Annotated in this window: 190 protein-coding genes, 6 tRNA genes and 2 pseudogenes; 126 read left to right on the top strand and 72 right to left on the bottom strand. The window is 44.2% G+C overall.

From position 1 onward, the window contains the following. The first annotated feature begins 102 nt into the window (after positions 1 to 102). Genes rimP through AY605_RS00980 form a run of 4 tightly spaced genes read left to right on the top strand, consistent with a single transcriptional unit; the run spans position 103 to position 5270 of the window. Positions 103 to 627 (top strand): ribosome maturation factor RimP, encoded by a 525-nt coding sequence (gene rimP, locus AY605_RS00995; protein ID WP_064094629.1) that lies wholly within the window; start codon positions 103 to 105, stop codon positions 625 to 627. A 35-nt stretch (positions 628 to 662) separates the two neighbouring features. Continuing rightward, the gene (nusA, locus tag AY605_RS00990; protein ID WP_064094628.1) at positions 663 to 2147 is read left to right on the top strand and encodes a transcription termination factor NusA; all 1485 of its coding nucleotides are present in this window, start codon (positions 663 to 665) and stop codon (positions 2145 to 2147) included. A 10-nt stretch (positions 2148 to 2157) separates the two neighbouring features. Beyond that, the gene (infB, locus tag AY605_RS00985; protein WP_064094627.1) at positions 2158 to 4866 is read left to right on the top strand and encodes a translation initiation factor IF-2; all 2709 of its coding nucleotides are present in this window, start codon (positions 2158 to 2160) and stop codon (positions 4864 to 4866) included. Further along, complete coding sequence (locus tag AY605_RS00980; protein WP_064094626.1) at positions 4866 to 5270, top strand: ribosome-binding factor A; 405 nt, start codon at positions 4866 to 4868, stop codon at positions 5268 to 5270. Before infB ends, AY605_RS00980 begins: the two co-directional genes overlap by 1 nt. 99 nt (positions 5271 to 5369) lie before the next feature. Here AY605_RS00980 and AY605_RS00975 read toward each other — a convergent pair whose 3' ends face one another. The 10 genes from AY605_RS00975 to AY605_RS00930 all read right to left on the bottom strand — a co-directional run bounded on the left by AY605_RS00975 (position 5370) and on the right by AY605_RS00930 (position 17218). After that, the gene (locus tag AY605_RS00975; protein WP_064094625.1) at positions 5370 to 5774 is read right to left on the bottom strand and encodes a Na+/H+ antiporter subunit G; all 405 of its coding nucleotides are present in this window, start codon (positions 5772 to 5774) and stop codon (positions 5370 to 5372) included. A 10-nt stretch (positions 5775 to 5784) separates the two neighbouring features. Continuing rightward, on the bottom strand, positions 5785 to 6060 hold the full coding sequence (locus AY605_RS00970; protein WP_064094624.1) for a monovalent cation/H+ antiporter subunit F: 276 nt from the start codon (positions 6058 to 6060) through the stop codon (positions 5785 to 5787). After that, positions 6057 to 6575: a Na+/H+ antiporter subunit E gene (locus AY605_RS00965; protein ID WP_064094623.1), complete on the bottom strand. Its 519-nt coding sequence runs from the start codon at positions 6573 to 6575 to the stop codon at positions 6057 to 6059. The genes AY605_RS00970 and AY605_RS00965 overlap by 4 nt, the downstream gene beginning before the upstream one ends. Beyond that, on the bottom strand, positions 6575 to 8383 hold the full coding sequence (locus AY605_RS00960) for a monovalent cation/H+ antiporter subunit D (protein WP_064094622.1): 1809 nt from the start codon (positions 8381 to 8383) through the stop codon (positions 6575 to 6577). The genes AY605_RS00965 and AY605_RS00960 overlap by 1 nt, the downstream gene beginning before the upstream one ends. After that, entirely contained in the window at positions 8383 to 8748 is a 366-nt protein-coding gene (locus AY605_RS00955; RefSeq protein WP_004281114.1) for a Na+/H+ antiporter subunit C, read from the bottom strand. The genes AY605_RS00960 and AY605_RS00955 overlap by 1 nt, the downstream gene beginning before the upstream one ends. Before the next feature lie 4 nt (positions 8749 to 8752). After that, positions 8753 to 11590: a monovalent cation/H+ antiporter subunit A gene (locus AY605_RS00950; protein WP_064094621.1), complete on the bottom strand. Its 2838-nt coding sequence runs from the start codon at positions 11588 to 11590 to the stop codon at positions 8753 to 8755. A 639-nt stretch (positions 11591 to 12229) separates the two neighbouring features. Continuing rightward, positions 12230 to 13732 (bottom strand): UvrD-helicase domain-containing protein, encoded by a 1503-nt coding sequence (locus AY605_RS00945; RefSeq protein ID WP_064094620.1) that lies wholly within the window; start codon positions 13730 to 13732, stop codon positions 12230 to 12232. Positions 13733 to 13747: 15 nt separating this feature from the next. Beyond that, positions 13748 to 14530 (bottom strand): bifunctional phosphoribosyl-AMP cyclohydrolase/phosphoribosyl-ATP diphosphatase HisIE, encoded by a 783-nt coding sequence (gene hisIE, locus AY605_RS00940; protein WP_064094619.1) that lies wholly within the window; start codon positions 14528 to 14530, stop codon positions 13748 to 13750. 226 nt (positions 14531 to 14756) lie between these two features. Next, positions 14757 to 15644: an SDR family NAD(P)-dependent oxidoreductase gene (locus AY605_RS00935; RefSeq protein ID WP_064094618.1), complete on the bottom strand. Its 888-nt coding sequence runs from the start codon at positions 15642 to 15644 to the stop codon at positions 14757 to 14759. Positions 15645 to 15940: 296 nt separating this feature from the next. After that, a complete protein-coding gene (locus AY605_RS00930) occupies positions 15941 to 17218 on the bottom strand; it encodes an O-acetylhomoserine aminocarboxypropyltransferase/cysteine synthase family protein (protein WP_064094617.1) in 1278 nt (425 codons plus the stop codon). Positions 17219 to 17526: 308 nt separating this feature from the next. On the opposite strand from AY605_RS00930, the gene ettA reads away from it, so the two are divergent. Next, positions 17527 to 19188, top strand: a complete 1662-nt coding sequence (gene ettA, locus AY605_RS00925; protein ID WP_064094616.1) for an energy-dependent translational throttle protein EttA — start codon at positions 17527 to 17529, stop codon at positions 19186 to 19188. A 76-nt stretch (positions 19189 to 19264) separates the two neighbouring features. On the opposite strand, the gene AY605_RS00920 is transcribed toward ettA, so the two are convergent. The 5 genes from AY605_RS00920 to AY605_RS00900 form a co-directional block, all read right to left on the bottom strand. Beyond that, entirely contained in the window at positions 19265 to 19606 is a 342-nt protein-coding gene (locus AY605_RS00920; protein ID WP_064094615.1) for a hypothetical protein, read from the bottom strand. Positions 19607 to 19763: 157 nt separating this feature from the next. Then, positions 19764 to 19839, bottom strand: a tRNA-Glu gene (locus tag AY605_RS00915). A 38-nt stretch (positions 19840 to 19877) separates the two neighbouring features. After that, positions 19878 to 19953: transfer RNA gene (locus AY605_RS00910), tRNA-Ala, on the bottom strand. 57 nt (positions 19954 to 20010) lie between these two features. Further along, entirely contained in the window at positions 20011 to 21519 is a 1509-nt protein-coding gene (gene gltX / locus AY605_RS00905) for a glutamate--tRNA ligase (RefSeq protein ID WP_064094614.1), read from the bottom strand. A 127-nt stretch (positions 21520 to 21646) separates the two neighbouring features. After that, positions 21647 to 21955, bottom strand: coding sequence for a hypothetical protein (locus tag AY605_RS00900; RefSeq protein WP_064094613.1), 309 nt, complete (start codon positions 21953 to 21955; stop codon positions 21647 to 21649). Between the two features lie 394 nt (positions 21956 to 22349). Between AY605_RS00900 and AY605_RS00895 the strand changes: the two genes are divergently transcribed. The 9 genes from AY605_RS00895 to AY605_RS00855 all read left to right on the top strand — a co-directional run bounded on the left by AY605_RS00895 (position 22350) and on the right by AY605_RS00855 (position 32794). Then, positions 22350 to 23351, top strand: a complete 1002-nt coding sequence (locus AY605_RS00895; RefSeq protein ID WP_064095167.1) for a sulfate ABC transporter substrate-binding protein — start codon at positions 22350 to 22352, stop codon at positions 23349 to 23351. A gap of 244 nt (positions 23352 to 23595) precedes the next feature. Further along, on the top strand, positions 23596 to 24615 hold the full coding sequence (locus tag AY605_RS00890) for a sulfate ABC transporter substrate-binding protein (protein ID WP_064094612.1): 1020 nt from the start codon (positions 23596 to 23598) through the stop codon (positions 24613 to 24615). Between the two features lie 187 nt (positions 24616 to 24802). Continuing rightward, on the top strand, positions 24803 to 25714 hold the full coding sequence (rsmH, locus tag AY605_RS00885) for a 16S rRNA (cytosine(1402)-N(4))-methyltransferase RsmH (RefSeq protein WP_064094611.1): 912 nt from the start codon (positions 24803 to 24805) through the stop codon (positions 25712 to 25714). 10 nt (positions 25715 to 25724) lie between these two features. Next, positions 25725 to 26057: a cell division protein FtsL gene (ftsL, locus tag AY605_RS00880; protein ID WP_064094610.1), complete on the top strand. Its 333-nt coding sequence runs from the start codon at positions 25725 to 25727 to the stop codon at positions 26055 to 26057. A 15-nt stretch (positions 26058 to 26072) separates the two neighbouring features. After that, complete coding sequence (gene ftsI, locus AY605_RS00875) at positions 26073 to 27896, top strand: penicillin-binding protein PBP3 (protein ID WP_064094609.1); 1824 nt, start codon at positions 26073 to 26075, stop codon at positions 27894 to 27896. 11 nt (positions 27897 to 27907) lie between these two features. Further along, positions 27908 to 29404, top strand: a complete 1497-nt coding sequence (locus tag AY605_RS00870) for a UDP-N-acetylmuramoyl-L-alanyl-D-glutamate--2,6-diaminopimelate ligase (protein WP_064094608.1) — start codon at positions 27908 to 27910, stop codon at positions 29402 to 29404. A gap of 9 nt (positions 29405 to 29413) precedes the next feature. Then, entirely contained in the window at positions 29414 to 30817 is a 1404-nt protein-coding gene (locus tag AY605_RS00865; RefSeq protein WP_064094607.1) for a UDP-N-acetylmuramoyl-tripeptide--D-alanyl-D-alanine ligase, read from the top strand. Further along, entirely contained in the window at positions 30818 to 31936 is a 1119-nt protein-coding gene (gene mraY / locus AY605_RS00860; RefSeq protein WP_064094606.1) for a phospho-N-acetylmuramoyl-pentapeptide-transferase, read from the top strand. Between the two features lie 54 nt (positions 31937 to 31990). Then, positions 31991 to 32794: a putative RNA methyltransferase gene (locus tag AY605_RS00855; protein WP_005101392.1), complete on the top strand. Its 804-nt coding sequence runs from the start codon at positions 31991 to 31993 to the stop codon at positions 32792 to 32794. A gap of 56 nt (positions 32795 to 32850) precedes the next feature. On the opposite strand, the gene ponA is transcribed toward AY605_RS00855, so the two are convergent. Further along, positions 32851 to 35373, bottom strand: coding sequence for a penicillin-binding protein PBP1a (gene ponA / locus AY605_RS00850; protein WP_064094605.1), 2523 nt, complete (start codon positions 35371 to 35373; stop codon positions 32851 to 32853). A gap of 165 nt (positions 35374 to 35538) precedes the next feature. On the opposite strand from ponA, the gene AY605_RS00845 reads away from it, so the two are divergent. From AY605_RS00845 to AY605_RS00780, 14 genes are all read left to right on the top strand, one after another. Further along, a complete protein-coding gene (locus AY605_RS00845; RefSeq protein WP_064094604.1) occupies positions 35539 to 36597 on the top strand; it encodes a pilus assembly protein PilM in 1059 nt (352 codons plus the stop codon). Continuing rightward, complete coding sequence (locus tag AY605_RS00840; RefSeq protein ID WP_064094603.1) at positions 36597 to 37235, top strand: PilN domain-containing protein; 639 nt, start codon at positions 36597 to 36599, stop codon at positions 37233 to 37235. Before AY605_RS00845 ends, AY605_RS00840 begins: the two co-directional genes overlap by 1 nt. Continuing rightward, positions 37232 to 37951 carry a type 4a pilus biogenesis protein PilO gene (locus AY605_RS00835; RefSeq protein ID WP_064094602.1) on the top strand — a complete coding sequence of 240 codons (720 nt, stop codon included), beginning with the start codon at positions 37232 to 37234 and terminating at the stop codon, positions 37949 to 37951. The genes AY605_RS00840 and AY605_RS00835 overlap by 4 nt, the downstream gene beginning before the upstream one ends. Beyond that, entirely contained in the window at positions 37951 to 38478 is a 528-nt protein-coding gene (locus AY605_RS00830; RefSeq protein ID WP_064094601.1) for a pilus assembly protein PilP, read from the top strand. The genes AY605_RS00835 and AY605_RS00830 overlap by 1 nt, the downstream gene beginning before the upstream one ends. Before the next feature lie 18 nt (positions 38479 to 38496). Continuing rightward, positions 38497 to 40662 (top strand): type IV pilus secretin PilQ family protein, encoded by a 2166-nt coding sequence (gene pilQ, locus AY605_RS00825; RefSeq protein ID WP_064094600.1) that lies wholly within the window; start codon positions 38497 to 38499, stop codon positions 40660 to 40662. Positions 40663 to 40698: 36 nt separating this feature from the next. Then, positions 40699 to 41235 (top strand): shikimate kinase AroK, encoded by a 537-nt coding sequence (aroK, locus tag AY605_RS00820; protein ID WP_064094599.1) that lies wholly within the window; start codon positions 40699 to 40701, stop codon positions 41233 to 41235. A gap of 28 nt (positions 41236 to 41263) precedes the next feature. Then, the gene (gene aroB / locus AY605_RS00815) at positions 41264 to 42343 is read left to right on the top strand and encodes a 3-dehydroquinate synthase (RefSeq protein ID WP_064094598.1); all 1080 of its coding nucleotides are present in this window, start codon (positions 41264 to 41266) and stop codon (positions 42341 to 42343) included. Positions 42344 to 42353: 10 nt separating this feature from the next. After that, the gene (locus AY605_RS00810) at positions 42354 to 43226 is read left to right on the top strand and encodes a hypothetical protein (protein ID WP_064094597.1); all 873 of its coding nucleotides are present in this window, start codon (positions 42354 to 42356) and stop codon (positions 43224 to 43226) included. Positions 43227 to 43674: 448 nt separating this feature from the next. Beyond that, positions 43675 to 48150 carry a glutamate synthase large subunit gene (gltB, locus tag AY605_RS00805; protein ID WP_171254889.1) on the top strand — a complete coding sequence of 1492 codons (4476 nt, stop codon included), beginning with the start codon at positions 43675 to 43677 and terminating at the stop codon, positions 48148 to 48150. Between the two features lie 72 nt (positions 48151 to 48222). Then, positions 48223 to 49644: an FAD-dependent oxidoreductase gene (locus AY605_RS00800; RefSeq protein WP_064094595.1), complete on the top strand. Its 1422-nt coding sequence runs from the start codon at positions 48223 to 48225 to the stop codon at positions 49642 to 49644. Positions 49645 to 49828: 184 nt separating this feature from the next. Then, on the top strand, positions 49829 to 50419 hold the full coding sequence (locus tag AY605_RS00795; protein WP_064094594.1) for a LemA family protein: 591 nt from the start codon (positions 49829 to 49831) through the stop codon (positions 50417 to 50419). A 30-nt stretch (positions 50420 to 50449) separates the two neighbouring features. Further along, positions 50450 to 51505: a TPM domain-containing protein gene (locus AY605_RS00790; RefSeq protein ID WP_064094593.1), complete on the top strand. Its 1056-nt coding sequence runs from the start codon at positions 50450 to 50452 to the stop codon at positions 51503 to 51505. Further along, on the top strand, positions 51499 to 52059 hold the full coding sequence (locus AY605_RS00785; protein WP_064094592.1) for a TPM domain-containing protein: 561 nt from the start codon (positions 51499 to 51501) through the stop codon (positions 52057 to 52059). Before AY605_RS00790 ends, AY605_RS00785 begins: the two co-directional genes overlap by 7 nt. Positions 52060 to 52269: 210 nt before the next feature. Next, on the top strand, positions 52270 to 52707 hold the full coding sequence (locus AY605_RS00780) for a pilin (RefSeq protein ID WP_064094591.1): 438 nt from the start codon (positions 52270 to 52272) through the stop codon (positions 52705 to 52707). Positions 52708 to 52750: 43 nt separating this feature from the next. On the opposite strand, the gene AY605_RS00775 is transcribed toward AY605_RS00780, so the two are convergent. Further along, on the bottom strand, positions 52751 to 54169 hold the full coding sequence (locus AY605_RS00775) for an O-antigen ligase family protein (RefSeq protein WP_064094590.1): 1419 nt from the start codon (positions 54167 to 54169) through the stop codon (positions 52751 to 52753). A gap of 39 nt (positions 54170 to 54208) precedes the next feature. Between AY605_RS00775 and tfpZ the strand changes: the two genes are divergently transcribed. Next, a complete protein-coding gene (gene tfpZ / locus AY605_RS00770) occupies positions 54209 to 54961 on the top strand; it encodes a TfpX/TfpZ family type IV pilin accessory protein (RefSeq protein WP_064094589.1) in 753 nt (250 codons plus the stop codon). A gap of 91 nt (positions 54962 to 55052) precedes the next feature. Further along, positions 55053 to 56687, top strand: a complete 1635-nt coding sequence (locus AY605_RS00765) for a PglL family O-oligosaccharyltransferase (protein ID WP_064094588.1) — start codon at positions 55053 to 55055, stop codon at positions 56685 to 56687. A 47-nt stretch (positions 56688 to 56734) separates the two neighbouring features. Here AY605_RS00765 and bfr read toward each other — a convergent pair whose 3' ends face one another. From bfr to gmk, 6 genes are all read right to left on the bottom strand, one after another. Further along, a complete protein-coding gene (gene bfr, locus AY605_RS00760) occupies positions 56735 to 57199 on the bottom strand; it encodes a heteropolymeric bacterioferritin subunit Bfr (protein ID WP_064094587.1) in 465 nt (154 codons plus the stop codon). Positions 57200 to 57420: 221 nt separating this feature from the next. Then, complete coding sequence (locus AY605_RS00755) at positions 57421 to 57615, bottom strand: bacterioferritin-associated ferredoxin (protein ID WP_064094586.1); 195 nt, start codon at positions 57613 to 57615, stop codon at positions 57421 to 57423. A 220-nt stretch (positions 57616 to 57835) separates the two neighbouring features. Further along, on the bottom strand, positions 57836 to 58219 hold the full coding sequence (locus tag AY605_RS00750; RefSeq protein ID WP_004644973.1) for a RidA family protein: 384 nt from the start codon (positions 58217 to 58219) through the stop codon (positions 57836 to 57838). A 74-nt stretch (positions 58220 to 58293) separates the two neighbouring features. Beyond that, on the bottom strand, positions 58294 to 60399 hold the full coding sequence (locus tag AY605_RS00745) for a RelA/SpoT family protein (RefSeq protein ID WP_064094585.1): 2106 nt from the start codon (positions 60397 to 60399) through the stop codon (positions 58294 to 58296). Between the two features lie 215 nt (positions 60400 to 60614). After that, a complete protein-coding gene (gene rpoZ, locus AY605_RS00740) occupies positions 60615 to 60896 on the bottom strand; it encodes a DNA-directed RNA polymerase subunit omega (protein ID WP_004650579.1) in 282 nt (93 codons plus the stop codon). 76 nt (positions 60897 to 60972) lie between these two features. Further along, a complete protein-coding gene (gene gmk, locus AY605_RS00735; protein ID WP_064094584.1) occupies positions 60973 to 61596 on the bottom strand; it encodes a guanylate kinase in 624 nt (207 codons plus the stop codon). 133 nt (positions 61597 to 61729) lie between these two features. Between gmk and ispH the strand changes: the two genes are divergently transcribed. The 12 genes from ispH to rplS all read left to right on the top strand — a co-directional run bounded on the left by ispH (position 61730) and on the right by rplS (position 72667). Continuing rightward, positions 61730 to 62680, top strand: coding sequence for a 4-hydroxy-3-methylbut-2-enyl diphosphate reductase (gene ispH, locus AY605_RS00730; RefSeq protein ID WP_064094583.1), 951 nt, complete (start codon positions 61730 to 61732; stop codon positions 62678 to 62680). A 164-nt stretch (positions 62681 to 62844) separates the two neighbouring features. Further along, a complete protein-coding gene (locus tag AY605_RS00725; protein ID WP_064094582.1) occupies positions 62845 to 63291 on the top strand; it encodes a GspH/FimT family pseudopilin in 447 nt (148 codons plus the stop codon). Next, on the top strand, positions 63291 to 63800 hold the full coding sequence (pilV, locus tag AY605_RS00720) for a type IV pilus modification protein PilV (protein WP_064094581.1): 510 nt from the start codon (positions 63291 to 63293) through the stop codon (positions 63798 to 63800). The genes AY605_RS00725 and pilV overlap by 1 nt, the downstream gene beginning before the upstream one ends. 1 nt (position 63801) lies before the next feature. Further along, positions 63802 to 64824 (top strand): PilW family protein, encoded by a 1023-nt coding sequence (locus AY605_RS00715; RefSeq protein WP_064094580.1) that lies wholly within the window; start codon positions 63802 to 63804, stop codon positions 64822 to 64824. Then, positions 64821 to 65588 (top strand): hypothetical protein, encoded by a 768-nt coding sequence (locus AY605_RS00710; protein ID WP_064094579.1) that lies wholly within the window; start codon positions 64821 to 64823, stop codon positions 65586 to 65588. Before AY605_RS00715 ends, AY605_RS00710 begins: the two co-directional genes overlap by 4 nt. A 15-nt stretch (positions 65589 to 65603) precedes the next feature. Further along, positions 65604 to 69455, top strand: coding sequence for a PilC/PilY family type IV pilus protein (locus tag AY605_RS00705; protein ID WP_064094578.1), 3852 nt, complete (start codon positions 65604 to 65606; stop codon positions 69453 to 69455). Between the two features lie 10 nt (positions 69456 to 69465). Further along, complete coding sequence (locus AY605_RS00700; protein ID WP_064094577.1) at positions 69466 to 69912, top strand: type IV pilin protein; 447 nt, start codon at positions 69466 to 69468, stop codon at positions 69910 to 69912. Then, positions 69906 to 70364, top strand: a complete 459-nt coding sequence (locus AY605_RS00695) for a type IV pilin protein (RefSeq protein ID WP_064094576.1) — start codon at positions 69906 to 69908, stop codon at positions 70362 to 70364. The genes AY605_RS00700 and AY605_RS00695 overlap by 7 nt, the downstream gene beginning before the upstream one ends. A gap of 143 nt (positions 70365 to 70507) precedes the next feature. Further along, positions 70508 to 70765 carry a 30S ribosomal protein S16 gene (gene rpsP, locus AY605_RS00690; protein ID WP_004281198.1) on the top strand — a complete coding sequence of 86 codons (258 nt, stop codon included), beginning with the start codon at positions 70508 to 70510 and terminating at the stop codon, positions 70763 to 70765. A gap of 30 nt (positions 70766 to 70795) precedes the next feature. Beyond that, the gene (gene rimM, locus AY605_RS00685) at positions 70796 to 71344 is read left to right on the top strand and encodes a ribosome maturation factor RimM (RefSeq protein ID WP_064094575.1); all 549 of its coding nucleotides are present in this window, start codon (positions 70796 to 70798) and stop codon (positions 71342 to 71344) included. Positions 71345 to 71372: 28 nt separating this feature from the next. Further along, on the top strand, positions 71373 to 72107 hold the full coding sequence (trmD, locus tag AY605_RS00680) for a tRNA (guanosine(37)-N1)-methyltransferase TrmD (RefSeq protein ID WP_064094574.1): 735 nt from the start codon (positions 71373 to 71375) through the stop codon (positions 72105 to 72107). A gap of 185 nt (positions 72108 to 72292) precedes the next feature. Next, positions 72293 to 72667 carry a 50S ribosomal protein L19 gene (gene rplS, locus AY605_RS00675; RefSeq protein WP_005101283.1) on the top strand — a complete coding sequence of 125 codons (375 nt, stop codon included), beginning with the start codon at positions 72293 to 72295 and terminating at the stop codon, positions 72665 to 72667. Between the two features lie 523 nt (positions 72668 to 73190). On the opposite strand, the gene AY605_RS00665 is transcribed toward rplS, so the two are convergent. From AY605_RS00665 to AY605_RS00650, 4 genes are all read right to left on the bottom strand, one after another. Further along, on the bottom strand, positions 73191 to 74159 hold the full coding sequence (locus tag AY605_RS00665) for an esterase/lipase family protein (protein WP_064094572.1): 969 nt from the start codon (positions 74157 to 74159) through the stop codon (positions 73191 to 73193). Positions 74160 to 74293: 134 nt separating this feature from the next. Beyond that, positions 74294 to 75265: an esterase/lipase family protein gene (locus tag AY605_RS00660; protein WP_064094571.1), complete on the bottom strand. Its 972-nt coding sequence runs from the start codon at positions 75263 to 75265 to the stop codon at positions 74294 to 74296. An 84-nt stretch (positions 75266 to 75349) separates the two neighbouring features. Then, positions 75350 to 76360: an esterase/lipase family protein gene (locus AY605_RS00655; protein WP_064094570.1), complete on the bottom strand. Its 1011-nt coding sequence runs from the start codon at positions 76358 to 76360 to the stop codon at positions 75350 to 75352. Between the two features lie 390 nt (positions 76361 to 76750). Next, entirely contained in the window at positions 76751 to 77779 is a 1029-nt protein-coding gene (locus AY605_RS00650) for a lipase secretion chaperone (protein ID WP_064094569.1), read from the bottom strand. Positions 77780 to 77961: 182 nt separating this feature from the next. On the opposite strand from AY605_RS00650, the gene truB reads away from it, so the two are divergent. The 3 genes from truB (at position 77962) to AY605_RS00635 (ending at position 80246) form a co-directional block, all read left to right on the top strand. Further along, entirely contained in the window at positions 77962 to 78867 is a 906-nt protein-coding gene (gene truB / locus AY605_RS00645; RefSeq protein ID WP_064094568.1) for a tRNA pseudouridine(55) synthase TruB, read from the top strand. Positions 78868 to 78879: 12 nt separating this feature from the next. Continuing rightward, positions 78880 to 79644 (top strand): sulfite exporter TauE/SafE family protein, encoded by a 765-nt coding sequence (locus tag AY605_RS00640; protein WP_064094567.1) that lies wholly within the window; start codon positions 78880 to 78882, stop codon positions 79642 to 79644. A gap of 134 nt (positions 79645 to 79778) precedes the next feature. Next, complete coding sequence (locus AY605_RS00635) at positions 79779 to 80246, top strand: hemerythrin domain-containing protein (protein ID WP_005248295.1); 468 nt, start codon at positions 79779 to 79781, stop codon at positions 80244 to 80246. A gap of 140 nt (positions 80247 to 80386) precedes the next feature. Here AY605_RS00635 and AY605_RS00630 read toward each other — a convergent pair whose 3' ends face one another. Continuing rightward, positions 80387 to 81265 (bottom strand): EamA family transporter, encoded by an 879-nt coding sequence (locus AY605_RS00630; protein ID WP_064094566.1) that lies wholly within the window; start codon positions 81263 to 81265, stop codon positions 80387 to 80389. A gap of 311 nt (positions 81266 to 81576) precedes the next feature. Here AY605_RS00630 and AY605_RS00625 point away from each other — a divergent pair, with 311 nt between their 5' ends. Continuing rightward, positions 81577 to 82725 (top strand): hypothetical protein, encoded by a 1149-nt coding sequence (locus tag AY605_RS00625; protein ID WP_064094565.1) that lies wholly within the window; start codon positions 81577 to 81579, stop codon positions 82723 to 82725. 55 nt (positions 82726 to 82780) lie between these two features. On the opposite strand, the gene AY605_RS00620 is transcribed toward AY605_RS00625, so the two are convergent. Both AY605_RS00620 and serA read right to left on the bottom strand, forming a co-directional pair. Beyond that, complete coding sequence (locus AY605_RS00620; protein WP_064094564.1) at positions 82781 to 83647, bottom strand: EamA family transporter; 867 nt, start codon at positions 83645 to 83647, stop codon at positions 82781 to 82783. Between the two features lie 127 nt (positions 83648 to 83774). Continuing rightward, on the bottom strand, positions 83775 to 85007 hold the full coding sequence (gene serA, locus AY605_RS00615) for a phosphoglycerate dehydrogenase (RefSeq protein ID WP_064094563.1): 1233 nt from the start codon (positions 85005 to 85007) through the stop codon (positions 83775 to 83777). A 354-nt stretch (positions 85008 to 85361) separates the two neighbouring features. Between serA and AY605_RS00610 the strand changes: the two genes are divergently transcribed. From AY605_RS00610 to AY605_RS00600, 3 genes are all read left to right on the top strand, one after another. Beyond that, on the top strand, positions 85362 to 86771 hold the full coding sequence (locus AY605_RS00610) for an FAD-binding oxidoreductase (protein ID WP_064095166.1): 1410 nt from the start codon (positions 85362 to 85364) through the stop codon (positions 86769 to 86771). 140 nt (positions 86772 to 86911) lie between these two features. Next, positions 86912 to 87289, top strand: coding sequence for a hypothetical protein (locus AY605_RS00605; RefSeq protein ID WP_064094562.1), 378 nt, complete (start codon positions 86912 to 86914; stop codon positions 87287 to 87289). Between the two features lie 193 nt (positions 87290 to 87482). Continuing rightward, complete coding sequence (locus AY605_RS00600; protein WP_064094561.1) at positions 87483 to 88712, top strand: MFS transporter; 1230 nt, start codon at positions 87483 to 87485, stop codon at positions 88710 to 88712. Between the two features lie 215 nt (positions 88713 to 88927). On the opposite strand, the gene AY605_RS00595 is transcribed toward AY605_RS00600, so the two are convergent. The 5 genes from AY605_RS00595 to AY605_RS00575 form a co-directional block, all read right to left on the bottom strand. After that, on the bottom strand, positions 88928 to 89230 hold the full coding sequence (locus AY605_RS00595) for a DUF3817 domain-containing protein (RefSeq protein WP_064094560.1): 303 nt from the start codon (positions 89228 to 89230) through the stop codon (positions 88928 to 88930). Between the two features lie 120 nt (positions 89231 to 89350). Then, a complete protein-coding gene (gene yccS / locus AY605_RS00590) occupies positions 89351 to 91495 on the bottom strand; it encodes a YccS family putative transporter (RefSeq protein ID WP_064095165.1) in 2145 nt (714 codons plus the stop codon). Between the two features lie 167 nt (positions 91496 to 91662). Beyond that, the gene (gene sodC / locus AY605_RS00585) at positions 91663 to 92205 is read right to left on the bottom strand and encodes a superoxide dismutase family protein (RefSeq protein ID WP_064094559.1); all 543 of its coding nucleotides are present in this window, start codon (positions 92203 to 92205) and stop codon (positions 91663 to 91665) included. Between the two features lie 122 nt (positions 92206 to 92327). Beyond that, entirely contained in the window at positions 92328 to 93458 is a 1131-nt protein-coding gene (locus AY605_RS00580) for an AI-2E family transporter (protein ID WP_064094558.1), read from the bottom strand. A gap of 127 nt (positions 93459 to 93585) precedes the next feature. Further along, entirely contained in the window at positions 93586 to 94230 is a 645-nt protein-coding gene (locus AY605_RS00575; RefSeq protein ID WP_064094557.1) for a ParA family protein, read from the bottom strand. A gap of 124 nt (positions 94231 to 94354) precedes the next feature. Between AY605_RS00575 and AY605_RS00570 the strand changes: the two genes are divergently transcribed. Together AY605_RS00570 and AY605_RS00565 are read left to right on the top strand one after the other, a co-directional pair. Further along, complete coding sequence (locus tag AY605_RS00570; RefSeq protein WP_064094556.1) at positions 94355 to 94822, top strand: Holliday junction resolvase-like protein; 468 nt, start codon at positions 94355 to 94357, stop codon at positions 94820 to 94822. Between the two features lie 27 nt (positions 94823 to 94849). Then, a complete protein-coding gene (locus AY605_RS00565; protein WP_064094555.1) occupies positions 94850 to 95428 on the top strand; it encodes a hypothetical protein in 579 nt (192 codons plus the stop codon). A 15-nt stretch (positions 95429 to 95443) separates the two neighbouring features. On the opposite strand, the gene AY605_RS00560 is transcribed toward AY605_RS00565, so the two are convergent. After that, positions 95444 to 96073, bottom strand: a complete 630-nt coding sequence (locus tag AY605_RS00560; RefSeq protein ID WP_064095164.1) for a class I SAM-dependent methyltransferase — start codon at positions 96071 to 96073, stop codon at positions 95444 to 95446. 190 nt (positions 96074 to 96263) lie between these two features. Here AY605_RS00560 and AY605_RS00555 point away from each other — a divergent pair, with 190 nt between their 5' ends. Then, positions 96264 to 96827 (top strand): hypothetical protein, encoded by a 564-nt coding sequence (locus tag AY605_RS00555; protein WP_064094554.1) that lies wholly within the window; start codon positions 96264 to 96266, stop codon positions 96825 to 96827. Positions 96828 to 96900: 73 nt separating this feature from the next. On the opposite strand, the gene AY605_RS00550 is transcribed toward AY605_RS00555, so the two are convergent. After that, complete coding sequence (locus AY605_RS00550; protein WP_064094553.1) at positions 96901 to 97233, bottom strand: HopJ type III effector protein; 333 nt, start codon at positions 97231 to 97233, stop codon at positions 96901 to 96903. A gap of 173 nt (positions 97234 to 97406) precedes the next feature. Here AY605_RS00550 and crcB point away from each other — a divergent pair, with 173 nt between their 5' ends. After that, positions 97407 to 97787, top strand: coding sequence for a fluoride efflux transporter CrcB (crcB, locus tag AY605_RS00545; protein ID WP_064094552.1), 381 nt, complete (start codon positions 97407 to 97409; stop codon positions 97785 to 97787). A gap of 87 nt (positions 97788 to 97874) precedes the next feature. Here the strand turns inward: crcB and AY605_RS00540 are convergent, their stop codons facing one another. Both AY605_RS00540 and AY605_RS00535 read right to left on the bottom strand, forming a co-directional pair. Then, positions 97875 to 98126, bottom strand: coding sequence for a type B 50S ribosomal protein L31 (locus AY605_RS00540; RefSeq protein WP_004732342.1), 252 nt, complete (start codon positions 98124 to 98126; stop codon positions 97875 to 97877). A gap of 96 nt (positions 98127 to 98222) precedes the next feature. Continuing rightward, positions 98223 to 99521 carry an ABC1 kinase family protein gene (locus AY605_RS00535; RefSeq protein WP_064094551.1) on the bottom strand — a complete coding sequence of 433 codons (1299 nt, stop codon included), beginning with the start codon at positions 99519 to 99521 and terminating at the stop codon, positions 98223 to 98225. Between the two features lie 285 nt (positions 99522 to 99806). On the opposite strand from AY605_RS00535, the gene AY605_RS00530 reads away from it, so the two are divergent. Continuing rightward, complete coding sequence (locus tag AY605_RS00530) at positions 99807 to 100019, top strand: DUF1737 domain-containing protein (RefSeq protein WP_064094550.1); 213 nt, start codon at positions 99807 to 99809, stop codon at positions 100017 to 100019. Positions 100020 to 100223: 204 nt separating this feature from the next. Here the strand turns inward: AY605_RS00530 and AY605_RS00525 are convergent, their stop codons facing one another. Further along, on the bottom strand, positions 100224 to 101582 hold the full coding sequence (locus tag AY605_RS00525; protein ID WP_064094549.1) for an MATE family efflux transporter: 1359 nt from the start codon (positions 101580 to 101582) through the stop codon (positions 100224 to 100226). A 39-nt stretch (positions 101583 to 101621) separates the two neighbouring features. Next, complete coding sequence (locus AY605_RS00520; RefSeq protein ID WP_005249857.1) at positions 101622 to 102080, bottom strand: DMT family transporter; 459 nt, start codon at positions 102078 to 102080, stop codon at positions 101622 to 101624. A gap of 126 nt (positions 102081 to 102206) precedes the next feature. Between AY605_RS00520 and hemW the strand changes: the two genes are divergently transcribed. Beyond that, positions 102207 to 103361, top strand: a complete 1155-nt coding sequence (gene hemW, locus AY605_RS00515) for a radical SAM family heme chaperone HemW (protein ID WP_064094548.1) — start codon at positions 102207 to 102209, stop codon at positions 103359 to 103361. 222 nt (positions 103362 to 103583) lie between these two features. Here the strand turns inward: hemW and AY605_RS00510 are convergent, their stop codons facing one another. From AY605_RS00510 to hemF, 5 genes are all read right to left on the bottom strand, one after another. Next, entirely contained in the window at positions 103584 to 103793 is a 210-nt protein-coding gene (locus AY605_RS00510; protein WP_004281542.1) for a cold-shock protein, read from the bottom strand. 348 nt (positions 103794 to 104141) lie between these two features. Further along, positions 104142 to 105965 (bottom strand): acyl-CoA dehydrogenase C-terminal domain-containing protein, encoded by a 1824-nt coding sequence (locus tag AY605_RS00505; protein WP_064094547.1) that lies wholly within the window; start codon positions 105963 to 105965, stop codon positions 104142 to 104144. Between the two features lie 398 nt (positions 105966 to 106363). Next, positions 106364 to 107152: a shikimate dehydrogenase gene (gene aroE / locus AY605_RS00500; RefSeq protein ID WP_064095163.1), complete on the bottom strand. Its 789-nt coding sequence runs from the start codon at positions 107150 to 107152 to the stop codon at positions 106364 to 106366. A 99-nt stretch (positions 107153 to 107251) separates the two neighbouring features. After that, on the bottom strand, positions 107252 to 107458 hold the full coding sequence (locus AY605_RS00495) for a hypothetical protein (protein ID WP_064094546.1): 207 nt from the start codon (positions 107456 to 107458) through the stop codon (positions 107252 to 107254). A 135-nt stretch (positions 107459 to 107593) separates the two neighbouring features. Next, entirely contained in the window at positions 107594 to 108550 is a 957-nt protein-coding gene (gene hemF / locus AY605_RS00490; protein WP_064094545.1) for an oxygen-dependent coproporphyrinogen oxidase, read from the bottom strand. A gap of 236 nt (positions 108551 to 108786) precedes the next feature. Here hemF and hemN point away from each other — a divergent pair, with 236 nt between their 5' ends. Beyond that, positions 108787 to 110160, top strand: a complete 1374-nt coding sequence (hemN, locus tag AY605_RS00485; RefSeq protein ID WP_064095162.1) for an oxygen-independent coproporphyrinogen III oxidase — start codon at positions 108787 to 108789, stop codon at positions 110158 to 110160. Between the two features lie 139 nt (positions 110161 to 110299). Here the strand turns inward: hemN and ribA are convergent, their stop codons facing one another. Then, positions 110300 to 110902 carry a GTP cyclohydrolase II gene (gene ribA, locus AY605_RS00480; RefSeq protein ID WP_064094544.1) on the bottom strand — a complete coding sequence of 201 codons (603 nt, stop codon included), beginning with the start codon at positions 110900 to 110902 and terminating at the stop codon, positions 110300 to 110302. A 309-nt stretch (positions 110903 to 111211) separates the two neighbouring features. Between ribA and dxs the strand changes: the two genes are divergently transcribed. The 8 genes from dxs to AY605_RS00435 all read left to right on the top strand — a co-directional run bounded on the left by dxs (position 111212) and on the right by AY605_RS00435 (position 120137). Next, positions 111212 to 113122, top strand: coding sequence for a 1-deoxy-D-xylulose-5-phosphate synthase (dxs, locus tag AY605_RS00475; RefSeq protein ID WP_064094543.1), 1911 nt, complete (start codon positions 111212 to 111214; stop codon positions 113120 to 113122). Between the two features lie 114 nt (positions 113123 to 113236). Beyond that, entirely contained in the window at positions 113237 to 114067 is an 831-nt protein-coding gene (locus AY605_RS00470; protein ID WP_034608351.1) for an inositol monophosphatase family protein, read from the top strand. Positions 114068 to 114616: 549 nt separating this feature from the next. Beyond that, positions 114617 to 116506 carry a DEAD/DEAH box helicase gene (locus AY605_RS00460; protein ID WP_064094542.1) on the top strand — a complete coding sequence of 630 codons (1890 nt, stop codon included), beginning with the start codon at positions 114617 to 114619 and terminating at the stop codon, positions 116504 to 116506. 405 nt (positions 116507 to 116911) lie between these two features. Further along, positions 116912 to 117733, top strand: a complete 822-nt coding sequence (locus tag AY605_RS00455; RefSeq protein ID WP_064094541.1) for an ABC transporter ATP-binding protein — start codon at positions 116912 to 116914, stop codon at positions 117731 to 117733. Further along, positions 117730 to 118509, top strand: coding sequence for a lipid asymmetry maintenance ABC transporter permease subunit MlaE (mlaE, locus tag AY605_RS00450; RefSeq protein WP_005248230.1), 780 nt, complete (start codon positions 117730 to 117732; stop codon positions 118507 to 118509). The genes AY605_RS00455 and mlaE overlap by 4 nt, the downstream gene beginning before the upstream one ends. After that, complete coding sequence (locus tag AY605_RS00445) at positions 118509 to 119186, top strand: outer membrane lipid asymmetry maintenance protein MlaD (protein WP_064094540.1); 678 nt, start codon at positions 118509 to 118511, stop codon at positions 119184 to 119186. The genes mlaE and AY605_RS00445 overlap by 1 nt, the downstream gene beginning before the upstream one ends. 18 nt (positions 119187 to 119204) lie before the next feature. Then, complete coding sequence (locus AY605_RS00440; RefSeq protein WP_064094539.1) at positions 119205 to 119831, top strand: MlaC/ttg2D family ABC transporter substrate-binding protein; 627 nt, start codon at positions 119205 to 119207, stop codon at positions 119829 to 119831. Between the two features lie 15 nt (positions 119832 to 119846). Then, positions 119847 to 120137, top strand: coding sequence for an STAS domain-containing protein (locus AY605_RS00435; protein WP_064094538.1), 291 nt, complete (start codon positions 119847 to 119849; stop codon positions 120135 to 120137). Between the two features lie 111 nt (positions 120138 to 120248). Here the strand turns inward: AY605_RS00435 and AY605_RS00430 are convergent, their stop codons facing one another. After that, entirely contained in the window at positions 120249 to 121262 is a 1014-nt protein-coding gene (locus AY605_RS00430) for a magnesium and cobalt transport protein CorA (protein WP_064094537.1), read from the bottom strand. A gap of 152 nt (positions 121263 to 121414) precedes the next feature. Between AY605_RS00430 and AY605_RS00425 the strand changes: the two genes are divergently transcribed. Both AY605_RS00425 and AY605_RS00420 read left to right on the top strand, forming a co-directional pair. Then, a complete protein-coding gene (locus AY605_RS00425; RefSeq protein ID WP_064094536.1) occupies positions 121415 to 122005 on the top strand; it encodes a TIGR00730 family Rossman fold protein in 591 nt (196 codons plus the stop codon). 32 nt (positions 122006 to 122037) lie between these two features. Continuing rightward, entirely contained in the window at positions 122038 to 122439 is a 402-nt protein-coding gene (locus AY605_RS00420) for an NUDIX hydrolase (protein ID WP_064094535.1), read from the top strand. Positions 122440 to 122443: 4 nt separating this feature from the next. On the opposite strand, the gene AY605_RS00415 is transcribed toward AY605_RS00420, so the two are convergent. Continuing rightward, on the bottom strand, positions 122444 to 123079 hold the full coding sequence (locus AY605_RS00415) for a ComF family protein (protein ID WP_064094534.1): 636 nt from the start codon (positions 123077 to 123079) through the stop codon (positions 122444 to 122446). After that, positions 123066 to 125111 (bottom strand): ATP-dependent DNA helicase RecG, encoded by a 2046-nt coding sequence (gene recG / locus AY605_RS00410; RefSeq protein WP_064094533.1) that lies wholly within the window; start codon positions 125109 to 125111, stop codon positions 123066 to 123068. The genes AY605_RS00415 and recG overlap by 14 nt, the downstream gene beginning before the upstream one ends. A 33-nt stretch (positions 125112 to 125144) precedes the next feature. On the opposite strand from recG, the gene AY605_RS00405 reads away from it, so the two are divergent. Beyond that, positions 125145 to 125960, top strand: a complete 816-nt coding sequence (locus AY605_RS00405) for an NAD(P)H-binding protein (protein ID WP_064094532.1) — start codon at positions 125145 to 125147, stop codon at positions 125958 to 125960. A 237-nt stretch (positions 125961 to 126197) separates the two neighbouring features. Here the strand turns inward: AY605_RS00405 and plsB are convergent, their stop codons facing one another. Continuing rightward, positions 126198 to 128765: a glycerol-3-phosphate 1-O-acyltransferase PlsB gene (plsB, locus tag AY605_RS00400; protein ID WP_064094531.1), complete on the bottom strand. Its 2568-nt coding sequence runs from the start codon at positions 128763 to 128765 to the stop codon at positions 126198 to 126200. A gap of 283 nt (positions 128766 to 129048) precedes the next feature. Here plsB and AY605_RS00395 point away from each other — a divergent pair, with 283 nt between their 5' ends. After that, a complete protein-coding gene (locus AY605_RS00395; protein ID WP_064094530.1) occupies positions 129049 to 129921 on the top strand; it encodes an acyl-CoA thioesterase in 873 nt (290 codons plus the stop codon). 179 nt (positions 129922 to 130100) lie between these two features. Then, complete coding sequence (locus tag AY605_RS00390) at positions 130101 to 131348, top strand: dicarboxylate/amino acid:cation symporter (RefSeq protein WP_064094529.1); 1248 nt, start codon at positions 130101 to 130103, stop codon at positions 131346 to 131348. 271 nt (positions 131349 to 131619) lie between these two features. Here AY605_RS00390 and yihA read toward each other — a convergent pair. The 3 genes and pseudogenes from yihA to AY605_RS00375 form a co-directional block, all read right to left on the bottom strand. After that, positions 131620 to 132396: pseudogene (gene yihA, locus AY605_RS00385) on the bottom strand (ribosome biogenesis GTP-binding protein YihA/YsxC); the annotation flags it as partial. A gap of 105 nt (positions 132397 to 132501) precedes the next feature. After that, a complete protein-coding gene (locus AY605_RS00380; RefSeq protein WP_064094527.1) occupies positions 132502 to 132942 on the bottom strand; it encodes an RrF2 family transcriptional regulator in 441 nt (146 codons plus the stop codon). 97 nt (positions 132943 to 133039) lie between these two features. Next, entirely contained in the window at positions 133040 to 133801 is a 762-nt protein-coding gene (locus AY605_RS00375) for a globin domain-containing protein (RefSeq protein ID WP_064094526.1), read from the bottom strand. A gap of 316 nt (positions 133802 to 134117) precedes the next feature. Here AY605_RS00375 and AY605_RS00370 point away from each other — a divergent pair, with 316 nt between their 5' ends. Then, on the top strand, positions 134118 to 134342 hold the full coding sequence (locus tag AY605_RS00370) for a hypothetical protein (protein ID WP_064094525.1): 225 nt from the start codon (positions 134118 to 134120) through the stop codon (positions 134340 to 134342). Positions 134343 to 134381: 39 nt separating this feature from the next. Here AY605_RS00370 and AY605_RS00365 read toward each other — a convergent pair whose 3' ends face one another. Continuing rightward, positions 134382 to 135584, bottom strand: coding sequence for a PLP-dependent transferase (locus tag AY605_RS00365; RefSeq protein ID WP_064095161.1), 1203 nt, complete (start codon positions 135582 to 135584; stop codon positions 134382 to 134384). A 163-nt stretch (positions 135585 to 135747) separates the two neighbouring features. Between AY605_RS00365 and AY605_RS00360 the strand changes: the two genes are divergently transcribed. From AY605_RS00360 to AY605_RS00220, 30 genes and pseudogenes are all read left to right on the top strand, one after another. Continuing rightward, positions 135748 to 136482 (top strand): type 1 glutamine amidotransferase, encoded by a 735-nt coding sequence (locus AY605_RS00360; protein ID WP_064094524.1) that lies wholly within the window; start codon positions 135748 to 135750, stop codon positions 136480 to 136482. Between the two features lie 272 nt (positions 136483 to 136754). Further along, on the top strand, positions 136755 to 137066 hold the full coding sequence (gene rpsJ / locus AY605_RS00355) for a 30S ribosomal protein S10 (RefSeq protein ID WP_000070912.1): 312 nt from the start codon (positions 136755 to 136757) through the stop codon (positions 137064 to 137066). Positions 137067 to 137126: 60 nt separating this feature from the next. Next, positions 137127 to 137765 (top strand): 50S ribosomal protein L3, encoded by a 639-nt coding sequence (gene rplC, locus AY605_RS00350; protein ID WP_064094523.1) that lies wholly within the window; start codon positions 137127 to 137129, stop codon positions 137763 to 137765. Positions 137766 to 137776: 11 nt separating this feature from the next. Further along, the gene (rplD, locus tag AY605_RS00345) at positions 137777 to 138379 is read left to right on the top strand and encodes a 50S ribosomal protein L4 (protein ID WP_035265093.1); all 603 of its coding nucleotides are present in this window, start codon (positions 137777 to 137779) and stop codon (positions 138377 to 138379) included. Beyond that, entirely contained in the window at positions 138376 to 138696 is a 321-nt protein-coding gene (gene rplW, locus AY605_RS00340; protein ID WP_004281510.1) for a 50S ribosomal protein L23, read from the top strand. Before rplD ends, rplW begins: the two co-directional genes overlap by 4 nt. Positions 138697 to 138707: 11 nt before the next feature. Further along, positions 138708 to 139532 carry a 50S ribosomal protein L2 gene (rplB, locus tag AY605_RS00335; protein WP_064094522.1) on the top strand — a complete coding sequence of 275 codons (825 nt, stop codon included), beginning with the start codon at positions 138708 to 138710 and terminating at the stop codon, positions 139530 to 139532. Positions 139533 to 139551: 19 nt separating this feature from the next. Continuing rightward, positions 139552 to 139827, top strand: a complete 276-nt coding sequence (rpsS, locus tag AY605_RS00330) for a 30S ribosomal protein S19 (protein ID WP_004673001.1) — start codon at positions 139552 to 139554, stop codon at positions 139825 to 139827. 11 nt (positions 139828 to 139838) lie between these two features. Further along, a complete protein-coding gene (rplV, locus tag AY605_RS00325) occupies positions 139839 to 140168 on the top strand; it encodes a 50S ribosomal protein L22 (protein WP_001982638.1) in 330 nt (109 codons plus the stop codon). A 1-nt stretch (position 140169) separates the two neighbouring features. Next, a pseudogene (gene rpsC / locus AY605_RS00320) lies at positions 140170 to 140986 on the top strand (30S ribosomal protein S3). Continuing rightward, a complete protein-coding gene (gene rplP, locus AY605_RS00315) occupies positions 140926 to 141339 on the top strand; it encodes a 50S ribosomal protein L16 (protein ID WP_004281506.1) in 414 nt (137 codons plus the stop codon). Before rpsC ends, rplP begins: the two are co-directional and overlap by 61 nt. After that, positions 141339 to 141536, top strand: coding sequence for a 50S ribosomal protein L29 (gene rpmC / locus AY605_RS00310; RefSeq protein WP_004281505.1), 198 nt, complete (start codon positions 141339 to 141341; stop codon positions 141534 to 141536). Before rplP ends, rpmC begins: the two co-directional genes overlap by 1 nt. Continuing rightward, the gene (gene rpsQ / locus AY605_RS00305) at positions 141533 to 141790 is read left to right on the top strand and encodes a 30S ribosomal protein S17 (protein ID WP_004281504.1); all 258 of its coding nucleotides are present in this window, start codon (positions 141533 to 141535) and stop codon (positions 141788 to 141790) included. The genes rpmC and rpsQ overlap by 4 nt, the downstream gene beginning before the upstream one ends. 91 nt (positions 141791 to 141881) lie before the next feature. Continuing rightward, positions 141882 to 142250: a 50S ribosomal protein L14 gene (gene rplN, locus AY605_RS00300; protein ID WP_004281503.1), complete on the top strand. Its 369-nt coding sequence runs from the start codon at positions 141882 to 141884 to the stop codon at positions 142248 to 142250. Positions 142251 to 142259: 9 nt separating this feature from the next. Next, positions 142260 to 142577, top strand: coding sequence for a 50S ribosomal protein L24 (gene rplX, locus AY605_RS00295; RefSeq protein ID WP_004281502.1), 318 nt, complete (start codon positions 142260 to 142262; stop codon positions 142575 to 142577). A gap of 16 nt (positions 142578 to 142593) precedes the next feature. Beyond that, entirely contained in the window at positions 142594 to 143130 is a 537-nt protein-coding gene (gene rplE / locus AY605_RS00290; protein WP_004645057.1) for a 50S ribosomal protein L5, read from the top strand. A gap of 9 nt (positions 143131 to 143139) precedes the next feature. Further along, on the top strand, positions 143140 to 143445 hold the full coding sequence (gene rpsN / locus AY605_RS00285; protein ID WP_004732275.1) for a 30S ribosomal protein S14: 306 nt from the start codon (positions 143140 to 143142) through the stop codon (positions 143443 to 143445). Positions 143446 to 143457: 12 nt separating this feature from the next. Next, positions 143458 to 143853: a 30S ribosomal protein S8 gene (gene rpsH, locus AY605_RS00280; RefSeq protein WP_064094520.1), complete on the top strand. Its 396-nt coding sequence runs from the start codon at positions 143458 to 143460 to the stop codon at positions 143851 to 143853. Positions 143854 to 143866: 13 nt separating this feature from the next. Beyond that, positions 143867 to 144400, top strand: coding sequence for a 50S ribosomal protein L6 (rplF, locus tag AY605_RS00275; RefSeq protein WP_064094519.1), 534 nt, complete (start codon positions 143867 to 143869; stop codon positions 144398 to 144400). 14 nt (positions 144401 to 144414) lie between these two features. Next, positions 144415 to 144765 carry a 50S ribosomal protein L18 gene (gene rplR, locus AY605_RS00270; RefSeq protein WP_004281497.1) on the top strand — a complete coding sequence of 117 codons (351 nt, stop codon included), beginning with the start codon at positions 144415 to 144417 and terminating at the stop codon, positions 144763 to 144765. Between the two features lie 2 nt (positions 144766 to 144767). Beyond that, the gene (rpsE, locus tag AY605_RS00265) at positions 144768 to 145265 is read left to right on the top strand and encodes a 30S ribosomal protein S5 (protein WP_004281496.1); all 498 of its coding nucleotides are present in this window, start codon (positions 144768 to 144770) and stop codon (positions 145263 to 145265) included. Between the two features lie 6 nt (positions 145266 to 145271). Continuing rightward, positions 145272 to 145448 (top strand): 50S ribosomal protein L30, encoded by a 177-nt coding sequence (gene rpmD, locus AY605_RS00260; protein WP_004281495.1) that lies wholly within the window; start codon positions 145272 to 145274, stop codon positions 145446 to 145448. 3 nt (positions 145449 to 145451) lie between these two features. Further along, positions 145452 to 145892 carry a 50S ribosomal protein L15 gene (gene rplO / locus AY605_RS00255; protein ID WP_064094518.1) on the top strand — a complete coding sequence of 147 codons (441 nt, stop codon included), beginning with the start codon at positions 145452 to 145454 and terminating at the stop codon, positions 145890 to 145892. Between the two features lie 45 nt (positions 145893 to 145937). Then, entirely contained in the window at positions 145938 to 147257 is a 1320-nt protein-coding gene (secY, locus tag AY605_RS00250; protein ID WP_171254898.1) for a preprotein translocase subunit SecY, read from the top strand. Positions 147258 to 147276: 19 nt separating this feature from the next. Then, positions 147277 to 147393 carry a 50S ribosomal protein L36 gene (gene rpmJ, locus AY605_RS14745; RefSeq protein WP_000867907.1) on the top strand — a complete coding sequence of 39 codons (117 nt, stop codon included), beginning with the start codon at positions 147277 to 147279 and terminating at the stop codon, positions 147391 to 147393. Positions 147394 to 147498: 105 nt separating this feature from the next. Then, positions 147499 to 147855: a 30S ribosomal protein S13 gene (gene rpsM, locus AY605_RS00245; protein ID WP_004281492.1), complete on the top strand. Its 357-nt coding sequence runs from the start codon at positions 147499 to 147501 to the stop codon at positions 147853 to 147855. A 19-nt stretch (positions 147856 to 147874) separates the two neighbouring features. Beyond that, positions 147875 to 148261: a 30S ribosomal protein S11 gene (gene rpsK, locus AY605_RS00240; RefSeq protein WP_004281491.1), complete on the top strand. Its 387-nt coding sequence runs from the start codon at positions 147875 to 147877 to the stop codon at positions 148259 to 148261. Between the two features lie 12 nt (positions 148262 to 148273). Further along, entirely contained in the window at positions 148274 to 148900 is a 627-nt protein-coding gene (gene rpsD / locus AY605_RS00235) for a 30S ribosomal protein S4 (protein ID WP_064094516.1), read from the top strand. A gap of 16 nt (positions 148901 to 148916) precedes the next feature. Further along, positions 148917 to 149924: a DNA-directed RNA polymerase subunit alpha gene (locus AY605_RS00230; RefSeq protein WP_004281489.1), complete on the top strand. Its 1008-nt coding sequence runs from the start codon at positions 148917 to 148919 to the stop codon at positions 149922 to 149924. Positions 149925 to 149942: 18 nt separating this feature from the next. After that, positions 149943 to 150308 carry a 50S ribosomal protein L17 gene (rplQ, locus tag AY605_RS00225; RefSeq protein ID WP_004281488.1) on the top strand — a complete coding sequence of 122 codons (366 nt, stop codon included), beginning with the start codon at positions 149943 to 149945 and terminating at the stop codon, positions 150306 to 150308. A 234-nt stretch (positions 150309 to 150542) separates the two neighbouring features. Further along, a complete protein-coding gene (locus AY605_RS00220) occupies positions 150543 to 152033 on the top strand; it encodes a flavin-containing monooxygenase (protein WP_064094515.1) in 1491 nt (496 codons plus the stop codon). A 61-nt stretch (positions 152034 to 152094) separates the two neighbouring features. On the opposite strand, the gene AY605_RS00215 is transcribed toward AY605_RS00220, so the two are convergent. Next, positions 152095 to 153267 (bottom strand): acyl-CoA dehydrogenase family protein, encoded by a 1173-nt coding sequence (locus AY605_RS00215; RefSeq protein WP_064094514.1) that lies wholly within the window; start codon positions 153265 to 153267, stop codon positions 152095 to 152097. Positions 153268 to 153450: 183 nt separating this feature from the next. Here AY605_RS00215 and AY605_RS00210 point away from each other — a divergent pair, with 183 nt between their 5' ends. The 5 genes from AY605_RS00210 (at position 153451) to AY605_RS00190 (ending at position 158780) form a co-directional block, all read left to right on the top strand. Beyond that, on the top strand, positions 153451 to 153708 hold the full coding sequence (locus AY605_RS00210; protein ID WP_004645065.1) for a succinate dehydrogenase assembly factor 2: 258 nt from the start codon (positions 153451 to 153453) through the stop codon (positions 153706 to 153708). Continuing rightward, entirely contained in the window at positions 153701 to 154087 is a 387-nt protein-coding gene (locus AY605_RS00205) for a hypothetical protein (protein WP_064094513.1), read from the top strand. The genes AY605_RS00210 and AY605_RS00205 overlap by 8 nt, the downstream gene beginning before the upstream one ends. Before the next feature lie 536 nt (positions 154088 to 154623). Beyond that, positions 154624 to 155664, top strand: coding sequence for a hypothetical protein (locus tag AY605_RS00200; RefSeq protein ID WP_064094512.1), 1041 nt, complete (start codon positions 154624 to 154626; stop codon positions 155662 to 155664). 63 nt (positions 155665 to 155727) lie between these two features. After that, a complete protein-coding gene (gene rrtA / locus AY605_RS00195) occupies positions 155728 to 156300 on the top strand; it encodes a rhombosortase (RefSeq protein WP_064094511.1) in 573 nt (190 codons plus the stop codon). A 197-nt stretch (positions 156301 to 156497) separates the two neighbouring features. Beyond that, positions 156498 to 158780 carry a TRAP transporter large permease subunit gene (locus AY605_RS00190; protein WP_064094510.1) on the top strand — a complete coding sequence of 761 codons (2283 nt, stop codon included), beginning with the start codon at positions 156498 to 156500 and terminating at the stop codon, positions 158778 to 158780. A gap of 62 nt (positions 158781 to 158842) precedes the next feature. Here AY605_RS00190 and AY605_RS00185 read toward each other — a convergent pair whose 3' ends face one another. The 5 genes from AY605_RS00185 to rnr all read right to left on the bottom strand — a co-directional run bounded on the left by AY605_RS00185 (position 158843) and on the right by rnr (position 165382). Next, entirely contained in the window at positions 158843 to 159724 is an 882-nt protein-coding gene (locus AY605_RS00185) for a DMT family transporter (RefSeq protein ID WP_064094509.1), read from the bottom strand. Positions 159725 to 159785: 61 nt separating this feature from the next. Continuing rightward, on the bottom strand, positions 159786 to 160217 hold the full coding sequence (locus AY605_RS00180; protein WP_064094508.1) for a hypothetical protein: 432 nt from the start codon (positions 160215 to 160217) through the stop codon (positions 159786 to 159788). A gap of 14 nt (positions 160218 to 160231) precedes the next feature. Continuing rightward, a complete protein-coding gene (locus AY605_RS00175; RefSeq protein ID WP_064094507.1) occupies positions 160232 to 160453 on the bottom strand; it encodes a YheV family putative zinc ribbon protein in 222 nt (73 codons plus the stop codon). Positions 160454 to 160484: 31 nt separating this feature from the next. Next, complete coding sequence (locus tag AY605_RS00170; protein WP_064094506.1) at positions 160485 to 162524, bottom strand: M3 family metallopeptidase; 2040 nt, start codon at positions 162522 to 162524, stop codon at positions 160485 to 160487. Between the two features lie 410 nt (positions 162525 to 162934). Continuing rightward, positions 162935 to 165382, bottom strand: coding sequence for a ribonuclease R (gene rnr, locus AY605_RS00165; protein WP_064094505.1), 2448 nt, complete (start codon positions 165380 to 165382; stop codon positions 162935 to 162937). Between the two features lie 263 nt (positions 165383 to 165645). On the opposite strand from rnr, the gene AY605_RS00160 reads away from it, so the two are divergent. The 5 genes from AY605_RS00160 to AY605_RS00140 all read left to right on the top strand — a co-directional run bounded on the left by AY605_RS00160 (position 165646) and on the right by AY605_RS00140 (position 167040). After that, positions 165646 to 165735 (top strand) — tRNA-Ser (locus tag AY605_RS00160). Positions 165736 to 165751: 16 nt separating this feature from the next. Beyond that, positions 165752 to 165828: transfer RNA gene (locus AY605_RS00155), tRNA-Arg, on the top strand. Positions 165829 to 165876: 48 nt separating this feature from the next. Continuing rightward, positions 165877 to 165953 (top strand) — tRNA-Arg (locus AY605_RS00150). A 118-nt stretch (positions 165954 to 166071) separates the two neighbouring features. Beyond that, positions 166072 to 166677 (top strand): dihydrofolate reductase family protein, encoded by a 606-nt coding sequence (locus AY605_RS00145; protein WP_064094504.1) that lies wholly within the window; start codon positions 166072 to 166074, stop codon positions 166675 to 166677. A 286-nt stretch (positions 166678 to 166963) separates the two neighbouring features. Beyond that, a tRNA-Arg gene (locus AY605_RS00140) sits at positions 166964 to 167040 on the top strand. A gap of 103 nt (positions 167041 to 167143) precedes the next feature. Here AY605_RS00140 and AY605_RS00135 read toward each other — a convergent pair. After that, the gene (locus AY605_RS00135; RefSeq protein WP_064094503.1) at positions 167144 to 168442 is read right to left on the bottom strand and encodes a hypothetical protein; all 1299 of its coding nucleotides are present in this window, start codon (positions 168440 to 168442) and stop codon (positions 167144 to 167146) included. 159 nt (positions 168443 to 168601) lie between these two features. On the opposite strand from AY605_RS00135, the gene AY605_RS00130 reads away from it, so the two are divergent. Together AY605_RS00130 and AY605_RS00125 are read left to right on the top strand one after the other, a co-directional pair. After that, positions 168602 to 169099, top strand: coding sequence for a YcxB family protein (locus AY605_RS00130; RefSeq protein WP_064094502.1), 498 nt, complete (start codon positions 168602 to 168604; stop codon positions 169097 to 169099). Between the two features lie 31 nt (positions 169100 to 169130). Further along, positions 169131 to 169772 carry a fumarylacetoacetate hydrolase family protein gene (locus tag AY605_RS00125; RefSeq protein WP_064094501.1) on the top strand — a complete coding sequence of 214 codons (642 nt, stop codon included), beginning with the start codon at positions 169131 to 169133 and terminating at the stop codon, positions 169770 to 169772. 163 nt (positions 169773 to 169935) lie between these two features. Here the strand turns inward: AY605_RS00125 and AY605_RS00120 are convergent, their stop codons facing one another. After that, the gene (locus AY605_RS00120; protein ID WP_064095160.1) at positions 169936 to 171183 is read right to left on the bottom strand and encodes a YihY family inner membrane protein; all 1248 of its coding nucleotides are present in this window, start codon (positions 171181 to 171183) and stop codon (positions 169936 to 169938) included. A 110-nt stretch (positions 171184 to 171293) separates the two neighbouring features. Between AY605_RS00120 and wrbA the strand changes: the two genes are divergently transcribed. Further along, a complete protein-coding gene (wrbA, locus tag AY605_RS00115) occupies positions 171294 to 171893 on the top strand; it encodes an NAD(P)H:quinone oxidoreductase (RefSeq protein WP_171254887.1) in 600 nt (199 codons plus the stop codon). 48 nt (positions 171894 to 171941) lie between these two features. Here wrbA and AY605_RS00110 read toward each other — a convergent pair whose 3' ends face one another. After that, positions 171942 to 172373 (bottom strand): hypothetical protein, encoded by a 432-nt coding sequence (locus AY605_RS00110; protein WP_064094500.1) that lies wholly within the window; start codon positions 172371 to 172373, stop codon positions 171942 to 171944. Between the two features lie 863 nt (positions 172374 to 173236). Here AY605_RS00110 and AY605_RS00105 point away from each other — a divergent pair. From AY605_RS00105 to AY605_RS00095, 3 genes are all read left to right on the top strand, one after another. Beyond that, entirely contained in the window at positions 173237 to 173614 is a 378-nt protein-coding gene (locus AY605_RS00105) for a hypothetical protein (protein ID WP_064095158.1), read from the top strand. Between the two features lie 20 nt (positions 173615 to 173634). Beyond that, a complete protein-coding gene (locus AY605_RS00100) occupies positions 173635 to 174813 on the top strand; it encodes a CsgG/HfaB family protein (RefSeq protein ID WP_404794106.1) in 1179 nt (392 codons plus the stop codon). Positions 174814 to 174898: 85 nt separating this feature from the next. Further along, positions 174899 to 175567, top strand: a complete 669-nt coding sequence (locus AY605_RS00095; protein ID WP_064094498.1) for a hypothetical protein — start codon at positions 174899 to 174901, stop codon at positions 175565 to 175567. Positions 175568 to 175878: 311 nt separating this feature from the next. On the opposite strand, the gene AY605_RS00090 is transcribed toward AY605_RS00095, so the two are convergent. The 3 genes from AY605_RS00090 to AY605_RS00080 all read right to left on the bottom strand — a co-directional run bounded on the left by AY605_RS00090 (position 175879) and on the right by AY605_RS00080 (position 178103). Beyond that, positions 175879 to 176454, bottom strand: coding sequence for a xanthine phosphoribosyltransferase (locus AY605_RS00090; protein WP_064094497.1), 576 nt, complete (start codon positions 176452 to 176454; stop codon positions 175879 to 175881). A gap of 90 nt (positions 176455 to 176544) precedes the next feature. After that, positions 176545 to 177258, bottom strand: coding sequence for a DUF3108 domain-containing protein (locus tag AY605_RS00085; RefSeq protein ID WP_064094496.1), 714 nt, complete (start codon positions 177256 to 177258; stop codon positions 176545 to 176547). Positions 177259 to 177416: 158 nt separating this feature from the next. Further along, the gene (locus AY605_RS00080; protein ID WP_064094495.1) at positions 177417 to 178103 is read right to left on the bottom strand and encodes a hypothetical protein; all 687 of its coding nucleotides are present in this window, start codon (positions 178101 to 178103) and stop codon (positions 177417 to 177419) included. 263 nt (positions 178104 to 178366) lie between these two features. Here AY605_RS00080 and AY605_RS00075 point away from each other — a divergent pair, with 263 nt between their 5' ends. Continuing rightward, positions 178367 to 179224 (top strand): energy transducer TonB, encoded by an 858-nt coding sequence (locus tag AY605_RS00075; protein ID WP_171254886.1) that lies wholly within the window; start codon positions 178367 to 178369, stop codon positions 179222 to 179224. A 183-nt stretch (positions 179225 to 179407) separates the two neighbouring features. On the opposite strand, the gene ybeY is transcribed toward AY605_RS00075, so the two are convergent. Genes ybeY through miaB form a run of 3 tightly spaced genes read right to left on the bottom strand, consistent with a single transcriptional unit; the run spans position 179408 to position 182484 of the window. Continuing rightward, positions 179408 to 179890: an rRNA maturation RNase YbeY gene (gene ybeY, locus AY605_RS00070; protein WP_005108631.1), complete on the bottom strand. Its 483-nt coding sequence runs from the start codon at positions 179888 to 179890 to the stop codon at positions 179408 to 179410. A 22-nt stretch (positions 179891 to 179912) separates the two neighbouring features. Beyond that, positions 179913 to 180989, bottom strand: a complete 1077-nt coding sequence (locus AY605_RS00065) for a PhoH family protein (RefSeq protein WP_064094493.1) — start codon at positions 180987 to 180989, stop codon at positions 179913 to 179915. A 37-nt stretch (positions 180990 to 181026) separates the two neighbouring features. After that, positions 181027 to 182484, bottom strand: coding sequence for a tRNA (N6-isopentenyl adenosine(37)-C2)-methylthiotransferase MiaB (miaB, locus tag AY605_RS00060; protein WP_064094492.1), 1458 nt, complete (start codon positions 182482 to 182484; stop codon positions 181027 to 181029). Positions 182485 to 182822: 338 nt separating this feature from the next. On the opposite strand from miaB, the gene AY605_RS00055 reads away from it, so the two are divergent. The 6 genes from AY605_RS00055 (at position 182823) to AY605_RS00030 (ending at position 187715) form a co-directional block, all read left to right on the top strand. Then, on the top strand, positions 182823 to 184757 hold the full coding sequence (locus tag AY605_RS00055) for a lytic transglycosylase domain-containing protein (protein ID WP_171254896.1): 1935 nt from the start codon (positions 182823 to 182825) through the stop codon (positions 184755 to 184757). Between the two features lie 32 nt (positions 184758 to 184789). Continuing rightward, positions 184790 to 185428, top strand: coding sequence for a ribonuclease I (locus tag AY605_RS00050; protein WP_064094490.1), 639 nt, complete (start codon positions 184790 to 184792; stop codon positions 185426 to 185428). Positions 185429 to 185601: 173 nt separating this feature from the next. Next, positions 185602 to 186588 carry a malate dehydrogenase gene (locus tag AY605_RS00045; RefSeq protein WP_064094489.1) on the top strand — a complete coding sequence of 329 codons (987 nt, stop codon included), beginning with the start codon at positions 185602 to 185604 and terminating at the stop codon, positions 186586 to 186588. 172 nt (positions 186589 to 186760) lie between these two features. Further along, entirely contained in the window at positions 186761 to 187039 is a 279-nt protein-coding gene (locus tag AY605_RS00040; protein ID WP_064094488.1) for a DUF2789 family protein, read from the top strand. Positions 187040 to 187087: 48 nt separating this feature from the next. Then, positions 187088 to 187342 (top strand): DUF2789 family protein, encoded by a 255-nt coding sequence (locus tag AY605_RS00035; RefSeq protein ID WP_064094487.1) that lies wholly within the window; start codon positions 187088 to 187090, stop codon positions 187340 to 187342. A 115-nt stretch (positions 187343 to 187457) separates the two neighbouring features. Further along, positions 187458 to 187715 carry a DUF2789 family protein gene (locus AY605_RS00030; protein ID WP_064094486.1) on the top strand — a complete coding sequence of 86 codons (258 nt, stop codon included), beginning with the start codon at positions 187458 to 187460 and terminating at the stop codon, positions 187713 to 187715. Positions 187716 to 187806: 91 nt separating this feature from the next. Here the strand turns inward: AY605_RS00030 and AY605_RS00025 are convergent, their stop codons facing one another. Beyond that, positions 187807 to 188334: a hypothetical protein gene (locus tag AY605_RS00025; RefSeq protein WP_064094485.1), complete on the bottom strand. Its 528-nt coding sequence runs from the start codon at positions 188332 to 188334 to the stop codon at positions 187807 to 187809. A 70-nt stretch (positions 188335 to 188404) separates the two neighbouring features. Then, entirely contained in the window at positions 188405 to 189007 is a 603-nt protein-coding gene (locus tag AY605_RS00020) for a 2OG-Fe(II) oxygenase (RefSeq protein WP_064094484.1), read from the bottom strand. A gap of 116 nt (positions 189008 to 189123) precedes the next feature. Between AY605_RS00020 and AY605_RS00015 the strand changes: the two genes are divergently transcribed. From AY605_RS00015 to AY605_RS00005, 3 genes are read left to right on the top strand one after another with little or no spacing between them, the layout of a single operon-like run. Next, positions 189124 to 189981 carry a 23S rRNA (adenine(2030)-N(6))-methyltransferase RlmJ gene (locus tag AY605_RS00015; protein WP_064094483.1) on the top strand — a complete coding sequence of 286 codons (858 nt, stop codon included), beginning with the start codon at positions 189124 to 189126 and terminating at the stop codon, positions 189979 to 189981. Positions 189982 to 190018: 37 nt separating this feature from the next. Then, the gene (gene pssA, locus AY605_RS00010) at positions 190019 to 190840 is read left to right on the top strand and encodes a CDP-diacylglycerol--serine O-phosphatidyltransferase (protein WP_064094482.1); all 822 of its coding nucleotides are present in this window, start codon (positions 190019 to 190021) and stop codon (positions 190838 to 190840) included. Between the two features lie 23 nt (positions 190841 to 190863). Beyond that, positions 190864 to 191943: a DUF6670 family protein gene (locus AY605_RS00005; RefSeq protein WP_064094481.1), complete on the top strand. Its 1080-nt coding sequence runs from the start codon at positions 190864 to 190866 to the stop codon at positions 191941 to 191943. Positions 191944 to 192235 lie beyond the last annotated feature (292 nt).

The raw sequence follows: 192235 nt of genomic DNA, 5'->3' as shown, positions 1-192235 counted from the left end.
CGACATTATTTGATCAAATCTCCATGTTTCACTACTACTATAGTTTGTATTGGTTTGTAGTGGTCAAATAGATCATAAAATCGCACCAGATGACGAGAGTAAATGAAGCTATCAAATAAAACTCAAGCACTTCAGGACTTGATTGCACCGGCAGTTGAAGCCTGTAATGTAAACCTTTGGGGGATTGAGTTCCTGCCACAAGGGAAACGTTCGTTATTACGTATCTATATCGACAAACCAGTCGATGAGAGCGTTGCACCAGTCGTTAATGAAGATGGTGAAGAAGAACAGGGGCGTGGTATTGGCGTTCAGGATTGTGTGCGTGTCACGCAGCAAGTGGGTGCAATGCTGGATGTCCATGATCCAATTTCAGGTGAGTATTCACTTGAAGTTTCATCACCAGGCTGGGACCGTCCTTTTTTCCAGCTTGAGCAGATGTCAGGTTATATTGGTCAAACCGTAGCATTACGATTGATCAGCGCAGTAGATAACCGTCGTAAATTCCAGGCAAAACTGGTTGCTGTCGACCTGGAAAATGAAATGATTCAGGTTGAAGTGGAAAAGCAGCAGGTATTGGAGATCGACAGTCACAATATTGATAAAGCAAATTTGGTCTTCCAAGATTAATTTAATAAATAAGAATTTGAACGCATAGGTGACGTATGGCACGTGAAATTCTGACCGTCGTTGAAACGGTTAGTAACGAAAAAGGTGTACCTCGTGAAGCGATCTTTGAGGCGCTTGAGCAAGCTTTAGTTGCAGCGACAAAGAAAAAATTCTACGAAGGTACAAATTCGGAAGAAGCACGTTTACGTGTGGAAATCGATCGCAAGACAGGTGACTATCGCACTTTCCGTCAGTGGGAAGTGGTTGCAGATGAAGATCATGAAATGCCAGCTTGTCAGGATGCGATTTCTGATGTTGATCCTGCAAAATGGTCAATTGGCGACATTCGTGAGCTGGAAGTTGAATCGATTGATTTCGGTCGTATTGCGGCACAAATTGCCAAGCAAGTGATCGTACAGAAAATTCGTGAAGCAGAACGTGCACTTGTGGCAGATGCTTATGAATCTAAAGTCGGCGAGCTGATCTACGGTGAAGTGAAAAAACAAACCAAAGATGGCTTTATTATCGACTTAGGTGACAATGCCGAAGCTTATCTTGCCCGGGAAGAAATGATTCCGAAAGAGATTCTTCGTCCAAAGCAGCGCGTAAGTGCAATTCTTTATAGCGTGAACCGTGAAGGTCGCGGTGCGCAATTGTTATTGTCGCGTGCCAAGCCTGAAATGCTGATCGCATTGATGAAGAAAGAGATCCCTGAGATTTCTGAAGAAATTATTGAAATTAAAGCTGCAGCTCGTCAACCGGGCGTGCGTGCCAAGATTGCAGTAAAAACCAATGACCACCGTATTGACCCGGTGGGTGCTTGTATTGGTATGCGTGGTACCCGAATTCAGGCTGTACAGCAAGAGCTCAATGGTGAGCGTATTGATGTCGTAGTCTGGTCGGATGATCCTGCGCAATATATCGCAAGTGCATTGGAACCAGCAGATGTATCGAGTATTGTCATCGATGAAGATGCACGTACTGCGGATATTATCTTCGCTGCCAGCGATCAGTTGGCACGTGCGATTGGTTCACAAGGTCAGAACGTTCGTCTGGCATCAGAACTGACTGGCTATAAGCTGGACATGATGCTGGAAGAGGAATACTACGCCCGTCAACAAAACGAAGCGCAACAATATCTGGACATGTTTGTACAACGTCTGGATATCGCGGAAGATTTGGCGATGGCATTAGTAGAAATGGGCTTCACCTCGCTTGAAGAAATTGCTTACGTCCCGGCAGAAACATTCGATGAAATCGAACTTGATGCTGAACTAGTTGAATTATTGCAAAGCCGTGCGAAAGAAATTGCACTTGCTGATGCATTACAACAGCAAGAGAATATCCAAGCGCCAAGTGAAGAACTTGTTGCAATGGAAGGCATGACAGCAGAGATCGCGCAAGCTCTAGCAGCTCGTGGTGTGGTAACCGTGGATGATTTAGCAGATCAGGCAACCGACGATATCGCAGATATTGAAGGTTTGGGTGCTGAGAAAGCGGGTCAACTCATTATGAAAGCGCGCGAATCATGGTTTAACTAGGAGGTAGTATATGACGGACAAGTCAATTAAAGAGTTAGCCCTCAGCGTGGGTCGTCCAGTTGAGAAGCTCCTAGAGCAGGTTCGTGAGGCAGGTTTACCACAGCGTAAAGCTGACGATATTATTACCACCGAACAACAAGATAGCTTGATGAGCCATGTGAAAAAATCACAAGGTTCAGAGAGCCAAGCAGGGCAAATCACGTTGAAACGTAAAACGACCAGTACGGCTAAAGTAGCCAGTACTTCAGGTAAGGCAAAAACAATTAATGTAGAAGTTCGCAAGAAGCATACATTTGTTAAGCCAGATCCGGAACAGATCAAAGCAGAAGCATTGGCGAAAGCCAAGGCTGAGCAACAGGCCAAAGCTGCGCCTGAGCAGAATACAGCGCAAGCGGCTTCTGCTGAAGCTCCAAAAACTGGCGTCAATAATGCCAGTAAAGCGCTAGAAGCGATGCGTGCTGCTGCAAAGCAAACCAGTGACAAGCAGGAAGTTTCTAAAGCTGCAGTTGTGGTAAAACGCAAATCAACCAATAAACCGATTGTAAAACAAACGGTTAAGCAAGTAGAAACAGCTGAACAGAAAAAACTACGTGAAGCGGAAGCAGCAAAATTAAAAGCTGTTGAAGAAGCAGCACGTCGTAAAGCGGCTGAAGAAGCGCAGCAACGTACGCTTGAACAAATGCGTCAAATGGCGACCAAGTACTCTGCTGAAGATACCACTGCAACCATTCGTGTTGTTGATGATTCTCCTCTGGCAGCCGGTCTTGTTGGCCAGGCATATGAAGACTCTTTTGCCAAAGAAGACCGCGAAATCAAACGTGGTACCAATACGCCGAGCGCGCGTGCACCGAAAAAAGGTGGCCGTCGTGGTCAGGAAGAGCAAAGCTTCAGCAAACAGCCTAAACGTGGTTTAAAAACCAGCCAGGGCAACAAGCATGGTTTCGAAAAACCTGTGAAAAAACAGGTTTACGATGTTGAAATCGGTGAAACGATTGTAGTTGCTGACTTGGCTGCGAAAATGGCAGTTAAGGTTCGCGAAGTGATTAAATCACTCATGAAAATGGGTGAGCTAGTAACTCAGAACCAGGCGATTGATCAGGAAATTGCTGCACTTGTGGTTGAAGAAATGGGCCATAATCCGGTACTGGTTTCTGATACACAAGCTGAAGATAACTTGCTGGAAGCAGCTGAAGAAGCACGTGGTGCGCAAACCACTCGTGCGCCTGTTGTGACTATCATGGGTCACGTTGACCATGGTAAAACATCACTGCTTGACCGTATTCGCCGTGCCAAAGTGGCTCAAGGTGAAGCGGGCGGTATTACCCAGCATATCGGCGCTTACCATGTAACTACCGATAAAGGTATTATTACTTTCCTTGATACTCCGGGACACGCAGCGTTTACTGCGATGCGTTCACGTGGTGCCAAAGCGACTGATATCGTGGTACTTGTTGTAGCAGCAGATGATGGTGTGATGCCACAAACTGCAGAAGCAATTGATCATGCGCGTGCTGCAGGTACGCCGATCATTGTTGCGATCAACAAGATGGATAAAGAGTCTGCTGATCCAGACCGTGTTCTGAATGAATTGACTGCTAAACAGATCGTGCCTGAACAATGGGGCGGTGATGTGCCGGTTGCCATGGTTTCAGCCCACACGGGTCAAGGTATTGATGAGCTGCTGGACCTGATTTTGATTCAAGCAGAAATGTTAGAGTTGAAAGCATCTGAAGAAGGTGCTGCGCAAGGTGTGGTTATTGAAGCACGTGTAGATAACAGCCGTGGTGCTGTGACTTCTATTCTTGTTCAAAACGGTACCCTGAAAGTGGGTGACCTGGTACTTGCTGGTTCGTCTTATGGTCGCGTACGTGCGATGACAGATGAAAACGGTAAACGTATCAAGTCTGCTGGTCCTTCAATTCCGGTTGAAATTCTGGGTCTTCCAGAAGCACCAATGGCGGGTGATGAAGTTCTTGTGGTCAGCGATGAGAAGAAAGCACGTGAAGTTGCTGATGCGCGTATGGACCGTGAACGTCAAAAACGTCTTGAGCGTCAATCTGCAATGCGTCTTGAAAATATCATGGCATCTATGGGCAAGAAAGATGTGCCTATCGTCAATGTGGTACTGAAGACTGATGTACGCGGTACGCTGGAAGCCTTGCATGTAGCACTTGCTGAACTTGCAACAGATGAAGTGAAAGTACGTATTATCGGTTCAGGCGTTGGTGCAATCACCGAGTCTGACGTAACACTGGCTGAATCTTCAGAAGCAGTTCTGCTTGGCTTTAACGTACGTGCGGATAATGCAGCACGCCAAAAAGCCGATGCGGACAATATCGACATTCGTTACTACTCAATCATCTATCAATTGATCGATGACGTGAAAGCAGCAATGAGCGGTAAGCTTGCACCTGAACATCGTGAAACGATTCTGGGTGTTGCACAGGTACGTGAAGTATTCCACTCAAGTAAATTCGGTGCGGCTGCAGGCTGTATGGTGCTTGAAGGTGTATTACATCGTAACAAACCGATTCGCGTATTACGTGATGACGTGGTTGTGTTCCAGGGTGAGCTTGAATCTCTTCGTCGCTACAAAGAAGTGGTTGAAGAAGTTCGTGCCGGTATGGAATGTGGTCTTGCGGTGAAAGGCTATAAAGACATCAAACCTCTCGACAAGATCGAAGTGTACGATGTTCAACTGATTAAACGGAGTCTTTAATGGCGGGTAGTCAACGTCTGAAGCGTATGGCGGATACAGTACAACGCGAGTTGTCAGAACTGATCCGTCAGGAGCTGAAAGATCCACGCTTAGGTGGTCTGGTGACCATCTCTGCGGTGAAGGTGAGCCCAGACCTGGGATATGCGGAAGTTTATGTCACTGTAATGGGACGTGAACTTGGCGACGAACAAAGCGAAGCGGCAAATAAAGAAACTCTGGATGTATTAAACAAAGCATCCGGTTTCCTGCGCCATGAGCTGAGTCGTCGTATTAAAACCCGTATTACGCCTCGTCTACGTTTCCATTATGATAAGACCAATGCATATGGTAACTATATGTTTGGTTTGATCGCTGAAGCTGTGAAGGACTTACCTGAAGCAGAAGCAAAAAAAGACAATGAATAAGTCTTAACACAATAAAAAAGCCACCTTTGGGTGGCTTTTTTATTGTCTGGTTGTATCAAAAATTAAGCTACTGATAGACCAATCTAAAAATAGTCTGGATTAAGTGAGATCATCATCTTTATGGTTCATTTTTTTCTCATAAAAAGCACGGCGACGTGAGCGCTGCCAAGGCAGAGGGCGTTCCAGCGTTTCCGGAACCTCGCCACTCAAAGAGCGTAAACGCAAATGTAATGCAGCCTGTGCCATCAGATTGGCAGATACCGGTGCGGTAATGAAGGCGAACAGGGTGATGAGCACTTCAGCAAAACCGAAACGGCCATATATGGCCGAGAACAGAATTGAGGCCATCAAAAAGCTGCCCAGGCCCAAAGTACTGGATTTGGTCGGGGCGTGCAGACGCATAAACAGATCGGGCAGACGGACCATACCGATCCCGCCGACCAACATAAAGAAAGCACCAATCAATAAAAAAATCGACACCAGTATTTCTAAAATTAAGGACATTTAAAAACTCCTAGTCGATCACATGGCCAGTGGTGAAATAACGTGCCAAGGCTGCAGTCGAAACAAAGCCAAGCATCGCAACCAGTAAGGCCCCTTCAAACAGGAAGCTGCTACTCCAGTAAATCCCTAAAATGACAATCAGACAGGTGGCATTCAGGAACAGGGTATCGAGTGCCAAGAGCCGGTCAACGATAGAAGGGCCAGTGATGAGCCGGATCAGGCAGAGTAACATCGAGACAGTGATAGCACCCAGGCAAATCATTAATGCATAAGGCAGAATAGTCATGCTTTTTCTCCTGTCTGTGCGCTGAAAATTTCAATCAGAGGCTGTTCGTAGCGCTGTTTGATCGTTTCGATTTCTGCTGCTTCATCCTCTGTGCTTAAGGCATGAACCAGAATATCACCACGATCCTGATCAATGCCTGCAGATACTGTACCGGGCGTTGTAGTAATGATCATTGCCAGCAAGGCATTGACTTCCTCATGCTCGGTTTCCAAAGGCACGCGAAACCATTTCGGATGCAGGTTCTTGGTTGGACCAAGTACCAGTTTTGCGACTTTAATATTGGCTACTACAATATCCCAAACCACGACAAAGAACAGGCGCAGGGCAGGAGCCCACTGGATATTCGGGGTATAGTCAATAAAAGGTGCAACCATTTTCGGAATGACAATCGCCAGAACCAGCGCGAAAAGCAATGTTCCAGCTTCCAGATTATGTGCCAGCAGAATCCAGCTTAGCCCAACGATCACAGAAACCAGCGGATGCGGGAACCAACGTTGCAGGAATGATACAGCCATTAAGGTCCCTCCACCGGTTTAAGTTGATTATCATCATATCTGTTTTGTTCAACATACTGCTGATCAATCTGGCGTTGCTTGAATTCAGAAATGTTTTCACCTTCCAGAGTGGCTTCCGAAATCGTATAAGGAACCAGATGTGCATTCGGATCGACTGTCTCACCACCGTACTTGGTTTCAGGTAAATAGCTTGGATCAAAAGGTTGCACACTGATAAACTGGCCTTCTGCATCGCGTTTTAACAAGGCAGCTTCATAAACCGGATTATTTTTAATCTGTTCTGCAGTCTGATAATTATATTGATAGATCGGTCCGGCAAACACCACATAGGCAGTCAGGCCAGCAAGCAATAGATAGATTACACGATCATTACGTGCGGGTGCCTTACTTGGTAGGGCTTCGTATTTGTGAAAATCTTCAGAATTAAGGTCATCCTCAGGTCTGGTCGAACGCCAGAACAGCACGAAACCAACCCGGGTAAAGGCCAGAATACTGAGGAAGCTTACCAATAAAATGGTCAGGATAATAATCATCTGATAGTCTGAATTGGCAGAAGCCTGCAAAATAAAGACTTTACCGAAGAAACCACTAAACGGTGGCAGGCCGGCCATCATCAAGGCAATGATGAAATAGACAATCGAAACCAGCTTGTTCTGTTTCATCAGTGGCGCGATTTTAAAGTGATCCTTAAATTCGCCGCGCTGTGAGGTAATCCAGCCTGACAGGATATAAAAGGCTGCGCCAATCAGGGTACTGTGCACCATATAATACAATGCACCGGCCCAGGCTGCAGTTGTATTCATGCCGATTGCTACCAGAATTGTTCCGACTGAAGACAGCACCATAAAGCCGATAAAACGGCGCAGACGTTCTGTGCCGATTGCGCAAATCACGCCATAAACCGACGTAATCAGACCAATCACCAGCAGGCAATTCATCAGGATCTGGTGGCTGTATTCATCATCAAAAACAGTTCCATTAATCCGTAAAATTGCATACACCCCGACTTTGGTCATGATGGTAAAGAGTGCTGCCACAGGTGTGGTGGCTACGGCATAGGTTTTGGGTAACCAGAAGCCAAGCGGTAGCATCGCCGCTTTAATTCCGAACACGACAAACAGCATTAATCCACCAGCAACCGCCAGCTTGTGCTGATCTTCAGCGAGGGTAGGCATCAAGCGGGCCACATCTGCCATATTCAGACTGCCGACACTGCCATAAATCATCCCGAGTCCAATCAGGAATAGGGCAGAAGCAAACAGATTAATGGTGACGTAGTGGATTCCCAGCTGGAAACGGGCCTTGCCTTGTCCATGTAGCAGTAGTACATAGGATGCCATCAACAAGATTTCAAAAAACACGAACAGGTTAAACAGGTCACCGGTCAGGAAGGCACCGGTCAAACCCATGAGCAGGAAATGCACCATGGCATGGAAATAACGCCCACGCATATCCCATTCTTTACTGGCATACCAGAGCACCGGCACTGCAAGGGCATAGGTCAAAACCAGCATCATCGCAGAGAGCTGATCGAGAACCAGTACAATACCAAAAGGTGCGACCCATTCGCCCAGCGTATAAACATTGATCTGACCCTGACTACTGTCTACTAAATAGCTGACAGCAATGATCAGGCCCAAGATACTCGAGACATAGCTGATACCCCGACGCCAGGGCTGACGCCAGTCCGTCACCAGAGAGCCTGAACCCGGGTTGCCTAAAAGAACCAGGACAAAAGCGGTAAAGGCCGGTAAAAGAATACTGAAAATAGGGGTATGTTGATTCCAGAAATTGAGAAGATCAGTCATTAAGGCTCATCCTCGCGCGGGTCAAGATTTGGTATTTCTTCTTTGGAGTCAACGTGGTCTGTTCCTGATTCGTAGCGGCTACGCAATGCCAGTTGGACAATAAAGGCAGTGGTGGCAAAGCCAATCACGATGGCTGTCAGCACCAGTGCCTGAGGAAGGGGATCGGTCACTTTCGAGGCTTCAGTCAATACTGCAGGCGAATTCATCTGAATTCGGCCCATGGCAAATAAAAACAGGTTGACTGCATAACCAATCATGGCGAGACCCAACACTACCGGGAAGGTACGGGCACGCAGGATCAGATAAATGCCTGTGGCCGTCAGCAGGCCAATCGCAGAGGCTAATAAAAATTCTAAACTGATCATTCTATTATCCTCTTGGTACAGGGCCAGTCATGCTTGAGTGACGTGAATCGCCTAAGACTGAAATCATCAGCATCGTTGCACCCACAACAGTGACATAAACGCCAACATCAAACAGCGCAGCCGAAGCCAAATGCATTTCTCCAATCATTGGCGGAGAGACATAGATATGTGCACTGGTCAGGAATGGACGTGACCAGAACCAGGCCGCGACACCGGTCAAACCGGCAATGGTTAAGCCGACTCCAATCCAGATTTCATAGAGACGGCCAGATTTGGCCCCCAGCAACTGTTCGGTTTTATCCTGCCCCACTGCGATATATTGAATAATAAGTGCCAGTGAGGTGACCAAGCCTGCAATAAATCCACCGCCTGGCAAATTATGGCCACGCATAAAGATGTACAGGCTGACCACCAGTGCTACAGGCAAGATCCATGATGCAGTAATACGTAACATCAGGGGTGAAGGATTAAAACGATAGGTCAGACCCTGGGTGATGGTGGCGCCATGGGCACGCATTCCATCCATCAGGCTAAGTACACCAATCGCGGCAATTCCAAGTACGGTAATTTCGCCAAAGGTATCGAAACCACGGAAGTCGACCAGAATCACATTCACCACATTGGTGCCGCCGCCCAGTGGAATCGACTGTTGCAGGAAGAACCATGAAATGGAATTATGATCACGGGTCATGATCAGCCAGGCAATAGCTGCTATTCCAAGACCGCCACCTATTGCAATAATGGCATCACGCCAGCGACGGGTCGGACTCGATTCATACGGTGTTAACTGAGGCAGTAAAGATAAACTCATCAGTAGCAGAACCGTGGTGACCACATCGACCGTAATCTGGGTCAATGCCAGATCGGGTGCCGAGAAACCGATAAAAACCATGGTGACGACCAGACCGACTGCACCGCTAATCAGTACAGCTTTAATCCGCTCATGATGGAACCACAGCAGCATCCAGCAGGCAGAAAACAGGAGTAACCACAAGATAATCGCCAGAGCAGGGGCGTGGGTCAGTTCACGTGTACCCGTGCCCACCGCATTGTTCACCAGTGGGAAACTGACCAGTGCGACAGTAAAAATCACGATCCACAATAAATAGCTTTGTAATTTGCCATTTTCAGTGGCACGGCGGAAACGGCGTGAATTCAGCAGCAGATTTTTCAAAAACAGTTCGAACAATACCCGGCCCTGCAAGCGGCCCAGTTTTGGATCCAGGTCGATTTCGCGTAAGGTACCACCTTTGGCAAGAGAAAAATAGAAGATGACTCCGCCAACGAGGGCTATCACGCTCATCAGCAGCGGCAGGTTGAAGCCATGCCATAGTGCCAGATGAGTGCCTTCAAAAGCAAAATCCTGAGTCGATGCCCGGGTGGAGCTGTTTACAATTTTTTCAACCAGAAGTGCCGGGAATATACCCACCAAAATACACAAGATTGCCAATAAGGTTGCGGGTGCACGCATGCCAAACGGAGGTTCATGTGCATCTTTATTCGGAACCTGCTTGCCTAGCGGACCATCGAAAAATACCCCATGCACCAGTCGAGTAGAATAGGCGACTGCAAAAATCCCGGCCAGTGTTGCGACAATGGCTGAAACGACCATGACCGGACCACTCAAGTTCGCGACCAGTTCGGTAAAGAACATTTCCTTGGACAGGAAGCCATTGGTCAGTGGCACACCTGCCATAGCCGCCGCCGTAATCATGGTCAGGGTAGCGGTATAGGGTAGCAGTTGCCATAAGCCTGACAGTTTGCGCAAGTCACGTGTGCCCGATTCATGGTCGATAATTCCGGCAATCATAAACAGGGCCGCTTTAAAGGTGGCATGGTTAATAATATGAAAAATTGCAGCTGCAACCGCCAGAGGAGAACCGATCCCAAGCAGACACATGATCAGGCCTAAATGGCTGATGGTTGAATAGGCGAGTAAGCCCTTCAGGTCTTCCTTGAAAATGGCAAAAAAAGCGGCCATACATAGGGTAAACAGACCGACAAAGGTTACAATATTATGAAACAGTGCAGCACCGACGAAGATCGGTAGCAAGCGTGCGACCAGAAATAAACCGGCTTTGACCATAGTGGCCGAGTGTAAATAGGCCGAGACAGGTGTCGGCGCAGCCATGGCATTCGGTAACCAGAAATGGAAGGGAAACTGCGCACTTTTGGTAAAAGCACCGAGTAAAATCAGCAAGAGAGCCGGTACAAATAAAGCATGTGACTGAATCTGTTCGGTCATCGTAAGGATTTGATCAATCTGGTAGGTACCAGTGATTTGACCAAGCAGGATAAAACCACCCAGCATGGCCAGACCACCCAGTCCAGTAATGGTCAGAGCCATACGTGAGCCACGTTGCGCAGCTTCGTAATTGCTCCAGTAACCCACTAGCAGGAAAGATGAAATACTGGTCAATTCCCAGAAAACCAATAAAAGAATCAGGTTATTTGACAATGAAATCCCGAGCATAGCTGCCATAAACAGCATCAGCAGAAGATACAGCTTGCTCAGCGAATTTTTGGGATTCAGATAATAATAGGCATAAATATAAATCAGCGTACCAATCCCGCTGATCAGCAGGGCAAACAGCAGTCCCAGGGAATCCAGACGAAAACTGAAATCAATACCCAGCTGCGGCAGCCAGGACCAGGTCTGGGTAATCACTGCGCCATCAAATATGGCAGGCGCCTGACTCAATAATAATAAGAAACTGCTGAGGCTGACACCAATTGCCCCTAAAGCCGTTACCTCGCGCGAAAATTGCTTCAGCCACGAGACAAGGGTTGTGCCTAATACTAACGGTAACAATATAATAATCGGCAGCACACTCGTATCCATTGTCGTGATTTAGGCTGTGACCAACCTAGGGTGAATCTTTATCTTCCAAGGACTACAGGATCACAAGGAGCGATCCAAACTTCTCAATCTTGAAAGCCAAAAGAATATTCAAAAAGAATATAAAACAGTTGTATTGCGCAACTTATGAACGATAGCAAATTCCGATTTTACAATGAAATTCGCAAATAAATCCGATCATATTACAGGATAACAACAACATCAACGTTTTTATGTGGAACTTATAAATTATACGTGAGCTTGGTTTTAACCGCAGAGGGATGCTTAAACAGATCATCCAGAAGTGACCGAAAATTAAGATTAGATCTCAGCCATTGATTGTAAATATAAATAAAAACAGGGTTTCTTATGCTGGGGAAACTGCCTGACTTGATATTTTTCTTTTCAAGCCTCTCTATATCAGGTCCCCAAAATGTACTTGGTTATTTTTGAGTTTTCGGGGAGTTTTATCTATATAAACATTTTCTAATGGCTACTAGGTACCTACCTAAATCTGTTTCATGAGCTTAAGCAGACTGGAAAATGGCCAGGCTATTTTTGCTAAACAGAGTAATTATCATGAATAAAGTACTTCGATGGACGTTACTTTAGTCCCATGTTGTTCACATCTATATTTGTATCTTAACCGGCTGCCTGGCGGAGCGACTGCGGCATTTTGATTTTCAGTTGCTGAATCAGGTCATAAATGTGATGAATATTTAAACTCACTTTGGCACGGGTACAGGCCACATAAAGTAATCTTAATTCTTCATCACTAATTTTATGGTCTTTTTCATTCAGCTTGAATTGATAGTCATCTTCAATATGAACCCGATCCCACTCCAGACCTTTGGCTTTGTGCGCCGTGGAAATAATATAGTCAGCCTGGGCAATCGGGGTAATTTTAGCCAGGGCTTTTTTCAGCGGATCGGTGCCATGCTCGTCCACCAGTTTGACCAGTGGCTTGATGTCACTGCCTTCATTGGTTTCACAGTATTCATGGACATCATGCCAGGAGTTAAACCAGGCCAGTTCCGGCACATCAACCACACGCTTGCCCTGTTTTAGCATGGCAGCCGCATCGACAAAGCGATTCAGTTTGACATGATCGGCCTGCAGGCTGACTTTGTCACCGCGTACCAGTCCGGCCAGTAGCAATTCCATGGCCCGGGCATTGGTCCGACATAAAATTGCATCACGCATTTTGGTATGCGGTTTATTCACGACTTTAGAATCTAACAACGGATTGCCCAGCAAAGGCACAGTCTCATTGAGGGCACCTAAAATGGCATTGGCATTCAGGGCAATTTCAGGACCAAAACGAAATGAGGTGGTCAGACGTGATTCAGGCAGAGGCAGTTGCTGCATGGCATTGACTGCACCGCGCCAGGCATAGATCTGCTGATGCGCATCTCCGACATAAATCACTTGGGTGCTGCGCTGTTTCAGTAGAATTCCCAGCATTAAGGGATCGGCATCCTGAGCTTCATCGAATAGCACATAATCGGCCGGAATATTCGGCTCAGACAGTGCCCAGAGTTTCAGGTAGATGTCATGACCAATGCCTGCCTGATGATTTGGATCAATTGATTCTAGCCAGCGTCGTTCGACTGCCGGATAAAGCTTTTGCTGCAAGGTCTCGATATCATCCGGATGTAGCCAGCTTGGTGCCTGAATATGCCGCGGGGCAGGATACTGCGAACTGGTCGAACAGAAATAGCCGACCGCATTGGCGACCAAGCTTGCCAGTCTTGATGGCATCAAGACATATTTCTCATAGCGTCCGCCCATCATGCGGCGCATGGTCATCGGTTCAAGCCGGTACTCTTTGGCAATAAAACTCGGACTCAAGCGTGGCAGACGCAGCTTGTCGGTCACTCCACGTGGAACACTGCGAAATGCCAGCGAGTGAAAAGTCCGGCAATCCACGCCCCGGTGGAACCTGGCCTGCGCTTCACTGGCAATGGCTTTGTTAAAGGCCAGATACATGCCACGTCTTTGCGGCATGGCATCACTGATCATTTGCAGGGTAGTCGTTTTACCTGTACCTGCATAGGCAATCACCTTAAAGGATTTGCCCAGACGTGCGTTATCAATGGCAGTCGCCTGCTCATAGGTCGCGGTCGGTTTTTTTAAATCAGACACAGATGAATTCAAGGCTTAATGCTGACGGTTGGCTTTTTCAACCAGACCAGACAAGCCTTGGCGACGTGCCAGTTCATTTAATACCAATTGCACATCCAGGTCGAAATAACCGAGCATGACGATGGTATGGAACCAAAGATCTGCCACTTCATAGATCAGATCATTTTTATGGTCTGCCGAAGCATCCTGATCAAAGTCTTTGGCTGCCAGCACAGTTTCAAAGCTTTCTTCACCCACTTTTTCCAGAATCTTGTTCAGGCCTTTATGGTAGAGCTTGGCTACATAAGAGGAATCCGGATCGGCCTGTTTGCGTTCTGCCATCATTTGTCCCAGATAAGACAAGACTTCGACCTGTTCAGATTGGGCGGTTGATGCTTCCATCGCCAGCGTATGCGGATTCGTAGATTTTTCGCCATAAATCGCAGATGGATCTTTCAGCTGTGCATCGACAGTTTCCCAGCCATTTGGCGTGAGTTTGCGATAGAAACATGATTCGCGACCGGTATGGCAGGCGATACCGCCATGCTGTTCAATTTGCAGCACAATCACGTCGGCATCACAGTCCAGACGGATTTCATGTACAGTCTGAAAATGTCCTGATTCTTCACCCTTATGCCATAATTTGTTGCGTGAACGGGAGAAATACACTGCTTGATTTTTTTCGGCAGTTAAAGCCAATGCTTCACGGTTCATCCAGGCCACCATCAACACACGTCCAGTTTGATGATGCTGGGCAATGGCAGGGACTAATCCTTGTTCGTTAAATTTTACTTCATCGAGCCATTGCACATTGTTCATAAGGGTTTCCATCATTTCAATCAAAATATAAAAATACGGATAGGAAATATCCGCTGATAGTGTACGTGATCTCGCAGCATTTGCGGCAAAAATCTGTGTTGTTCAGGACAGGCTGTGTCGTGGTTTTTTAAATCAGTCCACTTTATTTCAGATCTTGTAAAAATGAGACAGAGAAAAGCCGCCTAGTTGGCGGCTCGTATTGCGATTCAATTATCCGTATGAAAAATTACCAGTGTTCGCCCGGGAACAGACGCGCATATGCTTTCTGCACCAAGTTCAATTTTTGTGGTTGGCCCACAGATGCACTTGAACTTGGGAACAGGTTGAAACCAATGGACATCAAGACATTGTTGATATCTGGCGCAATGGAATAGGTAATGGATGCCAGACGGCCCAAACCGGTCGCGACTTTCTTCGGGCGCTTCATGATTGCATAGGCAATCAGGTCGGCTGCCTGTTCTGGAGAAAGCGTTGGAACATATTTATAGATTTTGGTCGGTGCAATCATCGGGGTACGCACTAAAGGCATATAAACCGAGGTGATTGCAATTTTATGCGCATGTACTTCAGCAGACAGGCAGCGGCTAAAGGCATCCAGCGCAGCTTTTGATGCTACATAGGCTGAAAAGCGGGTCGCATTGGCCAACACGCCAATTGAACTGATATTGATGATATGACCCGCGCGGCGAATCATCATTTGTGGCAGGATATTCATGACCAGACGCACCGCACCAAAATAATTCAGCTGCATGGTACGTTCGAAATCATGGAAACGATCTACCGATTCATGTACGGCACGGCGAATCGAACGACCCGCATTATTAATCAGGATATCAATATGGTCGACTGAAGCAATGATCTGCTTGGAGACTTCGTCAATCGCTTCCATATTGTTTAAATCACATGGAAATATCGAGGCTTTACCGCCTTTTGCTTCAATTTCTGATTTTACTTGTTCTAGGGTTTCTTGAGTACGGGCTACCAGTAAAACATGGGCACCTGCATCGGCCAATTGATGTGCTGTGGTTAGGCCAATACCGCTGGATGCACCAGTAATCAGCACGGTTTTACCTGCAACACACTTTTCCAGTTGTTTGAGTAGTCTAGTTTTCACGTTTGTTATCCCTAATTTGAAGTCTGCGTTCAAATTATTTTTATTAAAGGTCTATGGCGCTCTAACAGAAGACGAGAGCGAAGGTGAGTATGGATATGATAACTAATTCTTCAGGAAAATCTATACATTAAATTATTGAAATTAAAATAAAAATTAGAGTAATTGCTCTATTTGTGTTCGCTATTTCATTTAACTTTTATCATGAAAATAAAAAGCAAAGCAAGTGGCTGTTTTAGAAAATAAATAAAAAACCTCATCAGAAATGATGAGGTTTCGGGTCAGTTCTAAGCACTGCTTTAAACGGCGGCCAATGCCTGTTCCAGATCGGCAATCAGGTCGTCAATATGCTCAATTCCAATGGAAAGTCGTACCATATCTTCACTGACACCGGCAGATTTCAGTTCTTCAGCATTCAGCTGACGATGGGTGGTGGTGGCAGGATGACAGGCCAGACTTTTGGCATCACCGATATTGACCAGACGGGTGAACAGTTGCAGGGCATCAATAAAACGTGTGCCCCCTTCAAGGCCATGCTGCACTCCGAAAGTCAGAATGGCAGACGGTTTACCTTTCACATATTTCTGTGCCAAGGCATGCTGTGGATGATCTTTCAGGCCAGCGTAATTGACCCATTTCACTTTAGGATGTTTTTGCAGATATTCAGCGACTTTCAGTGCGTTTTCGGTATGACGTTCCATTCGCAGGCTTAAGGTTTCCAGACCTTGCAGAATCAGAAACACATTTTGTGGACTAATCGCAGCGCCGGTATTACGCAGCGGCACTACACGCGCACGTGCGATATATGCTGCTTCCCCCAAAACTTCAACATAGTTCACGCCGTGGTAACTTGGATCTGGTGTATTGAGGGCAGGGAAGCGTTCAGGATATTTACCCCACGGGAATTTGCCGCTATCCACAATGATGCCGCCAATGGAATTGCCATGACCACCGATATATTTGGTCAGGGAATGCACGATAATATCTGCACCGAAATCGAAAGATTTTTGAAGTACTGGGGTGGCAACAGTATTGTCGACAATGACCGGCACGCCATATGCGTGCGCAATTTTAGAGATTTCTTCCAGATCAATAATATTACCCAGCGGGTTACCAATCGATTCCACAAAAACCAGTTTGGTTTTTTCATCAATCAGGTCATGCAGACTTTCCGGTTTTTCATAATCAAAGAAACGGACTTCAATACCTTGTTTGGGCAGGGTGTGGGCAAAAAGATTATAGGTACCTCCGTAAAGCGTCGATACCGAAGCAATATTGTCCCCAGCTTCAGCAATGGTCTGAATTGCATAGGTAATCGCAGCCATGCCAGAGGCCAAAGCTAGTGCACCAATTCCACCCTCGAGCGCTGCTACACGTTGTTCAAGTACTGCAGTGGTCGGGTTCATAATCCGGGTATAGATATTTCCCTGTACCTTTAAATCAAACAAATCGGCCCCATGTTGTGTATTGTCAAAGGCATAAGATGTGGTTTGATAAATTGGTACAGCCACTGCTTTAGTGGTTGCTTCGGGGGTATAGCCTGCGTGAATCGCTAAAGTTTCTGCTTTATAACTCATTCTGTTTGATCTTCTTGTTTAAGCTTATGGCTTGAGTGTAGCATTTTTACATATAAGTAAAAGTGCAATTTTATTGAAATGAATATATGAAATATTCATATACCAGTCTGGATTTAATCCGGTTATTTTACTGAAAACGGTTGTTTAAAAAAACATCAGCAATAAACTTGTAACAATGCATGCAAGTTCATGGCAATGGCTTATGTTTTTGCTGCTTTCTGCGTATAATAGCCGATTATTTTTTCGCTCATTTTTGAGCTGGGGTCGTTGTTCTAACCCTATTTGGTTTTTCAGTTGAGGAGTCCTACGTGGCCCAATATATTTACACGATGAACCGAGTGTCGAAGATGGTTCCGCCTAAGCGCGAAATCCTGAAAGACATCTCCTTATCATTTTTCCCAGGCGCTAAAATTGGTGTGCTTGGTTTAAACGGTGCAGGTAAATCTACCTTGCTTCGTATTATGGCGGGCGTAGATAAAGATTTCTCTGGTGAAGCGCGTGCACAGCCGGGTATTAAAATCGGTTATCTTGAGCAAGAACCACCTTTAGATGAAACCAAAGACGTTCGTGGAAATGTCGAAGATGGTTTACGTGAACCGCTTGATGCTTTAGCGCGTCTGGATGAAGTCTTTGCTGAATATGCAGCAGAAGATGCGGATTTCGATGCACTTGCGAAAGAACAAGAAAAGCTTGAAGCAATTATCCAGACCTGGGATGCGCATAACCTTGCGAACCAGATGGATCAGGCTGCTGCGGCATTGAACCTGCCAGCTTGGGATGCAGATGTATCTAAGCTTTCAGGTGGTGAACGCCGTCGTGTGGCACTGTGCCGTTTACTTCTGTCTAAGCCGGACATGTTACTTCTAGACGAACCGACGAACCATTTGGATGCTTCATCTGTGGCTTGGTTGGAACGTTTCCTGAAAGACTTCCCGGGTACCATCGTAGCCATTACGCATGACCGTTACTTCCTGGATAACGTGGCTGAATGGATTCTTGAGCTTGACCGTGGTATGGGTATTCCATATCAAGGTAACTATTCTTCTTGGCTTGAGCAGAAAAATGCCCGTTTAGAGCAAGAGAACAAGCAAGAAGAATCTTTTGCTAAGGCGTTGAAAAAAGAACTTGAATGGGTTCGTTCGAATGCCAAAGGCCAGCAAAAGAAAAACAAAGCGCGTATGGAGCGTTTTGAAGAGCTTAACTCACGCGAATTCCAGCAGCGTAACGAAACTTCTGAAATCTACATTCCACCTGGTCCACGTCTGGGCAACAAGGTTGTAGAAGTTGAAGGCATCAGCAAATCGTTTGGTGATCGTTTACTGTACAAAGATTTAACATTCACGGTACCACCTGCCGCAATTGTGGGTATCGTGGGTGAAAACGGTGCAGGTAAAACCACACTGTTCCGTATGATGACGGGCGAACTGCAACCTGATACCGGTACGGTAACACTGGGTGAATCAGTGAAAGTAGCGTATGTCGGTCAGATCCGTGACACCTTAGATAACAACAAAACCGTCTGGGAAGAAGTGTCTGGTGGTTTGGATATCTTGAAGATTGGCGAATACGAAATCGCATCACGTGCATATATCGGTCGTTTTAACTTTAAAGGTCAGGATCAGCAAAAACGCGTAGGTCAATTGTCTGGTGGTGAGCGTAACCGTTTACAACTTGCGAAAATCCTGCAAATGGGCGCTAACGTGATCTTGCTGGATGAACCATCAAACGACTTGGATATCGAAACTTTACGTGCACTTGAGGATGCAATTCTTGTATTCCCGGGTACAGTCATGGTGATCTCGCATGACCGTTGGTTCCTGGATCGTATTGCAACACATATCTTGTCATTCGAAGGTGAAACACCTGAATTCTTCACCGGTAACTATGCTGAATTCGAAGCATATCGCCGTAAACGTGATGGTGATGACTTAGTAACGAAGCGTCAAAAATATCGCAAAATTGGTGCTTAATAACCCTAAATTTTGTAAATAAAAAACCAGCCTCAGGGCTGGTTTTTTTTATACTTATTGCATGCTGAAGGGTAAATTAGACTTCCCATTCATGGTTGCATTCACGGCATTTCCATTTCTTTTGTGTTTGCATAAATGCCTGCATTGAAATTTTAAAATCAGGTAAGTCCTTATAGAACATAAAACCTGCGATCAAAGAAAGAATAAAAACGATCACAGTTGCAGTCTGTAAAGTCGTACCTGCACCATCGCCAAAAACCCACATCGCAATGCTAATAATCACTAGCAATAACAACAGGAACAGGGCGGGTACCAGAAACATTAGGCTTTTAGGAACCACTGGACGTGGAGCTGCTTGACCTGGCTGGGCCACCGGCATGATTTTCGGGCTTTGACACTTAGGGCAACGATATTGCATTACAACTCCAAAATTCTAAATTACTGATTATTTTATCGGAAGATGCGAAGAAACCGAAATATTGCCCAACATAAAATATACAGGCAATAAAAAACCCAAGTCGCAATGCTTGGGTTTTTTATAAGATGACCATAATTTATTATGGTCATCTTGAATATGGCGTCCCTACGGGGATTCGAACCCCGGTTACCGCCGTGAAAGGGCGATGTCCTAGGCCTCTAGACGATAGGGACAATTGAGGCAAATTACACAGCTAAAGCAAGACTTGATTTGGTGGAGTCAAGGAGGATCGAACTCCTGACCTCTACAATGCCATTGTAGCGCTCTACCAACTGAGCTATGACCCCAGCCTGTGTGAGCGCTATATTAGGGATATCATACTCACACGTCAATAAAAAAATTAATTAAGCTTGATCAACTGCTTCATTTTTCGGCAATTTTAAGCTTTCATTGAGCTTTTCCCAGACTTTTAGCTCTTTTTTGCTCGGGCCGCCGACAATTTCCAGTGCATGACGTAAACGTGCAAAGGTTAAATCCGGACCAATGGTGACCATCGTCTGCATGACTGGGGTAGAGGCTGTCGAACCGGCAATGGCAATAAAGAACGCAGGCATGAAGTCACGTAACTTGATTTCCATTTGTGCAGCCAAGTCCATCAAGGTCTGGCTCACTGTGTCATTGTTCCAGGTGAACAGACTTTCCAGACGCCAGATCGCAAATTGCAGGCTCTGACGCACTTGCTCTTCAGACAGTTTTTTGCTTACAAACTGTTCTTTGCTCAGGGTCGGGAAGTGGTTGAAGTAATGTGCCGACCAGTTCACCGCTTCAGACAGCAGGTTAATACGCGGTTGAATCGCAGCTGCAATTTCTTCCAGTTTTGCGCGGTCTGCTTTCCAGGCCAATAAGGTGTCAAGTAATTCAGCCGGGCTGAGTGCCTTGATCCATTGACCATTTAACCAGTTCAATTTCTCTACATCAAAGATTGGGCCGCCCAAAGAGACACGTTTAATATCAAAATGCTCAATCATTTCTGCCAAAGTGAATTTTTCACGTTCATCTGGCATTGACCAACCCATACGACCCAAGTAGTTCAACAGGGCTTCAGGCAGTACGCCGATATCTTTGTAGTAGTTGATTGATGTTGGGTTCTTACGTTTAGATAATTTAGATTTATCCGGGTTACGTAAAAGTGGCATGTGGCACAGCACAGGCATTTCCCAGCCGAAATATTGGTAAAGAAGCTGATGTTTCGGTGCAGATGGAATCCATTCTTCACCACGAATCACGTGGGTGATTTGCATTAAATGGTCATCCACCACATTTGCTAAGTGGTAGGTTGGGAGGCCATCGGTTTTCAGCAGAATCTGCATGTCTACTTGCGCCCATGGAATTTCCACTTCGCCACGCAGCATGTCATTAAATTTACATACGCCTTCAGTTGGGACTTTCATGCGAATCACATGTGGTTCGCCAGCGGCCAAACGGCGCTCAACTTCTTCTTGTGAAAGTTGTAGACCGCGACCGTCATAACGAGGCGTTTCACCACGTGCCTGCTGTTCTGAACGCATCTGATCGAGTTCTTCTGCAGTTGCGAAACAGTAGAAAGCATGTCCTTTTTCTACCAGTTCAAGTGCATATTGCTTATAGATATCCATACGTTCGGACTGACGGTAAGGCGCATGTGGACCACCTACATCAGGACCTTCTGACCAGTTTAAGCCCAACCAGCGCAATGAATCCAGGATCATTTTCTCAGATTCAGGCGTTGAGCGGAGTTGGTCGGTATCTTCGATACGAAGAATGAATTCACCACTGTGCTGTTTAGCAAAACATAAGTTAAACAGGGCGATATAGGCAGTCCCTACATGCGGAAAACCAGTAGGAGAAGGTGCAATACGAGTACGAACAGTCATAGCCGGATCTAATCTTGAATATAAAATTGTAACTATTATAGCGAAAAAGCCACATCACTTAATGCTTTATTCAACATTGAGTAATGTGGCTTTTAAATCTGTACGTATTCAGCTCTTTTGGTACTGATTAAGAGTGATCGCTCGAAAAAATACTTTGTACGAAGCGGGTAAAACGATAATTCTGTGCTGCCAAGAAATTTTGCGAGGGTGCAATTTTAAGAGCAGTTAAGACTTTTAAATTATCTTCTGTATGAAGTGTTTTTTCGCTTTTTTGTTGCTGAATCGCTTTTTCAATCGGCGATGTCTTGTTTTCAGCGGTGCTTACTACTGTTTTAGGTTTAGGCAAGTCTGACTTCACAACCACGGCATGACCGAGCTGAATCGAAAACAACATAATCAGGCTTAGGATGCTGGTTGTGAACAATTTAAATTTCATATCCAAACTTCCTCCTTACTTCTGGTTGGTTTTATTTTGTTAAAAATGTTTTTTTAATACTCTGTCTACAATTTAATCACAGTTGTTCATAAAGAAGTAGAACCAAGTCACATTTTTTACAAAAGAAATTATATAACTCTGTGGAAAATTACTAAAAAAACGTAATTTCCTGTTTTAGTGGCCTATTTTTAACAGAAAACTGTGAAGACAACGTGAAGAACTGTCTTATATTGTAGCAGAAGATTAATTTTATGGCGAAATATGTATCCGGATTTAATTGTTAGGAGATATCTCAAAATCAGAAATAGATTATAAATATTATTATAAGCATATGATTGTTAGGTTTATTTTTGATTTGTATAGTGCAGATCATATAAACAATGAGTTACATATGATGAAAAGAATAATAGCATCAGCAATCTTGACAATTATAGCAGGAACAGCAGTACAGAATTCCATCGCCAAAGATTTCCTGAATGTGTCTTATGACCCGACCCGGGAATTTTATCAGGAGTATAACGAAGAATTTGGCAAGTTCTGGAAGCAGAAAACCGGACAGACGGTTAATTTTAAGCAATCACATGGCGGTTCAGGCAAGCAGGCACGTTCAGTGGTCGACGGTTTGCAGGCCGATGTGGTGACCTTGGCATTGGCCAATGATATCGAAGAAATTGTCAAAGCAGGTTTAATCGAGAAAGGCTGGCAAAAAGAGTTTCCGAGCAATTCGGCACCTTATACTTCTACGATCGTATTTCTAGTACGTAAAAGTAATCCAAAGCAAATTCAAGACTGGAATGATCTAACCAAACCGGGCGTAGAAATTATTACCCCAAATCCCAAAACCGGGGGTGCACCGCGCTGGATCTACCTGTCTGCTTGGGGTTATGCACTGAAACAACCTGGCGGTAATGATGCTAAGGCCAAAGAGCTGGTGAAAAAGCTCTATAGCAATGTCAAAGTACTCGACTCCGGTGCGCGTGGTTCGCTGACCACTTTTGCCGAGCGCGGTATCGGGGATGTGCTTTTATCCTGGGAAAATGAAGCCTTGCTGGCAACACAAGGCTTGGGTAAAGACAAGTACGACATCGTCTATCCATCGATTTCAATTCTGGCCGAGCCATCGGTGGCAATTGTCGATAAAAACGTGAATAAAAATGGCACGGCCCATCTGGCAAAAGGCTATTTAAACTATTTATATTCACCGAAAGGACAGGAGCTGGCTGCGAAATATTTCTTCCGTCCGCGGGACGCCAAAGTCGCTGTTAAATATTCAGCCCAATTCCCGAACATCCAGACCTTCACCATTGATAAAGTCTTTGGCGGCTGGGCCAAAGCGCAAAAAACGCATTTTATCAATGGTGCGATTTATGATCAGATTTATAATGAAAAAAGATAGCTAAACAGCGGTTTAGAATGAGATAAAGAAAATGGTCAAGTTATTATCCATTTTCTTTATATCTAATGCATAAAATTCTATATATTAGAGATAAGTAGAATAATAATTAACTTTTTCTTTTAAAAACAAAATACTAATCAAGAAAAACCTTTCATTCTATCGTGTTGCACCAGTAGCGGGTGAATTGCGATAAATGATTTTATTTCATATAGTTATAACCAATGAAGATAAACTCCCTGTTACTATGAAAACTCAATTCAAATCGTTGTTTAGTGCTGCCTTATTGGTGGTCGGTTTAGGCATGACTGCAACTGCCGCTCAAGCCGCAGACCGTCAATTTCTAAATGTGTCTTATGATGCCACACGCGAGTTCTACGACGAATTTAACAAATCATTCGGCGCTTACTGGAAAAACCGGACTGGTCTGGATGTGAATTTCAAGCAGTCACATGGCGGTTCGGGCAAACAGGCACGTTCTGTGGTCGATGGTTTGAAAGGTGATGTGGTGACTTTGGCGCTGGCCAATGACATTGAAGAAATTGTGAAATCTGGTCAGATTCAACCAGGCTGGCAAAAGGAATTTCCTCATAACTCGGCACCTTATACCTCGACGATTGTATTCATGGTCCGCAAGGGCAACCCGAAAGGCATCAAGGACTGGAAAGATTTGACCAAGCCAGGGGTGCAAATTATTACCCCGAACCCGAAAACGGGTGGTTTGCCGCGTTGGGTGTATCTGTCTGCATGGGGTTATGCCGAGAAACAGCCGGGTGGTAACAAAGCCAAGGCGCAGGACTTTGTCGGCAAGCTTTATAAGAACGTCAAAGTAATGGATTCTGCTGCACGTGCTTCAATGACCACCTTTGCCGAGCGTGGTATTGGCGATGTATTACTGACCTGGGAAAATGAAGCCTTGGTCACGCAGAAAACCTTGGGTAAAGACAAGTTTGATATCGTTTATCCATCGATTACCATTTTGACTGAACCCTCAGTAGCCATTGTAGATCGTACCGTAGACAAAAATGGCAATAAATGGTTAGCAACGGGTTATATCAATTACCTGTATTCACCATTGGGTCAGGAAATGGCAGCTAAGCATTTCTATCGTCCACGTAATGAAAAAGTATTAGCGAAATACTCGGCACAGTTCCCGAAAATCAAAACCTTCACGATTGATGAGGTCTTTGGTGGTTGGGCCAATGCACAGAAAACCCATTTTGCCAATGGTGCAATTTTCGACCAGATTTATAACAGCAAGCGTTAATTGATCTGCGAAATCATCTTGCTGGTAAAAAAAGCCTCCTGTTCAGGAGGCTTTTTTTTGTGGCAGAAAATGCTAAAACGGTTTTCTCTATGGAAAGTAATATTTATCTACAAAAAGTCGTTTGGAGCTTTGCTCAAACAGGGTGATAATGTGCAGTTAAATTTTTCACCCTACTGATTGAGTTTTTATGTCACATATTTCTGTATTACTTCACGAAACGATTGATGCCTTGTTGGCGGATCGCAATACGGGAACTTATGTGGATGGAACCTTTGGCCGTGGTGGACATACGCGTTTATTATTGTCTAAATTAGATGAACATGCACGTGTTTATGCCTTTGATAAAGACCCACAGGCACTGGCGGTGGCGGCCGAACTCGAACAAGAAGATTCACGTTTTAAAATTATCCATGCCAGCTTTGCTGATCTGAAAGAGGCATTGGCTGAGTTGGGCATTGAACAAGTTGATGGGGTAATGGCGGATCTGGGTGTTTCTTCACCGCAGCTGGATCAGGCTGAACGTGGCTTCAGTTTTATGAAAGATGGCCCGCTGGATATGCGTATGGACAACTCGCAAGGTCCAACGGCAGCAGAATGGCTGACCCAAATTGAAGAAGAAGCACTGGCGAATATCATTTTTAAATATGGTGAAGAGCGTTATAGTCGCCGTATTGCCAAGGCCATTAAGGCTGCCGGATATATTGATACCACAGCCAAGCTGGCCGAGATTGTAAAAGTAGCGCACCCGAAATGGGAAAAAAACAAGCATGCTGCGACCCGTACTTTCCAGGCGATTCGTATTGCTATTAATAAGGAATTAGAAGATATTGAAATCTTCTTGCCTCAGGCGGTAGAAATCTTGAAGCCGCAAGGGCGTTTGGCGGTGATTAGTTTCCATTCACTGGAAGACCGCTTGATTAAACAATTTATTCAAAAAGAGTCAACGCTTGAAGAGGATTCAGGCTGGGGAATGCCACAACAACAGAAAGATACGCGACGTTTGAAGAAAGTTGCTCGTGTTAAAGCCAGTGAGGAGGAGGTTAAAGCCAATCCCCGTTCACGTAGCGCATGGCTCCGGGTAGCAGAACGTTTAGCTTAATAGGCAGATCATGAGAACGGAAGTGGTTGATAAAAAAACAGAAAAATTGTGGCTGAAAAAAGTTGCAATTTATCTCATGCTGATACTGATGGTCTTTGTCAGTGCGGTATTTGTGGTATTTCAGGTGTTTGAATACCGTCAGGACAACAGAAAGCTAAGTACTTATCTGCGTGAGCGCGATGATCTCAATGCGGAGTGGGGCCGTTTGCTGATTGAACAGCAAACTTTTGGCGCGACGGCACAGATCGGTACGCGTGCAGTGACACAGTTGCGTATGTATTCCCCTCCGGTTTCACAGAGTGTGGTGATTTCCTTACCACAAACTTCAGATGAGAAAAAATAAGGCTAGCGTTCGGACATGGTAGACAAGAGAAAGAAGCAACCGGTACGTAAAAAACAATCGGTCACCGACAAAAATGCCTCAAATGTTTATATCAATCGTTTTTACATCATGTGGGCGGTGGTGTTGCTGTGTTTCGTGACACTGATTTGCCGTGCCTTCTATGTGCAGATTATTAATAAAGATTTTTTGCAGAATAAAGCCAATGCCAATATTTTAAGAACCAATACCATCAAGGCGATGCGTGGCGTGATTTATGACCGTAATGGGATTCCATTGGCGATCAGTACTCCGATCATGAAAATTGTGATTGATCCACGTGATTATTTTGACAATAAAAAGCTCTATGATGAAACCATGCTGGCGCTGGAAAAAGAACCGAATAGCCGTAAACTCAAACGCCAGTTGCCGGATAAAAACCTGAATCTGGATGAGCTGGCTGATGCAGTCGGTATGGATCGGGCAGAACTGCGCAAAAAAATGCAAGAACGTCCGCGTTCACGTTATCTGATCCTGAAAAAAGAAGTTCCGCCACAACAGGCCGAACTGATCATGAAGCGTAATTTTCAGGGCGTATATACCGAGAAAAACTATAAGCGCTATTATCCGCAGCCGCAGCCAAACTCTCAGATTATTGGCCTGACCAATAGTGAGGGCATAGGGATTGAAGGTCTGGAAATGCAGCTGAATTCCCGTCTTTCCGGCAAGGATGGCGAGCAGCAGATCATTCGCGATAAGAAAGGCAACCGGATTAAAGAACCGGAAGTGATTAAAGAAGTTGAACCGGGCGAAAATATTACCTTAAGTATCGACTCGCGTCTGCAATATATCATGTACCGTGAGCTGACTGCGGCCGGAGTTGCCAACAATGCCCGTTCGGCGACTGCGATTGCTGTAGATGTCAAAACCGGTGAAATTCTGGCGCTGTCTTCATGGCCATCGTATAACCCGAATGACAAAAACAGCCTGCTTAACAAGGATGCCATGCGTAACCGCGGGGCGGTCGATTCCTTCGAACCGGGTTCGACCATGAAGCCGTTAACCGTGGCAATGGCGCTGGAAAGTGGCAAATATACAGCGAATTCAGTGGTGAATACCACACCGGGCAGTATGCGGGTAGGTAATCATACCATTCGTGATACCCATAATTACGGTCAGTTGACTCTGGGTGGTATTATCCAGAAATCATCTAACGTTGGTGTGGCCAAACTGGCCTTGTCGCTGCCGTATGAAACCTTGCCGACCTTCTATAAACGTTTGGGTTTTGGTCAGCGGTCAGCAGTGAAATTCCCGGGTGAAAGTGCCGGTCTGATTCTGCCTCCTAGCAAATGGAATGTGTCAGAAGTGGCGACCATGTCCTATGGTTATGGTCTGAATGCGACGGTACTTCAGCTGGCTGATGCCTATGCCATGCTGGCCAATAAAGGCGTAAAAATGCCGCTAAGTCTGTATAAGCTGGAAGAACAGCCGCAGGGTGAACAGATGATCGATGCCAATATTGCCGATCAGGTGCTGATGATGATGGAAACCGCAACCTTGCCAGGTGGTACGGCGACTCGCGCGACCATTCCAGGCTATCGCGTGGCAGGTAAAACCGGTACTGCACATAAGCTGCGTGCTGACCGTAAAGGTTATTCGACCAATGAATACCGGGCTTTATTTGCCGGTGTAGCACCCGTCAGTGATCCACGGATCGCCATGGTGGTGGTGGTAGAAAACCCACAGGGTACCTACTATGGGGGTACCGTATCTGCACCAGTCTTTGCCCGGGTGATGCAGGAATCTCTGCGTCTTCTGAATGTCCCTTTGGACAAACCTTTAGAAACTCCCAAAGTCCAGTAAATAGGTGATCAATGTCTATTACATTTCAAGATATCTACACCTCTCATGAGGTCACTGACTGGATGAAGCAATCCTTTCAGGGCTTCGAGCTGGATAGTCGTAAAGTCAAACCGGGACAGATTTTTATTGCCCTGACCAGTCTGTCTCAACCGGAAAAAACTGCTCAATTTGCCCAGAAAGCCTTAGAGCAGGGTGCATTGGCCGTGATTTCAGAAAATGAGCTGGAGGTATCTCCAAATCTGGTAGTGGCAGATGTACGTCATCTGATGGGGCAGTGGCAAAAGCAGTATTTGCAAGCGACTCAACCTGTTCAAGCTGCTCGAATTCTGGCAGTTACCGGCACCAATGGTAAAACCACGATTTCTCGCTTGGTGGCTGAGTTAATCATGCTGCAAGGTAAAGCCTGTGCAGTGATGGGTACCACAGGTAACGGGATTTTACCAAATCTGGAAGCATCTTCGCATACCACCCTGGATGCCATGCAACTGCAAAATGCCTTGCATGACTATGCGCAGGCCGGTGCGGAGTTTGCCTCGATTGAAGCCAGTTCGCATGGTCTGGAACAAGGCCGCTTGAATGGTTGTGATATCGAGATTGCAGGCTACAGTAATTTGAGTCGTGACCATCTGGATTATCACGGAACGCTGCAAGCTTATGCAGCAGCAAAGGCAGGTTTATTCCGGTTTGAATCTTTAAAAGTGGCTGTTATCAATATCGATGATGAACATGCACAGATCATGCTGGATGCTGCGAAAAATAATCCGGCACAGCCTAAAATTTTGACTTATTCCACCAAGCAAAAAGCGGATTATCAGGTTCAGGATATTCAGTACAGCATTTCAGGTGCGACCTTTAAACTAAAAACTGCTTCTGCTGAATATAGTGTTAATAGTCCATTGCTGGGACATTTCAATATTGAAAATCTGGTGGCCAGTCTGATCATGGCGAAACAGGCCGGATTTGACTTGGAAAGTTTGATTGCAACTGTGCCACAGCTCAAAGGTGCGCCCGGTCGCATGCAGGTACTGCGTGATGGCGAGCGCCTGTTTGTGGTGGATTATGCCCATACCCCGGATGCCCTGACACAGGTTCTGGTGACCTTGAAACGGCATGTCTCGCAAAATCTCTGGGCAGTTTTCGGCTGTGGTGGCGACCGTGATCGCGGTAAACGTCCACTGATGACTCAGACTGCATTAGAGGGTTCCAATATCGCAGTTCTCACTTCTGATAATCCGCGGACCGAAGATCCGGCACAAATCTTTGCGGATATGAAAAATGGCATCGATTTTTCCGGCAAAACCTATCATGAAATTCATGACCGTCGTGAAGCGATCAAGTTCGCCGTTAAACAGGCACAGGCGGGTGATATTGTGGTAATTGCAGGGAAGGGGCACGAAAATTATCAGGAAATTGATGGCGTACGTCACTGGTTTGATGACGTGGTCGAAGTGCAGGCTGCGATTGATGCCCAGCATTGCAACACAGATACCGCCTATTCAGCGCATTAGGATTCAGATATGCATACCTCAACAACAAGTACTGCGGCGCTGGAGCCGTGGAGCATAGAACAATTACAGCAGGCCACCCAAGGCTACTGGCTGAATGATAAAAAGCCTGCAGGCCAGATCAAGCGGATTTTGACTGATTCACGTGATGCAGAAGCAGGTGATGCTTTTCTGGCGCTGAAAGGCGAGCGTTTTGACGCGCATGACTTTATTGCGCAAGTGGCGGCTCAAGGTTGTGACATTGCCATTGTCAGCCGGCCGGTGGATGCTGAGATTTGCCAGCTGGTGGTAGAAGATACCCGTCTGGCATTGGGATTGTTGGGGGCTTATCGCCGTCAGCAGAATCCTCAGCTCAAAGTGATTGCCTTGACCGGCAGCAGTGGTAAAACCACGACTAAAGAAATGCTGGGGAGCATCCTGTCGCGTCTTGCGCCGACCTTGGTGACGCGTGGTAATTTGAATAATGACCTTGGCGTGCCAGTAATGTTGCTGGAGCTGCGTTCTGAACATCAATATGCGGTGATGGAACTCGGTGCAAGTCATCAGGGTGAAATTGATTACACTTCAAACATGGTGCAGCCGCATGTAGCCGGAATTATTAATATTGGCACGGCACACTTGGGTGAATTTGGCGGCCGTGACGGAATTTGCCGTGCAAAATCCGAAATTTATGCGCATATCTCTGAGACTTCGATTATTCCTGCTGCCGATGATTTTGCTGAAGCCATTCGTGCCGCAGTAAGAACTGAAAAAAGCTTAAGTTTTGGTACGGGTGGTGAAGTCTATGCCAGCGATATGGTGCTTGAAGCTCAATCTTCAAGCTTCACACTGAATACGCCACAAGGCTCGAAAACAGTTCAGTTACCATTTGCCGGCGAGCATAATGTCGAGAATGCCACAGCTGCCGCTGCATTTGCCTTGGCGATTGGTATTAATCTTGATGATATCGTGGCTGGCCTGGAACAGGCAGTCGGTGCTAAAGGCCGTCTGAACTTTATTCCGCACAAAGAATTTTTATTTATTGATGACACCTACAATGCCAATCCGGGCTCAATGCGAGCGGCGGCTGAAGTGTTAGCACAGCAGCAAGGCATCCGGGTGATGGTGACCGGCGATATTGGTGAACTCGGTTCATCTGCCGCAATCGAGCATTACAAGCTCGGTCGGGATCTGGTCTCGGTAAAAGGTATTAATTTTGTGGTGGCTGTGGGTGAATTCGCTCCTGCCGCACAAGAAGGTGCCCGTAGTACGCAATATGGTAAGAAAATGCAGGCTTTCCTGAATCAGGAGCAGGCCTTACCGTTTTTAATTGATTTGATTGAAACACATCATCCCCAGCCGATATCTTTGCTGTTCAAAGGGTCGCGTTATACCCATATGGAAACATTGATGGCTGCATTGATGGAGAAACTCTAAATGCTGTTATGGCTATTTGACCATCTGGCGGGCTTTGATAGCACGTTTCAGGTAGTTCGTTATTTAACTTTACGTGCTCTGCTGAGTGTCTTGACGGCAATGACCATTGGTTTGGTCTTGGGTCCGATCATGATCCGCAAACTGCAGGCGCTGAAATATGGTCAGGCGGTCAGTTCGTTTGCTCCTGAAAATCATGCCAAGAAAATGGGCACACCGACCATGGGTGGGGTGCTGATCCTGTTATCCATCGGGATTTCGACTTTGCTCTGGGCGGACCTGTCTAATCCTTATGTCTGGATTGTGCTGGCGGTGATGGTAATTTTTGGTGCCGTGGGCTGGGCTGATGACTGGATTAAGATCCGTTATAAAGACAATGCCGGTTTGCCTGCGAAGAAAAAATTCTTCTGGACTTCAGTGGGCTCGTTGGGTGCTGGTATTGCCTTGTATGTGATTGCACAGCAGCAGGCCAATCCGGTGCATACCGCCAATATGCTGGACCTGCTGATTCCATTCTTTAAGGATCTAACCATTCCTTTGTCGGTGATCCCATTGGGTATTGGCTTCATTATTTTCACTTACTTCGTGATTAATGGGGCATCCAATGCAGTGAACCTGACCGATGGTCTGGATGGTCTGGCGATCATGCCGATTGTACTGGTGGCTGCAGGTTTGGGCGTATTCGCTTACCTCGCGGGTGATGTGCGTTTCGCCAACTACCTGCATATTCCTTATGTGAAATACTCGTCTGAGCTGGTGGTGATCTGTGCAGCCATGATCGGTGCCGGTCTGGCATTTCTCTGGTATAACGCCCATCCGGCCCAGGTATTTATGGGAGATGTTGGAGCCTTATCCCTCGGTGCGATGCTGGGTACCATTGCTGTCATGGTTCGTCAGGAAATCGTGTTTGCGATTATGGCGGGTGTATTTCTGGTTGAGGCGATTTCAGTATTCTTGCAGATCGGTTCATTAAGAATGCGTAATAAACGCGTATTTCTGATGGCGCCGCTACATCATCATTATGAAAAGAAAGGCTGGCGTGAAACCCAGGTGGTGATCCGTTTCTGGATTATTACGATTATGCTGGTAGTTTTGGGCCTAATGACCTTAAAATTGCGCTAAGAAATGCATGAGAAAAAGTCGGCGCATGCCGGCTTTTTTGTTTTGGAGAAAATGATGAATTTACTCATGTGCCCAGTCTGTCGCCAGCAGTTGAGCTTAAATGAAAGAACATGGCGATGTGAGAATCATCATAGCTACGATGTGGCCAAACAAGGTTATGTGAATCTGCATGTAGTTCAGCATAAGCATAGTAAAAATCCGGGTGATACACCTGAATCGGTTCAGGCACGCCGTGCATTCCTGAGTGCAGGTCATTATGCGCCTCTACAGCAGGCTGTGGTCGAGAAAATCCGAGATTTACGGATTGAAAACCTGCTGGATATCGGCTGTGGCGAAGGCTATTACACCAATGCCATGCAGGCTGAAGTGCTGCAATGTGTGGGAGTCGATATTGCCAAGAATGCAGTTCAGGTGGCTGCCAGACTGAATAAAGACATTACTTGGGTGGTAGGAACCGGGGCGACTTTACCTGTGTTGGATGAGTCGATTGATCTCTGTACCAGTTTATTTAGTCCGATTCCAAAACAGGAAATCCTGCGGGTATTAAAGCCAAAATCTTATCTGATGGTGGTGACCCCGGCACCACAACATTTATATGCCATGCGTGAAGCGCTGTTTGAAGAAGTCAAACCACATGAGCCACAAAAGTTTGTTGAGCAACTGCAAGATGAATTTGATCTGGTTCGTGAACAGGTAATTGATGCACCAATGATTTTGCCACAAGCTGATTTAAAAAACCTGATTGCCATGACCCCTTATGCCTATAAAGCCAAACCGGAACGCCGTCTGGCTCTGGAGCAACATGATCGGTTTGAACTGATGGCACAGTTCCAGATTTTCCTGTTCCAGAAGAAATAAAAATTGAATATATAAAAGCCCTCAACTGAGGGCTTTTATTTTTATATAGCAGCAGATTACTGCACTTCTTCGATCAGGTTTTCCAAGGAGTCTACCCGGTTCGGCTGTAGCGGCTGTTCTGGCGATACAGATTCATTATCTGGTAAGCGCGTTGGCTGATCCGGTAAATCTTCAAAATCATTTTGCTGACGTTTTGGCACGACAACTGGAGCGGGGCGGTAAAGTGCTGTCGCCAGAGGTGGAGAAGCCGGATGATTTTGCAGCTCCTCACCCTGAACCACCTTGTTGCGATTTACAGGTGCCTTGGCATTACGGTCTAAACGTACCCAGGCTTCCGGTTGGCCTTTTAATGCCTTGCCCATAAAATCGGTCCAGATCGGTAAAGCTGCTACACCACCATATTCACGGCGACCTAAGGTCGTCGGCTGGTCAAAACCGACCCAGGTAACCGTTACCAGTTTGCCATTGAAGCCGGCAAACCAGGCATCTTTGGCATCATTGGTGGTACCGGTTTTACCACCAATATCACTACGACCAATTCTTAATGCGGCACGACCGGTACCATGCTGAATGACATCACGTAGAATATTGGCCATGTCATAGGCAGAGCTGGATTTTAAAATACGTTCTGCCTGACGATAATTGCTGTCTTCATCTGAAATTTTCGGAGTCTCGGGTTTCTGGCCCAAGGTCGTATTGTTGATTGCAATTGCTTCATCATCGGCAGTAATGGGGTCAGTGACTTGAACGGGTTCTTCTTTTTCATTAATACATGAAATACACGCATATTCAGGCTTGGCTTCAAAGATGGTGTTGCCATAGGCATCTTCAATACGGGTAATAAAGTGCGGCTGAATTCGGTAGCCGCCATTAGCAAAGGTGGCATAACCGGTGGCCATCTGAATTGGAAGAACCTGTGGGGTGCCCAAGGCAATGGTATAGTTACGTGGAATCTGACTGTCCTGTAAACCAAAGTCCATAAATAACTGACGTGTACGTTCAATTCCGACCGTCTGCAATAAGCGCACCGAGACTGTATTACGTGACAGATAAAGGGCACGGCGTAGCGGGATCATGCCAAGATAACGGCCATCCGAGTTACGCGGTGACCATTTGCCAATGGTAATAGGTGCATCATTGACCATGGTATGTGGCGTCATGCCACGTTCTAAAGCCAGTGCATAAACAAAGGGCTTAATGGTAGACCCAGGTTGACGCCAGCCTTGGATGGCCCGGTTAAATTTTGACTGATAAAAATTATATCCGCCCACAATAGCTTCAATTGCACCATTATTTGGATTGATAGCAATCAGCTGTCCTTGTACTTTGGGAATCTGTACCAGTGACCAAGAGGTTTTATTTTCATTGGGTCTTAGACGGACAATATCTTTGACTTTAACAATTTGGGAAGCTTTGCCAGGTGCCCCGCCTACACTGTTAACGTTACGAAAGCGACGTGCCCAGGACATGCCTGACCACGGAACAGTCACGCTGCTCCCATCCTGCATGAGTGCTTCAAAGCTGGAAGTGCCTACCTTGGTTACTTGCGCAGGATAGGTATTGGCATAGGCACGGAAATTTTCAAGGGGTTGATCATGTGCTTCAGCTCCTCGCCAGCCGTGTCGACGGTCATAAGCTTCTAAACCTTCTTGTACCGCTTGCTCGGCATAGGTCTGACGTTCACTATGAATGGTGGTATAGACTTTATAACCAGAATCGATCGCCTGTTCACCAAAGTTTTGTACCAGCTCAGAACGTACCATTTCACCCACATAAGGGAATTTATTGCGGGTACTGCGATCCGGCATGTCCAGATTAATCGGTTCAGCAATGGCCTGCTGATACTGGCTCTGGTTTAAATAGCCCAATTGCAGCATACGTCCCAAAATCCAGTTACGACGCTCTAAAGCACGCTTGGGATTAGCAACCGGATTATAGCGGGAAGGTGCTTTAGGCAGGCCGGCGATCATGGCCATCTGTGCATTTGAAAGTTCTTCTAGACTCTTGTTGTAGTAAATTTTAGCTGCCGCTGCGATACCATAAGCATTTTTTCCAAGAAAGATTTTATTGACATACAGGGTCAGAATTTCTTCTTTACTTAGATTTTGCTCAATTTTACGGGCCAGAAAAATTTCAGTCAGTTTACGTTTCAACGTCCGTTCAGGACTGAGGTAATAATTTTTTGCCACTTGCATGGTAATAGTCGAGCCACCGGTCTGGACATCTGAACCGGTCACGGTCTCGCTGAGGGCACGTCCCAAGCTTTTAAAGCTGATGCCGCTATGCTCAAAAAAGCTGGAATCTTCCGCTGCGAGGAACGCATGAATAAACTCCTGCGGAATTTGTTCATATTTCACGGGAACTGAAAGCTTGCCGCCATATTCGGCAATTAATTCATTATCTGAACTAAATACTTGTAAAGGCTTTAATAAAGGTGCCTTTTTAAGCGTGGACATTTCAGGCAAAGATGGGGCAATATAGAGATACATGCCATAGAAACCCATCGGAATTGAGATCAGTATAATGATAATGATCAAAAAAAATGGATGAACAAGGCCTGAACAAGATAGCTTTTTCATAACAAGTAAGTTTTAATAAGAGCTAATGGCGAACTAATTACCGGTCAGTATATCCTGTCGATATCCATATTGTTAGATCAGTTATTGTATCTATATAAAATTATAGGCTGGACCAATTGGTAAGTTAGATTGAATTGGGGACAAAAAAATAATAGGAAGTATATTGTGCGCAGGTTATATCGTAAACCGAATAAGGGGTTAATAGGAGTCGATATTAGTTCGACTTCTGTTAAGGTTTTAGAACTTTCTGTAAAAAGTGGCCGTTATTGGGTAGAGAGTTATGCTTTGGTCCCATTATCGGAAAACAGTGTTGTTGAAAAAAATGTCTTAAATCCAGAAGCAGTTGCTGATGCGCTTGGGCGCGCAATTAATTTGGGCAATACCCAGTCGAATCAGACCGCTTTTGCAATTCCCACTTCAATGGCAATCACCAAGATCATTGAGATGGATGCAGATATGTCGGATGACGAACGTGAAGTTCAGATTCGTGAAGATGCGGAACAATATATTCCTTTCCCTCTCGATGAAGCCAGTCTGGATTTTGAAGTTCTGCCAGACCGTCTTGCCAATCCGAACCGGGTCAATGTGCTGCTGGTCGCGACCCGCATCGAAAATGTCGAAGCACGTTCCGAAGTTTTGGAAATTGCCGGACTGACACCCAAGATTGCAGATGTAGAAAGCTTTGCACTGGAAAATGCTTTTAAAGTATTTTCGGATACTTTGCCGATGGGGGTTAATACGGTCGGCATTTTAGACATTGGGCATAGTATGACCACCTTGTCGGTCATGCAGAACAACAAGATTATTTATACCCGTGAGCAGGTGTTTGGCGGCAAGCAGTTGACTCAGGAAATTCAGAACCGTTATGGATTGTCATTTGAAGAAGCTGGGCGTGCTAAAAAAACCCGTGCCTTGCCAGATGATTATGATATTGAAGTGCTGGAACCTTTTCTGGATGCGGTGGTACAGCAGGCAGCCCGTTCATTACAATTCTTTTTTTCATCCTCTCAGTTCAATGAGATCGACCATATTTTACTGGCCGGCGGAAATGCCAATATTCCAGGGCTGGCAAAATTATTACAACAAAAACTCGGTTACCGTGTCACGATCGCGAATCCATTTTTGCAAATGGGCTTTTCTCCGCAAATTGATATTAAAAAAATTGAAAATGACGCGTCATCACTCATGGTTGCATGTGGATTGGCCTTAAGGAGTTTTGATTAATGGCAAGAATTAACTTACTTCCTTGGCGTGATGAGCTAAGAATTAAAAGAAATAATGAATTCGTGGCGATTTGTGTGGGGGCACTGTTCTTAGGTTTAGCGGCAGCAGGTTCTACTTGGTTTTATTATGATCAAAAACTTCAGGATCATGAACAGGCCAATCAGCTGATTCAAAGCACCAACCAGAATCTGGATGTGCAGTTAAAGGCACTAGAAGGTTTGCAAGAACAGCGTAATGCGATTGTCGAGCGGATGAAACTGATTCAGGGATTACAGACCCAGCGTCCGATTGCAGTACATCTGATTGATGAAATTGTGCGGGTCACCCCAAGCAATATGTACATCACCAAATTCCAGCGTACCGGCGATAAATTTACCATTGAAGGTAAAGCTGAGAGTCCTAATACCGTAGCTGAACTGCTACGCAATCTGGAAGCTTCATCTTGGTATCGAAATGCCTTTATGAACGCTTTCCTGGTGGCTGAAGAAGCCAAAGAAAAGGCGCCGAGCTCGATTATTCCACGTGTGGAAGAATCTTATGGCAGTTTTACTGTAACTGTAGATCTGGATCAGATCGCTCAGCCAGTACTTAACGAAGAACAACAAGCAGTTACTACAACTACGGGGGCATCATCATGAGTAATGACGAGTACGATGAGTTCAACCAGGATGTCGTCGCTGTATCCAAAAATAAAATGACTGTTGAAAAGTTTTTTCAACAATTCAATACTCTAGATCCAAATAATTATGGTAGCTGGCCTTTAGCGGTCAAAATTACCTGCTGGATCTTCATTGCTGCATTGGCATTTGCAGTGATTTACTTTGTCATGATCAGAAGCACGATTGAGTCGATTTCGCAAGCCAGTGCCCAAGAACAAAACCTGCTGAATGAATTTCGCGAAAAAGAATCCAAATTACGCAACTTACAACAATATCAAATCCAACTGCAGGAAATGGAAGCCCGTTTTAACCAGCAGTTAGAACAATTGCCGAAAGAAACTGAAATTCCGGGTCTGGTTGAAGATATTAACCTGAGCGGCGTGAATTCAGGCCTGAAGTTTAAAAATATCCGACTGGAACCTGAAATTAAGCAAGAGTTCTTTATTGAGCAGCCAATTGCGATTGAAGCTACTGGGGATTATCACGCTTTTGGTTCCTTTGTGAGCAGTATTGCCGGCTTGTCACGTATCGTTACGCTACATGATTTCACTATTACCGGTACTGAAAACAAAGAGAAAAAATCTGAAATTCCAGTTATTGATTATGTGGTAAAAGCCAAAACTTATCGTTATGTCGGTAATGCTGACGGTGCTGCAATGCCGGCAGCTGACAGCACGGCTCAGGGGGCGCAGTAATGAAAAAAATTAAAATTACTTCGGCTTTAACGCTCGGGTTTTTATTGGTGGGATGTGATTCCCGTATTGATGCGGTCAATCAGGAAATGGCCAATATTCGTAATCAGCCGCCTTTACCAATTGAACCTGCACCTGATTTTATGCCAGTTGAAACCTTTAATTATGCAGCGCACCAGATCAAAAGCCCATTTTTACCAAGCTCTCTGGCTGCTGAGCTGAAAATTATGGCGGGGAAACGGGTTTATCCAAACCTATCACGTCAACTGCAACCGCTAGAAAGTTATCCGCTGGAAACTTTGACCATGAAAGGCAGCATGCGTAATCAGGCCGGGCAGATTCTGGCTTTAATCCAGACCCCTGATGGTGAAGTTGAGCGGATCCAGCGTGGTAGCTATATGGGGCTTAATCATGGCCGCGTGATTGGGATTACACCAACACAGATCAATCTGATTGAGATTATTCCAGATGGCCGTGAAGGATATGTGGAACGTCCGCGGAGCCTGGTTCTCATCGGGCCGGCGCCATAAGGTTTTAAAGGAATAACAATGAATAAGAGTATTAAAGAATTTATTTTTGGGGATGCTAATACAATGAATCGTGTGTTTCGTCAGTTTTCAATGGGTGCTGTTGCGATTGCGGTGATGCAAGCAGCCAGCGCACAAGTGGCCGTAACGAATGTGGTACCTATGCAGCTTCCTGGTCAAGGAACTGAAATTCGGGTGATGTTTAATGGTTTACCACCTCAACCACAAGCCTATCAATTAGAATCACCGTCACGTTTGATTCTGGACTTTGACAAGGCCCAACAGAATTTAAAACAAAGCAAAATTCCGGTCGCAACGCGTGAAGCCAGTTCGGTTGATGTTACTTCGGATGCACAGCGTGCCCGTTTGACGGTTAATCTGACAGATGCAGGTGCCTTTACCACTCGAGTAGAAGGCAATACTTTTATTCTTAAAATTAACTCGGCAACTCCTGTAGCCATAGCTCAACCTGTGCAGCAACAGTCAGCTCAGGGTATTAGCAACATTGGTTTCCAGCGCGGTGCGCAAGGTGAAGGCCAGGTCGTTATTGATCTATTAGGAAATAATACTCCTGTTGATGTACAGCAGCAGGGTACCAAGGTTATTGTGCGCACTTTAGGTTCCAAGATTCCGGCTCATTTGACCCGCCGTCTTAATGTGACAGATTTCGCGACTCCGGTATCAAGTGTGGATGCTGTGAATCAAAATGGTTCAGGAGTCATTACGATTCAGTCTGCGGAAAGTTATGAATATATGGCTTATCAGACTGATAACAAGCTGACCATCAGCTTGAAACGACCAGAAGCCAAGAGTCCCTTGCGTCCTAAAACCGTTGCCTATACCGGTAAGAAAATTTCTTTAGATTTTCAGGATATCGAAGTCCGTCGTGTATTACAGCTCTTAGCTGATTTTACCGATATCAATATGGTGGCTGCGGACAGTGTGCAAGGTAATATTACCTTGCGCTTAAAAGAGGTGCCTTGGGATCAGGCGCTAGATATTGTACTGAAAACCAAAAATCTGGATAAACGCCGCAATGGCAATGTGATCTGGATCGCACCAGTTACAGAGCTGATAAAGGCGGAAGAGGAAGAAGCTAAGGCGATTAAGCAGAGTGTCGCACTTGCGCCTATCCAGACGGAATATATGCAGCTCAGTTATGCCAAAGCAGCAGATATTGAGAAACTGATTACGCAGAATAAAGGCGCATCTAGTTCAGGCGGCTCGAGTAGCACGAATAATAATGAGGGTGGGGAAAGTTTATTAAGTTCCCGTGGTTCTGTGTCTGTTGATGCACGAACCAATACCATTATTGTGAATGATACCCAGCTCTTTATTGATAAAATCCGTAATATGGTAGATCTGCTTGATGTTCAGGTGAAGCAGGTGATGGTCGAAGCGCGTATTGTTCGAGCAACTACGGACTTTACCAAAGAGATGGGAGTAAAATGGGGAATTCTGTCTCAAGGGATTACCAACAATGATAGTCTTCTGGTCGGTGGTAGTGACACGACGTTATGGGATCTCAGAGATCCTCAAGAAAATGATTTGGGTGGGTATACCTATGATATTCAGCGTCCACAAAACCTGAATGTGGATTTGGGGGTAACCAGTCCAGGTGCCAGTCGTATCGCCTTTGGTTTAATCAGCCTTTCTGATTTTATGCTGGATCTTGAGCTTTCTGCACTTCAGGCAGATGGCTATGGTGAAGTAATTTCTACCCCTAAAGTACTGACTGCGGACAAGCAGAAAGCAACTGTTGCCTCTGGTTCTCAAATTCCGTATCAGTCAGCAGAGGGTGGTGGTGCGAATGCAGTATCTACTACGGAATTTATTGATGCTACGCTAAGTCTGGATGTCACACCAAGCATTACGCCAGATGGCAAAGTACAGATGGAACTCAATATTACCAGTGACTCACCGGGTAACCCAACACCGACTGGGCAGTTGACTATTAACAAAAACCAGATCACTACCAATGTCTTGGTGGATAATGGCGAAACCGTGGTTCTAGGCGGTATTTTTGAGCAGGAAACCCGTAATGCACAAACAAAGGTGCCATTCCTGGGGGATATTCCTTATGTAGGACGTTTATTCCGTAAAGATTTAAAGTCGGATAATAAACGTGAGCTACTGATTTTCGTTACACCTCGAATTGTTAATGACAGTGTTTCAAGAAATCATTAATATATTTTGAATTTAACAAAACGAATAGGTGACTCCTTGCCAAGCAAAGAGTTTGAAACCCTACCAAATATTTATTTGGTAGGGCCGATGGGGGCCGGTAAAACAACAGTAGGACGACATCTCGCAGAATTGTTAGGGCGTGAATTTCTAGACAGTGATCATGAAATTGAACGTAAAACAGGCGCGACTATTCCCTGGATTTTTGAAAAAGAAGGGGAGCAGGGTTTCCGTGACCGTGAAACTGCTGTCATTAATGACCTTACCTCACGTCCTCATCTGGTTTTAGCCACCGGCGGTGGTGCAATTACTCAGACCTTAAATCGAGATTATCTGAAACAGCGCGGAATCGTTGTCTATCTCTATACGCCGGTTGAAATTCAACTGCAACGTACTTATCGCGATAAAAACCGTCCCCTCCTTCAAGTCGAAAATCCGGAACAAAAGTTGCGTGATTTACTGGCAGTTCGTGATCCCTTGTATCGGGAAGTAGCACATCATATTATTGAGACCAATCAGGGTGCTGCGCGAGATCTGGCGCAGCGGATTCTCAATCTCATTGTTTCTAAAAATTAAGTTCATTGAATCAAGTGGTTAATCAAGCATGCAAACCTTATATGTAGAACTCGGAGAACGTCGTTATCCTATTTTTATTGGAAGCGATCTGGATCCAAAGGCCTTATTGGCTCCCTATATTCAGGGCAAGCAAGTGATGATTGTGAGTAATACCACAGTTGCACCACTTTATTTGCAGCGTTATCAAACTGCAATTGAAGCTCTGGACAAACGTGTTGCGACCTGTATTTTGCCTGATGGTGAAAAATATAAGGATAGCCAGCATCTGAACCTGATTTTTGATGCTCTGCTTGAAGCCGGGTTTAACCGCGATTGTACTGTACTGGCATTAGGTGGTGGCGTCATTGGGGATATGGCCGGATTTGCCTCGGCCTGCTTCCAGCGCGGAGTATATTTTATCCAGGTACCGACCACCTTGCTGTCGCAGGTCGATTCTAGTGTGGGTGGGAAAACCGGGATTAATCATCCACTGGGTAAAAACATGATTGGCGCTTTCCAGCAGCCCCAGGTGGTGCTGGCAGATATGTCGCAGCTTGCTACTTTACCGGACCGTGAGCTTTCAGCAGGTTTGGCTGAAGTGATTAAATATGCCCTACTTGGTGATAAAAAATTTTTAGTCTGGCTTGAAGCGAATATGGAAGGCCTGATTGCTCGTGATGAGCAGTTGCTTGCCGAAGCCGTTTATCGTTCATGTGCACATAAGGCACGGATCGTAGCCAATGATGAGAAGGAGCAAGGGGAACGTGCTTTACTCAATTTAGGTCATACCTTTGGTCATGCGATTGAATCCTATATGGGGTATGGTGTCTGGTTACATGGTGAGGCGGTTGCCACCGGTATGGTGATGGCTGCGGATCTGTCACAGCGTATGGGCTGGATTTCTCAAGAAGATTTAGAACGTACAAAAAAAATCATTTCTCGTGCCAAACTTCCTGTGGTTTGTCCTAAAATCCCTCTGGATGATTTTCTGGCCTATATGGCCCATGACAAAAAAGTCTTGAATGGACAATTGCGTCTGGTGTTGTTAAAGCAATTAGGCCAAGCAGTGATTACCCGGGACTTCGATTTCGAGTTAATGAAACAGGCAATTTTAGCCAATCAGGTATAGGTTTAGTTTTATGGCAGCGTTACATACTCCTTGGCAAAAGGTTCAGCATTATTTCTGGCTGGTCTGTGGTGTATGCTGCCTATTTGCTGCCTTAGTCTTTTGGGCGGTTACTGATTCAGATGATGTCATCGAAATTGAAAAAAAGCCTGAAACTGAAGTTCAGTTGCAGATTCAGCCAGAAAAAGTCTCAACAATGATCCATCTTGGTGCACTTTCTGATGAAGTGAAACCACTTGATCTGACCACGCGTACTATCGTGAATGCCAGTCATGAACCGGAATTTCGCGGTACCAAGTTTGTTAATGAAGCGAAAAACCAACATGCAATTGAATTGTTTCGCGTGACCAATGAAGCAATATTAAAAAGTTTCCTTAAAAAACAGTCAGATCGTAAGCCTTTTGTTTACTTAAGAATATCGGGTGAAAATCAGCCAGAGCAGTATGTGTTGTTATATGGTCAATTTAAGACTGCGGCACAAGCGAATCAGGCGCTTTCAACCCTCAATTTGAATTTACCTGCTTCGGTCAAGCCTGAAGTGGTACAAATCAAGCAGTATGTCAGTTTGGTGAATAGTTTGGGTTCAGAAGAATTAGCCAGTAATCAAAAGATTTATGACATTCATTTGAAAAATGTGCCTTTGCCAAAAATAGATGAATCGGCAAGAGTCAGAGCGCAAATCCAGCCGGAAATCAAGCCACGTAGTCCTGATGCCGTTACAACCAGTACCACAATTGTGCGTCGTGACACCTCTGGAAATGTGGTCGATGTGCAGAAATCTGAAAGCGCTGTAGAGAGTATGCCCCAACCGCAAAACAATTCTCGTCCTAGTCAGAACACTAATCCTCGTCCTCAAAATAACGAGATTAGTGATCCATTTAATTAGTCCGGTCTAAAATAGCGCACCTAGAAAATTAAAGAATCAAAAATGAGCGCTTTTGGTGCAAAAAATGCACATTGAAAATCACCTGTCTGGCGCTTATCTGCGCTAAATCTTTGTCATCTGTATAGTTTTAATTTTTGCTCTGTTTATTGGCATGGAATTTGCTTTATTGGTGCATGAATTGAATTAATCTCCCTGTTTTAGCGCGAAAAATGATTCGATGACACTATGTGAATGTCATATTTATTCCTGATTTTTATGTTATTCATCAGCAAAATAAACTTTATTTTTTATGCATTCTGTCTGAAAAAGGACTACGCTGAAGAAATAGAGAACAATGTTTTTGCTCTATCAAGACAGTCTTCGAAAGTTCATTAAACGCAGCGCAGAGAAGAATTTAGATTGTTTAACAGCCTATTGAGGCTTCGTGAAAGAAGGGTACGCTATGCACATGCCATCGCCTAATAATGTAGCTCCCGCTCAAGGTTTATACCAACCGGATGAGTTTAAAGATAACTGTGGTTTCGGTTTAATTGCCCATATGCAGGGTGATGCAAGCCATGATCTCGTCAAGACTGCGATTCATAGTTTGAGTTGCATGACCCACCGTGGTGGTATTGCCGCAGATGGCAAGACTGGAGATGGTTGTGGTTTGCTCTTGGCGATGCCAAAAAAATTCTTCCGTGAAGAAGCAAAACGCTTAAGCGATACCACCTTAAGTGAAGTCTTTGCTGTAGGTTCGGTATTCCTGAATCTTGATCCTGCGCTTGCGGCACACGCCAAACAGGTTTTAAACAAAGAGATTGAAGCTGAAGGTTTGATCGTTCTGGCCTGGCGTGTGATTCCAACCAATGTCGATGCTTTGGGTGAAATTGCCTTGCAATCGATGCCAGCATTTGAACAGGTGATTGTAAACTGCCCGATGGGTGTTACTGAGGTTGAATTTAACCGTAAGTTATTCCTGGCGCGTCGTCGTGCAGAGCAGCTGTTAAGCAATGATACTTCTTTTTACGTCACTACTTTATGTTCAACGGTGATCAGCTATAAAGGCTTGATGATGCCAGAAGCGATTGCAGATTTTTATACAGATCTGGCAGATCCGCGTCTGGAATCGCATATCGTGGTGTTTCATCAGCGCTTCTCGACCAACACCTTGCCACGCTGGCCGTTGGCACAGCCGTTCCGTTACCTCGCACACAATGGTGAAATCAATACCATTACTGCGAACCGTAACTGGGCCATGGCGCGGGTACCAAAATTTGAAAATCCGTTATTGCCCGGTTTAACAGAACTGAATCCGATTGTGAACCGCACCGGTTCGGATTCTTCGAGCCTGGACAACATGCTGGAGATTCTGGTCGGTGGCGGCATGGATCTGTTCCGTGCCCTGCGTATGCTGGTTCCGCCTGCCTGGCAGAATGTGGAAACTTTAGATGCTGACTTGCGTGCCTTCTATGAATTCAACTCAAAACATATGGAAGCCTGGGATGGTCCTGCAGGTCTGGTGATTCAGGATGGCCGACATGCGATCTGTATGCTGGATCGTAATGGTCTGCGTCCTGCACGTTGGGTCATCACCAAAAATGGTTATATCACGCTGGCTTCTGAAATTGGCGTCTGGGGTTATCAACCTGAAGATGTTATTTCTAAAGGACGTGTTGGCCCCGGCCAAATGCTGGTAATCGACACACAAACCGGCAAGGTGCTGGATACGCAAGATGTCAATAATCATCTGAAACGTATGCGTCCATACCGCGAATGGTTACGTGAAAATTCTGTGCGTCTGCAAGGCAGCCCAGAGCTGGAAGAATATTTATGTGATCAAGGCTTAAAAGGCGATGGCCTGAAAGCGGCACAAAAAATGTTCATGGTGACCTTTGAGGAACGTGACCAGTTATTGCGTCCGATTGCCGAAAGTGGACAGGAAGCTGTAGGTTCAATGGGGGATGATACCCCGATGGCGGTATTGTCACGTCAGGTTCGTCATGTATCGGATTATTTCCGCCAACAGTTTGCACAGGTGACCAACCCGCCAATCGATCCACTGCGTGAATCAATTGTGATGTCACTGGAAACCTGTTTTGGCCGTGAACAAAATGTATTTGAACAGGGTCCTGAACATGCTGATCGTCTGATTGTATCAAGTCCAGTACTGTCCAATTCTAAAATGCATCAAATCCGTACCCTGGGTCGTGCGGGCTATGAAATTGCAGATATTGATCTGAACTATACCGAATCTGAAGGTCTGGAAGCAGCGATTGCGCGTATCTGTGAAGAATCTGCACAGGCGATTCGTGATGGTAAAACCTTACTGGTGCTTTCTGACAAGAAAATCCGTGAAGGCTACTTGCCTGCCAATGCATTCATGGTGACCGGTGCTGTGCATCATCACCTGATCAAGACTGGTTTACGTACCGATGCGAATCTGATTATTGAAACCGGTTTTGCCCGTGATCCCCATCAGTTTGCAGTGCTACTTGGTTTTGGTGCAACTGCGATCTATCCATATCTGGCCTATGACGTGATCAATGATCTGGTCGCCAAAGGTGAGTTGTTGGGTGATCCGATTTATGCACAAAACAATTTCCGTAAAGGGATTGAAAAAGGTCTACTGAAAGTACTTTCGAAAATGGGTATTTCTACGGTTGCCTCTTACCGCGGCGGTCAGTTGTTTGAAGCAGTGGGCTTATCTAATGAAGTGGTGGATAAATGCTTCATCGGTGTGCCAAGTCGTATTCAGGGTGCCACTTTTGTCGATCTTGAAAATGATCAGAAACAGTTGGCGGATATTGCCTGGAAAAACCGTAAGCCAATTGATCAGGGCGGCTTGCTGAAATTTGTATTCGGCAAGGAATACCATGCCTTTAATCCGGACGTGATCAACTCGCTGCATAAAGCAGTGCGTTCGGGTAATTATGCGGACTTTAAAGAATATGCAGAACTGGTGAACAACCGTCCGATCGCAACGATCCGTGACTTATTTAAACTGAAAACAGACAACTCGATTCCAGTCGAACAAGTGGAATCTGTGGAAGAGATCCTGCCTCGCTTTGACTCTGCGGGTATGTCTTTGGGCGCATTGTCACCTGAAGCACACGAAGCGATTGCGATTGCCATGAATACCATTGGCGGTCGTTCAAATTCGGGTGAGGGCGGTGAAGATCCAGCGCGTTACGGCACCATCCGTAACTCGAAAATCAAACAAATTGCATCGGGCCGTTTTGGTGTAACGCCTGCTTATTTAACATCAGCAGAAGTTCTCCAGATTAAAGTCGCGCAAGGTGCAAAACCAGGTGAAGGTGGTCAGTTGCCGGGTGGTAAAGTGAATGGTCTCATTGCCCGTTTACGTTACTCTGTGCCGGGCGTTACCTTGATTTCGCCACCTCCGCATCATGACATCTATTCAATTGAAGATTTATCACAGTTGATCTTTGATTTAAAACAGGTTAACCCACAGGCGATGGTGTCAGTTAAGCTGGTTTCTGAACCGGGTGTCGGTACGATTGCGGCAGGTGTAGCGAAAGCGTATGCCGATTTCATTACCATTTCTGGTTATGATGGCGGGACAGCGGCTTCTCCACTTTCTTCAATTCATCATGCAGGTTCACCGTGGGAACTGGGTCTTTCTGAAGCGCATCAGGCCCTTCGTGTGAATGACCTGCGTGGTAAAGTTCGCGTACAGACAGATGGCGGTTTAAAAACCGGTCTGGATGTTGTCAAAGCAGCAATTCTGGGTGCAGAAAGCTTCGGCTTTGGTTCAACCCCAATGATCGCATTGGGTTGTAAATACCTGCGTATCTGTCACTTGAATAACTGTGCAACCGGTGTAGCAACTCAGCAAGATCACTTGCGTCAGGAACACTACATCGGCGAACCACAGATGCTGATTAACTTCTTCACCTTTATTGCTGAAGAAACCCGTGAATGGCTGGCAGCACTTGGTGTATCGAGTCTGAAAGACCTGATTGGCCGTACGGATCTGCTTGAAGTCTTGCCAGGTGAAACTGCAAAGCATGCACATCTTGATTTAAGCAAATTGCTTGAGTCACATCCTGCTGCAGAAGGTAAAGCACAGTACTGCGAAGTACAGGGCAATGCACCATTTGATAAAGGCATTCTGGCTGAAAAAATGGTGGATGAGATTCTGCCTGCAATTGAAGCGGGAACTGGCGGTGAATATAGCTTCATGATCGGTAACTGTGACCGTTCGATTGGTGCCCGTCTGTCTGGTGAAATTGCGAAACGCTATGGCAACCTGAGCATGGAAGCCCATCCGGTAAAAGTTCACCTGAATGGTACTGCGGGCCAGTCGCTGGGTGTATGGAATGCCGGTGGTCTGCATATCAGTCTGGAAGGCGATGCCAATGACTATGTTGGTAAAGGCATGGCTGGCGGTCGTATCTCTATCTTCCCGCCAAAAGGTTCGCCATTCCAGACGCAAAATACCGCAATTATTGGTAATACCTGTCTGTATGGTGCGACTGGCGGTAAATTATTTGCTGCCGGTACGGCAGGCGAACGTTTCGCAGTACGTAACTCGGGTGCATTTGCCGTAATTGAAGGTGCAGGCGATCACTGCTGTGAATATATGACCGGTGGTATTGTGACAGTGCTGGGTAAAGTTGGACATAACTTCGGTGCGGGTATGACTGGTGGTTTTGCTTATGTGCTTGATCTGGATAATGACTTCGTTGATTATTATAACCACGAGCTGATTGAGCTGAATCGCATTTCAACTGAAGCGATGGAAGAGCACAAAGCCTTCCTGGGTCGTATTCTCGATGAACATATTAAAGAAACGGGTAGTGCTTGGGCGTACAAGATCCGCCATGAGTTTGACTTTTACAGCCGCAAGTTCTGGTTGGTAAAACCAAAAGCAGCCAACTTGCAAACACTGTTGAAAACCACTCAAGCTGATCCACAATAATTCCACTACTGCAGAAACATAGGCAGATGTAAGGCAACTGTGAACCCCTTACATCTCCCCACGGAGAGAGACATGGCAGAACGCCTGAATAATGACTTTCAATTCCTGGATGTCGCACGCCAAGATCCAGAGAAAAAAGAGATTGATGTCCGCAAAGCAGAATTTGTGGAAATTTATAAGCCTTATACTGCGGAAATTGCAGCCAACCAGACGCATCGCTGCCTAGGCTGTGGTAACCCGTATTGTGAGTGGAAATGTCCGGTACATAACTATATTCCCAACTGGTTAAAACTGGTGTCAGAAGGACGTCTGTTCCAGGCGGCTGAACTATGTCACCAGACCAATACCTTGCCAGAAGTCTGTGGTCGTGTCTGTCCGCAAGACCGTTTGTGTGAAGGGGCATGTACTCTCAACGACGGTTTCGGCGCGGTGACGATCGGGAATGCAGAAAAATATATCAATGACACGGCCTTTGCATTGGGCTGGCGTCCAGATATGTCCAATGTGAAATGGACAGACAAAAAAGTTGCGATCATTGGTGCAGGCCCTGCTGGACTTGGCTGTGCAGATATTCTGGTGCGTAACGGGGTAAAACCGGTCGTGTTTGACAAGCGTCCGGAAATTGGTGGTTTGCTGACTTTTGGTATTCCAGAATTCAAAATGGAAAAAGACGTAATGAAACGCCGTCGTGAAATCTTCACGGGTATGGGGGTGGAATTCCGTCTGAACACTGAGATTGGTACCGATGTGACCATTGACCAGTTACTGGCTGACTATGATGCTGTATTCATGGGTATGGGCACCTATACTTATATGAAAGGTGGTTTTGCCGGTGAAGATCTGGATGGTGTTTACGATGCGCTGGATTTCCTGATTGCGAATGTCAATCGTTGCCAAGGCTGGGAAAAAGATCCGTCTGAATACATCAGTGTTGAAGGCAAGAAAGTCATCGTTTTAGGCGGTGGTGATACGGCTATGGACTGTAACCGTACTTCGATCCGTCAAGGTGCTGAATCGGTAGTTTGTGCTTACCGTCGTGATGAAGAAAATATGCCCGGTTCACGCCGTGAAGTGCAAAATGCGCGTGAAGAAGGGGTGAGTTTCCAGTTCAACCGCCAGCCAATTGAAATTGTGGGTGAAAATGGCAAGGTTACGGGTGTGAAATTTATTACTACTCAGCTAGGTGAGCCTGACAGTCGTGGTCGCCGTAGTCCAGAGCCGATTCCAGGTTCAGAAGAAATTCTTCCGGCAGATGCAGTTCTGCTGGCTTTTGGTTTCCGTACCAGTCCAGCAGACTGGTTCACCGATGTGGAAATCAATCTGGATGGTTCAGGTCGTGTCGTTGCCGCTGAGCAGCAACAATACAAATTCCAGACTTCGAATCCAAAAATCTTTGCTGGTGGTGATATGGTTCGTGGTTCTGATCTGGTGGTAACCGCAATCTGGGAAGGCCGTCAGGCAGCTGAAGGTATCCTGGATTACCTTGATGTCTAACTGTTAACGATCAATAGTCATCATTCAAACAACCCGCCACGGCGGGTTTTTTAATCTTTGTTAAGTTTGAGTCCTAAAATGGAAAGCATTAAAAATATTATAAAAAGTAACAAAACTTCAGAAAATAGTGTTTAAAATCAAATTAATTATATAAATATCAATAAAGAATTGAGGACGAGACATCATGCGTGTATTAAAACAATCTCTCATAGCTTTGATGCTGGCCAGTACCTTGACCCTGAGTGGCTGTGGCTATAATACCTTGCAAGTCAAAGATGAAGCAGTAACGGCAGCCTGGTCGGAAGTCCAGAACCAGTATCAGCGCCGTGCCGATCTGGTACCTAATCTGGTCAATGTAGTCAAAGGCTATGCCTCGCATGAAGAGCAGGTTTTAACAGAAGTGACCCAAGCACGTGCCAATGTTGCCGGCCTGAAAGTAGATCGTGAAGTACTGGAAGATCCTGAACTGTTTCAGCGCTATCAGGAAGCACAGGCGCAGATGACCAGCGCCTTGTCGCGTCTTTTGGCTGTCACAGAGAATTATCCGGACCTGAAAGCCAACCAGCAGTTCCGTGATTTGCAGGTACAGCTAGAAGGAACTGAAAACCGGATTGCTGTGGCACGTAACCGTTACATTACCACGGTTCAGGACTTTAACTCTTATGCACGTCAGTTCCCGCAAGTCATGACTGCCAAAGTGATCGGAATGGAGCCTAAACCGAACTTTAGCGCCGAGCAAAGTGCCCAGAAAGCTCCAACGGTTTCCTTTGAGTAATAACTGATTTAAAAATAAGCGAGAAATCGGATGCCTGATATGCTGCTGAAATACTGTGCCGGGTTGCTCCTCATGTTGGGCATGGGGATGGTAGCGCCTGTGTCAGCAGAAACAGCCACAGCTACGGATACTGAAGAAGTCGTCGTGGCCCGTGAAATTTTGCAGCCTAAAACGGGTCAAAATGTTCCAGCTCAAAAAAGTGGACTTGAAACAGAAACTGCAGCAGCATCACAGCCACAAATTGCTAATGATATGGCTGAAGGGCAGCTGCAGCGCGACTTACCAAGCCTGAACCAGCCTATTATTGACCAAGCCAATATACTCAGTGCTACTGAAAAGCAGCAACTCAGTCAGCGTATTCTGAAACTCTATGAGGAAGGAAAAGGCCAGATTGGTGTAGTGATTGTGCCAACGACGGGCCAGGAAGATATTTTTGATTATTCCATGCGGGTGGCGGAGGCCTGGCAGCTTGGTTCGGCTAAACGGGATAATGGTTTATTGATGACCATTGCTATCAATGATCGCCGCATTCAGATCTTGACCGGTTATGGTCTGGAAGGCGTGCTGCCCGATATTGTGGCAGGCCGTATTATTCATGACACCATCACGCCGTATTTTAAGCAGGGCCAGTATGCGCAAGGGATTGCTGCAGGCCTGACTGAAATTGAGCGGATTTTAAATCTTGATCCTGAAATTGCAGCACAGGCGGCCGATGAGCTTAAAGAGCGTCAGGAACAGGCTTATCAGGCACAAAAAGCCAGTAAAGCGACGTTGAGTAGCGTGCTGTTTATTGTAGTCGCAGGTGTCGTGGGGTCCATGATTTTTGGCAGAAAACTGAGCGCCGCGACTGCCGCAGTTGCAGGGACTGCTGCCGGTCTGGTAAATGGCATGGGTTTGCTTGCAAGTTTGATGATTGGCGCAGGTATTTTCTTTTTATTGATCACCTCTATAGCCCAGCTGATTTTACATGCCTTTTTGGCCGGTGGCGGTCGAGGCGGCGGTAGTGGCCGTGGTGGTTTTGGTGGCGGCGGCTTCGGCGGTGGCGGTGGAGGTTTTGGCGGGGGAGGAGCATCAGGCTCATGGTAACAACGACAGATACAACAGATATAGTCACGCAGCCCAAACTGGAAGAACATGCACAGCCAAGCTTTAAACGCTGGCTCAAGCATTTCTTTTATATGCCGGCAACCAAGCGCTTTTTTTCCAAGCAGGATCAGCATGCGATTGCAGTGGCGGTGGAAGAAGCAGAGCATGGACATGTGGGAGAGATTCAGGTGGTGATTGAAGGCTGTCTGCCTTCACGATCTGCTTATTATCAAGATACACTTTGTCGTGCCCGACAGTTATTTGCTGAAATTGGGGTTTGGGATACTGAATATAATAGTGGGGTATTACTCTATTTGAATCTGTGCGAGCACAAGGTTGAAATTGTGATTGATCGGGGAATTAAGAATGCGACGACCCAGCAGGTCTGGGATGAAATCTGTCAAAACATCATTCAAAATCTGGCTCAGCAGAGGTTTAAAGAAGGTGTCATTGAAGGCGTGAAACAGATTGGAGAGGTTTTAGATCATTACTATGATCGAAAAAAAGATGATTTAGAGAATGAATTAGGTAATAAACCGATTATATTGGGGTGATTTTAGTCAACTAACTGACATTTTTTGTCAGTTAGTTACACAAAATAAAACACAAAAATTACAAAAATAAAAATATTTTTTTAAAGTGCTGTTTTTTCTCTCAATTTTATTATAATAAAACTTGGCACACTTAGTGCTAAATATAAAATTAAGCTAAATGAGCTTTTCTTTAGGCTTATAAATAAACAAAAAACATTTGTGGAGAATGTTATGAATACAGTACAAAAGGGTTTTACCCTTATTGAATTAATGATTGTTGTAGCAATTATCGGTATTTTGGCTGCGATTGCGATTCCTGCTTACCAAGACTATATTGCAAAATCTCAAGCAACTGGCGGTCTTGCTGAAATTTCACCTGCTAAAACTGCATTTGAAGTGGCTGTAAATGAAGGTAAAGCACCTTCTCATGATTCTACAGCACCTGGTTATGTTGGTGTTTCAACTGCGACAGCACGTTACTGTACAGTGACTGTTACAGCTCCTACAGCTCAAGCCAACGGCTCTATTGCATGTGTATTCAAGAATGGTAATGCTACTAAAATTAATGGTAAGGGTGTTACTTTAACTCGTGATAATGCAACCGGTACTTGGGCTTGTACGACGACTGGTACTTTAGATGCTAAATACAAACCAGGTTCATGTTCATAATTTGAATTTAAGTTAAAAGAGAGAGCCGTTAGGCTCTCTCTTTTTATAGCTTAATATTTGTTATTGGGTTGCCTAAATTGTTCATAATATAAGGTTCTAAATGTAGAGATCGTCCTGAATCCCAAAAAGCTGGTGCCCCTTCAAAATCAATGCTAACACAGTCTTTACAGATAATATCCTGTCCATGTACCACCAAAAGAATGCTCGAAAAGAGGACAATTAAAAGCATCCATAGATATTTCATTGAGTTTTTATCTGAAGGTGCAGTATTGAGGCTAAGACAAAAACTGAGTGTATATGCCAAGACACACAAACTTGTGATTTGACTGACTGGGTAAAGCAAACTGCCTGACAGCATTGAGTTGACAAAAATAGCCACAGTTCCAGCTAGTAGAATAGGGGGAACATTACTAATTTTATGTTTAACTTGTCTATACAGCAGAACGATCAGTCCAAGTAACAGGCATGCAGAAATGCCCCATTCACTTAAAAACTTCAGCCCAATATTATGTGGGTGTGCAATGACGGTATAAGGCTGTTGCAAAAGGAAATGATTGCCTCCGACTCCTAAAATTGGGTGTTCAAGCCAAGTATTCAATGCTTTTAACCATAAATCGAGTCGACCTGAGCTACTAGTTCTTGCTAGAGTAGATCCGATTGGATTGGGTAAAATTTGATGATAGATAACATATAGGCTAAGTGCACCGAGACCTGATAAAACAGGGAGCTTAAAATCAAATAGCTTGTTTTTTTTATGATAAATAAAACTCAATATAAGCCCAGTGATGATCGCAAGTAAACATGCTCTTGCACCATGAAACAAAAAACTCAGTAAGTAAATGATTGAAATACTATAGAGCGAAACTTTGAGTAGCCATTGCTTGGGTTTTGAGAGTTGATCAGATCCTTTCAAAAAGCCAATACGGAGCCATAGAAGAAATAAGCAGGGCAATAGAGCATCATCAAGCATCCGAATATTGGTAAAGGATTGGGTCCAAGCACCAATGCCACCTTGTAACCGATCCCAAATCGCAACAGGTAAAAAAATAAGTGTCAGCATGGGTAGAATTGCTACGCATGCAAGCATATTTTCTGTAATTTTTTTATAGTGTTGAAAGAGGTTGGTATAGATGAGGCAAACGCTCATGAGTAAAAAATATAAAGAGGCATCCGCAAAAGCACGAGGGGAATAATCTGCTTGCCAAGCAGAAATAAATACCAAAGTCGCTAATAATGCGATGAGTGGAAAGATGATTTTTCTTATTTTTTCGTCAAATATTTGATATTTTTCTTTAAAGAGTAGATGAAGGCCTAGAACATTGGTTGTCAGTAATAATAAAATTTCGTAGATTCGCCATGCATCATAAGGCGCTTTGACCCAATATGCACTTAAACTTGAAAATGCAATAAAACAGAAAATGGGAATTAAAATAAGCAACGATTTGTTTATAATATGGAACATTGAGAGATCCTTCTAAGTCTTTCTATATAGGGGAATTATATGAAAGATATAAAGCAAATAGTAAAAGAAAAGTTCAAAGCATTTGCAGTCCATTTTGCATTATCTTTCTTGATTTTAAGTTTGATCATAAGTTTTATTTATTTTGTCTGGTATCCGGGGCCGATTTTACAGGCTGTTCAAGCAAGTAAAATTTTATTGTTGGTAATTCTTATTGATGTGGTATTGGGACCATTATTGACATTTATCGTGTATAAAAAAAATAAAAAAACCTTGAAAATGGACTTAGTAGTGATTGGCTTTATTCAGGTAATTGCTTTGGCCTTCGGTATAAGCAGTTTAGCTTTAGCCAAACCTGTATGGATTGCATTTAATGGTAATAAGTTTGAATTAATTCAGAAAAATGAAATCATTTATACAGGTGAAAATACACTACAGGAGTTTTTGAGTAGTCATTATTGGTCAAAACCTAAATTTGTAGCGGTAAAACTTTCAAGTGACCCTAAGGTGAAAGAAGCACAAATCATGGAAGAAGTTTTTTCGGGTATATCATTAGCCCAAAAGCCTGAAAATTATGTGGAAATTAAACAGGTATTCCCAGAGATTGTAAAATCATCTTATCCACTACAAGATTTATATCAATATAATGATCAAGCTCGCGTAGATGCCATCATAGAACGCTATTCAATACACCACCATTGGTTACCATTAAAAGCAAAAGAAGTAGATATGGTTGTTTTAGTAGGGAATACAGAAAACGATTTTGAAATAGTAGACTTACGCCCGTGGCGCTAATTTCGGTTTAGCATACTTTTTAAAAAAGCAGATTACCCCAAATCTGCTTTTTTGTTTATCATGTGCCAAACTTCCACTGCATGATATTTCCATGAAATTCACGCTCGCCCTCATCGCAGCAATCCTGATCTCCTTTGCATGGCTCATGCCTGTACATTACCGCCCATGGGTGACTTATACGGGTGAACTCTATGCCTTTTTTGCGCTATTTGCGTTAGTTGCAATTTGCTTAAAAGAAAAACTCAAAATTCCTGCGGTCAGTCTGCCCTTATTAGTGCTTGCCTGCGCGCCCTTGACTCAATTTCTACTGGGGCAGGTATTTTTCTTTAGCATCGCCATGATGGGCTTTATTTTTGTTTTTAGCTTTTGGCTCGCAAGTATGTTGGGTTATCAACTTTCAACAAGGCAATATAACAGGGAACAAACATTTACCTATCTGAGTTTTGTATTCGTAGTTTCGGGTGTAGTGACAGGTCTGATTGCGCTGTGTCAATGGTCTAATTTGGATGCAATTTTACCGGGCATGGTCAATATTAACGGTAATCAACGACCCTATGCCAATTTTGCTCAGCCGAATAATATGGCGACGTTTTTAGTCATGGCATTGATGAGCTGCCTTTATTTATATGAAAAGAAAAAAATTCAGACCAAGTGGCTATTTGTCTGTGCTGTAGTGATTGTTATGGGAGTGGCTTTAAGTCAGTCACGTACTGCTTGGGTCGCTGCAATTGCGATCATGTTGTATTTAGCTTTCTATCAATATAAAGGTGTTATTCGCCTGAAATGGTATTACAGCATCGCTTGGTTCATTTTCTTTATTGCATGTATTGTGGCCTTTCCTTTACTCAGTCAGTTGGCTGCGCAGGCAATGGATACGGACGTAGTTCAAAGCCGGGATGTAGTAGCGCGTGCCACCGGTGATATGTCACGCCTCGCAATCTGGCAGCAAATGATTGCCGCGATTCAGGCGCAGCCATGGTTTGGCTATGGCTGGTATCAGACCAGTGTGGCTTTTGTCTCGATTAGTGATACGGTACAAGGTCCGGTCTGGATTCGTAGTGCGCATAATTTTATTCTGGACTTTTTGCTCTGGAATGGCTTAATTATTGGACTGCCATTTCTGGCGTACTTTGGTTGTCTGGGCTATCAGTTACAACGCTGGGTGAATACGCCAGAATCAGTGATCGGTATTCTCATGATCGGGGCTTTTGTGATACATGCCATGTTTGAGTTTCCACAGCATTATGCCTATTTCCTGTTACCGGTGGGTTTTATTCTGGGTACGGTTCTGGCACAAAATCCAAAAATTAAAATAATAGTTATGCCATCAATCGGTATGAAATTCATTTTTGCTGTTGGGTTGCTTTTATTGATTGTGATTTATCGCGACTATGATGTTGCGGTGCCAAAACTTGGACAAAGTATTCGTTATGAAAAACAGCCGGAAAAAATCACCAATGAAAAACCAATTTATCTGCTGACCGAGTTTAATCATCGTATTGGCTGGATTCGTTTAAATCCTTATAGCGACGCCTCTGCTGAGCAGATTAAGGAAGGTGAACAGATGGTGTTAACTTACCCAACCAAATATAACCTGATCAAATATGCCAAACTTTTAGCTTTTAATGGCTATGAGGCGGAAGCCAAGTACCAGCTGAAGCGCTTAAGAACCATTCAAAAGACTGAACTGAGTTATGATGAATTAACGCAGGATATGCCACGCTAAATACAAAAAAGCCAGCAGATGCTGGCTTTTTTAATTTAATTCCAGTTTTAGAGCTGGCTTTGGATATAGTTTTCGATACCAACACTTTCAATCAGATCAATTTGTGTTGTGGTCCAGTCCAGATAATTTTCTTCTTTTTCCAGGATTTCCTGAACCAGATCGCGGGTCACATAATCCATTTGGGTTTCAGCCAGTGCGACAGCTTTCTGGATAGCTTCGATATTTTCCTTCACTTTGCGTACATCACAATGCAGTACTTCTTGAGTATGCTGGCCGATATACAGTTTGCCCAGATTCTGCAAATTCGGCAAACCTTCCAAAAATAAAATACGTTCAATAATTTTATCGGCATGCTTCATCTGAACGATGGATTCTTTATATTCTGCCGAGCCTAGTTTCTCAATGCCCCAGTCATTAAACATGCGCGAATGCAAGAAATACTGGTTAATCGCGGTTAGGTGGTGATACAACACCTGATTGAGCTGATTAATCACATCACGATTGCCTTTCATTACATCACTCCATTTAAATCTGTTTTATCTTTCTAAGAAAGCGTTTTAACTTTGATAGTAAAGCAAGTCAGTGGCCAATGGCGAGTAATTTATGGAACAGCAAATGAAAATCGCAATCGAATCCATCCAGACTCAGATAAATGGCAATAAAAACCCGCCAGAGTCAGAGGCGGGGGAGGAGGAATGATCGAAGACCATTGATTTATGATTGTGTTTATAGTTCAGGCAGCCACTCCCAGGCGGGCTGCAATTTGTGATACTTCATCACTGATGATCATACGGGCTTCTGGCGCACAGCGGCCACAGCATGTACCCAAGTCCAGCATATCGCGCACATCACGATAACTTTCAGCGCCATTTGCAATAGCATCTTTAATGTCTTGATCTGTAATGCCACGGCATAAACAAACGTACATAGGACACAACCACAGTGATTAAATAAGATAAGTAATATTATTGATAATTGTTATCGTTTGTCAATAAAAATCATTTGAAATCTTTTTTATAATAATTGGTGATTTAGATAAAAGAAGATGATCTGAACGGAAATCCGAGTGTTATCCGGATTTCCGCACAAAATAAGTGAATAATTTAAAACAGAGTCTTGAAATCTGGTTACTTAATTAATGATATAAATCATTGATTAATGATGACAATGCCATCCATTTCAACCAAAGCATCTTTAGGTAAACTGGCAACGCCTAAGGCTGCACGGGCTGGATAAGGCTGGGCAAAATATTCGCCCATAATTTGATTCACCAGCTGGAAGTGCGATAAATCCGTCAGGAAAATATTCAGTTTGGCGATGTCTGCCAATGAGCCACCCGCTGCTTCACAAACAGCCTTTAAATTGTCAAATACGCGACGAATCTGGGCCTCAATGCCTTCAACCAGTTCCATACTATAAGGATCCAAGCCAATTTGACCAGATAGATAGAGGGTATCACCGACTAAAATGGCTTGCGAATAGGTGCCAATCGCAGCAGGGGCATTTTCAGTATGGATTACTTGGCGGGACATTAATTTCTCCTTTATCATCAACATACATCATATTCGATCGTTTCGGCTGACAAAAGCATTATCGTTTTAAATGATTAACTCGCTTTAGACGCTTCACTCAGAATGACGGGTTGGGACAGACGGGTAATTCGGGGAAAACCGAAATACATGCGCAGGTCACGGATGATCTGTGCAATCTGTTTGCGGTTATGGACTACTATATTGACGTAGGTCTGGTTATCTTGAGAGCGGACCATTTCTACACCGGAATGTGCTTTACGGCATTGATAGATCAGGTCAGAGATCTGTTCATCATCCATCGCCAGGTCAATACAGAGATAGGCGGTAAAGCTGATATCGTCCAGATCATCGGCAGTCCATTGCAATGGCATGATGTTTTCAGGATGCTGATGCTGTTCATGCAGCAGGTTATGACAGCGTGAGCGGTGCACAATCAGGCCACGACGGGTCAAATGACCTTGAATCGGATCGCCAAGTACCGGATTGCAGCAATGTGCATATTTAACATCAACCCCTTCCGTACCCTGAATCAAGCGGCCCGAACTCGCAACATTCTGATGCTGGTCCTGGGCAAACAAATGATTGGCCACCAGTTGCGGTAATAAATCACCGACCGCAATCTGTTCAAAAAGTTGCTCTTTACTGGCAATGTGACGCCATTCCAGCAGGTTTTTCCAGTCAGCCTCGGTCAGATCCTGAATCGAGCGATGAAACAGTTTTAATGCACGATTCAGTGCCTGCTGTCCCACCAGACGCTGCTCGTCCAGATCCTGATCGCGCAAGATATTCTGGATTGCGCGGCGGGCTTTTTGAGTATTGATAAAACTGAGCCAGTCGGGATTGGGTGTCGCGAGTACATCAGTAATGATTTCAACCACCTGACCACTAGCCAATGGCGTTGATAGAGGTTTGGTTTCATTATTGATTTTAGCGCCCACCGCATGGTTGCCAAGGAACAAGCTGGCGGCATAAGCAAAATCAACTGCTGTAGCACCTTGTGGTAATTCATGCAGGTGCCCATGTGGGGTATAGACCCAGATTTTTTCCTGATGCAGATAATCCAGTAATTCACTAAATGTGGTTTTGGCACATTCACCATCGACCAGTACATTGAGATTCTGCATTGACGCCTGAATCGCAGAACGACAGGCTTGTGGAGCATTTTCGCCCAAAACTACACCGAAACGTGCGGCTTTACGCATCAGTTCGGTTTGAATGGTTAAAGACAAAGTGGTCTTTTCGCCTTTCAGGCGCATCATCAGGGACTGGTTGCCACCGGGTAAGGGGCGACGGATATGGTCTTCATAGCTTTGAATCTTAAAGCTTTGGGTCAGAATCTCTGCAAGACGATCACAATCGGCAATGCTCTGTAAGATAATTTCAAAAGCATGGCTATGCGTCAATTCTTGCAGGTCAATGTCATTTTTAACAAAATGACGAAGTAACTCGATATTGTTATTTTTCTTTTTGATGCGGCCTTGAATACCATTTTTCTGCAATAGTTCGGTCAGGTTTTTTTCCCATTTGGCCTGATATTCACAGCGTTTCGGTTTGGTTTCCTGCAGGGCAGTCTGAACATTGTTGTACATATCCAGATCAAGATTCTGATAGCACAAATGCTCCAGATTGTCGGCCATTTCATTCATGCCGACAATACGTGCCATCGGAACAAAAATTTCAAAGGTTTCCCGGGCAATACGGGCACGTTTGTCTGGGCGTAATGCTTCCAGGGTGGTCATGTTGTGATAGCGGTCAGCCAGTTTCACAATAATGACACGCGGATCCTGTAAGGTCGCTTGCAGAATTTTCCGGAAAGAAGCTGCTTTATTATATTCTTTATCGCTGGAATGACTCAGTTTGGTCACGCCATCGACCAGTTCTGCGACCGTGTTGCCGAATTTTTCAGCAATATCATCTTTACTGAACTCAGTGTCTTCAATCACGTCATGCAGCAGGGCTGCCATTAAGGTTTCAGTATCCAGACGCATATGCGCCAAAATGCAACTGACCGCAATTGGATGCAGAATATAAGGTTCACCACTTTTGCGAATAATGCCGTCATGGGCGATATCTGCATAATCACAGGCCGCAAGCACACGTTCAACGTCGTTTTCACTTAAATACGCGTCGATAATGATCTTTAGCTGTTGCTTGGCTTGACTGACCTGTGGGCCTGGCATAAAACACCTTTAAAACTGAATTTTTTACAAATTAAACCGAGAAAGCTCTAATGAAATGCAAAGTACAGAGCTGATTAATTTTTACTATAAAAAGTAGAAAATCTCTAGCAGTTTGCATGAGCTAACCCTTATGTTATAACCGTTCTGGTATAAATATAAAAGTCACATAACAAAAAAAGCCTAGTTTTAAACTAGGCTTTTTGATTGACGATCTCTTATTGGAAAGAAAAACCGTCTAAGTTCAGATTGTTTGCAGAAAGTGCAAGGTCCAGACTTGATGTCTGATAGTCTTGATCACGTTGCTTCAAAATATCTTTTGATACATGACCTGCAGCGATTTCACGTAAAGCAACAACAGTCGGTTTGTCATTGTCCCATTCTACAGTTGGTTCAATGCCTTGACGCGCCAATTGACGCGCACGCTTGCTTGCCACTAGTACAAGCTCAAAGCGGTTGTCTACATGGTCTAAACAATCTTCAACGGTGACGCGTGCCATAAGAATTCTCGTTTGAATAATAAATTTTAACAGACTGCACAGTATAAAAGGCTTTGTCTATAGACTCAAGTTTTAATCACTGCTCAGTCGGCGTGATCAGTTTCTGAATTAGCTTTTCATGACGGTTGGCTTGCTGGCTAAGCACCAGACGATTGGCAATAATCACTGCTTCAAGGTCATGCAGCGCCTTATTGAAGTCATCATTGATAATGATATAGTCAAAGTTGCTATATTGCTGCATATCTTCTACTGCGCAGCTCAGGCGATGTTCAATGACATCAACGGTATCAGTGCCCCGGTTAGACAAGCGTTCCCGCAAATCAAACTGGCTTGGCGGCAAGATAAAAATTTGTTTTGATTCAGGAAAAAGTCGACGAACCTGCTGTGCGCCCTGCCAGTCAATTTCCAGCAGTACATCATGGCCTTTAGCCAACTGTTCTTTCACCGTGGCCTGCGCGGTACCATAGTAATTACCAAATACTTCAGCGTATTCGATAAAACCACCTTCATTGACCAGATTTAAAAAATCTTCTTTGGTGGAGAAGTGATAATGCACGCCATCGAGTTCGCCAGGTCGTTGACCACGTGTAGTATGTGAAACAGAAACGTGAAGATTGTTGACACGCTCAAGTAGGGCTTTAACAAGGGATGTTTTGCCTGTTCCAGACGCTGCAGAAACGACAAACAAGAGACCCGACATGATATTTTTCCTGATATGATAAAATATCTTCTCTATTTTAGAGTAGAGCGGCTTTAAACTAAATAGTTGTCAGCCGATTGTTTACATTTATTTCAATTGAACCACTAAAAATGGTGTGAGTATTGAGGATTCTATGGAAATTGTTTTAGCCAACCCGCGTGGTTTCTGTGCTGGTGTGGATCGTGCCATTGCGATCGTGAACCGTGCCTTAGAATGCTTTAACCCACCAATTTATGTGCGTCATGAAGTGGTGCACAACAAATTTGTGGTCGATGACTTACGCCAGCGTGGTGCAATTTTTGTTGATGAGCTGGATGAAGTGCCTGACGATAATATCGTGATTTTTAGTGCACATGGTGTTTCGAAAGCCGTCCAGCTTGAGGCTGAACGCCGTGGTTTAAAAGTTTTTGACGCGACTTGCCCGTTGGTCACTAAAGTACATATTGAAGTGACGAAATATGCACGCGAAGGAGTGGAAGCCATTCTGATTGGGCATGAGGGACACCCAGAAGTTGAAGGTACCATGGGCCAATATGACAAGAAAAATGGCGGTGATATCTATTTAGTAGAAGACGAAGAAGACGTTGCTGCGTTAACTGTGCGAAATCCTGAAAAAGTAGCATTTGTCACTCAAACCACTTTATCAATTGATGATACGGCGAAAGTGATTGATGCCTTACGTCAAAAATTCCCAATGATCCAAGGCCCGCGTAAAGATGATATTTGCTACGCTACGCAAAACCGTCAGGATGCAGTGCGCGATCTGGCTGAACGTTGTGATGTAGTCTTAGTTGTGGGTTCACCAAATTCATCTAACTCAAACCGTTTGCGTGAACTGGCTGAACGTATGGGTAAATCTGCTTATCTGGTTGATAATGCCGATGAGCTCAAACAGGAATGGTTTGCAGAAAATATCCAGATTGGGGTAACAGCAGGCGCGTCAGCACCGGAAATTCTGATTAAGCAGGTCATTCAGCGGTTACAGGACTGGGGTGCCCAAGCACCACATGAGCTGGATGGGCGAGAAGAGAATATTACATTCAGCCTACCGAAAGAGTTACGTATTCCTGTAATCCAAGGCTAGACTGTTAACTGCTTAACATTCTGTTTTTTATTTAAAAATAAACAGATGGCTGTGAACTGACAGTTATCTGTTTTTTTATGCCTTTTATCTGTTCTGTGTAGTTTTTGTAATTTTAATAAGTAATAGTTTAAATGGGTGAATATGAGGCCCAAGGGGGAGGAAGTATGTATAAAAGCCAAGGATTTACTTTAATTGAGTTAATGATCACGATTGCGGTGTTGGCGATTATTGCAGGAATAGCTGCTCCTTCTTTTGGAAATATGATGACACAACAAAATCTCAAGAAAAGTACTAATGAACTCATCGGAGTATTGCAAGAAGCACGCTCTAAAGCTGTTTTAGAACGTCGGAATGTAAAGATTGAGCTCAAGTCTGTAGAAACACCAACTCGGGTAGCAAATACTGATACGGTTTTAAATTGGATGCCTTATGGCTCCACCACATTACTTCCAAGTAGTGCAACAGAAATTACATATGGATTTAATGGCGGTGTAGTTGGTGCAACTACAGATACGACATTTATCTTATGTAGTAATTCGGGCGGAATATCTCAAACTATTTCAGTATCTAAAATGGGAACGGTTCAACAAGTGGTGAAGGGAACATGCTGATGAATAGAATAAACCATCAACAGGGTGTTGGACTAATGGAAGTACTCATTGCATTGCTTATTCTGGCAATCGGCGTAATGGGATTTATTGCGCTTCAGTATAGAGCGGTTGAAGCAACTATAGAAAGTGGTTCGCGTATTCAAGCGATTAATTTAGGTCGTGACTTGGCTGAAAGAATGCGAGTGAATCGTGGTGCAGAAAATGTTTATACATATAACTTGAATACACCAGGGAAACAACTGGATAGAGCGAAAAACTGCTTTACTGCAACTAATTGTACAAGTACTGACTTTGCTGATTTTGATGTGTCCGAAATTTCTAGAAAAGCACGTTCAATTGGCATGATGATTAATTATTTGCCATGCCAAGGAAATAATGATGGGCGCCGTTGCATTTATGTAGCATGGGGAGACACTGCACCAACACATGGAGCAGTTGGGGAAGGAAACTGTACTTCGACTACTGCATATGATCCTGATTCAACCTGTTTAATTATGGAGGTCTACTGATATGAATAAACAAGTAGGTTTCACTTTAATCGAGTTGATGATCGCATTAGCACTTGGTTTGGTAATTAGTGCAGCAGCTTTGATGCTGTTTTTAACTGCATCAAGAAGTCAAGCATTACAACAAGGACAGGCGAGTTTACAAGATGATGCAAATTTTGGTTTAAATACAATTATTCAAGATATTCGCTTGGGTAATTTGAATACCGTTCAATCAAGTATCAATGATCTTAGTACCTATGGCGGTATTGTATTTAGGTCGAGTGCAAATGCAGTGACTGTAACAGGAACAGAAAGAGCTAATCTGCCTATTACACTTATTGGGGGTACTGTGGCACAGAATTTATTATCCAGAAGTCATGGTCAGACAGTAGGAAGTGCCCCACAGTGGTCTGGTATCTCAAATATAAATACTTTTTCTAGTGACCAATTAACAATTCAATATTTACCTCAATACATCAAAGATGATAAAGGCACCCTAGCCACTACAGATGATGTTTGGTATGGAGGATTTGATTGCGAAGGGAATAATTTAGAATTTACCCTGGCACAGGGGAGACAGGTAATAGTACAGCGTTACTTCTTAAGAGCTGATAGTAATAAAAGCGATAATGAGCCAAATCAGCCTTTAGCGCTTGCCTGTGATGCAGGGTATTATCCTTTAGATGGTAGTCCAACTTCTATTACAGGATTTGGAGATGCTGGACAGATTATTTTAAAACGCGCCGATCATTTCAGGGTGTTGTATGGTATTCAAAATGGGGCTAATTATCGTTATGTTGATGCTGCTACTTATCTTGCATTGCCAGCTCCAAGACCGCGAATTCTATTAATTCAATTAGGGATTCTTGGGCGCTCCAATCAGTCAGTGGGGAATGACAGCACCTTCTCAGACAGCCAAGTGTTTCAAGTATTAGATCAAGCTGTAAAAATTAAAACACCTGCAGCGAACTCTCCTAAATATGCTCGTCAAGTAGTAACACAAACAGTCGCTTTGAGAAATACATTTGGGGAAAGAGGGCAATGATTAAGAAACAACGTGGTGCAACGCTTATAGTGGTTCTACTTATATTGTTAGCTGTTATTGTCTTGGGAACGCTTGCAGTACGACAAGGAATGGTTTCTCTGGGAATTGCAACGAATAGTCAAGCGCAGCAGCTGTTGCTACAAAACTCGGACTCGGCATTTTTCAATATTGAAAGAGAAGATAATATCATTCAGGCACTCAGTGGCAGTGGGATGTTTGGCTATATTGGTGGGGCTGATGATAGAGATAAGGAACTTGTATTTTGCTATAGAGGTGCTGAACCAAGTTTCTTTGACATCAATCGTGCAAGTATCATCTATTGGAAAGCGGGAACAACTGCACCAACAAATAATGAATTTGGTACAGAAGGTTACTGTGATTCGAGTACAGGAAGTTCTACTAACTTTTTTACAAGTGGAAGAAAAGTGGTAATGACACAAGTCGCGGTCAAGTTTTCTAGTATTTCTGAAAATGATCCATTTTTTGGGGCGCAATTTGGTACGGATGAAGAAGCAGTTAAATTCGAGCGTAGTAAGGCAGTAAAGGTTTTTGCAGTTTCAGTTATGCCTAATCTTACGTCTGCAACGAGTTCAGCAATTAATGCATGTTTTCAAAATCATATGAGTGAAGTAACAATTCCTGTAGGGACTACGGTAAGTTTAAATGCACCGAGTAGAAGAACGGTCACAGAATGCCTGAGTGATCTCAATGTTCCGTTTACTTCTCATGTGACTGAATATGTCATTGTTCAGGACTTTGTCTAAATTTGGGGTAATGAAATGAAACAATTAAAAAATAATTTTCTAAGTTCATATGGCTATAAAGTTCTTGTTGCAAGTATGACTGCTCTTTCCACTGTATGTGTTACTACAAGTGTAACTCAGGCAAGTGATATTGAAATTTATCAAAATGCAAAGTCAGGTGACATTACTTTAATGTTTACACTGGATATCTCAGGAAGTATGGGGGCGCCTCAGCAAACTGGTGATCGTGATTCCTGTGATGTTCCTGCGGGAATTACTATTACTGATGATGGGTGGGAAGATTCTACTAATGGTACGCCTACTTATAGACGATATTATTGTAATGCTATAGAAACTAAAACCTATAAATATAGATCAAGAGTAGAGAGTAGTACACGCCGTTATTGGACTTGTGAAAATAATAGTCACAATGTTAGTTTGTGTACTTGGAGCAGTCGTTACAATCAAAAACCTTCAGATTACGATAGTTTATACAAAGAGACAGTACGTATAGGAGGTAGCGATTATACAGTCGCTTATGAAGGTATGGAGCGAAAGTATTACGACCGTATTACCCGTGTAAAAGACGGAATGTTTGATCTATTAAATGGTAATACTGCGAATAATATTCCACGTTTAACAGATGATAAAATTATAGGTCTTACTACATATTCTCGCCCAACAGGATTTGATAATTTAGGACGACCTTCAACAGCGGACAATGTGAGGGGGCAAGTTCGAATCCCAGCTCGTCCACTCGGTACGTTAGTTAATGGGGTAACTCAACGCCAATTATTGCTTAATGAGATTGCTATCTTAGGTGCACGAGGTGGTACACCAACAGCTCATGCTTATGCAGAAGCAGTAGCGGCGTTGTGGGGGACGTCTACAAAAGATGCAACAGAAAGTGGTTTCGGTTATGCAGGTACAGGGGTTACTTCAGGTAACAACTATGTACGGCCTACAAGTATACAGCGCCAAATGGATGATTTAGAAAGTCGTAAATGTAGTGGTCAAGGTGTATACGTCTTAACAGATGGTGTGCCAAGTAATAATAATAATGCACGAGGGTTAATGCGAAAGGCATTAGGTGATAATAGTTTTTCTTGTAGTGATAGTGGAACTGGTTGGGATTGTATTCAAAAATTTGCTGCAAATATTCTGGATACTAGGCGGAATGGTAATAGACCGATTCTAAAAACAGCTGTGGTTGGTTTTGGCGGTGACTTCAATAATATTCCATCATTTAGTAAGGAGTTAACGCAACAGGAAAACTTAGATAATATTACGAAATCAACTGCAACAACCGATGTTAAAAATGCTGCTCGTTGGGGAGTAGAGTCTGAGGGGGGGTGGTATTCAGGCAATAGCTCTCGTGATGTAGTTAATAGTGTAAATGATTTTATTAGCAATTTAGGACAACAAATTCCATCTGTTACAACTGGTTCGCCGACAATTCCAAGAGATGCTTTAAACCCTGCAGAGCTGCAGAACAATGCTTACTATCAAAGTTTCCAACCTACGCCCAATACTAATTATCAATTATGGTTAGGTAACTTAAAAAAATATGTAGTATCAGACAATGGCGTATTGAAAGCTCGAAATAATGCATCTGTTTTCGCGAGTGATGGAAGTGTTATTGAGCCAACTTATGATGCGAATGGAAATATTACCTCAGCTGTTTATGATTTTTGGGCTAAAGCAATTAATCCAGCTGTTGAAAATGCAGATGAAAATACAGTAGGTAGTAAAAAATTTGCAGCTAGGGGCGGGGCATGGTCTAAGTTGTTATTAGGAGCTAAAGCAAATGATCTGGCTGAGCGAAAATTATTAACTAATCGAAAAGCTATCGGAACTGGATCAACGGCTACTTTTGATGGTACAGGATCATTACGACAAGTAGATCTTTCAGATATATTGGATACAACTTATCAAAATGATCCGAATCGTGGTTATTTAATATCATTATTAGGTTATAACATCGATGTTAATAGCCCGCCAACGACAGTTGCAAATTTAATTACCCAACCAGCTCTACGTCAGATGGGTGCAGTCATGCACTCTTACCCTGTACTTGTTACAAATAAAGGTAAATTAAGCTATAACTCGACTGATAAAGTTATGCAGTCTACTAATAGAGAGGACTATGTATTATTTGGAACAACTCAAGGTTTGTTACATGTTGTAGATGCTGAAACAGGTGCTGAAAAATTTGCATTTGTTCCTAATGAGATGGTTGAAAATCAGAAGGATGCATTCCGACTTTCCAGTGTCACAAATCAAGGGATGGATAAGCTTTTTTATGGTATAGATGGTCCTTGGGCATTAGATACGCGTTATGTGATTGATGGTTCTGGTAATCTAACTGTAGGTAATGGTCGAACCAGTAGTCAAAAGGGCTGGCAAATTGCATACGGTGGTTTGCGCATGGGAGGCCGAAGCTATTACGCTTTAGATCTTAGTAATATTAATGCCCCGAGTTTAAAATTTCATATAGATCCAGCTACAAATACTGTTTACAGTGGCACATCAAGTAAGACATTCTCACAATTGCAATATATGGGTCAGAGCTGGTCAAAACCCTCGATTGCATGGATCAATTGGGGAGGCGTACGTAAACGCGTTATGTTTGTAGGCGGAGGATATGATGCCGGTGGTGATGATGGTGATGCACGTACCAACGGGATAAAAGGAGTATATGGCGGTTATGAAGACCATAATTACAACCAAATTAATAAAAAAGGTGCTGGCATCTATATGTTTGATGCCGATAATGGTGACCTATTGTGGTGGGCAAGTGATAACGTAGCGAGCAGTTCGGGAACTTCTACTAACTCAGGCGTGATTGCAACAAAGCATGCAGATTTAAAATATAGTGTGACCAGTCAAATTCGTACGGTTGATCGTGATGGAGATGAATTAGTTGATCATATCTATTTTGGTGATTTAGGTGGCCAATTATTTAGAATTGACTTTGATAACTCAAAGAATATAAGGGGCGCAGTACCTAAAACACCAACTCGATTACTAAACCTAAATGCCGGAGCGAAAAGTCCGCGTTTTTATGATATGCCAACTTTTTCTCTTTATAATCATGGCGGAACTACGTTTGCATTAATATCAACCGGTAGTGGAAATCGTAGTAAGCCATTACAAGACTATACTGCTTCTGATAATACTTACGATTATGATGCTATTTATAATATATATGATAAAGATGTCGCTCGACGTGATTTATTTACTACAACAACTAGGCTCAATACAAAAGATGTTACTAAATCGAGTTTAGGTGAGATAACAGATGCAAACCGTTTCTCAAATATGAATTTAATAGCTAACTTTACTAATACTAACGGTTGGTTCTATAGGTTTAAAACGTGCACAGCGGGTGTGGATGGTACAACTAACAATTGTAGTAGCTATAAGAAACAAAGCGAGAAAGTATTTGGTACACCCTTGGCGATGAACTATAAATTATATGTTTCTACCTTTGATGCGAGTAAACCTGGTATTTCAGGTGACTGTGGTGCTGGGGTTAAAGGTGAAAGTATGATTACAGCTTTTTGTTTGCCATATGGCCAATGTGCTTCGGAGCCAGCTGATTCACGTGCTGTAATTGGTGTAGGTATTCATACTGTAACCGTTGGTGGTAAAGATGATGGAGGTGGAGGAAAGCCTGATTGTGAAGGTGACAGCTGTCCACCTGTAACTTGTGGTGATGAAGCATGTCCACCAGAAGCGGAAGGTGAGTCTAGTGCAAAAAATTACTGTATTCAAACAAGTGGCCGTATTGCTCTAACTGTGACGGGTGGTTTCGGTGGTGGTGAAGCAACAGAAATGTGTCTGATTCCCCAACGTTGGTATGAAAAACTAGCGCGTAAAAACTGATAGGTGACTTATGAATTTAAATATTTCACCAGTAAAGGGTTTTACTTTGGTTGAACTCATGGTTGTGGTCGTAATTGTAGCTATATTTGCTGCGGTTGCGATTCCATCCTATCAAGCTACTGTACGACGTGGTCAGGCTGCGCAAGCACAAGATCAACTCCAACAAATAGCAATGATGTTAGATAAGCATAAGTCTCGCAACTTTAGCTATGAGGGAGCTAATGTGCCAACGGATTTGAGGGTGCTGCCTAAAGGTGCAACTGGAACAGCTGTTAAGTACAATTTTGTTTTAGTTCCTGGCGCCACCGGACAAACATGGGTTGTGACAGCTGAAAGTCAAGATACGCGAAACTTTAGCTTCTTAATGTCAAGCACAGGCTTGCGCTGTAAAAATAAGACTTGGGCTAATATTAATACCACGACCATGACGTGTGGAGCGGGGCATGAAGAATGGTAAATGAAAATAAAGGCTTTACGCTTATCGAACTCATGATTGTGGTGGCAATTATAGGTATCCTTGCTGCGATTACTTATCCTTCATATCAGGAATATGTTCGAAAAACGAAAAGAACTGAAGCTCAAGCTGAGTTATTGGATATTGCTCAAAAAATACAGCGCTATAAAATTGCTAATTTTTCTTATATGAAAGATGTTGGAGGGACACCAACGGCTATTACGTTAGCAGATATACAGCACTCAGGAAATATTCCATCACAAGGTGAAGTCCTATATACCGTCGCTTTAACTAATGTCGGGTTGAGTACATGGACACTTGTAGCTACTCCTAAAACCGGTACTGTGGTTGCTAACAATGGTGTTCTTTGTTTAAATCAAAGAAACCAGAAATTTTGGGCTAAGGGTGCGGTAGCTTGTGCCTTGAGTGAAACATCTACTTGGGACGGTCGCTAACTCAAATCCAAAATTCTACCTAAATACTTTTTGATCTTTCATTCAGGGCAAAGTTCAAGTAAAATACTGCCCTCTATGAAAGGGGTTTGAGCTGTATCGATGGTCGGTACAAGGATAATCCGTAAAAACTATAAGGTTCTATCATGGTTGTTATTCGTCTTGCACGCGGTGGTGCTAAAAAACGTCCGTTCTATCAAATTATTGTGACTGATAGCCGTAATGCACGTGACGGTCGTTTCATCGAACGTATCGGTTTCTTCAACCCTACAGCTCAAGGTAAAGCAGAAAAACTTCGTTTAGATGCTGACCGTTTTGCTCACTGGGTTTCTCAAGGTGCTCAACCTTCTGATCGTGTTGCTTCTTTAGCTGCTCAAGCTAAAAAAGCTGCAGTTGCTGCATAATTTTTATATAAATTAGGTAGTAGCTTGCCCATGACACCAACACAGAATGTTCCCGAAGATCGTATTCAGATTGGACAGTTACGTTCAGCATATGGATTAAATGGGTGGCTCTGGGTCTATTCCAATACAGACCCCATGAGCAACATATTTGACTATCTGCCTTGGTACATTGAGACCAAAGCAGGTTGGCAAATTGTCGATGTAAAACGTTGGAAACCACATGGTAAAGGCCTGGTTGTTTCGCTGAAAGGTGTGAGTGATCGCACTGCTGCAGACGAACTGGTTGGCTCCAATGTCTGGATCTCTAAATCGCAACTGCCTCAAGCTGGTGTAGATGAGTATTACTGGTCTGATTTGAAAGGTCTAACGGTGTTAGGTCTGGATGAGCAGGAACAAGAAATCAATCTCGGTCAAATTTTTGAGCTGTTTGAAACAGGTGCTAATGATGTGATGGTAGTTCGCGCAACTGCCGACAGCATCGATGGCGAAGAGCGAATGATTCCATGGCATAAAGATGTGGTGCAACGCGTTGATCTTGAAGCTGGTCGTATCTACGTCAATTGGGGCGTAGATTACTAAGAATTTTTCGGAAATAAGGGAGTCTGCGATGTTCTTTGCAGTCATTACGCTTTTTCCTGAAATGTTTGAAGCGATTACAGCCTATGGTATTAGCGGGCGCGCAGCAAAACGTGAATTGATGCAAATTCATTGCATCAATCCTCGCGATTATGCGACGGGCAACTATAAACGCGTGGATGAACGTCCATTCGGTGGTGGTCCGGGTATGGTGATGATGGCTGAGCCTCTGGCAAAAGCAATCCAGCATGCCAAAGAGCTTGCAACGCAAGCGGGTGCAGTTCAGGTTCCTGTGGTGTATATGTCACCGCAAGGAAAAACCTTAAACGAAACTGCGGTACAGGATTTTGTCAAATATGACGGATTAATTGTACTCTGTGGACGTTATGAAGGCGTCGATGAACGTTTGATCCAGCAATATGTTGATCAGGAATGGTCAATTGGAGATTACGTGTTGTCGGGTGGTGAACTTCCTGCGATGGTTTTATTGGACAGTATTATCCGGAGACTTCCGGGTGCCATGTCTGATGAACAGTCACACGTGCAAGACTCATTTGTGGATGGTCTGCTAGATTGCCCACAATATACCAAGCCAGATCATTTTGAAGGTTTGGATGTGCCTGAGGTGTTAAAGTCCGGGCATCATGCCAATATTGAAAAATGGCGGTTTTTGCAGCGATATCAGCGTACACTTGAACGCCGCCCAGAGTTGGTGGAAAAAGTCGAACTGAGCAAGCAGCAGAAAAAATGGCTAAAAGATTTGTAAGATATTGATGAGTGATCATTTCTGTCTTCAAGCAAGTACTTAAAATGATTTAAGTATTCTTTAATAGGCTCTTTATGGTTGAGATGGTCAACCATAAAGGGAAAGATAATCGGGTGTATGCGCTTTAGCCTCTATACCCAGCGATGATCAGACCTCTTCTGACTCGCACATATTGGAGATACCCCATGAGCGGTAAGCATCCTTTAGTTCAAGTAATTGAAAACGCACAATTGAAACAAGACATCCCTGCTTTTGCACCAGGTGATACAGTTATTGTTCAAGTTAAAGTAAAAGAAGGCGAGCGTGAGCGTTTACAGGCGTTCGAAGGCGTTGTAATTGCTAAGAAAAACCGTGGTTTGAACTCTGCGTTCACAGTACGTAAAATTTCTAGCGGTGTTGGCGTTGAGCGTGTATTCCAAACTCACTCTCCAATCGTTGCTGGTATCGAAGTGAAACGTCGTGGTGACGTTCGTCGTGCTAAACTTTACTACCTACGTGAATTGTCTGGTAAAGCTGCACGTATTCGTGAAAAATTACCAGCTCGTAAAACTAAAGCTTAATTTTAAGCTTTATACGAGTGAAAAAAATGCGCCTCTGGGCGCATTTTTTATGCCTGATTTTTATTTAGATTTATTCGAAATGTTCCTGCAAAGGCAAGATCATGGCATCCAAAATATCCAAGAAAATTTTATGCAGAAACATCAGGAATAATACAAAATATCCCCAAGACTGGAATCCTGCATTAAAAAGTTGAATGCAAATAAAACATTGTGTGATAGCCAGTAAAATACTGATCCATACATTTGCGATAATATGTCGATGACAAGAGGGGCAATAATAAGGCTCATATTTTTTAAATTGAAAAGGATTAATCACTTTTCGTTTGCAACAGGGGCAGATTCTTTTAAATCTGTTTTTGATTTCTATAGAACGTATCTGCATTTATTTTATTTCACAGTTCTTTTTATATTTGATGAATATTTTATATGCAGTTTAATCATGATTAACAAGTAAATTTTAAGAAAAAATTTAGCGAAAAATAAGATGGAAAAAGCCTCTGGATGAATAGAGGCTTGTGTAGCTCTATAAACCTTGCAGTTTTAAGCGGTTGGCATGCTGGCGATAAACATCGACTGGGTCTGGAGCAAAGACATTTTTTAACCCGAGTAACTGGTTCACTTCGTCCAGGTGGTTCCAGTTGTAGTTATCCCGAATGGTTTTACCGAATTTGGCACTACAGCGGGAGACCAGACCATCATTTTCCTTGCCGCCATCAATGAGCAGGGCTGTAACTTTGAGTGCTGAATCAGGATCGAGCGGGTTGGTAACTTGGCCTACACCTGTGAATGAATAGTTGTAGATACCTTTTTGTTGATATGCACCTTCACCACAGGTGGTAGTCGGCATACCCAGTGGATATTTCTGATTGAATTGCGCAGATCCTGCCAGGGTCAGGCTGCGACCACCAGCCAGAGAATCATGCGGGAAACTGTTCGGGTCTAACCCTTGTGCCCAGGTGATGGCCTTAGACACCAGGTTGATGCCACCCACTAAAGGCCCTTGTATCGGTGTACCTTCTGCTTGCAGGATCAGGTCTGCAACCGGGGAGCCCTTATGTGGAGCACCGACGGAAGTCAGGGAAGCAACTATTCCATTCCCCGCACCTGCGACATAACGAATGGTCGGGCCACCATGCGAATGACCGATCAGATTGACTTTCTTTGCACCGGTAATGGCCAGAATTTCATTTACTTGCTCTAAAAGTTGCTCACCACGAATTTCCGATGAGTTAAAAGGTGAGACACGGGTTGCCCAGACATTGCCGCCATTACGCGCCAGATCCGGTAAAATCTGATACCAGTAATCCAGTCCAAACTGGTCAGTACCGATCCGGATGAAACCCGCCATCCCATGTGCAAAGACAATCGGATATTGGGTCTTGGCATATTGTGAACTGGCTTTTGCTGTGACCTGACTGGCCTGGGTGGATGCCTGGGTGCTGAGACATGTACCTGCCAGCAGCAGGCCGGTGATTAATATTCCGAATTTCATTATATTTTCCTCACGTTTGTTGTTTTAACAGGATGATCCTCATCCAGTTGCCTAAAGTTCCCCTCTGTAGCAGGGACTTAGTTTCCTAAGTTTTTTTAATTAATAGAGATGATCTATTCATAAAGATGAGTGATTTATAAGCCTTGCAGTTTGAGTCGGTTGGCATGTTGGCGATACAGGGCGACCGGATCCTGCGCAAAGGCCCCCAAAATGCCGAAAAACTGGTTTACTTCATCAAAATGGTTATGGGCATAGTCCTGACGGATGATCTGGCCATAGCGTCCGCTACACAGTGGCAGGGCACCATCATTGGCTTCTCCTTTCAGAAAACTGCTACCTAAAGTCACGACTGTAGATTCAATCGCATCCAAGGAATTGGTTGCCTGCCGGTTGCCCATCCAGGAATAGTGGTAAATTCCATTGGGTGTAAGTTTGCTGCCTTGAGACTGACAGTTTTGGGGAATAGCAACGGAACCATATTTTCTATTGAAAGCCTGAATCGCCTCTGGGTTCATGGCTTGCAGTGCCTCGATCATACTGACCGGATACTGGTTGCCTGTAACCAGATTCATGCTGTGGCCCAGAATTTTCCCGATGGCATGAATAAAGGGTTCAAGGAGGGGTGTCTGGCTGGCATTGACAAAAACCGGTGTGCCTTGCATGGCGCCTGCAATGGCGGTTAAAGAGGCGGCTTTATGCGGTGCAACGCCCTCGATATATTGAATCGTTGGGCCACCTTGGCTATGCCCAATCAGATTGACTTTCTTATGGCCTGTCAGTGCCAGTACTTCATCAATTTGCATCAAGAGCTGTTCGCCGCGCAGTTCATTGGACGCAACAGCAGACAATTCGGCAGAAAACACCCGTGCACCATGCCGGCTCAGATCTTGGGGAATCTGATACCAATAATCCAGACCGATGCTCTCCGTTCCAATCCGGTTAAAACCCAGACCAAAACCATGCACAAAGACCATCGGGTATTTTGTCCTGGCATAACTTGAGAGAATAAAATTGCTTTTATATTGTTGTAATGCCGAGGCTTGCACAGGGCCAGTTAATAGGGAAACCAATAGCAAAAAGCTTAAGTACGATATTATTTTTTTCATTGCAGCTTCCCGATCACGGATAGGTCAAATAAAAAATAATCAGAAAAAAGCCTATATCTCAGCTGAAATATAGGCACTCTGGGATTATAAACCTTCTAATTTGAGCCGGTTGGCATGCTGGCGATAGAGGGCGACCGGATCGGGTGCAAACATACCCTTCAGACCAAACATCATGTTGGCCAGGTCCGTATGATTGAGTTTGTACTGGTCATGAATGACCTTGCCCATGAACGCACTACAGCGTGACACCATGCCATCATTGTCTTTACTGCCATAAGATAAAGGGCCGAGCTGCATCAGAATCGTATCAATATCCAGGGCATTGGTGGCTTGGGCTACACCTGTCCATGAATAATAATGGATTCCTTTACTGTCTTTCTGCTTTAAATTTTTATTGCAGTTTTCTGTGGAGGCCAATACACCATCTTTGACCACCTGCTGCGCCACGGTGGCATTAAAAGTATTTGAGCCGGTCTGGGTCAGGGATTTCATGGAAGCATCAAAATCAATTTCCAGTTCAGGTTTAAACTGGCCCAGTGCAATCAATGGACCAATAATATAATCACCTAAAATGTTAAAGGCGGTACGGGTCAGGCGATTATTCTGAATATCATCTGCCACTTTGGAGCCATGGTAGGTTCCTGCAACGCCAGTGATAGACGCAATATACTGCGGCTGGGTCGCTGCAACATACAGCACTGTTGGTCCGCCATGGGAATGGCCAATCAAGTTCAGTTTTTGCTTGCCGGTAATTGCCAGAACCTCTTCAACCTGATGGATCAGTTGTTCCCCGCGATGCATCGTAGTATTTGCCGGCGATAATTGTGCCGCAAACACGGTTGAGCCATTACGTGCCATATCTGGCAGAATCTGATACCAGTAATCCAGCCCGATACTATCGGTGCCAATACGTGACCAGCCTAACCAGCCATGCACCATCAGGATCGGATATTTGGTCTTGGCATAGTCGGATCTACTCTTTTCGGTGACTTGTGTTGCACTCACTGCGGCCTGAGTCTGTGCAGAAAAGCTGAATCCCAGCGTTGTTATTAAAGCTACAGTCATAAACTGTGCTGTCTTACTAAAAGTACGCATAACTGTCCCTTTTTAATTTTATCGTTATTCAAGCAATCATTGCTTTGTATAAAGTGCTGCAAGCCACAAAATCAGAGGATGAAAATACAGTTCCGGCCTTCAGTGGCTGAGCAAATTTTCTTTTTTAAAAAGGGTATTTTTTCATTTCAAAGCGTTTAAACCATGTCATTTCAGGACATGCAGGACAGGAGGTTTTTACATTGTAAGCATATGTTTTATTTACACATGTATTTAAATTACAAGTGGCTGAAATACAAAAAGCTCGTGCGGGTTATTTTGTGTAAATAAGAAATATTTGGAAACAACTCTTAGGAGTTGTTTTTAGCACAACAATTAAGTCTTAAATATTGAGGTCATAAAAAAGCCATCAACAGGTGATGGCTTTTGGATTTAATCCGCGAAGGGTAACTTGGCCCCCTGATCATGGACCTGTTCAAAGGTTTCTGCCCGTAGCTGTTCTTGCGGTGTATTGAAATGCTTGCTACGCAGCTGGGCAATGGCTTGCTGCTTTGCTGTATCGGACATGCTGGACTGAGTAATCTGATCGCGTTCATCTAGATAGCCCGTCACCCGGTTTTTCCAGTCGCTGCGTTGTACATCCAGTTGCTCTAGTCGTTGTGTTGCTTCAGGACCGACCAGATTTATCCGCATCTGCCGGATTTCATCACGGGAACCGCCACGGGCTTTAATATCAGCGGTGAGTTTGCGCAGGTCTTCCAGTTTATTTAGTTGTTCCAGATTTTCCTGCCAGTCCTGCGGGAGTTGCTGAAACAGTGCTTTGAGCTTTTGGGCTTTTTCAACCTCAGTCAAGCTTTTGTCCGCCAGTACGCTCATCCGGTCCAGGGTATATTCATGATAGGCATCTTCTGTGCCGAACAAGCCCTCAATTTCATACTTGGAAAAGTATTGCTGGCGCAAATTCTGGGTACTGTTATAGATGCTACGATAATAGGCAGGATCTTCCTGATTCAGCCCGGCCGGTGCAGTGAGTTGGCCCAAACTCTGACGGTACTGGATATAACGATCCCATAAATCCAGAATTTGCGAGAGTGCTGGTTCTTTATGATTCTGGCGAATATAGGCTTTAAAATCCTGCTGGATCTGCTGCAGATTTTTTTCACCAAACTGGGTAATAAAATATTCGAAACAGTTGCGGGTCTGTTCATTCACGATCAGACGATTGCTGGCATCTAACTGCATTTGACAATTAATTTCGGTATCTTGTTGGCTGGCACTGGGGAAAGCTGCATTGGCAGGGCCATTGACCAAGAGTGCGGTTTGCTCTGCCTGAGTGTCAGTTACAGGCGTTTTTGTCCCGGTATCTGCCTGGGTATTTTCTTTTGGGGACAGCCATAAGATCAGTGTGAGTATGCACAGCACCAGCAAAGCCAGAATGATCCATATTTTATATTTCTGCATATCCTATGCACCTATTTTTCTCGTTATTTCATTATTTTTAGAGGTTTAAGCTTTTTAAAAGCGTTGAGTTGTTCAAACCGGCTCAATATGCCATAAAAATCATTAGAAACTATAGAAAAGTTGTAAATCCTCTCGCAGGGTTTTACCATGGCGCCAATTTATAGAATGTCTGATTTTTTGCCATGAAAGCATCATCTCCTAAAATTCAGCGTCGTCATCTTAGTGGCGTCTTCCTGCTTAATAAGCCTTTGGGCATCAGTTCCAATGCTGCATTGCAAAAAGTCCGCTGGTTGTATCGTGCACAAAAAGCTGGCCATACTGGCGCACTGGATCCGTTGGCATCCGGTTTATTGCCCGTGTGTTTGGGGGAGGCGACCAAGTTTTCGCATTATTTATTAGATTCGGTCAAGCGTTATCAGACGACCGTATTTTTGGGACATAGCACCACCACGGGCGATGTGGAAGGTGAGGTGCTTCTGGAAAAAGCGGTTCCTGAATTATCCGAGTCTTTGATTCAGGACACATTGGCGCAATTTGTGGGTGATATCCAGCAAGTGCCACCGATGTATTCCGCCTTGAAAAAAGAAGGCCGTCCTTTATACGAACTGGCGCGCAAAGGTATAGAGATTGAACGTGAAGCACGTCCGATTACAATTTTAGCAATTGAGCTTTTATCTTTTACGGAGAACAGTATCACGCTGGATATTACCTGTTCTAAAGGGACTTATATCCGGGTTTTGGGGGAAGATATTGCCAAAGCGCTGGGAACTTATGGCCATCTGACTTATCTGCACCGCATCAAAACCGGCCATTTTGATTTGATTCCGAGTTATACCATTGAATATCTGGAAAGCCTGAGCGAAGCAGAGCGTGATGCACTGTTGTTGCCGGCCTATGCACCGGTTGATCATTTTCCAAAAGTGCAGGTACCCGAAGGTCGTGCAGAATATTTTAGCCGCGGCATGGAAAGCAATATCGAACATGAAGCAGCTGAACAGGTGCTGGTTTTTGATAGCGAGAAATGTCTGGGTCTGGCAGAAATCACCGACAAAAAACGTCTGGTACCCAAACGCGTCCTGAACCTTTAATCGAGCCAAGATATGGAAATTGAGATCATCATCAGTCTGGTTGTCTTTGCATTTTTTGCAGGGGCGATTGATGCTGCCGTGGGCGGTGGTGGTCTGATCCAGATCCCGGCAATTATGGGGAGTTTACCGCATTTACTGCCTGCTACGGTCTTTGGCACCAATAAACTCGCGTCCATTTGTGGCACCGCTTCTGCGGCATTTTCCTATCTGCGTCAGGTAAAACTGCCCTGGTTGCTCTTGGGCGTGATTGCACTATGCAGTTTTGTCAGTTCTTTTATTGGTGCAGCCAGCGTTACGCTAATTCCAGTCGAGATCCTTAAGCCTTTTGTGCTGGTCATGTTGATCGTGATCGCAATCTATACCTTAATGAAAAAACAGTTCGGTCAGGTGCATACCGAACAAAAACTGAATCGGAAAATGCTGATTCTGGCTGCTTTGGGCAGTCTGGCGATAGGCTTTTATGATGGTATCTTTGGTCCGGGCACCGGCAGTTTCTTTATTTTCTTTTTTATTCGCTATTTGAGCGTCGACTTCCTGCATGCATCGGCCTTATCGAAGATTGCCAATTTCACCACCAACCTGGCCGCCTTAAGCTTTTTTATTCCCAGTGGCAATGTACTGTTTATGGTCGGGGCAATGATGGCGGTAGCCAATATTTGTGGTTCCTTGGTCGGGGTGCGTTTGGCATTTAAATATGGTAGTGGTTTTATCCGGATTTTATTCCTGGTTCTGGTCAGTCTGCTGATTTGCCGGATGGCATACCAGATGTTTTTTTAGATCTAAACCCGATGTAAATCATTCTCGATATTAAAATTTCTTAACAAATCACTGTATAAACTGCGTCTGAACCTGTTCTGAAAATCTTCTAGAATCAATGATATGAAAAATAAAACAATCGGAGAAATATCGGAATGACGACTATTTTTGAAGCATTAAGAGAGAGTCATGAGATCCAGCGTGATCTTGCAGAAAAATTATTACAGACTTCCGGGGATACACCAGAACGCCGCGAGCTGTTCAAGCAACTGAAAAATGAATTGTTTGCCCATGAAGCTGCGGAAGACCGTTATTTTTATATTCCCTTGATGATGACCGATTCGGGCCTGAATATTACCCGCCATGCCTTGGCCGAACATCATGAAATGGACGAAATGATCGAGGAACTGACCGCAACTGAATTGAGTAATCCGGGCTGGATTGCCATGGCCAAAAAACTTTCCGAAAAGGTGCATCATCACTTAAAAGAAGAAGAACATGGTTTCTTCCAGCAGGCCGGAAAAATTCTGGATGAAAAGCAGAAGACCGCTTTGGCAGTGCAGTACCAGAATGAATACCAGCGTTATAAAGACATGAAAAAAGATATGCTGGTACAAAGCTAAGCTTTAAATTCAAGTTGAATAAATAAAAAAGATGGCAGTAGTGCCATCTTTTTTATGCCTTCTATATTTTTCTTTCAAAGTAAGTAAAAACACAGAATGGATAGAATATTTAATCAGTTGTTCAAATTCCAATAAGCCTTTTAGTTATTCCGCTCTGCCGATCCTTGACGGGCGGCACGTACCGTCACGCCGACTGATGCCAGCATGATACAGATCAGTGCCACGGTCTGAAGAAGCGTAATTTTTTCGCCTAATAGTACAAAACCGGCCAGTGCAGCCAAAGCCGGAGACAGGCTGGATAGAGTACCATAGCTGGTTTTATTCAAATGCTGAAGTGCCTTTAAATCCAGAGCATAAGGAATGGCTGTTGCCAGTACAGCAATACTAATTGCCTTGCCCCAATACTGGGTGTCTATCAAGGCAGGAGCATTGTTATACAGTCCGATCGGTAACAGGCATAAGGCTGAAATACTGATCGCAATAGTCAGTGCATGCATGCCGATATTTTGCTGCACCACACGTTGGCCAAAGAAAATATACAGTGCCCAGCATAAACCCGCACCTAAAGCACAGGCGGCGCCGATCAGGTCGAAATTACTGCTATTGGCCTGTCCCCAGGGCACCATCAGTACAATACCCAGAATTGCCAGCATTACCCAGACATAATCTTTGCGGTTTTGAATCGAAATAAGAGCCAGGCCGAGCGGACCAATAAATTCTAGCCCTACCGCAATCCCTTGGGGGAGTTTGCCCAGCGACATGTAGAACAGGATATTCATTACGCCTAAAGCGGCACTATAGCAGAGTAAATCCCGCCATTTCAAAAAAGGCAAACGCTGAATGATTTTCCAGGAACGAAACATCACGCCGACAATGATCGCGGCAAAACAGAGTCTTAAAATGGTCACTGTAATAGGGTCAAGGACCAGAAAAAGCTGCTTGGCAAAGGACGCACTGATCTGGTACGACGTCATGGATAAAACCATGTACAACACAGCAAGGAGTTGGGCGTTTGGCATGGGAGTTACTTACACCAGAAAGGTGTAATCAGGACATTGAAGAAAGCGGGATTATAGCAAAACGGTTAATTTTTGATGAGTAGGGCAGAGCAATATTTTCTCAGGGTTCAGTAATATCTGGACTCAATCCAGCCGGGTTTTTGGCTTGATCAAATCTATGAGGATCGGCTTTTCAAAATTAAAGTGACCTGAGGTGTGATTACAAATTAATCAATTTTTAATTTGATCTTATTTTTATATTTATTAAAATGTCTTAGATCCCGATTCGGGGTGGCATTAAAATAACAATGAAAATAATAAGGTAGATAATAATGAAATTAAGAATACTTTCCTGCGCGATTTTAAGCTGTATGCTTGCAGCATGTGGAGGCTCTGATAATTCTGATAATAATACACCAGCTCCTAGCCCACCGGCTCCGACCAATCCTAGTAATCCGAATAATCCTGGAACTCCGGGTGATGGCGCATCAGACACGGTTTCGGAATTCTATAACTACCAGTTCAACCTGCCGAATGCTGAAGCCCCAGAGATGGAGTCGAAAAAACTTCTATTGGCCAGTCATAAAAATAAAATTACTGACGGCATATTATATGCAGATGATAACAGCGCCGTGGATACTGAATATGATATTGAAGATGACATGGTCTTCCCGACTTATGTCACAGACAAAGGTGTATTCCCTGCAGATCAGACCCGTACATCATTCGGCTATAAGATGGAAAAAGTACTGGAAAATACGACAACTGAATATAAGAGCCGTCCTGTAACCATACCGGAGAACAACATCAGCAATCATCGTCACATAGCATGGTACGATCTTTCAGGCAAAGCATTAACTGAGCGTACCAATATTGCTGGGGTGAAAATGTATGAGGATACTGAGACCAGAACCTTGTTTAACAGTGATAGCGCCACAGCAGCTGACCGCAAATATTATAATACCTTTGCGACCAATTTTATTGATTTGCAGAAGGCCCGTAAGTTCCCGAATGGATCTAAATGTTTCCGTCTTCTGGCTGAACACCCTGAAGAAGAATATATCGAATTTAACCCGGTAGAAAAAACTCGCTATACCACACTGGCTGAATGGCAGGCACAAGCCTCTGTCCAGGAGATGGCAAAAACTATTCTAGATGGCACCATGGCTGGTTTGAAATATAAAAAGGCAGAATATAAAGATGCTGCCATGCAATATTACAAATATTTCGGTGCGATCGAATATCAGGGAGGAATTTATGACAGTGCCTTCTCGGAACATGGGGAACATATTGATCATGACGATTATATTGCCCAATCAAGACAGGTTGCCTTGGACAGATTAAAGGCAGAAGATGCAAGCTCTTTAATGATCAAATGGACAGAATACAGTTATGAGCAGCTTGCTTCTGCTTGTGATGGCTACAATGTTGCAGCAGCCAATGCACTGAATACGGCAATTAAAGACGCTACACCACGGTAAAATCATTTTAATACAGCTATCTTAAATAAAGGCGCTCTAGCGCCTTTATTTGTCTTCAAGTTTTTTGTCTTTGAGTCGTGACCGTGCAGCCAATTGAAGCGCTAATAATGGTGGCCAGTGCCAGCCATTGGGTCCATAATAAGGTTTCACCCAGGAATACAAAACCGGAAAGCGCTGCAACTGCAGGTTCCAGACTCATCAAGGTCCCAAAACTCAAGGCAGTTAAATTTCGCAGGGCAATCATTTCCAGCGTAAAAGGCAGGGCACTGGCCAGCACAGCCAAAGCGACAAAATACAGCAAGCTCATCGGTTCAAAAGTATGTGCTGGCATTCCTGTAAAGAGTGCAATTGGCATCAGTACCAGCATGCCGAAAAACATGCCCAGACACACCGTATGATTGCCGGAAACCCCAGAAGGCTTCTGTCCAGCGACGATATACAGTGCCCAGCAGGCACCTGCACCCAAGGCAAATAGAATTCCGATCGGATCAAGCTGTTGCGTGGCCTGATTAAAAGGAAACAGCAGCACCAGTCCCAGAATTGCCATTCCAACCCAGACAAAGTCAAACTTTTGCCGGGCGTGGAACAGGGCAACACTTAAGGGGCCAATAAATTCAAAAGAAACTGCAATTCCGAGAGGCAGGCGATCAATCGCCAGATAGAACAGCATATTCATACCAGCCAGAGCTAGCCCATAGCTGATAATCGCTGACCATTTCACCTGTTTGAAGTTAATTTGCCAGATTTTAAAAATCAGTGCCAAAATCAATGCACCGATGAGCAGGCGCATGGCTGAAACGGTCAGAATGGGAAACTGACCGAACAGATACTTGGCAAAGGAACCACTACTTTGCATACTGATCATGGCGATTAGCAAAATCAGCGGCGCTTGCACCACTGGTGCAATTTTAAAATTTGGCATGACTAAATTTGTTTCGATGACTCGAAGAGCGGGAGCGCAGCAAACGCTGGATCAGGCTTAAACCTAAAAACCTTGAAGCAATAAAAAAAGCCACAGCTCGAAGACTGTGGCTTTTTTAAAATCTGAATTAGAACAATACGCGTACGCGAATTGTGCCCTCAACGTTGTGAAGCGTTTCCAGTGCTTCCTGAGATGCAGTCGCATCGACATCCATGACCAGGTAACCCACATCGCCTTTAGTCATCAGAGACTGACCAGAAATGTTGATGCCGTGTTCAGCAAACAGGTTGTTGATCTTGGACAAGACGCCTGGAATGTTTTTGTGGATGTGAAGAAGACGGTGTTTGCCCTCAGTCAATGGAAGCGCAATTTCCGGGAAGTTCACAGCAGAAAGAGTCATGCCTTTATCTGAGTAAGCAACAAATTTCTCAGCCACTTCCAGACCGATGTTCGCCTGAGCTTCCATGGTAGAACCACCCACGTGTGGAGTCAGAATCACGTTTGGCAGGTTACGTAGTGGAGAAACGAATTCTTCACCATTTGCTTTTGGCTCTTTCGGGAAGACGTCTACGGCAGCACCTGCAATGTGACCAGACTTGATCGCATCTGCCAGATCTTCAATTACGACACATGTACCACGTGCCGCATTCAGGAAGATTGAACCTTCTTTCATTTGCGCAAACTGTTCTTTGCCAAAGAAATTACGGGTAGATGGCAGATCCGGAACGTGTAGAGTAACCACGTCTGCATTGGCAAGTAATTCGCCCATAGAGCCGACTTGACGTGCATTACCTAAAGGTAATTTGGTCACCGCATCATAATAGATTACTTTCATGCCCAGACTTTCAGCCAGTACAGAAAGTTGTGAACCGATTGAACCGTAACCTACGATACCTAAAGTTTTACCACGTGTTTCGAATGAACCGACAGCCGATTTGTTCCAGCCACCTGCATGTGTATCTGTTGATTTTTCAGGTACACGGCGCAGAAGAAGAATAGTTTCTGCCAATACCAGTTCAGCAACTGAACGTGTATTTGAATACGGTGCATTAAATACCGGAATACCGCGACGCATTGCAGCATCAAGATTGACCTGATTGGTACCGATACAGAAGCAGCCTACTGCAATCAGTTTGTTCGCGGCTTCAAATACTTCTTCAGTCAATTGAGTACGGGAACGAATACCGACAAAGTGTGCATCTTTAATCGCTTCTTTCAGTGCTTCGCCTTCGAGCGCTGTTTTGCGATAGTCGATGTTGGTATATCCAGCTGCATTCAATGTATCGATTGCGTTCTGGTGAACGCCTTCTAGCAATAGAAAACGGATTTTATCTTTAGGTAGAGAAAGATGTTGGCTCATTACGGCTCCGCTACAAAGGCCAAATTTAGTCGCGGTATGATAGCACAGGAATGGGGCGGTTATACATTTCCTTGATGGCTACAATATCAGCTATTTTTGCAAGTGATAGTAGTGAAAATGATAGAACTGGTTGAATTAAACCATCATTTTCAAAGGTATATTATCAAAATTGTCATTTTTTCAGGGAAACGCCAAAAAATAGCTTATAATATTGCGCCATGCTGTTTAAGCTCCCATTTTTGGTGCTTTAATCAGCATGTTTCGCCTGATTTGTATCCATGTTTTTATGCATAAAAAATGTGCAAATGAACCAGCGAAGTCTTTCTTGTTTAAATCATGCTAGGTCTGCAAACGATGAATGCTCCAGTCGCTTTAACCCCTGAGTTATTGACCCAATTGACTGCAATTGTGGGTGAAAACCGTATTAAAACCGATACGGATAGCCTCCAGAATTGGGGTCGCGATCATACCAAGCACTTTGAACCAAACCCGTCAGTCGTTGTTTTTCCATCCTCAACGGAACAGGTCCAAGACATCGTAAAACTGGCCAACCAGTTCAATGTTGCAGTGACACCATCGGGTGGCCGTACCGGTCTTTCCGCAGGTGCAGTTGCAGCCAACGGCGAGATCGTGGTGAGCATGGACAAGATGAACCAGATTCTGGAATTCTTCCCGGCAGACCGTATGGTACGCGTGCAGGCAGGTGTGGTGACTGAACAGTTGCAGAACTATGCTGAAGAACAGGGCATGTACTATCCTGTTGACTTTGCTTCAGCAGGTTCATCACAAATCGGCGGAAATATCGGGACCAATGCTGGCGGCATTAAAGTAATTAAATACGGCATGACCCGTAACTGGGTACTCGGCCTGACTGTGGTAACCGGTAAAGGTGACATCCTTCGCTTGAACAAGGGCATGATCAAGAATGCAACCGGTTACGCACTTCAACACTTATTCATCGGTGGTGAAGGCACGCTGGGTCTAGTAACTGAAGCTGAAATTAAATTAGAGCGTCAACCACAAGACCTGCAAGTGATGGTTCTGGGTGTACCTGATTTTGATGCAATCATGCCGTTATTGCATGCCTTCCAGGCGAAAATTGATTTAACCGCATTCGAGTTCTTTGGTGAACTGGCGATGCAAAAAGTCTTGGCCAATGGCCATGTACAGCGTCCATTTGAAACCGAATGTCCATTCTACGTGTTGCTTGAGTTTGAAGCGCCGTTTGAACCGATTATGGACAAGGCGATGGAAATCTTCGAGCACTGTATGGAACAGGGCTGGGTACTGGACGGCGTGATGAGCCAAAGCCTTGATCAAGTAGAAAGCTTATGGCGTTTACGCGAAGATATTTCAGAATCTATTGCGCCGTTCATTCCATATAAAAATGACATTTCAGTTCTGATCACGCACGTTCCTGCATTCATTAAAGAAATCGATGCGATTGTGAGTGAGAACTATCCTGATTTTGAAATCTGCTGGTTCGGTCATATTGGTGACGGTAACCTGCACTTGAATATCCTGAAACCTGAAAACTTAAGCAAAGATGAATTCTTTGCCAAATGTCAGGTCGTGAACAAGTATGTCTTTGATACCGTGAAAAAATATGACGGTTCAATTTCTGCGGAACATGGTGTAGGTATGACCAAGAAGCCATATCTTGAATATTCGCGTTCTGCGGAAGAGATTGAATATATGAAAGCCCTGAAAAAAGTCTTTGATCCAAAGGGCATCATGAACCCGGGTAAACTTTTCGATCTTTAATTGTTCGAAATTAAAAAAGCGCATCGAAAGGTGCGCTTTTTTATTGCTGTGTAAATACAGTTACAGAGTCTAAATAGTCTTCGATTCAAAAGCTCGGCATGATGTGTTGGAATAATAATGACAATTTGGGGTTAAACAATATGTTACGGATATTGGCAGTCATAACTTTAGCTTTCGGTGTGATGGGGTCGGGTTGTACCACCACGCAACAGGTCATTGCAAAAGTACAGTCTTCTTCAGATACGCCCTTGGAACAGGTTTTGAAAATGAGACCGGATTTGCGTAAGGAACTGGCGACGGTTGAATTGCGCCAGTTCTTCAATAAGGCGGAGACACCTACCATTGGGCAGGTCAAAGTAACTGAAACCCGTTTAAAGGACGATTCAGTGCGTTCAGTCCAGACCATTTACTATTTTAGCCGTAAAAACGGGAGCTGGAAGCTGGATAATACTGACAGGTCCTATCGTTGCATGCGTGGGGCAAATACCAAAACTTTCCAGAAAGCGGTCTGTCCATAATAGTGTTTGATCTTTAGACAGATTTTGGTTAAAAGCGTATCTAAGTGATGCGCTTTTTTGTTTTGGAAGATTATCTCTACGATCAATTATATTTATTCAGAGCGTTTGAATATCTCATCTGCTAAAATTCCTGCTTTCTATTTTAGATAAAGCTCATTCTGCTTCATCCGGCAGACTGACAATAAAAACTCCCATGCAAAATATCCAGATCCAAAAACTGACCCGTGCCACACTCATGTTCCCGCTGGCACTGGTCTTGTTTGAATTCTCCGTCTATATCTGTAATGACCTGATTCAGCCGGCCATGCTGGCGATTACCCGTGATTTTGGCGTGAGTAGTTCATGGGCACCATCCTCCATGTCCTTTTTCCTGTTGGGTGGGGCATTTGTCGCAGCGATTCTGGGACCTTTGTCCGATCGTCTTGGACGTAAAACGGTACTGCTTGGTGGTGTGGCATTTTTTACCATCAGCTGTCTGGCTATTTTATTAACACCCAATATCGAAAGTTTCTTATTTCTGCGCTTTTTACAGGGCTTTGGCCTGTCCTTTATTACCGCTGTAGGTTATGCCGCCATTCAGGAAAGCTTTGAAGAACGTGATGCCATCAAAGTCATGGCACTGATGGCCAATGTGTCTTTGCTGGCACCCTTGCTAGGACCAGTGCTGGGTGCCTTTATGATTGATCACATCTCCTGGCATTGGGGTTTTATCGGGATCGCATTTCTTTCATTTCTGAGCTGGTTCGGCCTGAAAGCTAAAATGCCAAACCTGAACGTCAGTATTCCCAGACAGCCGGTCAGCTATATTCTGGATGACTTTAAACAGGTTCTAAAAAATAAACGCTTTGTGATCATGACTGTAGCCTTGCCTTTGGTAAGTTTGCCTTTGATGTTATGGATTGCCTTGTCACCGGTGATTCTGGTCGAGCAATTTGGATTCAGTAGTGTGCAATATGGTCTGGCGCAGTTTCCAGTCTTGGGCGGCCTGATTGCAGGTAATCTGATTCTGCTGAAAATTATCGATAAAATGCCGCTGGGTAAAACCGTATTATTGGGTCTGCCACTGATGCTGTTGGGTGCCGGTTTATTGATGCTGGGTTTATTGATTCCAGAGTATTTTGTTCATTGTCTGATTATCGGCACCACTTGTATCAGTCTAGGTGAGGGGGTAAGTTTTTCGGTACTTTACCGTTTTGCACTGATGTCTTCAGAAGTGTCCAAAGGCACGGTGGCCGCGACGGTTTCTATTATCCTGATGCTCAGCTTTTTTGTGGTCATTGAAGCAGTAAGAATGGCATATGAAACCTACGATATCTGGGCCTACTGTGCTGCCTCTTTGATTCTGATTGCACTCTGGTTTACTTTGCCACGCATGCAACTCAAACAGTTAATGCTGGAAAGACAGGAGCGTGGAGAGTTTTGATTTTTTAAAATTTATTTTTTGCTTAAAGATTATTTTCTAAGAAATTTACCTCTCCCTAGCCCTCACTTGCGCTTCGTTTTAAAAGCGGTACTTTAAAACTTGCTTAGGAGAGGGAATTTTCATTAAATTTAATGGTTTTTAGAATTAATAATGAAGAATAGATAGATATTGAAGGTCCTCTCTCCCTGTGGGAGAGAGTTAGAGAGAGGGAGCAATTAAGCTTCTTCCGCTACCGGTAGCTCTAGCTTCTTCAGTTTCATATCAAATAGGAATGGACCGAAAGGCAGAATCGAAGCGATTAAACCCATCACAAACATGCTGAGAGACCATTTCTGTTTTTCACATACCGCGAATAAAACCACCAGAAATAGCACAAACAGTACCCCATGCCCCATACCGACATATTTGACCAGAATCGGATTATCCATCATATATTTCACTGGCATCGCGATAAATAACAGCAGCAGGAATGAAATCCCTTCAAGCAAACCGACCAGACGCAAAGTTTTGATGTTCATAATACATATTGATTTAACCAAATTAGTTTTGAGTGTACCGAATATCACCTGAATATTGAATCTTAATAATAAAGATATATTCAATATTTTTAATAAGTTATAACCAAGTAAAGCAGTTGGTTATTTAATCTCGGCACCTAGTAATTCATGACGTAATTTTAGTAATTCCGGTAAGGTTTCCAGCAATAAACTGATCTGTTTCAGCACCAAAAGCAGATGTGCTGAGAGGTTTTCCTGTGTACTTAAGCGTTGAATTTCTGCCAGTTTATGATCAATGTCATAGGTATCTAAAGGCTGTTGTTGCAGCAATACCCCAGTTAAAGTTTGCTTGCACCAACGCATTAAATCCAGAATTTGTGTATCAGTAACCTGCTCACGGTGACTCCCCAATGCTGCAATATAACTGAGCTGGCTATGGCTATAGACCAGATAGCGAAAGGCACTTTTAACCAGTTGCGGATCTGGATTCGGTTCGGTGCTCAGGCTTGAAATCATGCTGGATAAATCAATCTGTGCATTGTGGGCCAGACGCCGTGCAGTCCGGTAAGCAATACTGTTATCTTTACCGTTTTGATATTGTTCGACCACTGCAGCAAAATAGTCCAGTGTAGCAAGCGATGATTTTTTAATATTGCTAGAAATATTACGAAAATTCCAGTCAGGCCAGATCCAGCTTACTGCCATCCATGCAATCAGACAGCCTATGAGGGTATCAATAATACGCGGTAAAATAATGGCATAACCGGCACCTTTCAGGTTAAAAATCAGGAGTACCATCAGGGTCGCCATGAGAGTGGCCATGGCATATTTTTTGGAACGTAGATAGAAAAAACCGACACCAAAAATTACTGTCAGGAGTAACTGACCTTCGACACTTGGCACAAAATACAGAATGGGAACGCCCAGCATGACCCCCAATAATGTTCCTAGGGTCCGCAATTTGAGCCGGCTTTTGGTGGCAAAATAACTGATCTGACAGACAAACAGGCTGGTCAGTAAAATCCAGTAGCCATTTTTCGCAAAGGGCAATAATGAAATGGCATAGCCGACTAGAAACACAATGGCAATCCGCACCGCATGCCGAAAGAGTGCCGATTGCGGACTCAAGTGTGGTTTGAGTTTCAGCCAGAGATCTGTGCTATCGCGAATATCATCATCAAACAGGCTCAGGTCATCAAAATGCTGCTGATAGCGTGGCTTATACAGTGCCTGTTGATCATGCAGGTGTTGTAACTGCTCATGTACACTCAGCAGATTGGCCAGAATAAGCTGTAAATTTTTAACTTCAATATTCTGTGGGTGTTGGGCAATCCAGTCCTGCATCGATTCCTGTAAATGTTTTAATGCCAGTTCATCATCTGCAGACAGATAAAATTTTTCATTGCGCAGCACACAGCCTGCCAGATGCTGACAGGCAAGGGCTTGCAAGCGGATATTTTTTTGAATCCGGAAAATCAGGTCAGTGCGGCTAAAATGCTGTTCGATCTGTTCATAATGCAGATAATTGGCTGTGGCCTGTTCATGAATATCCTGCATCAGAAAATACAGATTCAGCCAGTAAATGGTATTGCGATTGGCACGCGATGCTTTGAGTCGGGTCAATAGCGAATCTTTGCTGCGGTTAAAACTCTGAATGACTAAAGTATTTTTAAGGGACAACTCATAGAGCAGGTTTTCAACATTCGGATGCTGGTCCGGATCAAACAGTTTGGCTTTACTCAGCAGTAAATCCGACATGTGCTGCAAGCTTTGTGCGAGATTTTCCTGAACCTGCAAGGTAGGACGCAGCAGAAAAAATAGAATAGACGTCAGGCCGTACCATAGTGCTCCAATGACAAAATAAAGCGGCTGTTCATACCAGTGCTGATATTCGCCCAAGCCGAACATGGTATAGATTGACAGTAAAATGGTGCCAAATGAAATTGTGGCATAACGTTGGCCTAAGGCACCCATTAGAATAAACAGCGCACTCGATAGCGATAGCCACAGTGCAAACCAGAATTTATGTGGAGCAAGAAATTCCAGAATGCTGCTAACACTAAAAAACAGAATGATGACCAGTAACAGGTTGCGCAAACGCAGGCTTAGCCGGTCATCAAAATCAGTCAGTGCCGTGGCAATTGCTCCTAAAGTTACTGGAACGATCAAAAACTCATAACCCAGAAATTTCAGACCGAAAGTAGTACCTAAAAACACCAGCAGGATCTGCAGGCAATAAGTTATCAGCGCACTGGACTGAAAGGGCAGCAGGACAGGTTTTATAATTTTAACAAAAGTAGCAGTCGCAGGTCGGGCAGCATTCACAGGGACAGGATCCGGAAAGTAAAAACGCAAAGTTCTGAATGCAATTTAGACGCCAAAATAAAAGAAAAATCCATGAAAAAACGAGCATATTGCCCGTTTTCTCTATTTGGTCATTGGCATGAGGGTATTTAGATCACACCACAGGCAATACGTTCACCGCCGCCGCCTAATGGTAATGGGGTGTCGGAATAGTTGTCCCCACCAGCATGAACCATAATGGCACGACCCTGAACATCAGCCAGTTTCAGGCGTGGTGCAAGCAGGGTGACACGCGCAGTTCCATCAGTCTTAACTTTCAACGCTGGTAAATCGCCTAAGTGACCGGTTGTTGGCGTACCGTGATGTGGTGCCTGATTCGGATTGTAATGGCTACCTGCTGCCAGTGCTGCACCCATCTTGCCATCTTTCATTGCAGGTGCACATGATCCATTTTCATGAATATGGAAACCGCGCTCACCTGCAGGAAGCTGTTTCAGGTTGGTGCGAATGACCAGACCAGCTGGGCTGTCACTGAGTAATACGGTACCAATCTCTTGGCCTACACCTTGAGCAGTTACTGCATTTAAAGTCACTGCTCTGACCACTTCGTTTGATGGAGAGGTTGAGGCACAACCGGTAAAAAGTGCTGCGCTTAATGCGCAAAGTGTCGTAATTTTAAACAATGAAGACATGATTCTGGCATCCTGATCTTTATTCTGTTTGGTGAAATCATTTAAACAGAGCAAGACCAGAAGCTCTATATAAAATCAGTACTTAAATGTTTTGTTTTGTTTAAGTCGATTAAATATATGCTTCAAGGTGCTTTGGGTGGTGTCTCTTTTGTTTCCGGATCAATCTCATGTGCCAGGGTCGCTTTAGGCATCATTAATGGTTCATTTATATTACTTTCATGTAACCATTCACGCCAGATAGCCAGGAGTACAGCCAGAATCACCGGGCCAATAAATACCCCCACCAGACCGAAGCTGGCAATACCGCCCAGCACTCCAAACATGATCAGCAGGAAAGGAATCTGCGTTGCACCAGAAATTACCAGGGGACGAATGACGTTATCGGCGGTACTGACCACACAGACACCCCAAACCATGACTCCAATAGCTTCAATGGTTTGTCCTTGCGAAAACAGCCACAGTGCGACCGAACTATAGGCAAGAGGTGGACCGAAAGGAATCAGGGCAAAAATAAAGGTCACAATGGTTAAAACCATCGGATTTGGAACACCTGCAACAAAATAACTCATACCTGCCAGCAGAGCCTGGGCAATTGCAGTTAAACCGACCCCATAGACCACCGCTCGGGTAGTGGCAGAGATAGTAGAAAAATAATGATGCACACGTGGTCCGACCACCATTTCAAAGGCTTTACGCACCTGATTTAAAATGGTCTGACCATCACGGTAGAAGAAAAACAGCGAAAGTATGGCAAAACATAATTTAAATATATTTTTGCTGACTTCGTTCAGTACCACTTTGCCATAATTCAGATGACCTTGAATCCAGGTCGATACCGACAGCGCGATACTCTGCGGATCGGTATTGATTTCATTTAAGGTCCGGCTGATCTCCTTGCCGACAATCGGAAGTCCACGAATAAAATCAGGTACATTCAGATGACCGGAAAAGACCTGTCGCTGCAATTCCATATACAGGTTACGGCCTTCATGCTGCAACATGAAAATAGCAAAAATAAACGGAAGACCGAATACCAGAATCACGGCCAGAATCATCAGGGTCGCACTCAGTGTCGGGCGATTGCCACACATACGTAACACTGATTGATACAGGGGCCAAGTCATATAGGCAATAATTGCCGCCCAAACTACAGGAATGATGAAATACTTGAGTATATGAAAACTCAAAAAAATCAGGATAAAGAACAATCCAAATAATAAGACTTTTTGTAATATAGGCGCGTATTGTTGCACTGAATTTAATGACTCATTTTTAGGTCGTGTTCAGGCATATTAACTGAAAAAAAAGCGATCGAAAATGCTGCATTGCCAAGTAGCGTGATTATTTTCCAAGAGCTGCAGCCTGATTCAGTCTATTGACTCAAAACCATTGACTTGGATCATCAATAATCGCATTTAGTACCGGTTGCCATTGATCCTGCAGTTCCCGGTAAATTTTTTGTTGTTTATCAAAGACTGAAAGACCTTCCATCGCTAAACGGCTATAAGGGGCGCGTTCCGAAATCCAGGCCACCGGCTGTTGGTCGATTTTGTCAAAAAATTGTTGTATATCCTGATTGCTGGCTGCATTTGCTTTGGTGCGATTGGCCAGAAGCAAAATTTCGACCTTGCCTTTGCGGATACGTTTAATGTCCTGTAAATGTTTGAGAAAACGGCGGGTTGAATCGATATCAAAAAAAGAAGGCTGGATCGGGATGATAATCGCATGTGCTTCACTGACCAGCTGTTCCGCATGATCGTCACTTAACGCACCTGGTGCATCAATAATCAGGTATTCAATCTGCTTGGGAGCATCACCAATGGATTTGCTATTGCGCCAGTCCAGACTTTGAATAGGTGCCGCCTGTGCCGGGCGGTGCTTAAGCCATTGCAATGTGGATTTCTGGTTGTCGGCATCGGCCAATGCCACTGTATAACCCTTTTGTGCGAGTGCTGACGCCAAACTAATGGCTGTCATGGTTTTACCACAACCGCCTTTCTGATTCGCAACTAAAATTGTTTTCATGACTCAAGGTGATTTTATTCTGTTCCAGCCTAGCATATCATTCTTTTCAAGTATGCAAATGGCCGATATCCTCAACTTCAGTCGAATGCGATGTTATAAAAATCAAGTAAATTAGGAAGATTGAATGTCCATATGGATGGCCATGCTGATTGGCGCATGTATCGGGGTGGTATTGACCACTATTATTTTAAGTCAGACACGCAACGGACGGATCAAGGCCGAATATGAGCAGTATATCGCCGAGCTGGAACTGGAGCATCAGCAATCCCTCATTGCCGCGCAAAAGCGCAGTGTAAATACTAGCCGTGCCGTTCTCAAAGGCAAAATGGCTGAACAGCTCGCACCGATCATGCCGGAATTTCAATATCTGCCGAGTGATGCTAAGTTTCTGGGCGATCCGGTAGATTATGTGGTCTTTGACGGCTATAGCGATTTTCGTGACGGGGAAGGCGCAGCCGAAGATATTGAAGTCGTCTTGATTGATATTAAAAGTGGAGGTGCACGTCTGACCAAAGGCCAGCAAGCCATTGCCCGATCGATTCAGGAAGGACGGGTACGTTTTGAAACTGTTCGGATTGATTTTGAGGATTAATCCAAACCTCATGCAGAATAAAAAACTATGCAAAAACTACTGATCACTGCACTGCTGTTTATACTTGGACTTTGGGTCTGGAATGAGTTTTTTCGTGCTATTCCACATCTGCAAGAAAAAGGCGTACTTAAAAATTTTAAAGTAGAACCGGTCAAGCATATTTCAGAAATCTATATTGTGCATGATCAGCGCTTTGTAAAACCCACCCGTCGGGTTCTGCATCAGGCGAGTCCTGTGGTGGGGAGTTTTAATGATCTGGCCTATCTCAGCAATATTGATGTGCTGTTGCTGACTCAGCCGTTGCCAGCCATGCAGGCAACATTGGAGTTTGATGAAGTAAAACGCTGTTATCAGGTTGAAGGACAAATCAGCGAGGCGGATCATAACTTCATCAATACGCATGTACAGCATTTCAGTCTGATTGCTGCCACTGAAAAAATTGCCGATCAGATTCGCCGGTTAAAACCAGGACAGAAAATTACTCTTAGTGGTGATCTGGTTACCGTTCATTCAGGCACGACTGGACAAGAATTTACGGTGGGTACAGGTTCTAAATATCGTGGCCATTGCCAGTTACTGCGAGTGACTCAGATTCAACATCACTAAAAAGATCAGAGGGAGTTAGTCTTTTGACTTACGCAGTCGAGCCAACAGCATATGCTGACCAATCTGGGGTAGACCTGCCGCATCAATATAATTCAAGCTTTCTATTTCAAAACCGGTTTCCAGCAAGGCATTTTCAATATCGCGGTTCAGATGACAGCCATCTGCGACTTTCTTTTGAATAGGAGTAAGTAAATGTTGCAGGCACTGGATATTTAAATTTTGCCGATTCAGCACATGTTCGACTACATGTAAAGTACCACCCGGCTGTAGCACCCGATAAATTTCCTTTAAGCTCTGTTCGAGATCTGGAATACTGCAAAGTGTCCAGGTTGAAACCACATGTTGCAGGCTATTCGCTGCAAAAGGCAAATTTTCTGCGCTGGCCTGAATATGCTCAACCGGAAACGCAGCTTGCTGAATCCGCGTTTCTGCCAGTTTGAAAATATCAGCATTCGGTTCCAACGCATATAGCTTGTCAACCAGTTGATAAAACGGCAGATTCAGCCCGGTACCGAAACCAATTTCCAGCACTTCATTTGACACCCCCAAGAGCAATTCGCGGCGTAAGTCCATCAAAGCCGGGGTTTGCATGACCTGATTTAAAAGATGTGGAAAGATATGTTGTTGATAAATTTTATACAGCATCCGGGCCATTTTAATGAGATGAGAATTTGTTCTAGCTTAACCGAAAATAAAATAATCGGCATATCCCGAGCTGACCAAATTTGTTCAGTTTGTTACCAAGTTCAACTGTTTATTCATTAAAAAATACGTAAGATCAAAGAAGATATCCTTAAAACGTTTAAGCAACTTGATTAGGATTAGATTAAAAATTATGTTCAAACACTTTAAACATTATGCTTTGCTCGCCAGCCTGTTACTGCCTATTTCTGGCCACAGTTCTGTTGAGCATAATATTGCCAAAGGTTTGCCTCCTGTGGTCAAAGGTCAGTCAATTTCGGTCTTGCAGCCTTTTAAAGGTGATTTCCGTATTTTGGGTTCTAAGGTTTATAGTTCTGATCCGCAAGCCAAATTCTCTCCGATTGATTATGCAGTCAGTTGGGGGTTATTTGCTGAGCCTGAAATTGCCCGGCATATCACCGTGAATCAATATGACCGTTATTTGAACTGGAAAATGGATCGGGTACCGGTACCGGTAGAACAAGCCAAGCAGATGGTGTCCAATATGCATATCATTCCCGCCAATCCTGAAATTGCCAAGGCAATCAAAAAGGTGAAGCGTGGCGATTTGGTGCGTATGCACGGGGAGCTGGTTGAAGTTCGGGATAAAGATCTGGTCTGGACATCTTCTTTAACCCCGACCGATACGGGGGATGGTGCTTGTGAAGTTTTCCGCGTCAGTTCCATTCAGTGGATAGAAAAAGTTGGTAAGAGCTAAACAGACATCCAGCATACTGCTGAGATGCCTAAAAAAACCGTTCCTATGAACGGTTTTTTTATCTGTTGAAGACTTATTTTGCAATTAGGGCCTGACCTTCAAAGGTAATTCCATCCCACCCATTAAGCATAAACTGGCGGATATTCTGATGATCGGTCGACTCTGGCGTCGCCAGTACAGCAGCATAATGCTCAGCAAACAGGCTTAAGGTCTGTGCCTGATCCAGACCATTGAGTTGTGCAAAAGAAAAGACTTTGGCGCTGCCCTGGTTTTCTGTAGCCGTATTATTTTGCTGGCCATTTTTAAATGCAGTTGGTGTATGCGTATAGCGCGAGTCAATATATGCAATCACATCTGCAAATTTTGCTTCGCCTGCCGCTAACTGGGCCAATAAATCCTGTGCCATGCTGTTTTTCCTGTGCCATTCATGAAAATTCGATGCGATAAATATAGCAATTTTCTTGCGAAGTTCCATGGTATTTAATTGATTTTCCGTTCAAGATAATAGTGAAAATTATCCATGTTGAGTTTAAAAATTTGGATAAGATAAACTTGATCAATAAATAGATAGGAAAAAATATGGGCTGGCTTTGGGTGGCAATGGGTGGGGCAGTCGGTGCCAGTCTGCGTTATGCAGCAGGACTTTGGCTGTTTAAACCACAAATGCAGTTTCCTTGGCCCACCTGGTGGATCAATATTCTAGGCTGTTTATGTGCGGGGATTTTTTTTGCCTGTAGCCAAAAATATCCAATCCTTCAACAGGAAGCTCGTCTGTTTTTAATGGTGGGAATTCTCGGTGGTTTTACTACATTTTCCAGTTTCGGTCTGGAAAGCTTTTTGCTATTCAAGCAAGGGGCTATGGGCCTAGCGGTATTATATGCATTATCCAGCTTAATCATCGGCATTATGGTTCTGGCGCTGGGCTTTTATTTAACGTCATGGATGCTATCGCACAGTTAAAACGGACATAAAAAAGTCAGGAAACTGGAGGTTATTTCCTGACATAAACCACGATTCGAAGATTGAGATAATCGACGGTTTTCATTTTTAACCACGTTTAAAGCGGCCAAAACGTTTGTTGAAGCTTGCCACACGACCTTCATTGCTGGTCTGACGTTGCTCACCCGTATAGAAAGGATGAGAAGCGCTTGAAATATCTAGTGTTACATAAGGATATGTTTTACCTTGATATTCTTTAGTCTGGCTGGAGTTCATGGTACTGCCAATCACAAAATAGGCATCGGCATTGGTATCATGGAACAACACTTCACGATACTCAGGGTGGATATCTGAACGCATATCTAAATTCCTCTTGATTATTGATCAAATGTTATAATGTAACATTTACGCTTTCAAGTAATTTAGGGTTACAACGCGTAAGCCAGTCGTCTCTATTTAACTGCGACTGGGTACGAGCTCTTCAAATACATCACTTAAATCATCATTTACTTTAAGATGAATCAGGTTCCAGTACTGCCCTGAAATCGTCCGGTTCACCATTAAGGTATCTGGAGAAGGTTTAAACACATCCCAGTATTTTAAGGAAGGTTTCAGCAGTTCCATACCATCATGATGCGCTGAGTTTTCGGCGAAATCATAGTGGGTGACTAAAGGACGCATGAGTACTTCCAGCCATTGTTCATACAATTCTGTTGGGAATTTTCCGGTTTCAGTCAAAGAATGCAGTGCATCCAGTTGTTGTTCGATTACGGGAATATTCTTCTTGCGTGCGGCATGGATCAGCTCTTTGAAATGTTCAACCACTTCAGTCGACAAGGTCTTGACGCCACCATAATCATAAACAATTACAGAGCCATCTTCACGGAAGGCGAAATTGCCGGGATGCGGGTCGCAGTGAAAGCGTTTCAGATAGAAAATTTCCTGACCAATGGCACGGAATAAACGGCGTCCCAAAGCATTTCGGGTCTCGAGTGGCCAAGTGCTAGCGGTTTCAATACTTTCCCCAAGCTCCTGGCTCAAAGTCAGAATATGCCGTGAAGAGTACTCATGAAACACTTTCGGAATTATAATTTTACTGTCCAGAGATTCATGGAAAGTCCGGGCGATTTCCAGATTCTGTGCTTCGATTTCATAGTTCAGCTCATTGTCCAGACTCTGCTGAATTTCCTTAAACAGCTGATCCTGAAGTTTACGGTCAATCTTTAACACGCCCATCATGCGCAGTGCCAGACGGACTTGTTTCAGGTCACTTTCGCAGGCTTCATCTACCCCAGGATACTGCACTTTGACCACAACTTGCTGGCCATCTGGCAGGATCGCTTTATGTACCTGACCAATCGAGGCTGCAGCAAATGGCTGTTCATCAAAGTGCTGGAAAAGCTGTGCTAAGGGTTTACCCAGTTCTTTTTCTACCTGTGCCTGAATTTCTTTAAATGGCATGGGTGGTGCCTGACGTTGTAACTTGGCAATGGCTTTGGCGACTTCGGGCGGGAAAACGTCTTTATATTGCGAGGCAATCTGGCCAACTTTCATGACTGCGCCTTTCATCTCTCCCAAGGTATCTGCAATCTGTACCCCAATATCCTGAAACAGTTTGCTGCGCGCAGTATTTTTCTGCTCTTCATCGGCAGTTAAATTTTTAATGGAATTGGAGAGGGTTTTACCTGCAATACTTGCGGTCATTCCGGCAAGTTTCATAAAGCGACGACCGGGTGTACTAGCCGTTTTTGCCATGCGAGATTCCTTGAAACCAATAATGAATGGATGTATTTGATCATAGGTGACAACGGTTCAATTGCCTAGATTTAATTGTAGAGGTTATGTTGTGATTTCCTTCTGCTTCTCCATGTTTAATGCATCATCTTTGATTTGATAAAGATTTATCTTTATCTCCTTGGCTAAACTAAAAGAATATGCCGGAATCCATCATCGTTTTAGATAAGGCTGAGTATTAATTCTGAATGTTGTTTTATGGCTAAAAGCTTAGAATAAACAGATTGCTGTAATGAAGAAAATTCAATGAAAGTCTATCGATATTTTACTGGGAAGGATGATGTGCATTTTTGTGCGCGGGTGACCCGTGCCTTAAATGAAGGTTATGAGTTATATGGTCCACCCACCATGACTTTTAATGGTACGGATGTGATTGTGGGGCAGGTGGTGACCAAAGATGTAGCGGATGAATCAGAGATTCCAGAAGGATTGAAGGAGGCTTTGGGAGCTAATTCTTAACTTCTACATCGAAATTAGAATGCTCAAGGCTATGCTCTCATCTTTTATTTTTATGCTGTCACATAGGTGTAGCTCCTACTTTTGTCATGGCAAAAGTAACAAAACCATCTCGTTGATCTGATGCTACTTCCCTGTATCACAGTTCAACGGTGACATCCATGTCACCTACCCAATATTTAAGATTGCTTGAAAGTCGCTAAGTTTTTACACTTTTAAGCTTAAACGTCTGTTATTGCTATAGAGTCGTGCCAGCAATAAAACACAGGCAACACTTAAACCCACGATCAGGCCAACCCAAACACCGGCGGCGCCCATCTCGGTAAAGCGGGATAAATATACCCCAACCGGAAAGGCGATGACCCAGTAAGCCAGCATGGTAATCCACATCGGCCCCTTGGTATCCTGCATGCCACGCAGACAACCTGCTGCACTGATCTGCCAGGCATCCATCAGCTGATAGGCAATAGCAAACAGAATCAGATACACCGCAATTTGGCTTACGATCAGATCTGAAGTGTAGAGTGCCACAATTTCATTGCGGAAAACCCAAAGCAGAATCATGGTCAGGATCGCCAGAATAGTGGCAGTGATCAGGCCAAGATATTGCACTTTTCGCATGGCTTGCCAGTTCTGTTCACCATAGTAGGTGCCAACCCGAATGGTCAGGGCAATCGCCAGTGACATGGGAATCATGAACAGTTGTGAAGTGACGGAAATAGCAATCTGATGGGCAGCGACAATGGTCTCTCCCAAAGGACTCAGCACAATTGCTGCTGTACTGAAAATACTGACCTCAAAGAAGATCGCCAATCCAATTGGAAAACCCAGTTGCAGAATACGCTTCACCCATTCCGGGTTTATTTTTTCCCAGTGAGTAAAAGGCTGAGTACGCTGATAGGCTCTGTTTTTAAAGATATACAGTGCCAGAGTCATGAGCATTAACCACTGCAAAATCGCTGTGGCAAACCCACAGCCTGCACTGCCTAGGGCCGGAACAGGACCAATACCATACATAAAGATATAGTTCAGCGGAACCAGCAAAACCAGGGCCAATAAACTAATCACGGTGACCGGGCGAGGATTTCCAATCGCTTCTGAGTAGCCGCGTAAGGCTGCATACATGGTTACCGCAGGCATACCAAAACCAATCGCATGCAGGAATAAACTGGCTTTAGGCTGCAAGCTTTCCGGTACGCCCAAGAGAGGTAAAAGGGCTGGCAAAACTTGTAAAATCAGGCCGGCAATTACCCCAAGAATCAGGGCAACCCAAAGCGATTGACGTGCAATGGTGGCAATTTTTTCAGGTGTACGTGCGCCGTTAGCTTCGGCAACCAAAGGCGTCGTGGCAATCATAATGCCACTAAATAGCAGCATCACCGGAATCCAGAGTCCTACTCCGACGGCAATCGCGGCAAGATCGGTAGCAGACAGGTGACCGGCCATAATGGTATCAATCAGGCCCAGACCAGCCTGAGAAAATTGGGTCACCAGAATAGGCAGCATCAGATGAAAAAGTTTTTTTAATTCAAAACTAAAGGTTGTAATTGGTGAAACATTCGACACAAAAATTACTCATCGTGATCATGTGCTTAAATAGAAGGTTTAGCGTTGTAAAGTGAGAAGCACACCAATAAAAATTACCACGCCGCCTAAAAGACGTTGCCAGTTAACCGGCATTTTTTCATTACCCAATAATCCCAGATGATCGACCAGCATCGACATTACCATCTGACCAAAAATAATGAGACCGCTAAGAACCAGAAAGCCAAGTTTGGGTGCTGCATAAATGCTCATACTAATCGCGTATACACCCACGATTCCCCCTAGCCATAAATACCAGGGAACACTCATCAATTCCTGTAAACCGGGTTTGGGATTGGACTGAAAAAGTACGATTACGGCGAGCACTATTGTACCAATCAAAAAGGAAAAAAATGCAGCTTGAATAGGAGAATATAAATATTCTTTCAGTTGTGTATTAATTGCAGTCTGGAGTGTCAATAAAACACCGATTGCAAAAACCAAAGGAAGTAAAATAATAAGTTGAGAAGATATTTTCATAATTTTAACTGACTAATTCTATTTAAATTTTTAGACATATCACACGATCAAATTTAATTTTAGCAGTGTTGCCGCCGAGTCATGTTAAAATTCCGCTATATCTTGTAATCGTTTTTGAGTAGTTCTTTGGCTGAATTGAATCCTGCTGCTGTCCCTTTGTCCTTATATATTCATATGCCTTGGTGTGTGCGCAAATGTCCTTATTGTGACTTCAATTCGCATGCGGTTCCGGATGGTCAGCTATCACTGGAATTGGAACAGGAATATTTACGAGCACTGGTGGAAGACTTTAAAACTCAGGTCGATTTTGCCCAAGGCCGGCAGATTTACAGTGTTTTTATTGGTGGGGGAACACCGTCACTGATTTCCGCCCCAGGCTATCAATGGTTATTTGATCAGCTCAAAGCCATTATTCCCTTTGCCGAAGGCTGTGAAATTACGCTGGAAGCCAACCCCGGCACAGTCGAACATGATCCGTTTGCCGGTTATTTGCAGGCCGGAATTAACCGTCTGTCGATTGGGGTGCAGAGTTTTAATACCGCTCATCTCAAGCGTTTGGGACGGATCCATAGCAATGAAGATGCGATTTCTGCCATTGGGCTGGCACGTGAAGCAGGTTTTCAGCGCATTAATGTCGACTTGATGCATGGTTTACCGGAACAAACTTTAGAACAAGCTTTACATGATTTAAAACTGGCGGTAGAACAGGGTGCTACGCATATTTCCTGGTATCAGCTAACGATTGAGCCAAATACGGTATTTTTCCGGACTCAACCGATTTTGCCTGTGGATGAAGTATTGGAAGATATTCAGGAGCAGGGTGAGCTCTACTTAAAAGCTCAGGGTTTTATCAACTATGAAGTTTCGGCTTGGCGGAAAGAATTGCCTTCAGCGCATAATCTGAATTACTGGCAGTTTGGTGACTATCTGGCAATTGGTGCTGGAGCACATGGCAAAGTCACTCAGCCGGATGGTGTATATCGGTTCCAGAAAACCCGTTTACCTAAGGACTACTTAGCCAAAGTACCTGCCGAACATCTGCAGTTTAAGCGCATTGAAGATGCCGACTTGCCTTTTGAATTTATGATGAATGCGTTACGTTTAAATCAGGGGGTGAAAGCCAAACTCTATGCCGAACGTACCGGTTTAGGTCTGGATCGCTTGAATGAGTTGCTCAGTTCTTTGCGTGACAGAAAATTAATGGTCGATGATCAAGACCGGCTTTCATGTACCGAGCAGGGGCATATCTTTTTAAATTCGGTGCTGGAAGAATTTCTTTAACTGATTTTAATTCGCTGCTCATTTTTGGAAAAACTCTCGTAAATCTATATGAGGGTTTTTTTATTGCGCAGATTTCCCCAGATCAGGAATTTTTTATAGCCTAGAGATTATCTATTTTCAGATCTCCGATGTAATCTTGGAAAAGAGAAGAGCAGACTTTAAGAATCTCAGGCACAAAAAAAGCACTCTAGGAGTGCTTTTTTTCAATATCTTGCTTCTAAATTATAGAGCAACGATATTTACAGCTGTAGGGCCTTTTTGACCTTGAGCTACGCTGAAAGAAACCTTTTGGCCTTCAACTAAAGTTTTGAAACCTGAACCAGTGATTTCGCTGAAATGAGCAAAAACGTCTGGACCTGATTCTTGTTGAATGAAACCGAAACCTTTAGTTTCGTTGAACCATTTTACTGTACCGTTAACTGTATTAGACATAATATAACCTATTGAATCGTATGAATTTATAGCCAAAATTTCAGATGACTAACTGTAACTTTGAAAAATAAAAAGGATGGAGCTTTTTGATCTGTAATACGAAGGTTTATGACTAAAACTGCGATACTTAAAAGAAGACTAACCAAAACAAGAATTTTTCTAGTTGGGGTTATCATACCGCTTATTTTGAGATATACAAGCGTTTTATTTGGCTAATTTATTAGGGTGTTGAAAAATATAAAATTAAATTTGTATATTTTATATCCAGAAAGGTTTTTTAAGCTAAAAGAAAGATATTTGAGTCAATAAAAAGAGCGCCGAAACGCTCTTTTTGAGACAATTTACAGCTTAGTAATCGAAGCTAAAGTGTTCTGGCGCGAGTGCCGTCATGGTTTTAGACGGATTCACCATCGCTTCTGCATGACCTTGGGTACGTGGCAGAATACGTTCAAAGTAGAAATCAGCAGTTTTGATTTTTGCTTTATAGAATTCTGGAACTTCCGCACCATCACCAGATGCCAGTTTGGCTGAAGCAACTGCAGCTTGCTGTGCCCAGAAGTAGGCCATCATCACATAACCGGAGAACATCAGGAAATCGACTGACGCAGAAGACACGATGTCGCGGTCCTTACGTGCAGCCAGCATAATACGCACGGTTAAGGCATTCCACTGTGCACAGAGCTTGGTTAAATCCCAGGCGAAACGGCGCATGTATTTATTGCGCGCATGCTGACCGCAGAATTTCAGAATTTCAGCAGTGTAATCACGAATCACTTTGCCTTTCGACGTCAACAGCACTTTACGGCCGATCAGATCCAGTGCCTGAACACCTGTAGTACCTTCGTACAGGGTAGAAATACGTGAGTCACGTACGATCTGTTCCATGCCCCATTCTTTGATATAGCCATGTCCACCAAAGACTTGCATACCATGATTTGATGCTTCATAGCCCATTTCGGTCAAGAAGCCTTTCAGGATAGGGGTGTAGAAACCAAGATGATCATCATGCTGTTCAAAAGCAGCGGTATCGCCACGCAGCAAAGCATCATTCATATTATCGGCAATTTGTGCTGCATGATAAATCATGGCACGGCCACCTTCAGCAATGGCTTTTTGCGTCAACAGCATGCGGCGTACATCGGCATGATGAATGATTGCATCCGCTACTTTTTCTGGATCTTTTTTGCCAGACAGGGCACGCATTGACATACGCTCTTTGGCATAAGGCAAAGCACCCTGGAATGACAATTCAGCATGGCAGATGCCCTGAATTGCAGTACCAATACGCGCCGTGTTCATAAAGGTAAACATGGCATGCAGGCCTTTGTTTGGTTCACCAATCAGGTAGCCAGTCGCATTGTCGAAATTCAGTACAGCCGTTGCTGAAGCGCGAATCCCCATTTTGTGTTCTATCGAGCCACAGTTTACTGGATTGCGTTCACCGATCCCACCATCTGCAGCAGCAATAAATTTCGGTACGATAAACAGGGAAATCCCTTTGGTGCCTTGCGGTGCATCCGGAAGGCGTGCCAGTACAATATGTACGATATTTTCAGTGAGGTCGTGCTCACCTGCGGAAATAAAAATCTTAGTTCCTGAAATCGCATAAGTGCCATCTTCTTTCGGCTCTGCCTTGGTTTTTACCTGACCCAGATCCGTACCACATTGTGGTTCAGTCAGACACATGGTGCCCGCCCAAGTTCCTGCAACCAGGTGAGGCAGATACGTGTTTTTCTGCTCATCGGTACCATACTGGATAATAGTATTGATACAGCCCACACTTAAACCCGGATACATCTGGAATGACCAGTTCGCAGTACCCATCATTTCTGATTTGATCAGGTTTAAAGACATGGGCAGGTTTTGGCCACCAAACTCTTCAGGATAAGACAGACCTTGCCAGCCACCTTGTACGAACTGTTCGTAAGCTTCCTTAAAGCCTTTCGGGGTTTTTACTTCGCCATTTTCAAAATGACAGCCTTCTTCATCACCGCTTTGGTTCAAAGGTGACAGTACATTTTCACAAAAATCTGCCGCACCTTCTAAGATCATATCTACTGTGTCGGCATCGGCATATTCACCATTCGACAAATTCTGGTAGTGCGCAGGGTAGTCAAGCACTTCATTCATAAGGAAGCGAATGTCGTGTAAAGGGGCTTTATATGCTGGCATGCGTTTAATCCTGATTGAAATAGTTTTGGATTATCTGTATCGATTCTTTGATTATTCACATTGGAGATAAAAAAACATTGATGAATTCAGTGAATAAAAATGTCAGAAAAGCGAATCGATTTTTAATTCCAGTCAATTAACTCGGTTAATTTTATTGACTAGTATAGATATTGCAGGAAGATTGAAAACTTGTTATCACATTGGACTTTAATAAATTAAAAGGTGATATGTCCAGTATACTTTTGTATGAATTGTGCTCAAATTTAAGTTAAAACAGGCCGGCTTCTAAAATGTCACTAGAACCAATCCATGGTGTCTCAGCTTCTGGACGGTTAGAGGAAATTCAGTTGCGGGCTATAGTTACAACCCGAACTGAACTCATTGGATAGATAGGGCTTTTAAAGAAACTCTTTTAAGTCCGGCTTGATGCCATTCCAGATGTAAAAAGATTCAATCGCCTGACCGACCAGCATTCCAAAGCCTTCTGACGTGGGAACACCGCGCGCCTTGGCCTGATCCAGAAAGGAAGAGGGTTTACCATAGGCCATTTCATAGGCCCTCTTAAACTGTAACGTTTCCGGTAGAATAAGGGTATCACCGCTGAGGCTTGCAGAAGTCGCGTTAATCACCAGATCAAATTCACCGCTAAGATTATCCAGAGAAATTGCCTGTAATTCGATTTGCGGTACGGCATTCTGAATATCAGCAACCAGCTGTTTCGCGCGTGCCAAGGTGCGATTGGCAATCACGATTTTTTTCGCACCCGCCTGCGCCAGGGGATAAATCACGCCACGCGTGGCACCGCCTGCACCAATAATTAAGATAGCTGTATTGTCCAGTGGCCAGTCTAAAGCACGGATAGCCTCGACTAGGCCCTGACCATCAGTATTGTCGCCATGCAGGACCCCATTTTCCATCCATAGGGTATTCACGGCTTTGGCAATTTTGGCCCGTTCACTCAACACCTGACATTGGATAAAAGCCTGCTCTTTGAAGGGGACAGTAACATTCAGGCCACTACCACCCTGACTAAAGAAGTCCTGAATATTGGCTTCAAAGCCATCCAGTGGAGCCAGACGCTTGGTATAACTCAGGTCGACTCCAGTTTTAGCAGCAAAGGCGTGATGCAATTCTGGAGAACGTGACTGTTCAATCGGGTTACCAATCACGGCAAATTGTTTGCTCATTTCACAATGTCCATGTGCGGAAATGGCCATCAATATACGTGAAAAAGCGCAGGGACTAAAGCCTGCGCAATCTTTAATTACTGCTAGGTTGTCAGCATGTTAGGAACTGCAAATATCAATAATATGTTCCGCAAATATCAGCGCCATACTAAAAACGACTCCAACCCCAGTCAGAATACTCACCAGAATAGCTGCGCCATCCAGAATCAGGTTGTGACTCAAAAGTGCGGTACTCATCGCACTGATGGCGAGAGCAAGGAAAAGCCAAAAGGCCAATATAGGTAGATTTAATTGAAGATTATGCATTTTTATTTCTCACTAAACATCAAATAGAAGTTGATCGATGTAGCGATAGGGTGCTGCGATCAAATCAGATATTTCTATTCGACAGTATAGAGGAACTTTCCATTAAAAAAGCCCTCCATTTGAGGGCTGTTTGTATCATTTCATTGCTTGGGATCTTAATTCTGTTAACCAGTCGTGTGGTTTTAGGTAATAATCTGTTAAGCGTTTTTCGGGTGAGCCTTCATCCCATTCCGGGCGATATGACCATCCGGTAAGCGGGGGTAGGCTGACCAGAATCGATTCAATCCGGCCGCCAGTCTGTAAACCAAACAGGGTGCCGCGGTCATAAACCAGATTGTACTCTACATAACGACCACGACGGTATAACTGGAATTCGCGTTGTGCTTCGGTATAGGGTTTATCCTGATTGCGCTGGAAAATTGGCAGAATGGCTTCCAAATAACCATTGCCTACAGCCTGCATATACTGGAAACAGGTTTCAAAATCCCATTGATTCAGGTCATCAAAAAACAAGCCGCCCACACCGCGCTGCTCGTCACGATGTTTCAGGTAAAAATAGTGATCACACCATTGTTTATGTTCAGGATAAACTTCTGCACCAAATGGAGCACACAGATCATGCGCCGTTTGATGCCAAGACAGTACATCTTCATCATTCGGATAAAACGGGGTCAGGTCAAAACCGCCACCAAACCACCAGATCGGATCCTGACCTTCTTTCTCTGCGACAAATAAACGCACGTTGGCATGTGAGGTGGGCACATTCGGGTTTTTTGGATGGATGACTAGTGATACTCCCATTGCTTGCGCTTTGGCACCGGCAATATTGGGATGGCGTTCAGTCGCAGAAGCGGGCAGTTTGGAAATGTTGATGTGGGAGAACATTACCCCACCTTTTTCAATGACCGTGCCGTTTTGCAGAACACGTGAACGGCCGCCACCACCTTCCGGGCGCTCCCAGTCATCAATAATAAATTCGGCCGTACCGCCGCCAGCACGTTCCTGTTGCTCCAGTGCCGCACAAATCCGTGCCTGCAAGTCGAGGAGAAATTCACGAACGCGTTGAATATCCGTAGATGTAGGATGCTGCATCAGAACCCTCGTAGGGAAATAAAAAACTAATTACATCAAAGCATAAAATCAGTCAAAGATTAAGGTCTATTTGGTGATGCAATTCATCAGCCCAGACCTTACATTCCACTATTCATAAACAGAATGCACCATTAAATCCGACCAAAGGGCTAGGTTGAATTCTTTTTTCAAGCTCAGCACAATAACTTGCAAGCGCTCATTGGCTTGAGCATTTTTCGATGGTAAAGGTGGGTGTCATGTCGGTACAGGTCAATTCCCTGATTCAAAAATATAATGTTCCCGGTCCGCGCTATACCAGTTATCCCACGGTTCCGTATTGGGAAGAGCAGAATTTCTCGCTGGAACAATGGAAGCAAACGCTAAAAAAGTCTTTTGCGGAATCCAATCAAAGTGAAGGCATTAGCTTGTATATCCACCTGCCATTTTGTGAAAGTCTGTGTACCTTCTGCGGGTGTCATAAGCGTGTGACCAAACGCCATGAAGTTGAACAGCCTTATATTCAGGCAGTGCTGAAAGAATGGGATTTATATTGTGAGCTATTACAAGAAAAGCCCATAATTAAAGAGATTCATTTGGGTGGGGGAACACCGACATTTTTTTCAATGGCGCATCTGGCTCAACTGATTCAAGGCATTCTGGCCAAAGCCGACGTAGCGCCTGTACATGAATTCAGTTTTGAAGGCCATCCTAATAATACCACGCGTGAGCATTTGCAAGGATTGTATGACCTTGGTTTTCGTCGGGTCAGTTATGGGGTGCAAGATTATAATGAAACCGTGCAAAAGGCGATTCACCGGATTCAGCCGTATGAAAATGTTAAACAGGTAACCGAATGGGCAAGAGAAATTGGCTATGAATCGATTTCTCATGATCTGGTGTTTGGTCTGCCATTTCAGAGTCTGGATGATGTCTTAAATACTATTGAGCAAACCAATTCGCTTTTGCCGGACCGTCTGGCTTTATATAGCTATGCACATGTGCCCTGGATTAAAGGCAATGGTCAGCGCGGTTTTAAAGATGCCGATGTACCCAAAGATGCGATCAAACGGGAATGCTATGAAGCGGGTAAAAAGAAACTTCTGGCACATGGTTATCATGAAATCGGCATGGATCATTTTGCCTTAGAAAAAGATGCGATGTACCAGTCCTTTCAAGCTGGAACATTGCATCGCAACTTTATGGGATACACAGCCTCTAAAACCCAGGTGATGATTGGACTCGGGATTTCTTCAATCAGCGATAGCTGGTACAGCTTTGCGCAGAATGTGAAAACCATTGAAGAATATTATGAATGCCTGGCGCGCAATGAAATTCCGGTATTTAAAGGACATGTCTTAAACCAGGAAGATCTGATCATCCGGCAACATATTCTAAATTTGATGTGCAGCTTTAGCACCTCATGGGAAAATTCCGAGATGCTTTTTCCTGAAATTGATGAGGTTTTGGAACAGCTTGAGGAAATGGCACAGGATGGTTTAATTGAATTTTCAGACTCGTCAGTCACAATTCTGGAGAAAGGGAAACCATTTGTACGCAATATTTGTATGGCTTTTGATTTACGTTTAAAGCGACGGATGCCAGAAAGTCGGATTTTCTCGATGACGATTTAATCTCCTCCTAAACCCCATTTTTAAGAAAGAGAGAGAAAGCCTCCCTGAGCCAGACTTAAACATGGCTTTAAGTCGAAGCGCAAGAAAGGGAGGTTTGGAAGGATTCAGTTAAAATAAGGTAGGACAGGGTTTAAAAATATTAAAAATCATCCTTTTTATAAAGATGTGCCATGCGTTCGTGCTTGGTCTTAAGGTATTGTTCATTAAACGGGTTTAAGCCTACTGTTAGCGGGACACGATCGACTACATTAATGCCTTGTGCTTTTAAGGCTTCTATTTTTGAAGGGTTGTTGGTCACGAGACGTACCGATTTTATCTGTAAATGATCCAGCATAATGCTACACATATCATATTGGCGTGCATCCGCCGGCAGGTTCAGCATCAGGTTGGCATCTACGGTGTCATGGCCTTGATCCTGCAGGGCGTAAGCACGAATTTTATTGGTCAGGCCAATACCACGCCCTTCCTGACGCAAATACAGAATAGCTCCGCGGCCCAATTCATTGATCAGTTTTAAAGTTGCTTGTAATTGCGGGCCACAGTCGCATTTGAGTGAAGCAAAGGCATCACCGGTTAAACATTCAGAATGTACACGGACCACCACAGGTTCATCTGATACTTCCTCAAGTCCTTTAGACAGTGCGACATGCTCTTCACCGGTCTTAGGGTCTTGAAATACAGTAATTTTAAATTCACCGTGAGCGGTAGGTAATCTTGACGTTGCGACAAACTCGATTGGCACAGCTGAACCCGTTAAATCCTGAAATTAGCTAAAGTATAGCGTAATGATTGAACATTGGTAGAATTGCAAAGTCGAAATTCTGCATTAGATTTTCTTTTTTGTAGAAAGCGAACGATAATAGTTGATAAATAGTAAGATTATTCAGGATAATCGTAGGCTGCGATTTTTTCACCCCGACGAGATCATTGTTTAATATTGCATCGCTAGAAGCGTAGCTGAATTGAAGCTGCTACAATTCAGCTATATGATCGGGTACTCCCCATTGACCTAGCTTTAGATTTGCCAGGCTTTAGAAGGCTTTGCCATAATATGCTGTATACAGAAATCCCAACTCAACGCCCTGTAACACCGTTGCTTGATGCGATCAATCATCCTGAGCAACTGCGTGCACTCGAGCAAAGCCAGCTAGAACAAGTGGCAGATGAGTTACGTCAATTCATTTTGTATGCTGCCGGGCAAAGTGGCGGACATTTTGGTGCCAACCTTGGTGTAATTGAACTCACCGTGGCCTTACATTATTGCTTTAATACGCCGCATGACCGCCTGATCTGGGATGTCGGTCATCAAGCCTATCCGCATAAAGCATTGACAGGTCGTCGTGAACAGCTCACCACCATTCGTGCTAAAGATGGTCTGGCAGCCTTTCCGGCACGTGAAGAATCTGAATTTGATACTTTTGGGGTAGGCCACTCGTCTACTGCGATTTCTGCCGGTCTTGGCATGGCTCTAGCGCGCCGTTATCAAAACAAGCCATGTGAGGTGGTGTCGATCATTGGTGATGGTGCCATGACGGCAGGTATGGCTTTTGAAGCCATGAATGATGCGGTAGCACATCAGGCGGATCTGATGGTGGTGCTGAACGATAATGATATGTCGATTTCTTGCAGTACTGGTGGTTTTGCCAAGCATTTAGCCGCAATTTGGGAGCGTGGTGAATTCATCAACGTGACTGAAGAGGGAGAGGCTTATGTACAGCCGCATCCGGAGTGGCTGTATAACTCGCGATTACACAGTGCAGCAACCGATGCAGCAGACAACCTGTTTAAAGCCATTGGCTTTGATTATTTTGGTCCTTATGACGGTCACGATGTCAAACAGCTGGTGCATGTCTTTAATGCGCTGAAAAAACGTAAAGGCCCCCGCCTGATTCATATCTATACCAAGAAAGGCAAAGGCTTTGCTCCGGCAGAATCAGATCAAATCAAATATCACGCGATTAGTAAACTCAATGCTGTTGCCGCCAGCAATACTGCACCGAAATATTCGGATGTATTTGGACAATGGCTTTGCGATGAAGCGGCACAAGATGCACGTTTGCTCGCAATCACACCTGCGATGTGCGAAGGCTCAGGCATGGTCAAATTTGCCAAAGAATATCCGGAACGTTTCTTTGATGTCGCGATTGCCGAACAGCATGCAGTTACCTTGGCTGCCGGTATGGCTTGTGAAGGCTTGAAGCCGGTGGTTGCAATTTACTCGACTTTCCTGCAACGCGGTTATGACCAGCTGGTACACGACGTAGCCTTGCAGAATCTGGATGTCACTTTTGGTATTGATCGTGCCGGTCTGGTCGGTGAAGATGGGCCGACGCATGCCGGTGCATATGATTATGCCTATATGCGTACTATCCCGAATATCGTAATCATGGCGCCGAAAGATGAAAATGAATGCCGTCAAATGCTGCATACCGCGTATTTGTATCCAGGACCTGCAGCCGTACGTTATCCACGTGGCAATGGACTGGGTGTCGAGATCCAGCAAAAGATGATGGAGTTTCCGATCGGTCAGTCGGAAATCGTGGCCAGTTTTAACGGGCAGTATGATGAATATATTTCTGTGCTGGCATTTGGTAGCCGGGTACAGGCTGCAGTCGACGCTGCTGAAGCATTTGCCATGAAACATGAAATTGGCATGCGGGTAATCAACATGCGTTTTGTCAAACCGCTAGATACCCAAATGCTGGACGATCTGGCCTTGACGACCAGTCTGTTTGTCACGGTGGAAGAACATGCGGTGATGGGCGGTGCGGGCAGTGCAGTGAATGAGTATCTGGCAGAAGCACAGATTGTTAAACCAATCCTGAATCTGGGTCTGGATGATACATTCATGGCGCAAGCGACCCATACCCAGATGTTGCAACAGGCTGGCCTAGATGCGCAAGGCATTGAAAAATCGATCAATCAGGCTTGGTCCAGCTTAGGGCAAAGCGTTTTGTCATAAGTTCTTAAAAATTTTAGACACATTTTTCCCAAAAAAGCCCCGATATTTGCTAAGATATTGGGGCTTTTATGCATTATTCTTTATCAGTGTCTTCAAATTTGTAGTGGGTGTTCAATGGAACCTATGGTGGTGATGGCTGCGCGTGCGGCTCAGTTAGTTGGTCAAGAGCTTTTAAAAGCGCATCAGAATCGTCATAAACTCGATCTACAAGTCGAAGAAAAAGGAATTGATGGTCCGGTAACGCGTGTAGATCGTTATCTGGAGCAGTTGACCATCGATACCCTACGTAAAAGCTATAAAAATCACAGTTTCCTTGGTGAAGAATTTGGCTATCAGGAAGGTAATGGTCATGACGCCGATTGGTGTTGGGTGATCGATCCGCTAGATGGCACTTTAAACTTCATTAACGGTTTCCCGCATTTCTGTATTTCTATCGCAGTTCAGCACAAAGGCATTACTCAACACGGGGTGATTTATGACCCGGTGAAAGATGAGCTATTCTCTGCCAGTCGTGGTCGTGGTGCCATGATGAACCAGCGCCGTATTCGTGTGAATGTCAAAGACAGCCTGGAAAATACCTTTATGGCTGTTGGTCATGCGTATCGTGCCAAACGTAATGGCGAAGTTGTGTCTTATGCCAAGAATCATTTCCAGTCTTTGTTAAATGTTACTGAAGCTGGTGCGCAATATCGCCGTTCAGGTTCTGCAGCATTGGATTTGGCTTATGTGGCTGCCGGTCGTTTCGACGCTTATTTTGAACTTGGTTTGAAACCTTGGGATATCGCAGCGGGTGAATTGATCGTGAAAGAAGCAGGCGGTACTGTAGTTGATGCACGTGGTGGTAGCGACTCTATGGAAAATGGTCAAGTTTTGGCTTGTTCAATGAAAATGCTTAAGCCTTTAATGCAAGCAGTTGTTCCTGCTTGGGGTGAAGCAGCAAAATAATCGGGTTTAGATGAAGCAGATTTAATATTCTAAAAGGCATCCTTCGGGATGCCTTTTTTATATACTTATCTTCTTTTAATCGGGTAATGTCTATATTTTTAACACTGACTAGATATCGGAAATGTCCGGTGAATTACAGAAAATTGACTTTTTAGACCAATAACTACACTTTTATAATTCTTTAAGTATAAGAAAATTATACATAATTTATGAATAAAGAAAATTAGTTTTAAAACTTAATGACATTGTGGAATATTCTGCTATAATTTCGGCACGCACTTAATTTTCCGTTCTTTACCTGAACACTATCTTCTAATCATTGTATGCGCGTTCTGTCCATAGAGAGGACATATCCTTCGCGCCCCAATCGCTTAAGCGATTCCTTCAGGTTTGCGGCCGTAATCATATACGTGCGTTATATCCACATCGTCGTTATTCGGATCGCTGCTGAATCCTAACTTTTTCAGCTCTATTTGCTGTGCCGCTTTTTGCCGATGTCCATATTGTAATTTATTTAATGGAGCACCCACTTCAGGGTGAACACTCTCTATGAGCAAAACTTTTGCTGATTTTTCTCTCGACGAATCTCTAACCCAGGCTCTCGACGCTTTAGGCTTTACTACTCCTACTCCTGTACAAGAACAAGCGATTCCAGCTGCACTTGAAGGTAAAGACCTTCTTGTATCAAGCCAAACAGGTTCTGGTAAAACTGCTGCATTCTTACTGCCTACGTTAAATGCGTTGGCAAACCAAGATACATTAGTACCGTTTAAAGACCGTATGAAAGCGGTTACTCAACCGAATATTTTGGTGATTTCACCGACTCGTGAATTGGCACAACAGGTGTGTCAAGACGCAATTGCGCTTGTACGTCATATGAAAGGTGTTCGTATTGCAGCAATCATGGGCGGTATGCCTTTTGGTAAGCAAATTCAACAGTTAAAAGGCGCGCAAGTTGTTGTTGCAACTCCAGGTCGTTTACTTGACTTGGTGAATCGTCGTCAAATCAAATTGGATAAAGTTGACGCGTTAATCGTCGATGAAGCTGACCGTATGCTTGACCTGGGCTTCTCTGAAGACTTGGAAGCAATTGGTGAGTTGGCTGCAAACCGCAAACAGACTCTTATGTTCTCTGCGACGTTTGCACCACGTATCATTACACTTGCTGAACGCATGATGAATGATCCAATGCGTATTTCGATCGAAACAGGTCACTCTACAAATACTGATATTACTCAGACTTTGCATTGGACTGACGGTTTCGAACACAAGAAAAAATTACTGACTCACTGGTTAAACGAAGAAGACGTTGATCAAGCAGTTGTATTTGCGTCAACTCAAGAAGACACAGATATGTTGGCTGAAGAGCTTGCTGAAGCAGGTTTATCAGTTGTAGCGCTTCATGGTGCTATGCCACAAACGGTTCGTAACCGTCGTTTACGTAGCATTCGTGAAGGTCGTGCGAAGATCTTGGTTGCAACTGACGTTGCGGCACGTGGTCTTGACGTACCAACTATTTCACACGTAATCAACTTCGGTCTTCCAATGAAGAACGAAGACTATGTACACCGTATCGGTCGTACAGGTCGTGCGGGTCGTACTGGTAAAGCCATTACTTTGGCGACTTACCGTGAACGCGGTAAAATCCGTGCTTTGGAAGACTTCCTTGATGCGCGTCTGAACGTATCTGAAATTGAAGGCCTTGAGCCATCTCCACCTCCTGCACGCGGTAGTCGTGATGGCGGCGGTCGTGGTCGTGATGGCGGTGGTCGTGGTCGTGGCGGTTTCGGCGGTGGTCGTGGTCGTGATGGCGGTGGTCGTAGTCGTTTTGAAGGTGAAAGCAATTTCAAACGTCGTGAAGGCAGTGATGATCGTCCACGTCGTAGCTTCGATGACAAACCTCGTGGCGAACGTCCAGCGTTCGGTGGCGAAGATCGTCCACGTCGTGACTTCGGTGATCGTCCAGCTCCACGTCGTGAAGGCGGTTTTGGTGATCGTCCACAACGTTCGTTTGATGACCGTCCGAAGCGTGATTTCGGTGATCGTCCAGCTCCACGTCGTGAAGGCGGTTTTGGTGATCGTCCACAACGTTCATTTGATGACCGTCCAAAGCGTGACTTCGGTGATCGTCCAGCTCCACGTCGTGAAGGTAGTTTTGGTGACCGTCCTCGCTCTAATGATGACAACCGTGGTAACCGTGTAGATTACAAACCAGCTCGTGAAGGCGGTTATGGTGATCGTCCAAAACGTGATTTTGGTGATCGTCCAGCTCCACGTCGTGAAGGTGGTTTCGGTGATCGTCCAGCACGTTCATTCGGTGATGACCGTCCAAAACGTGATTTTGGTGATCGTCCAGCTCGTCGCAACTTTGATGACAAGCCACGTACTGAACGTTCATTCGGTGGTGAAGATCGTCCACGTCGCAAATTTAACGACTAATTCAGTCGCTAGATGAAGATAAAAAACCGGTAGAAATACCGGTTTTTTTATGCATTGAGTTTTTTACTTTTTAACGTAAAATGTCTACTAATTCATGTTTAGTCAGGGTTATGATAATTATTGATATGAAAAGCTTAACTGTTCGATCTCAATTGATAGAGGTGTATATGCCATATATCGCATTGACCTTGATTTTATGTAATATTATCTACTATTTATACAGTCTTTTTAATTAAGCAAGCTATTTGACTTAAACTTAAGTACATATTTTTTCTATAAAAAATCCGAAATATTCAATTATTGTCATTTTATTATGATATTAACCCATCTTTTTCAACTGCTAACATTTTGAACGTCGTTCCTTTATAGTATGCATGCTGAAAAAATGCAGGAATAAACTCAGCTATGAAAAATCAAACAGCGCGAGATACTCGTCAATCTCTGATTGAAGTCAAGAATTTGAGCTTCAAGCGGGGTGAGCGCGTGATTTATGACGACGTGAGTTTGAATATTCGTCGTGGGCAGATTACTGCCATCATGGGGCCATCCGGAACCGGTAAAACCACTTTATTAAGGTTAATTGGTGGACAGCTGACACCGGAACATGGCCAAGTTTTGTTGGACGGCAAAGATATTGCCTCAATGTCGCGTTCCGAGCTTTTTTCAGCACGTGCACGTATGGGCATGTTATTTCAGAGCGGTGCTTTGTTTACCGATATGAGTGTGTATGAAAATGTCGCGTTTCCAATTCGTGCCCATACCAAACTGCCAGAGCATTTGATTAAAGAAATCGTGGCACTAAAACTGGAATCAGTTGGTTTGCGTGGTGCAGAGCAGATGATGCCGTCTGAACTGTCTGGCGGTATGAACCGACGCGTAGCTTTGGCCCGGGCAATCGCGCTGGATCCTGAGCTGATCATGTACGATGAACCCTTTGCCGGGCAGGATCCGATTGTGATGGGGGTGTTGACCCGTTTAATCCGCTCTTTGCGTGAAGCACTGGACTTGACCACGATTATTGTTTCGCATGATGTCGCAGAAACCCTATCCATTGCTGACTACATTTATGTGGTGGCAGAGGGCAAAATTCAGGGCGAAGGTACGCCGGCAGAACTCAAGGCGCATCCGTCTGCTTTTGTACAGCAATTCCTGACCGGTTCGGTAGAAGGTCCGGTGGATTATCAGTTTAGTCATCGGGCTTATTTAAGTGATGAGGTACGTTCATGAATGCAATTGCCGCATTAGGTAGACGCGTTATTGAACGTGTACAGGGGATTGGGGTCGCGACCCTGATGCTGTTGCAGATTTTATTTTCCATGCCGACATGGCTTGGAGTGAAACTGTTTGTTTATCAGATGTACCGGGTCGGGGTGTTGTCCCTGCTGATTATTGTGGTGTCTGGCCTGTTTATTGGAGCCGTTCTTGGTTTGCAGATGTTTAGCATCTTGTCGACCTTTGGCAGTGAGTCGATGCTGGGAACAGCAGTTGCACTGACTTTGCTGCGTGAGCTGGCGCCAGTAGTTGCGGCTTTGCTGTTTGCTGGACGTGCCGGTTCAGCCTTGACCGCAGAAATTGGCCTGATGAAAGCCACTGAACAACTGTCCAGTATGGAAATGATTGGGGTAGATCCATTAAAGCGTGTAATTTCGCCACGTCTTTGGGCAGGGATTTTCAGCTTGCCCATGCTTTCGGTTATCTTTGCTGCAGTCGGGATTATGGGCGGTAAGATGGTCGGTGTGGACTTTCTGGGAGCCGACGAAGGCGCGTATTGGAGCGGCATGGAAAGCAGCGTGCAATTCTACAAAGATGTCTTGAATGGCACCATCATTAAAAGTTTTGTATTTGCATTAATTTGTACCTGGATTGCGGTATACCAAGGTTATGCTTGTGTCCCGACCTCGGAAGGTATTGCAACTTCTACAACCCGTACAGTCGTATATTCTTCACTGTGCGTTTTAGGCTTTGACTTTGTGTTGACTGCGGTCATGTTCGGAGGTGTTTAATGAAATCACGTACTAGTGAGCTGGCCGTTGGTGTTTTTGTTATTTTGTTTGGTATTGCCTTATTTTTCCTGGCAATGCGAGTCAGTGGCCTGGTTGGGAACAATATTTCCGACAGCTATGAAATGACGGCAACTTTTGAAAATGTGAATGGGATCAAGCCACGGGCCAAAGTGGCATTAAGTGGTGTAAAAGTAGGACAGGTGGACCAGATTACCTTGGATCCTGTCACTCGTCTGGCGACCGTACATATGACGCTGGATGGCTCGTTGACCTCGTTTAATGCCGAACAGCTAAAGCAGGTTCAGCAAAATGCGCTGGAAGAGTTGCGTTATAGTTCAGACTATACAGCGGCTACTCCGGCACAACAAAAAGACATGGAAAAACAACTCTTAGCTAACATGAAATCCATCACTAATATTGATGAAGATGCTTATATTATGGTAGCAACCAATGGATTGCTGGGTGAAAAATACCTGAAAATTATTCCAGGTGGAGGTCTGAACTATTTGCAACGCGGTGATCAGATTGCTAATACCCAAGGCACCATGGAAATTGAAGATTTAGTCACGAAGTTTATTACTGGCGGTGCCGGTAAGTCTTCGGATAGTCAAGAAGCAGCCCCAGAACAGGCGACAGTTTCAGGATCGACCGATGCAGAACCTGCATTCGTTGAATAATAGATTGAGGAGATATCAGTGAAGACTTTAGTAAAACAAACGCTTGCAGCAAGCATTCTTTCCACCATGGTTGCTGGTACAGTGTTTGCAGCTCCAAGCCAAACGCCTCCTGAGTTTATTAAACAAGTGGCGGATAATTTGGTTAAACGTTTACAGGCTGATCATAGCAAATTACAGAGTAATCCAGCCTTGGTCAAAACCATTGTGCGTCAAAATCTGGATCCATATATTGATTCACAAGCTTTTGTGCGTACAGTCATGGGCACTTATGTGCAACAAAGTACTCCAGCACAGCGTGCCCAGTTTGAAAAGAATTTCCGTGAAACCCTGATTGAAAACTATGGTTCGGCATTTGCGAAATATAGCAATCAGACTTACAGCATGCGTCCATATAAAGCCAGCAACAGCAAAAACCCTGTGGTGACCATCGACTTCAATAACAAGGGTGAGAAAATACCGGTAGCGTTCCAGTTGGTGGATAAAGGTTCACAGTGGAAAATCCGTAACATCAACGTATCTGGTATTGACCTAGGTTTGCAGTTCCGTAACCAGTTTGCTGCGACAGTCAAACGTAATGGCGGTAATATAGATACAGCGATTGCCAACTTTAAACCAGATGCAGAAGCCGCAATTGAAAAGAAATAACCAGATAGGTGAGCCGTGATTGTATTCAAGGATCAGGAATTGCAGGTGTCAGGCAACATTGACTATGCCAATGCGCAGGACTATTACCTAGAGGGCCTGCGTGTGATTCAGTCACAGAACAAGTTTCCGCTGGTAGTTAATCTGGCCGGGCTTGAAAGTGGCAGTACCTTGGCTCTGGCAGTATTGGTGCGCTGGCTGCGTCAGACGCCTAAAGCACAAGGCCTGCAGTTTAAAGCTGTTCCACCGAAGATGATGAATATCATTCAGGCCAGCCATCTCCAGGATGATCTAAAAATCATTCAGTAGAAGTAATAAAAAAGCACCGAAAGGTGCTTTTTTATTACTTTTCAAATAGGCATGGATCAGATGAGATGTATTTCTTGAGCTTCTCTTTAAAAGTAGTGCTTTAAAGCTCGCTCAAATCCATTTCTTCCATCTAAAGTAAATTAATGGTCCGATCAGAAAGCCGATCAAAATAATACTGACCATAATGAAACTCATGGAGCCTTTAGCAAAGGGCAATACATCGGTATTCATCCCATAAATACTGGCAATCAGCATCGGTGGCGCAAGCATACTTGGCAGAATAGAGAAGCGGCGAATGGTATCGTTCTGTTCGGTGTTAATGAATCCTGATGTAGTATCGAGCAGGAAGCGCACTTTCTGGAACAGGAAGGCATCATGCTCCACCAAAGAGCGGACATCTTCACTGAGCTCCCTGATATCTGCATCATAAATATGACTCCCTAAAGCGCGTGGACGCGCCAAGAAGGTCAAAACACGACGTAAATCGATCAGACAGAGTTGCGCTTTACCCAGCATATCTTCCAGTTGCGCCAGCCGGGTAATCATGTCATCCAGATCGAGAATTTGCTCACGATGACGGTTATTCAATACTTCGGTTGAATATTTTTCTAAATCTTTATGGACATCTTCCAGGATGTCGGCCAGTTCATCCAGCTTGGCTTCGAGCAGACCCAATAAAATCCAGGTCGGATCTTTATAATCGATGTCATAATCATTGCGGCGTGCCCGGGCACGAAAGGCACGAAAAGCCACCAGCTTTTCACCGCGCAAGGTAAACAGACGATCCTTATGCAGAATAAATGCCACAGTCTGTACCGTGGCCAGCATACTGGACTCATCTTCATTTTCGTTCTCGACCTGATAGTTTTTATTTTTGGTTAAGAAATATGTGCTGATGTGCAAAATTCCGTCATCATCACGGTAAAATCGGGCACTGGAGGAAATATCTTCTAGCGATTTTAAAGTCGGTAAGTTTTGCCCATAGGCATCTAGAATCCATTGCTGCTCTTCTTGTGAAGGTGCAATCAGGTCAAGCCACACTAAATCTGGATGTAAGTCGAAATCACCATTAATCGTGATATCTTCTAAACTACCGCGCTCTGTGGCGTAAAAGGCTTCAAGCATGCTGTCTTTTCTCCCTAGCGCAGTATGTGAATTGGAATGGGTGTATTTTAGACAAGGAATTGAATAAAAACACTGATATTAAGTGGTTATTTTTGGAAAAAACGCGCTGGAAGCGATTACGTACAATATACCGTCAATTAGAGGATGAAATAATGAATTCTATCGCAATTTTTTGTGGTTCAGCCCTAGGCTCGGATCCTCTTTATGCCCAGATCGCTAAAAAGGTGGGTCAGACCTTGGCCGCTAGGCATCAGACGCTGGTATATGGGGGCGGTCGTTCTGGCTTGATGGGAATTATCGCTGATAGTGCTTTGGCCGCCGGTGGCAAGGTGATTGGGGTAATTCCGAGGCAACTGGTGAATCGTGAACTGGCACATCCGCATATTACCAAGTTATTCGTGGTGGAGAATATGCATGAGCGTAAAACCCGAATGTCAGAACTGGCTCAAGGGTTTATTGCCATTCCGGGTGGTGCGGGAACGCTGGAAGAAATTTTTGAACAGTGGACCTGGGCGCAACTGGGAATTCATAAAAAGCCTTGTGCTTTTCTAAATGTTGATGGTTTCTACGATGACTTGCTTAAATTTATCTACATGACCACCGAGAAAGGATTTACCAAGGCACGTTTTAGTGATGCTTTAATTGTCAGCGATGATCTGGAAGAAATTTTACGTCAATTCGAAACTTATCAGCCACCTGAGCCTAAATGGGGTAGGAGCGATCAGACCGATCTTGTAAAATAAGCTGCCCCCTAGCATAAAGTCATAAACCAGAGATGAAGATAATTACAGTGGCTGCAGCCATTATTTTAAATGAAGCGCAGCAACTGCTTGTGGTTCGCAAGAAAGGAACGTCCTGCTTTATGCAGGTTGGTGGCAAGCTGGAGCCAAATGAAGCACCAGAAGCAACGATGTTACGTGAAATTCAGGAAGAAATTGGCGCCCAAGCACACATTCAGCAATTCATTGGACGTTTTGAAACGGCAACAGCCAATGAGCCTGATCATCAACTGGTGAGTTATGTCTATTGGGTAAGACTGGATCAGGCACCAAAAATTGAAGCGGAAATTGCTGAAATGAAATGGATAGATCTGGACGAAAAGCAGGTCTTGCTGGCACCCTTGACCACTGAAATTGTCATTCCATGGGTGAAGTCACAGTTACTTGCTCAGGCGTAAATGTTCAGATTCCCGCACCGGCCAGACAGGCCGCATAAATTTTTTGACAACCCAGTTGTTCAAGTGTTTGGCTGAGTGCCCGGATCGAGCTGCCAGTCGTGACGACATCATCGATAATCAGCACCCGACGATACCGCAGCTTGGAAATGGTGCTGATCTGGAATTGTGACTGGATATCTTCAATTCGCTCCAGCCGGCTTAGGCCCTTTTGCGAGTGTTGTTTTAGTCGTCGAACAGGTTGCCAGATGGGTGCATTCAACTGTTTTGCCACATGTTTGGCCAGTACCAGAGATTGATTATAACCGCGCTCGGCCAGACGCTCATTCGAGATCGGCATCGGTACTATCGCACTGACTTTAGGCAGGTCTAAACTTAACAGCGCACCTGCCAGTAAATTTTGCAAATGCAGTTTCTGTTCATATTTAAACAGTTGAATCAAACGATCCATCGGATAGGCATAGTCGCAGGCAATCTGGAACTGCATTTCCTGCCGTTGAATGGTTTGATGTGCCCAGGGTAATTGTCGCCAGCAATCTTCACAGACTGAATGAATGGACTGATAATCGGTCAGGCAGAGCTGACAGGGCTGTAAGCGGGTGAGCCAGGATTTTCCGTGTTGCAGTAATTTAAACATAGGCATAGCGCGGTGCTTCCGGTAGCCAGCGTTGCAATAATGCTTCGGCCTGATCAGGATAATCCTTGAGCATCTGCTGGGCCACATAATGTGCCTGATTGAGCAGGTGATCATCACGTTCCAGTTTGGCCACACGGAAATTCATGTCGCCAGTCTGCTTGGTTCCAAGCAGTTCACCTGGGCCACGCAATTCCAGGTCTTTCTCGGCAATCATGAAACCATCATTGGTTTCGCGCATGATTCTTAAACGTTCCTGACCATTTTGCGACAGCGGATGTTTATACAGTAGGGCACAGAAGCTGGCTTTGGCGCCACGACCGACCCGACCACGTAGCTGATGCAGTTGAGATAAGCCCAGACGTTCAGCATTTTCAATCACCATAATGGAGGCATTGGGTACATCGACGCCGACTTCAATCACGGTGGTGGCAATCAGGAGCTGTAATTCATTATTTTTAAACTGCTGCATTACCGCCTGTTTTTCATCGGCTTTCATCTTGCCATGTACCAGTCCGATATTCAGCGCAGGAAAGCGCTCGCGAATTTCAGTGAAAGTGGCTTCTGCGGCTTGGGCATCTAAAGTTTCGGACTGTTCTACCAGTGTACACACCCAATATGCCTGCTTGCCTTCACCACAGTTGCTGGCAATCCGTTGCAAGACTTCTTCGCGCCGGTCTAATGGAATGGTCACGGTCTGAATCGGGGTACGGCCCGGCGGCAGCTCGTCAATCACAGAGGTATCCAGATCACCATAGGCAGACATAGCCAGTGTGCGTGGAATTGGAGTCGCAGTCATCACCAGTTGATGCGGTGACATACCATCCAGACCTTTATTTCTGAGTGCAAGGCGCTGATCCACACCAAAGCGGTGCTGTTCATCAATAATCACCAGACCCAGTTTGGCAAACTCGACATTCTCCTGAAACAGGGCATGAGTCCCGATGACCAGATGGGCACTTCCGTCCCGAATCAGCTGTTCTGCTGCTGCGCGCGCTTTACCTTTCTGCTTGCCGGACAACCAGGCTACATTTAAGCCTAAAGGTTCAAACCAGCGTTTAAAGTTGAGATAATGCTGCTCGGCCAGAATCTCGGTCGGTGCCATTAATGCTACTTGCCAGCCTTCTTCCAGGGCATGGCAGGCCGCTATAGCAGCAACCAAAGTTTTGCCGGCACCGACATCGCCTTGCACCAGACGCAACATCGGTTTATTGGTTCTTAAATCCTGTGCAATTTCTCTGGATACACGTTTTTGCGCACCGGTCATTTCAAAAGCCAGACTGGCCAGTAACCGTTTGGCATAGGTCTGACTTGGCGCAAATGAAGGCGCTTCGACCTGCTGGATGAAGGCCCGACGTGTCAATAGGCTGATCTGATGCGCTACCAGCTCTTCAAAGATCAGGCGCTGCTGTGCAGGATGTGAGCCTTGTGCGAGCTGCAGCATATTGGCATTGACTGGCGGGTGATGGATATATTCCAGTGCCTGTTTCAGCGCATAACCATTGCTAAATTTTGCTGGCAGCAATTCAGGCAGATGATCGCTGTATTGAGCCAAGGCCTGCTGAATATAGTCCCGTATTTTTGGCTGGGTCAGGCCTTCAGTCGCAGGGTAAATCGCCGTGAGCTGGGTTTGAGGTAAAGGTGTGTCCTCAGTAATGACTTGCAATTCGGGATGATACATTTCCAGACCGCGCGCACCTACCCGCACTTCACCAAAAATTCTTAAACGGTTACCCAGTTTGCAGCGGTCGGTAATGCCTTTATAAATATGATAAAAACGTAAAGTGACTTTGCCAAAATCATCATCTAGCAGCACAGCCATGGATTTGCGTTTGCCAGGTGGAAAATCCACGCCTTTAACGATACCTTCCAGCAGATAGCTGCGTCCCACGCTCAATTGATTCATGGGGATGATCGTGCTACGGTCTTCATAGTCACGTGGTAGATGAAAAAGCAAATCATCAGTATTGAAGATATTTAGTTTTTCGAGTAATGCGGCGGCGGCATTGCCAACGCCTTGTAACTGATGGACTGCAGCCATGTCCCCTCAACCAGATTTGTGATTCGGTGCTCAATGCATATTTTATTTATCGGTTATGGTAAAACATCCCGACGTGTGGCTAAACAACTATTTGAGCAAGGTCATCAAATTAGCACAATTAGCCAGAGTCCCAAAACAGATTCATTCGCAACTCATCTGATTCAGGATGTGCATCAACTGGATTTAACAGCAATTACACCAATTGACTGGGTCTATGTATTACTTAGTCCAAAACAAAGTACGGTTGAAGGTTATCAGCAGACTTATCTGGATTCGGTTCAACCTATTGTGGCTGCCTTGAAACAGCATCCGGTGAAACGGATTGTAGTGGTGTCATCGACACGAGTGTGTGGTCAAAATTCCGGTGGAATCGTAGATGACGAAACCGAAATTCACCCAATTGATGCTCAGGGCAAAATCTTGCAGCAGATGGAGCAGGCTTATTTCGCTGCTTATCCTGAGCAATGTACGATCATTCGTCCGAGCGGTATTTACGGTACTTCAGTAATACGCCTGCAAAAAATGGCCGCCTCGATGACGAGTTATCCGAATCTGCACTGGTCCAACCGGATTCACATTGAAGATTTATCACGTTTCTTAGCACAGATGATTCACGTGGAACATCCTGAAAAGTCTTATATTGTGACAAACAATGATCCAAAATTATTGCATGAAATATTGCAATGGTTCCAACGGCAGATGGGGCTTCCTTTGCTTAAGGTGGAAAGTGAGCAGGTGACAGGTAAGAAACTTTATGCGACCCGAATGCAAAAAATGGGATTTGAGTTAGAGCATCCAGATTGTTATGAGGATTATTTGGAGTTGATGGGGAAAAATAACCCTTCCTAACTTCCCTTTTTAAAGGGAGGAATTCCCCTCCTTTTCAAAGGAGGGGTTAGGGGAGGATTTTATCTAAAACCAACTCTCCCTAATCCTCACTTGCGCTTCGTTTTAAAAGCCGTGCTTTAAAACTCGCTCAGGAGAGGGAATGCTATATTTAAATAATGGCATTAGCTTCTCAGTTTTCACTTCTTATAAATTCTTAAATAAAAAAGAGAGGCTAAGGCCTCTCTTTTTTATTTAATCTTACTTCTTTTTCCGCTTCGCACGTTTCTTGGCTTGTTCAGCCGCAACTGCATCCAGGGCTTCTTTAAGTTCTTCATCGGTAAAGGCGGTAATGTGATGCAGCATCTGCAATTTCACTTCGTCCAATACCAGATCGGCATATTTCGCTACATTGGCCAGCTGTTCATCAAAGACAATCGCATTGTCTTCATTGGTGCACAGATAACCTTTCTGGGTTAATACTTTAATAAAGCTCTGGAACAGGGCTTTATCGAAGAACTCAGGCGAATTGAACTCATACAATACAGACAGACGCTGACCAACCAGATAGCTCAGCTCTTCCACCTGGCGAGTCGAAATATTGCCTGAACCACGTTGGGTAATCAGTGCCAAAGTCATGTAATAACGTTCCAGACTTTGGGTCACTGGGGCAGCCAGAACTTCGAGCTGATGATGCGCTTCAGTATTCGGTGCAGGTGCAATCAGGTTTTCGCCATCTTGCGTGATCAGTTTTGAAGAAATCAGGTTGTCAATATGGGCATTGACCTGATCCTGAATCTCATCTTCATGCCATTTTAAAAATAGCTCAGCTTTGAGGAAAGGATATAGGGTGCTGCTGATATTGACCACATCATGACGGCGGATGGTGCCGTTATGTTCAGTCAGGGCTGCAATCAGGGATGGCAATATAAAAGTATGCACAATATTATTACGGAAATAGGTCAGCAGAACCGCCTGATTATCTTCAATCGCAATAATATCGCCCAGTACATGCTTCACCCGTTTGATCAGTTTCAGCTTCATCGCATAGGCAATTATTTCTTTGCCTGACAGCGGTGTAACCTGCATGCGTTCATCATAAGGCAGAGCGGTGAGCAAGGTGCGATAAGTATCCAGCTGTTTGATACAGATTTCTTCATCCAGCGTATGTTTTGGCGTGGCCAGCAAGATTAAAGATAATAACGATACCGGATTGATCACGACTGCACTGTTAATATTTTCCAGAATAGCCTGTGCAGAGCTATTCACCGCGTCAGAAACCGCTTGTGGAACCGGATCATCGTTCTTTTCGATCTTGATATTTTCTGCACCATGCTGTTTCAGGATATCATCCAGAAATACCGGTTTACCGAAGTTCAGGTGCACCTTGCCAAAAATGCGTTCAATCTTGCGCAGGGTTTTCAAAATACCAAAAATAGACTCGGCTTCTTTTGGCTTACCACTCATTTCACCGACATAGGTACCACCTTCCATTAGGCGTTCATAGCCGATATAGGTCGGTACAAATACAATCGGTTTGGACTTGCCACGTAAATGACCATGCACGGTCATTGCCAGCATCCCGGTTTTTGGCGGTAGCAAACGACCGGTACGTGAACGGCCACCTTCAATAAAGTATTCTAGCGGGGTATTACGTGACAGGACGCTATACAGATATTCCTTAAAGACCGTGGTATAGAGCGCGTTGCCGCGGAAGGTACGGCGAATAAAGAAAGCACCGCCACCGCGTAAAATCTGGCCGACAAAAGGCATATTCAGGTTATCGCCCGCTGCGATGTAAGGCACCATCAAACCACGGCGATAGATCACATAAGACAATAACAGATAGTCAATATGACTGCGGTGACAGGGGGTATAGACAATTTCATAATCCTTGGCCAGTTCACGCACGGTACTGAAATTATGGACTTCCACGCCGTCATAAAGCTGGGTCCATAAGCGGGTCAGGGCTTTGTCGGCAAAACGTACGGTAGAATGAGAATAATCGGAAACGATTTCGTTCAGATAACCGATGGCACGACGTTCGGATTCCAGCATCGAGGTTTTACTACGGATACTGTCATTGCGAATCGCCGCCTGTACATCTGGTGACTTGATCAGACCATGCATCACATTACGGCGGTCGGACAGATCCGGCCCGAGAATGACTTCACGCTGACCATCTAGATAATCATTTAAAGTGCTGACAATATAGGTTGCCGGCGCGGAATTTGGATGCGTCTCTTTGGCAAAGTTAATCAATGCGCGTAAAGACTGCGGTTCATGGAACTCTAAATAAGACTGGCGACCATGCAGGCCGATATTGACCAGTTGCTTGACCCGGCTCGGTGTAGACCAGGTATCGGTAAACAGCAGCTTAAACCAGGAATCTTCTTTTTCAGGCTCGCGTCCCCAAAGTACTGTTACCGGAACCAGTTCGACATCCAGCTCAGGATGCTGTTCCAGAACCTCAATCAGGCGTAACAGACGTGGCGGAAAAGCATGCGGGGGAGAACTCAACAGGTTGTTTTCATCATGATGCTGCAAAAACAGCAACGATGCTTTTTCCTTGTGGTTACCCAGTTGCATGGGATCAAGTGCAGCCGGTAATTTTAAACGGCGCGTTTCTGCATCGACCACGAGGGCATTACTACGTGAATGGTTCTGTAAAACGTAGCAGACCAGCTTTTGCGATTCTGCTGTAGTCTGATCAGATTCAGGTGCTGTCACTTCACTTGGTACTTCCCCAAGAATATGAGGGGTAACCACAAGATCAAGTAGTTTACTTGAAAGCTTGCGATACATTTGACCAAAGCCATTCTTGGACATAGCTGCTCCTAATTTTACTGACCAAAACCACAGGGCTTCTGAGGGGATTTATTTTGCGGGTTTCTAAGATGAAACGATATATCTTTTTTTAACAACTTCAACAGAAGTAGTTCAATTTTAGCGTGAAAGTAGATGCTTTTCCTAGTGACTTATGACATGAGTATGACAGAACAGTCATGCAATCTTTAGAGTTTCAGTCTGATTTTGTGGCAGAATATTCCAGATCAATTGTTTAAATCTGTTTTTCCATTTTGGGATATCTCCAATATTACGTAGGTTACTTATGAATGCCTTAACACAGGAACTGGTCGAGCTGCTCAGCTTAGAAAAGTTAGAAGAAAACATTTTCCGGGGAATCAGCCGGAATCTGGTGGGCAAGCGTGTGTTCGGTGGACAGGTTTTAGGGCAGGCATTACGCGCCGCATCTTATACCACAGACCGTCCGGCTCACTCATTACATGCCTATTTTTTGTTTGGCGGAGATGTCAACGCACCGATTATCTATGAAGTAGACCGTATCCGTGACGGCAAGAGCTTTGTCAGCCGTCAAGTACGTGCCATTCAGCATGGCCGTACCATTTTTATGTGTATGGTGTCTTTCGCTCCACAGGAAGAAGGTCTGAACTATCAGATTTCAGAGCCCGAGTATCCACCGGCAGAAAGCCTGAAAAATGAAGCAGAACTTACCCGGCAGATTATCGAGTTTATTCCGGAAAATGTACGGGCCACCTTTACACGTGATCGTCATGTCGAGATTCGTCCGGTCAATCCGCAGAATCCGTTCCAGCCGCAACCTGAAGCACCTTCTTATGCGCACTATATCCGTACCCACGGCCAGATTGCCACAGAGGTGGATGATATTTCCCTGCATCAGGCCATCGCCGCTTTCTATTCTGACTTTACTCTGATGACGACTGCACTGCGCCCCCATGGTCTGAGTTATCTTTCACCAAGTTTGCAATGTGCCAGTATTGACCATGCCATGTACTTCCATAGACCGTTTCGGGTGGATGAATGGATGCTATATGATATGGATGCGACTCAAAGTGCCAGTTCACGTGGCCTGAACTTTGGCCGGATGTGGCAAAATGGCGAACTGGTCTGTAGTACGACTCAGGAAGGCCTGATCCGTTTGCGTGAAATCGAAACACAATAATGGTTATTCTTGTTCAACAAACCGAATGTTCAGATTCGTTTTTTTTTGTTTTTTTAAGTAGCATATAAATGGCTATTTAATGTCATGTTTTCATGACCTGTTTATAAAATACTACTCGATTCTATAGAACACGCATGGCATAGTGCGGCTTAAGATCAATATTAAAAATGCATGAAAAGATGAGTTTAAATACGCAAATTTTAATTGCCGCCATACTGGGGGTGCTGTTTGGATTCCTGCTGACGACATTTCCACAAAGCACGTTTTTTGATATCGGCCTGTACGGGGTTGGAATTGCCAGCAGTCTTTTCATTGGGCTGCTTAAAATGATTTTGATCCCTCTTATTTTTACTTCAATCGTGGTCGGGGTGTCGAATCTGCAGGCCGGTGGACAGTTGAGTCGAACCTGGAAAATCACCCTGATGTGCTGTGTGACAACCACTTCATTGGCGCTCATTTTAGGTCTGACCTGTGCCCATCTGTTTAATGTCGGTAAGGGTGTTGATGTACTGATGTTCCAGGATGCCATGGCGCAACATCAAACACCGGATACCCTGACACCTTCATCTTTCTTTACCAATTTTATTCAGAATACCCTGATCAATCCGTTCAAAGCTTTTGCGGATGGCAACGTTTTGGCAGTGGTGATTTTCGCCTTGTTTATCGGTGTGGCGCTAGTGGCAGGTGGAGACAGCTTCCGTACCGTACGCAAACTGAGTCTCCAGTTTTTTGACATCATGATGTTGATGATTGGCTGGATCATGAAATTGGCACCGCTCGGAATTTTTGCACTACTTGCCAAGCTGATCGCTACTGAAGATATTTCTGTACTGAGTCGTCTGGCTGAATTTGCTGCAGTGGTCACAGGTACCACAGTTTTCCATGGTCTTGTGGTCTTGCCTCTATTGCTGTGGGTTTTCGGCAAGATGGATCCCATCACGTTCTTTAAGGGTACTAGAGCCGCCCTGATTACTGCATTTGCCACCAGTTCCAGTTCGGCTACCATGCCCTTGTCGATGAAATGCGCACAGGAAAATTTAGGGGTACGGCCCCAGACTGCAGGTTTTGTGATTCCACTGGGTACCCAGTTAAATATGGATGGCACGGCACTCTATGAAGCGGCAGCAGCCTTGTTTATCGCCAACTTAATGGGGCTGGATCTCAGTCTGGGACAGCAGTTGGTGGTCTGTGCCACGGCGATGATTGCATCCTTGGGTGCGCCGGGAATTCCGAGTGCCGGTATGGTGACCATGATCATGGTCTTGCAGTCGGTCGGTTTGCCTGCCGAGGCGATAGCCATTTTGTTACCGATCGACCGCTTGCTCGATACTGTACGCACAGTCGTGAATGTTCAGGGTGATATGATGATCAGTGTCGTGGTGGATCGATATACACGTGAACCCGATCTTCAAGCAGCAGACTGCTAAAGCATTTAAAAATAAAAAAAAGCAGGCCATTGGTCTGCTTTTTATAAGGGAAGTTTTAATAAATCAAGAATGATCCCAGACAATTCTGATGAGATGGTTAATCTTCAGAATGCTTGTTCTGATTCAGTTCATCTGCTGCTTTAAGCTCAGATGGATCCTGCTCAAGCAGTTCAAGCGGCTCTTCAGCTTCATTTAAAGCATGCATCGATACTTCAGCAACATGCTCCAAATCAGATTCACTAAGCTCGAGTTCTTCAAGGGGTTCATCCGATTCATTGAAATCATGGATTGATGCTTCCGGAATGCTGTCCAGATCATATTGAGAGGCTTGATCTAAAGTAAAGTTCAAACGGCCACCCATGACGCTGGCCAGTTCTTCCAGACCCTGTTTATTCATTGATGAGAACAGTTGAATCGAGAAATCCAGCTTCATCTTTTTCAATGCCGCTTTGACTTCCTGCAAGGCTTTGGATGCAGGACCACGATTCAGTTTATCTGACTTGGTTAACAAGACATGTACGAACAACTGGCGGGAATAGGCCCATTCCAGCATCATCACATCGAAGTGTTGCAGTGGATGGCGAATGTCCATCAGCAGCACCAGGCCTTGTAAACTCTGGCGATGAATCAGGTAATTTTCCAGTTCTTTTTGCCAGACCAGTTTCATTTTTTCAGGTACAGCTGCATAACCATAACCGGGTAAGTCGACCAGACGCTGATCTGGATTGCCCAGGCTAAAAAAATTGATCATCTGGGTGCGGCCAGGTTTTTTGGATGCGCGTGCCAACTGTTTCTGGTTGGTCAGGGCATTAATCGCACTGGATTTCCCTGCATTCGAGCGACCAGCAAAAGCAATTTCATAGCCAGTATCTTCTACACAAAGACTAAGTTTGGGCGCACTCATTAAAAATTCGGCTTTACGTAGCCAGTTGAGTGAGCGCACAGCATATTCAGTAATGGCAGAATCAACTTTTTTCTCGTAGCTGATCTTTTGCTTAGGCGCATGAGCTGTCTTACTGTTTTTGGATTTTCCTCTGCTGTGGTGCATAACTCAACTTCAATAAATGATCTACAAAGAAGCATTATAAAGGAAGTCGCACAGGCAAGCGAACATTGCCGCAAGAATAACTCATAAGATGTGAACTGAAAGACTTTAAAGATTAATCAGGCCGATCGGGGACTTTGAACTAAAGCGTGCATCTTTGGGTAGAACAACATCTTGAAGCGTATATTGATCCAGACTGTGATAAAACTGATCGACTGCAGTATCTAAAATACCTTTCAAACCGCAAGTTGGACGTAATACGCAGGGGGGATTATTGCATTCCACCACATTGCTGTCGTGTTGCAGAATCCGCACAATCTGTCCTAGTTGAAGGTTCAGGCTGGCTGGATTTAAACGTATGCCACCCCCTTTACCACGGGTAGTAATCAGCCAGTCCTGTTTTGCCATAAAGTGCACGATTTTCATGGCATGGTTTTGCGAAACCTGTAGGCGCTCGGCTAGTTCTGCAATGGTATAGGGGAAGTCACGTGGCTGTGCGACATACATCAGGATTCGAAGCGCATAGTCAGTGAATTTATTGAGTTGCATAAGTTCAACAGCTAGAAAATGAAAGAATTGAATGCTAAAAGCTCCACGAATGGAGCTTTTAATCAGGATCTGATGTTAGTCTAAACCGTTTTTGACATTAAAGCTTGAGCGGGGCAGACACTTCGACGATATCACCCACCTGATAATGGTCAATCAGTGTTTGTGCCACTGAAAACGCGGTTGGGTTTTCTTCAGCTTTCACAGTAATCTGATATTGTCCACTTTGAGCCTGATCAAAGCTGAACTGCTGTGGCTGGCGAATGTTCTGTTCAGGCACCTGTACTCGTACTGAAATATGTTCACCTGCGTCCGCACTTGCAATCGCTGCACCATCTTTAGCTTTGAGTGTAAAGATTTTACCTGCATCCGTATCATTGACTGCTGCCACTTCAAATTCGCGCCAGCCGGCCCAGCCACCATTTTCAGAAGCTAGAGTGGCATATTTGGATTTTTCTACACCAATCAGGATGTCAGCCAGTTGCATATATGCTTCTTTCCAGGCTGCAATCAGCTCGGAGTCCATGGGTACATCTAAAACTTCGCTGATCGAATGTAACAGATTTTCACCGACAATCGCATATTGATCTGGCTGAATATCCAGACTGACATGTTTGGTGGTAATACGTTCGATGGCTTTGGCCAAAACACCCGGGTTGGTGATGTTCTCGGCATAGGCCAAGACTGCCGCAGCCAGGGCACGTGGTTGACGACCGGTACTTTGATGATCCATGTTGAAGGTGTTTTTCAACTCAGGATGGTTGTTCAGCATGCGGTTATAGAAATATGTAGTAAGTGCTACGCCGTTTTCACGTAAAACAGGAACAGTCGCTTGTACAAGTTCAATATGTTGTGGATTCATGGGAGCTGTCTGCAGTTGTTTTTAAAAGATGTATTTAAATTACATCTTTTAAAAAAGCTTTACAATAGTGTCACTCCATAAAACCCTATAAAAATTATGGAATATAAAAATATTCCATAAGAAGTGTGATAATGATCGGAAAATAGAGGGTTATGTGCGCCTGAAAAGGGGGTTAAGTAAACCTTGGATAATTTTCTGTTTCGTTCTTCTTCTGTCCAGACTATAGGCAGCACTTGTGGTCAACGTGCCGATAATATCTAAAGTTATTTCTCTACCTTGCTTGGCTGTATGTTCTTCAGCTTGTTGGGTTGTTTAGATGCCAGCATTAGCAAGCTCATTGCAGAAATCGGAAGGCGAATGGAGTGGTTTTTTGCATCAGATCTATCCCAGATCGGCACTGGCATGGGTACACCAATTCAAAAAACTCTCTGCCAATACTTTTAAACACGGGAGCTTTACGATACCGGTGGTGCCTGCAATCAAGCCAGGTCGCTGGGCAAATGATGATTACAGAACATCGTCGGTATCCTATCTGGAATAGTTTTAGCAATAACAGCTGATCTATCCATAGATCTTTCTATTATTCATGTTTAAGTTTTTTCATTTGTTCCAAGGCGTGCTGGATATCCTGAATCAAGTCTTTCGGGTGTTCCAGACCAATACAGAATCGCACCAGTAAGCCGTCTTTTAGGTGGGAATGTTGCAGCACGCGCATGTCATTTAAGTTATATAACATGACCAGACTGACAGGACCACCCCAGCTAAAGCCAAGCTTGAACAGGCTTAAACTGTCACAGAAATTCCGGATATCCTGTATTGTGTATTTGCTGTCAAAGATTACACTGACCAGACCGGCACTATGCGCTTGCCTGCAAATTTCTTTCCAGTATGGATGGCCTGCGCTGTCAGAATCAGCAGGATGCAATACCTGTATAAGCTCAGTTTGCTGTTTAAGCCAGTCCAAAATAGTGAGACAACTTTGTGACTGATGTTCATAGCGCAGTTGCATAGACGCCAGACTGCGTTGTACCTGAGCCACATCATCCCCAGAAACACTAATGCCTTGAAGGGCATGCGCACGGAACAGTTGGTTATGCAAGACTTTATCTCGTGTGACCACTGAGCCCATCAGGATGTCGCCACCACCGCTTGGATATTTGGTCAGTGCATGTACCGTAATATCTACACTTAAATGTTCATGACCAAAATCAAAGGCATTAAAAGCCAGACCTGCACCCCAGGTATTATCCAGTACAGTCACCATATTATGCGCCTGCGCCTTTTTCACCAAACCGGTCAAATCTGGGAATTCCAGGGTCACTGAGCCGGCAGCCTCGAGCCAGATCAGTTTGGCGTTATCTGTAGGCTGAAAAGTTTCAATCTCTATCGGATTATAGACTTTAACCGTAATTCCATAACGCTTCTCCAGATTGCGTAAATGTTCCATGTTTGGGCCATAGATGTTGTCAGCTACCCAAACCTCATCCCCCTGGCTTAAAAAACAGGAATTCACCAGATTAATCGCAGATAAACCGCTCGGTGCGAGCAGATGATACAAGCCACCTTCGAGTTGGGCGATATTGTCGCCAAGAGTAAACGTAGTGGGTGTGCCATGCGTGCCATAACTATAATCATACTCATCGCTCCAATGGCGATTAAACAGGGCATCGGTATTGTTAAAAATTATGGTCGATGCACGATAGAGGGGAGGCTGAATGCTCGAAATTAATTGAGGGGCCTTTCGTGGTGCATGAATCAGGCGAGTTTGAGAGTCTTGTTTCACGTGAATGCGCTCAAATGTAATCAAATATTACTCTAGCTTAAGAGAATCTGTGACTCACTGCCAGTTACGTTATGAATTGTTTAAAAACAGCAGGGGTAGAAAAAACTTGGCTTCATTTTTGCAAAAGCTAAAGCCATATAGCTAAAAAAATAGGTTGAGGAGCATGAAGTCGCATTTAAAAGTGCATTATTTTCAGCATATTGCTGGTGAAGGTTTCGGTAGTTGTTATGAGTTTTTGAAGCAGCATCAGGCGCAAATTACCGCGACTGAATTTTTTGCTTTACCTGTAGACCCACCTCTGGAGATCGAGGCATTGCCTGCAGTAGAAGAGGTGGATTTGCTGATCATTATGGGTGGAACCATGAGTGTGAATGATGAAGCAAATTTCCCTTGGTTAAAAATAGAAAAACGCTGGTTGCGTCGCTATCTTTCACACGGTAAACCGGCAATTGGCCTGTGCCTGGGCGGGCAGTTGATTGCAAATGCCCTGGGTGCAGGCGTTAGCCGCAATCCAGAGCAGGAATTGGGATGGACCACGGTGCAGAGGGTAGTCAATCTGCCGGAATCATGTTTTAGCTTGCCGGAGCAGTTCAATATTCTACAATGGCATAATGAAACTTTTGAACTGCCTAAAGGTGCAATCCATCTGGCAGAAAATGAAGCCTGTCGTAATCAGATGTATCAACTGGGCAGAAATGTATTGGGTTTCCAGTTTCATCCAGAAATTACACCCGAAACACTCGAGTTGTTTTTGGAAAATGAGGAAGAACTGGGGCAATTCTCAGGAAAATATGTACAAAACTTGGTTGAGCTAAAAAAAACCCAAAAACAGAAATTTATTGAAGGAAATCATATATTAAACCGTGCGATAGAATATGTTCTAGCAAAAACTGCCTGATATTCAATCAATAAGCCATTATTTAAGTCATGAATTTAAAACTTGGATAAAACCATAAAAGAGATTTGCTTATGCAATAAACAATGGCTATAATAAGCGACCCTTCAATAGGAAGGGGGTTAACTGCGAATAAAGTAGTTAACTATCGTTACAGTCGTGGCATCGATCATGACCTTAGTGATAATTCACTGCTCTTGACACTTGCCCACATTAAAGTGGGGTGAGATGCGTCAAGAGTGATTCTTTATATATTTGGCTTGGAGTTTACTGGTATGTCTAACCAGAGAATTCGTATCCGTCTTAAGTCTTTTGATCATCGTCTGATCGATCAATCAGCTCAAGAAATCGTAGAAACCGCAAAACGTACTGGCGCACAAGTGTGTGGTCCAATTCCAATGCCTACACGTATTGAACGTTTTAACGTTTTAACATCACCACATGTAAACAAAGACGCGCGTGACCAGTACGAAATCCGTACTTACAAGCGTTTGATCGACATCGTTCAACCTACAGACAAAACTGTAGATGCATTGATGAAGTTAGATCTTGCAGCTGGTGTTGATGTTCAGATCGCATTGGGTTAAGGCTTTCGGGTTAATTAACACTCTAAGTTAATTAGGCCGCTTTTTTAGAGGTTTATGCACATGGCTATTGGTTTAGTCGGTCGCAAGTGCGGTATGACACGTATCTTTACAGATGCTGGTGTTTCTGTGCCTGTTACAGTGATTGAGGTTGATCCTAACCGCATCACTCAAATCAAAACGCTTGAAACTGATGGTTATCAAGCGATTCAAATCACTACTGGTGAACGTCGCGAATCTCGCGTAACTAACGCTCAGAAAGGTCACTTCGCGAAAGCGGGTGTTGCTGCTGGTCGTCTGGTACAAGAATTCCGTGTTTCAGAAGCTGAGCTTGAAGGTCGTGAAGTTGGTGGTACGCTTACCGTTGAAATGTTCCAGGTTGGTCAAGTTGTTGACGTAACTGGTACTTCTAAAGGTAAGGGTTTCCAAGGTGGTGTTAAGCGTTGGAACTTCCGTACTCAAGACGCTACTCACGGTAACTCACTTTCTCACCGTGTTCTAGGTTCTACTGGTCAAAACCAGACTCCTGGTCGCGTGTTCAAAGGCAAAAAAATGGCTGGCCATTTAGGTGCTGAACGCGTAACTACACAGGGTCTTGAAATCGTTGCTATCGACACTGAGCGTTCAGTTCTTGTTGTTAAAGGCGCGGTTCCTGGTGCTACTGGTGGCGACGTAACTGTTCGTCCTACTATCAAGGCCTGAGGGGAAATAACGTGAATTTAAATACTGTTTCCGGCTCTGCTGTTGAATTATCAGAAGTTGCGTTCGGTCGTGAATTTAATGAAGCTCTTGTACACCAAGTTGTTACAGCTTACTTAGCTGGTGGTCGTCAAGGTTCTAAAGCTCAAAAATCACGTGCAGACGTTTCTGGCGGTGGTAAAAAACCATTCCGTCAAAAAGGTACTGGCCGCGCTCGTGCTGGTTCTATTCGTAGCCCAATCTGGGTTGGCGGTGGTAAAACTTTTGCTGCTCGTCCACAAGACTGGTCTCAAAAAGTAAACCGTAAAATGTACCGCGGTGCTATGCAATGCATCCTGGCTGAGCTTGTTCGTCAAGATCGCCTAGTTTTAGTTGAAGAGTTTGCTGTTGCAGCTCCAAAAACTAAAGAATTGCTTGCAAAACTTAACGACTTGAATGCGACTCGCGCATTGATCGTTACTGATGCTGTTGATGAGAACCTGTATCTTGCTGCACGTAACCTTCCACACGTTGATGTGGTTGATGCTGCTGCAATCGATCCGGTTAGCTTGATTGCGTTCGACAAAGTTGTTATGTCTGTAGCTGCTGCTAAGAAAATTGAGGTAGAACTCGGATGAACAACGAACGTATCTATCAAGTCCTGCAAGGACCTGTATTCTCAGAAAAAGCACAAGTTTTAGGTGAAACTGCTGGTGTTCAAGTGTTTAAAGTTGCATTAAATGCAAACAAGCTTGAAATCAAAAAAGCAGTGGAACAACTCTTTGGTGTGGAAGTTGTTAAAGTTAACACGACTATCACTAAAGGTAAGTCTAAACGCTTTGGTAAAACATTAGGACGTCGTTCTGATGTTAAAAAAGCATACGTCACCCTGAAAGCTGGCCAAGATGTAGAAATGGCTGACTTGGGCGATACCGCTGAAAGCACAGCGGAATAAGGACGAGAATTATGCCTATTCAAAAATGTAAGCCAACGTCTCCAGGACGTCGCTTTGTAGAGAAAGTGGTTCATAATCACCTTCACAAAGGCGCACCATACGCTCCGTTGGTAGAAGCTAAAAAACGTACTGGCGGCCGTAACAACAACGGTCACATCACGACTCGTCACGTTGGTGGCGGTCACAAGCAGCACTACCGTCTAGTTGACTTTAAACGTAACAAAGATGGTATTCCTGCAACTGTAGAGCGTATCGAATACGATCCTAACCGTACTGCACACATTGCACTTGTATTGTATGCTGACGGTGAGCGTCGCTATATCATCGCTCCTAAAGGCCTTCGCGCTGGCGATAAAGTACAGTCTGGTAACGATGCTCCAATTCGTCCAGGTAACTGCTTGCCGCTTCGCAACATGCCAATCGGTTCTACTCTTCACAACATCGAACTTAAAATCGGTAAAGGCGCGCAGTTAGCTCGTTCAGCTGGTACTTCAGTTCAGCTGTTGGGTCGTGACGGTTCTTACGCTATCGTTCGTCTACGTTCAGGCGAGATGCGTAAAATTCACGTTGAATGCCGTGCTGTGTTAGGTGAAGTATCTAACTCAGAAAGCAACCTTCGTTCACTAGGTAAAGCTGGTGCATCACGCTGGCGTGGTGTTCGTCCTACCGTTCGTGGTATGGCGATGAACCCAGTTGACCATCCACATGGTGGTGGTGAAGGGCGTAATAAAGGTATTCAACCTGTAAGCCCATGGGGTCAAAAAGCTAAAGGGTACAAAACACGTACCAATAAGCGTACGACTAAGATGATTATTCGCGACCGTCGCGTTAAGTAACAAGTAAAGGAATCTGACAATGCCTCGTTCTCTGAAAAAAGGCCCATTCGTCGATGCGCACTTGTTCGCTAAGGTTGAAGCGGCTATCGCGGCTAATAACCGTAAGCCGATCAAAACTTGGTCGCGTCGTTCGATGATCCTACCGGATTTTGTTGGTTTAACAATTTCTGTACACAATGGCCGTAACCACGTTCCTGTGATCATTTCTGAACACATGGTTGGTCACAAGCTTGGTGAATTTGCACCAACTCGTACCTATCGCGGTCACGGTGTTGACAAGAAATCTAAACGTTAATGGGTGCTATGATGGAAGTAACTGCTAAATTACGCGGTGCCGCTATCTCGGCACAAAAAGCTCGTTTGGTTGCAGATCTTATCCGCGGCAAATCTGTTGCGCACGCTCTTAACATTCTTAACTTCAGCAACAAAAAAGCTGCAGTTCTAGTTAAGAAAGCGTTGGAATCTGCAATTGCAAACGCTGAACACAATAACAGTTTAGATGTAGACGATCTTAAAGTTTCTACGATCTACGTTGATGAAGGCATGAGCCTGAAACGTATTATGCCACGTGCTAAAGGCCGTGCAGATCGTATTACTAAGCGTACTTGTCACATCACCGTTAAGGTAGGGGTTTGATATGGGTCAGAAGGTTCATCCAATCGGTATCCGCCTAGGTGTTGTGAAACGTCATAACGCTAACTGGTATGCGAATCCGAAACAATACGCTGAATACTTGCTTAAAGATCTTCAAGTTCGTGAGTTTTTAACTAAAAAACTTAAAAACGCGATGATCAGCAATATTCTTATCGAACGCCCTACAGGCGCTGCTAAAGTAACTATTAGCACTGCGCGTCCTGGTATCGTGATCGGTAAAAAAGGCGAAGATATTGAGAAACTACAACGCGAATTGACATCTATCATGGGTGTTCCTGCGCAAGTAAGTATCAATGAAATTGATCGTCCAGACTTAGACGCGCGTCTAGTTGCTGAAGCTATCGCTTCTCAATTGGAAAAACGTGTAATGTTCCGTCGTGCTATGAAGCGTGCGGTACAAAACACCATGCGTGCTGGTGCTAAAGGTATCAAAGTAGAAGTTTCAGGCCGTTTAGGTGGTGCTGAGATTGCTCGTACTGAGTGGTATCGTGAAGGTCGTGTACCTCTACATACGCTTCGTGCAGATATCGACTATGCGACTATGCGTGCTGAGACTACTTACGGTACGATCGGTGTTAAAGTTTGGATCTTCCGTGGTGAGATCTTGGGCGGCATGAAACAAGTCATGAACCCAGCTCCAGCAGAAGAACGTCCAGCTAAACGCGGTCGTGGTCGTGGTGAAGGTCAAGAGCGTCGTGGTCGTCGCAATGATCGTTCTGCTGAAAAAGGAGAATAATCCATGTTGCAACCTAAGCGTACTAAATTCCGTAAAGTGCAGAAAGGCCGTAACACTGGTCTAGCACACCGCGGTAGCACAGTATCTTTCGGTACTATTGCACTTAAATCAGTTGAACGTGGTCAAATGACTGCGCGTCAAATTGAAGCAGCGCGTCGTACAATTAGCCGTCGTATTAAGCGTGGTGGTAAGATCTTTATCCGTGTATTCCCGGACAAGCCGATTACTTCTAAGCCTCTTGAAGTGCGTATGGGTAAAGGTAAAGGTTCTGTGGAATATTGGGTTTGCCAAATCAAACCAGGTAAAGTCTTGTACGAAATTGATGGTGTTAACGAAGAACTGGCTCGCGAAGCGTTTACGCTTGCAGCAGCTAAGCTTCCGTTTAAAACCGCTATCGTGACTCGGACGGTAATGTAATGAAAACTAAAGATCTACGTGAAAAGTCGGTAGAAGAGTTGACAGCTTTGCTTGATGAGCAACAGCTTAACCAATTCCGTCTTCGTATGGCGAAAGCAACTGGTCAATTGGGTAAATCGCATGAAGTTGCACTTACTCGTCAGACTATTGCTCGTATTAAGACCCTCCTTACCGAAAAACAGGGGAACGGACAATGAGTGATAAAACAGTCCGCACGTTAACTGGCAAAGTTGTAAGCGACAAGATGGATAAATCTATCGTTGTGCTTATTGAACGCCAAGTTCAACACCCGTTGTATGGCAAATTAATCCGCCGTTCAACAAAATTACATGCTCATGATGAGAACAACACAGCGAAAGCTGGTGATGTTGTAACCATTAAAGAAAGCCGCCCAATTTCTAAAACTAAGTCTTGGACTCTAGTTGAAGTTGTTGAAGCAGCTGCTGAGTAATTAACGTTCTTGTTGCATCATCGGTCAATTTCGAGTACTCTTTGAGCCTTTCGAAATTTCGACCGGTGTTGCTCGGTTTTGGAGTAGGGCAATGATTCAGACCGAAACTATGCTCGACGTAGCAGACAACAGTGGTGCACGCCGCGTACAATGTATTAAAGTACTTGGTGGCTCGCATCGTCGTTATGCTTCTGTTGGCGACATTATTAAAGTTACTGTAAAAGAAGCAATTCCACGCGCACGTGTTAAAAAAGGTGACGTGATGAATGCGGTTGTGGTTCGTACAAAATTCGGTATCCGTCGTGCAGACGGTTCAGTGATTCGTTTCGACGATAACGCTGCTGTTATTTTGAACAACAACAAAGCGCCGATTGCAACTCGTATTTTCGGACCAGTGACTCGTGAACTTCGTACTGAACAGTTCATGAAAATTATTTCATTGGCTCCTGAAGTTCTATAAGAGGCGATCATGGCTAAGATTAAAAAAGGCGATCAAGTAATTGTGATCGCAGGTAAAGAAAAAGGCAAACAGGGTACTGTTCTGTCTGTTTCTAATGACCGTGTTAAGGTTGAAGGCCTTAACTTGGTGAAGAAGCATCAGAAGCCGAACCGTGCTACAGGCGCTGAAGGTAGCGTTGTAACTCAGGAAGCTTCGCTTCATATTTCAAACGTGGCAGTTTTTAATGCTACAACCCAAAAGGCTGACCGTGTTGGTTACCAAGTGATTGATGGCGTGAAAACTCGCGTATTCAAATCAAATGGTGAATCAGTGGCGGTAGCGAAGTAATAGGTTGATATAGGCCATGGCCAGACTTAAAACACGTTACAATGACGAACTTAAAGCTCAGTTACAAGAGGTATTGGGCGTTAAGAATGTGATGGAGATTCCTCGCATCACTAAAATCACGATCAACATGGGTGTTGGCGCGGCTGCTGCTGACAAAAAACTCCTTGATGGTGCTCTTTCAGATATGCAAGCTATCGCTGGTCAAAAACCAGTACTTACGTTAGCTCGTAAATCAATCGCTGGTTTTAAAATCCGTGATGGTTGGCCGATCGGTTGTAAAGTTACTTTACGCGGCGAACGCATGTACGAATTCTTGGACCGTTTGATCTCGATTGCGATCCCTCGTATTCGTGACTTCCGTGGTTTCTCTGCGAAATCATTCGACGGTCGTGGTAACTACTCAATGGGTCTTAAGGAACAAATCATGTTCCCTGAAATCGATTTTGACAAGATTGATCGTATTCGTGGTATGGATATTACCATTACTACGACTGCTCGCACCGATGACGAAGGCCGTGCGCTTATGCGTGCATTCGGCTTCCCGTTCAAATAAGAGGTCGATATGGCTAAGAAAGGTATGATTAATCGCGAATTGAAACGCGAAGCTACTGTTGCTAAATACGCTGCAAAACGTGCTGAATTAAAAGCTGTTATTGCAAACGTAAATGCATCAGACGAAGAACGTTTCGAAGCGATGATGAAATTACAAGCATTACCACGTAATGCATCTCCAGTACGTCTACGTAACCGTTGTGGTTTAACTGGTCGTCCTCATGGTTACTTCCGTAAGTTCGGTTTAAGCCGTAACAAATTACGTGAAACAGTAATGCAAGGTGATGTACCTGGCGTTGTTAAGGCAAGCTGGTAAGGAGCACTATAGATGAGTATGCAAGATACCGTTGCCGACATGCTAACACGTGTTCGTAACGCACAAATGGCGAAGAAACAATCTGTTTCTATGCCTAATTCTAAGTTGAAAGTAGCAATTGCTAACTTACTTCAACAAGAAGGTTATATTTCAAACGTAGAAGTTGCGGATGCTGAAGGCAAACCAACTCTTACTTTGACTTTAAAGTATTTCGAAGGCAAACCAGTTATTGAAACTGTGAAACGCGTAAGCCGTCCAGGTCTACGTCAGTATCGCGGTAAAGATGCACTTCCAAGCGTTAAGCAAGGTTTAGGTATTGCAATTGTTTCTACAAGCAAAGGCATCATGACTGATCGCGCTGCACGTGCTGCAGGCGTTGGTGGTGAAGTTATTGCTTTTGTTTCTTAATAGGTGATTCCTCATGTCTCGTGTGGCTAAAGCCCCAGTAACTGTACCTAACGGTGTAACAGTTACTCAGAACGGCCGGCAGGTCGAAGTGAAAGGCACTAAAGGTACATTGTCTTTCAACCTGCATGCGCTGGTCGAGCTTAAACAGGAAGACGGTACATTAGCTATTGCTCCAGTAGAAGAGTCGAAAGACGCTTGGATGCAAGCTGGTACTGCTCGCGCTGTGCTTAACAACCTTGTAAAAGGTGTGAGCGAAGGTTTCGAACGTAAGTTACAGCTTATCGGTGTTGGTTATAAAGCTGCGGTTAAAGGTGACGTTGTTCATCTTAACCTTGGTTTCTCTCACCCGATCGATTATGCACTTCCTGCAGGTGTAACTGCTGAAACTCCAACTGCAACTGAAATCATTCTTAAATCTGCTGATAAAGCAGCTTTAGGACAGGTTGCTGCAGATATCCGTGGTTACCGTCCACCAGAGCCATATAAAGGCAAAGGTGTTCGTTATTCTGACGAAGTTGTACTTCGTAAAGAAGCTAAGAAGAAATAAGGCGCGAGGTTCTTATGAACGAAAAGAAACAATCCCGTTTGCGTCGTGCGAAAAGCACACGCTTGCACATCCGTGCATTGGGTGCGACTCGTTTGTGTGTAAACCGCACTCCGCGTCACATCTATGCTCAAGTTATCTCTGCAGATGGTGGCAAAGTATTAGCGCAAGCTTCTACTTTAGACGCTACTCTACGTGCGGGTACAACTGGTAACGTTGAAGCAGCTCAAAAAGTAGGTGCTTTAATCGCAGAACGCGCTAAAGCAGCTGGTGTTACTAAAGTTGCATTTGACCGTTCTGGTTTTAAATATCATGGTCGTATCAAAGCCTTGGCTGATGCTGCTCGTGAAAACGGCTTGGAGTTCTAATCATGGCTAAAGTTGAACAAAACGAAGGTCTTGTTGAAAAGCTGGTTGCCGTTGATCGTGTAGCCAAAGTTGTTAAGGGTGGTCGTATCTTCTCTTTCACAGCATTAACTGTTGTGGGTGATGGTAATGGTCGCGTAGGTTTTGGTCGTGGTAAAGCACGTGAAGTTCCAGCTGCTATCTCTAAAGCACTTGAAGCTGCTCGTCGCAATATGATTACTGTTGACCTTGTTGATGGTACGTTACAGCATCCAATTCATGCACGTCACGGCGCTAGTCGCGTATTCATGCAGCCTGCCTCTGAAGGTACAGGTGTAATTGCTGGTGGCGCTATGCGTGCAGTTCTAGAAGCTGTAGGCGTACGTAACGTGTTGACTAAATGCCGTGGTTCTACTAACGCTGCTAACGTAGTAAACGCAACTTTCAATGGTTTGCGTGATATGACTACTCCTGAAAAGGTTGCTGCGAAACGTGGTCTTTCAGTAGAACAAATTCAAGGGTAATCAATCATGAAAACGATTAAAGTTACCCAGACTAAATCTGCATCGCACCGCTTGAAAAATCACAAGCTTAGCCTGCAAGGTTTAGGTCTGCGTCGTATTGGTCATACTGTAGAAGTGTTAGACACACCTTCTAACCGTGGTATGATCAACCAAGTCTACTATATGGTTAGTGTAGAGGAATAAGCCATGACTCTGCGTTTAAATACAATTGCACCTGCAGAAGGTGCTAAACGTGACAACCTTCGTCTAGGCCGTGGTATCGGTTCTGGCGTTGGTAAGACCGGTGGCCGTGGTGTCAAGGGTCAAAACTCACGTAAGAGCGGTGGTACTCGTCCAGGTTTCGAAGGCGGTCAAACAGCACTTTATCGTCGTTTGCCTAAATTCGGCTTCACTAGCCAATTGGCTTTGAAAACTGCTGAAGTACGTTTATCTGAGCTTGCTAAAGTTGAAGGCGACATCGTGTCTCTAGAAACTTTAAAAGCTGCGAACGTTGTACGTAAAGACATGACTCGTGCTCGTATCGTACTTTCTGGTGAAATTACTCGTGCATTCACTATTCAAGGTGTTGCATTGACTAAAGGCGCTAAAGCTGCTGTTGAAGCTGCTGGCGGCAAAGTCGAGGAGTAATCCCCAGTGTCTATGACTCCTAGTTCTTCAGGTCATGTCAACATGATGAAAGGCCAACCATTTCATGTGAAATACCGTGAAATTATTCGTCGAATGATGTTTCTCATTGGTGCGTTGTTGGTGTTTCGACTAGGAGCGCATATTCCAGTACCAGGCATCAATAATGCTGCGTTGGAAAACTTGTTTAATGCAAACTCAGGTACGATCCTGGGTTTGTTTAACATGTTTTCTGGAGGGGCATTAGAACGAATGTCGATTCTTGCTTTGGGGATCATGCCTTACATTTCTGCATCGATTATTGTGCAGCTGATGTCAACGGTGGTTCCTTCGCTGGAAGCTTTAAAGAAAGAAGGCGAGCAAGGCAAACGTAAAATTAATCAATACACACGACAAGGCACCTTATTCTTGGCGCTGGTACAGGCAATAGGTATGTGTGCGGGCCTCATCAGTCAGGGAATTACCCTGAATACTGGTTTGGCTTTTTATGTTCCTGCAGTAACCTCACTGGTTGCCGGGACCATGTTCTTGATGTGGTTAGGTGAGCAGATTACCGAACGTGGGGTGGGAAATGGTATTTCCATGATCATCTTTGCGGGTATTGTTGCCGGATTGCCTAATCTGATTATGCAATCATTGTCATCTGTAGATAATGGCCAGACCAGCCTAATCGGCTTGGTAATTTTTGGTTTACTGTCTTTAGGTGTCTTGGCAGCGATCGTATTTATCGAGAAAGCGCAACGTCGCATTCCGGTGAACTATGCTCAAAAACAACAGGGTCGTCGTGTATTTACTGCACAGCAGACACATTTGCCATTAAAAATTAATATGGCGGGTGTGATTCCGGCAATTTTTGCCAGTTCATTGCTTTTGTTCCCTGCGAGCTTAGGTCAATGGGTGGGCAGTGCAGATCCAAATGCTGGATTTATTAAACGTAGCCTGCAAGATTTGGCATTGGTGTTGTCGCCTGGTCAGCCGTTGTATTTGGTGCTCTTTGGTGCGTTAATTATCTTTTTCTGTTACTTCTATACAGCACTGGTATTTAGTCCTAAAGAAGTGTCAGAGAACTTGAAACGCAGCGGAGCTTACGTGCCTGGTATACGTCCAGGTGAGCAAACTGCTCGTTACTTAGATCATATTCTCAATCGTTTGACGTTTATTGGCGCGATTTATATCACCGTCATTTGTTTGATGCCGATGATATTGCAAAGTTCATTTGGTATTCCATTCTATTTGGGTGGTACTTCTTTGCTGATTGTTGTGGTAGTGGTGATGGACTTTATGGCTCAGCTGCAATCACATCTCACTTTGCACCAGTACGATAATCAAACGTTAATGAGAAAAACGACTGCTCATCCTAAGGGATAAGCGCACTTGAGGTTTCATCATGAAAGTACAAGCTTCTGTTAAAAAAATTTGTGGTAGCTGTAAAGTTATCCGTCGTAATGGGGTTATCCGCGTAATTTGTAGCGCAGAACCTCGTCATAAGCAGCGTCAAGGTTAATCTGATTAAGACCTGTTGATTTCTGTAGGCGAATTAGGTTATTATCCGCCCCTCAAGATTTTTGTGGGGCGGTTGATTATCTACTGCCTTTTTGGAGAAAATTGAATGGCTCGTATTGCCGGTGTAAACATTCCGGATAACAAGCATGCTGTTATCTCTCTAACGTATATCTTTGGTATTGGCCGCCATACTTCAAAAGCTATCTTAGCTGCTGCTGGTATTGCTCCAACTACTAAGATCCGTGAATTAGATGACGCTCAGCTTGATGCGATTCGTGCAGAAGTTGCTAAGGTTCCGACCGAAGGTGATTTACGTCGCGAAATTTCCATGAACATTAAACGTTTAATGGATTTAGGCTGCTACCGCGGTCTTCGTCATCGTCGCAGCTTGCCTGTCCGCGGTCAACGCACCAAAACTAACGCACGTACCCGTAAAGGTCCGCGCAAACCTATTAAGAAATAAGATTTCTGGAAGCTAAAAGATGGCTAAAGATACTCGCGCACGCAAGAAGGTCACTCGTACCGTCTCTGAAGGTGTCGCACACATTCACGCTTCTTTTAATAACACCATTGTGACTATTACCGATCGTCAAGGTAATGCACTGGCTTGGGCCACTTCAGGTGGACAAGGCTTCCGTGGATCACGTAAATCAACTCCGTTTGCTGCTCAGGTAGCTGCTGAAGTTGCTGGTAAAGCTGCTTTAGATTACGGTTTGAAAAACTTGGACGTCCTTGTAAAAGGTCCTGGTCCTGGTCGTGAATCTGCGGTTCGTGCTTTAGGTGCAGTGGGTTATAAAATTAATAGCATTACCGATGTGACTCCAATTCCTCACAACGGTTGCCGTCCACCTAAAAAACGTCGCGTGTAAGGAGAAACATTCATGGCTCGTTATATTGGTCCAAAATGCAAACTCTCTCGTCGCGAAGGGACAGACCTGCAACTTAAATCAGGCGTTAAACCGTTTGATGTTAAGACTAAAAAACATGCGAAAGCTCCTGGCCAGCACGGCGGGGCTCGTGGTGGTAAACAATCTGAGTACTCACTACAATTACGCGAAAAACAAAAAGTACGTCGCATGTACGGTGTTTTAGAGCGTCAATTTAGTAACTACTATAAAGAAGCTGCTCGTGTTAAAGGCGCAACTGGTGAAAACCTGTTGAAGCTACTTGAAAGCCGTCTTGATAACGTCGTTTATCGTATGGGTTTCGGTTCTACTCGTGCAGAAGCTCGTCAGTTAGTATCTCACCGTAGCATCACTTTGAATGGCCGTCGTGTTAACATTGCGTCTATCCAAGTTAAAGCGGGTGATGTGATCGCAGTTCACGAAGGCGCTAAACAACAATTACGTATTAAAAACGCAATTGAATTGGCGACTCAACGTGGCTTGCCTTCTTGGATGGAAATTGACCATTCTAAATTAGAAGGTACGTTCAAATCTGCACCGGATCGTTCTGATTTACCTGCTGAAATCAACGAAAGCTTGATTGTAGAATTGTATTCTAAATAATCCTTGAGGAAGCAATATGACGCGTACTGCAAATGAGTTTCTAACTCCGCAAGCGATCAAGGTCGAAGCGGCAAGCGGGACCTCGGCAAAAGTTATTCTAGAACCATTAGAGCGTGGCTTTGGTCATACTCTTGGTAATGCTTTACGTCGCATTCTTCTTTCTTCTCTACCTGGCGCAGCTGTGGTAGAAGTTGAGATTGAAGGGGTCGAGCACGAGTACAGTACTTTGGAAGGCTTGCAGCAGGACATCGTCGAGCTCTTGCTGAACCTAAAAGGATTGTCGATTAAGCTGTTCGATCAAAATGAAGCTTATTTAACATTAGAGAAACAAGGTGCAGGCGACGTAACTGCGGCTGACCTTCGTTTACCTCATAATGTTGAAGTGGTTAACCCTGAACATTTGATCGGTACTTTAAGTGCCTCAGGCTCATTAAAAATGCGCCTGAAAGTGGCTCAAGGCCGTGGCTACGAAACTTCTGATTCACGCTTCCCAGAAGGCGAAACTCGCCCAGTGGGTCGCTTGCAGTTAGATGCTTCTTACAGCCCAATCAAACGTGTTTCATATACCGTGGAAAACGCGCGTGTGGAACAACGTACTGACCTTGATAAACTGATCATTGATCTTGAAACCAATGGTACTGTTGATCCTGAAGAAGCAATCCGCAAAGCGGCAACAATCTTGCAACAACAAATTGCAATCTTTGTTGACCTTCAGAAAGATCAAGCACCTGTGGCTCAAGAACCTCGTGAAGAAGTTGACCCAATCTTGCTTCGCCCAGTAGATGATCTAGAGCTAACTGTTCGTTCTGCTAACTGTTTGAAAGCAGAAAACATTTACTACATTGGTGATCTTGTACAGCGTACCGAAGTTGAGTTGCTTAAAACTCCTAACTTGGGTAAAAAATCGCTTACTGAGATCAAAGATGTTCTGGCTTCTAAAGGCTTACAACTCGGCATGCGTTTAGAGAACTGGCCACCGGCTAGTCTCCGTATGGACGATCGTTTCGCCTATCGTAGCCGTTAATTAAGTAGGACTATCACCATGCGTCATCGTAATAGTGGTGTGAAATTAGGCCGTACAAGCAGTCATCGTAAAGCGATGTTCCAAAATATGGCTAACTCTTTGTTCGAGCACGAGTTGATCAAAACAACTGTGCCTAAAGCAAAAGAGTTACGTCGTGTAGCTGAGCCTTTAATCACTTTAGCTAAAAACGATACAGTAGCAAACCGTCGTTTGGCGTTTGCTCGTACTCGTTCAGCAGCAACTGTTGGTAAATTATTTACCGTTCTTGGCCCTCGTTACAAAGAGCGTAACGGCGGTTATCTACGTGTTCTTAAAGCGGGCTTCCGTGCAGGTGATGCTGCACCGATGGCTTACGTTGAGCTAGTAGATCGCGAAGTTAACTAATTTCGTGAAGAATAACGTAAGTTGTTCAAAAAGGTCGGTTGAATAAACCGGCCTTTTTTAATGCCTGAAAACTTTATTTGAATAAATCTGAATTTGGTTTACCTATACATCCTGCATAATTGATTTGGCCTCAAAAGATAAAAAAATAGTGGCTTTTTAATCAACTTGACATTGTGTATTGTCAGTTTTGTGATTTAATTAAAACCGATAGCATCGCTTAGGTAAAAGAACAATATGGAAAAGCAGGTAGATATTTTAATTGTGGGTGCGGGGATCTCGGGGATTGGTCTAGCAGTGCATCTTTCTAAACATTGTCCACAACGCTCTTTTGATATTATTGAACGTCGTGAGAGTATTGGCGGAACTTGGGATCTGTTTAAATATCCGGGTATCCGTTCCGATTCTGACATGTCAACTTTTGGTTTTAATTTCAAGCCATGGCAGAAGGAAAGTGTGCTTGCCGATGGAGCGTCCATCAAAGGCTATCTCTCTGAAGTGGTAGAAGAGTTTAAACTTCAGCCAAAAATCCATTTCCAGCATCGGGTGCTGAGTGCCAATTATGATTCTGCCACCTGCAAATGGTCAGTAGAGATTTTGGATGCGCAGGGCAAGAAGCAGATCTGGATCGCTAACTTCGTACTAGGTTGTACCGGTTATTATAATTATGACCAAGGTTTCCAGCCGGAGTTTCCAAATCAGCAGGCATTCAAGGGGGAATTCATTCATCCGCAGCACTGGCCGGAAAATTTAAACTATAAGGGCAAAAAAGTGGTCATCATTGGCAGTGGTGCCACTGCGATTACTTTGGTGCCTGCCATGGCTAAAGGTGGAGCAGGTCATGTGACCATGTTGCAGCGTTCACCGACTTATATTGCCTCTGTGCCTTCTGTCGATTTTATATATTCAAAAATGCGTAAATATCTGCCTGAAGATCTGGCTTATAAGCTGACGCGGGCGCGTAACATTGGTATGCAGCGTGGAATTTATGCCCTGGCACAAAAGCAACCCAAATTGTTAAAAACGCTGTTGCTTAAATCAGTAAAATTTCAACTGAAAGGTAAAGTGGACATGAAACACTTTACCCCGAATTATGAGCCTTGGGATCAGCGTCTGTGTGTAGTGCCAGATGGTGACCTGTTTAAAATCTTACGTGAAGGGCAGGCATCAGTTACAACCGATCAGATAGAAACTTTTACCGAAACCGGGATTCAGCTGAAATCGGGTCAACATCTGGATGCTGATATTATTGTCTCTGCCACTGGCCTGAACATACAAATTCTTGGCGGGATTCAGGCGACGATGGATGGTCAGCCTGTCGATACCTCGCAGCATATGCTGTATAGAGGCGTTATGGTGAGTGACCTTCCGAATATGGCGCTGATTATTGGCTATATTAATGCTTCCTGGACGCTTAAAGTGGACATTGCAGCAGAATATATTTGCCGTTTGCTTAACCATATGGACCAACAACATTTTGATGAAGTCATTGCAACAGGCGATGCCACAGAACTGATGGATGATACTGTGATGGGCAGTCTGACATCGGGATATATTGCCCGTGCAGCAAATGTGATGCCAAAGCAGGGTAAACATGCTCCGTGGAAAGTCAGCAATAATTATCTCGCCGACCGTAAGGAACTGAAACAGGCTTCGTTTGAAGATGGCGTGCTGAAATTCAGGAAAAAGAGCAATGCACTTAATCATAAGCCGCGTCTAGTTTCTTGAATTTGAATTTTTAGCGTACAGAAAAAGGAGTCCTGAGTGACTCCTTTTTAATTCGTCGGTTTTACAGTGAGCGCGCGATGAGTTCTTTCATGATTTCATTGGTACCCGCATAAATCCGGTTGGCACGGTTATCGATATAAGCCCGGGCAATTGGATATTCCAGCATATAACCATAGCCGCCATGCAGTTGCAGACATTCATCTACGACTTTGCTGTACATTTCTGAAATCTTGTATTTGGCCGCAGCAGCGGCATCCACACCCAGTTCCTGCTTGAGTTGCAGCTGCATACAGCGATCCAGATAAGCGCGGCAGACATCGATCTCGGTACGCAGTTCTGCCAGTTTAAAACGGGTATTTTGGAAATGGCTGATGCTCTTGCCGAATGCCTGACGTTCCTTGGTATATTTTACTGTGTGGGCAAAAGCCGCTTCAGCACCTGCCTGACAGATAATCGCCACAATCAGGCGTTCCCAAGCCAGTTCCTTCATCAGCATCATAAAGCCCATGCCTTCCAGACCAAGCAGGTTTTCTTTAGGAACCCGAACATTGTCAAAAAACAGTTCGCAGGTATCCTGGCCTTTCATACCGATTTTATTTAAGGGCTTGCCTTTACTAAATCCCGGCCGGTCGGCTTCGACCATCATCAAGGAGAGATTGGCCGAGCCTTTGTCACTATTACCTGTTTTACAGACCACAATGGCCATATCGCAAAGATAGCCATTGGTAATAAAGATCTTGGAACCATTAATGACATAGTCTTCGCCATCCAGTACTGCCGAGGTGCGCACTGCTTGCAGGTCAGAGCCCGTGCCTGGTTCGGTCATCGCAATAGCGGTGACGACTTCCCCGGAAGCCATTTGGGGTAGCCATTGCTGTTTTTGAGCTTCATTGCCAAAGTTCAGCAGATAATTGGCGACGATATCCGAATGCAGGGAAAACCCGGTGGCTGAGTCTCCGGCATAGGCCTGTTCTTCAATCAAGATCATGCTATACAGCCGATCTACACCAGAGCCGCCATATTCTTCAGGCATGGTCGCACAGAGCAGACCAAGCTCACCAGCTTTATTCCATAACTCTCGATCTACATGTTGCTGGTCTTCAAAACGCTCGGTATGTGGAATAACTTCCTTTTCATAAAACTTGCGTACCGTTTCGCGAAAAGCTTCATGCTCGGCAGTAAAAAGTTGGCGGGGCAGCATGGGAGTAAGCGGGCGAATGGCTGCAGATTGCATCTTGTTATTCCTTATTTTGATCGGTTTACTTTAACTTAGGTCAAGCCGGGAACAGCGGCAATGAGCGGAATGTTCAAATCAGCTAAATCTGCTGATGCTTTTGGTCATTTCTATGAAATCCCTCGAAATTCAGTTGACGCTTCAGGTAAACTATTCGGGTTTATAACGAATTGGGGAAATTCGATGACTGATGACATTAGCTTGGAAGAGCGCAAAGTGATTTACCGTGCGCGTCGTGGTTTAAAAGAACTGGATGTCTATTTTGATCCCTACGTCAAAAATTACTATCTGAATGCTGAACCTTTTGAAAAGCAGATGTTTGCAGAGCTGGTGGAGCAGGAAGACCCGGATTTGCTGGACTGGTTTATGGAAGTATCCGAGCCACCGCGTCCTGAACTGAAAGATTTTATCAAGAAGCTTAAATTTTACGTTCATGGATAATCGCTGCTTCAAGCTGAAACGCAGTCTGTGTGCATTGGCGTTTCAGCTTTTTATTTTTGCACTGTTAATGTATTTGCTCTATCAGTTACTACCGTTTGCACTCTGGTTGCTGTGTGCACTCACAGGACTGCTGGTGTACCATCTGTTTTACCGCAAGACGCCACAAATTGAACAGTTTGAATATCTGGATGGCCGTGAATGGTCATTGACCGCTAAAGCAATGCCAACCCATCGGGTATCTATTAGTCATGTCATTGATCATCAGGCATATATTGTGGTGTATTTCCAGCATGCCAAGGCTCGGCCTTTATTGATCTGGTGTGATCAATTGTCACTCAAGCAATGGAAAGCTTTAAAAGTATTGACTAAATTAATTTAATTGTAAGACAAATGTTTTTTAATTTTTTTATTAAAAGTTAAAATAAACAAATACTTAGCCTATTGTAGTCTTTTTGTTGTCAGACAAAAATCAAGGTTAATTCATGACTTAGATGAATTGTCTGACAATTTATCCCCTGTGTTTTATTTTTAGCCTGTACATTGAGTCTACCAACAGCAAATACGGGAGACCCTGATGGAATTTCCAGTGTGGATGTTTCTGATTGCAGCGATTGTTTTGGCCCTGGTAATTGGACGAATCGGGACGGTGCTGAAGGATAAATTTTCATCTTAATCAAGCAGGGTTTAAACCACTTCTCTGTTTGTACAGTTAATAAGTAGCATGTGCTGAACCGTCGCAATGCTACTTTTTTTTGCCCAAAATTTGGTATTCTCCTAAATACAGTCAATTGCAGCGTGGTCATTTAATGGCAAAGTGTCTGGTCTAAATTAGAGTAAATACTCTTTTATTCACAAAATGCTTCTGATATCTTTAGCAGAAAGATGGACATAATCACAATTATAGAGGACAGGAAAATGTCAGGCGTCCGTAAAATATGCCAAGGTATGGCGACTATTGCAATAACAACTACAGTTTTGACGGGATGTTCTCAGGTTATTAAAACTGGTGCCAATGTGGCACTGGGTTTCACCGAAAATCATATCGTCCCACCGATTTTAGCGATGGATGATGCTGAAATGGTGTGCAATTCAGGAAATTCTTTAACGCCGGCCATTATGGCAACCAAAGAAATGGGAGCAGATCCAACCCGGGTGGCTGTACTGATGTATTCAGCTGCCGGTATTTGTGCTGAACAAAAAGCACTTGAAGCCGAGTTGCGCTATTTACGTGCTTCAAAAACCAATCAGGTAGCAGAAGCCCAGGATGCCCGGATCGAGCAGAAGCGCTGGGCGGCACTGGCAGCACAGCGTCAGTATACCGGTTATCAGCTGTTTCAAAGCCGTTATGAAAAGAAATATCAAAAAGCCTTGGGTGAAGAATGCCCGCGCATGAACAGTGACATCGAGCAAACCGTTTATCTGCTGGGCATGCTCAGTGGCTTGCAGGCCATGACCAATGATATTAACTCGGGTGGTGCAGTGCATGTACCGAAAGATATTGCTGCCGTGGTCGAGCGAGGCATGGTTTGTCTGGATAACGCGAAATTCTGGGGTGCACCGAATGCCACTCGTGCGGTGATCTGGACCTTGTTGCCAGGCGCCGGGGACGGTAAACCTGACCCTTACCAAACCTTAAAACAATCTACACAAATTGGTGAGCAAAAAGGTGTACGTTTATCTCATGCCTTGTATGCCGTAGCCGCACAGGCTAGTGGTGATGATGCCAAAGTCCGCGATGCCCTTAAAACTTTTGCTCAGGCCCGTACTGAAGACAAGCCAGTCAATCCACAATTCAAGCTGATTGACAGTATGGCTGCAATTATGGTCAGCGGTATATCTGATCGCTATTGGACAGAAAATACCGGTGTACGCAGTGGCGATGATGGCATGCAACGTTTCTGGGATGAGTCAGACAGCTCTTCCGAACTCGATGAGCTGTTCAGCGCGGATTTGTAAGCAGCACCATATAAGCTTCAGGAGTGAAGTCAAAACTAGAGAAGCAAGGAGGGCAATAGGCCGATGCTAGAGCAACATTTTCGACAAAAAATTATTTTTCTAGCGGCTTTTGTCTCTCTTTGTGCTTGTCTGCAAATTTTCAAGGACGATTTCATTTATTGGCGAGAGAGTCTGCTTGGTGAATTCTGGCGACTCTGGACGGCACACTGGGTTCATGTAGGTTGGACCCATTATTTCCTTAATATTCTTGCGTTTATCTGTCTTCCTTTTATTTTTCCACGCGTTAATATCTGGCATTTTTCCGCCATTTTACTGATCTTGTCACCTTTGATCAGTCTGAGTTTTTATTTTTTCTTGCCGAATATTGAAGCATATGCAGGGTTGTCAGGCGTATTGCATGGCGCGTATGTCGCCGTAGCCTGTGTGCATTTGCAGTATAAGCGGGAACGTGGATTTGCGGCGCTGGTGCTGTTTCTCATCTTGGCCAAACTGGTCTGGGAAAATACCATTGGTAATTCCGGAACAGCCCAACTCATTGGTAGTCCAGTGCTGGTAGAAGCACATTTACTGGGGGTGATCTGGGGGGTGATTCTGGCAGTCATTTATATTGTGACCAATTATTTTAGGGATAGCTAAAGTGTAGGAATAGACAGCTACTTGGCAGAAAAAACTAAAAGAAAATATAAATTGTCATTTTTATTATGCCGGTTTTCATGCAGATTCAAAACATAGAATAAATATCCTGACTTTTGAAAAGGAATTTTCGGGAGCAGAAGGCAAGATCAGCGATCTGGATCAAGCGACAGGCCGCTAAAACAATAATAGGAAAACATATGCAAAATGATGATCAAAACAGATCAGGATTAGGTCTGTTGCGTTATATATGGACAGAGTGGATCTCGACCTTTGTCGTGCTGGTTTTACTTTTGCTCACTTTGATTATCGGCACCGGGGAAATGATTCACGGCCAGTTGCTGCGTATGGGCGAGCGTATTTACGGCGATCCGGCAACCGGAATGCAATATTCATTTTTACGTGCTGAACCGACACGCCCACAATGTGAACGTAATATCAATGTCGATCAGCGTGTTCAGCAACAGATGAAAGCCGATGCGGCCGATGAATATGCCGATTTCTTTGGCGTGCGCTCGGAAGCGGATGTCCGTGCTGCGGTATTACAGGCACAGCAGGTCTGTGAAGAATCTTACCTGTTTTATGACAAAGCCATTCAGCATGTAGAAGCCCATCCAAGTATTCGGGCTTATCGGACATTTGAAACCTCTTTCTTTGGCATATTCAAGTTTGGTACTGAAAACCGGGCTTTGCTTCTGGTCATCATGGTGGTTTTCGCTGCAATCAGTGCCACCCTAAAAACCCATCATATTGGCCTACGCAGTCCAAGTACCCGAATGGACTTTAAAGTCTATTCGGTGGCCATGCTGGTTGCTAATGCTTTTCTGGCATTCTCATCTTATAGCCAATACCAGTCTGTGTTGAATTCGGGCGTGGCGATGGGCGAAATGAAATACATCTACTGGCTGTGGATGATTCTGTTTAGCACACTCACTCTAATTAGCCTTTATCAGGTCATCAAACCACCGAAACCGACACGTGAGGGTGGTAATTTTGGTCTGGCCTTTCTGAGTGTGCCGCTGTATGCCTATATGGCCATTACTACCGGGATAAACTTTACGTTCTTTATGGACTATCCAATGGGACAGGGGATTTACCTCGGTCAATTGGTAGAATTTTCTAGTATCTTCCTGAATCTGGCTTTGTTTATCTGGGCCGGTATGTTGTTGAAACAGACTCGTGTCGTGGACATGTTCCTGAATATTCTGCGTCCTTGGAATCTGGCACCTGAAACCCTGACCTGGTTAATCCTGCTGGCCGCTGCATTACCAACCGCCTATACCGGAGCATCAGGGATTTTCGTCATTGCCGCAGGTGCGATTATTTATAAGGAAGTCTGGAATGCGGGTGGACGCCGTCAGTTTGCACTGGCGGCCACAGCCATGTCCGGTTCACTGGGCGTAGTCTTACGCCCGTGTTTGCTGATCGTCGTCGTGGCTTCACTGAATAAAGAAGTCACCACCGATTTGCTGTATCACTACGGGATTTATGTCTTCCTGCTCAGTTCGACTTTATTCCTGGTAATTTCCCTGTTCTTTGCAGAAAATAAATTCCGGATTGCTGCACCTACTGTAGCTGCGCCTCAATCCGGGCGTGCCTTCGTTGCAGTTATTCCTTATATCGTGATTTTCATTCTGATCTGGCTATTCTATAAATATGCCTTGTCGACTGATCTGAATGAATTTACTGCACCTGTGATGATGCCTGTAATTCTGCTGATGATTGTCCTGTTCGACAAGCTGCGCCACGAACCTGCGCCACTACCGGCAGTGGGGCATTGGGATGACACCTTGACCGCGACTTTAAACTCCAGATCGGCTCCTGAGCTGGCAACAGCCGGTGCCGTGACCAATGCAGAATATCGTGAAGCTGAACATAGCCAACAAGCAGGCAAAGAACTGGTGGTTGATCATGGTGTGCGGCGTTCAAAAGCGACTGAAATTTTGCGTCATGTCGGTTTCTGGAAATCTATGCATATTTCTACCAGTGAAACTGTAGGACATATTGGTGCGCTGGTGATCCTGATGGCACTTTCAGTGAGTGTTGGTGGCTTGCTGGAACGTATGGAAATTATGGAAGCCTTTCCGACTGATATCAGCAGTACCATTCTGGTGATATCACTGATTGTCGGCTTGATGATTTTTGTCGGGATGATCATGGATCCATTCGGAGCGGTCATTCTGATCTCTGCAACGGTTGCTCCAGTGGCTTATCAATACGGCATTCATCCGGTTCATTTCTGGATGATTACCCTGATTGGTTTCGAGCTGGGTTATGTGACGCCGCCAGTGGCACTGAATCATTTACTGGCCAGGCAGTCGATTGGCGATGCCGAAGTGGCTGAAGCCGATGCAGAAGTACGACACTTGTCTTTCTATTACCGTTATGAACGCTGGATTTTGCCGGTGATTGTGTTGCTGCCTGCGATGCTGATCATTGCTTATGTACCTTATATCTTTAAGTTGTTCGGCTGGTATCAATAAGAAAAAAGCAATAAAAAAGCACCTACGGGTGCTTTTTTATTTATTTGATTTAAATTCTTTAATCAAACTTTGGATGAATTCAGGCGCTTTTGCAGGATCGGACTACACAGTAGAATCGCACAGAAAATCAGACCTAGCCCGATCAGACTATATAGGTCCGGAACTTCATGCCAGAACAGAAAGCCCCACATGCCAGCAAAGAAAATTGCCACATAGTTGACTGGTCCAATCTGTCCTGCCGGAGCCAGTTTATAAGCATTGGACATGAAGAGCTGACTGAAATTGGCCAAAAGGCCGGCAGCGACAAGAAAGCTGAGTTCTTTCAGGGTATAAGGTCGCCACAGCCAGAACATCGGAATCACGGAAATCAATGTGCCAATAAAACAGAAATAAAACACGATTTTTTCTGGTGACTCGGTTTTGGTCAGTGCCCGAACCGTGACAAACGCCATCGCGGCCAGAAAGCTGGCACCCAAACCAATGGCTGACATCAGGTTGAATAAACCAGAATCCGGTTTGGCGACACAGAGTACCCCGATAAAACCAATCAGAGCTGCGGCTAACATGCTTGTTGTGATTTTTTCCTTGAGAAATAGCCAGGCAATCAGTGGAATAAAAATCGGGGAAGAGTAGGTGAAGACCATGGCATTGGAGAGTTTTAAGTGCGCGATGGCATAAAAAAAGCCGTACATGGCAGTCAGACCGACCACTGCACGCCAGGTGTGCATCCACAGTTTTTCAGTCTTAAAAAAATCAATTCCCTTGTTAAAAATGAAAGGCAAGAAAATAAACAGCCCGACAAAGTTTCGAAAGAAAACCACGGTGGCATTATCAACCGTTGCCGAGGCATAACGGATGCACACGCCCATGACTGAAAACAGGAAGGCAGAGCAGGTCAGTAACAGAGCGGCTTTGAGCAGATGCGGAGTGGCTGGGGCGGACATGCAAACAACTGAGCTAGAAGATCTGACGATATTCTAGCTGAAAAACCCCAACCTATTCTGATTATTGTGCCAGTTGTGCTTCGAGTAACTTGATTTGTTCTTCTTTAAGTTTAATCAGCTCATCAGCAGTATTATGCTGTTGCTTCAGGCTTTTTTCCTGTTCATCAAGCTGCAGCTGAATATCTTCCAGTCGGGCAATTTCCTCTTTGGCCAAGGTGGCATTGCTGGTAACTTCTTCTGTCATAATAGAGGCATCTACTAGAACATTGTCAGAACTAAGCGCATCTGTTACTTCTGTCTTGGTAGGCTTATCAGAATTTTCAGAAATGGTCTGCGGTGCCGGTGCATTGATCAGGTCACCCTGATGTGTTGGCAACGTTTCATTTTGTGTGAGAAAGAATTGTATAATTATCCAAACAGCAATAATCACAACAATTAATCCGCTCACTATTCCCCATAAAAGTTTAGGATTTTGTCGATGATCTGGAGTCATTTAGGTTCCCGAAATTATTTTTTTGGCTGACGGGGTTTAAACTGAATCACACCAATTTCATCTGGAACTTCAGGTGACTCAGGTTCATCGATATGAGTAGGACGATTTTCTTCATACCCACATTCGATACATTCAATCCATTCAGCTTCACCATTGGTCAGCATGACGATCCGATCCAATGCCTGACATTTAGGACATTTTGCGCCTGCAATGAAACGGCGTTTGAGAGTCATCATGCTTACCCTGTGATTAACTTAAAAACGTAGTTTAAGCGTTTTTAGAGCCGTTCGTCCAACCTTGATGACGCAGTAATGCATCTATTTTTGGCTCGCGTCCACGGAAATTGATAAATGCGTCAAGTGCTGTATCTTTTCCGCCAACTGCTAGAATTTTTTGTCTAAACTGCTTTCCAGTTTCAGTATTAAAAATCCCTTCTTCTTCAAAGCAGTCGAAGGCATCACTGGCCAAAACTTCAGCCCATTTATAGGAATAATATCCCGCTGCATAACCGCCGGCGAAAATATGACTGAAGCTGTTTTGGAAACGGTTATAGTCAGTGGTCGGCAAAACTGCATACTTTTCGCGGATTTCATTCAAAGTATCCTGAACCTGCGCTGCATTTAAGGCTGGATTGGCACGGTGGATACTCAGGTCAAACAGGGCAAATTCAAGCTGACGCAGGGTTTGCATGCCAGACTGGAAAAAACGTGCATCGAGTAGGGCTTTGAGCAATTCAGCCGGTAGGGATTCTTGGGTGTCGATGTGTTCACTGAGCACATCCAGACTTTCCTGATCCCAGGCCCAGAACTCCATAAACTGGCTTGGCAGCTCAACCGCATCCCAGGCTACGCCATGGGTACCAGCTACCGCAATATTGTCTACCTCTGTCAGCATATGATGCAGGCCATGACCAAATTCATGGAACAGGGTAATCACTTCATCATGGCTCAGTAGTGCAGGACGACTACCGACAGGAGGAGTGAAGTTACCGACCATATAGCAAATCGGCTTTTGCAGGCCGTCACTGGTCTGCATACGGGAACGGAAGCCACTCATCCAGGCACCGCCACGTTTGCCCTGGCGTGCATACAGATCGAGATAGAAGCCGCCAATCACCTGACCTTGATCTTCCAGTTCAAAATAATGTGCATCCGGATGCCAAACCGGTGCATCACGTTCAATTACCTGTATCCCATACAGGCGATTGACAATACTGAACAGGCCTTGCAGGATTTTTGGCGCAGGGAAATAAGGTTTAAGTGCTTCCTGTGACAGGTTAAATTGCTGCATTTTCAGCTTTTCAGAATAATAGCTGCTGTCCCAGGGTTGCAGGTCACTAATGCCATCTTCAGCAGCAATTGCTTTCAGTTCAGCAATTTCTTTCTCTGCCGGTACACGGGCATGTTCTGCCAGATCACGCAGGAATTCATCTACCGCCTCTACACTCGGTGCCATTTTGCTGGCTAAGGACAATTCCGCATAATTATTAAAACCAAGCAGCTTCGCCATTTCCAGACGTAAACTGAGAATTTCTTCGATCAAGGCAGTATTGTCAAACTCGGTCTGCCCAGACTGATCTGATGCTCGCGTCACATACGCCTTATAGAGCTCTTCACGCAGAGGACGATTTTCTGCATGGGTCATGATTGCCAGATAGGATGGAAAATCCAGGGTAGCCACCGGTTGATCCAGTTCATGCTGCTTGCCATACTGTTTGAGCAGTTCAATATTGTTTGCCGATAAGCCCGCTAGTTCATCTTCATTTAATGGTCTGAAGTAGGCTTGAGTGGCATCCAATACATGATTCGAAAAATCTGAAGACAATTGGGACAGGCGCGCAGAAATTTCCGCAAAGCGCTTTTTCGCTTCTCCTTCCAATGCCACACCAGACAGTTTGAAATCACGTAAGGCCAGTTTGATGGCACTTTGCTGTGCGGCCGGGAGTTCATTAAAGATGGGTGCATCATGAATATGCTGATAAGTCTGATACAGCGCTGTATGTTGACCGAGTTGCGTATAGTATTCGCTTAGACCGGGTAATAAGGCCTGATAGACATCACGTGTTTCCGCATTGTTTTTCACGGCGTTGAGATGTGAAAGAATGCCCCAAGCCTCACTCATATTATTTTCGAGTGTGTCGACATGTTCCAAAATGGCAAGCTGTTCCTGAGCTGATTCAGGTGTTTCGGTAAGTTCATTCAGGAATTTTTGACCTTCAGCAATACAGCTTTCAATCTTTTGTTTAAGTTCTTCTAGGGTAATCTGATCAAATTGCGGAACAGGCAAAGTTGCCTTTTCTAAAATCATGTCGTTTCTGCCAAATTAATTTTCAGTATTAAATTTAGATGTAGGGCTTCTAGTGAGAGAAATCAAGGCAGTTAAAGTTTTTTCTCTAGCTTTGTATTTAATATTTTGAAGTTATTCAATAAATTCACTATCAGATGAGGGTAAGCCTTCTAGTTCATTTATATCGATGATGGAAATATTGGTGATTTTAGTTTTCCATAGGTTTAAAGGGTGTTGATACCAGTAGGTGACTCTCATGGTGATAGGATTATTATTTAAAGCCTCTTTAAGGCCTCAGTCATAAGCAAAGCCATTAAAGAAATGTTCAGAGTAAAAGTAGTGATGGTATCCATTTTTATAATTTTCATTTCGTAATATTTTGATTATAAATAAAAAAGAGCGCCGTAGCGCTCTTTTTAAACTGTCACAGATTATTCAGTCTTGGCTTTTGCATTGGACTTTTTCTTTTTAACCTTGGCCTTTTTCTTTACTTTACCTTTATCCTTTGCTTCAGACTTTCCTGCAGATGATTTAGCAGGCTTGTTGCTGTAAGAGCTGGGTTTTCCTTTGCCTTTTTTGCGTCGTCTGGGTTGTTCTCCATCAGCGTTCAGGTTGGATTTAGACTCACGCTCATTGCTGCCAAACACTTCTTCTGTCGCAGTAGGACGTGGTAGAGGTTTTTTCTCGCTTACTCGCGGTGCACGGGCACGGACTGCACGGCCGGCATGACTGAGCTGTTGGATCAGTTCGAAATCAATCTTGCGCTCTTCTAGATTTACACCGGCAACCTTGATCTTGACTTCATCCCCTAATCCGAAGATCTGACCGCGGTTCTGGCCGACCAGATTCTGACTGCTTTGGTCATAGACAAAGAAGTCATCACCCAACTGGCTGACATGTACCATACCATCGACATAAAGGTCTTTTAGCGTGACAAACAGGCCGAATTCTGCCGTCGCACTGACAATGCCCACAAACTCTTCACCCAGATGCTGCTGCATATAGTGACATTTGAGCCAGGTGGTTACAGAGCGGGAAGCTTCATCAGCACGGCGTTCTGTTGCAGAGAAATGTTCACCGGCAGCCTCTAAAGCCCCACCTGAAAGTGGAGATGGCTTGTGATTTAAATGTGCCTTGATGGCACGATGCAATAGCAGATCCGGATAACGGCGAATTGGCGAGGTGAAATGTGTATAAGCTTCATATGCCAGACCGTAATGGCCTGCATTGTTGGCACCATAATAAGCCTGCATCATGGAACGCAGTAACACGGAATGAATACTTGGTGCATCGATCCGGTCTTTAGTCGCCTCAATCACGGCCTGATAATCGGCTTGCGTTGGCTGTTCCGGGAATTGCAGACCCAACAGCTTGACGAAATCACGGACTTTCTGGATACGCGAAAACTCAGGTGGCTCATGCACGCGGTACAACATTGGCATTTCATTTTTTAATGCATATTCTGCGGCTGCCACGTTGGCCAGCAACATACATTCTTCAATCAGCTTATGTGCATCATTACGGGTGCGTGGAAGAATTTCTTTAATTCCACCCATTTCGTCGAAGGTCATGTAAGTTTCTACAGTTTCAAATTCCATGGCATGCCGTTCAGAACGTAAGCCTTTGAGAACCTGATAAAGCTGGAACAGGGTATTGATCGACTTGCGAACTTCACGGTCTTCGGTAATGGCCTGGCTGTCGCCTTCCAGATACTGTGCGACCTGATCATAGGTCAAACGTGCCTTGGAGTGCATTACTGACGGATAGAACTCAAAACCGGTCACACGGCCAGCACGTGACAGTTTTAAATCACAGACCATACATAAACGGTCAACGTTCGGATTTAAAGAACACAAGCCATTGGATAGAGCTTCAGGTAACATCGGTAAAACGAAGTGCGGGAAGTAGACAGATGTACCGCGTTCCTGGGCTTCATCATCCAGCGGCTTGCCAGGACGTACATAATGGCTGACATCGGCAATCGCCACGACTACACGATAACCACCACCTGGACGTTTTTCGGCATAAACGGCATCATCAAAGTCACGCGCATCTTCACCATCAATGGTCACTAGTGCCAAATCTCGAAGATCCACACGGCCTTCGCGATCTTTCTCTGTCGGTTCCTTGAAGCTTTCAGCTTCTTTAACGACTTCTTCAGGAAATTCATAAGGCAGGCCATATTCCAGAATGGTTTGTGGAATGATGATCTCGGTATCGGCCTTGTCTGCCATGGACTGCACAATATGGCCGGTTGCAAATTCTTCTTTGGTCGGGTAGCGATCAATCGCAACGCGAATAGAATCACCGACTTTGACCTTGGCATGTTCAATCAGCTCTTTTTCCAGGGTAATCGGCTGATGTGCATTTGGAGCAGCCGGCTGAACAAAGTATTCACCTTCATACTCTGATACTTTACCAATGATCTCTTTGACACGATGCTGCAAAACTTCGGTAATAAAGCCCCAAGACTTACCTTTACGATCCACTGAAGTCTGACGTACTTTAACCCGGTCACCATTAAAGACCTGACGCAGTTCACGCTCAGGGAGCAGCAAATCATCTTCACCTGAAATATTGGCGGTACCGCTTCCCTTTGAGTTGATATAGACCGTTGCTTCATGCTCAGGCTGTTCTGCCGCAATCTGGAACTTATAACCGTCTTTCATCAGTTGGCCGTCACGTACCATCGCAATCAGACGATGGCTCAGGGCATCAATACTTTTTTGATCAGCAATTTCAAAATGTTCGACCAGGTCTGCATGGGACTGGGCATTGTTCTTTTCGATAGTTTCTAAAATCAGCGTGCGGCTAGGGATAGGGTTGTCATAACGTTCGGCTTCAGCTTTTGCTTCAGGATCGACCCAGTTTTTCATCATGTCTTTAAATTTATCTTAGGAGATTGGTTTAGCATAAAACATGTATGCGCAGACTGCACGTAAATGATTGCAATAATCCATTTAAGTTTTCAATTTTCTGTTAATTTTCGATAACTGGAAATTTATGCAGTTTTTTCGCTATCAAAATGCACGAAAAATCGAGGAATTGCTTAAAAAGTATTTAAACGAGCAAAAATATGCACTTTTTTTTGATGCTGCGCTTGCAGTGCCATGCCGAAATTTGTATTATGGCCGCACGTTACGGTGAGATGGGTGAGTGGCTGAAACCACGTCCCTGCTAAGGACGCATACGGGTAACTGTATCGAGGGTTCGAATCCCTCTCTCACCGCCACGCTTACTTACATCGCGCGCTCATAGCTCAGCTGGATAGAGCACTTGGCTACGAACTAAGGGGTCGGGAGTTCGAATCTCTCTGAGCGCACCAAGTAAGTTAAGCAGAAAAATGTATCGCCAACCTAGGCACACAAGTTACGCGCTCATAGCTCAGCTGGATAGAGCACTTGGCTACGAACTAAGGGGTCGGGAGTTCGAATCTCTCTGAGCGCACCAACTTGAACAATCAACCGCACATGTTGCGGTTTTTTTGTGCCTAAAATTTACAGAAACACCAGACATCACGTGCTAAAAATAAGTCTCAGGCGATTTAATAAAAATAAAGGCAGTCGTGATGAGAAAAATCATTGTCCAGGAATTTTTGACCCTAGATGGCGTGATGCAGGGGCCCGGAGGCCCGAAAGAAGATCTATCTGGTGGTTTTCAATATGGTGGCTGGGTGGCGCCGTATTTTAATGCGGAACCTGATCCGGCATTTGATGCCATCATGCAAAACTGGATGCAGCCCTCCGATATTCTTTTAGGAAAAAATACTTTTCAGATTTTTGAATCTTACTGGCCCACACATGCTGAAGACTGGCCGGGAATTAATGATGTCAATAAATATGTTCTTTCTACCAGTCTGGAGCACTCGGACTGGAAAAATACCCTTTTTCTAAAAAGCATTGATGAGATAATCAATCTTAAAGCATCAGGAGAGGGAGACATTCGTGTATATGGTAGTGCTGCAGTGGTACAGGCGCTTTTCAAATATGAGCTTGTGGACGAACTTCGTCTGCTGACTTTTCCAATTATACTGGGTGTTGGCAAACGCCTGTTTAATCATGAATCAATACCCGCCGCTTTTCAGTTGATAGACCACTTGGCTAGCTCAAATGGTGTTGTGTTTGCGTATTATCAAAGGGCAGGCGCAGTAAAGACCGGAACAATAGGCGAGTGATAAAGCGTACAAGGATGATGGTTATCTGATATTTGAATTCTATTCTGGTTGGATACCTGGTTGAGAATACTGAGAGCTGACCTATTGTGTGCTGCTGAAATTTTTTGGAAATCCAGCTTTCTGGTCGAATTAATTAAGTGCTTTTAGCTCTAAATTTGCAGAAGTTTTCGGCAGAAAGTTGTGAATATTGCTGCATCGTTTAATTACTGTACGTTCGGTTGAGATTTTATTAAAAAACACTTAACAAGACTGAAAAAACTCGTATAATGCACCCCATCAAGACGTCGCGCTCATAGCTCAGCTGGATAGAGCACTTGGCTACGAACTAAGGGGTCGGGAGTTCGAATCTCTCTGAGCGCACCAATCTTGATAAAAATTCTGAAAAAACCGCACAGTGATGCGGTTTTTTTGTGCTTGGAATGCGTGAATTTTTCATATAAAAAACCAATAACTCTCTGCCTCCTTCTTATCTTAATTTCTGCTGCACTTTCAGTGCATAAACGGTATTGCCACCCACTGCAGGTAAAACATCATGATAGGGCATACTGCGCATGGCTCTTAATAAGAACGGTGCCTGATCGTGAATCTTCATACTGCTGGTAATTTGAAATAAGGTACCTTGTGACTGCGGTAATAAGCGCATGCCACCTTTCACAAACTTCAAGTCGCCGCCATTGGCATTGAACTGGTTTTGCAGGGAATCAGGCTGGTAAAAACGCATCTTGAAGTTAAATGGAATCTGAATCACTCCTAAACCGACCGACACCTTATAGTTGGCATCTATATTCTGAGGATTGACCGGCTTAAGTTCGACCTTCTTGATCTGCCGGGGAAAAAGCTGCTGGGTTGCTTCAGCTGCTAACCACGGCCGCAATTTTTCGACCGGATGCGCAAAATATTGATAGGTGCTACTAAATCTTAAATTTTCTGAGACTTTTCCTTCTTTGACCAGATAGTTCGGCAAAATGAAACTGACCGGTTGCCCAGACTTCTGGCTGATCTGGGCAATTTTTTGTAGCTGTTGAGGGTTGAATCTCAGTTGCGGAATCGGAGTTGCTAGTGCTGCTGTATGCTCGGTTTTAAAGCGTTGTTGTAGTGCTTCCAGCAGAAATGCATTGGTACTCGGCGGAATGCCGAGTTTGGCTTCAGGCAGCGCATTCAGGATTTTACTGAATAAAAAGCCTTTGGGCTGGTTCAGGTCGCCCCATTGGGTGACAGTCACCAGCGTTCTATGCGAACCCAGTGCAAACCATTCCAGTTTTCCTGCACCATAGGGAATTGGCGCATCGATAATTAAGGTGCTGATGCTGTTATCACCCAGATGATGCTGCATTACTACAGTTTCTTTAAAGTTTAACACCGGAATCGGGGTTGGGATATGAACCTGATATTTAACCTGCTGAATCGAACCCTGCTGCTCCAGCACTTTGGCTGACTTTAATGTCGGAAACAGACCCACATAATTCGGATAATGTTGCAGCAATTTTTCGACCTGAGCTTCAGCTACCGGCAATACCACAGCCGCACTATAAAACTGTGCCTTGCTGGGTGCATTGCTGTTTAAGGTCGGAAGCTGGGTTTTAGATGAGGGATGCGCATAAATCAGAATCCGCTCGCCGGTTAACTCTGCCAGCTGGTGAGCATTTCCCTGATAGGCACTCAGACTGCTCGGCAGTTCGGCATTCCAGGGAATAATCTTGGCCAGTGCTGTGGTAGAGGTTCCTAAAAGAACACTGATGACTATGCATTGCTTTAATCCGTTCATTCAGCAACCTGTTACATATTTTTTGTTTTAATTGCTATTTATTTAAAACCAAAAGCACGAAATTCCAAAGCAAAGTTATGTAATTGATGTGACAGGCCATAAGCGCTGTGTATATTTTGGTATAGTATTGGGCAAGATTTTATTTTTTGATGTGATGCTATGACTGAGTCAGCACCGACTTTATCGACCCGTTATTTTCTGACTTTAGAAGAATCTCAGGATGGTTTTGCCCTGGCAACGTTTGGTAAAAAACAGATTTCACGTTTTCTGACACCTCTGGTCAGTATCGGGATTATCATCTGGGGTTTTTCGATGGGCTTTGATGGCGTCGGACGTTATTACGTGGCTTTGGGAGCATTCTTCCTGATCCTGCAAGGCATCATGCGTTACTGGTTCCTGCCGATGATGTTTAAGCGCCAGTTTATTAAATATCAGTTTGGTAAAAGCGAACAGGGTATTGATCTGTATCAGGACTATGCGGAAATTTTTACCAATGATCGTAGCAAGCTGGTGCCATATAGCGAAGTGCAGAATTTTGCTGTCGGTAAACTCACTTATATGCTGGAATTAAAAAACCGTACCGTGGTTATTGTGCCGAAGCGTGCATTTAAGGATGGCACTGAACAGAGCATGTTTGAGCATACATTTAAAAAATAATTCAGATATCTACCAAAGGGAAGTTTTGATCATGAGCACACGTCCGTCCAAAATTGTTTGTGTGGGTCGCAGTTATGCCGATCATGCCAAGGAACTCGGTAATGCGATCCCTGATCGGCCGGTATTATTCATCAAACCACCGAGTGCCTTAACTTCGCTTGAAGCAGGCATTGAATGGAATCCTGAATGGGGTAACTGCCATTATGAATGCGAGTTGAGTTTGCGTATTGACCGGACCTTGAGCAAGGAAAATGATCCTGAAAAAGCCCTGCAGGCAGTAGGTGCTGTGACTTTGGGTCTGGACTTAACGTTGCGTGATTTACAAGATGATCATAAGAAAAAAGGTCAGCCTTGGGAACGTGCCAAAGCCTTTGATGGTTCCTGCCTGTTGTCGGACTGGGTACCTGTAGCGGATGTGGTTACTGACTGGAAAGATGTGCACTACACACTTGAAATTAATAATGAGCTGCGTCAAAAAGGCGATACCGCTTTACTGATTTTTGATATTGCGACTCTGCTGGCTGAGATTAGTCAGGTCTTTACTTTAGAAGAGGGTGATGTGGTAATGACCGGTACACCGGCAGGCGTTGCGGCATTACATTCCGGTGACCAGCTCAAAATGACTCTTAAAGGTAAGTCTCAGGATTATATCTGGACGACTTTTGTTAAATAATCCCGGTATTTTATATTGTTCAAGCTGTAGGGCTGCAAATGCAGTCCTTTTTATCGCCTCGTCATTCAGGCGGTGGCTGAGAATTGTGGTGGTTGGTGGGGAAGCCTGCTTATAAATCCATCGACGTAAATAGAAAAAATCCTCTCGAGCGAGAGGATTTTTTCTATTTACGTCGGAACAATTCGGATAGCGGGAAACTGAGTTTTTCTTCCAGATACTGATCTGCTTCCTGTAACTTGGGTGAGAAATTTTGCATCCAGATATCATCAGGCTGGGTATTGATAAGATGGTTTTTGCGTGGCAGTGGATAGGGCAGTTGCGAATAAAAATTCCAGAAGCTCACCTGATCCAGGTCGCGGACCAGCACATATTCATTCTCATCGGTACGTTTGATCAGATTCTGTTTTTCGAACATTTCGACATAGCTCGGCCAGCGACCAATTTCATCTCGGCCCAGCACTTCCAGTGCTTGCGCTTCACTGATACTTTCACCCGTTTTTTGCTTTTTATAAAAGAGCTCTAATAAATCCAGCAGCATGACGATCGGATGGCGTTTGTTGTCCTGACCAGATTCAAAAGCAGTCAGGGCATAACTGATCTCAACTCCCAATAATACAATAATCCATGACAGATAAATCCAGAGCAGGAAAATTGGCACAGCGGCGAAGGCACCATAGACGATTTCATAACTGGTAAAGTTTGTCATGATCCAGCCAAACAGGTTTTTCAGCAGTTCAAATACTACTGCACTAAACAGGCCCGCAATAAAGGCAGATTTAATCGGCACACTGCGATTCGGAATGGTCCAGTTCAGAATAAAAAACCCGAGTACTGTCAAAGAAAAGGAAATCGCCCAGAGAACAAAAGCACCATCTAGTTCATAACCGGAAAAATTGTTGCTGAGAATACTCAGGGACGCTACAGTCGAGGAAATTACAAATGCACTGCCCAGTAAAATTGGTCCCAGCGAAATGATGGTCCAGTAACGCATAAATCCTATAATCCCGCCTCGCGTTTCAGTTACACGCCAAATGCGGTTAAATGCCGTTTCGATACTGCTCAGCATCAAGACTGTGGTCACAAACAGGAACAAAATACCGATGATGGTTAAATTGCTGGATTTGTCGGTAAAGGCATTCAGGGCTTTATCAAATGCAATGGTAGTTTTAGGTAAAAAGTTACTGTAAATCAGTTGTTGCAATTGCTGCCGCGCAGGTTCCAGTGCTTTAATTGAAGAAATAATTACCAGAAAAACTGTCAGCATCGGCACCACCGCAAACAGGGTGGTATAAGTCAATGAACCTGCCTGTTCGCGACATCGGTCTGCTTCAAAACGTCGTAATACAAATAAAACAAATTGAAACCAGTGTTTTTCATAGAAAGGTAATTTCTTTAAATACTTATCAATCATCTGCATCCAATCTCAATTTTTTTAATCATCATGAATTTTCATCATCAGCTTAACCAAAAAACTTGCAAAGTATCGTATAGTTTTATTTTTTTTAGTAATGAATAAGAACCATGATGCAACCTTATGTCCTTGTTTTATATTACAGCAAATATGGCTCAACCAAAGAAATGGCGCATTTGATTGCCAATGGAATTGAAGCGGCAGGCGTGGCAGTAAAAATCAGGACGGTTCCCAATATATCCAGCATGGTAAAAGTCGCGGAACCAAGCATTCCGGAAGAAGGAGACATTTACTGCACTCTGGATGATCTTGCGCAATGTGCCGGTCTGGCACTGGGTTCACCGACCCGTTTTGGCAATATGGCTTCTGAAATGAAGTATTTTTGGGATCAGACCACAAGTCTATGGCTGAATGGCGCTTTGCATGGTAAGCCTGCTTGCGTGTTTACGGCGTCAGGTTCCATGCATGGCGGACAGGAAAGTACTTTACTAAGCATGCTGCCGCCGTTGTTTCATCACGGCATGATGATCATGGGACTTAGCAATGCAACATCGGCACTATCGAATACCAAAACTGGCGGTACACCTTATGGTGCCAGTCATGTCAGCGGCCCAAGGCATGATCAGGGCTTAAGTCAGGATGAAAAAATTCTGTGTGAAGTACAGGGTAAGCGTCTGGGTGAGGTTGTACTGAAACTCAATCAAGGCTGATCAAGCTATCGCAGGAAATGAAGTACTCACTTCATTTCCTCAATTATATTAAGCTTCTTTTTGATCTTTTTGATCTTTTTGATCTTTTTGATCTTTTTGATCTTTTTGATCTTTTTGATCTTTTTGATCTTTTTGATCTTTTTGGCTAAATCTGTATTTGCATTTCAGACATTGATAATCCTGAAACACATTGCGGTCAACAGAAATTCCAGCTTTTTTCCCCAGAAAATTACCAATTACTCCTCCGGTAATGCCCACACTGATCGCACCTATGAAAGTACCCACCGTTCCACCCACAATTACCCCTAAAGGTCCCGCTACAGTACCAATTGCAGCGCCAATGGAAGCACCCGAAGCAGCGCCACCTACTGTTCCTGCAGTTGCGCCGGCTGAACTCATGAGGATGCCGCCAATTTTCTTTAAATTCTGTTCATGATTGCGTTGTTCAATGTTTGTTGAGCCACATTTAGGACATTGCATAGGTTTGTTCCATCAACAATTGATATTTGCTTTGCTTAAGCTCATAGATGATTTGAAATTATCTTCGCCCAAACAGTTATTCGGGTCATACAGTGTTTAGTATGGCTTTTTGACATGTATTATGGGAAAGGCTTCTACCTGACTGATTCTAGTTGAATTAAAGCTAAAACATTGTATTTCAGCTGTAAATAATTTCGCTCTAATCCTTTTGGGCACACACGCTATGTTATTTGAAGCTATAAAAACTACCAGATAGTCGGCTCTCCTGCTCTTTATTACTTTCTATTCTATAGACAAGATTACCTGAGTATTGCCAAAGACGGGTGGCTTTGAAGCCTGCTGAGGGGAGGGAAATTCGAGAGAAGAAAGCAGAGATCTTCGGTTTAAGGGATTGCCTCTAAAAGGTGCAGTTATTGAGAGCTTTCCTTATAAATAATCCAATGTGTGATCTATTAATCGTATATTTAATAATAGATGAAATATGTCACAATTATTTAGAATCTCTAATAAAATCAAAATTTATGGTATTTAAAGTAATTTTAAAATATTAATTTCGGAATTTATAAGAGGATTTCTTTATTATTTTTAAGATAAAAAAAATATTATTTAAGTAAAGTTTTTTAAATAAATTCGATATGTAAAAATTGTTTTTATAATGTTTTCTTACAAATCACAAACTGGATACAAAATTATAATTTTTAAATAAAAACAAATAGATAAATCGTAATAATAAGTAAAAAAAAGATAGAAATAGATAAAGGGTATATTTTAAATTTTTATGTGATTTAATATTTTGTCAGATAAATTAGATATTACTAAATTAAAAAATGAATAAGCATCTTGGGTCAGAGGATATTAATATGGTGCGAATACTATTGATCAATATGGGTTTAATTTGTTTATGTTTTATAAACAATGCATATGCAACCTCTGATGAGTGGAGTCAGCGTTGGAAACCCTCAAGTAGCCGTTCCGCTGAAAACCTGGTCCAAGCAAACCTGATTGAGCTTAAGGAGTCAGATTATTATTCCGGATTAGGCAAAACCACGATCTACAGTACCTCTACAAGTTCTATCGGTACGGTCAATACCCCAACCAACAACATTAATGTCGATGGTTCCGGCAACACCGTAGACATCAAAAGTGAACTGTTGAATGAAGCCCCGGTCAGTTCGAATACCAGTCAAAATCAGCCGAAATGTCCTAACTTAAGTAATCAGAAGGGGGAGTCATCATGCTGAGTTCTCCCTTAAGCAGGAAAATGATATGCGGGGTGAGTGTTACAGTTCTTTTCAGCTCTTTGCTTACAGGCTGTACGGGCTTGGCGCCTTCCAATAAAAAGCCTGTCAAACTGGTACAAGGTCCACCGATTACCGATATTTTCACCCCTTTTGATATGGCCTTGTCCTGCCTGAAAGGGCAATTACGTAGTGATGTCAGTTTTTCTGTGGGCGCAATTCTCGACCAGACCGGTAAAGATGTAGTTACCAATGGCGGTAGCGGAAAAATGGTGACCCAAGGTGCGGGAGACATGGTGCAGTCCGCTCTGTTTCAGGCGGGCGTCAGTTTGATGAACCGGCGGGATCCCCGGATTATTGAAAGTGAGGCCAAATGGGGGATTCGTGACCCCAAGCAGATTCAGGCATCTGATTATTATGTTACCGGCAGTATTAACAGTCTGGATTTTATTCCAGGAGGTGGTTTTGACATGCAGATCGCAGGCGTTGGCCCGAACTATAGTCAAACCCGGATTATGGTTGGTCTGGATTTATCTCTTACCGATACACGCAGCAGTAGGGTCGTGGGCAATGTCTCGCTACAGAAACAGATTGCTGCACAGGATTATGGAATCGGTGCAGGTAGATTTGCCGGACGTACGCTATTAAATATTCAGATCGGAAAGGGAGAGCGGGAGGCTACCAATTTTGCCTTGCGCCAAATGCTGAATCTGGCAACTTTTGAGCTGCTTAGCCAGGTGGTACCGCCAGCAGTATTTGAAAGCTGTCGTGCACAGATACCGCCTGAATTCGGCCAATTGAACTTAACCCGCAGTTCTGTCGCTTTGCATAAATACAAGAAAAACCAGCAACAAAAAAATCCGGATTTGAATAGTGCGGCTCAAACATCAGTTCCGTCTCAAACGGAATCCTCGAATCAAAAAAATAAATCCACCAATACACCGAGTAAAGATACCAAGGCACCCAAAAACAAAGAGTCTGAAGTGATTCAGAATCCTGAAGCGGAGCCGGAAATGAGCAAAGAGGAGCTGATTAAATATATCGGCAAGACCAAGCGGTCATCTTCAACAGGCAAAGTGAATGACAAAAAAGATAGTCAAGAAAAAGCTGACAAAGAAAAAGACGAGGAGAAGTCATCCAGTTTATGGGATGTCAATCCAGAAGTTGTAGAAAATTACTGGTCCAGCTCTCAACGGGATTAACTGGTCAGTAACGACGGGCTCGCTCCCTTGATTAAAAAAAGTACCGGGCGAGAGGTACTTTAAAACAAAAGTAGGAAGAATAACGATGAATAACACGATCAAAACACTAGCTTTATCCGTCACGTTACTATCTGGCGCAGGTATGGCCTATGCAGCTGACGGTGATACAAATGTAGAGGTAAATAGTGGTTTACAGGCTACTTTGGACTCTATTTCCCAACAAGTAGAAAATGGCTCTGCGCTGAACCTGGCAGTGAATACTGCGGATGTTGATGCCAGTGTCACTTTAGATGCAACAGCGACTGCTACAAGAGAGGTTGCAGACGCGGTTGGTTCAATTGAGGGTAGTATTGAAACTACTGCGATGGGTGCTGCCAATACTGGTAGTATCAGTATCGAACAGGGTAACTTCAACAAGGTTGTATCAAACGTATCAGATGAAACGTCTAACTATGACTTCAGCGAAGCAACCAGTGCAATGAATAATTCTGAAACTCTAGAGGAGCTAACAGAAGTTGCGGATACTTCAGACGTCTCAGAAACTGTAAGTTCTTCACTAAGCACCAACTATAGTGAAGAAATTAACCAGACTTTAAGCAATTATAGTGTAGCGAACATTGCCTATAATGCAGGCGCTGTTAACGCCTCTGTAGATGTGCTTACAGGCGGAACAGAATCCTCTATCAACAATAGCATCAAAACGACTGCGATGGGTGCTGTGAACACCGGCAGTATCACTGTGACTGTGAAATAATTCCAATTTCACCTAGAACAGGGGGTCTAACTATTGGCAGATAGTTAGGCCTCTTTATTCTTATTCTATAGTAACACTAAAATAAATTGTTGTTTATTCATCGGATGGAAAAATTAATCTGTTCTAGGACAGCTTAATCCCTAGGCTAAGTTAAGTAGGATCCGGTTCATGGATCAGAAAACTGGAGCTAGCTTGATCAAGCTGAGTATAGTGAAAATGATGACCCAAATTTATAAAGTAGCAAACAAGTGCAAAGACCATATATAAAAAAAAGAGCGCCTCAGCGCCCTTTCAGAAATTTACTAGAAAACTTAGTCACGAACAAATTCAACTGTACCATTGGCTAAAGATTTCACGCGTGCGAGTGATTCGACACGGTAGCCTTTTTCAAGCAGCAGCTCACGACCTGGCTGGAATGATTTTTCAATCACGATACCAATACCGACCACTTCTGCATTTGCCTGATGAATCAGATCCGCCAATCCAAGTGCTGCCTGGCCATTAGCCAAGAAGTCATCGATTACTAAAACTTTATCAGTAGAGCTGATGTGTTTATTTGAAATCGCAATGGTGCTTTCAGTCTGTTTGGTAAATGAAAAGACTTTCGAGCGGTATAAATCATCTTTCAGGGTAAGAGACTGGTATTTACGTGCAAAGATTACAGGTACACCAAGTTCTAAACCTGCCATTACTGCAGGTGCAATACCTGATGCTTCAATCGTAATAATTTTGGTGATACCAGCATCCTTAAACAGACGGGCAAATTCTTGACCAATCTGCTGCATCATGACTGGGTCGATCTGATGGTTTAAGAAAGAATCTACTTTCAAAACTTCTTCAGAAAGAACGATGCCTTCGGCCAAGATTTTCTGTTCTAGTGCATGCACGGGAGAATCCTCAAGAGCAGGTGCTTTTTAAAGCAAAAGCGTATTGTAAAAAGCACCCGGAAAAAATCAAGCGAAATTCACCAAAAAATCTTAGTTGCTTGCACCTTTATAATCAGTTAACAGCAAACCATAAGAGGTTTTCTTGTCTACATGCGAAACTTTCACTGGAAGATAATCAAGTTTTGGTGCCAGCCAGAAAATGGTTTCACGCCCTGGTTTGCTATGTTTCATCACCACTTTAATGGTATTGAAAGAGCCATATTTGGTATTGACTGTCTCTGAACCCTGTTTTACGAACTTACGGCCTTCAACTTCTTTGGCATCGGCAATATAGTAATTGGCTTTCAGACCTGAGTTTTTCAGATCTTCACGAATCTGCAGTTCTGCATTCAGTTCATCCAGAACATCTGGTCTCCAGGCAAAAGAGCGCTTTTCGTCATCTTTTCTGGTACTGATAGTTTTGCTGGAAGGATTAAAATTAATACTCATGGTGTTGTTGTGCACCAGAATCTTACTGCTGCGACTGAAACTGCTAGAACCGATCTTGCCATTATTGAAGGTAAAACGGCTGGTTTCGGTTGCCGAGGCTACACCACCTGCTTTTGCTGCAAAAACATAAGTCCAGTTATTGCCAGATTTACTTAAAGTCCGTGTTGCAGAACCCATATTCTTGCCGTTATAGCTGAATTGATAACTGGCCTGGAAAGGAGTCATGGCAAAAGCCTGGCTAGAAATACCAGTGAACAGTATTGCACTGCCCAGACCCGTGGTCATCACTAAAGTTTTGAATACAGTCTTCGCCATCAGTTATTTTCCTATATTGGTTCAACGGGCAAAACATATTACTTCTTGCATCTTTATTATTTCGGTAAAAGATGGAAATTGGATGGATGTATCTGCCAAAAATGTATATTTCATGTAGTTTTATGGAACTTTTGTTCAAAAACTAGAGATGGCACGATTTAAGAGGAATCTTTCTGTTTGATGGGTGTGATCCGGTTGTCGTCCATTTCATTTTCATCCCAGTGCTCTTGCTGGTCTTGAGAGAGTTTTCTAAACAGGGCTGCAAGATTGACATTGCCAATCACCACCAGTTCAGCTTCACGAAGCACAGCGTGATTGACATGGACTTTGCCCAAGGTATCAATGACAGAGCGGCTTTTGCCTAACCAGCGATTCAAATCCAGATAAAGCAGGTCATCGATAACTTTAATCACGCCCAGTTTTTCCAGGATCATGCCTAAGGGGTCTTTATTTAGGACACGTTGATAAAAGAACAGGCCAAAACGCACGCCCAGTTTATACAGTACATTTGGATATTTAGCTTCAATCAGCTGGGTATCACTAATCTGCTCGAACACGATTAACTGTGTGGTTTTATTCAGTTCCATCTGTACCAGTTTCAAATCAACCGATAAAGTAACAATCAGGCCTTTATAATCCAGTGTTGCATACAAACGTAACCAGTCATCATGCAAATCCGCATGTAAGTCTTTCAAGGCATCGACATTATCTGTCACAAAACGCTGAAAAGTTGCATTCAGGAAGACTTGCGATAAGGGGAATTCACGCTCATCTTCAATAAATCCTTCCGCCCTCTGGTACACTTGGCGGATTCGGTTGGAAATATTCGCAATTAGTGTTTGCATATTGAAGCGTCCTGGCAACTTTATTTTTAACACGGAATGTATCTTGTCGAATTGTATGAAAAATACAAGTATTCATGCTTGAAGTTTAGCAAAATAAATAGCACCATTTTTATAGTTTTAGTTATGTAACGTTGAAGATTTGATGGATTTGGCATTTTAAAAAGATAAATGTCCAATCTGTTTCTTTTTGGTCTTTAAAATACTTTTTTGGGGAACTGAACTCAGCACTGAGTTTGGCTAAATGTGAAAAAACGATGATACTCATGCCTCTGGTCAGAACTTGGTGGAAAGATCGAGTGTTCAGCAGTGCGGTGCTTGCCGCAGCCATGCTGCATTTGATCGTGCTGACACTGGAATTTGGTATGCCGCAAGATCTGGATACCAGCACCAAGGAAATCGCGGTCAGCTTGCGTCAGACTGATCAAAAAATTGAACATGCCGATTTTCTGGCCCAGACAGACCAGCAGGGTTCCGGTCAGTTTAGAGAGGCGCATCGCATGTCGAGTGATATGCCATCGCCATTCATGGAACAGCAGGCAGGCGAAGAGCTGCAAAAAAGTCTGGATATGCTGCAACAGCAACAACAGCTCAGTTTTGAAGAAAAAGTCCTGATGACCACTTTGAGCTGGCAAAAGCAGGCGGAGGAAAATCAGCGTAAAAAAATGCAGGAGCAATTACAAAGCCAGTTTCAGGCCAAAGCGGCCATGGTCGCCAGTCTGGAAGCGCAATATTTACAGCGTCAACAAAATTTCAGTCGTCAGCAAAAAATTAAAACTGTAGATGGGATTCAGGCCAAGCAGGATGTTTCGGCCGCCTATCTGGAAAAGTTCCGCGAGAAAGTGGAATTCTATGGGAACCGTTATTATCCGGAAGCCGCCAAACAACAGAATCTGGCAGGGGAAGTGCGGCTGATGGTAATCCTGAACCAGAATGGCGGAATTCGTGCCATTCGGCTGATTGACAGTTCGGGACATGCCATGCTGGACGAAGCAGCCAAAGCTTCCGTGCGTAAGGCAGCCCCATTTGGTGCTTTCGACAGTAAAATGAAAGAAATTTCCGAACTACGGGTGATTCGTACCTGGCGTTTTGACCCGGCAGAAGCGGAGTTTGAAGTGCGTTAAAGTTGATATTTACCAAGACCTCTCCCTAACCCACTCCTAATAAGGAGAGGGAGCTATATCTATAATGTTCAACAATCATAGGATTCTGATGAATATTCTCCCTCCATGTGGGAGGGAGTTAGAGGGAGGGCAACTTTAAATAAAAAAAAGCGAGCCTTGGCCCGCTTTTTTTATGAAGAAATTTTAGTTTTGTTCCAGATAAGGATTTTCAAAACCCAGCTTGGCCAAAATCTCGATTTCAATGCCTTCCATTTCTTCGGCATCTTCATCCGAGGTTTCATGGTCATATCCCATTAAATGCAAGGTGCCATGAACCAGCATATGGGTGAAATGCGTCAAGGGTACTTTTTGCTGTTCCAGCGCTTCCGCCAGTACTACAGGAATACAGATCACCAGATCGCCGATTGGAAATGCATCCAGAAACTGCGCCATTTCATCTGGAAGTTCACTCGGGAAAGACAGGACATTGGTCGGTTTGTCCTTGCCTCGATATTCCAGATTTAGTTTATGACTTTCGTCATTATCAACACAGGCAATTCCGATTTCGCAATTACTCTGAGTGCCGATATGACGTAAAGTGGTTTCTACAACTTTTTTAATATAGGCCCGCTTCAGTACCAGTTCAGGCGACTGAAAGTCCTGTTGCAAGGAAAGACTAAGTTTCAACACAAATCCTTAATTTTAAAGCTTAATGCTGTGCGTCTGCCGCAGCATCATTTTCAGCGATCAAGGCATCCTGACGTGCTTTTCGTTCGGCACGTGCTTCAGCACTTAAGCGCTGCTGTTCACTGTCCCAGCCTTCGTAGGCTTCGACAATTTTCTGTACCAGCTGATGACGTACCACATCACGCGAATGGAAGCGGGTGATATGAATTTCAGGAATTTTATCAATCACACGCAAGGCATGTGAAAGTCCCGATTGCTGACCACGTGGTAAATCCACCTGAGTTACGTCACCGGTAATCACGGCACGTGAACCAAAACCTAAACGGGTCAGGAACATTTTCATCTGTTCTGGGGTGGTGTTCTGCGCTTCATCCAGAATCACGAAAGAATGATTTAGAGTACGGCCACGCATATAGGCAAGGGGGGCCACTTCAATTACCTGACGTTCGATCAGCTTGGCCACTTTTTCAAAGCCAAGCATTTCATACAGCGCATCATACAATGGACGTAAATAAGGATCGATTTTCTGGGTTAAGTCCCCCGGCAAGAAACCAAGTTTTTCACCAGCTTCAACCGCAGGACGAACCAGCAAGATACGCTGGATTTCATTACGCTCCAGCATGTCCACGGCAGCCGCAACGGCGAGATAGGTTTTACCTGTACCGGCAGGGCCAATACCAAAAGAAATATCACTTTGCAGAATGCGCTGTACATAACGTTTCTGGTTGGCACCACGCGGATTGATCCGGCCTTTACGGGTTTGCAGCCAGACATTGTCCAGTCCCGTATGTTCCTGGTCATCCAGATCTTGCTGAAGCTCGCGATCAGTCTGACTGCCCTGAATCATCAAATGTAAAGTATCTGCACTAATTGGCTGAATATGTTCAGATTCCTCATGAAGACGCTGCAAGAGCATTTCAGCTCTCTCAACGGCATCGATTTCACCATCAACAATAAAACTCTCTCCACGATGAGAGATTTTAACGTCTAAACGTTGTTCAATTTGCTTCAAGTGACCGTTATAGGCGCCTAACATGGCTTGTATACGGTCCATTGAAATACCCGGAAAAGCTACTGTACGTCGGATCGCTGCAGTCAAGAGTGTTCCTTATGAAGTGTGCGTTATATGCTCTACATTACGCCACGTCAGGTTCAAGATTCAAGAGCTCACCATAAACTAAATTCAAAGTTTTAATTTCGGTAATTTCGATCTCGGCAAAGCGGCCGACCCACGTAGCATCACCAATAAAGTTAACATAACGGGTATTGTCTGCCGTACCGACCAGAATATTCGGATCTTTATCAGAAACTTTTTCGATGAGGACCCGCTGAATGGTCCCGAGCATGGCATCCGTCTTGTCAATGCTTGAACGCTTAATCCATTGCTGAACCTTGGCCAGACGTTCTTTTTTGATATTTTCAGATATTGTATCTTCGAGTTCTGCTGCCGGTGTGCCTGGACGTTTTGAATAGATAAAACTATAAGAATGGTCGAAATCCAGATCCTGAATAAACTGATAAGTCTCTTCAAAGTTTTCATCAGTTTCACCCGGAAAACCAATGATAAAGTCTGAAGATAAATGCATATCTGGGCGAACTGCACGTAACTTTTTAATCTTCTCGATATAGACATCAATCGTATGGTTGCGCTTCATCGCCTGAAGGACATCATTGGAACCGCTTTGTACCGGCAGATGCAGGTGTGAAACCATTTGTGGCAGGTCACGATAGCACTGGATCAGGTCGTCATTAAATTCGAGGGGATGCGAGGTGGTATAACGGATCCGGCCAATACCCGGAATGTCTGCAACCAAACGCAGCAAATCGGCAAAAGTACAGATATTGCCTTCGAAGGTTTCACCCCGGTAGCCATTTACGTTCTGACCCAAAAGCGAAATTTCACGCACGCCTTTTTCTGCCAGACCTGCAATTTCAGCCAGGACATCATCCAGTGGACGAGAAACTTCTTCACCACGCGTATACGGCACCACGCAGAAAGAACAGTATTTGGAACAGCCTTCCATGATCGAGACAAAAGCTTTATAGCCTTCAACACGCGGTTCTGGCAGAAAGTCGAATTTCTCGATATCGGGGAAGGAAATATCCACCAGTTTGATTTTTTCTTTTTTAGGCTTTTCAATCTGCTCAAAATGCTGGTCCAGCATTTGTGGTAAACGGTGCAGCGTTTGTGGACCAAAAATCATATCTACATAATTGGCACGTTTCTGGATGTTGTCGCCTTCCTGAGATGCCACACAGCCACCGACACCAATAATCAGGTCAGGATTTTTATCCTTTAGTTTGCGCCAGCGGCCCAGCTCGGAGAAGACTTTTTCCTGTGCCTTTTCACGGATCGAGCAGGTATTCATCAGCAGAATATCTGCTTCTTTAGGATCAGTGGTCAGCACATAGCCATGAGAATCGCCTAACAGGTCTGCCATACGGTGACTGTCGTACTCATTCATCTGACACCCTTGCGTTTCAATGTACAGTTTCTTGACTGAAGCATCGTTGGCTGGGGTGTGCGCTGGCTGGGTAACAGTGTTTTCTGAGGCAGCTGGGGCACCATTCGGAATGAAGGTTTGAACCGTCATGTAGGCTCCTACAAGGTAATACGTTGAAAGAGTGAACGAACAGCCTGAGTGAAGCATCAAACAGGTGAATAAAAATTCAATTCACGGACTAAAATCTTGGAAAGGCGCATATTTTAGCAGGAAAGTCGCTTAAACTTATAGACTAAATTAACTGGGGAAAAATATTGATTTATGGACAAAAATTGTCTGTACATTAATATTGCTGAATCATAAGGTTACATAACTGAACAATAGAGTTGGTTATAATATTCCAACTACCTCTTATGATATGCAACACAGGCTAGGCACAAAATCGATGATAGATAGAAGGCAAAGGGATGTTGAAACACACTAAAACTATGAATAAATACTATAAATTAATTACTTTAAGTGTGGCGTGTATCTGTTCAGCAAGTACACAGGCAGCAGAAGAACAATTTAATGATGCTTTGCGTGCAGCCAATGCAGGCAATACTGAATTGTTACAGCAATATCGTCTGTCCATGCAGAATGACGCCTTGGGCTATTATCCGGAATACTGGATTTTAAACCAGAATCTTGCCATGCAGCCTGTTAGCCAGATCATCAGTTTTGTGCAACGTTATCCTCAATCTGCCATGGCCGAAAAGCTGGCAGCGGATTATGTCGAAGAAAAAGTAAAAATGGCAGACTTTGGCAATGCTCAGCCGGTATTGCCTTATGTGACCAATGCGGACCCTGCCGAAGCCTGTGCAGTGGCACAAGTACGTGCCAAAAGTGGTGATCAGCTGGTTTATGCCGAGTTTAAAGATGTTTGGCTAACCACTAACAGTCAGCCAGAGTCTTGTACCGGTTTAGGCCGGATGATGCTTTCCAGTCCACTGATGACCACAGAGGACCGCCAGCAGCGACTCTGGGTTCAACTGCGTGCCGGACAGTCAGGGCAGGCGATTGCAACTGCACAAGGTATTGGTTTGAATCTCTCACTGGCTCAACTGAATTCGATTCAGGCCAATCCCACCAATTATTTATGGTCTGCGCCTAAAAGTACTGCAGCAGAGCATGCCTATCTGATTTATGCGCTGGGACGTCTGGCAGACAGTGATTTGGACTCGGCCTTGTCTATTGTAAAGCGGACTGCGGAAGGTACCCCTATACAGGTACAACGTGCCTTATACCGAACTGTAGGTTACATTGGTGGCACCACAGTCATGAAAAACAACTTCAATCATGAAGTGTTGAATGCCTTTGATGCCAGCTATGGTCTGCCATTTAGTCCGGAAGAGGCCGAAATTTATGCACGTCAGGCAATTCGTTTTGGTGCTTGGGAAAGCCTGATTCGTGCCATAGACAGTATGAGCGTCAATCAGAAGCAGGAGGACCGCTGGCAATACTGGTTGGCACGTGCTAGCGAACAGCGCTCGGATCGTGCATCAAAACAGGCAGCAGAAAGTATTTATCGCAAACTGGCAACGGGGGATGACTATCATAACCTTCTGGCACGCGACAGGCTAGGGCAGGTGACTGCAAGTACACCAAATCCGGTACAGCCTTCCAATCAGGCTATGCAACGCTTGAATCAGGATATTCATTTCCGCCGTGCTTTCACCTTACGTAATATCAGTGCACCGGATAACTACATTAATCGTGAATGGAACTGGGCAGTGCGCCAGGCTTATCTGAAAAAAGACGATGATCTGTTGCTGGCTGCGGCAAAACGTGCCATGGATATGGGCTGGTATGATCGGGCCATTTATGCTGCTGACCGCACCCTGAGCAAACATAACTACAATTATCGTTATCCAATGCCGCACCAGAACTACGTGGTCAGTCATAGCCGCAATGCCGGTATAGATCCGGCTTGGGCCTATGGCTTGATGCGTCAGGAAAGCCGTTTTAATACAACTGCACGTTCGCATGTGGGCGCGGGTGGTCTGATGCAGATTATGCCAGATACGGCCAAGCTCGTAGCGCGTCAAATGGGTGAAGCCTATAATCCGGCAGCACTTACCGATATGAATACCAATGTTCGTTACGGTACTTTCTATTTATCTACGATCCAGCGTCAGCTCAGTGATAATCCGGTTCTGGCAACCGCAGGCTATAATGCCGGTCCAAACCGTGCTCGCCGTTGGCAGCCCGAGTTTCAGGGAATGCCCGCAGATCAATATACGGAAAGTATTCCTTTACTCGAAACCCGAGATTATGTGAAACATGTTATGACCAATGCCACGCATTACGGTATTTTGTTAGGACAAGGAGCGCAGTCGGTGAGCAAGCGCATGCAGCTGATTCCATTGCGGAACACACAATAAGATTAAAATTATTGGGGGATAGTGATTTATTCATGAAAATAATGAAGGATCGTCAAGTCTGGACGGGATCGGCTGCGCTTGTAGTTTTGGCTGGCAGCTCGGCAGCATTTGCTGCACCGACAGAATATGTCATGGATGTACAAATGGTTCCGGCTTTCTGTAGTCTATATCCGGAATATGCCAAGAAACGAAAATGTCTGGAAGGTTATTCGCTGAGTATCTCCGGCTTGTATCCTCAGACCACCTCGCAAAACTGCACAACCCATAGTTCTGCGAAACTTTCACCACTTCAGGCCAAAGTGGTAGCCAGAATTATGCCAGATGACAATACCCGTGCCATTTTATGGCGCAATGTCGGTGGCTGTGTGCCGATGAATGCCAGTCAGTATTTCCGGACAATCATTAATTATGCAGACCGGCTAAAAGTGCCAGAGGAACTGACTGAACAGGAAAATATTACGATTTCTGTGGATACGTTGCGTGCTAAATTCCTGAAAATTAACCCGCAATTACCAAGCAATGCTTTGAGATTTAACTGCCAGCAGATACAGTCAGCCAGTGTACTCACTTCGATCAAAGTCTGTTACCGTTTTAATGGCAATTACAAGTCCTGTCCCGCGAACATTATTAATACATGTCCAAAAATTGTCACAATAAAAGGAACATACTGAGCTTTTTTGCCGATTTGATTTATATTTCCTATCAGACTTTAGATGAAATCCATCCTCTTTTATATGCATCTGCTCAAGGATTGGAGTACAATCTTTGCCGTTTATGATTATTAAGATTAGATAGAACAGCTATTTAATCTATTATGACGATCCTCTCAATTGGAGATAATTACATGAAGCAACCTGTTCGCGTTGCCGTTACTGGCGCTGCTGGTCAAATTGGTTACAGCCTATTATTCCGTATCGCTAGCGGTGAAATGCTTGGTAAAGACCAACCAGTTATTCTTCAATTATTAGAAATTCCTGTTGAGAAAGCTCAACAAGCGCTTAAAGGCGTAATGATGGAACTTGACGACTGTGCTTTCCCGCTATTGGCAGGCATGATCGGTACTGATGATCCTAAAGTTGCATTCAAAGATGCTGATTACGCGCTTCTAGTGGGTTCACGTCCACGTGGTCCAGGCATGGAACGTGCTGATCTTCTTAAAGTAAACGGTGAAATCTTCATCGGTCAAGGCCAGGCACTAAATGAAGTTGCTAGCCGTGACGTTAAAGTTCTTGTTGTAGGTAACCCTGCAAACACGAATGCTTACATCGCAATGAAATCTGCTCCAGATCTTCCAGCGAAAAACTTTACAGCAATGTTACGTCTTGACCACAACCGTGCGTTGACTCAACTTGCTCAGAAAGCTGGCGTTGCAGTTTCTGACATCCAAAATATGACTGTTTGGGGTAACCATTCTCCAACTATGTATGCTGACTACCGTTTTGCTAACGTAAACGGCGAAAGCTTGAAAGATAAAATCAACGATGCGGAATGGAACAAAGATGTATTCCTTCCAACCGTTGGTAAACGTGGTGCTGCGATCATCGAAGCACGTGGTCTGTCTTCTGCTGCTTCTGCTGCAAACGCTGCAATCGATCATATGCGCGATTGGGCTCTTGGCACAAACGGCGAATGGGTAACTATGGGTATTCCTTCTGACGGTTCTTATGGTATCCCTGAAGGCGTAATGTTCGGTTTCCCTGTAACTTGTGAAAATGGCGAGTACAAGATCGTTCAAGGTCTTGAAATCGACGAATTCAGCCGTGAGCGTATCAACTTCACGCTAAATGAGCTTGAAGAAGAACGTGCAGCAATTGCTGACATGGTTAAATAATTTAGTTTTTAACTAAGTTAGAAAAAAGCACTCCATCCGGAGTGCTTTTTTTGCTCTTACGTTAATGAACAAAAAATAACAAGCTGTGAAGGAGAGACAACTGAGTTTTCGCCATGGGCAATCTAATGTAGAAACAAGATTCAAAATTAAAGAGAAAACGGAGGTTAGTCCGATGTTAGAGCAACGCCCCACCTTCGAACTTTTTTTTGAGCAGCTCGGACTGGATTCAAGCCCGGAAGCTATGGATGAATTCATTCGTACACATCAAATTGGCATGGATGTACCACTGCATAAAGCTCCTTTCTGGAGTAAATCACAGCATGACTTCTTGATCGGTCACTGGAAGAAAGATGATGACTGGGCCATTTTTGTGGATGTGTTGAATGAACAATTGCACATCGAAGCAGAAGGTTCAGGATCCTGTGATATTCCTGCTCATAAATCAACCTGATTCTAATTTGAACGCAATCACAATTTAACGCCACAATGGAGTCTACTCATGCTTATGGAACAACAATTAACTTTGGAATTGCTATTTGAACAGTTGGGCCTGCCTTCTGACGATGCCTCAATTACCGAGTTTACCCAAACTCACCAGTTGCCTTCTGAGGTCGCATTACCAGATGCAGAGTTTTGGAGTGAAGGGCAAAGTGCCTTCCTGCGTGAACATTGGCATCAAGATGATGAGTGGATTGTTGTTATTGATAAACTAAATCAGTTATTACACGTGGAAAGTGACAAGCAGAGTGCTTGAGCATGGTTATACAAAAAGACACAACAAACCTAGTCAAATGACTAGGTTTTTTTTGCCCTATCTTATAAGTTAGATCTATAAATAATTACAATTTATCTGATATAAGGAGGGCGCGATGCTCACAAAGAACCCACCATCCTTAGAACTTCTGTTTTCTCAGCTTGGTCTTGCCAATAGTCCTGCTGCTATTGAACTGTATATACGCACCCATCAACTGCCGGCGAGTCTCTCTTTACACGATGCGCCGTTTTGGAACAAAGCCCAACGCTCCTTATTGATTAGCCATCTGGTACAAGATGATGACTGGGCAATCTGGGTAGATGAGCTGAATCAGCAATTGCACATGGACGCTTATAGACGTCAGCCTGCATGATGACTATTCTCTTGCTTTTTTGTTTTTTCCAATAAGATCATATTGTTTCCATAAAAAAACGCCTCATGTGAGGCGTTTTTTGCAATGCTGCTTAATGCATTTTGCTTTTTAATATTTTGCTAAACCATTCATGCTGACGATAATCGTTAAAAGCAGGATGCTGCTGTAATAATTCCAGTTCAAACTCGGCAGTGGTGGTGTACTTACCTAACCAGTGGCGGGTCAGTGCCGGCTCATTTTTACTGGCACTGGCATAGGCCAGAAAGAAATAAATATCGCCATGCTCATAACGGGCCATCGGTTTTAGAATTTGCTGGGTAATCAGGGCAAAATGCGGCTCTTTGGTCAATTCAAAGAACATCATATAGGCCTTGGCCAGATGCAAAGATAGATTGATATACATGCTCAGCGGCATTTCCTCAAATTCGATCCGGCCTTGTTCCAGCAACACTACGGCTTCTTGCAGAAAATGTCGCTGTTCCTGACGCAATTCACTCAAAGTCACCAGTTGTAAACGAAGATCAGCACGTTCAAGCGTTAATTCTGGCGTATTGCCTTGCAAATACAATTGGTCAGTTTCACCCAGACGTTGAATAATCTGTTTGGTCGTTAATCCCATCAACGCAATCCTCATTTCTCAATAATGGCTATATGAGGCTCAAAATTAAAATTTAAAGCGTCAGGCCGTATTAGAGCAATGCCATATCACTTCTGAGCCAGGCGGTAATGGATAGACGTTGTTGCTTAGAGATCAAGACTTCATGTAATAGGTCGCTCTGGAACAACGCCATCCGGTTCGGCTGGGGCTGGATAATATGCCACTGGCTGTTTTTATCTTGTAGGCGCAGTTCACCTCCCCAGTCTGCCTGCCAATGTTCATGCAGATAATACACACTGGAAATCATCCGGCCATTTTTTCCTTGCGGATTGTCACGGTGCAGGGCATAGAACTCACCCGCGTTATAGCAAGCGAAATGTGCTTCGACATCTTTGATGCCTAAATAAAACGCGCGGTTTAAAACTTGAGAAAATTGTTGAAGAGTCTGGATGTGCAGGTGGGAAATTTGAAATTCAGGTTGTAACCAAAGAATATGATCACTACGGATATTGTTAACGACGCCATTTTGAATGGCTGCATTACGAAATTCGTTTAAGTGGCTTAAGCATTCTTGACTCACTGCATGTTGATATGCGCTAGAGTAAGCATCGTCAACAATACTAAAGCCATGTTGATCTAAATCGTCTAAGATTTGATCAACATTCCAATCCCCTGGGATGATAACAGCTTCCATCTTTTCAATTCTCGACAATAGGGTAAAAAAGGTTCGTTATTTTAGGGTAAGAATCGTGCCTGAACGAAACTATTTTTCATGTTAAAATAGATATTGATATTAGGAATTAATGAAACATGAATTACCGCCACTCTTACCACGCAGGCAACTTTGCCGATGTCATGAAGCACGTTTTATTGCTTCAGTTGTTGACTCGACTGAATGCAAAAGACAAACCTTATCGCTATGTAGATACACATGGTGGTGCAGGTAAATATGATTTGTCGACTGCCGAAGCGCAAAAATCAGGTGAGTTTTTGAACGGTATTCATCGTCTGGTTAAACTCGACGATTCGATCAAGCGTAATGCGCCTGAAGGTGTACAACAATACTTAAAGATTGTTGAAAACATGCGTGAAAACTTTGGTAAGGGTGCTTATCCTGGTTCGCCGTGGTTTGCCCTGGAAGGCATGCGTGAGATAGATAGGGCAACGATTTTCGAAATGCAGCGTGATGTGTTTCAGCAGCTTCGCCATAATATTTTTGACAAGCGTGCAGGTTTACATGAACGTGATGCGTACGAAGGTCTGTTAGCGGTCATTCCACCGAAAGAAAAACGTGGCCTGGTAATGATCGATCCGCCGTATGAGCTGGAGCGTAAAGATTTTCCGCAGTTGGTGGAATTGCTGGTTGCTGCTTATAAGAAATGGCCGACAGGTGTGTTCGCGGTTTGGTATCCAATTAAAGACCGTGCCATGATTGAACGTTTCGAGAAAAAGATGTTCAAGACCGGTATCCGTCGTCAATTGATTTGTGAAGTCTGTGTATGGCCGGATGATACGCCTGTCGGTTTGAATGGTTGTGGTTTACTGGTGATTAACCCACCTTGGAAATTTTCTGAAGATGCTGATGAAGCGCTACAATGGTTATTCCCGCATCTGCGCATGAGTGAAAATGGTGGTCATGCTGCAGTTCGCTGGTTAGTAGGCGAATAATTTTTTAAAGATCAGGTCATAGCTAGGATCGACAAGAATGACAAATATAAGCAAACCGGAACGTGATTCTTCAACTGAAGCGCCTTTTGATGGCATTACCTTTGAGGTGGAAGAAGAGGAACATACTCAGGAAGGGCAAAAAATTAAGCGTCGAGGCATCTATCTATGGCCGAACCTGATTACAACCGCCGCGTTGTTGGCAGGTTTTTACTCGATTATTGCCAGTATGAATGGCAATTTTCAGCAAGCTATTTATGCAATCTTTATTGCAGCATTACTGGATGGTCTAGATGGACGCGTGGCACGTGCTATTGGTGCACAAAGTCCATTCGGAGAGCAGTTTGACTCGCTTTCAGATATGTTGGCTTTTGGTGTGGCACCTGCCATCTTGATGTACAGCTGGGGCTTAAGCGATTTGGGGCGGATCGGTCTGGCAGCCTGTTTTGTTTATACTGCGTGTGCTGCGTTCCGTCTGGCACGTTTTAATGTGCAGATTGGTGTGGTTGATAAACGTTATTTTATTGGTGTCGCAAGTCCTCTGGCTGCCCTTATGATTGTGTCACTGGTCTGGGTTGGTCTGGATTTTCCAGAAATTTTTGATATTCGTGAACCCTCTCTTCAGGTTATCAATGCCGTGGTCATTATTGCGGTGGGGCTGTTGATGATTTCCAATATCAAATACTATTCATTTAAAACTGTAGAGCGTAAACGGGTACCATTTTTTGTGTTACCGATTGCGGTGTTTATCTTTGCAGCGATCACTTATAATATTCCTGTGGGGATTTTAGTAATCTCCATCATCTATGCCCTGTCTGGGTTTATTACTACCTTTATGGCAAAAAGACAGAGCGCCTTATAAAAATATAAAATAAGGAGTTTGAGATGCGGTTTCTTCAAGATTTTTTAGATCGTTCGAAACAGCTAAATCAGACTCCTGCTGTTTCACAGCACAATCTTGCCTATCATGGGCCAAACCAGAAATATAAAATTATTCATCAGGGTCTGATCCTTCCGGATCTGCCGGCACCGCTCCATTATCTGAATTTTCTGAGTATTATCGGACAACCTAATGCACCAATGCTGGCGAATCCGAGTGCTATTCAAACCAATGCACTAGACACAGTGACGGTAATCTGTAGTACCAGTCCGCATATGGCGGGGCACTTGAACCGTTATTCAGTCAAAAAAGATTGCAAATTTCAATATAGTCTTTTTCAGTTTTTAGACCGTGAAAAACTGACTGGTGATTTTCCGCATTTTCGCTTACAGCGTTTTGACTCGGAATTGAGCTTTGATCTCAGTATTCATACGACCAATCTGATTTCGCACTTTACCCAAATGCGCTTTGCTTTGGCCGATCATTGGTCTTTGCTTTGTTATTGTCAGGGCACTTTACATTATAAAGATCAGAAATATCTCATCGAAAGTTTGGGGAGCTTTGAGTTTGCGCGCAGTTTCAATTTTCCCTATCTACCTTTAGCTTTTTTAACTTATCAAATTATTAATCTGAAAGAGGGGCGGCAATTATTGCTGGTCCAAATTCGGGATGGTCTAAACAGTATTATTCAATCCAGGATATATCTGCGTGACCTGAAAAAAATGACCAACCAGATGCTCGACCAGAAAGTCTACTTTAAGGTGCATCGGGTTTATCCAAGTGTCATGACACCAAATGGGCAAAAAATGTATCTGCCACGTGAATTTGAATGGTGTTATGAAGATGACAAGGGCATGAAAATTTGGCTACAAGGACAAAGTCGGGGAGACTTCAAGTTTGGTCTCGCTGCTGGTTATGTAGGAAGCTTTAATTACCAAGTCAGCATTAATGGAGAAACTGAGCATGGGGAAGGGGGCTACTGTGAATATATAGATTGCCGGTCTTTACGTTTTCAAGAACAGAATAAAACTGAAAAACTGCTAGGTAATTTGTCCAATTCTGTCCCCATAATGCTAAAAAAATGAAAAAAGCATGGTTTTTGCAGAAAAAACAAACAGTCATTAGGTTTTTATTGAATTATTTAAAAAATGGGGTTGCAACCCCTCTGAAATGCTGTAGAATGCACATCCATCGGCGGTGATGAAGATTAAAACTTCTGATAAAACAGTAACTTAGTTAAGATTGACTAAGTTGGGTTTTAGAAAGAAAGTTTAAAAATAGTGTTCATGACTGGTTGACTTTCTAGAGATAGAGAGTAATATAGCCGACCTAGCTTGCTGGTGACGAATCAGCAAGAAGATCATTAAGAGATTATGA

It is taken from the genome of Acinetobacter sp. SFD (assembly GCF_001647575.1).
GTDB lineage: Bacteria > Pseudomonadota > Gammaproteobacteria > Pseudomonadales > Moraxellaceae > Acinetobacter > Acinetobacter pecorum.
Note: the sequence above shows the minus strand (reverse complement) of the source record. Positions and strands in the feature narration are given on the sequence as shown.

Excerpts from the sequence above, each read along its gene's own strand:
- rimP (WP_064094629.1), top strand. The coding sequence starts at position 103 with ATGAAGCTATCAAATAAAACTCAAGCACTTCAGGACTTGATTGCACCG.
- nusA (WP_064094628.1), top strand. The coding sequence starts at position 663 with ATGGCACGTGAAATTCTGACCGTCGTTGAAACGGTTAGTAACGAAAAA.
- infB (WP_064094627.1), top strand. The coding sequence starts at position 2,158 with ATGACGGACAAGTCAATTAAAGAGTTAGCCCTCAGCGTGGGTCGTCCA.
- AY605_RS00980 (WP_064094626.1), top strand. The coding sequence starts at position 4,866 with ATGGCGGGTAGTCAACGTCTGAAGCGTATGGCGGATACAGTACAACGC.
- AY605_RS00975 (WP_064094625.1), bottom strand. The coding sequence starts at position 5,774 with ATGTCCTTAATTTTAGAAATACTGGTGTCGATTTTTTTATTGATTGGT.
- AY605_RS00970 (WP_064094624.1), bottom strand. The coding sequence starts at position 6,060 with ATGACTATTCTGCCTTATGCATTAATGATTTGCCTGGGTGCTATCACT.
- AY605_RS00965 (WP_064094623.1), bottom strand. The coding sequence starts at position 6,575 with ATGGCTGTATCATTCCTGCAACGTTGGTTCCCGCATCCGCTGGTTTCT.
- AY605_RS00960 (WP_064094622.1), bottom strand. The coding sequence starts at position 8,383 with ATGACTGATCTTCTCAATTTCTGGAATCAACATACCCCTATTTTCAGT.
- AY605_RS00955 (WP_004281114.1), bottom strand. The coding sequence starts at position 8,748 with ATGATCAGTTTAGAATTTTTATTAGCCTCTGCGATTGGCCTGCTGACG.
- AY605_RS00950 (WP_064094621.1), bottom strand. The coding sequence starts at position 11,590 with ATGGATACGAGTGTGCTGCCGATTATTATATTGTTACCGTTAGTATTA.
- hisIE (WP_064094619.1), bottom strand. The coding sequence starts at position 14,530 with ATGAACAATGTGCAATGGCTCGATGAAGTAAAATTTAACGAACAAGGA.
- AY605_RS00930 (WP_064094617.1), bottom strand. The coding sequence starts at position 17,218 with ATGAGTTATAAAGCAGAAACTTTAGCGATTCACGCAGGCTATACCCCC.
- AY605_RS00920 (WP_064094615.1), bottom strand. The coding sequence starts at position 19,606 with ATGCAATATCGTTGCCCTAAGTGTCAAAGCCCGAAAATCATGCCGGTG.
- gltX (WP_064094614.1), bottom strand. The coding sequence starts at position 21,519 with ATGACTGTTCGTACTCGTATTGCACCTTCTCCTACTGGTTTTCCGCAT.
- AY605_RS00900 (WP_064094613.1), bottom strand. The coding sequence starts at position 21,955 with ATGAAATTTAAATTGTTCACAACCAGCATCCTAAGCCTGATTATGTTG.
- AY605_RS00895 (WP_064095167.1), top strand. The coding sequence starts at position 22,350 with ATGAAAAGAATAATAGCATCAGCAATCTTGACAATTATAGCAGGAACA.
- AY605_RS00890 (WP_064094612.1), top strand. The coding sequence starts at position 23,596 with ATGAAAACTCAATTCAAATCGTTGTTTAGTGCTGCCTTATTGGTGGTC.
- rsmH (WP_064094611.1), top strand. The coding sequence starts at position 24,803 with ATGTCACATATTTCTGTATTACTTCACGAAACGATTGATGCCTTGTTG.
- ftsL (WP_064094610.1), top strand. The coding sequence starts at position 25,725 with ATGAGAACGGAAGTGGTTGATAAAAAAACAGAAAAATTGTGGCTGAAA.
- ftsI (WP_064094609.1), top strand. The coding sequence starts at position 26,073 with ATGGTAGACAAGAGAAAGAAGCAACCGGTACGTAAAAAACAATCGGTC.
- AY605_RS00870 (WP_064094608.1), top strand. The coding sequence starts at position 27,908 with ATGTCTATTACATTTCAAGATATCTACACCTCTCATGAGGTCACTGAC.
- AY605_RS00865 (WP_064094607.1), top strand. The coding sequence starts at position 29,414 with ATGCATACCTCAACAACAAGTACTGCGGCGCTGGAGCCGTGGAGCATA.
- mraY (WP_064094606.1), top strand. The coding sequence starts at position 30,818 with ATGCTGTTATGGCTATTTGACCATCTGGCGGGCTTTGATAGCACGTTT.
- AY605_RS00855 (WP_005101392.1), top strand. The coding sequence starts at position 31,991 with ATGAATTTACTCATGTGCCCAGTCTGTCGCCAGCAGTTGAGCTTAAAT.
- ponA (WP_064094605.1), bottom strand. The coding sequence starts at position 35,373 with ATGAAAAAGCTATCTTGTTCAGGCCTTGTTCATCCATTTTTTTTGATC.
- AY605_RS00840 (WP_064094603.1), top strand. The coding sequence starts at position 36,597 with ATGGCAAGAATTAACTTACTTCCTTGGCGTGATGAGCTAAGAATTAAA.
- AY605_RS00835 (WP_064094602.1), top strand. The coding sequence starts at position 37,232 with ATGAGTAATGACGAGTACGATGAGTTCAACCAGGATGTCGTCGCTGTA.
- AY605_RS00830 (WP_064094601.1), top strand. The coding sequence starts at position 37,951 with ATGAAAAAAATTAAAATTACTTCGGCTTTAACGCTCGGGTTTTTATTG.
- pilQ (WP_064094600.1), top strand. The coding sequence starts at position 38,497 with ATGAATAAGAGTATTAAAGAATTTATTTTTGGGGATGCTAATACAATG.
- aroB (WP_064094598.1), top strand. The coding sequence starts at position 41,264 with ATGCAAACCTTATATGTAGAACTCGGAGAACGTCGTTATCCTATTTTT.
- AY605_RS00810 (WP_064094597.1), top strand. The coding sequence starts at position 42,354 with ATGGCAGCGTTACATACTCCTTGGCAAAAGGTTCAGCATTATTTCTGG.
- gltB (WP_171254889.1), top strand. The coding sequence starts at position 43,675 with ATGCCATCGCCTAATAATGTAGCTCCCGCTCAAGGTTTATACCAACCG.
- AY605_RS00800 (WP_064094595.1), top strand. The coding sequence starts at position 48,223 with ATGGCAGAACGCCTGAATAATGACTTTCAATTCCTGGATGTCGCACGC.
- AY605_RS00795 (WP_064094594.1), top strand. The coding sequence starts at position 49,829 with ATGCGTGTATTAAAACAATCTCTCATAGCTTTGATGCTGGCCAGTACC.
- AY605_RS00790 (WP_064094593.1), top strand. The coding sequence starts at position 50,450 with ATGCCTGATATGCTGCTGAAATACTGTGCCGGGTTGCTCCTCATGTTG.
- AY605_RS00785 (WP_064094592.1), top strand. The coding sequence starts at position 51,499 with ATGGTAACAACGACAGATACAACAGATATAGTCACGCAGCCCAAACTG.
- AY605_RS00780 (WP_064094591.1), top strand. The coding sequence starts at position 52,270 with ATGAATACAGTACAAAAGGGTTTTACCCTTATTGAATTAATGATTGTT.
- AY605_RS00775 (WP_064094590.1), bottom strand. The coding sequence starts at position 54,169 with ATGTTCCATATTATAAACAAATCGTTGCTTATTTTAATTCCCATTTTC.
- tfpZ (WP_064094589.1), top strand. The coding sequence starts at position 54,209 with ATGAAAGATATAAAGCAAATAGTAAAAGAAAAGTTCAAAGCATTTGCA.
- AY605_RS00765 (WP_064094588.1), top strand. The coding sequence starts at position 55,053 with ATGAAATTCACGCTCGCCCTCATCGCAGCAATCCTGATCTCCTTTGCA.
- bfr (WP_064094587.1), bottom strand. The coding sequence starts at position 57,199 with ATGAAAGGCAATCGTGATGTGATTAATCAGCTCAATCAGGTGTTGTAT.
- AY605_RS00755 (WP_064094586.1), bottom strand. The coding sequence starts at position 57,615 with ATGTACGTTTGTTTATGCCGTGGCATTACAGATCAAGACATTAAAGAT.
- AY605_RS00750 (WP_004644973.1), bottom strand. The coding sequence starts at position 58,219 with ATGTCCCGCCAAGTAATCCATACTGAAAATGCCCCTGCTGCGATTGGC.
- AY605_RS00745 (WP_064094585.1), bottom strand. The coding sequence starts at position 60,399 with ATGCCAGGCCCACAGGTCAGTCAAGCCAAGCAACAGCTAAAGATCATT.
- rpoZ (WP_004650579.1), bottom strand. The coding sequence starts at position 60,896 with ATGGCACGCGTCACCGTTGAAGATTGTTTAGACCATGTAGACAACCGC.
- gmk (WP_064094584.1), bottom strand. The coding sequence starts at position 61,596 with ATGTCGGGTCTCTTGTTTGTCGTTTCTGCAGCGTCTGGAACAGGCAAA.
- ispH (WP_064094583.1), top strand. The coding sequence starts at position 61,730 with ATGGAAATTGTTTTAGCCAACCCGCGTGGTTTCTGTGCTGGTGTGGAT.
- AY605_RS00725 (WP_064094582.1), top strand. The coding sequence starts at position 62,845 with ATGTATAAAAGCCAAGGATTTACTTTAATTGAGTTAATGATCACGATT.
- pilV (WP_064094581.1), top strand. The coding sequence starts at position 63,291 with ATGAATAGAATAAACCATCAACAGGGTGTTGGACTAATGGAAGTACTC.
- AY605_RS00715 (WP_064094580.1), top strand. The coding sequence starts at position 63,802 with ATGAATAAACAAGTAGGTTTCACTTTAATCGAGTTGATGATCGCATTA.
- AY605_RS00710 (WP_064094579.1), top strand. The coding sequence starts at position 64,821 with ATGATTAAGAAACAACGTGGTGCAACGCTTATAGTGGTTCTACTTATA.
- AY605_RS00705 (WP_064094578.1), top strand. The coding sequence starts at position 65,604 with ATGAAACAATTAAAAAATAATTTTCTAAGTTCATATGGCTATAAAGTT.
- AY605_RS00700 (WP_064094577.1), top strand. The coding sequence starts at position 69,466 with ATGAATTTAAATATTTCACCAGTAAAGGGTTTTACTTTGGTTGAACTC.
- AY605_RS00695 (WP_064094576.1), top strand. The coding sequence starts at position 69,906 with ATGGTAAATGAAAATAAAGGCTTTACGCTTATCGAACTCATGATTGTG.
- rpsP (WP_004281198.1), top strand. The coding sequence starts at position 70,508 with ATGGTTGTTATTCGTCTTGCACGCGGTGGTGCTAAAAAACGTCCGTTC.
- rimM (WP_064094575.1), top strand. The coding sequence starts at position 70,796 with ATGACACCAACACAGAATGTTCCCGAAGATCGTATTCAGATTGGACAG.
- trmD (WP_064094574.1), top strand. The coding sequence starts at position 71,373 with ATGTTCTTTGCAGTCATTACGCTTTTTCCTGAAATGTTTGAAGCGATT.
- rplS (WP_005101283.1), top strand. The coding sequence starts at position 72,293 with ATGAGCGGTAAGCATCCTTTAGTTCAAGTAATTGAAAACGCACAATTG.
- AY605_RS00665 (WP_064094572.1), bottom strand. The coding sequence starts at position 74,159 with ATGAAATTCGGAATATTAATCACCGGCCTGCTGCTGGCAGGTACATGT.
- AY605_RS00660 (WP_064094571.1), bottom strand. The coding sequence starts at position 75,265 with ATGAAAAAAATAATATCGTACTTAAGCTTTTTGCTATTGGTTTCCCTA.
- AY605_RS00655 (WP_064094570.1), bottom strand. The coding sequence starts at position 76,360 with ATGCGTACTTTTAGTAAGACAGCACAGTTTATGACTGTAGCTTTAATA.
- AY605_RS00650 (WP_064094569.1), bottom strand. The coding sequence starts at position 77,779 with ATGCAGAAATATAAAATATGGATCATTCTGGCTTTGCTGGTGCTGTGC.
- truB (WP_064094568.1), top strand. The coding sequence starts at position 77,962 with ATGAAAGCATCATCTCCTAAAATTCAGCGTCGTCATCTTAGTGGCGTC.
- AY605_RS00640 (WP_064094567.1), top strand. The coding sequence starts at position 78,880 with ATGGAAATTGAGATCATCATCAGTCTGGTTGTCTTTGCATTTTTTGCA.
- AY605_RS00635 (WP_005248295.1), top strand. The coding sequence starts at position 79,779 with ATGACGACTATTTTTGAAGCATTAAGAGAGAGTCATGAGATCCAGCGT.
- AY605_RS00630 (WP_064094566.1), bottom strand. The coding sequence starts at position 81,265 with ATGCCAAACGCCCAACTCCTTGCTGTGTTGTACATGGTTTTATCCATG.
- AY605_RS00625 (WP_064094565.1), top strand. The coding sequence starts at position 81,577 with ATGAAATTAAGAATACTTTCCTGCGCGATTTTAAGCTGTATGCTTGCA.
- AY605_RS00620 (WP_064094564.1), bottom strand. The coding sequence starts at position 83,647 with ATGCCAAATTTTAAAATTGCACCAGTGGTGCAAGCGCCGCTGATTTTG.
- serA (WP_064094563.1), bottom strand. The coding sequence starts at position 85,007 with ATGAGCCAACATCTTTCTCTACCTAAAGATAAAATCCGTTTTCTATTG.
- AY605_RS00610 (WP_064095166.1), top strand. The coding sequence starts at position 85,362 with ATGAATGCTCCAGTCGCTTTAACCCCTGAGTTATTGACCCAATTGACT.
- AY605_RS00605 (WP_064094562.1), top strand. The coding sequence starts at position 86,912 with ATGTTACGGATATTGGCAGTCATAACTTTAGCTTTCGGTGTGATGGGG.
- AY605_RS00600 (WP_064094561.1), top strand. The coding sequence starts at position 87,483 with ATGCAAAATATCCAGATCCAAAAACTGACCCGTGCCACACTCATGTTC.
- AY605_RS00595 (WP_064094560.1), bottom strand. The coding sequence starts at position 89,230 with ATGAACATCAAAACTTTGCGTCTGGTCGGTTTGCTTGAAGGGATTTCA.
- sodC (WP_064094559.1), bottom strand. The coding sequence starts at position 92,205 with ATGTCTTCATTGTTTAAAATTACGACACTTTGCGCATTAAGCGCAGCA.
- AY605_RS00575 (WP_064094557.1), bottom strand. The coding sequence starts at position 94,230 with ATGAAAACAATTTTAGTTGCGAATCAGAAAGGCGGTTGTGGTAAAACC.
- AY605_RS00570 (WP_064094556.1), top strand. The coding sequence starts at position 94,355 with ATGTCCATATGGATGGCCATGCTGATTGGCGCATGTATCGGGGTGGTA.
- AY605_RS00565 (WP_064094555.1), top strand. The coding sequence starts at position 94,850 with ATGCAAAAACTACTGATCACTGCACTGCTGTTTATACTTGGACTTTGG.
- AY605_RS00560 (WP_064095164.1), bottom strand. The coding sequence starts at position 96,073 with ATGCTGTATAAAATTTATCAACAACATATCTTTCCACATCTTTTAAAT.
- AY605_RS00555 (WP_064094554.1), top strand. The coding sequence starts at position 96,264 with ATGTTCAAACACTTTAAACATTATGCTTTGCTCGCCAGCCTGTTACTG.
- AY605_RS00550 (WP_064094553.1), bottom strand. The coding sequence starts at position 97,233 with ATGGCACAGGATTTATTGGCCCAGTTAGCGGCAGGCGAAGCAAAATTT.
- crcB (WP_064094552.1), top strand. The coding sequence starts at position 97,407 with ATGGGCTGGCTTTGGGTGGCAATGGGTGGGGCAGTCGGTGCCAGTCTG.
- AY605_RS00540 (WP_004732342.1), bottom strand. The coding sequence starts at position 98,126 with ATGCGTTCAGATATCCACCCTGAGTATCGTGAAGTGTTGTTCCATGAT.
- AY605_RS00535 (WP_064094551.1), bottom strand. The coding sequence starts at position 99,521 with ATGGCAAAAACGGCTAGTACACCCGGTCGTCGCTTTATGAAACTTGCC.
- AY605_RS00530 (WP_064094550.1), top strand. The coding sequence starts at position 99,807 with ATGAAAGTCTATCGATATTTTACTGGGAAGGATGATGTGCATTTTTGT.
- AY605_RS00520 (WP_005249857.1), bottom strand. The coding sequence starts at position 102,080 with ATGAAAATATCTTCTCAACTTATTATTTTACTTCCTTTGGTTTTTGCA.
- AY605_RS00510 (WP_004281542.1), bottom strand. The coding sequence starts at position 103,793 with ATGTCTAATACAGTTAACGGTACAGTAAAATGGTTCAACGAAACTAAA.
- AY605_RS00505 (WP_064094547.1), bottom strand. The coding sequence starts at position 105,965 with ATGCCAGCATATAAAGCCCCTTTACACGACATTCGCTTCCTTATGAAT.
- aroE (WP_064095163.1), bottom strand. The coding sequence starts at position 107,152 with ATGAGCAAACAATTTGCCGTGATTGGTAACCCGATTGAACAGTCACGT.
- AY605_RS00495 (WP_064094546.1), bottom strand. The coding sequence starts at position 107,458 with ATGCATAATCTTCAATTAAATCTACCTATATTGGCCTTTTGGCTTTTC.
- hemF (WP_064094545.1), bottom strand. The coding sequence starts at position 108,550 with ATGCAGCATCCTACATCTACGGATATTCAACGCGTTCGTGAATTTCTC.
- hemN (WP_064095162.1), top strand. The coding sequence starts at position 108,787 with ATGTCGGTACAGGTCAATTCCCTGATTCAAAAATATAATGTTCCCGGT.
- dxs (WP_064094543.1), top strand. The coding sequence starts at position 111,212 with ATGCTGTATACAGAAATCCCAACTCAACGCCCTGTAACACCGTTGCTT.
- AY605_RS00470 (WP_034608351.1), top strand. The coding sequence starts at position 113,237 with ATGGAACCTATGGTGGTGATGGCTGCGCGTGCGGCTCAGTTAGTTGGT.
- AY605_RS00460 (WP_064094542.1), top strand. The coding sequence starts at position 114,617 with ATGAGCAAAACTTTTGCTGATTTTTCTCTCGACGAATCTCTAACCCAG.
- AY605_RS00455 (WP_064094541.1), top strand. The coding sequence starts at position 116,912 with ATGAAAAATCAAACAGCGCGAGATACTCGTCAATCTCTGATTGAAGTC.
- mlaE (WP_005248230.1), top strand. The coding sequence starts at position 117,730 with ATGAATGCAATTGCCGCATTAGGTAGACGCGTTATTGAACGTGTACAG.
- AY605_RS00445 (WP_064094540.1), top strand. The coding sequence starts at position 118,509 with ATGAAATCACGTACTAGTGAGCTGGCCGTTGGTGTTTTTGTTATTTTG.
- AY605_RS00430 (WP_064094537.1), bottom strand. The coding sequence starts at position 121,262 with ATGCTTGAAGCCTTTTACGCCACAGAGCGCGGTAGTTTAGAAGATATC.
- AY605_RS00425 (WP_064094536.1), top strand. The coding sequence starts at position 121,415 with ATGAATTCTATCGCAATTTTTTGTGGTTCAGCCCTAGGCTCGGATCCT.
- AY605_RS00420 (WP_064094535.1), top strand. The coding sequence starts at position 122,038 with ATGAAGATAATTACAGTGGCTGCAGCCATTATTTTAAATGAAGCGCAG.
- AY605_RS00415 (WP_064094534.1), bottom strand. The coding sequence starts at position 123,079 with ATGCCTATGTTTAAATTACTGCAACACGGAAAATCCTGGCTCACCCGC.
- recG (WP_064094533.1), bottom strand. The coding sequence starts at position 125,111 with ATGGCTGCAGTCCATCAGTTACAAGGCGTTGGCAATGCCGCCGCCGCA.
- AY605_RS00405 (WP_064094532.1), top strand. The coding sequence starts at position 125,145 with ATGCATATTTTATTTATCGGTTATGGTAAAACATCCCGACGTGTGGCT.
- plsB (WP_064094531.1), bottom strand. The coding sequence starts at position 128,765 with ATGTCCAAGAATGGCTTTGGTCAAATGTATCGCAAGCTTTCAAGTAAA.
- AY605_RS00395 (WP_064094530.1), top strand. The coding sequence starts at position 129,049 with ATGAATGCCTTAACACAGGAACTGGTCGAGCTGCTCAGCTTAGAAAAG.
- AY605_RS00390 (WP_064094529.1), top strand. The coding sequence starts at position 130,101 with ATGAGTTTAAATACGCAAATTTTAATTGCCGCCATACTGGGGGTGCTG.
- AY605_RS00380 (WP_064094527.1), bottom strand. The coding sequence starts at position 132,942 with ATGCAACTCAATAAATTCACTGACTATGCGCTTCGAATCCTGATGTAT.
- AY605_RS00375 (WP_064094526.1), bottom strand. The coding sequence starts at position 133,801 with ATGAATCCACAACATATTGAACTTGTACAAGCGACTGTTCCTGTTTTA.
- AY605_RS00370 (WP_064094525.1), top strand. The coding sequence starts at position 134,118 with ATGCCAGCATTAGCAAGCTCATTGCAGAAATCGGAAGGCGAATGGAGT.
- AY605_RS00360 (WP_064094524.1), top strand. The coding sequence starts at position 135,748 with ATGAAGTCGCATTTAAAAGTGCATTATTTTCAGCATATTGCTGGTGAA.
- rpsJ (WP_000070912.1), top strand. The coding sequence starts at position 136,755 with ATGTCTAACCAGAGAATTCGTATCCGTCTTAAGTCTTTTGATCATCGT.
- rplC (WP_064094523.1), top strand. The coding sequence starts at position 137,127 with ATGGCTATTGGTTTAGTCGGTCGCAAGTGCGGTATGACACGTATCTTT.
- rplW (WP_004281510.1), top strand. The coding sequence starts at position 138,376 with ATGAACAACGAACGTATCTATCAAGTCCTGCAAGGACCTGTATTCTCA.
- rplB (WP_064094522.1), top strand. The coding sequence starts at position 138,708 with ATGCCTATTCAAAAATGTAAGCCAACGTCTCCAGGACGTCGCTTTGTA.
- rpsS (WP_004673001.1), top strand. The coding sequence starts at position 139,552 with ATGCCTCGTTCTCTGAAAAAAGGCCCATTCGTCGATGCGCACTTGTTC.
- rplV (WP_001982638.1), top strand. The coding sequence starts at position 139,839 with ATGGAAGTAACTGCTAAATTACGCGGTGCCGCTATCTCGGCACAAAAA.
- rplP (WP_004281506.1), top strand. The coding sequence starts at position 140,926 with ATGTTGCAACCTAAGCGTACTAAATTCCGTAAAGTGCAGAAAGGCCGT.
- rpmC (WP_004281505.1), top strand. The coding sequence starts at position 141,339 with ATGAAAACTAAAGATCTACGTGAAAAGTCGGTAGAAGAGTTGACAGCT.
- rpsQ (WP_004281504.1), top strand. The coding sequence starts at position 141,533 with ATGAGTGATAAAACAGTCCGCACGTTAACTGGCAAAGTTGTAAGCGAC.
- rplN (WP_004281503.1), top strand. The coding sequence starts at position 141,882 with ATGATTCAGACCGAAACTATGCTCGACGTAGCAGACAACAGTGGTGCA.
- rplX (WP_004281502.1), top strand. The coding sequence starts at position 142,260 with ATGGCTAAGATTAAAAAAGGCGATCAAGTAATTGTGATCGCAGGTAAA.
- rplE (WP_004645057.1), top strand. The coding sequence starts at position 142,594 with ATGGCCAGACTTAAAACACGTTACAATGACGAACTTAAAGCTCAGTTA.
- rpsN (WP_004732275.1), top strand. The coding sequence starts at position 143,140 with ATGGCTAAGAAAGGTATGATTAATCGCGAATTGAAACGCGAAGCTACT.
- rpsH (WP_064094520.1), top strand. The coding sequence starts at position 143,458 with ATGAGTATGCAAGATACCGTTGCCGACATGCTAACACGTGTTCGTAAC.
- rplF (WP_064094519.1), top strand. The coding sequence starts at position 143,867 with ATGTCTCGTGTGGCTAAAGCCCCAGTAACTGTACCTAACGGTGTAACA.
- rplR (WP_004281497.1), top strand. The coding sequence starts at position 144,415 with ATGAACGAAAAGAAACAATCCCGTTTGCGTCGTGCGAAAAGCACACGC.
- rpsE (WP_004281496.1), top strand. The coding sequence starts at position 144,768 with ATGGCTAAAGTTGAACAAAACGAAGGTCTTGTTGAAAAGCTGGTTGCC.
- rpmD (WP_004281495.1), top strand. The coding sequence starts at position 145,272 with ATGAAAACGATTAAAGTTACCCAGACTAAATCTGCATCGCACCGCTTG.
- rplO (WP_064094518.1), top strand. The coding sequence starts at position 145,452 with ATGACTCTGCGTTTAAATACAATTGCACCTGCAGAAGGTGCTAAACGT.
- secY (WP_171254898.1), top strand. The coding sequence starts at position 145,938 with ATGAAAGGCCAACCATTTCATGTGAAATACCGTGAAATTATTCGTCGA.
- rpmJ (WP_000867907.1), top strand. The coding sequence starts at position 147,277 with ATGAAAGTACAAGCTTCTGTTAAAAAAATTTGTGGTAGCTGTAAAGTT.
- rpsM (WP_004281492.1), top strand. The coding sequence starts at position 147,499 with ATGGCTCGTATTGCCGGTGTAAACATTCCGGATAACAAGCATGCTGTT.
- rpsK (WP_004281491.1), top strand. The coding sequence starts at position 147,875 with ATGGCTAAAGATACTCGCGCACGCAAGAAGGTCACTCGTACCGTCTCT.
- rpsD (WP_064094516.1), top strand. The coding sequence starts at position 148,274 with ATGGCTCGTTATATTGGTCCAAAATGCAAACTCTCTCGTCGCGAAGGG.
- AY605_RS00230 (WP_004281489.1), top strand. The coding sequence starts at position 148,917 with ATGACGCGTACTGCAAATGAGTTTCTAACTCCGCAAGCGATCAAGGTC.
- rplQ (WP_004281488.1), top strand. The coding sequence starts at position 149,943 with ATGCGTCATCGTAATAGTGGTGTGAAATTAGGCCGTACAAGCAGTCAT.
- AY605_RS00220 (WP_064094515.1), top strand. The coding sequence starts at position 150,543 with ATGGAAAAGCAGGTAGATATTTTAATTGTGGGTGCGGGGATCTCGGGG.
- AY605_RS00215 (WP_064094514.1), bottom strand. The coding sequence starts at position 153,267 with ATGCAATCTGCAGCCATTCGCCCGCTTACTCCCATGCTGCCCCGCCAA.
- AY605_RS00210 (WP_004645065.1), top strand. The coding sequence starts at position 153,451 with ATGACTGATGACATTAGCTTGGAAGAGCGCAAAGTGATTTACCGTGCG.
- AY605_RS00205 (WP_064094513.1), top strand. The coding sequence starts at position 153,701 with ATGGATAATCGCTGCTTCAAGCTGAAACGCAGTCTGTGTGCATTGGCG.
- AY605_RS00200 (WP_064094512.1), top strand. The coding sequence starts at position 154,624 with ATGTCAGGCGTCCGTAAAATATGCCAAGGTATGGCGACTATTGCAATA.
- rrtA (WP_064094511.1), top strand. The coding sequence starts at position 155,728 with ATGCTAGAGCAACATTTTCGACAAAAAATTATTTTTCTAGCGGCTTTT.
- AY605_RS00190 (WP_064094510.1), top strand. The coding sequence starts at position 156,498 with ATGCAAAATGATGATCAAAACAGATCAGGATTAGGTCTGTTGCGTTAT.
- AY605_RS00185 (WP_064094509.1), bottom strand. The coding sequence starts at position 159,724 with ATGTCCGCCCCAGCCACTCCGCATCTGCTCAAAGCCGCTCTGTTACTG.
- AY605_RS00180 (WP_064094508.1), bottom strand. The coding sequence starts at position 160,217 with ATGACTCCAGATCATCGACAAAATCCTAAACTTTTATGGGGAATAGTG.
- AY605_RS00175 (WP_064094507.1), bottom strand. The coding sequence starts at position 160,453 with ATGATGACTCTCAAACGCCGTTTCATTGCAGGCGCAAAATGTCCTAAA.
- AY605_RS00170 (WP_064094506.1), bottom strand. The coding sequence starts at position 162,524 with ATGATTTTAGAAAAGGCAACTTTGCCTGTTCCGCAATTTGATCAGATT.
- rnr (WP_064094505.1), bottom strand. The coding sequence starts at position 165,382 with ATGATGAAAAACTGGGTCGATCCTGAAGCAAAAGCTGAAGCCGAACGT.
- AY605_RS00145 (WP_064094504.1), top strand. The coding sequence starts at position 166,072 with ATGAGAAAAATCATTGTCCAGGAATTTTTGACCCTAGATGGCGTGATG.
- AY605_RS00135 (WP_064094503.1), bottom strand. The coding sequence starts at position 168,442 with ATGAACGGATTAAAGCAATGCATAGTCATCAGTGTTCTTTTAGGAACC.
- AY605_RS00130 (WP_064094502.1), top strand. The coding sequence starts at position 168,602 with ATGACTGAGTCAGCACCGACTTTATCGACCCGTTATTTTCTGACTTTA.
- AY605_RS00125 (WP_064094501.1), top strand. The coding sequence starts at position 169,131 with ATGAGCACACGTCCGTCCAAAATTGTTTGTGTGGGTCGCAGTTATGCC.
- AY605_RS00120 (WP_064095160.1), bottom strand. The coding sequence starts at position 171,183 with ATGATTGATAAGTATTTAAAGAAATTACCTTTCTATGAAAAACACTGG.
- wrbA (WP_171254887.1), top strand. The coding sequence starts at position 171,294 with ATGATGCAACCTTATGTCCTTGTTTTATATTACAGCAAATATGGCTCA.
- AY605_RS00110 (WP_064094500.1), bottom strand. The coding sequence starts at position 172,373 with ATGCAATGTCCTAAATGTGGCTCAACAAACATTGAACAACGCAATCAT.
- AY605_RS00100 (WP_404794106.1), top strand. The coding sequence starts at position 173,635 with ATGATATGCGGGGTGAGTGTTACAGTTCTTTTCAGCTCTTTGCTTACA.
- AY605_RS00095 (WP_064094498.1), top strand. The coding sequence starts at position 174,899 with ATGAATAACACGATCAAAACACTAGCTTTATCCGTCACGTTACTATCT.
- AY605_RS00085 (WP_064094496.1), bottom strand. The coding sequence starts at position 177,258 with ATGGCGAAGACTGTATTCAAAACTTTAGTGATGACCACGGGTCTGGGC.
- AY605_RS00080 (WP_064094495.1), bottom strand. The coding sequence starts at position 178,103 with ATGCAAACACTAATTGCGAATATTTCCAACCGAATCCGCCAAGTGTAC.
- AY605_RS00075 (WP_171254886.1), top strand. The coding sequence starts at position 178,367 with ATGCCTCTGGTCAGAACTTGGTGGAAAGATCGAGTGTTCAGCAGTGCG.
- miaB (WP_064094492.1), bottom strand. The coding sequence starts at position 182,484 with ATGACGGTTCAAACCTTCATTCCGAATGGTGCCCCAGCTGCCTCAGAA.
- AY605_RS00055 (WP_171254896.1), top strand. The coding sequence starts at position 182,823 with ATGAATAAATACTATAAATTAATTACTTTAAGTGTGGCGTGTATCTGT.
- AY605_RS00050 (WP_064094490.1), top strand. The coding sequence starts at position 184,790 with ATGAAAATAATGAAGGATCGTCAAGTCTGGACGGGATCGGCTGCGCTT.
- AY605_RS00045 (WP_064094489.1), top strand. The coding sequence starts at position 185,602 with ATGAAGCAACCTGTTCGCGTTGCCGTTACTGGCGCTGCTGGTCAAATT.
- AY605_RS00040 (WP_064094488.1), top strand. The coding sequence starts at position 186,761 with ATGTTAGAGCAACGCCCCACCTTCGAACTTTTTTTTGAGCAGCTCGGA.
- AY605_RS00035 (WP_064094487.1), top strand. The coding sequence starts at position 187,088 with ATGCTTATGGAACAACAATTAACTTTGGAATTGCTATTTGAACAGTTG.
- AY605_RS00030 (WP_064094486.1), top strand. The coding sequence starts at position 187,458 with ATGCTCACAAAGAACCCACCATCCTTAGAACTTCTGTTTTCTCAGCTT.
- AY605_RS00025 (WP_064094485.1), bottom strand. The coding sequence starts at position 188,334 with ATGGGATTAACGACCAAACAGATTATTCAACGTCTGGGTGAAACTGAC.
- AY605_RS00020 (WP_064094484.1), bottom strand. The coding sequence starts at position 189,007 with ATGGAAGCTGTTATCATCCCAGGGGATTGGAATGTTGATCAAATCTTA.
- AY605_RS00015 (WP_064094483.1), top strand. The coding sequence starts at position 189,124 with ATGAATTACCGCCACTCTTACCACGCAGGCAACTTTGCCGATGTCATG.
- pssA (WP_064094482.1), top strand. The coding sequence starts at position 190,019 with ATGACAAATATAAGCAAACCGGAACGTGATTCTTCAACTGAAGCGCCT.
- AY605_RS00005 (WP_064094481.1), top strand. The coding sequence starts at position 190,864 with ATGCGGTTTCTTCAAGATTTTTTAGATCGTTCGAAACAGCTAAATCAG.